General features: G+C 65.8%; 218 protein-coding genes, 4 tRNA genes and 5 pseudogenes (2 of these 227 cut by a window edge). 127 read left to right on the forward strand and 100 right to left on the reverse strand.

What is annotated here, in order from left to right; all coding sequences use genetic code 11:
- The 5 genes from FHX60_RS13045 to folD form a co-directional block, all read right to left on the reverse strand.
- On the reverse strand, positions 1–1,216 hold the 5' portion of the coding sequence (locus tag FHX60_RS13045; RefSeq protein WP_183283588.1) for a SulP family inorganic anion transporter. The gene continues 578 nt to the left of window position 1, outside the view; only the first 1,216 of its 1,794 coding nucleotides appear in the window; its start codon is at positions 1,214–1,216; the stop codon falls past the left edge of the window.
- 20 nt (positions 1,217–1,236) lie between these two features.
- A complete protein-coding gene (hpaR, locus tag FHX60_RS13050; protein WP_183283589.1) occupies positions 1,237–1,752 on the reverse strand; it encodes a homoprotocatechuate degradation operon regulator HpaR in 516 nt (171 codons plus the stop codon).
- 109 nt (positions 1,753–1,861) lie between these two features.
- Positions 1,862–2,692, reverse strand: coding sequence for an exodeoxyribonuclease III (xth, locus tag FHX60_RS13055; protein ID WP_181487010.1), 831 nt, complete (start codon positions 2,690–2,692; stop codon positions 1,862–1,864).
- Positions 2,689–4,773, reverse strand: coding sequence for a M3 family metallopeptidase (locus tag FHX60_RS13060; RefSeq protein ID WP_183283590.1), 2,085 nt, complete (start codon positions 4,771–4,773; stop codon positions 2,689–2,691). Before FHX60_RS13060 ends, xth begins: the two co-directional genes overlap by 4 nt.
- Before the next feature lie 116 nt (positions 4,774–4,889).
- The gene (gene folD / locus FHX60_RS13065) at positions 4,890–5,741 is read right to left on the reverse strand and encodes a bifunctional methylenetetrahydrofolate dehydrogenase/methenyltetrahydrofolate cyclohydrolase FolD (RefSeq protein WP_092313523.1); all 852 of its coding nucleotides are present in this window, start codon (positions 5,739–5,741) and stop codon (positions 4,890–4,892) included.
- Between the two features lie 159 nt (positions 5,742–5,900).
- Between folD and FHX60_RS13070 the strand changes: the two genes are divergently transcribed.
- On the forward strand, positions 5,901–6,581 hold the full coding sequence (locus tag FHX60_RS13070; protein WP_112775440.1) for a hypothetical protein: 681 nt from the start codon (positions 5,901–5,903) through the stop codon (positions 6,579–6,581).
- A gap of 84 nt (positions 6,582–6,665) precedes the next feature.
- Here FHX60_RS13070 and FHX60_RS13075 read toward each other — a convergent pair whose 3' ends face one another.
- A complete protein-coding gene (locus FHX60_RS13075) occupies positions 6,666–7,298 on the reverse strand; it encodes a response regulator transcription factor (RefSeq protein WP_012352577.1) in 633 nt (210 codons plus the stop codon).
- A 159-nt stretch (positions 7,299–7,457) separates the two neighbouring features.
- Positions 7,458–10,070, reverse strand: a complete 2,613-nt coding sequence (locus FHX60_RS13080; RefSeq protein WP_092313513.1) for a PAS domain S-box protein — start codon at positions 10,068–10,070, stop codon at positions 7,458–7,460.
- 425 nt (positions 10,071–10,495) lie between these two features.
- Between FHX60_RS13080 and aceE the strand changes: the two genes are divergently transcribed.
- The 4 genes from aceE (at position 10,496) to lpdA (ending at position 17,595) form a co-directional block, all read left to right on the forward strand.
- Entirely contained in the window at positions 10,496–13,183 is a 2,688-nt protein-coding gene (gene aceE, locus FHX60_RS13085; protein WP_112775442.1) for a pyruvate dehydrogenase (acetyl-transferring), homodimeric type, read from the forward strand.
- A gap of 167 nt (positions 13,184–13,350) precedes the next feature.
- Complete coding sequence (gene aceF / locus FHX60_RS13090) at positions 13,351–15,030, forward strand: dihydrolipoyllysine-residue acetyltransferase (protein ID WP_183283591.1); 1,680 nt, start codon at positions 13,351–13,353, stop codon at positions 15,028–15,030.
- Between the two features lie 72 nt (positions 15,031–15,102).
- Positions 15,103–15,777, forward strand: coding sequence for an Ntn hydrolase family protein (locus FHX60_RS13095; RefSeq protein WP_183283592.1), 675 nt, complete (start codon positions 15,103–15,105; stop codon positions 15,775–15,777).
- Positions 15,778–15,810: 33 nt separating this feature from the next.
- Positions 15,811–17,595, forward strand: a complete 1,785-nt coding sequence (gene lpdA / locus FHX60_RS13100) for a dihydrolipoyl dehydrogenase (RefSeq protein ID WP_112775445.1) — start codon at positions 15,811–15,813, stop codon at positions 17,593–17,595.
- A gap of 360 nt (positions 17,596–17,955) precedes the next feature.
- Here the strand turns inward: lpdA and phaP1 are convergent, their stop codons facing one another.
- Positions 17,956–18,534, reverse strand: a complete 579-nt coding sequence (gene phaP1, locus FHX60_RS13105) for a TIGR01841 family phasin PhaP1 (protein ID WP_092313498.1) — start codon at positions 18,532–18,534, stop codon at positions 17,956–17,958.
- Positions 18,535–18,892: 358 nt separating this feature from the next.
- On the opposite strand from phaP1, the gene FHX60_RS13110 reads away from it, so the two are divergent.
- The 5 genes from FHX60_RS13110 to pbpG all read left to right on the forward strand — a co-directional run bounded on the left by FHX60_RS13110 (position 18,893) and on the right by pbpG (position 23,515).
- Positions 18,893–19,819: a histone deacetylase family protein gene (locus tag FHX60_RS13110; RefSeq protein ID WP_183283593.1), complete on the forward strand. Its 927-nt coding sequence runs from the start codon at positions 18,893–18,895 to the stop codon at positions 19,817–19,819.
- Positions 19,816–20,742 (forward strand): DMT family transporter, encoded by a 927-nt coding sequence (locus FHX60_RS13115; RefSeq protein WP_112775447.1) that lies wholly within the window; start codon positions 19,816–19,818, stop codon positions 20,740–20,742. Before FHX60_RS13110 ends, FHX60_RS13115 begins: the two co-directional genes overlap by 4 nt.
- 84 nt (positions 20,743–20,826) lie before the next feature.
- Positions 20,827–21,285, forward strand: coding sequence for an acyl-CoA thioesterase (locus FHX60_RS13120; protein WP_112775448.1), 459 nt, complete (start codon positions 20,827–20,829; stop codon positions 21,283–21,285).
- 16 nt (positions 21,286–21,301) lie between these two features.
- Positions 21,302–22,024, forward strand: coding sequence for a nitroreductase (locus FHX60_RS13125; protein ID WP_092313486.1), 723 nt, complete (start codon positions 21,302–21,304; stop codon positions 22,022–22,024).
- 273 nt (positions 22,025–22,297) lie between these two features.
- Complete coding sequence (gene pbpG / locus FHX60_RS13130; RefSeq protein ID WP_133250546.1) at positions 22,298–23,515, forward strand: D-alanyl-D-alanine endopeptidase; 1,218 nt, start codon at positions 22,298–22,300, stop codon at positions 23,513–23,515.
- 67 nt (positions 23,516–23,582) lie between these two features.
- Here pbpG and FHX60_RS13135 read toward each other — a convergent pair whose 3' ends face one another.
- From FHX60_RS13135 to FHX60_RS13145, 3 genes are all read right to left on the reverse strand, one after another.
- Positions 23,583–24,995, reverse strand: a complete 1,413-nt coding sequence (locus tag FHX60_RS13135; RefSeq protein WP_112775449.1) for an FAD-binding oxidoreductase — start codon at positions 24,993–24,995, stop codon at positions 23,583–23,585.
- Positions 24,996–25,010: 15 nt separating this feature from the next.
- Positions 25,011–25,760 carry a FadR/GntR family transcriptional regulator gene (locus FHX60_RS13140; protein WP_183283594.1) on the reverse strand — a complete coding sequence of 250 codons (750 nt, stop codon included), beginning with the start codon at positions 25,758–25,760 and terminating at the stop codon, positions 25,011–25,013.
- Between the two features lie 141 nt (positions 25,761–25,901).
- The gene (locus FHX60_RS13145) at positions 25,902–26,687 is read right to left on the reverse strand and encodes an IclR family transcriptional regulator (protein WP_012352591.1); all 786 of its coding nucleotides are present in this window, start codon (positions 26,685–26,687) and stop codon (positions 25,902–25,904) included.
- 237 nt (positions 26,688–26,924) lie between these two features.
- Between FHX60_RS13145 and FHX60_RS13150 the strand changes: the two genes are divergently transcribed.
- From FHX60_RS13150 to FHX60_RS13160, 3 genes are read left to right on the forward strand one after another with little or no spacing between them, the layout of a single operon-like run.
- Positions 26,925–27,650, forward strand: coding sequence for a (Fe-S)-binding protein (locus tag FHX60_RS13150; RefSeq protein ID WP_116294894.1), 726 nt, complete (start codon positions 26,925–26,927; stop codon positions 27,648–27,650).
- Between the two features lie 30 nt (positions 27,651–27,680).
- Positions 27,681–29,093, forward strand: coding sequence for a LutB/LldF family L-lactate oxidation iron-sulfur protein (locus FHX60_RS13155; RefSeq protein WP_183283595.1), 1,413 nt, complete (start codon positions 27,681–27,683; stop codon positions 29,091–29,093).
- Entirely contained in the window at positions 29,090–29,359 is a 270-nt protein-coding gene (locus tag FHX60_RS13160) for a hypothetical protein (RefSeq protein ID WP_116382491.1), read from the forward strand. Before FHX60_RS13155 ends, FHX60_RS13160 begins: the two co-directional genes overlap by 4 nt.
- Before the next feature lie 40 nt (positions 29,360–29,399).
- Here the strand turns inward: FHX60_RS13160 and FHX60_RS13165 are convergent, their stop codons facing one another.
- Positions 29,400–30,287 (reverse strand): LysR family transcriptional regulator, encoded by an 888-nt coding sequence (locus FHX60_RS13165; protein ID WP_112775453.1) that lies wholly within the window; start codon positions 30,285–30,287, stop codon positions 29,400–29,402.
- A 117-nt stretch (positions 30,288–30,404) separates the two neighbouring features.
- Between FHX60_RS13165 and FHX60_RS13170 the strand changes: the two genes are divergently transcribed.
- From FHX60_RS13170 to FHX60_RS13180, 3 genes are read left to right on the forward strand one after another with little or no spacing between them, the layout of a single operon-like run.
- Positions 30,405–31,406 carry an ornithine cyclodeaminase family protein gene (locus FHX60_RS13170; protein ID WP_112775454.1) on the forward strand — a complete coding sequence of 334 codons (1,002 nt, stop codon included), beginning with the start codon at positions 30,405–30,407 and terminating at the stop codon, positions 31,404–31,406.
- A complete protein-coding gene (locus FHX60_RS13175) occupies positions 31,403–32,260 on the forward strand; it encodes a phosphate/phosphite/phosphonate ABC transporter substrate-binding protein (RefSeq protein ID WP_183283596.1) in 858 nt (285 codons plus the stop codon). Before FHX60_RS13170 ends, FHX60_RS13175 begins: the two co-directional genes overlap by 4 nt.
- Positions 32,257–33,303 (forward strand): Bug family tripartite tricarboxylate transporter substrate binding protein, encoded by a 1,047-nt coding sequence (locus FHX60_RS13180; protein ID WP_183283597.1) that lies wholly within the window; start codon positions 32,257–32,259, stop codon positions 33,301–33,303. Before FHX60_RS13175 ends, FHX60_RS13180 begins: the two co-directional genes overlap by 4 nt.
- A gap of 82 nt (positions 33,304–33,385) precedes the next feature.
- On the opposite strand, the gene FHX60_RS13185 is transcribed toward FHX60_RS13180, so the two are convergent.
- The 14 genes from FHX60_RS13185 to FHX60_RS13250 all read right to left on the reverse strand — a co-directional run bounded on the left by FHX60_RS13185 (position 33,386) and on the right by FHX60_RS13250 (position 47,137).
- The gene (locus FHX60_RS13185) at positions 33,386–34,180 is read right to left on the reverse strand and encodes an ABC transporter ATP-binding protein (RefSeq protein WP_062798235.1); all 795 of its coding nucleotides are present in this window, start codon (positions 34,178–34,180) and stop codon (positions 33,386–33,388) included.
- Position 34,181: 1 nt separating this feature from the next.
- Positions 34,182–35,078, reverse strand: a complete 897-nt coding sequence (locus FHX60_RS13190) for an ABC transporter permease (RefSeq protein WP_112775456.1) — start codon at positions 35,076–35,078, stop codon at positions 34,182–34,184.
- Between the two features lie 179 nt (positions 35,079–35,257).
- The gene (locus tag FHX60_RS13195; protein ID WP_183283598.1) at positions 35,258–36,235 is read right to left on the reverse strand and encodes an ABC transporter substrate-binding protein; all 978 of its coding nucleotides are present in this window, start codon (positions 36,233–36,235) and stop codon (positions 35,258–35,260) included.
- A 436-nt stretch (positions 36,236–36,671) separates the two neighbouring features.
- Positions 36,672–37,706 (reverse strand): quinone-dependent dihydroorotate dehydrogenase, encoded by a 1,035-nt coding sequence (locus FHX60_RS13200; RefSeq protein ID WP_112775458.1) that lies wholly within the window; start codon positions 37,704–37,706, stop codon positions 36,672–36,674.
- A gap of 96 nt (positions 37,707–37,802) precedes the next feature.
- Positions 37,803–38,600: an arginyltransferase gene (locus FHX60_RS13205; RefSeq protein ID WP_116330675.1), complete on the reverse strand. Its 798-nt coding sequence runs from the start codon at positions 38,598–38,600 to the stop codon at positions 37,803–37,805.
- Positions 38,601–38,677: 77 nt separating this feature from the next.
- Positions 38,678–39,430, reverse strand: a complete 753-nt coding sequence (gene aat, locus FHX60_RS13210) for a leucyl/phenylalanyl-tRNA--protein transferase (RefSeq protein ID WP_112775460.1) — start codon at positions 39,428–39,430, stop codon at positions 38,678–38,680.
- Positions 39,431–39,470: 40 nt separating this feature from the next.
- On the reverse strand, positions 39,471–40,055 hold the full coding sequence (locus FHX60_RS13215) for an NUDIX hydrolase (protein ID WP_183283599.1): 585 nt from the start codon (positions 40,053–40,055) through the stop codon (positions 39,471–39,473).
- A 196-nt stretch (positions 40,056–40,251) separates the two neighbouring features.
- Positions 40,252–40,327: transfer RNA gene (locus FHX60_RS13220), tRNA-Met, on the reverse strand.
- A gap of 122 nt (positions 40,328–40,449) precedes the next feature.
- Complete coding sequence (locus FHX60_RS13225; protein WP_183283600.1) at positions 40,450–41,202, reverse strand: RES family NAD+ phosphorylase; 753 nt, start codon at positions 41,200–41,202, stop codon at positions 40,450–40,452.
- Entirely contained in the window at positions 41,162–41,551 is a 390-nt protein-coding gene (locus FHX60_RS13230; protein ID WP_018004354.1) for an MbcA/ParS/Xre antitoxin family protein, read from the reverse strand. Before FHX60_RS13230 ends, FHX60_RS13225 begins: the two co-directional genes overlap by 41 nt.
- 113 nt (positions 41,552–41,664) lie before the next feature.
- On the reverse strand, positions 41,665–42,909 hold the full coding sequence (gene boxA / locus FHX60_RS13235; protein ID WP_112775462.1) for a benzoyl-CoA 2,3-epoxidase subunit BoxA: 1,245 nt from the start codon (positions 42,907–42,909) through the stop codon (positions 41,665–41,667).
- A gap of 13 nt (positions 42,910–42,922) precedes the next feature.
- Positions 42,923–44,347: a benzoyl-CoA 2,3-epoxidase subunit BoxB gene (boxB, locus tag FHX60_RS13240; protein WP_183283601.1), complete on the reverse strand. Its 1,425-nt coding sequence runs from the start codon at positions 44,345–44,347 to the stop codon at positions 42,923–42,925.
- Between the two features lie 32 nt (positions 44,348–44,379).
- Positions 44,380–46,077, reverse strand: a complete 1,698-nt coding sequence (gene boxC / locus FHX60_RS13245; RefSeq protein WP_183283602.1) for a 2,3-epoxybenzoyl-CoA dihydrolase — start codon at positions 46,075–46,077, stop codon at positions 44,380–44,382.
- Between the two features lie 115 nt (positions 46,078–46,192).
- Positions 46,193–47,137: a helix-turn-helix transcriptional regulator gene (locus tag FHX60_RS13250; RefSeq protein WP_092313430.1), complete on the reverse strand. Its 945-nt coding sequence runs from the start codon at positions 47,135–47,137 to the stop codon at positions 46,193–46,195.
- 284 nt (positions 47,138–47,421) lie between these two features.
- On the opposite strand from FHX60_RS13250, the gene FHX60_RS13255 reads away from it, so the two are divergent.
- The 12 genes from FHX60_RS13255 (at position 47,422) to FHX60_RS13310 (ending at position 60,085) form a co-directional block, all read left to right on the forward strand.
- Positions 47,422–49,035 carry a benzoate-CoA ligase family protein gene (locus FHX60_RS13255; protein ID WP_112775466.1) on the forward strand — a complete coding sequence of 538 codons (1,614 nt, stop codon included), beginning with the start codon at positions 47,422–47,424 and terminating at the stop codon, positions 49,033–49,035.
- A gap of 34 nt (positions 49,036–49,069) precedes the next feature.
- Positions 49,070–49,885 carry an alpha/beta fold hydrolase gene (locus FHX60_RS13260; protein ID WP_112775485.1) on the forward strand — a complete coding sequence of 272 codons (816 nt, stop codon included), beginning with the start codon at positions 49,070–49,072 and terminating at the stop codon, positions 49,883–49,885.
- 121 nt (positions 49,886–50,006) lie between these two features.
- Positions 50,007–51,212 carry an ABC transporter substrate-binding protein gene (locus FHX60_RS13265; RefSeq protein ID WP_092313421.1) on the forward strand — a complete coding sequence of 402 codons (1,206 nt, stop codon included), beginning with the start codon at positions 50,007–50,009 and terminating at the stop codon, positions 51,210–51,212.
- A 103-nt stretch (positions 51,213–51,315) separates the two neighbouring features.
- Positions 51,316–52,182, forward strand: coding sequence for a branched-chain amino acid ABC transporter permease (locus FHX60_RS13270; protein ID WP_012352611.1), 867 nt, complete (start codon positions 51,316–51,318; stop codon positions 52,180–52,182).
- A 1-nt stretch (position 52,183) separates the two neighbouring features.
- On the forward strand, positions 52,184–53,263 hold the full coding sequence (locus FHX60_RS13275; RefSeq protein ID WP_183283603.1) for a branched-chain amino acid ABC transporter permease: 1,080 nt from the start codon (positions 52,184–52,186) through the stop codon (positions 53,261–53,263).
- The gene (locus FHX60_RS13280) at positions 53,260–54,030 is read left to right on the forward strand and encodes an ABC transporter ATP-binding protein (protein WP_092313414.1); all 771 of its coding nucleotides are present in this window, start codon (positions 53,260–53,262) and stop codon (positions 54,028–54,030) included. The genes FHX60_RS13275 and FHX60_RS13280 overlap by 4 nt, the downstream gene beginning before the upstream one ends.
- Positions 54,027–54,767 carry an ABC transporter ATP-binding protein gene (locus tag FHX60_RS13285; RefSeq protein WP_092313411.1) on the forward strand — a complete coding sequence of 247 codons (741 nt, stop codon included), beginning with the start codon at positions 54,027–54,029 and terminating at the stop codon, positions 54,765–54,767. The genes FHX60_RS13280 and FHX60_RS13285 overlap by 4 nt, the downstream gene beginning before the upstream one ends.
- A 321-nt stretch (positions 54,768–55,088) precedes the next feature.
- Positions 55,089–56,987, forward strand: a complete 1,899-nt coding sequence (locus FHX60_RS13290) for a potassium transporter Kup (RefSeq protein WP_183283605.1) — start codon at positions 55,089–55,091, stop codon at positions 56,985–56,987.
- Between the two features lie 446 nt (positions 56,988–57,433).
- A complete protein-coding gene (locus tag FHX60_RS13295; RefSeq protein ID WP_183283606.1) occupies positions 57,434–57,823 on the forward strand; it encodes a hypothetical protein in 390 nt (129 codons plus the stop codon).
- 123 nt (positions 57,824–57,946) lie between these two features.
- Positions 57,947–59,035, forward strand: coding sequence for an alpha/beta fold hydrolase (locus tag FHX60_RS13300; RefSeq protein WP_112775470.1), 1,089 nt, complete (start codon positions 57,947–57,949; stop codon positions 59,033–59,035).
- Between the two features lie 171 nt (positions 59,036–59,206).
- Positions 59,207–59,647: an Hsp20/alpha crystallin family protein gene (locus tag FHX60_RS13305; protein WP_092313401.1), complete on the forward strand. Its 441-nt coding sequence runs from the start codon at positions 59,207–59,209 to the stop codon at positions 59,645–59,647.
- 15 nt (positions 59,648–59,662) lie between these two features.
- The gene (locus tag FHX60_RS13310; RefSeq protein WP_092313398.1) at positions 59,663–60,085 is read left to right on the forward strand and encodes an Hsp20/alpha crystallin family protein; all 423 of its coding nucleotides are present in this window, start codon (positions 59,663–59,665) and stop codon (positions 60,083–60,085) included.
- A gap of 66 nt (positions 60,086–60,151) precedes the next feature.
- Here FHX60_RS13310 and FHX60_RS13315 read toward each other — a convergent pair whose 3' ends face one another.
- Both FHX60_RS13315 and FHX60_RS13320 read right to left on the reverse strand, forming a co-directional pair.
- A complete protein-coding gene (locus tag FHX60_RS13315) occupies positions 60,152–61,207 on the reverse strand; it encodes a bifunctional UDP-4-keto-pentose/UDP-xylose synthase (protein WP_183283607.1) in 1,056 nt (351 codons plus the stop codon).
- Between the two features lie 3 nt (positions 61,208–61,210).
- Complete coding sequence (locus tag FHX60_RS13320) at positions 61,211–62,989, reverse strand: glycosyltransferase family 39 protein (RefSeq protein WP_183283608.1); 1,779 nt, start codon at positions 62,987–62,989, stop codon at positions 61,211–61,213.
- Between the two features lie 222 nt (positions 62,990–63,211).
- On the opposite strand from FHX60_RS13320, the gene FHX60_RS13325 reads away from it, so the two are divergent.
- The gene (locus FHX60_RS13325) at positions 63,212–63,883 is read left to right on the forward strand and encodes a response regulator (RefSeq protein ID WP_183283609.1); all 672 of its coding nucleotides are present in this window, start codon (positions 63,212–63,214) and stop codon (positions 63,881–63,883) included.
- On the forward strand, positions 63,880–65,250 hold the full coding sequence (locus tag FHX60_RS13330; RefSeq protein WP_183283610.1) for an ATP-binding protein: 1,371 nt from the start codon (positions 63,880–63,882) through the stop codon (positions 65,248–65,250). The genes FHX60_RS13325 and FHX60_RS13330 overlap by 4 nt, the downstream gene beginning before the upstream one ends.
- 57 nt (positions 65,251–65,307) lie before the next feature.
- On the opposite strand, the gene FHX60_RS13335 is transcribed toward FHX60_RS13330, so the two are convergent.
- Positions 65,308–67,656, reverse strand: a complete 2,349-nt coding sequence (locus FHX60_RS13335; protein WP_183283611.1) for a Tex family protein — start codon at positions 67,654–67,656, stop codon at positions 65,308–65,310.
- Positions 67,657–67,822: 166 nt separating this feature from the next.
- Here FHX60_RS13335 and FHX60_RS13340 point away from each other — a divergent pair, with 166 nt between their 5' ends.
- From FHX60_RS13340 to yoaA, 3 genes are all read left to right on the forward strand, one after another.
- Positions 67,823–68,620: a hypothetical protein gene (locus FHX60_RS13340; protein WP_092317177.1), complete on the forward strand. Its 798-nt coding sequence runs from the start codon at positions 67,823–67,825 to the stop codon at positions 68,618–68,620.
- A gap of 26 nt (positions 68,621–68,646) precedes the next feature.
- Positions 68,647–68,850, forward strand: coding sequence for a DUF465 domain-containing protein (locus FHX60_RS13345; RefSeq protein WP_092317180.1), 204 nt, complete (start codon positions 68,647–68,649; stop codon positions 68,848–68,850).
- 184 nt (positions 68,851–69,034) lie between these two features.
- The gene (gene yoaA / locus FHX60_RS13350; protein ID WP_512698854.1) at positions 69,035–71,119 is read left to right on the forward strand and encodes a DNA repair helicase YoaA; all 2,085 of its coding nucleotides are present in this window, start codon (positions 69,035–69,037) and stop codon (positions 71,117–71,119) included.
- 79 nt (positions 71,120–71,198) lie between these two features.
- On the opposite strand, the gene FHX60_RS13355 is transcribed toward yoaA, so the two are convergent.
- Positions 71,199–72,029, reverse strand: a complete 831-nt coding sequence (locus FHX60_RS13355) for an outer membrane protein assembly factor BamD (protein ID WP_082818907.1) — start codon at positions 72,027–72,029, stop codon at positions 71,199–71,201.
- Between the two features lie 17 nt (positions 72,030–72,046).
- On the opposite strand from FHX60_RS13355, the gene FHX60_RS13360 reads away from it, so the two are divergent.
- Together FHX60_RS13360 and pgeF are read left to right on the forward strand one after the other, a co-directional pair.
- On the forward strand, positions 72,047–73,309 hold the full coding sequence (locus FHX60_RS13360; protein ID WP_183283613.1) for an RluA family pseudouridine synthase: 1,263 nt from the start codon (positions 72,047–72,049) through the stop codon (positions 73,307–73,309).
- Complete coding sequence (gene pgeF / locus FHX60_RS13365) at positions 73,293–74,096, forward strand: peptidoglycan editing factor PgeF (protein WP_183283798.1); 804 nt, start codon at positions 73,293–73,295, stop codon at positions 74,094–74,096. Before FHX60_RS13360 ends, pgeF begins: the two co-directional genes overlap by 17 nt.
- A gap of 13 nt (positions 74,097–74,109) precedes the next feature.
- Here pgeF and FHX60_RS13370 read toward each other — a convergent pair whose 3' ends face one another.
- Positions 74,110–74,337 (reverse strand): hypothetical protein, encoded by a 228-nt coding sequence (locus FHX60_RS13370; protein ID WP_112777369.1) that lies wholly within the window; start codon positions 74,335–74,337, stop codon positions 74,110–74,112.
- Positions 74,338–74,784: 447 nt separating this feature from the next.
- Between FHX60_RS13370 and phaC the strand changes: the two genes are divergently transcribed.
- The 4 genes from phaC to phaR all read left to right on the forward strand — a co-directional run bounded on the left by phaC (position 74,785) and on the right by phaR (position 79,613).
- Entirely contained in the window at positions 74,785–76,566 is a 1,782-nt protein-coding gene (gene phaC / locus FHX60_RS13375; RefSeq protein ID WP_183283614.1) for a class I poly(R)-hydroxyalkanoic acid synthase, read from the forward strand.
- A gap of 80 nt (positions 76,567–76,646) precedes the next feature.
- Entirely contained in the window at positions 76,647–77,828 is a 1,182-nt protein-coding gene (locus tag FHX60_RS13380) for an acetyl-CoA C-acetyltransferase (RefSeq protein WP_092317196.1), read from the forward strand.
- A gap of 71 nt (positions 77,829–77,899) precedes the next feature.
- The gene (locus tag FHX60_RS13385) at positions 77,900–78,640 is read left to right on the forward strand and encodes a 3-ketoacyl-ACP reductase (protein WP_112777371.1); all 741 of its coding nucleotides are present in this window, start codon (positions 77,900–77,902) and stop codon (positions 78,638–78,640) included.
- Positions 78,641–79,061: 421 nt separating this feature from the next.
- Positions 79,062–79,613, forward strand: coding sequence for a polyhydroxyalkanoate synthesis repressor PhaR (gene phaR, locus FHX60_RS13390; protein ID WP_018004481.1), 552 nt, complete (start codon positions 79,062–79,064; stop codon positions 79,611–79,613).
- A gap of 52 nt (positions 79,614–79,665) precedes the next feature.
- On the opposite strand, the gene FHX60_RS13395 is transcribed toward phaR, so the two are convergent.
- Positions 79,666–79,956, reverse strand: a complete 291-nt coding sequence (locus FHX60_RS13395) for an addiction module antidote protein (protein WP_012352636.1) — start codon at positions 79,954–79,956, stop codon at positions 79,666–79,668.
- A 314-nt stretch (positions 79,957–80,270) separates the two neighbouring features.
- Between FHX60_RS13395 and FHX60_RS13400 the strand changes: the two genes are divergently transcribed.
- On the forward strand, positions 80,271–81,227 hold the full coding sequence (locus tag FHX60_RS13400) for a tRNA dihydrouridine synthase (protein WP_112777372.1): 957 nt from the start codon (positions 80,271–80,273) through the stop codon (positions 81,225–81,227).
- Between the two features lie 300 nt (positions 81,228–81,527).
- On the forward strand, positions 81,528–82,067 hold the full coding sequence (locus FHX60_RS13405; protein WP_183283615.1) for a hypothetical protein: 540 nt from the start codon (positions 81,528–81,530) through the stop codon (positions 82,065–82,067).
- Between the two features lie 81 nt (positions 82,068–82,148).
- Here the strand turns inward: FHX60_RS13405 and FHX60_RS13410 are convergent, their stop codons facing one another.
- The 3 genes from FHX60_RS13410 to FHX60_RS13420 are packed head-to-tail and all read right to left on the reverse strand — an operon-like array spanning position 82,149 to position 84,245.
- Entirely contained in the window at positions 82,149–82,445 is a 297-nt protein-coding gene (locus FHX60_RS13410; RefSeq protein ID WP_183283616.1) for a hypothetical protein, read from the reverse strand.
- Positions 82,446–82,491: 46 nt separating this feature from the next.
- On the reverse strand, positions 82,492–83,262 hold the full coding sequence (locus FHX60_RS13415; protein ID WP_183283617.1) for a hypothetical protein: 771 nt from the start codon (positions 83,260–83,262) through the stop codon (positions 82,492–82,494).
- Entirely contained in the window at positions 83,259–84,245 is a 987-nt protein-coding gene (locus FHX60_RS13420; protein WP_183283618.1) for a phage Gp37/Gp68 family protein, read from the reverse strand. Before FHX60_RS13420 ends, FHX60_RS13415 begins: the two co-directional genes overlap by 4 nt.
- A 34-nt stretch (positions 84,246–84,279) precedes the next feature.
- On the opposite strand from FHX60_RS13420, the gene FHX60_RS13425 reads away from it, so the two are divergent.
- Positions 84,280–84,798 (forward strand): hypothetical protein, encoded by a 519-nt coding sequence (locus tag FHX60_RS13425; protein WP_183283619.1) that lies wholly within the window; start codon positions 84,280–84,282, stop codon positions 84,796–84,798.
- A gap of 20 nt (positions 84,799–84,818) precedes the next feature.
- On the opposite strand, the gene FHX60_RS13430 is transcribed toward FHX60_RS13425, so the two are convergent.
- The 17 genes and pseudogenes from FHX60_RS13430 to FHX60_RS13500 form a co-directional block, all read right to left on the reverse strand.
- A complete protein-coding gene (locus FHX60_RS13430) occupies positions 84,819–86,600 on the reverse strand; it encodes a DNA cytosine methyltransferase (protein ID WP_183283620.1) in 1,782 nt (593 codons plus the stop codon).
- Positions 86,597–87,055 carry a zinc-finger-containing protein gene (locus FHX60_RS13435; protein WP_183283621.1) on the reverse strand — a complete coding sequence of 153 codons (459 nt, stop codon included), beginning with the start codon at positions 87,053–87,055 and terminating at the stop codon, positions 86,597–86,599. The genes FHX60_RS13430 and FHX60_RS13435 overlap by 4 nt, the downstream gene beginning before the upstream one ends.
- Positions 87,052–87,366, reverse strand: a complete 315-nt coding sequence (locus FHX60_RS13440) for a hypothetical protein (protein ID WP_183283622.1) — start codon at positions 87,364–87,366, stop codon at positions 87,052–87,054. The genes FHX60_RS13435 and FHX60_RS13440 overlap by 4 nt, the downstream gene beginning before the upstream one ends.
- A complete protein-coding gene (locus tag FHX60_RS13445; protein WP_221210000.1) occupies positions 87,363–87,527 on the reverse strand; it encodes a hypothetical protein in 165 nt (54 codons plus the stop codon). Before FHX60_RS13445 ends, FHX60_RS13440 begins: the two co-directional genes overlap by 4 nt.
- A gap of 17 nt (positions 87,528–87,544) precedes the next feature.
- Entirely contained in the window at positions 87,545–89,341 is a 1,797-nt protein-coding gene (locus FHX60_RS13450) for an AAA family ATPase (RefSeq protein WP_311729084.1), read from the reverse strand.
- Complete coding sequence (locus FHX60_RS13455; protein ID WP_183283623.1) at positions 89,284–89,976, reverse strand: Rmf/CrpP family protein; 693 nt, start codon at positions 89,974–89,976, stop codon at positions 89,284–89,286. Before FHX60_RS13455 ends, FHX60_RS13450 begins: the two co-directional genes overlap by 58 nt.
- Before the next feature lie 108 nt (positions 89,977–90,084).
- Positions 90,085–91,089 carry a hypothetical protein gene (locus tag FHX60_RS13460; protein WP_183283624.1) on the reverse strand — a complete coding sequence of 335 codons (1,005 nt, stop codon included), beginning with the start codon at positions 91,087–91,089 and terminating at the stop codon, positions 90,085–90,087.
- A gap of 1 nt (position 91,090) precedes the next feature.
- Complete coding sequence (locus tag FHX60_RS13465) at positions 91,091–91,294, reverse strand: hypothetical protein (protein WP_183283625.1); 204 nt, start codon at positions 91,292–91,294, stop codon at positions 91,091–91,093.
- A gap of 2 nt (positions 91,295–91,296) precedes the next feature.
- On the reverse strand, positions 91,297–91,758 hold the full coding sequence (locus FHX60_RS13470) for a PD-(D/E)XK nuclease family protein (protein WP_311729089.1): 462 nt from the start codon (positions 91,756–91,758) through the stop codon (positions 91,297–91,299).
- A 151-nt stretch (positions 91,759–91,909) separates the two neighbouring features.
- A pseudogene (locus tag FHX60_RS27735) lies at positions 91,910–92,098 on the reverse strand (PD-(D/E)XK nuclease family protein); the annotation flags it as partial.
- A complete protein-coding gene (locus FHX60_RS27740; protein ID WP_260163898.1) occupies positions 92,086–92,220 on the reverse strand; it encodes a hypothetical protein in 135 nt (44 codons plus the stop codon). The pseudogene FHX60_RS27735 and the gene FHX60_RS27740, both read right to left, overlap by 13 nt.
- Positions 92,220–92,588, reverse strand: coding sequence for a hypothetical protein (locus FHX60_RS13475; RefSeq protein ID WP_183283626.1), 369 nt, complete (start codon positions 92,586–92,588; stop codon positions 92,220–92,222). The genes FHX60_RS27740 and FHX60_RS13475 overlap by 1 nt, the downstream gene beginning before the upstream one ends.
- Positions 92,585–92,809, reverse strand: coding sequence for a hypothetical protein (locus FHX60_RS13480; protein ID WP_183283818.1), 225 nt, complete (start codon positions 92,807–92,809; stop codon positions 92,585–92,587). The genes FHX60_RS13475 and FHX60_RS13480 overlap by 4 nt, the downstream gene beginning before the upstream one ends.
- Positions 92,806–93,096 carry a DUF3846 domain-containing protein gene (locus FHX60_RS13485; protein WP_183283627.1) on the reverse strand — a complete coding sequence of 97 codons (291 nt, stop codon included), beginning with the start codon at positions 93,094–93,096 and terminating at the stop codon, positions 92,806–92,808. The genes FHX60_RS13480 and FHX60_RS13485 overlap by 4 nt, the downstream gene beginning before the upstream one ends.
- Entirely contained in the window at positions 93,093–93,407 is a 315-nt protein-coding gene (locus FHX60_RS13490; RefSeq protein ID WP_183283628.1) for a hypothetical protein, read from the reverse strand. Before FHX60_RS13490 ends, FHX60_RS13485 begins: the two co-directional genes overlap by 4 nt.
- Positions 93,408–93,977: 570 nt before the next feature.
- Positions 93,978–94,430 (reverse strand): OB-fold protein, encoded by a 453-nt coding sequence (locus tag FHX60_RS13495; RefSeq protein WP_183283629.1) that lies wholly within the window; start codon positions 94,428–94,430, stop codon positions 93,978–93,980.
- Between the two features lie 112 nt (positions 94,431–94,542).
- Positions 94,543–95,058, reverse strand: coding sequence for a helix-turn-helix domain-containing protein (locus tag FHX60_RS13500; protein ID WP_183283630.1), 516 nt, complete (start codon positions 95,056–95,058; stop codon positions 94,543–94,545).
- Between FHX60_RS13500 and FHX60_RS13505 the strand changes: the two genes are divergently transcribed.
- From FHX60_RS13505 to FHX60_RS13565, 13 genes are all read left to right on the forward strand, one after another.
- Positions 95,057–95,311 (forward strand): transcriptional regulator, encoded by a 255-nt coding sequence (locus tag FHX60_RS13505; RefSeq protein WP_183283631.1) that lies wholly within the window; start codon positions 95,057–95,059, stop codon positions 95,309–95,311. The genes FHX60_RS13500 and FHX60_RS13505 overlap by 2 nt on opposite strands.
- 31 nt (positions 95,312–95,342) lie before the next feature.
- A complete protein-coding gene (locus FHX60_RS13510; protein ID WP_221210001.1) occupies positions 95,343–95,870 on the forward strand; it encodes a YmfL family putative regulatory protein in 528 nt (175 codons plus the stop codon).
- Complete coding sequence (locus FHX60_RS13515; RefSeq protein ID WP_183283632.1) at positions 95,863–96,072, forward strand: hypothetical protein; 210 nt, start codon at positions 95,863–95,865, stop codon at positions 96,070–96,072. Before FHX60_RS13510 ends, FHX60_RS13515 begins: the two co-directional genes overlap by 8 nt.
- Complete coding sequence (locus FHX60_RS13520) at positions 96,065–96,421, forward strand: hypothetical protein (RefSeq protein WP_183283633.1); 357 nt, start codon at positions 96,065–96,067, stop codon at positions 96,419–96,421. Before FHX60_RS13515 ends, FHX60_RS13520 begins: the two co-directional genes overlap by 8 nt.
- A 41-nt stretch (positions 96,422–96,462) precedes the next feature.
- Entirely contained in the window at positions 96,463–97,479 is a 1,017-nt protein-coding gene (locus FHX60_RS13525) for a DNA-methyltransferase (protein ID WP_183283634.1), read from the forward strand.
- Positions 97,476–97,922 carry an XF1762 family protein gene (locus FHX60_RS13530; RefSeq protein WP_183283635.1) on the forward strand — a complete coding sequence of 149 codons (447 nt, stop codon included), beginning with the start codon at positions 97,476–97,478 and terminating at the stop codon, positions 97,920–97,922. The genes FHX60_RS13525 and FHX60_RS13530 overlap by 4 nt, the downstream gene beginning before the upstream one ends.
- The gene (locus FHX60_RS27745; protein ID WP_260163900.1) at positions 97,919–98,980 is read left to right on the forward strand and encodes a DUF1376 domain-containing protein; all 1,062 of its coding nucleotides are present in this window, start codon (positions 97,919–97,921) and stop codon (positions 98,978–98,980) included. The genes FHX60_RS13530 and FHX60_RS27745 overlap by 4 nt, the downstream gene beginning before the upstream one ends.
- A gap of 2 nt (positions 98,981–98,982) precedes the next feature.
- Complete coding sequence (locus FHX60_RS13540) at positions 98,983–99,204, forward strand: hypothetical protein (protein WP_183283636.1); 222 nt, start codon at positions 98,983–98,985, stop codon at positions 99,202–99,204.
- Between the two features lie 41 nt (positions 99,205–99,245).
- On the forward strand, positions 99,246–100,898 hold the full coding sequence (locus FHX60_RS27750; protein ID WP_260163901.1) for a dATP/dGTP pyrophosphohydrolase domain-containing protein: 1,653 nt from the start codon (positions 99,246–99,248) through the stop codon (positions 100,896–100,898).
- Positions 100,891–101,154, forward strand: a complete 264-nt coding sequence (locus FHX60_RS13550) for a hypothetical protein (protein WP_183283637.1) — start codon at positions 100,891–100,893, stop codon at positions 101,152–101,154. Before FHX60_RS27750 ends, FHX60_RS13550 begins: the two co-directional genes overlap by 8 nt.
- Positions 101,154–101,786, forward strand: coding sequence for a RusA family crossover junction endodeoxyribonuclease (locus FHX60_RS13555; protein ID WP_311729101.1), 633 nt, complete (start codon positions 101,154–101,156; stop codon positions 101,784–101,786). The genes FHX60_RS13550 and FHX60_RS13555 overlap by 1 nt, the downstream gene beginning before the upstream one ends.
- Positions 101,787–101,803: 17 nt before the next feature.
- Positions 101,804–102,502 (forward strand): hypothetical protein, encoded by a 699-nt coding sequence (locus FHX60_RS13560; protein WP_183283638.1) that lies wholly within the window; start codon positions 101,804–101,806, stop codon positions 102,500–102,502.
- Positions 102,503–102,652: 150 nt separating this feature from the next.
- Positions 102,653–103,243: a hypothetical protein gene (locus FHX60_RS13565; RefSeq protein WP_183283639.1), complete on the forward strand. Its 591-nt coding sequence runs from the start codon at positions 102,653–102,655 to the stop codon at positions 103,241–103,243.
- 105 nt (positions 103,244–103,348) lie between these two features.
- Here the strand turns inward: FHX60_RS13565 and FHX60_RS13570 are convergent, their stop codons facing one another.
- Positions 103,349–104,212: a hypothetical protein gene (locus FHX60_RS13570; protein ID WP_183283640.1), complete on the reverse strand. Its 864-nt coding sequence runs from the start codon at positions 104,210–104,212 to the stop codon at positions 103,349–103,351.
- Positions 104,213–104,280: 68 nt separating this feature from the next.
- Positions 104,281–104,649 carry a hypothetical protein gene (locus FHX60_RS13575; RefSeq protein WP_183283641.1) on the reverse strand — a complete coding sequence of 123 codons (369 nt, stop codon included), beginning with the start codon at positions 104,647–104,649 and terminating at the stop codon, positions 104,281–104,283.
- A 357-nt stretch (positions 104,650–105,006) separates the two neighbouring features.
- On the opposite strand from FHX60_RS13575, the gene FHX60_RS13580 reads away from it, so the two are divergent.
- The 32 genes from FHX60_RS13580 (at position 105,007) to FHX60_RS13735 (ending at position 128,008) form a co-directional block, all read left to right on the forward strand.
- A tRNA-Gly gene (locus FHX60_RS13580) sits at positions 105,007–105,080 on the forward strand.
- Positions 105,081–105,104: 24 nt separating this feature from the next.
- On the forward strand, positions 105,105–105,548 hold the full coding sequence (locus FHX60_RS13585) for a terminase (RefSeq protein WP_183283642.1): 444 nt from the start codon (positions 105,105–105,107) through the stop codon (positions 105,546–105,548).
- 3 nt (positions 105,549–105,551) lie between these two features.
- Entirely contained in the window at positions 105,552–106,943 is a 1,392-nt protein-coding gene (gene terL, locus FHX60_RS13590) for a phage terminase large subunit (RefSeq protein ID WP_183283643.1), read from the forward strand.
- A gap of 9 nt (positions 106,944–106,952) precedes the next feature.
- Positions 106,953–108,227 (forward strand): phage portal protein, encoded by a 1,275-nt coding sequence (locus FHX60_RS13595; protein WP_183283644.1) that lies wholly within the window; start codon positions 106,953–106,955, stop codon positions 108,225–108,227.
- Entirely contained in the window at positions 108,166–109,002 is an 837-nt protein-coding gene (locus FHX60_RS13600) for a phage minor head protein (RefSeq protein WP_183283645.1), read from the forward strand. Before FHX60_RS13595 ends, FHX60_RS13600 begins: the two co-directional genes overlap by 62 nt.
- 10 nt (positions 109,003–109,012) lie before the next feature.
- Positions 109,013–110,080 carry a DUF2213 domain-containing protein gene (locus FHX60_RS13605; protein ID WP_183283646.1) on the forward strand — a complete coding sequence of 356 codons (1,068 nt, stop codon included), beginning with the start codon at positions 109,013–109,015 and terminating at the stop codon, positions 110,078–110,080.
- 2 nt (positions 110,081–110,082) lie between these two features.
- A complete protein-coding gene (locus FHX60_RS13610) occupies positions 110,083–110,520 on the forward strand; it encodes a structural cement protein Gp24 (RefSeq protein ID WP_260163902.1) in 438 nt (145 codons plus the stop codon).
- A 73-nt stretch (positions 110,521–110,593) separates the two neighbouring features.
- The gene (locus FHX60_RS13615) at positions 110,594–111,553 is read left to right on the forward strand and encodes a DUF2184 domain-containing protein (protein WP_183283647.1); all 960 of its coding nucleotides are present in this window, start codon (positions 110,594–110,596) and stop codon (positions 111,551–111,553) included.
- Between the two features lie 2 nt (positions 111,554–111,555).
- Positions 111,556–111,831: a HeH/LEM domain-containing protein gene (locus FHX60_RS13620; protein ID WP_183283648.1), complete on the forward strand. Its 276-nt coding sequence runs from the start codon at positions 111,556–111,558 to the stop codon at positions 111,829–111,831.
- Positions 111,832–111,833: 2 nt separating this feature from the next.
- Positions 111,834–112,235 carry a DUF4054 domain-containing protein gene (locus FHX60_RS13625; RefSeq protein WP_183283649.1) on the forward strand — a complete coding sequence of 134 codons (402 nt, stop codon included), beginning with the start codon at positions 111,834–111,836 and terminating at the stop codon, positions 112,233–112,235.
- A complete protein-coding gene (locus FHX60_RS13630; protein WP_221210002.1) occupies positions 112,210–112,668 on the forward strand; it encodes a hypothetical protein in 459 nt (152 codons plus the stop codon). Before FHX60_RS13625 ends, FHX60_RS13630 begins: the two co-directional genes overlap by 26 nt.
- Positions 112,665–113,027 (forward strand): hypothetical protein, encoded by a 363-nt coding sequence (locus tag FHX60_RS13635; protein ID WP_183283650.1) that lies wholly within the window; start codon positions 112,665–112,667, stop codon positions 113,025–113,027. The genes FHX60_RS13630 and FHX60_RS13635 overlap by 4 nt, the downstream gene beginning before the upstream one ends.
- Positions 113,024–113,533, forward strand: a complete 510-nt coding sequence (locus tag FHX60_RS13640) for a phage neck terminator protein (RefSeq protein ID WP_183283651.1) — start codon at positions 113,024–113,026, stop codon at positions 113,531–113,533. The genes FHX60_RS13635 and FHX60_RS13640 overlap by 4 nt, the downstream gene beginning before the upstream one ends.
- Positions 113,534–113,596: 63 nt before the next feature.
- Positions 113,597–114,961, forward strand: a complete 1,365-nt coding sequence (locus tag FHX60_RS13645) for a DUF3383 family protein (RefSeq protein WP_183283652.1) — start codon at positions 113,597–113,599, stop codon at positions 114,959–114,961.
- A gap of 12 nt (positions 114,962–114,973) precedes the next feature.
- Positions 114,974–115,402 carry a phage structural protein gene (locus FHX60_RS13650; RefSeq protein ID WP_183283653.1) on the forward strand — a complete coding sequence of 143 codons (429 nt, stop codon included), beginning with the start codon at positions 114,974–114,976 and terminating at the stop codon, positions 115,400–115,402.
- On the forward strand, positions 115,402–115,914 hold the full coding sequence (locus FHX60_RS13655; RefSeq protein WP_183283654.1) for a phage tail assembly chaperone: 513 nt from the start codon (positions 115,402–115,404) through the stop codon (positions 115,912–115,914). The genes FHX60_RS13650 and FHX60_RS13655 overlap by 1 nt, the downstream gene beginning before the upstream one ends.
- A 151-nt stretch (positions 115,915–116,065) precedes the next feature.
- Positions 116,066–117,970 (forward strand): tape measure protein, encoded by a 1,905-nt coding sequence (locus tag FHX60_RS13660; protein WP_183283655.1) that lies wholly within the window; start codon positions 116,066–116,068, stop codon positions 117,968–117,970.
- Positions 117,967–118,554, forward strand: a complete 588-nt coding sequence (locus tag FHX60_RS13665; protein ID WP_183283656.1) for a phage baseplate protein — start codon at positions 117,967–117,969, stop codon at positions 118,552–118,554. The genes FHX60_RS13660 and FHX60_RS13665 overlap by 4 nt, the downstream gene beginning before the upstream one ends.
- The gene (locus FHX60_RS13670) at positions 118,555–118,887 is read left to right on the forward strand and encodes a phage baseplate plug family protein (protein WP_183283657.1); all 333 of its coding nucleotides are present in this window, start codon (positions 118,555–118,557) and stop codon (positions 118,885–118,887) included.
- Positions 118,874–119,791 carry a phage protein gene (locus tag FHX60_RS13675; protein WP_183283658.1) on the forward strand — a complete coding sequence of 306 codons (918 nt, stop codon included), beginning with the start codon at positions 118,874–118,876 and terminating at the stop codon, positions 119,789–119,791. The genes FHX60_RS13670 and FHX60_RS13675 overlap by 14 nt, the downstream gene beginning before the upstream one ends.
- 2 nt (positions 119,792–119,793) lie before the next feature.
- Positions 119,794–120,462, forward strand: coding sequence for a Gp138 family membrane-puncturing spike protein (locus FHX60_RS13680; RefSeq protein WP_183283659.1), 669 nt, complete (start codon positions 119,794–119,796; stop codon positions 120,460–120,462).
- Complete coding sequence (locus tag FHX60_RS13685; RefSeq protein ID WP_183283660.1) at positions 120,459–120,824, forward strand: contractile injection system sheath initiator; 366 nt, start codon at positions 120,459–120,461, stop codon at positions 120,822–120,824. Before FHX60_RS13680 ends, FHX60_RS13685 begins: the two co-directional genes overlap by 4 nt.
- 12 nt (positions 120,825–120,836) lie before the next feature.
- Positions 120,837–122,300 (forward strand): hypothetical protein, encoded by a 1,464-nt coding sequence (locus FHX60_RS13690; RefSeq protein ID WP_183283661.1) that lies wholly within the window; start codon positions 120,837–120,839, stop codon positions 122,298–122,300.
- Positions 122,291–122,950 carry a baseplate wedge 1 family protein gene (locus FHX60_RS13695; protein ID WP_183283662.1) on the forward strand — a complete coding sequence of 220 codons (660 nt, stop codon included), beginning with the start codon at positions 122,291–122,293 and terminating at the stop codon, positions 122,948–122,950. The genes FHX60_RS13690 and FHX60_RS13695 overlap by 10 nt, the downstream gene beginning before the upstream one ends.
- 2 nt (positions 122,951–122,952) lie before the next feature.
- Positions 122,953–123,678, forward strand: a complete 726-nt coding sequence (locus FHX60_RS13700; RefSeq protein ID WP_183283819.1) for a hypothetical protein — start codon at positions 122,953–122,955, stop codon at positions 123,676–123,678.
- Complete coding sequence (locus FHX60_RS13705; protein ID WP_183283663.1) at positions 123,678–124,112, forward strand: tail fiber assembly protein; 435 nt, start codon at positions 123,678–123,680, stop codon at positions 124,110–124,112. The genes FHX60_RS13700 and FHX60_RS13705 overlap by 1 nt, the downstream gene beginning before the upstream one ends.
- Positions 124,109–125,794 carry a glycine-rich domain-containing protein gene (locus FHX60_RS13710; RefSeq protein WP_183283664.1) on the forward strand — a complete coding sequence of 562 codons (1,686 nt, stop codon included), beginning with the start codon at positions 124,109–124,111 and terminating at the stop codon, positions 125,792–125,794. The genes FHX60_RS13705 and FHX60_RS13710 overlap by 4 nt, the downstream gene beginning before the upstream one ends.
- On the forward strand, positions 125,794–126,240 hold the full coding sequence (locus tag FHX60_RS13715) for a hypothetical protein (RefSeq protein ID WP_183283665.1): 447 nt from the start codon (positions 125,794–125,796) through the stop codon (positions 126,238–126,240). The genes FHX60_RS13710 and FHX60_RS13715 overlap by 1 nt, the downstream gene beginning before the upstream one ends.
- 81 nt (positions 126,241–126,321) lie before the next feature.
- Entirely contained in the window at positions 126,322–126,705 is a 384-nt protein-coding gene (locus FHX60_RS13720) for a putative holin (RefSeq protein ID WP_183283666.1), read from the forward strand.
- A complete protein-coding gene (locus FHX60_RS13725) occupies positions 126,698–127,051 on the forward strand; it encodes a phage holin family protein (protein ID WP_183283667.1) in 354 nt (117 codons plus the stop codon). The genes FHX60_RS13720 and FHX60_RS13725 overlap by 8 nt, the downstream gene beginning before the upstream one ends.
- Before the next feature lie 61 nt (positions 127,052–127,112).
- The gene (locus tag FHX60_RS13730) at positions 127,113–127,619 is read left to right on the forward strand and encodes a lysozyme (protein WP_183283668.1); all 507 of its coding nucleotides are present in this window, start codon (positions 127,113–127,115) and stop codon (positions 127,617–127,619) included.
- Positions 127,616–128,008 (forward strand): hypothetical protein, encoded by a 393-nt coding sequence (locus tag FHX60_RS13735; protein WP_260163908.1) that lies wholly within the window; start codon positions 127,616–127,618, stop codon positions 128,006–128,008. Before FHX60_RS13730 ends, FHX60_RS13735 begins: the two co-directional genes overlap by 4 nt.
- 171 nt (positions 128,009–128,179) lie before the next feature.
- Here FHX60_RS13735 and FHX60_RS13740 read toward each other — a convergent pair whose 3' ends face one another.
- Entirely contained in the window at positions 128,180–128,434 is a 255-nt protein-coding gene (locus tag FHX60_RS13740; RefSeq protein ID WP_183283669.1) for a hypothetical protein, read from the reverse strand.
- Positions 128,435–128,677: 243 nt separating this feature from the next.
- On the opposite strand from FHX60_RS13740, the gene FHX60_RS13745 reads away from it, so the two are divergent.
- Positions 128,678–129,304: a response regulator transcription factor gene (locus tag FHX60_RS13745; RefSeq protein ID WP_183283670.1), complete on the forward strand. Its 627-nt coding sequence runs from the start codon at positions 128,678–128,680 to the stop codon at positions 129,302–129,304.
- A gap of 105 nt (positions 129,305–129,409) precedes the next feature.
- On the opposite strand, the gene FHX60_RS13750 is transcribed toward FHX60_RS13745, so the two are convergent.
- The 6 genes from FHX60_RS13750 to FHX60_RS13775 all read right to left on the reverse strand — a co-directional run bounded on the left by FHX60_RS13750 (position 129,410) and on the right by FHX60_RS13775 (position 133,717).
- Positions 129,410–129,913 (reverse strand): hypothetical protein, encoded by a 504-nt coding sequence (locus FHX60_RS13750; RefSeq protein WP_183283671.1) that lies wholly within the window; start codon positions 129,911–129,913, stop codon positions 129,410–129,412.
- Between the two features lie 55 nt (positions 129,914–129,968).
- Positions 129,969–130,553, reverse strand: coding sequence for an ATP-dependent DNA ligase (locus tag FHX60_RS13755; protein ID WP_183283672.1), 585 nt, complete (start codon positions 130,551–130,553; stop codon positions 129,969–129,971).
- 52 nt (positions 130,554–130,605) lie between these two features.
- A complete protein-coding gene (locus FHX60_RS13760) occupies positions 130,606–130,830 on the reverse strand; it encodes a DUF2188 domain-containing protein (RefSeq protein ID WP_183283673.1) in 225 nt (74 codons plus the stop codon).
- Between the two features lie 90 nt (positions 130,831–130,920).
- Positions 130,921–131,595 (reverse strand): SOS response-associated peptidase, encoded by a 675-nt coding sequence (locus tag FHX60_RS13765; RefSeq protein ID WP_183283674.1) that lies wholly within the window; start codon positions 131,593–131,595, stop codon positions 130,921–130,923.
- A 7-nt stretch (positions 131,596–131,602) separates the two neighbouring features.
- Positions 131,603–132,025, reverse strand: coding sequence for a hypothetical protein (locus tag FHX60_RS13770; RefSeq protein ID WP_183283675.1), 423 nt, complete (start codon positions 132,023–132,025; stop codon positions 131,603–131,605).
- A 39-nt stretch (positions 132,026–132,064) separates the two neighbouring features.
- Positions 132,065–133,717 (reverse strand): recombinase family protein, encoded by a 1,653-nt coding sequence (locus FHX60_RS13775; protein WP_183283676.1) that lies wholly within the window; start codon positions 133,715–133,717, stop codon positions 132,065–132,067.
- A gap of 17 nt (positions 133,718–133,734) precedes the next feature.
- On the opposite strand from FHX60_RS13775, the gene rimO reads away from it, so the two are divergent.
- The 4 genes from rimO to FHX60_RS13795 all read left to right on the forward strand — a co-directional run bounded on the left by rimO (position 133,735) and on the right by FHX60_RS13795 (position 138,414).
- Complete coding sequence (rimO, locus tag FHX60_RS13780) at positions 133,735–135,084, forward strand: 30S ribosomal protein S12 methylthiotransferase RimO (protein ID WP_183283677.1); 1,350 nt, start codon at positions 133,735–133,737, stop codon at positions 135,082–135,084.
- 115 nt (positions 135,085–135,199) lie between these two features.
- Positions 135,200–136,384: a beta-ketothiolase BktB gene (bktB, locus tag FHX60_RS13785; protein WP_018004476.1), complete on the forward strand. Its 1,185-nt coding sequence runs from the start codon at positions 135,200–135,202 to the stop codon at positions 136,382–136,384.
- Positions 136,385–136,392: 8 nt separating this feature from the next.
- Positions 136,393–137,037 carry a hypothetical protein gene (locus tag FHX60_RS13790; RefSeq protein ID WP_112777375.1) on the forward strand — a complete coding sequence of 215 codons (645 nt, stop codon included), beginning with the start codon at positions 136,393–136,395 and terminating at the stop codon, positions 137,035–137,037.
- A 153-nt stretch (positions 137,038–137,190) separates the two neighbouring features.
- Positions 137,191–138,414 carry a cystathionine beta-lyase gene (locus tag FHX60_RS13795; protein WP_112777403.1) on the forward strand — a complete coding sequence of 408 codons (1,224 nt, stop codon included), beginning with the start codon at positions 137,191–137,193 and terminating at the stop codon, positions 138,412–138,414.
- Between the two features lie 13 nt (positions 138,415–138,427).
- Here the strand turns inward: FHX60_RS13795 and FHX60_RS13800 are convergent, their stop codons facing one another.
- The 8 genes from FHX60_RS13800 to mfd form a co-directional block, all read right to left on the reverse strand.
- Entirely contained in the window at positions 138,428–138,667 is a 240-nt protein-coding gene (locus FHX60_RS13800) for a DUF2789 domain-containing protein (RefSeq protein ID WP_092317211.1), read from the reverse strand.
- Positions 138,668–138,771: 104 nt separating this feature from the next.
- Entirely contained in the window at positions 138,772–140,421 is a 1,650-nt protein-coding gene (locus tag FHX60_RS13805; protein ID WP_183283678.1) for a PepSY-associated TM helix domain-containing protein, read from the reverse strand.
- A gap of 10 nt (positions 140,422–140,431) precedes the next feature.
- Positions 140,432–140,743: a hypothetical protein gene (locus FHX60_RS13810; RefSeq protein WP_112777377.1), complete on the reverse strand. Its 312-nt coding sequence runs from the start codon at positions 140,741–140,743 to the stop codon at positions 140,432–140,434.
- On the reverse strand, positions 140,740–141,027 hold the full coding sequence (locus FHX60_RS13815) for a hypothetical protein (protein ID WP_183283679.1): 288 nt from the start codon (positions 141,025–141,027) through the stop codon (positions 140,740–140,742). Before FHX60_RS13815 ends, FHX60_RS13810 begins: the two co-directional genes overlap by 4 nt.
- A gap of 181 nt (positions 141,028–141,208) precedes the next feature.
- A complete protein-coding gene (serB, locus tag FHX60_RS13820; protein ID WP_112777379.1) occupies positions 141,209–142,063 on the reverse strand; it encodes a phosphoserine phosphatase SerB in 855 nt (284 codons plus the stop codon).
- Positions 142,064–142,162: 99 nt separating this feature from the next.
- The gene (locus FHX60_RS13825) at positions 142,163–143,530 is read right to left on the reverse strand and encodes an amidohydrolase (protein ID WP_183283680.1); all 1,368 of its coding nucleotides are present in this window, start codon (positions 143,528–143,530) and stop codon (positions 142,163–142,165) included.
- Between the two features lie 141 nt (positions 143,531–143,671).
- Positions 143,672–144,895 (reverse strand): acetylornithine deacetylase, encoded by a 1,224-nt coding sequence (argE, locus tag FHX60_RS13830; protein ID WP_183283681.1) that lies wholly within the window; start codon positions 144,893–144,895, stop codon positions 143,672–143,674.
- Between the two features lie 79 nt (positions 144,896–144,974).
- Positions 144,975–148,424 (reverse strand): transcription-repair coupling factor, encoded by a 3,450-nt coding sequence (gene mfd / locus FHX60_RS13835; RefSeq protein ID WP_112777382.1) that lies wholly within the window; start codon positions 148,422–148,424, stop codon positions 144,975–144,977.
- A 230-nt stretch (positions 148,425–148,654) separates the two neighbouring features.
- On the opposite strand from mfd, the gene ispD reads away from it, so the two are divergent.
- Both ispD and ispF read left to right on the forward strand, forming a co-directional pair.
- The gene (gene ispD, locus FHX60_RS13840) at positions 148,655–149,395 is read left to right on the forward strand and encodes a 2-C-methyl-D-erythritol 4-phosphate cytidylyltransferase (protein ID WP_181487107.1); all 741 of its coding nucleotides are present in this window, start codon (positions 148,655–148,657) and stop codon (positions 149,393–149,395) included.
- Positions 149,396–149,399: 4 nt separating this feature from the next.
- Entirely contained in the window at positions 149,400–149,909 is a 510-nt protein-coding gene (ispF, locus tag FHX60_RS13845) for a 2-C-methyl-D-erythritol 2,4-cyclodiphosphate synthase (protein ID WP_012352652.1), read from the forward strand.
- A gap of 2 nt (positions 149,910–149,911) precedes the next feature.
- Here the strand turns inward: ispF and FHX60_RS13850 are convergent, their stop codons facing one another.
- From FHX60_RS13850 to ompR, 5 genes are all read right to left on the reverse strand, one after another.
- Positions 149,912–150,484, reverse strand: coding sequence for a GNAT family N-acetyltransferase (locus FHX60_RS13850; protein ID WP_112777384.1), 573 nt, complete (start codon positions 150,482–150,484; stop codon positions 149,912–149,914).
- Between the two features lie 180 nt (positions 150,485–150,664).
- Complete coding sequence (locus tag FHX60_RS13855; protein ID WP_018004462.1) at positions 150,665–151,186, reverse strand: carboxymuconolactone decarboxylase family protein; 522 nt, start codon at positions 151,184–151,186, stop codon at positions 150,665–150,667.
- Positions 151,187–151,291: 105 nt separating this feature from the next.
- Complete coding sequence (locus FHX60_RS13860; protein WP_092317241.1) at positions 151,292–151,840, reverse strand: peroxiredoxin; 549 nt, start codon at positions 151,838–151,840, stop codon at positions 151,292–151,294.
- A gap of 318 nt (positions 151,841–152,158) precedes the next feature.
- The gene (locus FHX60_RS13865) at positions 152,159–153,508 is read right to left on the reverse strand and encodes an ATP-binding protein (RefSeq protein WP_018004459.1); all 1,350 of its coding nucleotides are present in this window, start codon (positions 153,506–153,508) and stop codon (positions 152,159–152,161) included.
- Positions 153,509–153,532: 24 nt separating this feature from the next.
- On the reverse strand, positions 153,533–154,255 hold the full coding sequence (ompR, locus tag FHX60_RS13870; protein WP_010810107.1) for an osmolarity response regulator transcription factor OmpR: 723 nt from the start codon (positions 154,253–154,255) through the stop codon (positions 153,533–153,535).
- A gap of 302 nt (positions 154,256–154,557) precedes the next feature.
- Here ompR and FHX60_RS13875 point away from each other — a divergent pair, with 302 nt between their 5' ends.
- Positions 154,558–154,905, forward strand: coding sequence for a hypothetical protein (locus FHX60_RS13875; protein ID WP_092317244.1), 348 nt, complete (start codon positions 154,558–154,560; stop codon positions 154,903–154,905).
- Here FHX60_RS13875 and FHX60_RS13880 read toward each other — a convergent pair.
- Both FHX60_RS13880 and hpnD read right to left on the reverse strand, forming a co-directional pair.
- Positions 154,902–156,164: a Zn-dependent hydrolase gene (locus FHX60_RS13880; protein WP_183283682.1), complete on the reverse strand. Its 1,263-nt coding sequence runs from the start codon at positions 156,162–156,164 to the stop codon at positions 154,902–154,904. The genes FHX60_RS13875 and FHX60_RS13880 overlap by 4 nt on opposite strands.
- A 50-nt stretch (positions 156,165–156,214) precedes the next feature.
- Positions 156,215–157,051: a presqualene diphosphate synthase HpnD gene (gene hpnD, locus FHX60_RS13885; RefSeq protein WP_092317250.1), complete on the reverse strand. Its 837-nt coding sequence runs from the start codon at positions 157,049–157,051 to the stop codon at positions 156,215–156,217.
- 410 nt (positions 157,052–157,461) lie between these two features.
- Here hpnD and FHX60_RS13890 point away from each other — a divergent pair, with 410 nt between their 5' ends.
- Together FHX60_RS13890 and FHX60_RS13895 are read left to right on the forward strand one after the other, a co-directional pair.
- The gene (locus FHX60_RS13890) at positions 157,462–158,670 is read left to right on the forward strand and encodes an efflux RND transporter periplasmic adaptor subunit (protein ID WP_183283683.1); all 1,209 of its coding nucleotides are present in this window, start codon (positions 157,462–157,464) and stop codon (positions 158,668–158,670) included.
- 4 nt (positions 158,671–158,674) lie between these two features.
- The gene (locus FHX60_RS13895; protein ID WP_183283684.1) at positions 158,675–161,788 is read left to right on the forward strand and encodes an efflux RND transporter permease subunit; all 3,114 of its coding nucleotides are present in this window, start codon (positions 158,675–158,677) and stop codon (positions 161,786–161,788) included.
- 42 nt (positions 161,789–161,830) lie between these two features.
- On the opposite strand, the gene FHX60_RS13900 is transcribed toward FHX60_RS13895, so the two are convergent.
- Both FHX60_RS13900 and FHX60_RS13905 read right to left on the reverse strand, forming a co-directional pair.
- On the reverse strand, positions 161,831–162,295 hold the full coding sequence (locus FHX60_RS13900; RefSeq protein ID WP_112777388.1) for a hypothetical protein: 465 nt from the start codon (positions 162,293–162,295) through the stop codon (positions 161,831–161,833).
- A gap of 252 nt (positions 162,296–162,547) precedes the next feature.
- Positions 162,548–162,634: transfer RNA gene (locus tag FHX60_RS13905), tRNA-Leu, on the reverse strand.
- Between the two features lie 239 nt (positions 162,635–162,873).
- Between FHX60_RS13905 and FHX60_RS13910 the strand changes: the two genes are divergently transcribed.
- Entirely contained in the window at positions 162,874–163,248 is a 375-nt protein-coding gene (locus FHX60_RS13910) for a VanZ family protein (protein WP_183283806.1), read from the forward strand.
- On the opposite strand, the gene FHX60_RS13915 is transcribed toward FHX60_RS13910, so the two are convergent.
- Positions 163,223–164,080 (reverse strand): 23S rRNA (adenine(2030)-N(6))-methyltransferase RlmJ, encoded by an 858-nt coding sequence (locus FHX60_RS13915; RefSeq protein WP_183283685.1) that lies wholly within the window; start codon positions 164,078–164,080, stop codon positions 163,223–163,225. The two genes, FHX60_RS13910 and FHX60_RS13915, sit on opposite strands and share 26 nt — an antisense overlap.
- A gap of 161 nt (positions 164,081–164,241) precedes the next feature.
- Between FHX60_RS13915 and mnmC the strand changes: the two genes are divergently transcribed.
- From mnmC to FHX60_RS13945, 6 genes are all read left to right on the forward strand, one after another.
- On the forward strand, positions 164,242–166,215 hold the full coding sequence (gene mnmC / locus FHX60_RS13920; protein WP_183283686.1) for a bifunctional tRNA (5-methylaminomethyl-2-thiouridine)(34)-methyltransferase MnmC2/FAD-dependent 5-carboxymethylaminomethyl-2-thiouridine(34) oxidoreductase MnmC1: 1,974 nt from the start codon (positions 164,242–164,244) through the stop codon (positions 166,213–166,215).
- Positions 166,216–166,445: 230 nt separating this feature from the next.
- Positions 166,446–167,801 (forward strand): trigger factor, encoded by a 1,356-nt coding sequence (tig, locus tag FHX60_RS13925; RefSeq protein ID WP_092317265.1) that lies wholly within the window; start codon positions 166,446–166,448, stop codon positions 167,799–167,801.
- Positions 167,802–167,900: 99 nt separating this feature from the next.
- Positions 167,901–168,551, forward strand: coding sequence for an ATP-dependent Clp endopeptidase proteolytic subunit ClpP (gene clpP, locus FHX60_RS13930; RefSeq protein ID WP_011615108.1), 651 nt, complete (start codon positions 167,901–167,903; stop codon positions 168,549–168,551).
- A gap of 252 nt (positions 168,552–168,803) precedes the next feature.
- Positions 168,804–170,081 carry an ATP-dependent Clp protease ATP-binding subunit ClpX gene (clpX, locus tag FHX60_RS13935; protein WP_012352668.1) on the forward strand — a complete coding sequence of 426 codons (1,278 nt, stop codon included), beginning with the start codon at positions 168,804–168,806 and terminating at the stop codon, positions 170,079–170,081.
- 254 nt (positions 170,082–170,335) lie between these two features.
- Positions 170,336–172,747, forward strand: a complete 2,412-nt coding sequence (gene lon / locus FHX60_RS13940) for an endopeptidase La (protein WP_012352669.1) — start codon at positions 170,336–170,338, stop codon at positions 172,745–172,747.
- Positions 172,748–172,937: 190 nt separating this feature from the next.
- Positions 172,938–173,013: transfer RNA gene (locus FHX60_RS13945), tRNA-Val, on the forward strand.
- Positions 173,014–173,068: 55 nt separating this feature from the next.
- Here FHX60_RS13945 and FHX60_RS13950 read toward each other — a convergent pair.
- Positions 173,069–174,290: pseudogene (locus FHX60_RS13950) on the reverse strand (ISL3 family transposase).
- A gap of 287 nt (positions 174,291–174,577) precedes the next feature.
- Between FHX60_RS13950 and FHX60_RS13955 the strand changes: the two are divergent.
- Positions 174,578–175,003, forward strand: a complete 426-nt coding sequence (locus tag FHX60_RS13955) for a DinB family protein (RefSeq protein WP_375790538.1) — start codon at positions 174,578–174,580, stop codon at positions 175,001–175,003.
- A 159-nt stretch (positions 175,004–175,162) separates the two neighbouring features.
- Here the strand turns inward: FHX60_RS13955 and FHX60_RS13960 are convergent, their stop codons facing one another.
- Together FHX60_RS13960 and FHX60_RS13965 are read right to left on the reverse strand one after the other, a co-directional pair.
- Positions 175,163–176,260, reverse strand: coding sequence for an enolase C-terminal domain-like protein (locus tag FHX60_RS13960; RefSeq protein ID WP_183283687.1), 1,098 nt, complete (start codon positions 176,258–176,260; stop codon positions 175,163–175,165).
- 54 nt (positions 176,261–176,314) lie between these two features.
- Positions 176,315–176,728 (reverse strand): MarR family winged helix-turn-helix transcriptional regulator, encoded by a 414-nt coding sequence (locus FHX60_RS13965; RefSeq protein WP_183283688.1) that lies wholly within the window; start codon positions 176,726–176,728, stop codon positions 176,315–176,317.
- 511 nt (positions 176,729–177,239) lie between these two features.
- On the opposite strand from FHX60_RS13965, the gene FHX60_RS13970 reads away from it, so the two are divergent.
- From FHX60_RS13970 to FHX60_RS13995, 6 genes are all read left to right on the forward strand, one after another.
- The gene (locus tag FHX60_RS13970) at positions 177,240–178,088 is read left to right on the forward strand and encodes an aromatic ring-hydroxylating oxygenase subunit alpha (RefSeq protein WP_183283689.1); all 849 of its coding nucleotides are present in this window, start codon (positions 177,240–177,242) and stop codon (positions 178,086–178,088) included.
- Entirely contained in the window at positions 177,982–179,850 is a 1,869-nt protein-coding gene (locus FHX60_RS13975) for a Rieske 2Fe-2S domain-containing protein (protein ID WP_183283690.1), read from the forward strand. Before FHX60_RS13970 ends, FHX60_RS13975 begins: the two co-directional genes overlap by 107 nt.
- A 10-nt stretch (positions 179,851–179,860) precedes the next feature.
- On the forward strand, positions 179,861–180,505 hold the full coding sequence (locus FHX60_RS13980) for a glutathione S-transferase family protein (RefSeq protein WP_116603061.1): 645 nt from the start codon (positions 179,861–179,863) through the stop codon (positions 180,503–180,505).
- A 32-nt stretch (positions 180,506–180,537) separates the two neighbouring features.
- Positions 180,538–181,905: a nucleobase:cation symporter-2 family protein gene (locus FHX60_RS13985; RefSeq protein ID WP_183283691.1), complete on the forward strand. Its 1,368-nt coding sequence runs from the start codon at positions 180,538–180,540 to the stop codon at positions 181,903–181,905.
- 45 nt (positions 181,906–181,950) lie between these two features.
- Positions 181,951–183,057 (forward strand): S-(hydroxymethyl)glutathione dehydrogenase/class III alcohol dehydrogenase, encoded by a 1,107-nt coding sequence (locus FHX60_RS13990; RefSeq protein ID WP_183283692.1) that lies wholly within the window; start codon positions 181,951–181,953, stop codon positions 183,055–183,057.
- Between the two features lie 62 nt (positions 183,058–183,119).
- Positions 183,120–184,136 carry a LysR family transcriptional regulator gene (locus tag FHX60_RS13995; protein ID WP_183283693.1) on the forward strand — a complete coding sequence of 339 codons (1,017 nt, stop codon included), beginning with the start codon at positions 183,120–183,122 and terminating at the stop codon, positions 184,134–184,136.
- A 305-nt stretch (positions 184,137–184,441) separates the two neighbouring features.
- Here FHX60_RS13995 and FHX60_RS14000 read toward each other — a convergent pair whose 3' ends face one another.
- Positions 184,442–184,798 (reverse strand): VOC family protein, encoded by a 357-nt coding sequence (locus FHX60_RS14000; RefSeq protein WP_183283694.1) that lies wholly within the window; start codon positions 184,796–184,798, stop codon positions 184,442–184,444.
- Between the two features lie 457 nt (positions 184,799–185,255).
- Between FHX60_RS14000 and FHX60_RS14005 the strand changes: the two genes are divergently transcribed.
- The 3 genes and pseudogenes from FHX60_RS14005 to FHX60_RS27755 all read left to right on the forward strand — a co-directional run.
- A complete protein-coding gene (locus FHX60_RS14005) occupies positions 185,256–185,861 on the forward strand; it encodes a hypothetical protein (RefSeq protein ID WP_183283695.1) in 606 nt (201 codons plus the stop codon).
- 376 nt (positions 185,862–186,237) lie between these two features.
- A complete protein-coding gene (locus FHX60_RS14010) occupies positions 186,238–186,846 on the forward strand; it encodes a plasmid pRiA4b ORF-3 family protein (RefSeq protein ID WP_183283696.1) in 609 nt (202 codons plus the stop codon).
- 36 nt (positions 186,847–186,882) lie between these two features.
- A pseudogene (locus tag FHX60_RS27755) lies at positions 186,883–187,649 on the forward strand (ISKra4-like element ISBte1 family transposase); the annotation flags it as partial.
- 206 nt (positions 187,650–187,855) lie between these two features.
- Here the strand turns inward: FHX60_RS27755 and FHX60_RS14020 are convergent.
- The 3 genes from FHX60_RS14020 to FHX60_RS14030 form a co-directional block, all read right to left on the reverse strand.
- Entirely contained in the window at positions 187,856–188,125 is a 270-nt protein-coding gene (locus FHX60_RS14020; protein ID WP_183283698.1) for a Txe/YoeB family addiction module toxin, read from the reverse strand.
- A complete protein-coding gene (locus tag FHX60_RS14025) occupies positions 188,122–188,385 on the reverse strand; it encodes a type II toxin-antitoxin system Phd/YefM family antitoxin (protein ID WP_183283699.1) in 264 nt (87 codons plus the stop codon). The genes FHX60_RS14020 and FHX60_RS14025 overlap by 4 nt, the downstream gene beginning before the upstream one ends.
- A 573-nt stretch (positions 188,386–188,958) precedes the next feature.
- Positions 188,959–189,870 carry a LysR substrate-binding domain-containing protein gene (locus FHX60_RS14030; protein WP_112777391.1) on the reverse strand — a complete coding sequence of 304 codons (912 nt, stop codon included), beginning with the start codon at positions 189,868–189,870 and terminating at the stop codon, positions 188,959–188,961.
- A 317-nt stretch (positions 189,871–190,187) separates the two neighbouring features.
- Here FHX60_RS14030 and FHX60_RS14035 point away from each other — a divergent pair, with 317 nt between their 5' ends.
- Both FHX60_RS14035 and wrbA read left to right on the forward strand, forming a co-directional pair.
- On the forward strand, positions 190,188–191,138 hold the full coding sequence (locus FHX60_RS14035) for a ring-cleaving dioxygenase (RefSeq protein WP_183283700.1): 951 nt from the start codon (positions 190,188–190,190) through the stop codon (positions 191,136–191,138).
- 17 nt (positions 191,139–191,155) lie between these two features.
- On the forward strand, positions 191,156–191,782 hold the full coding sequence (gene wrbA / locus FHX60_RS14040) for an NAD(P)H:quinone oxidoreductase (protein WP_183283701.1): 627 nt from the start codon (positions 191,156–191,158) through the stop codon (positions 191,780–191,782).
- 90 nt (positions 191,783–191,872) lie between these two features.
- Here the strand turns inward: wrbA and FHX60_RS14045 are convergent, their stop codons facing one another.
- Genes FHX60_RS14045 through FHX60_RS14060 form a run of 4 tightly spaced genes read right to left on the reverse strand, consistent with a single transcriptional unit; the run spans position 191,873 to position 196,394 of the window.
- Entirely contained in the window at positions 191,873–192,919 is a 1,047-nt protein-coding gene (locus FHX60_RS14045; RefSeq protein ID WP_183283702.1) for a glutathione S-transferase family protein, read from the reverse strand.
- Positions 192,920–192,940: 21 nt separating this feature from the next.
- Entirely contained in the window at positions 192,941–193,858 is a 918-nt protein-coding gene (locus FHX60_RS14050) for a tryptophan 2,3-dioxygenase (RefSeq protein WP_183283703.1), read from the reverse strand.
- A 23-nt stretch (positions 193,859–193,881) separates the two neighbouring features.
- Positions 193,882–195,276 carry an amidase gene (locus tag FHX60_RS14055; protein ID WP_183283704.1) on the reverse strand — a complete coding sequence of 465 codons (1,395 nt, stop codon included), beginning with the start codon at positions 195,274–195,276 and terminating at the stop codon, positions 193,882–193,884.
- Positions 195,276–196,394 (reverse strand): iron-containing alcohol dehydrogenase, encoded by a 1,119-nt coding sequence (locus FHX60_RS14060; protein ID WP_112777397.1) that lies wholly within the window; start codon positions 196,392–196,394, stop codon positions 195,276–195,278. Before FHX60_RS14060 ends, FHX60_RS14055 begins: the two co-directional genes overlap by 1 nt.
- 257 nt (positions 196,395–196,651) lie before the next feature.
- Here FHX60_RS14060 and FHX60_RS14065 point away from each other — a divergent pair, with 257 nt between their 5' ends.
- Entirely contained in the window at positions 196,652–197,335 is a 684-nt protein-coding gene (locus tag FHX60_RS14065) for a nitroreductase (RefSeq protein ID WP_183283705.1), read from the forward strand.
- A gap of 1,115 nt (positions 197,336–198,450) precedes the next feature.
- On the forward strand, positions 198,451–199,659 hold the full coding sequence (locus FHX60_RS14070) for an NAD(P)/FAD-dependent oxidoreductase (protein WP_183283706.1): 1,209 nt from the start codon (positions 198,451–198,453) through the stop codon (positions 199,657–199,659).
- Between the two features lie 127 nt (positions 199,660–199,786).
- Here the strand turns inward: FHX60_RS14070 and FHX60_RS14075 are convergent, their stop codons facing one another.
- From FHX60_RS14075 to uxuA, 3 genes are all read right to left on the reverse strand, one after another.
- Positions 199,787–201,400 (reverse strand): alkaline phosphatase D family protein, encoded by a 1,614-nt coding sequence (locus FHX60_RS14075; RefSeq protein WP_183283707.1) that lies wholly within the window; start codon positions 201,398–201,400, stop codon positions 199,787–199,789.
- Positions 201,401–201,646: 246 nt separating this feature from the next.
- A complete protein-coding gene (locus FHX60_RS14080) occupies positions 201,647–202,666 on the reverse strand; it encodes a Bug family tripartite tricarboxylate transporter substrate binding protein (protein WP_183283708.1) in 1,020 nt (339 codons plus the stop codon).
- A gap of 46 nt (positions 202,667–202,712) precedes the next feature.
- Positions 202,713–203,753, reverse strand: a complete 1,041-nt coding sequence (uxuA, locus tag FHX60_RS14085) for a mannonate dehydratase (protein ID WP_183283709.1) — start codon at positions 203,751–203,753, stop codon at positions 202,713–202,715.
- 258 nt (positions 203,754–204,011) lie between these two features.
- On the opposite strand from uxuA, the gene FHX60_RS14090 reads away from it, so the two are divergent.
- Complete coding sequence (locus FHX60_RS14090) at positions 204,012–204,752, forward strand: FadR/GntR family transcriptional regulator (protein WP_183283710.1); 741 nt, start codon at positions 204,012–204,014, stop codon at positions 204,750–204,752.
- A gap of 124 nt (positions 204,753–204,876) precedes the next feature.
- Here FHX60_RS14090 and FHX60_RS14095 read toward each other — a convergent pair.
- Positions 204,877–205,096 (reverse strand): annotated as a pseudogene (locus tag FHX60_RS14095) (transposase); the annotation flags it as partial.
- A 236-nt stretch (positions 205,097–205,332) separates the two neighbouring features.
- Between FHX60_RS14095 and FHX60_RS14100 the strand changes: the two are divergent.
- Complete coding sequence (locus tag FHX60_RS14100; protein WP_183283711.1) at positions 205,333–206,574, forward strand: IS110 family RNA-guided transposase; 1,242 nt, start codon at positions 205,333–205,335, stop codon at positions 206,572–206,574.
- 25 nt (positions 206,575–206,599) lie between these two features.
- On the opposite strand, the pseudogene FHX60_RS14105 reads toward FHX60_RS14100, so the two are convergent.
- Positions 206,600–207,664 (reverse strand): annotated as a pseudogene (locus FHX60_RS14105) (IS256 family transposase); the annotation flags it as partial.
- A 182-nt stretch (positions 207,665–207,846) separates the two neighbouring features.
- Positions 207,847–208,581 carry an RNA polymerase sigma factor gene (locus FHX60_RS14110; protein WP_183283712.1) on the reverse strand — a complete coding sequence of 245 codons (735 nt, stop codon included), beginning with the start codon at positions 208,579–208,581 and terminating at the stop codon, positions 207,847–207,849.
- A gap of 251 nt (positions 208,582–208,832) precedes the next feature.
- Here FHX60_RS14110 and FHX60_RS14115 point away from each other — a divergent pair, with 251 nt between their 5' ends.
- A complete protein-coding gene (locus FHX60_RS14115; RefSeq protein ID WP_260163910.1) occupies positions 208,833–210,188 on the forward strand; it encodes a c-type cytochrome in 1,356 nt (451 codons plus the stop codon).
- A 46-nt stretch (positions 210,189–210,234) separates the two neighbouring features.
- Here the strand turns inward: FHX60_RS14115 and FHX60_RS14120 are convergent, their stop codons facing one another.
- Complete coding sequence (locus FHX60_RS14120) at positions 210,235–211,695, reverse strand: efflux transporter outer membrane subunit (RefSeq protein ID WP_183283713.1); 1,461 nt, start codon at positions 211,693–211,695, stop codon at positions 210,235–210,237.
- Positions 211,696–211,785: 90 nt separating this feature from the next.
- Here FHX60_RS14120 and FHX60_RS14125 point away from each other — a divergent pair, with 90 nt between their 5' ends.
- The 3 genes from FHX60_RS14125 to FHX60_RS14135 all read left to right on the forward strand — a co-directional run bounded on the left by FHX60_RS14125 (position 211,786) and on the right by FHX60_RS14135 (position 216,728).
- Positions 211,786–212,400 (forward strand): TetR/AcrR family transcriptional regulator, encoded by a 615-nt coding sequence (locus FHX60_RS14125; protein ID WP_183283714.1) that lies wholly within the window; start codon positions 211,786–211,788, stop codon positions 212,398–212,400.
- An 87-nt stretch (positions 212,401–212,487) separates the two neighbouring features.
- Positions 212,488–213,603 carry an efflux RND transporter periplasmic adaptor subunit gene (locus tag FHX60_RS14130; protein WP_183283715.1) on the forward strand — a complete coding sequence of 372 codons (1,116 nt, stop codon included), beginning with the start codon at positions 212,488–212,490 and terminating at the stop codon, positions 213,601–213,603.
- Complete coding sequence (locus FHX60_RS14135; RefSeq protein ID WP_183283716.1) at positions 213,600–216,728, forward strand: efflux RND transporter permease subunit; 3,129 nt, start codon at positions 213,600–213,602, stop codon at positions 216,726–216,728. Before FHX60_RS14130 ends, FHX60_RS14135 begins: the two co-directional genes overlap by 4 nt.
- On the opposite strand, the gene pdxR is transcribed toward FHX60_RS14135, so the two are convergent.
- Positions 216,723–218,138, reverse strand: coding sequence for a MocR-like pyridoxine biosynthesis transcription factor PdxR (gene pdxR / locus FHX60_RS14140; protein ID WP_183283717.1), 1,416 nt, complete (start codon positions 218,136–218,138; stop codon positions 216,723–216,725). The two genes, FHX60_RS14135 and pdxR, sit on opposite strands and share 6 nt — an antisense overlap.
- A gap of 87 nt (positions 218,139–218,225) precedes the next feature.
- On the opposite strand from pdxR, the gene FHX60_RS14145 reads away from it, so the two are divergent.
- Together FHX60_RS14145 and FHX60_RS14150 are read left to right on the forward strand one after the other, a co-directional pair.
- Entirely contained in the window at positions 218,226–218,642 is a 417-nt protein-coding gene (locus tag FHX60_RS14145) for a cupin domain-containing protein (protein ID WP_092317407.1), read from the forward strand.
- Positions 218,643–218,651: 9 nt separating this feature from the next.
- A complete protein-coding gene (locus FHX60_RS14150) occupies positions 218,652–219,107 on the forward strand; it encodes a carboxymuconolactone decarboxylase family protein (protein WP_183283718.1) in 456 nt (151 codons plus the stop codon).
- Between the two features lie 108 nt (positions 219,108–219,215).
- On the opposite strand, the gene FHX60_RS14155 is transcribed toward FHX60_RS14150, so the two are convergent.
- Positions 219,216–219,701: a DUF6130 family protein gene (locus FHX60_RS14155; RefSeq protein WP_112777467.1), complete on the reverse strand. Its 486-nt coding sequence runs from the start codon at positions 219,699–219,701 to the stop codon at positions 219,216–219,218.
- A gap of 219 nt (positions 219,702–219,920) precedes the next feature.
- Here FHX60_RS14155 and FHX60_RS14160 point away from each other — a divergent pair, with 219 nt between their 5' ends.
- Positions 219,921–220,322, forward strand: a complete 402-nt coding sequence (locus FHX60_RS14160) for a cupin domain-containing protein (RefSeq protein WP_092317416.1) — start codon at positions 219,921–219,923, stop codon at positions 220,320–220,322.
- 74 nt (positions 220,323–220,396) lie between these two features.
- Here FHX60_RS14160 and bcaP read toward each other — a convergent pair whose 3' ends face one another.
- Positions 220,397–221,319, reverse strand: partial view of a branched-chain amino acid transporter BcaP gene (gene bcaP / locus FHX60_RS14165; RefSeq protein ID WP_183283719.1) — the 3' portion only. The gene runs 475 nt beyond the window's last position; 923 of the gene's 1,398 nt are visible here — the last part of the coding sequence; the start codon falls outside the window, past its right edge; its stop codon occupies positions 220,397–220,399.

Raw genomic sequence — 221,319 nt, forward strand, 5'->3', positions numbered from 1 at the left:
CCATTTCCAGCCGGATCACCAGCGTGGCGGCAAAGGTGCCGATGGCGATCGCGAACTCGGTGCGGCTGAGCGTGAAGATGCGGCGCAGCCGTGCGATGTCGAGCAGGCCCCACGCCACCAGCAGCAGCATCGCCGCGATCGCCGCCATCGGGATCTGCGCCAGCAGCGGGGCGCTGACCGCGACCAGCGCCACCAGCCACAGTGCCGAGAACACGCTCGCCAGCGGCGTGCGCGCGCCGGCCTCGAAGTTGGGCACCGAGCGGTTGAGCGAGCCGCAGGAGATATAGCCGGAGAAAAAGCCGCCCGCGATATTGGACAGGCCCTGGCCGATAAACTCGCGGTTGGCATCGATATGCTGGCCCGAGCGCAACGCCACCGCCTTGGCGATCGAGATCGACTGGCCCAGCGCGACGATGGTCAGCGCCGCGGCGATGCCGAGCAGGTCGGGCAGCTTGCGCCAGTCCATGTCCGGCAGCTGGAAGTGCGGCAGCGCCGAAGGAATCGGCCCGACCACGCTGACCTGGTGGCTGCCAGACTGGTTGAGCAGCAGCGCCACGCCGTAGCCGGCCAGCAGGCCCAGCAGCATGAACGGCAGCCGCCGCCACAGCCGCTTGCACAGCAGCGTGACCGCCAGCGTGACCGCGCCTACCATGGCCGCGTTCCAGTTGATGGTGCCGGCATGCTCGAACAGGTGGCGCAGCACGCCGAAGGCGCTGGTGCCGGTCGGCACCGACAGGCCGAACAGGTCCTTCAGCGCGTACAGGCCGATCAGCGTCGCGGCGCCGCAGGTAAAGCCGAGCAGCACCGACGGCGAAATAAAGTTGGCCAGCGAGCCCAGCCGCAGCGTGCCCACCGCGAGCTGCATCACCCCCACCACGATGGTGACCGCCAGCGCCAGTCCGATATAAGCAGGACTGCCCGCGAACGCGAGCGGACTCAGCATCGCGAACAGCGCCAGCGAGTTGGCGTTGGTGGGACCGGACATGACGTGCCAGCTGGAGCCGAACAGCGCCGCCACGATGCACGGCACCACCGCGCTGTAGATGCCATATTGCGGTGGCAGGCCGGCGAGCGTGGCGAAGGCCACCCCCTGCGGCAACACCAGCACGGCGCCGAGCAGTCCCGCCACCAGGTCGGCGCGCAGCGTGGTCGGGTCGACGCGCTGGCTCCATGGGAACAGGCGCGGCAGCAGGGATCCGGTGGTCGGCGCGGGCATCGGCAAGGAACGGGGGCGGGCTAGCCCGCTTCGCCGCCGCGCCCGGATGGCGGCAAGGCGGAGGCGGGCGGTGTGGATGGGGCGGGGGCCGGCTGCGGGCCCAGGCTGGCCAGCATGGCGTCAAGCGCGCGATAGACCTCGGCCAGCCGCTCGGCACCCAACTGCTGTTCGAGCTGCTGGTAGCGCGCCTCGATCAGCGGTTCCATTCCGGCAATGACTTCGTGCGCGGCGGCGGTCAGGCTGACCAGCTGGCGACGCTGGTCGGTGGCGGAGCGGGTGCGCTCCACCAGCCCGGCGTCTTCCATGCCCGCCAGCATGCGGGTCAGGCTGGGGCTCAGGATCAGGCAGGCCTCGGCAAGCTGGTTGGGCTCCATCGGCCCGCGCTCGTTGAGCGTGCGCAGCACGCGCCATTGCTGTTCGGTCACGCCGAACTGCCGCAGGATCGGCCGGAAGCCGGCCAGCAACGCTTCGCGCGCTTGCAGCAGCAGGTGGGGGAGATTGCGATGGCGAAACATGGCCTGGCTGGGAGGGCTCATGCCCGCAGTGTAGCGGGCGCGGCCGGGCGCGGCGAGCGGGGCTTGCCCGGGCTTGCCTGAACCCGCGCCACGCGCCAGTGCGACCGGCGGGCACGCACGCCGCGCCGGGTCAGCCGCAATGCAGCGTCGCCACCACCGGGGTGTGGTCGGACGGCTGCTCCCACGTGCGCGGCACCCGGTCGATCACGCACGCGGTGCACTGCCCGGTCAGCGCCGGAGACAGCAGGATATGGTCGATGCGCAGCCCGGCATTGCGCCGGAACGCTAGCATGCGGTAGTCCCACCACGAGAACGCCTTCTCCGGCTGCTCGAACTTGCGGAACGCATCGGCCAGGCCCAGTTCGAGCAGCGCGGCAAAGGCGGCGCGCTCCGGCGGCGAGACCAGGTTCTGGCCTTCCCACTTGGCCGGGTCGTGCACGTCGCGGTCCTCCGGCGCGATATTGAAGTCGCCCAGCAGCGCCAGCCGCGGGTGGCGCACCATTTCCTCGCGCAGCCACGCGGTCATCGCTTCCAGCCATTGCAGCTTGTAGGCGAATTTCTCCGAGTCGGGCGCCTGCCCGTTGGGAAAGTAGGCGCAGACCAGCCGCAGGTCGCCATAGGTGGCGGCGATCACGCGCTGCTGCGCGTCCTCGAAGCCAGGGATGTTGCGCACCACGTCGACGGGGCCGGGCATGCTCGCGTCGCGTGCCAGGATGGCGACGCCGTTGTAGGTCTTCTGGCCGGTGTAGATGCTGTGGAAACCGGCGTTTTCCAGTTCGGCCAGCGGGTACTTGTCGTCGGGCAGCTTCAGTTCCTGCAGGCACAGCGCGTCGATCGGCGCGCCGGCCTGGTCCTGCTCGGCCAGCCACTGCAGCACCTGCGGCAGCCGCACCTTGAGCGAATTGACGTTCCAGCTGGCGATGCGCAGCGGGCCCTGGCCCGGCAGTCCCAGGGCGCTCATGCCGCCATCCCGCCGTGACGCAGCAGCGCGTCGATCTGCGGCGCGCGGCCGCGGAAGGCCACGAACGAGTCCATTGCGGGGCGGCTGCCGCCCACCGACAGGATCTCGCGCTGGTAGCGCGCGCCGGTTTCGCTGTCGAGCACGGTGCCCGACAGCTGCGCGGCCTCTTCAAACGCCGCGTAGACGTCGGCCGACAGCACTTCGGCCCACTTGTAGCTGTAATAGCCCGCCGCATAGCCGCCGGCGAAGATATGGCTGAAGGTGTTCGGCCAGCGCGACAGCGGATGCTGCGGCACCACGTGGACGCGGTCGTTGATCTGGCGCGACAGCTCCAGCACCGAGGTGGCGCCGGCCGGATCGAAGTCGGTGTGCAGGTGCATGTCGAACGACGAGAACACAATCTGGCGCAGCGTCATCATGCCGTTCTGGAAGTTCTTGGCCGCCAGCATGCGGTCGAACAGCGCGCGCGGCAGCGGCTCGCCGGTGTCGACGTGCTGCGTCATGCCGGTCAGCACTTCGTACTCCCAGCAGAAGTTCTCCATGAACTGCGACGGCAGTTCCACCGCATCCCACTCCACGCCGTTGATGCCCGACACGCCCAGCTCGCCCACCTGCGTCAGCATGTGGTGCAGGCCGTGGCCGAACTCGTGGAACAGCGTGATCACCTCATCGTGCGTAAACAAGGCGGGCTTGCCGCCGACCGGCGCCGAGAAATTGCAGGTCAGGTAGGCCACCGGGGTCTGCACGCCGCCGTGCTCGAGCACCTTGCGGCCGCGCGCATCGTCCATCCACGCGCCGCCGCGCTTGCCTTCGCGCGCATACAGGTCGATATAGAACTGGGCCAGCAGGGTGCCGTCGGCAGTGCTGACGCGGAAGAAGCGCGCGTCCGGGTGCCAGGTCTGCGCCGGCTCGGACTCGATGCGCACCGAGAACAGCTTCTGCACCACGCCGAACAGGCCCTCGAGCACCTTGGCTTCCGGGAAGTACTGCTTGACCTCGTGCTCCGAGAACGAATAGCGCTGCTGGCGCAGCTTCTCCGAGGCATAGGCCACGTCCCACGGCGCCAGTTCCGGCAGGCCCAGTTCCGCCGCGGCGAAGGCCTTCAGCTCGGCCCAGTCCTGCTCGGCGTAGGGGCGCGCCTTGACCGCCAGTTCGTCGAGGAACTTGAGCACCTCGGCGGGCGACTCGGCCATCTTCGGCACCAGCGAGACTTCGCCATAGCACTGGTAGCCCAGCATCTGCGCCTCTTCGCGGCGCAGCGCCAGCTGCTCGCGCATATTGGCGGTGTTGTCCCAGTCGGCCTGGCCCTGGCCGTGCTGCGGCCCGAGCTCGGACGCGCGCGTGACGTTGGCCTCGTACAGGGTCTGGCGCAGGGCGCGGTCGTCCGCGTACTGCAGCACCGGGAAGTAGGAGGGGAAGTGCAGCGTGAACTTCCAGCCGGCCTTGCCATCCTTTTCCGCGGCGTGGCGGGCGGCTTCACGGGCATCGTCGGGCAGGCCGGACAGGCGTGCCTCGTCCTCGATCACCAGCGCGTAGGCGTTGGTCGCGTCCAGCACGTGGTCGGAGAAGGCCTTGGACAGCTGGGCCTGCTGCTCCTGGATCTCGGCAAAGCGGGGTTTCTTGTCCTCGGGCAGTTCGGCACCGCCCAGGCGGAAGCCGCGCAGCTCGTTCTCGATCAACTGGTGGCGCGCCGCGCTCATGCCGGCGAACTCGGGGCTCGCCGCCAGCGCCTTGTATTTTTCATACAGCGCCAGGCTCTGGCCGAGCGACGACCAGAACTCGGTCATGCGCGGCAGGTTCTCGGCATGCGCCTGGCGCAGCTCGGGCGTATCGGCGACGGCGCTGAGGTGGCTGACCACGCCCCAGGCGCGGCCCAGCGGCTCGGTGGCGGCTTCCAGCGCCTGCACGGCGTTGGCCCAGTCGGCGGGCGTGGCGGGATCCTCGGCGCGGGCGACGGCCTGCTGCGCGCGCTCCAGCAGCACGTCGAGCGCGGGGCTGATGTGCTCCGGCCGGATCTCGGCAAAGCGGGGCAGGTCGGAAAAGTCCAGCAGCGGATTGGTAGCGTTGGCGGCGTGGTCCATGGCGTGTTCTCGGTTGGCTGGTCTTGGTCAGGCAATATTCCCGCAGATGGGGCCGGGGCGGTGGATTTTCCAGTGCCCCGGGTGGCGCATCGGGCGCCGGCGGCAAAGGCGCGCGCTCAGCCCGCGGCGCGCTCGGCGGCTTCCAGCGTATTGATCAGCAGCATGGTGATGGTCATCGGCCCGACGCCGCCCGGCACCGGCGTGATATAGCCGGCGACTTCGCGCACGCCGGCGAAGTCGACATCGCCGCACAGCTTGCCGTGGTCATCGCGGTTCATGCCGACATCGATCACCACCGCGCCGGGCTTGACCATGTCGGCCGTGATCAGGTTGCGCTTGCCGACCGCGGCCACCACCACGTCGGCGTCGCGGGTGTGGGCGCCGATATCGCGGGTCTTGCTGTTGCAGATGGTGACGGTGGCGCCGGCCTGCAGCAGCAGCATCGCCATCGGCTTGCCGACGATATTGGAAGCGCCCACCACCACGGCGCGCGCGCCGCGCAGCGGGTACTGGATCGATTCCAGCATCTTCATGCAGCCATAGGGCGTGCACGGGCGGAACAGCGGGGCGCCGGTCATCAGCGCGCCGGCGTTGGCCACGTGGAAGCCGTCGACGTCTTTTTCCGGTGCAATCGCTTCGAGCACCTTGTGGCTGTCGATGTGCCTGGGTAGCGGCAGCTGCACCAGGATGCCGTGGATGCGGGGATCGCGGTTGAGTGCGTCGATGCGGGCCAGCAGGTCAGCCTCGGACAGGTCGGCCGGATAGCGGTCCAGCGACGAATGGAAGCCGTTGTCCTCGCAGGCCTTGACCTTGTTGCGCACGTAGACCTGGCTGGCCGGGTCTTCGCCGACCAGGACCACAGCCAGGCCGGGCTGGTGGCCGCGTTCGGTCAGGCGGGCGGCGCGCTGGGCGGCTTCGGAGCGGATTTGCTTGGCAAGGGCGTTGCCGTCGATCAGTTGGGCAGGCATGGAGGCAGGCGGGGTGATGGCGAGAAGTTGGTAGCGCCGGGCCGCGCGGGCGCGCGGCAGGGGCCAAAGGCGGAATTATAAAGGTTGCGCGAGGCCTGTCGCACTGAGCTTGACCGCCGGCAGCGATCACCCCGCCCCGTCACTGGTAGCATCGGCCGCATGCCTACCGCGCTTGCCTCGACGCTTTCCGATCCGCTGCTGGTGCTGCTGTCCGTGTGCGGACTGCTATGGGCGCTGACGCGCCGCCCCTGGCGGCTGCTGCGCCGCGATGCGCTGCAGAATGCCTGGCTGGGCGCGATGCTGCTGGTGGCGCTGCTGTGGACGGTGCGCGCGACGCTGGCAGGCGGCATGGTGATCCAGCTGCTCGGCGCCACGCTGATGGTGACGCTGTTCGGGCTGCCGCTGGCGCTGCTGTCGCTGTTCGCCGCGGACGTGGTCTCGCTGCTGGGACTCGAGTACTTGGCCGGGCACGGCTGGAGCCAGTTCGACTGGGCCGCGCTGTGGGTGCGCTATGTCTGGCTGGCGCTGCTGCCGGCGCTGCTTTCGGCGGGCCTGCAGGCGGCGATGCGGCGCCTGCTGCCGCGCCACCCGTTCGTCTTCATCCTGGGGCACGGGTATTTCACCGCCGGACTGGCCGCGCTGGGGGCGGGGGCGGCGCAGGCGGCCTGGCGCTACCTGACCATGCCGGGACAGCCGCTGAGCCTTGCCGACACCCTGCTCGGTGCCGTGATCCTGGCCTTTGGCGAGGCCTTCCTCACCGGTTTGCTGGTCGCAGTGTTTGTGGTCTATCGGCCACAGTGGGTGGTGACCTTCCGCGACGAGGATTACCTCGGGCGCTGAACGGTGTGCGCCAGGGCGCGGGGAAGGGCGCAACGGGGCGCGGGTGCGGCCTTGGCCGCACCAGGCAAGGGCGGGCGGCGGCCCTCAGCTGTTGCGCGACAGCGCGAGGCGCAGCAGGTCGGCGACGGTGTTGACGTTGAGCTTTTCCATGATGTTGGCGCGGTGCGCCTCCACGGTCTTGATCGAAATGCCCAGGTCGTCGGCGATCTGCTTGTTCAGGCGGCCGGCCACGATGCGCTCCAGCACCTGCTGCTCGCGCGTGGTCAGCTTGCCCAGCAGGTCCTTGGCGGCGCGCTGCTCGCGTGCGGTGGAGTGGTCGGTGCGGGCCTTCTGCAGCATGCGCTCGACCAGCGCGCGCAGCTCGGACTCGTCGAAGGGCTTTTCGATAAAGTCGATCGCGCCGCGCTTCATCGTCGATACTGCCATCGGCACGTCGCCGTGGCCGGTGATGAAGACGATCGGGATGTCGATCTGCTCGGCCAGCATGCGCTCCTGCAGTTCCGGCCCGCTCATGCCGGGCATGCGCACGTCCAGGATCAGGCAGGACACCTGGCTGGCGTCGTAGGCGGCGAGGAACTGCTCGGCGCTGGTGAAGCTGCGCACCTGATAGCCATTGCCCTCCAGCAGCCAGGTCAGCGAGTCGCGCATGGCTTCATCGTCGTCGACGATGAACACGGTCTCGCCGCGGTGGGGCGTGGGGTTTGGCGTTGCGGTCATGTAGTCTCCTCGGGACAACAATTCATTGCTGCGAAGTGTAACCGGCAGCAGCCCTCTGTGGCGAGACAGGCCCCCCACGTCGGAGGGGAAGCGGCGCGGCCGGCGCCAGGCATCCGATGATGCGCAAGGGTGCGCGTGGCCCGCGCGCGCGGGCTCTGCTTATTCGGCCACGGTTTCGGCCGGCGCCGCCTGCAGCGGCAGCATGATCTTGAATGTACAACCGATGCCGTCGACATTGTTCTCGACCCACAGCCGGCCCTGGTGCGACTCGATGATCGAGCGGCAGATGTTCAGCCCCATGCCCATGCCGTCGGACTTGGTGCTGAAGAAGGGCTCGAACAGCCGCTCCTTGGTGGCCTCGTCGACACCCGGGCCCTGGTCGATCACGTCGATATGGACGTTGTCGCCGATCTCGCCGGCCTCGACCCGCGCGTGCAGCCGCACCACGCCGCCGGCGCGCATCGCCGGCAGCCCGGCCATGGCCTCCACCGCGTTCTTGAGCAGGTTCACCAGGACCTGTTCGATCAGCACCGGATCGACATAGACCGTCATCGGCGGCGCCGGCAGCCGGGTCAGGATGGTGACGCGGCGGCGGGTGGCCTCCAGGTCGGCCAGGCCTACCGCGTCGGCGACGATGTCGTGCAGCGCGGCCTCGCGCCGCTGCGGCTGGCTGCGCTTCACGAAGCCGCGGATGCGGCTGATGATGGTGCCGGCCCGCACCGCCTGCGCCGAGGTCTTCTCCAGCACCGGGATCAGGTCTTCGGGCGTGCTGCGCCCCGAATGCAGCCGCGCCACCGCGCCCATGCAGTAGTTGTTGATCGCGGCCAGCGGCTGGTTCAGCTCGTGCGCCAGCGACGACGCCATCTCGCCCATGGTGGTCAGGCGGCTGGTGAACTGCAGGCGCTCTTCATGCTGGCGCGCCATCTCTTCGGCGGCCTTGCGCACGGTGATGTCGGTGGCGATCTGCATCTGCGCCAGATGGCCGTCGACCCACTGGATATAGCGGCGGCGCACTTCGAACCATTTCTGCATGTCGGGCACGAACACCTCGCGCGCATCTGACGCGTACGGCATCAGCTCCGATGCCGGCAGGCCGGCATAGGCATCGACATAGTCGGTGTTGTCGCTGGAGACCTGGTCCTTGTCGAGCTCGTCGCCGGCCAGCTTGACGTGGCCCTCGGCCTCCCAGCCGAACAGCTGGCGGTAGTAGCGGTTGGCGAACAGCAGCTCGGCCTTGTCGGTGGCCAGCACCGACACCGCGGCGTCCAGGCTTTCCAGCACGGTGGTGAAGCGGTCGTGCGCGGCGGCCAGTTCCTCGCGCGCGCGCTTGGGCTCGGTGATGTCCGTCATCGAGCTCATCCAGCCGGTATGGCGGCCGCGGCTGTCGACCAGCGGCGACACGTACATGCGGGCGTAGAAGCTGCTGCCGTCGCGGCGCATCACGCGCATCTCGTAGCCGCCGGCGGGCGACTTGCCCTGCAACGTCAGGTCGATCTGCTTCTGCATCTCCTGCTGGTCGTTGGGCGGCCAGTAGGGGAAGGGCGGCAGGCGCCCGACCAGGTCGTTTTCCTGCCAGCCGGTCATGCGGCAGAAGGCCGGGTTGACGTAGGTGATGCGGCCGTTCAGGTCGAGCGCGCGCAGGCCGATCAGCATCGAGTTTTCCATTGCGCGCCGGAACGAGGTCTCGGCCAGCAGCGCACGCTGCGCCTCGGAGCGGCGGCTGGTGTGCCGCCACATGCTCCACAGGCTCCACAGCAGGAAGCAGGACAGCCCCACCACCAGCCACAGCAGCATGTTGTTGGGCAGGTTCGATGCCGGCGGGTAGGCATCGGCGCGCAGCGACAGCGAATGGCCCGGCGGGTCGAGCAGCACTTCGTACGACAGCGCGTTGCCCGGCACCGGCCGCAGCGAGGTGCTGGCGCGGGTCTGGTTGTTCTTGTCGATCAGCGAGAAGCGGTAGCGCTCGGTCAGCTCGGGCGGCAGCAGGTGGGTCAGGATGCCGTTGATCGAGTACAGCGCGCCCAGCGTGCCGAGGAACTCGTTGTCGCGCACGATCGGCACTTCCATCAGCATGAAGCTGTCGCCGCGCTCGTTGACCAGCGGGCGCGAGTAGACCACGCGCTGGGTCTCGCGCGCGGCGTCGAAGGTGTCGAGCACTTCGGGCTCGAGCGGCTGGTCCTGGTTCTCGCGCAGGCGGCTGGCGAACTCGGAGGTCGACGGCAGCGACCAGCGGCCGCGCTTGGTGGCGTCGAGCCAGTTGATGAAGACGATCTCGGGATTCTCGCGCAGGATTTCCTGCGCCGCGGTGCGGTAGGCGCCTTGCTCCAGTTGCGCGGCGGCGATGTCGCGCGCGAGCGAGGCCAGCTGGTCCTGGTTGCTCAGCAGCGACAGGCGCACGCGCTGCTGCGCCCAGGCCGCGTCGCGGTACAGCGCGTCGCGCTGCTGCTGGCGTTCGGTCTCGTGCAGCGACCACAGGATCACGCCCATCGCCACGGTGAAGAGCACAATGGCAACCAGCGGGATGAACATGAACCAGCTGGTGGCGACCAGGTTGCGCCAGCGCAGCCACCACAGGCCGCGCGGCGGCGCCACCGGGACGCCGTCGTCCGGTCCCAGCGCTTCGATCGGCCCCAGGCCGGCTGCCGGGGACGGCGCATGCGGGACATGCGCGGACTCGCCGCCGGCGGCCTTGGCTGTACCCGACGCATCGGAGGGAAGCATGGCGGCACGCAGGCTGCGGAAAAGACGGTCGAGGCGGTTGAAAAACGGCATGGGAGGGATTGACGGCTGACCGACCAGTGTACCGAGATTATTGCGGTGCGTCGCTTGGGGAAAGCGCCAATGAAATCCCGGCGCCGCGTGCCGGCGCTGGCAGGGTGAAGGCACGGGGCATGCGGCTTCGGCTGTGATTCTTGGTGCGCTGCCGCATAATTCCACATTATAAAAAACGATATCGCAATTTGAAAATTTCCCTTGTGCTCGACATTGGGCTTCCATAGAATCGGTCCGACCCAAGAATGCGGGCGGTAGCCATGCGCCTGCCGCGCGGAGAAACCGGAACAGGTTTCCCGGCGGCGGCCCCGATGCAAGGCGGCAATGGCGCCGATCCTCCGCAAGTCGGTGCGAGTCATACGTTGAGTCGTGTCCGGCGCTGCCAGCGCGGACGCGGAAGCCAAGAATTCACCCAGGAGACAGTCATGTCCGCCGTACCAGAGCAGATCCTCGGCGCCTCGAGCGCCAACGACGCCGATCCCCAGGAAACCCATGAATGGCTCGACGCCCTGCAGGGCGTGCTGGCCGCGGAAGGCCCGGCACGTGCCGCCTTCCTGATCGACAAGCAGATCGAATACGCCCGCGTGAACGGCGTGACCCAGCCGTTCCACGCCGAGACCCAGTACATCAACACCATCCCGGTCGAGCAGCAGGCCCGCATCCCCGGCGACCAGGACATCGAGCACCGGATCCGCTCGTACACCCGCTGGAACGCCATGGCGATGGTGCTGCGCGCCAACAAGCACACCAATGTCGGCGGCCATATCTCGTCGTTTGCCTCGGCGGCCACGCTCTACGACGTCGGCTACAACCATTTCTGGCGCGCCCCGTCGGAGCAGAGCGGTGGTGACCTGGTCTTCGTGCAGGGCCACTCGGCACCGGGCGTGTACTCGCGCGCCTTCCTGCTGGGCCGCCTGAGCCAGGACCAGCTCGACAACTTCCGCCAGGAAGTCGACGGCAAGGGCATCTCGTCGTACCCGCACCCGTGGCTGATGCCGGACTTCTGGCAGTTCCCGACGGTGTCGATGGGCCTGGGCCCGATCATGGCCATCTACCAGGCCCGCTTCATGAAGTACCTGGACAGCCGCGGCCTGGCCAAGGCCGGCGACCGCAAGGTCTGGGCCTTCCTGGGCGACGGCGAGACCGACGAGCCGGAATCGCTGGGCGCGATCGGCATGGCCGGCCGCGAGAAGCTCGACAACCTGGTCTTCGTCATCAACTGCAACCTGCAGCGCCTGGACGGCCCGGTGCGCGGCAACGGCAAGATCATCCAGGAACTGGAGTCCGAGTTCCGCGGCGCCGGCTGGAACGTGATCAAGGTGGTGTGGGGCAGCAAGTGGGACGCGCTGCTGGCGCGCGACACCAAGGGCCTGCTGATGAAGCGCATGATGGAATGCGTGGATGGCGAGTACCAGACCATGAAGGCCAAGGACGGCGCCTACGTGCGCGAGCACTTCTTCAATACGCCCGAGCTGAAGGCGATGGTCGCCGACTGGTCCGACGAGGACATCTGGCGCCTGAACCGCGGCGGCCACGACCCGCACAAGATCTACGCCGCCTACAAGGCCGCCAGCGAGCACAAGGGCCAGCCCACGCTGATCCTGGCCAAGACCATCAAGGGCTATGGCATGGGCGACGCCGGCCAGGCCATGAACGTCGCGCACCAGCAGAAGAAGATGCCGGTCGACGCGATCCGCAAGTTCCGCGACCAGTTCAACCTCCCGGTCGCCGACGACAAGCTGGAAGAAGTGCCGTACATCACCTTCGAGGAAGGCTCGAAGGAACTGGAATACATGCGCCAGGCGCGCATGAACCTGGGCGGCTACCTGCCCGCGCGCCGGCAGAAGGCCGAAGCCCTGCAGGTGCCCGAGCTGAAGGCGTTCGAAGCCCTGCTCAAGGCCACCGGCGAAGGCCGCGAAGTGTCCACCACCATGGCCTTCGTGCGGATCCTGAACACGCTGCTCAAGGACAAGCAGATCGGCAAGCACGTGGTGCCCATCGTTCCGGACGAGTCGCGCACCTTCGGCATGGAAGGCCTGTTCCGCCAGGTCGGCATCTGGAACCAGGAAGGCCAGAAGTACGTGCCGGAAGACCATGACCAGCTGATGTTCTACAAGGAGTCGCAGACTGGCCAGGTGCTGCAGGAAGGCATCAACGAAGCCGGCGCCATGTGCGACTGGATCGCCGCCGCCACGTCGTACTCGACCCACGGCGTGCAGATGATCCCGTTCTACATCTACTACTCGATGTTCGGCATCCAGCGCATCGGCGACCTGTGCTGGGCCGCCGCCGACATGCGCTCGCGCGGCTTCCTGCTGGGCGGCACCGCCGGCCGCACCACGCTGAACGGCGAAGGCCTGCAGCATGAAGACGGCCATTCGCACGTGTTCCACGCGGTCATCCCCAACTGCATCTCGTACGACCCGACCTTCCAGTACGAGCTGGCGGTGATCATGCAGGACGGCCTGCGCCGCATGTACGCCGAGCAGGAAGACGTCTACTACTACCTGACGGTGATGAACGAGAACTACGAGCATCCGGAAATGCCGGCTGGCGTAGAGCAGGACATCGTCAAGGGCATGTACCAGTTCCGCAAGGGCGTCGAGAACAGCAACGCGCCGCGCGTGCAGCTGCTGGGCTCGGGCACGATCTTCCGCGAGGTGATCGCCGCCGCCGACCTGCTGAAGAAGGACTGGGGCGTCGAGTCCGACCTGTGGGGTTGCCCGAGCTTCACCGAGCTGGCGCGCGACGGCCAGGCCGCCGAGCGCTTCAACCTGCTGCACCCGGCCGAGACCCAGCGCGAAGCCTTTGTCACGCAGAAGCTGAAGTCGGCGCGCGGCCCGGTGATCGCCTCGACCGACTACGTGCGCACCTTCGCCGAGCAGATCCGTCCGTTCGTGCCGCGCCGCTACGTGGTGCTGGGTACCGACGGCTTCGGCCGCTCGGACACGCGCGAGAAGCTGCGCCACTTCTTCGAAGTGGACCGCTACTGGGTCACGCTGGCCGCGCTCAAGGCGCTGGCCGACGAGGGCGCGATCGGCCGCGACAAGGTCGCCGAGGCCATCAAAAAGTACAACCTCGACCCGAACAAGCCCAACCCGATGTCGGTCTGATCCGGCAGCCTGCACCCACCCCCGCAGTACGGCAGCGCCGTGCCGCGGGCGCCCCGGGCATGATCCCGATGGCGCCTTGCGGCACGGCGGCGTGACAGAAGCGGGCGGCGAAGGTAATCTCGCCGCTTGCGGACGTCGCGCGTGCCGGCCTGCCCAGGAGACACTGAATGAGTCAAGCGATTGAAATCAAGGTGCCGGATATCGGCGACTATGACGCCGTTCCCGTCATTGAAGTGCATGTGAAACCCGGCGACAGCATCAACGCGGAAGACGCGCTGGTGACGCTGGAGTCCGACAAGGCCACCATGGACGTGCCCTCGCCGCAGGCCGGCGTGGTCAAGGACGTCAAGATCAAGGTCGGCGACAACGTGGCCGAAGGCTCGCTGCTGGTGATGCTGGAACCGGCCGGCCAGGCTGCGGCCGCCCCCGCACCGGCGGCTGCGCCCACTCCCGCCCCCGCCCCCGCTCCGGCACCTGCCGCAGCGGCTCCGGCCCCCGCTCCCGCGCCGGCTCCTGCCGCGGCGCCGGCTGGCGCCGGCGGCACCATCGAAGTCAAGGTGCCCGATATCGGCGACTACGACGCCGTGCCCGTGATCGAAGTCCACGTCAAGCCGGGCGACACCATCAGCGCGGAAGACGCGGTGGTGACGCTGGAATCGGACAAGGCCACCATGGACGTGCCCTCGCCGCAGGGCGGCGTGGTCAAGGAAGTCAAGGTCAAGGTCGGCGACAACGTGTCGGAAGGCACGCTGCTGCTGATCCTGGAAGGCGCTGCCAGCGCCGCTGCTGCCGCACCGGCCGCTGCCGCCGCGGCACCGGCCCCGGCTGCCAGCGCGCCGGCACCGGCCCCGGCTGCGGCAGCCGCCCCGGCGCCGGCCGCCGCGCCCGCTGCTGCGCCGGCCGCCACCGCCGGCGCAACCGGCAAGGCCGCCCATGCCAGCCCCTCGGTGCGCAAGTTCGCGCGCGAGCTGGGCGTGGATGTCTCGCGCGTGCCTGGCACCGGTCCCAAGGGCCGCATCACCCAGGAAGACGTGCAGAACTACGTCAAGGGCGTGATGACCGGCCAGGCCGCCGCGCCGGCCCAGGCGGCCGCTGCCGGCGCCGGTGGTGGCGAGCTGGGCCTGCTGCCGTGGCCGAAGGTCGATTTCACCCGCTTCGGCGAGGTCGAAAGCAAGGCCCTGTCGCGCATCAAGAAGATCTCGGGTGCCAACCTGCACCGCAACTGGGTCATGATCCCGCACGTCACCAACCATGACGAAGCGGACATCACCGAGCTCGAGGCCTTCCGCGTGCAGCTGAACAAGGAGAACGAGAAGGCCGGCATCAAGGTGACCATGCTGGCGTTCATGATCAAGGCCACGGTCGCGGCCCTGAAGAAGTTCCCGAACTTCAATGCCTCGCTCGACGGCGACAATCTGGTGCTGAAGAAATACTTCAACATCGGCTTCGCCGCCGACACCCCGAACGGCCTGGTCGTGCCGGTGATCAAGGACGCCGACAAGAAGGGCGTGCTCGAGATCAGCCAGGAAATGAGCGAGCTGGCCAAGCTGGCGCGCGACGGCAAGCTCAAGCCCGACCAGATGCAGGGCGGCTGCTTCTCGATCTCGTCGCTGGGCGGCCTCGGCGGCACGTACTTCACGCCGATCATCAATGCGCCCGAAGTGGCCATCATGGGCGTGTGCAAGTCGTACATGAAGCCGGTATGGGACGGCAAGCAGTTCGCGCCGCGCCTGACGCTGCCGCTGTCGCTGTCGTGGGACCACCGCGTCATCGACGGTGCCGAGGCCGCGCGCTTCAACACGTACTTCGCGCAATTGCTGGCGGACTTCCGCCGCATCCTGCTCTAAGCGGGGTGGCGCCGCGCGGGCGGGGCGAAGGCCCGGCCCGTGCGGCGCGCCACGCGCAACCGGGAGCAAGCCATGACTACCTGTGTTGTCGTCAGGAAGGGCGCCGAGGTGGCGATCGCGGCCGACGCGCTCGTGACCTTCGGCGATACGCGCCTGTCGCGCGCGTACGAGCGCAACCAGAAAGTGTTTCCGGTGGGCGACGGCTTTATCGCGCTGGCCGGGACCACGGCGCACTTCCCGGTCATGCGCACGCTGCTGGCTGGGCTGGGCGATGAATGCCGGCTGGGCTCGCGCGACGACGTGTTCCGCACCTTCCTGAAGGTGCACGAGAAGCTGAAGTCGGACTACTTCGTCAATACCAAGGAAGACGATGACGACCCTTACGAGTCGTCGCAGATCGTATGCCTGCTCGCCAATCCGGCGGGCATCTTCGGCGTCTACTCGTATCGCGAGGTGTTTTCGTTCGACCGCTTCTGGGGCATCGGCTCGGGCCGCAACTATGCGCTGGGCGCGATGCACGCGGTCTATGACCGGCCGGACCTCGGCGCGGGCGAGATCGCGCGCATCGGCGTCGATGCCGGCGTGGAGTTCGACAAGAGCTCGTCCGGACCGATCGAGGTGCATACCGTGCGGCTGCACGAGCAGGATGCCGCGGCGACCCCGGACCAGGACGACGGCGCGGACGATGGCGCGGGCGGCGATCCGGCGAGCGGCAACGCAGCAACCAACAACGACGGCGCGCCCTGAAGCCGAGAGGCGGGCGCGCATAGAGGAGCAAACATGAGTGTGATCGAAGTCAAGGTGCCGGATATCGGCGATTTCGACGCGGTGGAAGTGATCGAGGTGCTGGTCAAGGCCGGCGACACGGTCGAGGTGGAGCAGTCCCTGATCGTGCTGGAATCCGACAAGGCCAGCATGGACGTGCCGTCGTCGGCCGCCGGCAAGGTGGTCGACGTCAAGGTCAAGGTCGGCGACAAGGTGGGGCAGGGCGCGGTGATCTGCACCATCGAGGCCCAGGCCGGCGCAGCCGCCGCGCCTGCCCCCGCACCGGCCCCGGCGCCCGCGCAGGCCGCCGCGCCGGCCCCCGCTGCGGCGCCGGCTCCCGCCGCCGCCAGCCACGCGGGCGGTGCCGATATCCAGTGCGAGGTGCTGGTGCTGGGCGCCGGTCCCGGCGGCTACTCGGCCGCCTTCCGCGCCGCCGACCTGGGCATGAATACCGTGCTGGTGGAGCGTTACGGCACGCTCGGCGGGGTCTGCCTGAACGTCGGCTGCATCCCGTCCAAGGCGCTGCTGCACAACGCCGCGGTGATCGACGAAGCCAAGGCGCTGGCCGCCCACGGCATCCTGTTCGGCGAAGCCAAGATCGACCTGGACGGCCTGCGCCACTACAAGGACCAGGTGGTCGGCAAGCTGACCGGCGGCCTGGCCGGCATGGCCAAGGCGCGCAAGGTGCAGGTGGTGCGCGGCGTCGGCAATTTCCTCGACCCGCATCACCTGGAAGTGGAACTGACCGAAGGCGAAGGCAAGCAGACCACCGGCAAGAAGACCGTGATCCGCTTCGACAAGGCCATCATCGCCGCCGGCAGCCAGGCGGTGAAGCTGCCCTTCATCCCGGAAGACCCGCGCATCGTCGACTCGACCGGCGCGCTGGAACTGCCCGAAGTGCCCAACAAGATGCTGGTCATCGGCGGCGGCATCATCGGCCTGGAAATGGCGACGGTGTACAGCACGCTGGGTGCCGACATCGATATCGTCGAAATGCTGCCGGGCCTGATGAATGGCGCCGACCGCGACCTGGTCAAGGTCTGGGAAAAGAAGAACAAGGACCGCTTCGGCAAGGTGATGCTGAACACCAAGACGGTCGCGGTGGAAGCCAAGCCGGACGGCATCTACGTCAAGTTCGAGGGCGAGCAGGCGCCGGCCGAGGCGCAGCGCTATGACCTGGTGCTGGTGTCGGTGGGCCGCTCGCCCAACGGCAAGCGCATCAGCGCCGAGAAGGCCGGCGTTGCCGTGACCGAGCGCGGCTTTATCGACGTCGACAAGCAGATGCGTACCAACGTGCCGCACATCTACGCGATCGGCGATATCGTCGGCCAGCCGATGCTGGCGCACAAGGCAGTGCACGAGGCCCACGTGGCCGCGGAAGCCGCGCATGGCGAAAAGGCCTACTTCGATGCCAAGCAGATCCCGTCGGTGGCCTTTACCGATCCGGAAGTGGCCTGGGCCGGCCTGACCGAGGACGAGTGCAAGGCGCAGGGCATCAAGTACAGCAAGGGCGTGTTCCCGTGGGCCGCTTCGGGCCGCGCCATTGCCAACGGCCGCGACGAGGGTTTCACCAAGCTGATCTTCGACGAGGAAACGCATCGCGTGATCGGCGGCGGCATCGTCGGCACGCATGCCGGCGACCTGATCAGCGAAGTGTGCCTGGCGATCGAGATGGGGGCCGACGCGGTGGATATCGGCAAGACCATCCATCCGCACCCGACGCTGGGCGAGTCGATCGGCATGGCGGCCGAGATCTACGAAGGCACGTGTACCGACGTGCCGCCGCCGCGCAAGCGTTGAGGCGCTGCCCGCTGCGATGACAAAGCCCGCCTTGATGGCGGGCTTTGTTTTGCATGATTTCGCAATTAACCGCCTTAAGTTGCCAGCGTCAATATCCAGTGGCTTGCAGCGAAGCGGGGAGTGCAGCGAGAAGGCTGGCTGGAAGAGAGAGAAGCCAAAAAAAACCCGACCTGTAGGGGTCGGGTTTAACGATACCTTTGGACAAGGAGACCGCGGTACCGAGGAGACATCGGCAGACAAGGCAGCGCCGGGCCGGTCGGTCAGGGCACTTCCTTTATCGTTGGCAAAGCCCACTGCATCGCATGGCGATGGGCTTTGCCAACGGACCGGCCGCAGCCGGTCCATCTTCAACACTGGCTATCAGGCAGCAGTGGCCTTCTTCGCCGTGGCCGTGCGGGCCGTGGCGCTGGCTTGCTGGGCAGCCTTGGTCGCAGCCGAAGCAGCGGCCTGGAAGTTGGTTTCAGCGATTTCGACCGCTTGCTTGGTCGCCTTCTGCACCGACTCGTAGGCGTTGTTGGCAGCGGAGATCGCCGACTTCACGATGGCCACGGTCGATTCCGAACCGGCCGGGGCGTTCTTGGCGAAGTTCTCGACCAGGGCCTGCACGTTCTTCGAGCCTTCGGCCAGCTGGGCCTCGGCCACCTTGGCGAATTCGCTCTGGGTTTCCGAAGCGATCTCGTACAGGTGACGGGTGTAGGCCAGGGTCTTTTCGGCGACCGGCTGCACGGCTGCGGCCTGGAGGGCCAGCAGTTCCTGCGCATCCTTGGCCGACAGCGCCTTCTTGGCGTTTTCCACGTTTTCGGCGAAGGTGGTCTTGACGACCTGCAGGTTCAGTTCGACGAGCTTTTCGACGCCTTCAAACGCCTTGGTGGTCAGGCCGAACAGCGTTTCGAGGTTAGCCTTTTGTGCTGCTGCGACTTGTTCCGGGGTGAGGATCATTGCTGGTCTCCAGTGGTGAACTTCAAGGTCAAGCAAATTAAGCCGCCTAGATGTCAGGGCCGTGACGGTGTTTCGCCCGTTTCGGCCAGCCCAGGCGTGTGGGTGGGTCAGGGCGCGAATCCGTTTGTGCGCCGCAACAAGCCGTATTTTAGGGGCGGCCAAACCAATGTCAAGGAGATTTTGTGCGTTGCACAAAATCCGGTTAGAGCGGGATGCTGCAAGTGATGCCGTAGCCATTCCCAGCCCCGCCGGCAATGCCCGGACAGGGGTGCTACCATGCCAGGCTGCCCGCGCCGGTACGACCGGCCGAGGCCGGAACCCCAACAAGATGTGAACAGAATCGCCCAGGCCTCTTTCCATGCTCGCTTTCTACGCCGACCACTTCGTGCTGCCGTTGCCGCCCGGACATCGCTTCCCGATGCGCAAGTACAGCATGCTGCGCGACGCGGTGTCGGCCCAGGTGCCGGGGCTGCGCCTGGCCGAGGCGCCGCGCGCCGGCGACGATGCGCTGCTGCTGGCACACACGGCGGAATACGTGGCGGCCGCCTCGGCTGGCACCCTCGACGCCGCGCGCCAGCGCGAGATCGGCTTTCCCTGGTCCGAAGCGATGGTGGAGCGCTCGCGCCGCTCGGCGGGCGCCACCATCGAGGCCTGCCGCGGCGCGCTGCGTGAAGGCATAGCCGTGAACCTGGCGGGCGGCACGCACCACGCGTACTCCGACAAGGGCGGCGGCTTCTGCGTCTTCAACGATGCCGCGATCGCCGCGCGCGTGCTGCAGCGCGACGGCGCCGTGCGCCGCGTGGCGGTGATCGACCTGGACGTGCATCAGGGCAACGGCACCGCATCGATCCTGCACGGCGACCCATCGGTATTCACGCTGTCGCTGCATGGCGAGAAGAACTACCCGTTCCGCAAGGAAGCGAGCGACCTCGACGTCGGCCTGCCGGATGGCTGCGACGACGAGGCTTACGCGCAGGCGCTGCAGGCCGCGCTGGACACGCTGTTCCGCCGCTTTGAGCCGGACCTGCTGATTTACCTGGCCGGCGCGGACCCGCACGAGGGGGACCGGCTCGGGCGGTTGAAACTGACCATGGCCGGCCTGGCACGGCGCGACCGCCTCGTGTTCGACGCCGCGCAAGCACGCCGCCTGCCGGTGGCGGTGACCATGGCCGGCGGCTATGGCAACCAGATCGAGGACACCGTTGCGGTCCATGCGCAGACGGTGGGGCTCGCCGCGCAATATCACGCCCGGTACGCGCAGCTTGCCGCGCAACTTGCATCATGAGCGAGCTGATCGAGTCAAGCCGCGGCGGCGCGGCCAGCCCGCGCGCCACACTGTGGGTGGCATCGATGCCGTGGCTGTTCGTGCTGATCTGGAGCACCGGCTTTATCGTCGCCAAATACGGCATGCCGTATGCGGAGCCGATGACCTTCCTGTTCCTGCGCTTTGCCGGCGTGCTGGTACTGATGGTGCCGTTCGTATTGCTGGCGCGCGTGCCGCTGCCGCGCGTGACGGGGTCGACGGCAACCGACTGGCGCGCGGTCGGGCATATCGCCGTGGCCGGCCTGCTGCTGCAGGCGGGGTACCTCGGCGGCGTATGGGCCGCGATCAAGCTCGGCATGCCGGCAGGCGTATCGGCGCTGATCGTTGGCATGCAGCCGATCCTGACCGCGCTGATTGCCACGCGCATGGGCGAGCGCATCGGCGCACGCCAGTGGCTGGGCCTGCTGCTGGGCATTGCCGGCGTGGCGCTGGTGGTGGCGAACAAGCTGGGTGCCAGCGGCTTGACGCCGGCCAGCCTCGCGCTGGCCGCCGGGGCGTTGTTCAGCATCACCGTGGGCACGGTCTACCAGCGGCATTTCTGCCCGGTGTTCGACCTGCGCATGGGTTCGGTGATCCAGTTCGCCGCGGCGGCGCTTGCCTGCGTGCCGTTCATGTTCCTGTTCGAGACGCGGGAGGTGCAGTGGACTGCCGCGATGCTCGGCGCGCTGGCGTGGTCGGTGGTGGCGTTGTCGATCGGCGCGATCTCGCTGCTGTTCCTGCTGATCCGCCAGGGTGCGGCCACCAAGGTGTCCAGCCTGATGTACCTGACCCCGCCCACGACGGCGGTGATGGCCTGGCTGCTGTTCGGCGAGCGCTTCCCGCCGCTGGCGGCCGCCGGCATGGTGCTGGCCGCGCTGGGTGTCGCGCTTGTCATCCGTCGCTAGCGACAGCGCGTTCGTATCGCGTAGGCCGCTGGTTCAGAATATTCGCATTTCGTACCGTCTCGCCTCCTGTCGCCTTCTCGCCCCATGAAACCCCAAGCCGAATCCCGCAGTGCCTATCCGTATTTCCAACCGATCACTACGCGTTGGATGGACAACGATGTCTATGGCCACGTTAACAACGTTGTCTACTACAGTTATTTTGACACCGTGGTGAATACCTACCTGATCCGGCAGGGCGTGCTCGATGTCACGTCGGGCGACACCATCGGGCTGGTGATCGAGACGCAGTGCAACTACTTCTCGTCGCTCAGCTTTCCCGAGACCGTGGTAGCGGGTTTACGCGTAGCCAGGCTGGGCACGTCGAGCGTGCGCTATGAGGTCGGCCTGTTCAGCGGCGACAACGAGGTCGCTGCCGCGCAAGGGCATTTCATCCACGTCTATGTCGATCGCGCTACGCGCCGGCCGGTACCGTTGCCGGGCGCGTTGCGCGAAGCGCTGCTGCCGTTGGCGGCGGCGGGCGCGGTGACGGGCGCACGGGAATAGGACGGGGCAACAGGAGATGAACAAGATGTCCCACGAGAAGCAACTCGGCTCGCAGGATGCCGTGGACTGCGTGGATCGTGCGATCCTAACGCGTCGTTCGGTGCGGGCCTTTCTCGATACGCACGTGCCGCGCAGCACCGTGGAAGAGATCCTGGCGGTAGCCAGCCGCGCGCCGTCCGGTACCAATACGCAGCCGTGGCGCGTCTATGTGCTGTCGGGCGAGGCCAAGGCGAAGCTGTGCGCCGACGTGCTGGCCGCCTATGAAGATCCCGAGCGCGACAGCAAGTACCGCGAGGAGTACCCCTACTATCCGCGCGAATGGGCCGATCCGTATCTGTCGCGGCGGCGCAAGGTGGGCTGGGACCTGTACGGGCTGCTCGAGATCAGCCGCGAAGACAAGGCGCGCATGCACGAACAGCATGCGCGCAATTTCCGTTTCTTCGATGCGCCGGTGGGCCTCATCTTCACCATCGACCGCATCATGGAGCAGGGCAGCTGGCTCGACTACGGCATGTTCCTGCAAAGCATCATGGTCGCCGCCCGGGCGCGCGGGCTCGATACCTGCCCGCAGGCGGCGTTCACGCAGTTCCACAAGATCATCGCCAGCCACCTGCGGCTGCCACCGGAAGAAATGGTGGTGTGCGGCATGTCGCTGGGTTTTGCCGATCCGGAGGCCATCGCAAACCGCCTCACCACGGAACGGGAGCCAGTCAGCGGGTTTGCGCGTTTTCTCTCATAGTGAAATTTGTTTCAACATGTAACGATGGAGGCCGATAACCAGCAATGGCTGTGGGTATTGGCTTCGTCGCTACCAAGGGGTAGCAAGGGTGAACCGGACTGCGCTTGGGTCAAGCCTGCCGGTGTTCGATCACAGACGTGATGCATCACGAACTTTTTTCGTAATGTGGAAATGTATGTGAATCGAACTTTAAGGAGCGTCTGTAAGTCTTTAATCTTGCTAACAATTTCTTTATTTCCTACACTAGCGCCATTCCTATGCGCTGAACGAATCATGTTCCGGTCTGATTCCATTTTCTCCAGATTCTTCGGCTCCACACCCTTGTCCGCCGTCGCCGCCGCGGTACTGGTGTCGGTGTCGATGGTCGCGGTGCCCGTGGCCGAAGCGGCCACCAAGGCCGCATCCACGCAAAAAACAACCAAAAAGCAGGCCCAATCCGCTAAAGCCGAGAAAAAGACTGCGGCCAAGCCAGTTGCCAAAAGCTCGCGAAACGCCAAGGTTGCCAAGAGTGAAGCACGATCCGCTCGCAAGGTGGTGGTGCTGAAGAAGGGCAAGCGCCACGTCGTGGTGGCGCAGCGCGCTGCCCCGGTGCGGGCGGCGTTTACGCCGTCGAAGCCCTCGCTGGGCGAAGCCATGGGGCTGCGCGACACCGACGACGCCCTGGCTCTGCGCTCCAGCGTGGCCCTGGTGATGGACCAGAACTCCAACGAAGTGCTGTTCCAGAAGAATGCCGGCGCGGTGCTGCCGATTGCATCGATCACCAAACTGATGACCGCGCTGGTGGTGATGGACTCGCGCCTGCCGATGGACGAGGTGCTGACCATCACCGAGGAAGACCGCGACACCGAGAAGCACAGCAGCTCGCGCCTGCGCTTCGGCACGCAGCTGACGCGCCAGGAACTGCTGCTGCTGGCGCTGATGTCGTCCGAGAACCGCGCTGCTTCGGCGCTGGGCCGCCACTACCCGGGCGGCCTGCCGGCCTTTGTGCAGGCCATGAACCGTAAGGCGCGCGAGCTCGGCATGAACGACAGCCATTTCGTCGATTCCAGCGGCCTGTCGAGCAGCAACGTGTCGAGCGCGACCGACCTGGTGCGGATGGTCAATGCCGCGTACCGCAACCCGACCATCCGCGAGTACTCGACCCAGACCGAGCATGAAGTCAACGTGCTGGGCCGCACCCAGCATTACGTCAGCACTAACCGCCTGGTGCGCGGCGGCAACTGGGAGATCGGCCTGCAGAAGACCGGCTTTATCTCCGAGGCCGGACAGTGCCTGGTGATGCAGGCCCGTGTGCACGGGCGCAACGTGGTGATGGTGTTCCTGGATTCGGCCGGCAAGCTGTCGCGCTTTGCCGATGCCAACCGGGTCAAGGACTGGCTCGAGCATTCGCCGTCCTCGCCGCAGCGCGGCTTCCCGTCCTCGCCGAACCTGACGCAGGGTCCGGGCAGCGCCCACGCGGTGCTGGCCTCGCAGCAATCGCGCGGCATCTGAGCCCGCACGCCTGACCGGAAAAAAAACGCGCCGCATTGCGGCGCGTTTTGCTTTGGCGCGGCAGCGGTCAGAGCAGCTTGCCGGGGTTCATGATCCCGGCGGGATCGAACACCGCCTTGATCTCGCGCATCAGGCGCAATTCCAGCGGATCCTTCACCGCCAGGAAGGCATGGCGCTTGAGCTGGCCGATGCCATGCTCGGCGCTGATGCTGCCGCCGTAACGCATCACCTCGTCCAGCACGGCGTCGGTCACGGCATCGCCCTGCGTGGCCGCCCAGTCCTTGGGGGCGCCGGCCGGGCGCGACAGGTTGTAGTGCAGGTTGCCGTCGCCGAAGTGCCCGAACACGAAGGGCCGGATCGCGGCATCGAGCGCGCGCAGCCGGGCTTGCATCGATGCCATGAAGGCCGGGATCTGCTCGATCGGCAGCGACACGTCGTGCTTGAGATGCGGACCGTCGGCGCGCTGCGCTTCGGAGATTTCCTCGCGCAGCTTCCACAGCGCCTGCAGTTGCGCCAGCGAAGCGGAGACCGCGGCATCGAGGCACAGCTCGCGCTCCAGCGCCTCGCCGATGACGCGTTCCAGCAGCGCGTTCAGCGCGGCCTCATCGGTGGTGTCGGCCAGTTCCACCAGCACATAGGCCGGGTAGCGCTGCGCGAACGGTTCCTGCACGCCTTCCGCATGCGCGAGCACCAGGTCCAGGCAATCGCCGGTAAAGAACTCGAAGGCCTGCAGGCGTGCGCCGCATTGCTCGAACAGCAGTTCATAGAGCGCCAGCGATTGCGCGGGCGATGCCACCGCCGCGAGCACCACGCTGCGCGTATCGGTGCGCGGGAACAGGCGCAGCGCCGCTGCGGTGATCACCCCCAGCGTGCCTTCGGAGCCGATCAGCAGCTGTTTCAGGTCGTAGCCGGTATTGTCCTTGCGCAGCGTGCGCAGGCCATGGAAGACCTCGCCGTTGGGCAGCACGGCCTCGACCCCCAGCACCAGTTCGCGCGTCATGCCATAGCGCACTACGTTGACGCCGCCGGCATTGGTAGCCAGGTTGCCGCCGATCTGGCACGAGTCCTCGGCGGCCAGCGACAGCGGCAGCAAGCGGTTGGCGTCCTGCGCCGCGCGACGCAGGTTGCCCAGGATGCAGCCGGCCTCGGCCACCATGGTATTGGCGATGGTGTCGAGCGAGCGCACCGCGTTCATGCGGTCCAGGCTCAGCACCACGTTCTGCGCGCGCGCGTCGGGCGTGGCGCCGCCGCACAGGCCGGTATTGCCGCCGCGCGGCACCACCGGCACCGCGGCCTGCTGGCACAGCGCCAGCGCGCGCGACACTTCGTCGACGCTGCGGGGCCGCAGCACCGCCTGGGCCTGGCCACGGTAGATGCCGCGCCAGTCCGACAGCCAGGGCGCGATGTCGTCGGGGCGGGTCAGCGCAGTGTCGGGGCCGAGGGCTTCGGTGAGCCGCTGGGCAAAGGATCCGTTTTGCATGATGGTGGTGTCGTCTCAGGAAAGGGATGCGGGGCTGGCGGCGCTTGCCGACGTTGCTGCGTCGGCGCGCGTGCGTAGCGACAACCCCAGGCGGTGCGCGGCGCTTTGCAGGTGCGCCACCGCCGCCGCGCGCGCCGCGCCGGCATCGCCGTGGCGGATGGCCGCAACGATGGCCTCGTGTTCGGCCTGCACGGTCTCGGCCAGCCCTGGCTGGCGCAGCGTATTGGCACGCGCGGTGGCGACGGCCTGGTGCAGCTGCAGGTTCAGGTACTGCAGCAGCTGGCGGTAGTAAGGGTTGTGCGTGGCGGCGGCGATGCCGATATGGAACGCCGCGTCGAGATCGGCAGCCGGCTGCGGGTCATAGAGCCGGGCCTGCAGGCGCTGCAGCAGCGCCGTCAGCGCGGCTATGTCGTCATCGGTGCGGCGCACCGCGGCCAAGGCTGCGGCGGCGCCTTCCAGGTCGATGCGCAGGTCGTACAGGTCGGCCAGCTCGCCGGCGTCGAGCTCGGGGTCGCGCGGCAGCTGGAAGCCGGCTGCGCCGGTGCGCGAGCGCACCGTGCAGCCAACGCCCTGGCGCGACTCGACAAAGCCCTGCGAGCGCAGGTGCTCGGTGACTTCACGGATCACGGCGGCGCTGACGCCGTATTGCTCGGCCAGCTGCCGGCCGGTCGGCAGGCGGCTGCCGACGGGGTAGGTGCCGCTTTCGATTTCGGCGCGCAGCTGGCGCGTGACCTGTTCGGTAAGGGTGACGGTGCGGGTTCGCATGACCGTCGATTATAAGGTTTGCTGGTTATCTGAAAACAAAGGGTAAACCCTTGTATCGGGATTTCGCCATTCCGCCAAAGCAAAACGCGCGGACTGCCTTGTCGGCAGCCCGCGCGCAGGCGGTGCGTGGCCGGGTGGGCCTCAGGCGGCGGCTTCGGTCACGTAGCCCATGCCGCGCGAGATCTGCAGGGCGGTGTCCTTCAGGTTCTGCAGCCAGCTGTCCTGCAGCCGATCCGCCGGTGCCGACAGCGACAGGCCTGCCACCAGCCGGCGCGAATCGTCATAGATGCCGGCGGCGATGCAGCGCACCCCCAGTTCCAGCTCTTCGTTGTCGCGGGCATAGCCGTTGGTGCGGACCCAGTTGAGTTCGCGTTCGAGCTTGGCCAGGTCGGTGATCGAAGTGCGGGTGTGGCCGGCCAGCCCGGTGCGGGTGGCGTAGTTGCGCACGCGCGCCGACTCGTCGGCGGCCAGGAACAGCTTGCCCACCGAGGTCAGGTGCAGCGGGGCGCGGCCGCCGATGGCGCGCACCACCTGCATGCCCGAGCGCTCGCTGTACGCGCGCTCGATATAGACGATCTCGTCGCCCTGGCGCACCGACAGGTTGACGGTCTGGCCGGTGACACGGTGCAGCGCGCGCATCGGCGCCAGCGCCGCGTCGCGCACCGACAGGCGCGCCTTGACCAGGTTGCCCAGTTCCAGCAGCCGCATGCCGAGCCGGTAGCTGCCGGGATCGGAGCGGTCGACAAAGCGACAGGCGACCATGTCGTTGAGGATGCGGTGCGCGGTGGAAGGATGCAGGCCGGTGGCCAGCGACAGCTCTTTCAGGCTGACCGGGTCGGCATGCTGCGCGAGAGCGTCGAGCAGGGTCATCATGCGCTCGATGACCTGGATGGACGTCTTGCCGGGTGACTTGTCTGCGTCGGACATGGTTGGGAAAAGTAGAAATGTTGCCTTGCGGCATTTTTAAGCGTCTGCCTGATTCTATCTCGCATCGTGAAAATTTCAATAGGTGAAATGACATTCCGGTAAGAAACCGCCCGTGATGTCGCACCCCCGCGTGCCGTGCATGACACCGCATTCATGGCGCCGATGAACGCTTTGTGCGCCACCCGCGGCGCCGAACGCGCATAATTGCGGGGTTTCAGGGTCTGGGAGAAGTCAACAATGCGAGTCGGTCTGTTCCACACCTGCCTGGTGGACCTGATGCGCCCGGAGATCGGTTTTTCGGTGCTGAAGCTACTGGAAGCCGCCGGCTACGAGGTCATGGTGCCCGAGGCGCAGACCTGCTGCGGCCAGCCGGCCTACAACTCGGGGGAGCGCGCGGTATCGCGCGACCTGGCCGAGAAATTCCTGCGCGAGTTCGAAATGTTCGACTACATCGTGGTGCCGTCGGGCAGTTGCGGCGGCATGATCCGGCACCACTACGCCGATCTGCTGCGCGACGATCCGGAGCTGAACGGCCGCTACGAGCGCCTGCGCGAACGCGTGTTCGAACTGACCGACTTCCTCGCCAACGTGGCCCGGATCGAGACCCTGCCGTCAACGTTCTCGGGCGCGATCACGTACCACGATTCGTGTTCCGGCCTGCGCGAACTTGGGGTCAAGCAGCAGCCGCGCGCCTTGCTGTCGCGCCTGCCCGGCGTGCAGCTGACCGAGATGAAGGACTGCGAGGCCTGCTGCGGTTTCGGCGGCACCTTCTCGGTCAAGTACGGCAATATCTCCACGGCCATCGTCGACGAGAAATGCGCCAACATCCAGGCCACCGGCGCCGATGCCGTGGTACTGGGCGACCTGGGCTGCATGCTCAATATCGAAGGCCGCCTGCGCCGCACCGGCGACAGCCGCACTCGCGTGCTGCATATCGCGCAGGTGCTGGCAGGCGACGCCTGACCGCGCCGACACCATCAGGAATCCGCCACGATGCAAGTCCACAGCATGGAATTCAAGGCGCGCGCCGGGCAGAAGCTGGCCGACCAGCGCCTGCAGCAGAACCTGAAGAAGCTTTCGACCAAGTTCGTCACGGCGCGCGCCGATGCGATCCGCGATATCGATTTCGACGCCACGCGCGAGGCCCTGAAAGAGCGCCGCAACCGCGCGCTGGAAAACCTCGACGTCTGGCTCGCCACGTTCGAAGAGAACGCCACCCGCCGCGGCGCCACCGTGCTGTTTGCCGAAACCACTGCCGACGCCGCGCGGCTGGTCGCCGAGATCGCGCAGAAGCACGGCGTGAAGAAGGTCATCAAGAGCAAGTCGATGGTGACCGAGGAAATGCGCCTGAACCAGGTGCTCGGCGAGATGGGCGTGCAGAGCATCGAGACCGACCTGGGCGAGTACATCCTGCAGATCAACGACTCGGAGCCGCCGTCGCACATCATTGCGCCGGTGGTGCACAAGGACAAGGACGAGATCGCCGACCTGTTCGCGAGGGTCCACCACAAGCCGCGGCTGACCGAGATCCCGGAGATGACGCGCGAAGCGCGCGAAGTGCTGCGTCCGGAATTCCTCAGCGCCGACATGGGCGTCACCGGCGGCAACTTCATCATCGCCGAGACCGGCTCGGTGGCGGTGGTCACCAACGAGGGCAATGAAGGCATGTGCACGGTAATGCCGCGGGTGCATGTGGCTGTGACCGGCATCGAGAAGGTGCTGCCGACGCTGGAAGACCTGGCCACGGTGATGCGCTTGCTGCCGCGCTCGGCCACCGGCCAGGCGATTTCCAACTACTTTTCGCTGCTGACCGGGCCGCGCGCCGAAGGCGAGCGCGACGGTCCCGAGCATATGTACTTCGTGCTGGTCGATGGCGGCCGCAGCGGGCTGATCGGCGGCGAGTTCCAGGAGATGCTGCGCTGCATCCGCTGTGGCGCCTGCATGAACCACTGTCCGGTCTACCAGAAGATCGGTGGCCACGCCTATGGCTGGGTCTATCCCGGGCCGATGGGCAGCGTGCTGACGCCGAGCTACGTCGGGCTGGCCAACACGCTCGACCTGCCGCAGGCGGCCACCATGTGCGGCGAATGCAATCGCGTCTGCCCGGCGTCGATCCCGTTGTCCGACCTGCTGCGCAAGCTGCGCGAGAAGCAGATGGAGCGCGGCCTGCGACCGTGGCAGGAGCGCTTTGCGCTGAAGGCCTGGGGCTACGTGGCCAAGCGGCCCGAACTCTATGCGCTGACTGCCCGCATCGGCGCCTGGCTGCTGGGCCGCATGGGCGGCAGCAACGGACTGATCGCCAGCCTGCCGATGGCGGGCAAGGGCTGGACCGAAACGCGCGACATGCCGGCGCCGTCGGGCCGCACGTTCCGCGAACTCTACAAGGAAAGGAGGGCGCGTTCATGAGCGCTAAAAATACGGAAGCCCTGGCGCGCATGCGCGCCGCGCTGGAGCAGCACGTGGCCGGCGCAAAGCCGGCGCAGGAGCTGGTAAGCGAATGGCGCGCTGCCGGCAGCGCGCTGGCCTTGCCGCCGGTCTACGGCCAGGCCATGGAAGAACTGCTGCGCCGGCTGGAGATGGCGGCGGTATTCGCGCAGGACAGCTGCTCGTTCTCGAGCAGCGCGGTGACGGACCAGCTGGCGCGGTGGCTGGACAAGGCGGCGACGGCCTGAGGCCGCAACGCTTCGCCGCTTCCGCAGTCGCTTCCGCGGCTCAACGCTTCATCATCCCCGTCAGCGTTTCCACGAATTCCAGCGACAGCCGCGACAGCGGCTCGGTCTGCACATGGAAGATCTGCACCGAGGCATTGACCTTGGTGCGGATCGGCACGGCGACGATATTGGGCCAGTTCGCGCCGAATACCGTCATGGCGTCGACCAGCGCGATGCCGGCGCCGGCCTGCGCCAGCGCGCGCGCCACGTGCGCCTGCTCGACCTGCACCCGCATGTCGGGCTGGTCGCCATCGTTGCCGAACATCTCGTGCACCAGCAGCGCGAACGGCACTTCCGGGCCATAGCCGATCAGGTCTTCGCCGATCAGGTCGGCGGGACGCACCCATTTGCGCGTCGCCAGCCGGTGCCCCACCGGCACCAGCGCCACGATCTCGTTCTTCACCAGTAGCCGCGCCTCCAGGTTGGGATGCACCAGCGGCATGTTCGATACCGCCAGGTCGACCTGTCCCGATAGCAGCGCGCGCAGCATGTTGCCGGGAATCTGCGTGCGCACCACCACGCGCACCGCCGGGTGCGCGGCGCGGAAGCTGGCGATCGCGCGCGGCAGCACGGTCTGGCCCAGGTTGGGGCTGCAGGTGATGCGCAGGCTGCCGGTGCGGTTGGCGGCGAGATCCTCGGCGATCTCGTTGACGCGCTCGATCCCTTCATAGACCGCATTGACTTCGCCCAGCAGCCGCCGCGCTTCCGGCGTGGGGTAGAGCCGCCCCTTGGTGCGCCGGAACAGCTCGAGGCCGAGCCGCTGTTCGGTGTGCGACATCAGCCGGCTGATCGCCGGTTGCGACACATAAAGCAGCTTGGACGCGCCGCTGATCGAGCCGGTCAGCATCACCGCGCGGAACACCTCGATCTGGCGCAGGTTCATTTTCATGGCATTAACCTGATGTTAAGGCAGGCGGACATATAAGCATATGACAGTCAATGGCGCCATACCTAAACTGGATTCCATCGCAACACCACACACTTTGATCTGGAGAGCGGGGACCGCATGGCTGATATTCATCTCACCTACCTCAACGGCCGGGACATCGCGCGGCTGGAAATGACCGATGCCGAAATCATCCACGCGGTGGAGCAGGCACTGGTGGCGCAGGGCAACGGCCAGACCGTGATCGAGCCGCGCGTGCACCTGATGCCGGACCCCGCCTTCAACGGCCACTTCAACGTGCTGCGCGGCTACGTGGCGCCGCTGGGCCTGGCCGGGGTCAAGGTGGTCGGCGATTTCGTCGACAACTACAAGCTCGGCCTGCCGTCGGAGATGGCCATGCTGAACCTGTTCGATCCACGCACCGGCATGCCGGTGGCGGTGATCGACGCGACCTTTATCACCGATGCCCGCACCGGCGCGCTGACCGCGCTCGGCGCCAGGCACCTGGCGCGCCGCGACAGCAAGGTGCTGGGCCATATCGGCGCGCGCGGCACGTCGTACTGGAACGTGCGGCTGCTCGACAGCCTCTATGACTTCGACGAGATCCGCGTGCACTCGCGCCGCCCGGAAAGCCGCAATGCCTTTGCCGCGCGGCTGGAGCGCGATCTCGGCAAGAAGATCGTGGTGACGGAGGACTGGGAGTCGTGCGTGCGAGGCGCCGATATCGTGGTCGAGGCATCGCGGCTGGAGCGTCCGACGCCGATGCTCAAGACCGAATGGATCAAGCCCGGTGCCTTCGTCGTGCCCTACGGCACCATGAGCGCGGTCGAGCTGTCGCTGACCGACATCATGACGCGGATGGTGGTGGACGACTGGGGGCAGTGCAAGGGCGGCGTGTTCGGCTCGCTGCGCGCGCATGTCGAAGCGGGCAAGCTGTCGGAACGGACGCTTTACGGCGAACTTGGCGAGATCGTCGCCGGCCGCAAGCCGGGCCGCCAGAGCGACGACGAAACCAACCTGTTCTGGCACCGCGGCCTGTCGCTGAGCGATATCGCGCTCGGACATGCCATCCTGAAGAAGGCCGAGGAGCGCGGGCTGGGCCAGAAGCTGGTGTACGCATGATCGCCAATGCCCGCATGTACGCGGTGACGCCGCAGGCCGAAGCGGCCTGGCGCGCGCTGCTGGCACGCGTGTCCGAGCGCGCCGGCGTGGCGTTGCCGTATGCCGAACATGCCGCGCCCGCGCCGGTCAGCGCGTTGTGGGCGCGGCCCGACTGCGGCTGCGTGTTTATGTGCGGCTATCCGTATGCGAGTGCGCCGGTCACGCCGCAGCTGCTGGCCGCGCCGGTCCCGGCGCAGGCGCGTTACGACGGCAGGCCGGTCTATTTCACCGAGTTCATCGTGCGCGCCGATGCGCCGGTGCAGTCGCTGGCGCAGACCTTTGGCGGGCGACTGGCATGCATGTTGCCTGAGTCGAACTCGGGCTATAACGCGCCGCGCCACTACCTGATGCGGCTGGCACCGGCGGGTACGCAGGCGCTGTACCGGCCCGCGGCCATGGCGACGCCAACGCCGCGCGAGGTCATCGATGCGGTGCTCGCCGGCGACGCCGAGGTGGGGGTCGTCGACAGCTATGTGATGGACCTGCTGCGCCGCTATGACCCGGTGCTTGCCGCGCAGCTGAAGACGCTGGCGCTGACGCCGCCGGCGCCGATCCCGGTGCTGGTCGCGTCGGCGGATGCCGATCCGCGGCAGTGCATGCGTGTACGCGCGACATTGCTGGGGATGCATGAGGATGCCACCGGCACTGCGCTGCTGGCGTCGCTGGGGCTGGCGCGCTTCGTCGCGGTGCAGCCCGCCGACTATGCCTGCCTGCCCGCGATGGCGGACGAAGCCGACCGGGCGGGCTTTGCACTGACCGATGCCGCGGCCGGGGAACCATCGCCTGATCACTGCCAATTGAGGGAACCGTCATGAAATCCGCTGTGAATGTTGCGGTATTCGCCGCTGTAAAGCCTTTCGTGCATCCTGACATCCGGCGCCTTGCCCTGCATGGCCTGGTCGCCTGCGCGGCAGCCTGCGCGACATGGCTCGGTGCGGGGGTGGCCCACGCCCAGCCGCCGGCTTATCCGGCAAAGCCGGTACGCCTGATCGTGCCGTTTGCCGCGGGAGGGCCGGCCGACGTGCTGGCGCGTGCGGTCGGAGAGGGCCTGTCCAAGGCCACCGGCCAGAGCGTGCTGGTCGAGAACAAGGCCGGCGCGGCCGGCACCATCGGCGTCGACATGGTGGCCAAGGCCGTGCCGGACGGCTACACCGTCGCCCTGGTGCCGGTCGGCAATATCGCGGTGAATCCCGCGCTGATGCCCAACCTGCCCTACAAGCCGTCCGACCTGGCGCCGGTGGCGATGCTCGCCACCGCTGAAAACGTACTGGTGGTCAACGCAGCCACGCCGGTGAGGTCGCTGGCGGAACTGCTCAAGCTCGCCGCGCAGAAACCGGGCGAACTGAGCTTCGCCTCTCCCGGGGCCGGCAGCCAGGCGCACCTTGCCGGCGAACTGCTGCAGCTCGATGCCAACGTCAAGCTCAACCACGTGCCGTACAAGGGCGTAAGCCCGGCCATGACCGATCTGGTCGGCGGGCAGGTGACGATGATGTTTGCGCAGCTGTCGGCGGCGCTGCCCTATATCAAGGCGGGCAAGCTGCGCGCGCTGGGCATGGCCAGCGCCAGGCGCTCGCCGGTGCTGCCCGAGGTGCCGACGATCGCCGAGCAGGGCTTCCCGAAGTTCGAGGCGGTGTCGTGGTATGCGTTGATGGTGCCGGCCGGTACGCCGCCGGAGGTCGTGCGCAAGCTCAGCCAGCACGCCGACGCGGTGCTGGCCGATGCCGCGCTGAAGGAGAAGCTGGCGACGCTGGGGATGGAAGCGGCGGGCGGCACGCCGCAGCAACTGGCGGCGGCGATCCAGAAGGAGAGCACGCGATGGGCAGGCGTGATCAAGCAGCGGCGCATCACGATCGACTGATGGTCGGCAACATCGGGATGCTCAAGCGCCAGCGAGCAAAAAAACGGGGAGCCGAAGCTCCCCGTTTTTCTTGCCAGCGCTATCACCCCAGCAACAGCGCGTCGTCATCCAGCTGCTCATGCCGCGTCTGCTCGAACATCTTGAGCAGGTCCGGCACATCGAGCCCCTTGCGCTTGTCGCCCGAGACATCCAGCACTACCTGGCCCTGGTGCAGCATCACCGTGCGCTGGCCGTAGTCGAGCGCCTGGCGCATGCTGTGCGTCACCATCATCGTCGTCAGCTTGCTTTCCTCGACGATGCGCGCGGTCAACTCCAGCACGAACGCGGCGGTCTTCGGGTCCAGCGCGGCGGTGTGCTCGTCCAGCAGCAGGATGCGCGACGGCTGCAGCGAGGCCATCAGCAGGCTCACCGCCTGGCGCTGGCCGCCGGAGAGCAGGCCGATGCGGTCGGTCAGGCGGTTTTCCAGGCCCAGGTTGAGCAGCCGCAGCTTCTCGCGGAACAGCTCGCGCGAGGCGCGGTTGAGCGCCGGGCGGAAGCCGCGGCGGCTGCCGCGCGCCATCGCCAGCGCCATGTTCTCCTCGATCGTCAGCGCTTCGCAGGTGCCAGCCATGGGGTCCTGGAACACGCGTGCCACCAGGTGGGCGCGGTCCCAGGCGGGCTTGCGCGTGACATCGGTGTCATCGATGGTGATGCGCCCGGCGTCGACCATCTGGTCGCCGCTGATTGCATTCAGGAAGGTCGACTTGCCCGCGCCGTTGGAACCGATCACGGCCACGAACTGGCCGCTCGGGATTTCCAGGCTGAGGCCGCGCAGCGCGCGGGTCTCGATCGGGGTGCCCGGGTTGAAGGTGAGCTTCAGGTCTTGTGCGCGCAGCATCTCAGGCACCTCCGTTCTTGCGGGCAAACAGCTTCTTGCGCGTCGCCGGCAGCACCAGCGCGATCGTCACCAGCGCGGCGGTGACCAGGTTCAGGTCCTGCGCCTTGAGGCCGATGAAGTCGCTGTTCAGCGCCAGCGCGATGAAGAAGCGGTACAGGATGGCGCCCAGCACCACGGCCAGCGTGGTCCAGATCAGCCGGCGTGCCGGCAGGATGGTCTCGCCGATGATCACCGCGGCCAGTCCGATCACGATGGTGCCGATGCCCATCGAGATATCCGAGCCGCCCTGGGTCTGCGCGAACAGCGCGCCGGCCAGCGCCACCAGCGCATTGGACAGTGCCATGCCGGCCAGCGTGGCGCGGCCGGTCGGGATGCCCTGCGCGCGCGCCATGCGCGGGTTGGCGCCGGTGGCGCGCATCGCCAGGCCCAGCTGCGAGCTGAAGAACCAGTCCAGGCCGACCTTGGCGACCACCACCACCACGAACAGCACCAGCGGGCGCAGCACGTAGTCGGGCAGCCACTCCGGCTGCAGCACGGTGAACAGCGTGGGTTCGGTGATCAGCGGCACATTGGGGCGACCCATGATGCGCAGGTTGACCGAGTACAGCGCGATCATCATCAGGATACTGGCGAGCAGGTCCATGATCTTGAGGCGCACGTTGAGCCAGCCGGTGATCCAGCCGGCCAGCGCGCCGGCGGCGATCGCGACCACGGTCGCCAGGAACGCGTCCTGGCCGGCGGCGATCAGCGTCGCGGCCACGGCGCCGCCCAGCGGGAAGCTGCCGTCAACGGTCAGGTCGGGGAAATTGAGGATGCGGAAGGAAATCAGCACCCCGAGCGCCACCAGGCTGAAGATCAGGCCGATCTCCAGGGCGCCCAGAAGGGAAAAGAGGGACATGGGGGGAATCCTGTTGCGGGGTCCGGCGTCTGCCCTGGCGCCGGTTTCGGGGCGGAGCGGCCGGCACGCCCGGATGGGGCCGCCGGCCGCCTCGCCCTGGTCTGTCCGGCCCGGCCGGGTAGGCCTGGCCGGCGCATCCGCCGCCTTGCGGCGACGGCATGGCAGGGCGTGGCTGTGCTTTACTTGATGACCGTCTTCGCTTCCTTGACCAGCTCCGGCGAGAGCGTGACGCCTTGCTTGGCGGCCGCGCCGGTGTTGACGAACAGTTCCAGGTTGTCGCTGGTCTGCGAGGCGATCGCGCCCGGCTTCTCGCCCTTCAGGATGCGCACTACCACCTTGCCGGTCTGGCGGCCCAGGTCGCCGTAGTTGACGCCCAGTGCCGCCACGGCGCCGCGCTTGACGCTGTCGGTATCGGCCGCGACCAGGGGGATCTTCGACTCGTTGGCAACCTTGACCAGGGCCTCGTAGGCCGACACCACGTTGTTGTCGGTATTGGTGTAGATCACGTCGACCTTGCCGATCAGGCTCTTGGCGGCCGGGCCGATGTCGACGGTGCGCGGCGCGGCGGCTTCCTTGAGCGTCAGGCCTTCCTTGGCCAGCAGCGCGCTCAGTTCCTTGACCACCACCACCGAGTTGGCTTCACCCGGGTTGTAGACCATGCCCACGGTCTTGGCCTTGGGCACCACGCGCTTGATCAGGGCGACCTGCTTGTCCAGCGGCAGCTTGTCCGAGACCCCGGTGACGTTGGTGCCCGACGCCGACCAGCTCTTGACCAGCTGCGCCGCCACCGGATCGGTCACACCCGAGTACACCACCGGCACGGACTTGGTGGCGGCGACCACGGCCTGCGCCGACGGCGTGGCGATGGCGACGATCGCGTTCGGGTTGTCGCCGACGAACTTGCGGGCGATCTGCGCCGCGGTGCCGGTGTTGCCCTGGGCGCTCTGGTATTCCCACTTCAGGCTCTTGTCGGCGTCATAGCCGGCCGCCTTCAGTTCTGCGCGCACGCCGTCGCGGATGGCGTCCAGCGCGGGATGGTCGACGATCGACAGCACCTTGACGGTCTGGGCTTGCACGGCGCCGCCGTACAGCAGTGCCAGCGCCACGGCGCCGCCCAGGATGGACTTGGATGCTGCGAGACCCTTGGTGGATTTCATTATGTGTGCTCCCCCGAAACTCGGTTCTGGATTGGATACGGCCGCGGATGGTTCGGTCCGCCGTCCTGGACCATGCGCCGGCTGGCGCACGATGCCGGTCCGGGCGGGCGCGGCGGCTTCCTGCGGCGGGAGGGAGCGTGCGCGGACGCGTCGGATGCGACAGCGATAAGCCTGCGAGGATACCACTTCCCGCGCACGAAATGGATAGTCATCATGCGGAAGTGGGGCATCCGATGCTGTCAGATGCCCGCTATCCGCCATCGAGGCGCATTTAATTGCGCGGGAACCGGGATTTGCTTGTGGATTACCCTGATTGCGGTGGCCGCGTCTTCATGCAATTGCGCGCCACCAGGAGGTCGAGGTTTTCCTCCACCCGGGCGATGCGGGTGGCGCATCGGCCGGGCCGGAACCAGGGGCAGTGGGCGCCCCGAGGGGCTTAGCGGCGCAGCGCCGCGGCGCACTCGCGCACCAGCGCCGGGCCGCGATAGATCAGGCCGCTGTAGACCTGCACCAGGCTGGCGCCGGCGTCGGTCTTGGCGCGCGCGTCGGCGCCGCCGAAGATGCCGCCCACGCCGATGATTGGCACCGCGTCGCCGACCACGCCGTGCAGCGCGCGCACCACGCGGGTCGAGGCTTCGAACACCGGGCGCCCGGACAGGCCGCCGGCTTCGTCGGCATGCGGCAGGCCCTTGACCGCGTCGCGCGAGATGGTGGTATTGGTGGCGATCACACCGTCGATCCTGTGGCGCACCAGCGCGTCGCCGATATTGCCGATCTGGTCGGCGTCGAGGTCCGGCGCGATCTTCAGCGCCAGCGGCACATAACGCTTGTGCTGGTCCGCCAGGCGCTGCTGCGCGTCCTTCAGCGACGACAGCAGGCTGTCGAGCTCGCTCGCGCCCTGCAGCTGGCGCAGGTTCTTGGTATTGGGCGAGGAGATATTGACCGTCACGTAGCTGGCGTGCGGGTAGACGCGCTCCAGGCAGTACAGGTAGTCGTCGTTGGCGCGCTCGATCGGGGTATCGGCGTTCTTGCCGATATTCAGCCCCAGCACGCCGCCCTCGGCCTTCCAGCGCGACGCCTGCACATTGGCGACGAAGGCATCGACGCCGCCGTTGTTGAAGCCCATGCGGTTGATCAGCGCATCCGCCTGCGGCAGCCGGAACATGCGCGGGCGCGGGTTGCCCGGCTGCGCGCGCGGCGTGACCGTGCCGACCTCGATAAAGCCGAAGCCGAGCGCGGCCAGGCCGTCGATATAGGCGCCGTCCTTGTCCAGCCCCGCGGCCAGGCCGACCGGGTTGGGAAAGCGCACCCCCATGACCGTGCGCGGATCGTCGGCGATGCGGTTGCCGATGCAGCCGCCCAGGCCCATGCGGTGGGCGCGCAGCAGGTTGTTCAGCGTGAAATGGTGGGCGTCCTCGGCATCCATCGAGAACAGGGCGGGACGAAACAGGGGGTAGAGCGCGTTGAGCACGTGGGCAGGCGGCCGGCAGGGCGGCGCGGAAGTCGGGACCAGGGCGGCATTGTAGCGGCTGGCCCGTCCGCGAGGGCGGCCGGTGGCCCGGCCAGGCTAGGGCTGCGTCGCGGGCGGCACCGGCGCGGCGGCTTCCGGGGCCTCGCCGGCGACGTCCTCGAACGCGTGCCAGTGGTTGCCCGTCAGCACCTGCAGCGGCCGGAAGCGCGCCTTGTACGCCATCTTGCGGCTGTCGGCGATCCAGTAGCCCAGATACAGGTGCGGCAGGCCCAGCGCATGGGTCTGGCGGATCTGCCACAGGATGTTGTAGGTGCCGTAGCTGGCGTTGTGCTCGAGCGGATCGTAGAAGGTGTAGACCGACGACAGCCCGTCGTCGAGCACGTCGATCATGCTGACCATGCGCAGCCGCCCGGCCTCGGGCGAGCCCGGCGGATCGCGGAATTCGACCAGGCGCGAGTTGACGCGGCTCTGCAGCAGGAACTGCTCGTACTGGTCGCGGCTGTCCTGGTCCATGCCGCCGCCGGCGTGGCGCATCGACTGGTACAGCAGGTACAGGGAATAGTGCTCTTCGACGTAGGTCAGCGGCGCCACCAGCGCCTGCAGGTGCTGGTGGCGGTTCCACGCGCGGCGCTGCGAGCGGTCCGGCGTGAACTGGTCGACCAGCACGCGGCACGGCGTGCAGGCGTGGCAATCGTCGCAATACGGCCGGTAGGTAAAGATGCCGCTGCGGCGAAAGCCCGCGCGCACCAGGCGCGAATAGACGTCGGCATTGATCAGGTGCGCCGGCGTGGCCACCTGGGAGCGCGCCATGCGGCCGTCGAGATAGCTGCAAGCGTAGGGCGCCGTGGCATAGAACTGCAGCGCGGACAGCGGTAGTTCCTTCAGCTTGCTCATGACTCAGGGGGCTCCGGGCGGGACGGCGCGGTTTGCACGGTGGTCCGCAGCGTCAGCGTCGGCACCCGTGCCGGGATTCAGCCTGCCGGCGCGGCGGGTGTCCCGGCCCAGCGCTCCAGCACCGATTTGTCGAACCGCCACGGACTGATCGCCGGCTGTGCCGTTGCCGCGCGCACATGGGCCACGAATTCGGCGCGGGGGATGGGGCGCGCACCCAGCGAGGCCAGGTGGTCGGTTTCCTGCTGGCAGTCTATCATCGCCACGCCGTGGTTGCCGAGGAACGCGCACAGCGCCGCCAGCGCGATCTTGGACGCGTCGGTACGGTGCGCAAACATCGATTCGCCAAAGAACATCCGCCCCAGCGCCACGCCATACAGGCCGCCGACGCGCTCGCCCCGGTACCAGCTTTCGACCGAGTGAGCCAGGCCGTTGCGGTGCAGGGTGCCGTAAGCGGCAATGATGGCGTCGGTGATCCAGGTGCCGTCCTGGCCCTCGCGCGGCGTGGTCGCGCAGGCGCGCATCACCGCCAGGAAATCGTGGTCGACGCGGATTTCCCAGTCGGCATCGCGCAGCACGCGCCGCAGCGTCTTGCGCAGGTTGGCCGAGATGCGCAGCGCCGGCGGCGGCAGCACCATGCGCGGATCGGTGCTCCACCACAGCACCGGCTGGCCGCTCGAATACCACGGGAAGATGCCCTGGCGATACGCCAGCAGCAGCCGCTGCGGCGACAGCTCGCGGCTGGCGGCAAGCAGGCCGGGCGCCTCGGAATCGGGTCCGAGCGCGTGCTCGACCGGGGGAAACGGATCTTGCGGGTCCAGCCAGGCAATCATGCGGGCTGCGCCGGGGGGCGGTGCGCGGCGGGCCCGCCGCTCAGGGGGTGACCGTGGCCCGGCTGGTCAGCGGGCGCATGGGCTTGTCGATGTCCAGGCTGTGCAGCCGGAAGCTGCCGTCCTGAAGGCGGCCGGCGGCGCGGTCGGCGAAGAAGCAGCGCAGGGTATGGATCACGGTGGGGAAGGCCAGTTCATCCCAGGGCACATTGGCCTCCGCCACCAGCTTCACTTCCAGGCTTTCCTCGCCGGGCGCGATGTCGAGGTCGTCGAGCGTGGCAAGGTAGAACAGGTGCACCTGGTGCACATGCGGCACGTTCAGGATCGAGAACAGCTCGCCCACCTGCACGCGCGCGCCGGCTTCTTCCAGCGTTTCGCGCGAGGCCGCCTGGGCGGTGGTCTCGCCGATCTCCATGAAGCCCGCCGGCAGGGTCCAGAAGCCGTAGCGGGGCTCGATCGCGCGCTTGCAGAGCAGGATCTTGTCTTCCCAGACCGGGATCGTGCCGACAACGTTGCGGGGATTGACGTAGTGAATCGTGCCGCAGTTGTCGCAAACACTGCGCGGGCGGTTGTCGCCGTCAGGCACGCGCAACACGACCGCATGACCACAGTTCGAGCAGAATTTCATGAGGGGCGTCCGGGAGAATGGCGAAAGTGTATCACCCTCGCGGAGCGCACCGGCGGGCCGTAGGAGCGCTGGTGCACCATGGGCCGGCGGTGCCGCGCAGGCGCCTGCCGCGATGCCGGCTGGCGACACAAAACAAAAAACCCGCCGAGGCGGGTTTGTTTGCGGTGACGGCGTCACAGATATGCATCTGTGCGGTTGGTTGCGGGGGCAGGACTTGAACCTGCGACCTTCGGGTTATGAGCCCGACGAGCTGCCAACTGCTCCACCCCGCGTCCGTCGAAGAAAAGATTATATGGCATCCGGTTGCGCAATGCAACACCTGTTTAACAAAACCTGCAGGCGATGCGTATTGCCGCGTGCCATAACGATTAGATCGCCGCGGTGGGGCGGAGGTTCAGCTGGCTTCGGGGGTATCGCTTGTGCGCTGCCACAGCGCGGCCTCGAACTCGAAGCTGTCGCGCTGCTGCAGGTCGTCGCGTTGCCACATCACGCGGTCGCGGCGCACGGTCAGCATCCACGTGGTGGTGGCGAGCGGCGTCGGGTGCGAAAACGCACGTGGCGTCAGCACCGCCCCGCACGGGCCGTGCTGCGGATCGCGCACGGAGGTGTAGCGAATCATGCCGAGGCCGGCTTCGCGCGCGATGCGGCCGAACGCCTGGCAGGATTCGTGGTGATCCGGATCGGTCCAGGCGGCGCGGTCCCGGTCGAACGGCGGCTGGTCCAGCGCCACGCCGGAGGTCTCGACGCGCACTTCGAACAGCGTCTGGGCGCGCGCGTCGATGCGGGGCAGCGCCGGGCTGTCGTTGAGGAAGCGCCAGCGCCAGTAGCCGAGCTCGGCACAGGCCGTGCGGATCTCGTTGGCGCCATAGAACACGCCCGGGTCCTGGCTGGCGCGGAAGCGCGAGCCCCAGGGCGAGGGCGGGTAGCGGAACGGGGTGAACAGCAGATAGTGCAGATGGCGTGCCTCGACCGGCACGACGGGCTTGCCGGCATCCAGCACGGCCTCGAGTACCGCCTGCTCCTCCAGGCTGTCGACCAGCGGCATGGTGGAGACCACATGCTGGGCTTCCACCGCCCGCCACAGCGTGAGCGCGAACTGCCGGCGCTCAGATGCGACCGCGGGTGGCGTCCAGGTAGTGAACGACACGGACCAGACCTTCAGTTGTGCGGATCAGCTCGAGCGGCTTGCCGCCCAGCGCGAGGTTGTCGTGGGTGAGCCAGAGCCGGGCCTGGTCGCCATGGCCCAGGATGGCGTCGAGCGAGCGGAACAGGCGCACGAACAGGACGCCGAACTCCCACTCCTTGCGATGCGCGTCTAGTACATAGCCGCCGGACGCCATGCGCGAGACCGAGGCCGTGCTGATGCCCAGCACGCTTGCCACCATGGCCTGGCTGATGCCCAGGAAGCCGGCGGCGCGCATGACCGCCTTGGTCAGCGTGGTGCCGGGGTCGGGGCCGCCGGCGGGATCGGTTTCCGGAATCCGCCTGGATTGCATCGCCTATGCTCCTGTTTCTTCAGAAAGATTATAGGCGATGAATTTCAGAAGGGAAGGGGCTGCTCAAAGATTCGCGCCTATGACGCGGCGCGCCAGTTTCGCAGGGACGCGGCTTAGTAGGTTTCGATATGCAGCCGTCCTTCGGCCTTCATGGTGGTTTCCAGCGCCTTCCAGTTAAGACCGGCGCCGGCGCAGACCGTTTCAAATGCGGCCAGCACGCCTTCCTCCATGCCTTTCAGGCCGCAGATATAGACATGGCCGTTGGCGTCGCCCAGCAGCGCCGCGACGCTGTCCGCGGCTTCGCGGATCGCGTCCTGGACATAGCGGCGCGGCGTGTCAGGGTCGCGCGAGAAGGCGAAGTGGATGTCGAGGAAATCCCGGGGCAGCTTCAGCAGCGGGCCGAAGTAGGGCAGTTCGGCGGCATTGCGCGCGCCGAAGAACAGCAGCCGGCGCCCGCTGAATTGCGCCAGGTTGCGGCGCATGCGCTCGGTCATGGCGCGCATCGGTGCCGAGCCGGTGCCGGTACAGATCATCATCACGCTGGCTTCGGCGTGGTTGGGCATCAGGAAGGTCGAGCCGAACGGGCCCACCACCTGCACCGTATCGCCCTTGGCCAGGTCGCACAGGTAGTTGGAGGCCACGCCCCGCACCGGCTTGCCGTCGTGGTCCTGCTCGACCCGCTTGACCGTCAGCGCGAGGTTGTTATAGCCGGGGCGCTCGCCGTCGCGCGGGCTGGCGACCGAATACATGCGGATGTAGTGCGGCTTGCCCGCGGCATCGGTGCCGGGTGGCAGGATGCCGATCGACTGCCCTTCCAGGATCGGGAAAAAGTGGGTGCCGAGATCCAGCACGATATGGTGGATGTCGCTCGAGGCATCCGCTGCGGTGAGCCGGTAGTTGCCGGCCACGGTGGCGGACACCGGGGCGCGCACGCCGTGCAGGTTCACATAGGGATGGGCGGCCGACCACGGTGCGCGCGGCGAGGTATGGCGGCTGGTCTCGACCGACTGGATCGCGGCGTCGTCGGCCGCGGGGGTGCCGCTGCCGGCGGTGGCCGGCGCGCCCTGGTCCATGCTGTCCGGCTCCGGCAACGGCACCTCGGCCGGCAGCTCGTCCCACAGCAGCTGCGCCTCGATCGAATAGGCCTGGCCGCGCAGCATGGTGCGCCAGTTGTCGATGGCGCCGGTCGGGCACGGCGACAGGCAGGCGTTGCAGCCGTTGCATACGTCCGCCCGGACCACGTAGTTGCGGTCGTCATGGGTGATGGCATCGATCGGGCAGGTGTCTTCGCAGGTGTTGCAGCGAATGCAGATTTCCGGATCGATCAGGTGCTGCTTGATGAGGTCGGGGGCGCCCATGGCGGTTCGGGTTTCAGTTGAAGCGCACGTATTCGAAATCCATCGGCTGGCGGTTGATGCCCACCGCCGGCGGGGCAATCCAGTTGGCGTACTTGCCGGGCTCGGTGACGCGGCCCATCAGCGAGGCGACGAAGGCGCGGTCTTCGTCGGTCGCCAGCCAGTCGCGCTCGTTGGCCTTCCATTCGGCCTCCGGTATCAGCCTGCCGTCGGGCGCGACATGGATGTTGGCCAGCGTGCCGATCCTGCGGTTGAAGGCCTTGTGCGGCACGGTCAGGCGGAACGGGATGCCGGCCTTCTCGATGACCTTGTTCCAGCGCGCCACGCCGCCCATGCTGTCCTTGATGTAGTCGTCGCGCAGCACTTCGTTGAGCGCGTTGAGCATCGGCACCTCGCGCTCGCCGAGGCGGCCGTCGCGCACTTCGAGCACGCGGTAGACCTCGCCCTTGAGCACATGGTCGTCGGCGCGCTTGCCTTCCTCGAAGCGTCCCTTCAGGCCCGCGCTGTAGAAGGTGGCGGCGTTAGACGACTGGTCGGCGCCGAACAGGTCGATGGTGACGCTGTAGTGGAAGTTCAGGTAGCGCTGGATGGTCGGCAGGTCGATCACGCCGGCGGCACGCACTTCGGCCGGGTCTTCGATGCCGCGCTCGCGCATGACCTCGCAGGTGCGCTGGATCACGCGCGATACGCCCGATTCGCCGACGAACATGTGGTGCGCTTCCTCGGTCAGCATGAAGCGCGTGGTGCGGGCGAGCGGATCGAAGCCGGACTCGGCCAGCGCGCACAGCTGGAACTTGCCGTCGCGGTCGGTGAAGTAGGTGAACATGAAGAACGACAGCCAGTCCGGCGTGCGTTCATTGAAGGCGCCGAGGATGCGCGGGTTGTCCTGGTCGCCGGAACGGCGCGCCAGCAGCGCCTCGGCTTCCTCGCGGCCGTCGCGGCCGAAATAGCGGTGCAGCAGGTACACCATCGCCCACAGGTGGCGGCCCTCTTCCACGTTGACCTGGAACAGGTTGCGCAGATCGTACAGGCTGGGCGCGGTCAGCCCGAGGTGGCGCTGCTGCTCGACCGAGGCGGGCTCGGTGTCGCCCTGGGTCACGATGATGCGGCGCAGGTTGGCGCGGTGCTCGCCGGGCACCTCCTGCCATGCGGCCTCGCCCTTGTGCTCGCCGAAATGGATGCGGCGGTCGGGATCGGCCGGCTGCAGGAAGATGCCCCAGCGGTAGTCCGGCATCCTGACGTGGTCGAAATGCGCCCAGCCGGATGGGTCGACCGACACCGCGGTGCGCAGGTACACCTCGAAGTCGTGCGAGCCGTCGGGCCCCATGTCGCGCCACCAGTCGAGGAACGCCGGTTGCCAGTGTTCCAGCGCGCGCTGCAGCGCGCGGTCGTCGGACAGGTTGACGTTGTTGGGGATCTTCTGGCTGTAGTCGATGCTCACGGGGGTGTCTCCTGTGGGGTCTGGCGGGCGCGCTAGACGCGGTCCCAGTCGAAGCGGGCCTTGTTGCCGCTGCCGAAGACCTTCAGCGCGCCGTTCTCGCCGACGGCGTTGGGGCGCTGGAAGATCCAGTTCTGCCAGGCGGTGAGCCGGCCGAAGATGCGGGTCTCCATGGTCTCGGCGCCGCCGAAGCGCAGGTTCGCCTCCATTCCCGTCAGCGCATCCGGCGACAGGCTGGCGCGTTCCTCCAGCGCGATGCGGATCTCGTCTTCCCAGTCGATATCGTCCGGCGCCGCGGTGATCAGGCCGAGCGAATCGGCGCTGAGCGCATCCAGCGGCGCGCCGATGTGGTCGCGCACCGGGCCCAGCGCGGCCTCGTCGCCGTAGAAGCGCGCGGCCAACCGGGTCTGGCCGTTGGGCATGGGGTAGTGGCCGAAGTTGAGCGGCGAGACGAACACGCGCGGCGCGTCGTCGGGCGCGTCGGGCAGGTGCAGCATGTAGCTGCGGTCGGCGGCCAGCGCCAGTTCCAGCAGCGTGCCGGCAAAGCAGGAATCGGGCTCGATCAGCGCGATCAGGCTGCGCGACGACACATCCAGCCGTGCCAGCGTGCGGCGCAGCATGCCCAGGGTCTCGCGCACGAACCAGTGGCCGGCGTGCCCCTGCAGCAGGGCATCGGCGGCCAGCACCGCGGCCGGGTCGCCATCGGTCTTCAGCACCCAGATGCCGATGTCGAGATGGTTGGTGCGCAGTGTCAGGATGGCGTCGTCGAGTTCGCGCGCCATCTTCAGCGGCCACCATTGCGCGCCCGCCGCGACCACACCGGCAAGGTCGCCGGGCTGGTGCTTGTCCGGGCCGAATACGGTCAGCGTGGCCTTGCGCGCGTTGGCATCGACATGCACGCGCACGGTCTCGTAGCGATAGCCGTCCGGCTCGACGGTGCGCGACAGCGGCGTCAGGGTGATGCCGTGGTGGCCTTGCGGGCGGTCGCTGGTGGCCGCCAGCGCCGCGGCGCGCTCGGCCACGTATTCGGCGAAGCGCGCCGGCTTGACCACCTCGTCGACCAGCTTCCAGTCCCTGGCGCGCTGGCCGCGCACGCCTTCGGTGGTGGTGCAGAAAATGTCGGCGTGGTCGCGGCGCACATGGCGCTTGTCGGTCACGCGCGTAAGGCCGCCGGTGCCGGGCAGCACCCCCAGCAGCGGCACCTCGGGCAGGCTTACCGCCGACGAGCGGTCGTCGACCAGCACGATCTCGTCGCACGCCAGCGCCAGCTCATAGCCGCCGCCGGCGGTGGTGCCGTTGCAGGCGGCGATGAACTTCAGCCCCGAGTGCCGGCTGGCGTCCTCGATGGCATTGCGGGTCTCGTTGGTGAACTTGCAGAAGTTGACCTTCCACGCGTGCGACGACTGCCCCAGCATGAAGATATTGGCGCCCGAGCAAAAGATGCGCTCGCGCGCGCTGGTCAGCACCACGGTGCGGACCTCGGGATGCTCGAAGCGGATGCGCTGCAGCGCGTCGTGCAGCTCGATGTCGACGCCGAGGTCGTAGGAATTGAGCTTGAGCGCATAGCCCGGACGCAGGCCGCCTTCTTCGTCGACATCCATCGCCAGCGTGGCGATCGGACCGTTGAAGCTCAGCTTCCAGTGGCGGTACTGGTCGGGATGGCGCTCGAACGTGACCGGCGCGGGCGCGTCTGCCTGGCCGGGGTGATGCGGGGCGATTGCCGGCGTGGACATGGCTGTCTCCAGAGTGCACTATCGTGCCTTGCGGCTTTTGATGAAATATAGTGCATGGAGACGGGCGGTGCAACGTCTTTGTCGGCGCGCGCCGGGGGAGTTCCCGGGGGGGGGCTCAGGCGCCCGCGGCCTGCAGCTGGGCCCGCAGTTGCTGCAGCGAGGCCGCGGCGTCCTGGCCGCTGGTGTCGATCGATAGGTCGGCGCGGTCATACAGCGGCGCGCGCGCCTCGAGGATGCGGCGCAGGTCGGCCATGGCCTCGCGGTTGCCTTCCATCGGCCGCATGTCGCCCTGGGCCACCACGCGCGCCATGTGTTCTTCGGGCGAGGTGCGCACCCAGATGGTGTAGCACTGCGCCAGCAGCAGGTTGAAGGTGGCCGGCTCCGACACCAGGCTGCCGGGGGTGGCCAGCACCATGCGGTCGTGTTCGCGCAGGGTCCGCTCCAGCGCGCGCATTTCATACCGGCGATAGGCGGCCTGCCCGTACAGCGAGTGGATCTCGGACAGGCTGGCGCCCGCTTCCTGCTCGATCACGGCATTCAGTTCGACGAAGGGCACGTCGCGTACGGCCGCGAGCGCGCGCCCCAGCGTCGACTTGCCGGCGCCGCGCAGGCCGATCAGCGCGATGCGGCGGTGGCGCGCATCGCCGGACTGTTCCGGCGCCAGCGCATGGCGGCAGGCTTCGCGCACGCGCGCCAGGTCGCCGGCGGGCAGTTGCGCCAGCCACTGCACCATCTGCGCGAACTCCGACGCCTGCTGGCCGTTGAGGGTGTCCACCTCGGCCAGCACCACCGGCAAGGGCACATCCAGCGCGCGCGCCACCTGCCGCAGCAGCAGCACCGAGGCATTGCCGGTGCCGGTTTCCAGGTTGGCCAGATAGCGTTCGGACACGGCCGCGCCGCGCGCCAGGTCTTTGCGCGACATGCCGCGCGAGGCGCGCAGCGAACGGATGCGCTCGCCCAGCCGGGTCAGGTAGGGGTCGCGTTCGGCGTTGGCGGCGGGCGCGGCAGGGGTGTCGGCCTCGGTGCTGGCGGCGGGCAGCGGTGCGGAATCGCGGCGCATGGTGTCGGTCGGGTTGGTGCGGCCAAAGCAGGCACGGGCAAAAGCAGGGGCGCATTATACGTTCAGCACGGTCGCGCCAAGTGGTGCCGCGGGCAGCTGCCAGCGCGAACCCTGTCCTATAGTGCATTCCCTTGGTTGCATAATAATCGATGTGAAATAAAATGCATCAACAAGCGGATCCCGGCTGCGACCCGGCCGGTTCCCAAAACAGCGACTGGCCTGGCGCCGGCGCGCGCCCGCCGGGCAGCAGCGGGCCGCGGCGCGCGACACCGAGGAGTGCAGACATGACGCCCCCCACCCTTGCCGCGGCCGCGGCCGGCACCGCTGGTGCCATTGCGGCGCTGCCGTCACGCTATAACGCCGCCGACGACCTGCTGTCGCGCAACCTCGCGGCAGGCCGTGGAGCCAAGACCGCTTATCGCGACGACACCACCGCGCTGACCTACGCCGAACTCGACGACCGGGCCCGCCGCTTCGCCGGCGCGCTGCGCGCGGCCGGCTTGCGCCAGGAAGAGCGCTTGTTGCTGTGCGCGCTGGATACGGTCGACTTTCCGGTGGTGTTCCTCGGCTGCCTGCTGGCGGGCGTGGTGCCGGTGGCGGTCAATACCCTGCTGACCGCGGACGACTACGCCTACATGCTCGAACACAGCGGCGCGCGCGCGGTGGTGGTGTCCGAGCCACTGCTGCCGGTGATGCAGGCCGCGATCGACAAGAGCGGGCTGTCGCCGACCGTGATCCAGGCCGCACCGCACGCCGGCGCCGCGCCGTCGTGCAGCGTCGGCGCGATGCTGGCGCGCACGCGCACACCGGCGCCGGCTGCCAGCACCGGGCCCGACGACATGGCGTTCTGGCTGTACTCGTCCGGCTCCACCGGCCGGCCCAAGGGAACCGTGCATACCCACGCCAACCTGTTCCATACCGCCGACCTCTATGCGCGGCAAGTGCTGGGCATCCGCGAGGACGACGTGGTGTTCTCCGCCGCAAAGCTGTTCTTTGCCTACGGGCTGGGCAATGCGCTGACCTTCCCGATGTCGGTCGGCGCCACCACCGTGCTGATGGCCGAACGCCCCACGCCCGCGGCCGTGTTCAAACGGCTGTGCGAGCACAAGCCGACGGTGTTCTGCGGCGTGCCGACGCTGTACGCCGGCATGCTGGCCGCGCCCGGGCTGCCGCCGCGCGCGCAGGTGGCCCTGCGCGTATGCACCTCGGCCGGCGAGGCGCTGCCGCGCGATATCGGCGAACGCTTCCTGGCGCATTTCGGCTGCGACATCCTCGACGGCATCGGCTCCACCGAGATGCTGCATATCTTCCTGTCGAACCGGCCGGGCGCGGTGCGCTACGGCACCACCGGCGTGCCGGTCCCCGGCTACGAAATCAGGCTGCTCGACGAGCAGGGCCAGCCCTGCGCCGCGGGCGAGATCGGCGACCTCTACATCAAGGGCCCGAGCGCCGCGCTGATGTACTGGTGCAACCGCGACAAGACCCGCGAGACCTTTGTCGGCGCCTGGACGCGCAGCGGCGACAAGTACCTGCGCGATGCGGACGGCTACTACACCTACGCCGGGCGCAGCGACGACATGCTGAAGGTGGGCGGAATCTACGTCTCGCCGTTCGAGGTCGAGGCCGCGCTGGCACAGCACCCGGCCGTGCTGGAAGCGGCGGTGATCGGCGTGACCGATGCCGACGAACTGGTCAAGCCCAAGGCCTTCGTGGTGCTGCGTCCCGGCCAGCAATGGCACGACGGCATGGCGGCGGAACTGCAGGCCTTTATCAAGTCGCGCCTGGCGCCGTACAAGTACCCGCGCCAGATCGAATGCGTGCCGGAACTGCCCAAGACCGCGACCGGCAAGATCCAGCGCTTCCGCCTGCGCCAGCGCGAGCAGGCCGCGCGCGGCTGAACTTCCTTAACCGATGCAACCAGAAAAGATGTCCATGCCCGGCAGCCTGGTCGAGATCCCGTTCGACAACCGCCGTATCCAGATCGAGTACCAGTGGCTGCGCCCGGAGCGCGCGCAGCGCCCGCTGGTGGTGTTCCTGCACGAGGGCCTCGGCTCGATCAGCATGTGGCGCGACTTTCCGCTGGAGTTCTGCGAGGCCGGCGATTACCGCGGGCTGGTGTTTTCCCGCTATGGCTACGGCCGCTCGACGCCGCGGCCGCACGAGGAGAAGTGGCGCCCCGATTTCATGCACCGGCAGGCGCGCGAGGCGCTGCCCGCGCTGTTCGACGCGCTCGAAATCGGACCCGGCCGCGCGCGCGGCATACCCTGGCTGCTCGGCCACAGCGACGGCGCTTCGATCGCGCTGATCCATGCGGCCAGCTTTCCGCGCGCGGTGGCGGGCATCACCGTGCTGGCGCCGCATATCGTGGTCGAAGACCTGTCGGTGCGCAGCATCGCGGCGACGCGCCAGGCCTATCTCGAAACCGACCTGCGCGAGCGGCTGGCGCGCCACCACGCCGATGTCGATTCCGCCTTCTGGGGCTGGAACGATATCTGGCTCGACCCGGATTTTCGTCACTGGGACCTGCGGCCGCTGCTGTCCGGCATCCAATGCCCGGTGCTGGCGGTGCAGGGCGAGGAAGACGAGTACGGCACCATGGCGCAGATCGAGGGTATCCATCGATATGCCCCCCAGACCACCTTGCTTAAACTCGCGCGATGCGGACATTCGCCCCATCGCGACCAAAAAGATCCGTTGACGCTGGCCGCGGTTCGGCATATAAACGCATATACTTCAAACCTAAAATAATTCGGCTTCCCGCCGATTGCGCAGGGGTTCCCGGTGCCAGATGCGCCGGCGGCCCGTGGCAAGGGCAGGGGTGACCGGCAACGGTCCAGCGAGCCAACCGGCTTGACCACCAGGAGACACCATGCGTCGCTTCCCATCGCGCAGGCTCGCGCCTGCCTGCCTTGCCGCCGCCACCGTCTTTGCCATGGCCAGCGCTTCCGCGCAGACCGCGGCCCCCGCGGCCGGTGCCCCCGCCGGCGGCAAGATCAAGGTCGGCTTCATGCTGCCGTACACCGGCACCTATGCCGCGCTGGGCAACGCCATCGAGAACGGCTTCCGCATGTACGTGCAGCAGCAGGGCGGCAAGCTGGGGGGGCGCGAGATCGAATACTTCAAGGTCGACGACGAGTCCGATCCGGCCAAGGCGCCGGAGAATGCCACCAAGCTGGTCAAGCGCGACCAGGTCGACGTGGTGGTCGGCACGGTGCATTCCGGCGTGCAGATGGGCATCGTCAAGGTGGCCAAGGAAAACAACACGCTGCTGATCATTCCGAACGCGGGCGTCGACGAGGCCACCGGGCCGCTGTGCGGGCCCAACATCTTCCGCACCTCGTTCTCGAACTGGCAGCCGGGCTATGCCATGGGCCAGGTGCTGGGCGAGCGCGGCCTGAAGAAGGTGGTGACGCTGACCTGGAAATACGCCGCCGGCGAGCAGTCGGTCAAGGGCTTCAAGGAGGCGTTCGAGGCCAAGGGCGGCAAGGTGGTGAAGGAGCTGAGCCTGCCGTTCCCCAATGTCGAGTTCCAGGCGCTGATCACGGAAGTGGCGTCGCTCAAGCCCGATGCCGTGTTCGTGTTCTTTGCCGGCGGCGGCGCGGTCAAGTTCGTCAAGGACTGGGCCGCGGCCGGGCTGAAGGACAAGATCCCGCTGTATGGCTCGGGCTTCCTGACCGACGGCACGCTCGAGGCGCAGGGCAACGCGGCGCAAGGCCTGGAAACCACGCTGCATTACGCTGACGGTCTGACCAACGCGCGCGACAAGAACTTCCGCCTGGACTACGCCAAGACCTACAAGCTGCAGCCCGACGTGTACGCGGTGCAGGGCTACGATGCCGCGCAGCTGCTGGCGGCCGGCGCGACCGCGGTAAAGGGCGACATGACGCGCAAGGCCGACCTGTACAAGGCCATGGGCGGCGCCAGGATCGACAGCCCGCGCGGCACCTTCACGCTGTCCAAGGCCCACAACCCGGTGCAGGATTTCTACCTGCGCAAGGTGGACGGACGCGAGAACAAGGTCAGCTCGGTGGCGGTGAAGGCGCTGGCCGATCCGGCGCGCGGGTGTCGGCTGTAGGCGCTTTAACACCCGCGTGTTTGCGCCCCTCTCCCGCTTGCGGGAGAGGGGAGCCTGCCACCAGCATGCGTGGCGCTCTTCGGTTTCTTGATGTATTGCCCGCATGGACATCGTCTCCTTCCTCATCCAGTGCCTGAACAGCGTCCAGTACGGCCTGCTGCTGTTCCTGGTGGCCAGCGGCCTGACGCTGATCTTCGGCATCATGGGCGTGATCAACCTGGCCCACGGCAGCTTCTACATGCTGGGCGCCTACCTGGCCTTTACGCTGGCCGGGCTGACCGGCAACCTGTTCATCGCCATTCCGCTGGGCATCGTGCTGGCGGTGGCGTTCGGCTATGTGCTCGAGTGGGCCTTCTTCAGCTACCTGTACGAGCGCGACCACCTGCAGCAGGTGCTGATGACCTATGGCCTGATCCTGGTGTTCGAGGAGCTGCGCAGCATCCTGGTCGGCGACGACGTGCACGGCGTGCAGGTGCCGGCGTTGCTCGACGGCGCGCTGCCGATCGGCAATGACATGACGTACCCGGTGTACCGCCTGTTCATCTCCGCCGTCTGCCTGGTGGTGGCGCTGGCGATGTACTACGTGATCCGCCGCACCCGCCTGGGCATGATGATCCGCGCCGGCGCGACCAATCGCGAGATGGTGCAGTCGCTCGGCATCAATATCACGGTGCTGTACCGCTTCGTGTTTGCGCTTGGCGTGGCGCTGGCGGTGCTGGCCGGCATGATCGCCGCGCCGGTGTCGTCGGTCTATCCGGGCATGGGTGCGCAGGTGCTGATCGTCTGTTTCGTGGTGGTGGTGATCGGCGGCATCGGCTCGGTCAAGGGCGCGCTGGTGGCGTCGCTGTTGCTGGGCTTTGTCGATACCTTCGGCAAGGTGTTCTGGCAGGAGGCAGCCGGCGTGCTGATCTACCTGCTGATGGCGGTGATCCTGCTGTGGAAGCCGCAGGGGCTGTTCAAGGCGGGATGACATGAATCCGACGACATTGCCGGCGCGCCGGCACGCTGCGCGCAACGCCACGCTGGCCACCGCGCTGGGCTGGGTGGTGGCCTTCGCGGTGCTGGCCGGGCTGCCGCTGCTGCTGACCGCGGACAGCCACAAGTTCTATATCGAGCTGCTCAGCAAGGTGATGATCATGGCGATCTTCGCGCTGTCGCTGCAGCTGCTGATCGGCTACACCGGGCTGGTCAGCCTGGGCCATGCCGCCTACTTCGCCATGGCCGCCTATGCCACCGCCATGCTGGCGCCGCAGAGCGGGCCCGGCAACGGCTGGGTGCTGCTGGCCGGCGCGCTGGCGGCCTCGGCCGCGCTGGCGCTGGTGGTGGGCGCGCTGGTGCTGCGCACGCGCGGCGTGTACTTCATCATGGTGACGCTGGCGTTCGCGCAGATGGTGTACTTCGTGTTCCACGACACCAAGGTCGCGGGCGGCAGCGACGGCACCTATATCTATTTCCGCCCGGAATTTCCCGTGCCCGGCGAGCACCTGCTGACGGTGAACGACCCGATGCATTTCTACTGGCTGGTGTGGCTGGGACTGATGGCGACCGTGGCGGTGCTGATGCTGGTGCTGCGCTCGCGCTTCGGCCACGCGCTGGTCGGCATCCGCCACAACGAGCAGCGCATGCGCGCGGCCGGCTATGCCACCTACCGCTACCAGCTTGGCGCCTTTGTCGCGGGCGGGCTGCTGGCGGGGCTGGCCGGGTTTCTCTATGCGATCCAGTTCGGCTTCGTCAATCCGGAGATCGCGTCGTGGCACCAGTCGGGCAACGCCATGCTGATGGTGATCCTGGGCGGCGTCGGCAGCCTGGCCGGCGCGGTGCTGGGCGCGTTCTCGTTCGTGCTGCTGGCCGAGTGGTTCAGCACGCTGACCAAGCACTGGCAGCTGCTGATGGGCGGCTTCATCATTGTCGCGGTAGCGTTGTTGCCGCGCGGCCTGGTCAGCCTGCCGTCCGTGCTGCGGCACGGGCGCCGGCGCTGCCGCAATGGCGATGCGGGCTCCGGCACCGGCGAAGCCCCCGCGGAGCCGCGCAGCCATACGGAGGCCGCATGAACGCACCCGCCACCACCATCCTCGAGGCGCAGCAACTGACCCGGCGCTTCGGCGGCCTGACCGCCGTGGCCGGGGTCGACCTGACGCTGGCGCTGCATGAGATCCACGCCGTGATCGGCACCAATGGCGCCGGCAAGTCGACCCTGATCAATATGCTGTCCGGCGAATTGCCGGCGTCGTCCGGCCGCCTGCGCCTGAAGGGCGAGGACGTGACCGGCTGGTCGCAGCCGCGGCTGGCGCGCCATGGGGTGGGGCGCAGCTACCAGCGCAACAACATCTTCCTGCCGCTGACGGTGCGCGAGAACTGCCGGCTGGCGGCGCAGTCGCGCGCGCAGCGCGCCTGGCGGCTGTGGGAAAGCGCCCAGGGCTGCCGCACTGCCGCGACGCTGGCCGACGAGGCCATGGAGCGCGCCGGGCTGGAGCACCTGGCGGACCGGCGCGCCAGCGATCTCGCGCACGGGCAGAAGCGCCAGCTCGAGGTGGCGATGTGCCTGGCCACGCAGCCGGTCGCGCTGCTGCTGGACGAGCCGCTGGCGGGCATGGGCGCGGAGGAGTCGGCACGGATGCTGGCACTGCTGCGCGGCCTGCGCGAAGGCCACGCCATCCTGCTGGTGGAGCACGACATGGACGCGGTGTTCTCGGTCGCCGACCGCATCACCGTGATGGTCAACGGCGCCGTGATCGCCACCGGCAGCCCCGAGGCGATCCGCACCAACCACGAAGTCCAGGTTGCCTACCTGGGCGAGGAAGAGGACGAGGCCGCATGAACCAGCAGAACCCCGCGGCGGCTGCGGCCGCGCCGATGATCGAGGCCACCGGCATCAACGCCTGGTATGGCTCGAGCCACGTGCTGCGCGACATCGACTTCACCGTCGGCGCGGGCGAGACGGTCGGGCTGCTGGGGCGCAATGGCATGGGCAAGAGCACGCTGTTGCGCACGCTGCTGGGCCACGTGCGCCAGCGCCAGGGCCGCATCGTGGTGGCCGGCCGCGAGGTCTCGCGCGCGCAGCCGTTCGAGGTGGCGCGCCTGGGCGTGGCCTACGTGCCCGAGGGGCGCGGCATCTTCCCCAGCCTATCGGTGCGCGAGAACCTGCTGATGGCCGCGCGCAAGGGCTGCCATGGCCGCAACGACTGGGACGAGGCGCGCGTGCTCGACCTGTTCCCGCGCCTGAAGGAACGCCTGTCCCATGGTGGCCAGCAGCTGTCCGGTGGCGAACAGCAGATGCTGTCGATCGGCCGCGCGCTGATGACCAACCCCGACTGCCTGGTGCTGGACGAGGCCACCGAGGGGCTGGCGCCGCGCATCGTGCGCGAGATCTGGGCCGTGATTGCCACGGTGCGGGCCACCGGTATCGCGTCGGTGGTGGTCGACCGCAATTTCCGCTCGGTGCTGGCACACGCCGACCGGGCCGTGGTGCTGGAAAAGGGCCGGGTGGTGTTGTCCGGTCCCGCCTCGGACCTGGCCGGCAAGCCGGAAGCGCTGGACCGCTACCTCGGCGTCTGACCTCATTGAAGTGGCCTATAAGGCGCTATTGTTGCCCTGCCGCAACGGCACTTGCGGGCGCAAGGTATCGCTGTTTTGCCCCCGCAGGGCTTGACCATCCGCCACATCCCTCCCATTCTTGCGAAGTCACGAAAGCGGCATCCATTTTTGCCGCAGTGGTCGATAGTCGACAGTTCCACTAGAATTGCGCGCGTTTGTGCAATGCAATAAGAACCGCAACCAGCACCGGCCCCGGGCGCAGCAAGCTGTTGCGCCGGATCGGACGGGCCCGCGGCAGAGCCAACAAACCTGCCGGCGCTCCGGTCGGGCAGACCCAACTTCATGACCCAATCCACAACCAGCCACTATTTTGTCGAGAGCCCCAGCACGCGCGCGCTGGTGCTCGGCGCGGTAGGCGTCGTCTTCGGCGACATCGGCACCAGCCCGCTCTACGCCCTCAAGGAATGCTTCAGCAAGGAGCACGGCATCGCCTTCAGCACGGACGCCGTGCTGGGCGTGATCTCCATGCTGTTCTGGGCCATGATCATCGTGGTCTCGATCAAGTACGTGGTGTTCGTGATGCGGGCCGACAACGACGGTGAAGGCGGGGTGCTGGCGCTGATGGCGCTGGTGCTGCGCACCGTGGCGGCGCGTTCCGGCAAGGCGAAGCTGCTGATGATGCTGGGCATCTTCGGTGCCTGCATGTTCTATGGCGACGCGGTGATCACGCCGGCGATCTCGGTGCTGTCGGCGGTGGAGGGGCTGGAGATCGCCGCGCCGCAGCTGTCGCAATTCGTCATACCGATCACGCTGGTGATCCTGGCGGCGCTGTTTCTGATCCAGCGCCACGGCACCGCGGCGGTGGGCAAGCTGTTCGGGCCGGTGATGACGGTGTGGTTCCTGGCGCTGGGCGCACTGGGCATCTACAACCTGGTGCAGGCGCCGGAAATCCTGAAGGCGGTGAATCCCTACTACGGCATTATCTTCCTGGTGGAGCACGCGCTGCAGGCGTTTATCGTGCTCGGCTCGGTGTTCCTGGTGCTGACCGGGGCCGAGGCCCTGTATGTCGACATGGGCCACTTCGGCGCGCGCCCGATCCGCATCGGCTGGTTCATCCTGGTGATGCCGTGCCTGATGCTGAACTACTTTGGCCAGGGCGCAATGCTGCTGAACAATCCGGCCGGCACCGAAAACCCGTTCTACCTGATGGTGCCGGAACTGCTGCTGATTCCGATGGTGCTGCTGGCCACCTGCGCCACCGTGATCGCCTCGCAGGCGGTCATCTCGGGCGCGTACTCGCTGACCAGCCAGGCGATCCAGCTCGGTTTCCTGCCGCGCATGCGGGTGCGCTATACCTCGGCGGCCGAGATTGGCCAGATCTACCTGCCGGTGGTGAACTGGATGCTGCTGGCGCTGGTGTTCGCCGTCGTGATCTCGTTCAAGAAGTCCGAAAACCTGGCGGCGGCATATGGCATCGCGGTGACCACGACCATGGTCATCACCACCATCCTGGCGACGGTGTGCATGCGCAATGTCTGGAAATGGAACCCCGCGCTGGTCGCGGTGCTGGGCGCGGCCTTCCTGGTGGTGGACTTGTCGTTCTTCGCGGCGAACCTGCTCAAGGTCGCCGAAGGCGGCTGGTTCCCGCTGCTGCTGGGCAGCAGCGCGTTCTTCCTGCTGATGACGTGGTACAGCGGCCGCAAGCTGCTGCGCGCGCGCAGCCTGGAAGACGGCATCCCGCTGGAGCCGTTCATCGCCGGCCTGCTGGCGCACCCGCCGCACCGCGTCGAAGGCACCGCGGTGTTCCTGACCGGCAACACGGATTCGGTGCCGGTATCGCTGCTGCACAACCTGAAGCACAACCGCGTGCTGCATGAGCGCGTGGTGTTCCTGAACTTCATCACGCGCGACGTCCCGTACGTGGACGACGACCATCGCCTGAGCTGCAAGGACCTGGGCGGCGGCGTGTTTATCCTGAAGTCCGAGTACGGCTTCAAGGAGACGCCCGACGTGCAGAAGGTGCTGGACCTGGCCGATCGCAAGCTGGACATGCATTTCGAGCTGATGGAGACCTCCTTCTTCATCGCCCGCGAATCGGTGATTCCGTCGAAGCTGCCGGGCATGCCGATGTGGCGCGAAAGCCTGTTCGCGTGGATGCACCAGAACGGCGCCAAGCCGTCGGACTTCTTCCAGATTCCGGCCAACCGGGTCGTCGAACTGGGCACCAAGGTCGAAATCTGAACGCGCGCGGGCGGCGCCCGCCGCTCGCTCCGCCAGCCCCCGGGCCGCGCCGCCAAGGCGCCCCGGGGGCTTTTCTTTGGGCCGGAGGGCCCGGCAGCGGGGCACAGGTCCCGGAAAGCGGCCAGCCGGCAGCCCGAACCGGGACCGTGGCCTCATGCGGCGAGCCTGCCCGCGTCCGACAATGCGTCCCTCAGCTTGTCTCAGCCCCGCGCCTTGCGGCAGTTCCCTCATCGGCGCGGCGGTATCCAGACTGCATCAGCACAACCCCGGACCCCGGAGTCCGGCGCCACGCCGCTGCCCTGATGGGATGGCAGCCGGCCGGCGCCAGGCAAGGGCTTGCACGGCACAGGCGATCCCGTGCGGCCGCGCCGTTTCGTTGTCGATCGCCTGAATGACGGACCTGCCGGGGCAGACCCTGCCGCCGGCCACCGCAGTTGGAGATTGCAATGCACAGGAATCTTGCCCACACCCTCGTTGCCGCTGCCGCACTCGCCGCCGGCTTGAGCCAGCCGGCCCAGGCCGGTGCCTACGGCGAAGCGCTGGCCGCGGCCATGCCGCGCCACGCCGCCCAGCGCGATGCGTTTGCCGAGGGCGCGCGCAGTCCGGACGCAGAGATCGCGCTGCTGCCCGTGGTGGCGCGCGGCAACCTTTCCGTGTGCCGGGTGCGCGGCTTCGACCCAAGCCAGGACGGAATGCGCAAGCCGGACCCCTATACGGATGGCGCGCGCATGGGCCGCTTCGACGTCTTCACCGAGGGCGCGCGCGCCGGCTCGCGCGACCCTTATGCGGACGGCGCGCGCAGCGATGCGCGCGGCAGCGGGGAATGCCTGTCCTGAACCCGCGGCGGCGCTTTTGCGCCGCCCCTCCTTTGCCTAAGCTAGGGAAGTCACGCGGCGCGCCCGCATGGCGGCCGCGGCCCGCGGTCGCCAGCCGGCAGCTCCTGCCCGCGCGGCCCCGACATGCCGATGTTCAAGCAGCAGATCCGCCTGTGTACCAGCCGCGATGGCGTGCGGCTGGCCTATGCCATCACCGGCAGCGGCGCGCCGCTGGTCAAGGCGGCCAACTGGATGAGCCATCTGGAGTTCGACGTCGGCAGCCCGGTGTGGAGCCACATGATCACGGCGCTGTCCGACACCCATACGCTGATCCGCTATGACGAGCGCGGCTGCGGACTGTCCGACCGCGACATCGAGGACCTGTCCTTCGATGCCTGGCTGCGCGATCTCGAAACCATCGTCGACGCCACCGGCGTGGATCATTTCCCGCTGCTGGGTATCTCGCAGGGCGCATCGATCGCCGTGGCCTACGCGGTGGCGCATCCGCGGCGCGTCAGCCACCTCGTGCTGCACGGCGGATACGCGCGCGGGCGCCTGAAGCGCGACCATCTGAGCCAGCGCCTGCTGGAGGAAGCCGAACTGATGAACAAGCTGGCCGAACTCGGGTGGGGCCAGGAGAACCCTGCCTTCCGCCAGTTTTTCACCACCCAGTTCATCCCCGGCGGTACCGCCGAACAGCATGCCTGGTTCAACGAACTGGAGCGGGTGTCGACCTCGCCGCTGAATGCCGCGCGCTTCATGCGCGTGTTCAACGACATCGACGTGGTAGCGCTGCTGCCGCGCGTGTCTTGCCCGACGCTGGTGCTGCACGCGGTGCGCGATGCGCGCGTGCCGTTCGATGAGGGCCGCCTGATTGCCAGCGAGATTCCCGGCGCGCGCTTCGTGCCGCTGGAAAGCGGCAACCACCTGCTGCTGGAGGGCGAGCCGGCGTGGCGCCGCTGGCTCGACGAAGTGCGCGCGTTCCTGCCGTCGGCGCAGCCGGCGAGCTGCCCCGCGTTCACCGCGTTCACGACGCTCACGCGCCGCGAGCGCGATATCGTCGAGCTGATCGCGCAGGGGCGCGACAACGCGCAGATTGCTGCGCACCTGGACCTGTGCGAGAAGACCGTGCGCAACCATATCACCAGCATTTTCGCCAAGCTGGAAGTGGAAAACCGCGGGCAGGCCATCGTGCTGGCGCGCAAGGCCGGCTTCGATCGCGCCGGTGCCTGAGGGCCGGGCAGCATGCACCAACCCCTCTTGAAATCCTCCTGCCCGGACACTAATTAGGGATTGCCCAGCCGCTGCAGCAACGCGCTGTGGCTTCCCCGCCAGCCGGCGCGCCGGCGGCGGGGAGACAAGGCGTCCGTGCGCCTCCCCGCTGCACAGAAGGAGGATCCAACCATGAGTGACTTCATTTTCGGGACTGATCTGTTCAGTGAATTCGACCGGATGCAACGGCAGATGGCCAGCGTGTTCGGCGGCTTTCCGTCGAGCCTGCGCTCCGGGCGTTTCGGTGCGTTTCCGCCGCTCAATATCGGCACCACCGACGACTCCATCGAGATCGTGGTGTTTGCCCCGGGCCTGAAGGCGGAGCAGTTCGAGGTGTCGGTGGACAAGGGCCTGCTGACCATCAGCGGCGAGCGCGCCGCGACCCAGCCGGAGGGCGACGCCGAGGCGCGGCCCTACGCCCAGGAGCGCTTCGCGGGCAGCTTCCGCCGTGTGATCGAGTTGCCGCAGGCGGCGGACCCCGACAAGGTGCAGGCACGCTACGCCAACGGCTGCCTGTCGATCAGCGTCGGCAAGCGCGAGGCCTCGCGCCCGCGTGCCATCACCGTCAGCTAATGTGAGGAGGTAGCCATGACCGATTCGAATCAAGTCGTCCAGCGCGACCAGGCCAATGCGGCCGGGCAGGGCGGTGCCGTGGCGCAGCGCCGCGACGAGGCGCCGGCCATGACGCTGGTCCCTGCCGTCGACATCTTCGAGACCGCCGCCGGCGTTACGCTGTGGGCGGACCTGCCGGGGGTGCCGCGCGAGAAGCTCGAGGTCAACGTCCACGACAGCAGCCTGCGCATCGAAGGCGAGGCGGTGCTGCCGATGCCGGCCGGCCTGCGCGTGCAGCATGCCGAGGTACGGCAGCCGCGCTATGCGCGCACGTTCACGCTCAGCCCCGACCTGGACGCGTCCGGGATCGAGGCCAACCTGCAGGATGGCGTGCTGAAGCTGACCATCCCGCGCCGCGATGAAGCGCGGCCGCGCCGGATCGAGGTCTCGGTGGGCTAAGCCTGCCCGAATGCAGGACGGCGGTGCCTGGGCGCCGCCGTCTTGCTTTGCGCTGGGCGCGAGCGCTCAGCCCTGGTTGACCAGCACGCGGGCATCGCTCACATGCCCTCGGTACGCTTCGAAGATGCGGCGCAGCGCCGCTTCCATGCCGATTTGCGGACGCCAGCCCAGTTCCTCGATGGTGTTGTCGATCTTCGGCACGCGGTGCTGCACGTCCTGGTAGCCCTTGCCGTAGAAGTCGCCCGACGAGGTTTCGACGATCTGCGTGTGGCGCGCTTCCTGCGCGTATTCCGGGTAGTCGGCGGCCATCTCCAGCATCATCTCGGCGAGCTCGCGCACCGAGTGGATATTGCCCGGGTTGCCGATGTTGTAGATCTTGCCGCTGGCCACGCCGCCGGGATTCTCGATGATGCGCATCAGCGCGCTGATGCCGTCGGCGATGTCGGCAAAGGCCCGCTGCTGCGCGCCACCGTCGACCAGCCTGATCGGTTCGCCGCGCACGATGTGGCCCAGGAACTGCGTCACCACGCGCGACGAGCCTTCCTTCGATTCGAAGATCGAGTCCAGCCCCGCGCCGATCCAGTTGAAGGGGCGGAACAGCGTGTAGTTCAGGCCTTGCTCCATGCCGTAGGCGTGGATCACGCGGTCCATCAGCTGCTTGGAGCAGGCGTAGATCCAGCGCGGCTTGTTGATCGGGCCGTAGACCAGCGGCGAGGCGTCGGGGTCGAATTCCTCATCGCTGCACATGCCGTAGACCTCGGAGGTCGACGGGAACACCAGGTGCTTGCGGTACTTGACCGCGGCGCGCACGATCGGCAGGTTGGCCTCGAAGTCCAGCTCGAACACGCGCAGCGGCTGGCGCACGTAGGTGGCGGGGGTGGCGATGGCGACCAGCGGCAGCACCACGTCGCACTTGCGGATGTTGTACTCGATCCACTCGCGGTTGATGGTGATGTCGCCCTCGAAGAAGTGCATGCGCGGGTGGTCGACGAGGTCGCCCAGGCGGTCCGTGTTCATGTCCATGCCGTAGACCTCCCACGGGGTGGTTTCCAGGATGCGGCGCGTCAGGTGGTGGCCGATGAAGCCGTTGACGCCGAGGATGAGTACTTTCTTGACTGGCATGCGTTAAGGAATGGCAGGGGAGTCGGAAACAAGCCGGCGCGCCTCGCGCCCGACCAGGGGAAAGTTGGACACCGCGACGCGGCGCCAGTCGCGTGCGACGACATGCATCGGCACGCGCGCGCTCAGCTCGGCAAACGCTTGCGGCGACAGCAGCGCGACGGCGCGCGGCCCATGCTGCCAGGCGTCGGCGAAGGCAGCGACGGTCGGCACCCACTTCTGCGGCTCCTGCGCGGCGCCGAAGGCGAGTTCGTCGGCCTGCGCCACCATGGTGAGCGGATGGCGCAGGTAGAACGGCAGCGTATGGTCGAGCATGCCGACGCCGTACAGCGGCATGCCGGGCCGCAGCACGCGCGCGATCGGCGCGACCAGGTCGATGCCCGAAGCCGCACGGCCGATGGCTTCGTGGCCGAGCAGCGCGATGGAAAATGCCAGCAGCATGCCGAAGGCATAGCCCGTGACACTGGCCATGCGGCCCCGGCGCCGCAGCAGCCACAGTGCCGCCGCGGCGCTTGCCAGCACCAGCGCGCAAGCCAGCGCTGCCCACATTGCATAGTTGCGGTACAGCGCGTTGGGGGTGTTGTTGGCATCCAGCCTGGCCACCAGCGGGCTTGCCAGCAACCCAATGGCGCCGAGCAGCAGCATGGCGCGCAATTGCCGGCTCCAGGTCCGCTCGCACGTCTGCGTCAGCGCCACGCCGCCAAGGATGCCGAGCGCAGGGAACATCGGCACGATATAGCCCGGCAGCTTCGACCCCGACAGGCTGAAGAACACGAAGATCGACACCGCCCATATCGCCGCCATCAGCGCGGGCTGGAACGGCACGGCAATGCCGGCTGCATGTGCCACCCCGGCGCGCTGCGTCACCGCGCGCACCATGCCCGGCAGCAAGCCCAGCCACGGCAGGAATCCGCCCGCCAGCAGCGGCACGAAGTACCACGGCGCGCCGGTGCGCGCGTGCACGGTCGAGGTATAGCGCTGCCAGTGCTCATGGATGAAGAAGAAACGCAGGAATTCCGGGTTGCGTCGTGCCACCAGCCAGTACCACGGCACCACCACCAGCAGCATCAGCGCGATCCCGGCCGGCGCATGCAGGCGCCGCCACAGGGACAGGTCGCGCGTCACGCCGGTGTAGAGCACCAGCACCAGCCCGGGCAGCGCCACGCCGACCAGCCCCTTGGTCAGCACCGCCACGCCCATTGCCGCCCAGCACGCCAGCATCCAGCGGCGGCGCGCGGCGGGCGTCGCCGCCGGATACTGCGCCAGCAGCAGGCTGGCCAGCACGCACGCCATGGCGCCGGACAGCGTCATGTCGAGCGTGTTGAAATGCGCCGCGACGTTCCACATCGGCGCGCTGGCCAGCACCAGCCCGGCCATCAGCCCGGCCCGGGCGCCGAACCAGCGTGCGGCTGCCAGCATCGATACCCCCAGCCCCGCTGCGCCCGCCAGCGCCACGCACAGCCGCGCCTGCCAGTCGCCGATGCCGAACAGGGCGTACGACAGCGCCGTCATCCACATGTGGAACGGCGGTTTCTCAAAGTACTTCAAGCCGTCGTAGCGGATCGTGACCCAGTCGCCGCTGCTCAGCATCTCGCGCGCGATCTCGGCATAGCGGCCTTCATCGGGACCGAGCAGGTGGCGCATGCCGAGCGTGCCGAACCACAGCAGCGCAAAGGCCAGCACTACCAGCGACGGTGCCAGCGCCGGCATGCCGTCCACGCGCATGGCAGCCCTGGTGGCGATAGGCCCGGGCTCGGCGGCAAGGCGATCGGAACGCTGGGGCATGCGGGGCGGCTCGGAATGGGCGGAAAATCGGGCGCGGGCAAGCGCGGCAAACGCGGGCAGGCCGGCGCGAGCGAAGCATGTCCACGCCGGCGCGGTGCGCCGCGTTGTACGGACAGTGCCTGAAACGTGTGCGGAGCATAATTTGCGAACCTTAACGGCACATTAAGCGGCCGCGCCTTTTGTCACAGCAGCTGCCGTGATACCTCCAGGCCACTCCAGAGCATGAGACTCCTTATCGTTGAAGACGACCCGATGCTGGGCGACGGCCTGCGCCGCGGCCTGCAGCTGCTCGACTACGCGGTCGACTGGTTCCGCAACGGCACCGATGCCGACCATGCGCTCGCGCTGGCCCACTACGATGCCGTGGTGTTGGACCTGGGCTTGCCTGGCGATGACGGCATGACCCTGCTGGCACGCTGGCGCGCGCGTGGCAGCTGCATCCCGGTGATCGTCCTGACCGCGCGCGATGCCGTCGACAGCCGCATCGGCGGGCTCGATGCCGGTGCCGACGACTACCTGGTCAAGCCGGTCGCGCTCGACGAGCTGGCGGCGCGGCTGCGCGCGGTCACGCGCCGCGCGGCGGGCATGTCCGCGCCGGTGTGGCAGCACGGCGCGCTGAGCTTCCACCCGGCCGCGCGCCAGGCGTACTGGCAGGGCAAGCCGGTCGAGCTGACCAGCCGCGAAGCCATGCTGCTGGAGCTGCTGCTGGCCCATCCCAACCGTCTGCTGACGCGCGAGGTGCTGCGCGACAAGCTCTATGACTGGCAGGGCGGCATCGAGAGCAATGCGCTCGAGGTCCATATCCACCACCTGCGCCGCAAGATCCATCCGAAGATCGTGCGCACCTTCCGCGGCGCCGGCTACACGCTGGGCGCGGCCGAGGACTGCGCATGACGCTGCAGCGCAGGCTGGTGCTGGCGGTGCTGGTGGTCGCGCCGGTGGTATGGCTGTTGACGCTGGGCATGACCTACGTACGCGCCCGGCACGAGATCAACGAGCTCTATGACACCGACATGGTGCGCATGGCGCTGCAGATGCAGTCGGTGGTGCCGCTGGTCGATATCGGCGCCGGCATGTCGCGCGCGCGCGTGCCGCGGCTCGACCAGGGCGACCTGGGCGACGCCGGCCTGGGCGACCTGGCCATCGCCGCGTGGCTGCCCGACGGCAAGCCGCTGCATATCGATCCCGACGGCGACAAGCTGCCGCGCGCCGAGGGCGTCAAGGGCTTTACCGACGTCACGCTCGAGCGGCAGCGCTGGCGGCTCTATTACCTCGACGATCCCGATACCGGCTGGCGCGTGTGCGTGGGCCAGCAGCTGGGCGAGCGCAATGAGCTGATCCTGTCCTACATCGCCGCGCAGGTGCTGCCGTGGGCGGTGGGCCTGCCACTGCTGATCGGCCTGCTGATCGGCTTCATGCGACGCGCGATGGCGCCGGTGCGCACGCTGTCCGCGGATATCGAGGCGCGCGCCGCGGACGATCGCCGTCCGCTCAGCCTCGATGCCGTGCCCGGCGAACTGGTGCCGCTGGTGCACGCGATGAACCGGCTGCTGGCGCGCGTTTCCGATTCGATCGAGCACGAGCGGCGCCTGACCGCCGATGCCGCGCACGAGATGCGCACGCCGCTGGCCGCGCTCAAGGCACAGTGGGAAATCGCCGAACGCTCGCCCGACCGCGACGAACGCGCACTGGCGCAGGCCAATGTCGCGGCCGGCATCGACCGCATCGGCCGGCTGGTGTCGCAGCTGCTGACGCTGAGCCGGCTCGAAGACGCCGCCGGGCTGCCGTCGCGCCAGCCGGTCAACTGGGTGCCGGTGGCACAGCAGGCGCTGTCCGATTGCCTGGCGCTGGCGCAGCAGAAGCAGGTCGACGTGGAACTGGCCTGGCCGCCGCAAGGCCAGTCGCCGTTGCCCGTCGCGGGCGACCCCGCGCTGCTGTCGCTGCTGCTGCGCAACCTGCTCGACAACGCCATCCGCTACAGCCCGCCGGGCGCGCTGGTGCGGGTCGAGTTCCGGCCCGACAGCGTCACCGTGCGCGACCAGGGCCCCGGGGTCGCGCCGGAGTTGCTGGCGCGCCTCGGCGACCGCTTCTTCCGCGGCGCCGGGCAGCGCGAGCAGGGCCACGGTCTGGGCATTTCCATCGCGCGGCGGGTGGCGCGGCTGCATGGACTGGAGATGGCGTTTGCCAACCGCGCGGACCAGGCTCAGGGTGCGGCCGGCACCCGCACCGGCCTGGCCGTGCGCATCGTCCACGGCGGCTGAAAAGACAACGCCCCGCACGGCTTCCCGTGCGGGGCGTCGTGGCCGAAGCAGGCGCGCTCAGCGCTTGAGCTTGGCGAAGGCCGCGGCCATGGCGCCGGCCGGCTCCGGCTCGCGGCGGCCGCCGCCGAAGCCCTTGCCGCCGCCATTGCGCTGGCCGCCACGGTCGCCGCCACCGGCGCGCGCCGCGGCCTGGCCGGGCTCGTCGTCCAGCCGCATCGACAGGCCGATGCGGTTGCGCTTGACGTCGACCTCCATCACCTTGACCTTGACGATCTGGCCGGCCTTGACCACTTCATGCGCGTCCTTGACGAACTTGTTCGACAGCGCGGAGATATGGACCAGGCCGTCCTGGTGCACGCCGATATCGATAAACGCGCCGAACGCGGCCACGTTGGTGACCACGCCTTCGAGCACCATGCCGGGCTGCAGGTCCTTGACGTCCTCGACGCCTTCCTGGAAGGTCGCGGTCTTGAATTCCGGGCGCGGGTCGCGGCCCGGCTTTTCCAGTTCGGACAGGATGTCGCGCACGGTGGGCAGGCCGAACGCATCGTCGGTGAACTTTTCCGGTGGCAGGCCGCGCAGCGCCTCGCGGTTGCCCATCACATCGCGCAGGCCCTTCTTGACGTGGTCCAGGATGCGTTGCACCACCGGATACGCTTCCGGGTGCACCGACGAGCGGTCGAGCGGATTGTCGCCGTCGTTGATGCGCAGGAAGCCCGCGGCCTGCTCGAAGGTCTTGTCGCCCAGGCGCGGCACCTGCTTCAGCGCATTGCGGTTGGCGAAGGCGCCGTTGGCGTCGCGGAACTCGACGATATTGCGCGCCAGCACCGAATTCAGGCCCGACACGCGCGCCAGCAGCGGCGCCGAGGCGGTATTGACGTCGACGCCGACGGCGTTGACGCAGTCCTCGACCACCGCGTCCAGCGCGCGCGCCAGCTCACGCTGGTTGACGTCGTGCTGGTACTGGCCCACGCCGATCGACTTGGGATCGATCTTGACCAGTTCGGCCAGCGGGTCCTGCAGCCGGCGCGCGATCGACACCGCCCCGCGCAGCGACACATCCAGGTCCGGGAATTCCTTGGCGGCCAGCTCCGACGCAGAATAGACCGAGGCGCCGGCCTCGCTGACCACGATCTTGGTCAGCCTGAGCTCGGGCATCTGCTTCATCAGGTCCTGCACCAGCTTGTCGGTCTCGCGGCTGGCGGTACCGTTGCCGATCGAGACCAGCGCCACGCCGTGCTGCCTTGCCAGGCGCGCCAGCACGGCCAGCGAGCCGTTCCAGTCGCGGCGCGGCTCGTGCGGATAAATGGTGGCGGTCTCCAGCAGCTTGCCGGTGCTGTCGACCACCGCCACCTTGCAGCCGGTGCGGATGCCCGGGTCGATGCCCATCACCGACTTGGGGCCGGCCGGCGCCGCCAGCAGCAGTTCGTGCAGGTTGCGGCCGAACACCTTGATGGCCTCGCTCTCGGCGGTCTCGCGCAGCTGCGTCAGCAGCTCGGTCTCCAGGTGCGGCTGCACCTTGACGCGCCAGCACCAGCGGCACACGTCGCCCAGCCACTTGTCGGCGGGGCGGCCCAGCTGCTGGATGCCGACATGGCGCGCGATCATGCCTTCGCACGGATGCGGCACCAGCGCGTCCTGCTCTTCGCCCAGCCCCAGCTTGACCATCAGCACGCCGGCATTGCGGCCGCGGAACAGCGCCAGCGCGCGATGCGACGGCACCGTGCGAATGGTTTCGCTGTAAGCGTAGTAGTCGCGGAACTTCTCTTCCTCGGCGGTTTCCTTGCCTTCCATCACGGTCGACGCGACCACGCCGTTGTTCCACAGGTGCTCGCGCAGTTTGCCCAGCAGTTCGGCGGTTTCGCCGAACTGCTCGGACAGGATGTCGCGCGCGCCGTCGAGCGCGGCTTTGACGTCGGGCACGCCGCCGTCGGCGGTGGGGTTGCCGTTGACGTACTTCGCCGCCTCGGTCTGCGGGTCGAGCGTGGGATCGGCCAGCAAGGCCAGCGCCAGCGGTTCCAGCCCGCATTCGCGCGCGATCTGGGCGCGCGTGCGGCGCTTGGGCTTGTAGGGCAGGTAGAGGTCTTCCAGCGCCTGCTTGGTTTGCGCGGCTTCGATTGCGGCCTGCAGCTCGGGCGTGAGCTTGCCTTGTTCCTCGATCGACGCCAGGATCGCGGCACGGCGGTCTTCCATGTCGCGCAGGTACAGCAGGCGCTCTTCCAGGTTGCGCAGCTGCGTATCGTCGAGGTTGCCAGTGACTTCCTTGCGGTAGCGGGCGATGAAGGGGACGGTGGCGCCTTCATCGAGCAGCGCCACGGCCGCGGCCACCTGGCGGGGCTGCACGGACAGTTCGGCCGCGATGAGCGAAACGATCTTTTGCGAGACGGATGCGGGCAGGTTGGACATCGTGGAACGCAGCGTGAGACGCAGTCAGTCGAAAGCGGGGCATTTTGCCACAAGCGCGCGGGCCTCCGGCGGGGCCGGCGCCGTGGCTCCGGCGGGAGGCGTCGCCCGCACCTGCGCAGGGGCCGGCGGGCAGGCCGCGCTCCGGCCCGGATGCTAGAATCCGGACATGATCGTCAAGCCCCGCCCGGCCGCCGCCAAGGCCACCCTCCCGGCCATGCCATCCTTCGCCAACGTGCCCGATTTCATCCTGATCCGCCGCGGTGCCCTGGCCGCCGTGGCCGTGGCGGCCTGTGCCGCGCTGATGCCGCTGCGCGCGGCGCAGGCGCAGGCATCGGCGCCCGCCGCCAGCGCCGCACCCGCCGCCGCGCGTGACTTTGCCGCCGAGCGCAAGGCCATCGGCGACTCGCGCGCCTGGACCAACTACCGTTTTGCCGCCGCCGAGCGCGAGTGCTACAGCAAGTTCTTCGTCACCCGCTGCATCGACAACGCCAAGGAAATCCAGCGCGAGGAGCTGCAGGTGCTGCGCAAGCGCGAGCTGGAAGTGGGCGAGGCCGAGCGCGCCCACCGTGCCGCCGAGCGCGACCGCGAACAGGCCCTGCGCCGTGCCGAGTTCGAGGCCAGCCAGCCGCAGCGCGCCGCCAGCGAGCAGTCCAGCCGCGAGGCCTACGAGAAAAAACAGCAGGAACAGCAGCTGCGCGACGCGCAGCGACAGGCCGACGCCCCGCAGCGTGCCGCCAACGCCCAGGCCTATGAGAAGAAGCAGTCCGACTTCGATGCCCGCATGCGCGAGGCGCAGCAGAAGGGCGCGGAACAGGCCCGCCAGCGCCAGGAGAACGTGAAGGCATACGAAGACAAGCAGCGCGACCTCGAGCAGCGCCAGAAGGCGCTGGAAGAGCGGCGCGCCAAGGCCAGGGAGCAGCAACAGGGCGGCCCGGCGTCGGCGCCGCGTCCGTTCGGCTTCTGAGCCGGGTGATGGCAGCGGAGGCATGGATGGACAGCAACCTGAATACCCTGGAACGGCGCATCATGGAGTTGCAGATCGAGCACCGCGATCTCGACTTCCTGATCGACCGGCTGGCCGACGATGCGGTCCATGACGAATTGCAGCTGCGCCGGCTGAAGAAGCGCCGGCTCAAGCTGAAGGACGCCATCACGCTGCTGCAGCTTCAGCTCGAACCCGACGTCCCGGCCTGAGCGCCGTCGCCCCGGGCGCGGCGATGCCGGCAAGCGCCGCCGGTTTGCCGCAGCCCATACAACATTCCCCACCTTGTCCGATCTTCCCGATTCCCGCCAGTTGTCCCTGGACAGCGACCCGAGCGACCCGAGCGACCCGAGCGCCCCGAGCGACCCCAGCGAGGCCGCGGCGCCTGCCCACGCCATGCAGGCAGATGCCGCTGCCAGCCGCGGCGCCGAGCTTGCCACCATCTTTGCCGATACCGGCACGCTGGCCCAGGCCATTCCCGGCTACCGCCCGCGTGCCTCGCAGCACAAGATGGCCGAGGCCGTCGCCGGCGCGATCGCGCAGAACGACGCCGTCATCGTCGAGGCCGGCACCGGCACCGGCAAGACCTACGCCTACCTGGTGCCCGCGATGCTGTGGGGCGGCAAGGTGATCCTGTCCACCGGCACCAAGAACCTGCAGGACCAGCTGTTCCTGCGCGACATCCCGACCGTGCGCCACGCGCTCAACGTGCCGGTCTCGGTGGCGCTGCTCAAGGGGCGCGCCAACTACGTCTGCCACTACCACCTGGAGCGCGCGCAGGCCGGCGGGCGCCTGGCCTCGCGCCAGGATGCGGCGTGGCTGCGCGAGATCGGGCGCTTTATCAAGGAAACCGCCACCGGCGACAAGGCGGAACTGGCGTCGGTGCCGGAGAACGCCCCGGTATGGCAGATGGTGACCTCCACGCGCGACAACTGCCTCGGCTCGGAATGCCCGTATTACAAGGACTGCTTCGTGATGCGCGCGCGCAAGGAAGCGCAGCAGGCCGACGTGGTGGTGGTCAACCACCACCTGTTCTTCGCCGATGTGGTGCTGCGCGACACCGGCATGGCCGAGCTGCTGCCCGCCGCCAACACCGTGATCTTCGACGAAGCGCATCAGTTGCCCGAGACCGCGACGCTGTTCTTCGGCGAGACCCTGTCGACCAGCCAGCTGCTGGAGATCGCGCGCGACACCGTGGCCGAGGGCCTGTCACATGCGCGCGATGCGGTCGACTGGGTGGCGCTGGGCGCGCCGCTGGAACGCGCCGCGCGCGACCTGCGCCTGGCCTTCGGCAAGGACAACGCGCGCCTGGCACTGGGCCAGATCGAAGCCGACCGCCGCATCGCCGAACCTTTCAACGAGACCCTCGATGCGCTCGACGCGGCGCTGTCGGACTTCGTCGGGATGCTTGAAAGCCAGGCCGAGCGCGCCGAATCGCTGCAGCAATGCCATCGCCGCGCGCTCGAGCTGGCAAACAAGCTGGCCGCCTGGCGCACCGATGCCGCGGCCGCGCCGGCACCGCAGCCAACCGACGGCGACGAGCAGGGCGAGGCCGCGCCGTCCGCTGGCCCGGAAACGGTGCGCTGGGTCGAGGTGTTTTCGCATACCGTGCAGCTGCACCGCACGCCGCTGTCGATCGCGCCGATCTTCACGCGGCAGCGCGGCGGCCAGCCGCGCGCGTGGGTCTTCACCTCGGCGACGCTGTCGGTGAAGGGCAATTTCACCCATTACGCCGCGCAGCTGGGGCTCGACAAGGACCGCTCGCTGACGCTGCCGAGCCCGTTCGATTACGCCAGGCAGGGCCTGCTGTACGTGCCGCGCGACATGCCCGCGCCGCAGTCGCCGCAGTTCACCGATGCGGTGGTGCAGGCCGCGCTGCCGCTGATCGAGGCGGCCGGCGGGCGCACCTTCCTGCTGTGCACCACGCTGCGCGCGGTGCAGCGTGCCTCGGACCTGCTCTACGATGCCTTTGCCGAACGCGGCCTGAACCTGCCGCTGCTGGTGCAGGGCCAGGCCAGCCGCACCGAACTGCTGGACCGCTTCCGCGAGCTGGGCAATGCGGTGCTGGTGGGCAGCCAGAGCTTCTGGGAAGGCGTGGACGTGCGCGGCGAGGCGCTGTCGCTGGTGATCATCGACAAGCTGCCGTTCGCGCCGCCCGACGATCCGGTGCTGGCCGCGCGCATGGAAGTGCTGCAGAAGAAGGGCCTGAGCCCGTTTGCCGTGCACCAGCTGCCGCATGCGGTGATCACGCTCAAGCAGGGGGCGGGGCGGCTGATCCGTTCCGAGTCGGATCGCGGCGTGCTGGCGATCTTCGATACGCGCCTGGTCGAGAAGCCCTACGGCCGCCAGATCTGGCAGAGCCTGCCGCCGTTCACGCGCACGCGCGAGGCGGCAACGGTGGTGCGCTTCCTCGAGTCGCTGCGCGGTGCGCCCGCCGGGCAGCAGGCCGAGACCGGCGCCGGGGATGCGGCCGCCGACTGATCACGACGGATCGCGGCAAAAGAAAAACGGGACGGTCATCCGACACGTCCCGTTTTTTATTGCTGCCGGCGCGGCGGCGTCAGAACACTTCCCACCAGGACTTGTCCTTGCGGCGCGCGCCGTACTTGATGAAGTCGCTCTCCGGGAAGTTCTTCTCCATCACGCGCGCGGTGTCGTCGCGCAGGTCTTTCATGCCCATCGCGTCGTACGAGCGGATCATGATGTACAGCGCCTCTTCGTTGGCCGGCGCGCCGTCGTAGTCCTTCAGCGACTGCTGGGCGCGGTTGACCGCGGCGAGGTAGGCGCCGCGCCGGAAGTAGTAGCGCGCGGCATGCACTTCATGCTGGGCCAGCGAGTTGACGATGTACTGCATGCGCAGCGTGGCGTCAGGCGTGTACTTGCTTTCCGGGTAGCGCGTGATCAGCGTATGGAAGGCATCGTAGGCGGCGCGCGCGGCCTTGGGGTCGCGTTCGCTCAGGTCCTGTCCCGAGAAGCGGCCCAGCCAGCCGAGGTTGTCGTTGAAGTTGATCAGCCCCTTCAGGTAGTAGGCGTAATCGATGGTGGGGTGGTTCGGGTGCAGCTGGATGAAGCGGTCCACCGCCGCCAGCGCGGCCGCGGTCTCGCCGTCCTTGTAGTTGGCGTAGGCGGTGTCGATCTGCGCCTGCTGCGCATAGCGCCCGAACGGATAGCGGCCCTCGAGCTTTTCATACAGCTTGACGGCGCGCGTGTAGTCGCCGCCATCGAGGGCATCCTTGGCTTCCGAATATAATTTGTTGGCCGACCAGCCGGCGGTCTCGTCGGGCTGGTCCGCGAGCAGGCCGCATGCCGACAGCATGACGCAGCCGCCTGCGAGCAGAACCGCTCCAATTGTCGTGCGCCAGCGCGCGCGTTTCATGCTCTGCAATTGCATGGGCAATCGTATCCCGGATGAAGAAAAATAGCGTCAAGCATTATAGCCCAAGCCCCCAGCCCAACCCGGAAGCCGGAGATGGCGTGGGAGGACTGCCACCCGAACGGGTGCGCGCCGCCGCGGTGGTGGCCGATTTCGAGGCCAGCGCGGAAGAATTCGACGATGCCGCCGGCGCGCCCAGCGGCGCGGCTGAAGGGTCCGACGCGGCCATGACCCTGTCGCTGGAGGTGGACAGTGCCTCGCACGGCGAGCGTCTCGACAAATTGCTGGCGCGTCACTTCAGCGAGTTTTCGCGCAGCCGCCTGCAGCAATGGATCGAAAGCGGCGCGGTGCGCGTCGACGGGCAGGTGCGCCGTCCGCGCGACGCGGTGCAGATGGGCAACCGGATTGAGGTGCAGCCGCAGGCCGCGCCGGAATCGTCGGCCTTTGCGCCCGAAGAGGTGCCGCTCGACGTGGTCTACGAGGACGACACCCTGCTGGTGATCAACAAGCCCGCCGGGCTGGTGGTGCATCCCGCCGCCGGCAACTGGAGCGGCACCGTGCTCAATGGCCTGCTGCATCGCTACCCCGGCGCCGCGTCGCTGCCGCGCGCGGGCATCGTGCACCGGCTCGACAAGGAGACCTCGGGGCTGATGGTGGTGGCGCGCACGCTGACGGCGCAGACCGACCTGGTGCGGCAGCTGCAGGCGCGCACGGTCAAGCGCACCTATATCGCGCTGGTCTGGGGCCGCACCTATGACGAAGGCACCATCGACGCGCCCATCGGCCGCGACCCGCGCGAGCGCACCCGCATGGCGATCGTGCAGACCGCCAGCGGCAAGCCGTCGCGCACGCATTTCCGCACGCTGGCGACGGTGCCGCTGGGGCGGGGCTTCGTGTCGATGGTGATGTGCAAGCTCGAGACCGGCCGTACCCACCAGATCCGCGTGCATTTCGAATCGATCGGGCATCCGCTGGTGGGCGACCCGGTCTATTTCCGCGCCACCCAGCGCGGCCAGCGTCCCGCGATCCGCGTGCCGCTGCCGGTGCCCTACGAGCGCCAGGCGCTGCATGCGTACAAGCTCGGCCTGGTGCATCCGGCCACCGGCAAGCACATGTCGTGGACCGCGCAGCCGCCCGAGGACCTGCAGGCGCTGATCGATGCGCTCGACTTCGAGAGCGCGCAGGCCGACGACGAGGACGAGGCCTGGGACGAAGTGTGGGAAGGCGGCGAGGCCCACTGGGAATACGCCGGCGACGATGACGATGACGAAAGTGACGGCGATGAGCGCGACGCCTGATCCCGCCTGGCTGGTGCCGGACTGGCCGGCGCCGGCGCGCGTGCGCGCATTGTCGACCACGCGCCAGGGCGGGGTCAGCCAGGGGCCGTACGGGCTGGCCGGCGGCATGCCCGGCGGCCTGAACCTGGGCACTCACGTTGGCGACGATCCGGCCCGCGTCGCGCGCAACCGCGCCCGGCTGGCCGCGTGCCTGCCGTCGATGCCGCAATGGCTGGAACAGGTGCACGGCTGCGCCGTCGCGACGGTCGACCATGTGGCCGCAGCGGGCGATCCCGTGCCGCAGGCCGATGCGAGCCTGGCGGTCTCGCCGGGCCATGTCTGCGCCGTGATGACGGCCGACTGCCTGCCGGTGCTGCTGTGCGATGCGCAGGGGACGGTGGTGGGAGCCGCGCATGCGGGCTGGCGCGGCCTGTGCCATGGCGTGATCGAGGCCACGCTGGCGCGGATGCAGGCGGCCGCCGGCGGCGCGGCCACGCGCTGGCTGGCATGGCTGGGGCCGGCGATCGGTCCCGACGCCTTCGAGGTCGGCGCCGAGGTGCGCGAGGCCTTTCTCGCGCAGGCACGCCCGGGCGAACAGGCTGCGGTGGCCGCGGCGTTCCGCGCCGGGGCCCCTGGCAAGTACTTTGCCGATATCTATGCGCTGGCGCGAACGCGCCTGGCCCGCGCAGGCTGCGTCGACATCCACGGCGGCGATGCCTGCACCGTTGCCGATGCCGGGCGCTTCTACTCCTACCGGCGCGACGGCGTGACCGGCCGCATGGCCAGCCTGGTCTGGCTGGCCGACTGAGCGCGGCTCTGCCTTACTCGTCCGCGCGCTTCGCCGCCTCGCTCGCCGGGGCGCCTTTCTCCAGCGCGCGTTCGGCCTCGGCCTTGCGCCGGCGCCGGCCGGGCGTGCCCATGATGTAGAGCACCAGCGCGACCGGCGCGACCCCATACATCAGGAAGGTGGCGACCCCCGCCACCACGTTGTGCTCGGTGATCGCCATCATCAGCGCCACGTAGAGCCAGCCAATGGCCACGATGTACATCAGAATTTCATCCTTCTCGACTATGCTCGATGGCCTCGGCAGGTGCGTGTGCTGCATTACCGTCCGGTAGGTCGGGCAGCGCGCGGCGCCGGGGCGGATTTCCGCATTGACAGCGCGCGCGTTGCAAGGCAACAATGGCCTCGAATGTCTCGGAATCGCTGACGATTCCCAGGTTTTTCCGGCAAGCATAACGCATGGCGCTGGCAACCGAGGAGCCGCGCCCGCCGGATAAAAGGGAGCCGCTATCGGAATGGATGCAAGCCCTGGCCGCAGGTTGTGCGACCCGGGGTTCCAGGCCAGTTCCAGGGCAGATGTGCCGGCTTACCCTCCCGCTGCGGGGAGGGCCGGAGCCGGGTCCATTCGGATAGCATCTCCCCATGCAGAGTGCCGGCCAGGGCAATGCCCGGAGCCGGTTCGAATAGTGACGGCAGAGAGACAAAACTGATCATGGCGACCGGCAAAGGTGCGGCAGCTTCCACGCAGGAAGGCAAGTCCCAACCACCCAAGTTCACGCCGGGGCCATTCGATCCAGCCACCTGGCTGGAATGGTCCCGCCAGTGGCAGGGCACTGAAGGCAACGGCCACGCGGCCGCATCCGGCATGATGGCCGGCATCCCGGGTCTCGATTCGCTGGCAGGCGTGAAGATCGCGCCGGCACAGCTGGCCGACATCCAGCAGCGCTACATGAAGGACTTCGCCGCGCTGTGGCAGGCGCTGGCCGAGGGCAAGCCCGACGGCATCGGCCCGCTGCACGACCGGCGCTTTGCCGGCGACGCGTGGCGCAACAACGTGCCGTACCGTTACGCCGCCGCTTTCTATTTGCTCAACGCCCGCGCCCTGACCGAACTCGCCGACGCCGTCGAGGCCGATGCCAAGACGCGCCAGCGCATCCGCTTTGCGATCTCGCAGTGGGTCGACGCGATGTCGCCCGCCAACTTCCTTGCCACCAACCCGGAAGCGCAGCGCCTGCTGATCGAATCGGGCGGCGAATCGCTGCGCGCCGGCGTGCGCAACATGATGGAAGACCTGACGCGGGGCAAGATCTCGCAGACCGACGAGACGGCGTTCGAAGTGGGCCGCAATGTCGCGGTGACCGAAGGCGCGGTGGTCTACGAGAACGAATACTTCCAGCTGCTGCAGTACAAGCCGCTCACCGCCAAGGTGCATGCGCGCCCGCTGCTGATGGTGCCGCCTTGCATCAACAAGTACTACATCCTTGACCTGCAGCCCGAAAGCTCGCTGGTGCGGCATACGGTGGAGCAGGGCCATACGGTGTTTCTGGTGTCGTGGCGCAATCCCGATGCCAGCATGGCGTCGCGCACCTGGGACGACTACATCGAGCACGCCGCCATCCGCGCCATCGAAGTCGCGCGCGACATCAGCGGCGAGGACCAGATCAACGTGCTGGGCTTCTGCGTCGGCGGCACCATCATTTCCACCGCGCTCGCGGTGCTGGCCGCGCGTGGCGAGCATCCGGCGGCAAGCCTGACGCTGCTGACCACGCTGCTGGACTTTGCCGACACCGGCATCCTCGACGTCTTCGTCGACGAGGGCCACGTGCAGTTGCGCGAAGCCACGCTGGGCGGCGGTGCCGGCGCGCCATGCGCGCTGCTGCGCGGGCTGGAGCTGGCCAACACGTTCTCGTTCCTGCGCCCGAACGACCTGGTGTGGAACTACGTGGTCGACAACTACCTGAAGGGCAATACCCCGGTGCCGTTCGACCTGCTGTTCTGGAATGGCGACGCGACCAACCTGCCGGGGCCGTGGTACTGCTGGTACCTGCGCCACACCTACCTGCAGAACGAACTGAAGGTGCCCGGCAAGCTGACCGTATGCGACGCGCCGGTGGACCTGGGCAGCATCGACGTGCCGACCTACCTCTACGGCTCGCGCGAGGACCATATCGTGCCGTGGACCGCGGCCTATGCCTCGACCGCGCTGCTGAAGAACAAGCTGCGCTTCGTGCTGGGCGCGTCCGGCCATATCGCCGGCGTGATCAATCCGCCGGCAAAGAAGAAACGCAGCCACTGGACCAACGACGCCTTGCCGGCGTCGCCGCAGCAATGGCTGGCCGGCGCCACCGAGCATCCCGGCAGCTGGTGGCCGGACTGGTCGGCATGGCTGGCCAGCCATGCCGGCGCCAAGCGCGCCGCGCCTGCGGAGTACGGCAACGCGCGCTACCCTGCGATCGAACCCGCGCCTGGGCGATACGTCAAAGCCAAGGCTTGATGCCCGCAACCCCGCCGGCGTGCGCCCAGCGCGGGCGCCGGCGGGCTGCGGGTCCCTGTTTCCATTGAGAGGACTACACCATGACTGACGTTGTCATCGTATCCGCGGCCCGTACCGCGGTTGGCAAATTTGGCGGCTCGCTGGCGAAGATCCCGGCGCCGGAACTGGGTGCCGTGGTGATCAAGGCCGCGCTCGAGCGTGCCGGCATCCAGCCGGAGCAGGTCAGCGAAGTGATCATGGGCCAGGTGCTGACCGCCGGCTCGGGCCAGAACCCGGCGCGGCAGGCTTCGATCAAGGCAGGCCTGCCGGCGATGGTGCCGGCCATGACCATCAACAAGGTGTGCGGCTCGGGCCTGAAGGCAGTGATGATGGCCGCCAATGCCATCATGGCGGGCGACGCCGAGATCGTGGTCGCCGGCGGCCAGGAGAACATGAGCGCCGCGCCGCACGTGCTGCCGGGCTCGCGCGACGGCTTCCGCATGGGCGATGCCAAGCTGGTCGACACCATGATCGTCGATGGCCTGTGGGACGTGTACAACCAGTACCACATGGGCATCACCGCCGAGAACGTGGCCAAGGAATACGGCATCACGCGCGAAGCGCAGGATGAATTCGCGGTGGGCTCGCAGAACAAGGCCGAAGCCGCGCAGAAGGCCGGCAAGTTCGACGAAGAGATCGTGCCGGTGCTGATTCCGCAGCGCAAGGGCGACCCGGTGGCGTTCAAGACCGACGAGTTCGTGCGCCACGGCGCCACGCTCGACAGCATGTCCGGCCTCAAGCCCGCCTTCGACAAGGCCGGCTCGGTGACCGCGGCCAACGCTTCGGGCCTGAACGACGGCGCCGCCGCGGTGGTGGTGATGTCGGCCGCCAAGGCCAAGGAACTGGGCCTGACCCCGCTCGCCACCATCAAGAGCTACGCCAACGCCGGCGTGGACCCGAAGGTGATGGGCATGGGCCCGGTGCCGGCGTCCAAGCGCGCGCTGTCGCGCGCCGGCTGGACCCCGCAGGACCTGGACCTGATGGAAATCAACGAGGCCTTCGCCGCGCAGGCGCTGGCGGTGCACCAGCAGATGGGCTGGGATACCTCCAAGGTCAACGTCAACGGTGGCGCCATCGCCATCGGCCACCCGATCGGCGCGTCGGGCTGCCGTATCCTGGTGACGCTGCTGCACGAAATGAAGCGCCGCGATGCCAGGAAGGGCCTGGCGTCGCTGTGCATCGGCGGCGGCATGGGCGTGGCGCTGGCGGTCGAGCGCAATTAAGAAGGGGTGCGCCGGGCGCGCGCATGGCGCGGCCCGGCGGCAAATAACGAAAAGCCAATCAAGGAGTGGACATGACTCAGCGCATTGCGTATGTGACCGGCGGCATGGGTGGTATCGGGACCGCCATCTGCCAGCGGCTGGCCAAGGATGGCTTTCGCGTGGTGGCCGGCTGCGGCCCCAACTCGCCGCGCCGTGAAAAGTGGCTGGAGCAGCAGAAGGCCCTGGGCTTCGACTTCGTCGCCTCCGAAGGCAACGTGGCGGACTGGGATTCGACCAAGGCGGCCTTCGACAAGGTCAAGGCCGAGGTCGGCGAAGTCGATGTGCTGATCAACAATGCCGGCATCACGCGCGACGTGGTGTTCCGCAAGATGACCCGCGCCGACTGGGATGCGGTGATCGACACCAACCTGACCTCGCTGTTCAATGTCACCAAGCAGGTGATCGACGGCATGGCCGACCGCGGCTGGGGCCGCATCGTCAATATCTCGTCGGTGAACGGGCAGAAGGGCCAGTTCGGCCAGACCAACTACTCCACCGCCAAGGCCGGCCTGCACGGCTTCACCATGGCGCTGGCGCAGGAAGTGGCGACCAAGGGCGTGACGGTGAACACGGTGTCGCCGGGCTATATCGCCACCGACATGGTCAAGGCCATCCGCCAGGACGTGCTCGACAAGATCGTCGGCACGATCCCGGTGAAGCGCCTGGGCGAGCCGGAAGAGATCGCATCGATCTGCGCCTGGCTGGCGTCCGAGGAGTCCGGCTTCTCGACCGGCGCCGACTTCTCGCTCAACGGCGGCCTGCACATGGGCTGACCTGGCGCTCGGCCAGCCGCGCCGGCGGGCCGCGTTTTGCGGTGCAGCCAGCGCGGCGCACAAGGCGGCGTGCGCAGGAATTCGCCGTCGGTTTCGCGGGCCGTGATGGCCCGCGAATCATTTCCAGACATGCGGCATTGGCCCCGCGGCGCGCCCATTTACCGGGTTTTCCTTAAGGCCAGTCGCTTTTCTTAGTGCTTTGTTGGGCATAGAATCAGGGCAGCGGCGCGGCCAGCACCATAGTCGTGCAGCATGGCCCTCGCGGGGGCGAGACGGCGGGCCGCGGCGCGCAGCCATGCGCGAACAGCCGCAAGACGGCCGGCACGATAACAGCAGATGGCGCGGGCGGTACCGATTTGCGCACTGCACCCCATGCGGTGCAGCAGCGCGCAATCAGCGACGACACAAGGACAGAGCACCGATGGCCACGACCAAAAAAGGCGCAGAGCGACTGATCAAAAAGTATCCCAATCGCAGGCTCTACGATACCCAGACCAGCACCTACATCACCCTGGCCGACGTCAAGCAGCTGGTGATGGATTCCGAGGAATTCAAGGTCGTCGACGCCAAGTCCGGTGACGAACTGACGCGCAGCATTCTGCTGCAGATCATCCTGGAAGAAGAGACCGGCGGCGTGCCGATGTTCTCCAGCGCGATGCTGTCACAGATCATCCGCTTCTACGGCCATGCCATGCAGGGCATGATGGGCACCTACCTGGAAAAGAACATCCAGGCCTTCATCGACATCCAGAACAAGCTGGCCGAGAACTCCAAGGGCCTTTACTCCGGTGAAGCGTTCAGTCCCGACATGTGGTCGCAGTTCATGAACATGCAGGGCCCGATGATGCAGGGCATGATGAGCAACTACATCGAGCAGAGCAAGAACCTGTTCGTGCAGATGCAGGAGCAGATGCAGAACCAGGCCAAGAACATGTTCGGCACGTTCCCGTTCAACCAGCCGGACAAGAAGTAGCAACAAGCCGCGGCGGGCGGTCGCCCGCCGCCCCCGCACCGCGTGCCGGCGTTCAGCCGGCGCTCGCATGCAGGCGAATGCCCAGCGCCCGCATCACCTTCCAGATCGTCCCGAACTCCGGATTGCCTTCGCCAGACAGCGAACGGTAAAGGCTTTCGCGCGACAGGCCGGTTTCGCGGGCCAGCCGCGTCATGCCGCGGGCGCGTGCGACCACGCCGAGCGCGTAAGCAATGAAACGATCGTCGTCCCCGGCTTCGGCCAGGCAGGCGTCCAGGTAGGCGGCGATTTCCGTTTCGTTGCGCAGTTGTGCGGCCGAGTCCCAAGGGCGGGTAGGTTCTTTCATGACTCTCCAGGCCTGGATGCGAATCCTGGCGGCGTTGTCGCGCAAGGCGGAGTACCAGCGATCAAAAGTATGGGTTGTGCGTATGCTGAGCATACCACACCGTAGCCCGTAGGCTACAACCCTGAAATCACCGATTCCTGAAAACCACCCAATCCCAAAGCAGGTAGAATGCGCGCTTTGCCCCATTCGGGGCCCCTGTATCGCATCGTCCAGCGGCGGCTCAGTTTGGGACTCGCCATGTTTGCGCGGCGTCCCATGTCCAACGTTCTCAAATCCTCCTGTCCGGCGCCGGTGCCCGCGGCGCGGTGCTTGCCATGAGCCGGCTGTTCCTGGCCCCGATGGAAGGGCTTGCCGATTATGTGCTGCGCGATGTGCTGACCGATGCCGGCGGCTACGACGGCTGCGTGTCGGAATTCGTGCGGGTGACGGGGTCGCTGCTGCCGGCGCGGGTCTACGAGCGCGATACGCCCGAGATCCTGTCCGGCGGCTACACCCGCAGCGGCACGCCGATGGTGATCCAGTTGCTCGGCAGCGATCCCGGTTGGCTGGCGCGCAATGCCGCCTATGCCGCAACCCTGTCGCCGCATGGCATCGACCTGAACTTCGGCTGCCCCGCCAAGGTCGTCAACCGGCATGGCGGCGGCGCGATGCTGCTGACCAACCCGGCGCTGCTGAACCGGATCGTGGCGTCGGTGCGCGCCGCGGTACCGGCCAATATTCCGGTGACTGCCAAGATGCGGCTGGGCGTCTCGGATACCGCGCTGGCCATCGATTGCGCCACCGCGCTGGCGGAAGGCGGCGCGGCCTCGCTGGTGGTGCATGCCCGCACGCGCGACCACGGCTACCGGCCGCCGGCCCACTGGGACTGGATCGCGCGCATTGCGGCCGCCGTGGACATTCCCGTGATTGCCAACGGCGAGGTCTGGACCGTGGCGGACTGGGCGCACTGCCGCGAAGTCAGCGGTTGCGCCGACGTCATGATCGGGCGCGGCGCGGTCTCGGACCCGTTCCTGGCCTTGCGCATTCGCGGGCAGATGCCCGGCACGCCGTCGGACGAAGAATGGCCGCTGGTGCTGGGCCAGATCGCGGCTTACCTGGACAAGCTGCATGCCCGCATCGCCTCTTGCCACGAGCACGGACGCGTCAAGCTTTGGCTCAGCTATCTCAAGCGGACCTGGCCGCAGGCGGGCGAACTGCATGCGGCGATCCGGCGCATGCAGGACTCGCTGCAGATCGCGCAGGTCCTGCAAGGCCTGCAAAGCGCGAAGTGACGTCGGCCTGACTGCGGGCCGATGCAGGATGTCGTGCGTCAGGCGCCGGCAAATTCCGGCAAACGGTTAAAATGCGCGATTGCCTGTTCGCGCCTGGCGGCCTTGTCTCAGTGACCGACGGTCCGGCCGCCGCGCCTTGCCCCACATTCGGATTCCAAAGTGAAAAACCCCTCAGAAGCAACGATCCAGAAAGACCATAGTCCGCGTGTGGGATTCGTTTCCCTTGGCTGCCCGAAAGCAAGCAAAAATATACCGCATTGAGCGTTATACTTTCGTCACTTTTCCGGACGGGAGAACGGGATGTCAACTTACGTGGAGAGGGCGCTCTTTATCGTGGCCCCTCGAAACTTTGGCAAGAGCACAGTGCTGCGCTCGATGTTTCAAGACCCCAGGTTCGGTACGAATGGTGACATTCCTACCGCGTCGAACCTCAGTGACGTTTTCCGGCTCGGCAAGGATCGGCGCCTGTACCTTCGACTTATGTCACCCCATGAGTCCGGGGAGAGCCTGACCGATTTCATCGGCAAAACAAAGGGGAAGATGACGGGTGGACGATGGTGCTTTGCTGGGCCGCTTCACCCGGGAGCCTACAAGGAAATGCCAGACGCTGTGACGACCATCGGCCGATTTATCAAGACCTTTGATCCTGAGCGTGTTCGTGTCGTTCTTCTCTGGCCTAGTCACCACGAAGACGAGAATGAGGAGTTTGGTGCAGATACGGTCGAGAACTTGCTGGAGGAACTCCAGGAGGTGGACGGTCGAGTCGAGGTACTTTGTGTCGACGGGCGCAAGCGCGGCCGGAGCGGTCTGCTTCTGGCCGACTACTTCGACTTCGCGTAGGGCTCGCCTAGGCTTGTTTTCATGCAACGCCAATCGCTCTTCCAGAGCGATTAAAACCCCCGGTCCAGCCCGGGGGCTTTATCAGATCTGTGGCATGCCCGACCCTGGTGGCTTGGCAAGCACCCGCAGGTGCCCAGACCCCATCAGAAAATTGCGGTAGGCCTCGACCGCGACTTTGAAGGCGGCGTTCTCTACGTCGCGCCCCGCGTCCAGTACATTGCCATCGGCATCGATGACCGCCAGCTTGGCGGGACGGCCGTCTGCGGTGGTCACCGTCAGGCCTTGGAAGCTGACGGCGCTGATTGCGCAATGCGCCGGCGCCACACCGGCCAGTTCTAGGGCGGCCGGCACCGCGGCTTCGTATTTGGTAGTGCCCATGGTTATCTCCCTTCCAAGAAATTGTGATCCGTGGTGGGACAGTGCATCACGATGTCGCCTCGTTTTCGGTTTCGGCCGGAACAGCGCAAGCAGCCAGCGCCTGGTCCAGCGTTTCGAGCGCGCGATTCACGTTGGCGCGCAACGACCGTAACCCGCTGTAGGCGCTCAGCACGCCGCTGTCCATCACCATCTTGACCGCGCGGCCAATCTCTTCGGATCTCGACCAACGGCCGATCTTCACGCCGCTGATGCGCTCGATGTCGGCGATGGCCTCGCGTAATCCGTCGGCCTCGCGCAGCCCGTCCTTGATCCGCCGCTCAATGTGCTCCTGGTCGCGGGCGCGTATCTCCAGCACCTGCTTGTCGACCAGGGCCTTGACGACATCCGCATCGGCCCCACTGGCTCGGCGCAATATGGCCGCGACAAAGGTGCGGCTTGGCGGCTCGGCCTCCAGCTTTGGTGCAGGAACGATGACCTTCAGCTTGCCGGACGTCTGCACCTCGTAGAGGCCCCATGTCGGCGGCAGTTCGACCTGCTTGACCAGCCCGGGCGGTGTGACGATCCACCAGCGATCGCAGAAGCGCTGCACTGGCCCGGACTTGTCTGGCTGCTTCAGCTCGCGCTGCCAGTCGCCGCGGCTGACTTTGGCCTCGAATCCGTGAATCTCCATGCCGCGGGACGGCCAGAGGTTCATTGCCACGGCATCCGCCCAGCGGCGCTGACTCACGCCGGTGCCGTCGCCTACGTTGAACAGGAGCGCCCACTCTGGCGCGCCGAAGGTGGCCCGCAGCGCCGCATTGACCTGGCCTGTGTTCACGATCGTACCTCCGGATACCCATCGTGCCGAACGCCGTCGAGCAGGCGGCCGGCGGCGATCTTGCCCACCCGCGTGACAAGTCGCCATCTTGTGCCGGTCCTGCCGGCAACAGCGTCCTGCATAAGTGCGGCCGCCTCATCGCTGTCGATGTCGCAATAGCCTCGGCCGTCGGCCGCGACCCACGCAGCCTTGCCGGAACTACCGCTTTCGCACCATTCGCCCCACTGCTTGAACAGGAACGGCACGCCGGCCGCGGCGCACTGGTCGCGCAGGCTGCGAGCCCAGTCAGGATGCATCGGCCGCGCACCGGGGCCGCTCTCGCCGCCGACGATTACCCAGCCGATGCCGCAGTGCTGTTCGCAGGCAACATGCTCGCCACCGGCGCGCCGATCGATTCCCTGCTTGTTGAGCTTCTCGCAGTAGCCCAGCCAAGACGAAACATCCACGGGGCCCAAGAGCGGCTCCATCGAGAGGAACCGCGCGCGCGCCGGAAGTTCCAGCAGTTTGGGGATGTCGCGGTCGGCCTCGGCCTGGCTGGTGATCGTGGCGCCTAGCCAGACGTTGTCGGGCAGCCAGCCAGGGATGATCGATACCATCGCTGGCACGTTGCCGATGCGCTTGGTCAGGAGCAGCCAGTCGAGATTCGGCGTGCTGCGGATCAGCGCGAACAGATCCTCACGCCATCGCGGATCGACGGCGTTGTCGAAAACGTCGGCCAAGCTGGCGCAGAAGACGCGCTGGCGCCGGCGGTGCTGGGCATAGAAAACACCGGCGTCGCGGTTCCACGCCAGCGGCTTGCGCCAATTCGCAGGCGACGTGCGCCGCCGAGGCGCACCCGGCCCCCAGTTCACCGCTGTGCCGCCGGCGAAGCGTGCGTTGCGCGTCTCGGCGTAGCAGTGGTCGCAGCCAGGCCCGACCTTCTGGCAGCCCTCCCATGGGTTGAAGGTGTGGTCGGTCCACTCAATTTTGCTGTTCTCGCTCATGCTAGGATGCCTCTCAAAATTTCGGAGGGGACTTATGGAAAACAATGCCGCAGCACTTCAACAAGTCATTGCAGCATGGGTTCAAGCCGTTGGTTCGATCCTGGCAATTTGCGCGGCTATTGGCATTGCTTGGTGGCAGCGAAAAGAAGATCGCAGGCATGAAAGCCAACAAGCTGCGAACGATGAAAAGCGCCTTTTGCTGAATGTTCTTAAGATCGGTAATGAGGTCAAACTCGCTGTGCAAGCCGCTTATGAGTACAGAACCGATCCAGCAAACGGCGACACGCCGGATCAGCGCCACCGAGAGATTCGCCGATTGGAGTATGGGATCCAGGCGATCAGTGGCATCCCTCTTCACCAGCTTCCGTCGATTAACGCCATCGGAGCCCTCATGGAACTTCGAGCGATAGCTGCTGAAACCTCCGTTCTTATTGGCCAGATTCAGGGCACGCGTGGCGGCGCAGAATGGGTTGCTCGCCGCTTTGAGCCGCTGTCGCGGCGTGCAAGTGTGCAGGAGCAGGACCTGATCGATGCCTTGCCCCCCAACATTTGACGGGTTGCCCTTATCGTCTTTCATGCCGAACCCCAGTTCTCAACGGCGATTGCTACGGCCACTGAACGCACCCACACCGGCGTGGCCGATAGCATGAACGTCTCGCCGGTCTCGGCCAGCAGCAGGGTAGTCCCCATCATCTCGGCAATAGCCTCGGCGGCCTCCGGCGGCACCGCGTTGCCGATGCGCTCGCGCCAGGCCTGATCGCTGAGCCCGTCCAGCTCGAGGTATTCCTCCGGCTCGATCAGCGATTGCAGGGCAGCCAACTCCAGCGTGGTGAACGGGCGGTGCCAGGTGCCATCCAGCGCCCGGATGATCGCGACGAGCTTGTCATTTCCCGCAGGTAGGCGCGGATCTGCGACCGACCAGCGTCCGTTGTCGTAGCCCGCCGCCGCGGACACGGCGCCGCTGTGCTGGCCCCAGCTCACAACGCCGTAATGACCGGCCGTGAGGTAGGCATCGCCCTTCTCGCGGTGGAAGCCTGGGCGCGGGTCGGCCACGGCGAACGCGCCTTGCCCGGTGGTGCTGCTGGCGATGACGGTGCCGCTGGCCTGGTCCCACGGCGTGACCGCGTATTTGCCGAAGGTCGGCCCGTCGCGGCGCGGATCGGCGACGCACTGGCCGGTGCCGTGGGCGCTGGTGACGGCGCCCGCCGGGCGATGCCACGGGACGATACGGAATTCGTTGTTGTGCTTGGCCGGGCCGGCATGGCGCGGGTCAGCAACGCTGAACGTGCCCTGGCCGGGCGATTTGACTCCTATGATGGCGCCGGAGGGATCGCCCCAGCGCAGCACGCCATACTGTTGATACTGTGCCGCGTTGGCCGGGCCGCGCGGATCCGCCACAGAAAAGGCACCATTGCTCGGTAGCGATTCACCTGCGACTGCGCCGGCATGTTCGTCCCAGCCAAGGACGCCCAGCGCGCCATTGCGACGCTCGGGCATGATCAGGTAATCCCGCAAGTGGCCGTCTGCCACGGCCAGCCGATCTAGGCTGCGCCAGTCGCTGCCGGCTTCGACGAAGGCCAGCCGCACCCACGTCTTCCACTGCAGGGACGGCACACGGTGCATCGGGCCGGCTTCGGCGGCACCTGGCAGCGGCATGCGGCCGAGAACGGTGCCGACACCTTGCAGGCGCTTCACAGGCGGCTCGTAAAGGAACGCCGGCACCTTGGCGGTGTGGCGAGCCACCAGCAGAAACCGCTTGCGGCTTTGGGCCAGCCCGCCGATCACGCCACAGTTGTGTGTCGTCTCGTTCACGGCATAGCCGTAGTGGCGCAGCAGTTGCCCGATCTGGTCCAGCAGGTGCCGGCCGCGCGTGGCCAGCCGCGGAACGTTCTCGAACACGATCAGCTCGACCGGATCATCCTTCCACGCCTCGCACATCAGCCAGACGCAGCGAAGCGTCAGCTCGTTGAGCGCCTGGTACTTCGGCGTGCGGCTCAGGGCTTCCGATAGCAGTCCGCTGGCGCCCTTGCAGGGCGACGAGATGAACACGCAATGAGGGTGCTCGTTGTTGGCGGCGCGCCGCACGTCAGCCGGGAAGGCCTCGCGCCAGCCCACCGGCGGTTCCTTCCCGTGAAAGGCGACGTATTGCGCGCGCGTGAACAGGTCCATCACGGTGCACGGCGTGCCCACCAGGCGGTGGAAGTCGCGTGCCGCGGCAGGATCGTTATCGATGCCACCGATGCAGCGCCAGCGCCCAACCATGTTCCTCACACGGGCCACGGCTTTCTTGAAGCCCTTGGCGCCGCCGCCTAGGCCGGAGCACATCGTGAAGCAGTTGTAGATGCGCTCGATCATGGCTGCAGCTCCTTTGCCAATTTCAGGCAGGCGGCCACTACGCGTTGGCACGTCTGCACGTCGAACCACCCAATGTGACATTCCTCGACGTTATCGATGCCCAACGCGCCGGCCAGCCAGGCATACGCTTCCGCGCGCGTCATGCGACCGCTTTCCCAGATAGGGTTGAATGCCGTCTTCGCACGTTTGCGAGCCTCGCGTGTCGGGGCGTCCGCCAGCGTGCCGAGTGGGATGTTGGTGAACGGGTGCAGACCTACGTACGCATGGCATTTGCGACCGGTGCAGCGATAGGCCCAAGGCCAGTCGCCGTAAGCGCGACCGTAGATATGCTCGTTGCTCACGATTTCGACTGTCGCGCTGCAGAATGGGCAATGTGTCGGCGCAGGCAGCGGGTTCTTCACGCGCGCGGTGGCGGTGCGCGATGGGTTCCAGGGGGTTGGGGCTGCACGTTTCATGGTTGCAACTCCTCCGCGCTGACACGCAGCGTGATGCCAAGTCGGTCCTGCACCGCCTGGGCAATTCCTTCCTGAACCTCCGGAGTGATGTCGAACTGCGTCTGACCATCAGGAATGACGATCTTCGCCTGCAGCGTCGGCCGCTTGAACAGGCTCTCGGGCAGCTGCAGGCTGATCCTGACTGGTACCTCAGTCGCGGCGCAGTCTGGCTTCGATTTCGTGACGCGCACGGTCGGCTTGCCCGTCTGGTATCCGCCAGACGAGAAGCGCTGGCTGACGATCGCGTAGAAAACGACGTTGACCGTGCTCATCCGAAGTGCCTCCCATGCAGTTCGTCCAGCTTGTCGACCTGGGCGCCGGAGAGCTTGGTCACTTCGCCGGCATCCGAGACCTCGGCCAGTTTGCGGACGAAGTCTTGTTCCCACTGTGTGAGGTCCGTTGTGCCCAGCAGTCCGCGTAGGCGATTGATCATGGTTGTGGTGCTGACAATCACGCTGCCTCCCCCAGGTTGCCGGCCTGTTGGTTCGCCACCCAGAACGCCTGTACGCTTTCCGGCAGGCCGCTGGGCGGCGCCTTCAGGCTCATGAAGATCAGCGCCGTGTCGATCGAGCCGTCAGCGGCCAGGTCATCCAGCCACCAGAAGAGCCTGTCGCGCTCGGCCCCGATCAGCACGTCGGCGCGGTCCAGCACCAGCAGTCGCAGTCCGGTCAGGCACGCGATCGCCTCGGCGATCATCGCGTCCGCGCGCCATTTCTCCGACTCGGAGAGCAGGGCATACGGCCGGCCGCCGTCGGCGGTGATCGTCATATCGGCCTCGATGCCGATGCGCATCCATTCGGATTCGTTGGCGGCAGCAGAAAGGCGCTCGTTAATGGGGTCCAGCGCTTCGGCGAGCAGCTCGCCCGGGATGCCGCCGGGGCCAAGGGCTTCGGCCAGCGCTTCCCAGGCGACCACGTCGGCGTGGTGCTGGGCAGCCTTCGCCGTCTGCTCGGCGGCTTGGGCGATCGCGCCGCGCGCGGTGCGCGCGGCTTCCAGTTCCTCGCTGACCTTGCCGATCGCGGACTTCAGGATCGCCAGCTCGGCCTCGATCTTGGTGCGCAACTCGTCGTCGGTGTCACCGCTGTCAGCCGCGGCGTCCTTGCGCAGCAGCTCGAGCTGCTTGGCGGCGGCGTCGGCCGCGTCACGCTCGGCGGTGCGGCTCTTGAGGGCGTTTTCCAGCACCTTCAGGCTGCGCTCGTACTCGGGCAGGCGGGCCGCGGCTTCGGGATCAGCCTGCGTCGGCTCGTACTTCGCCAGTTGTCCGGCCAGGAAGAGCAGCATGGCGCCGCACTCGGGGCAGGCGCACGGCATGCCGGCTACCTTGCCGCCGGCGGCGGCGCGCAGTGCTTCGACCTTGGGCCGGAAGGCGTCCAGCTCGGCCTGCGCGCGCGCGACGGATTCCTGCGCCTTGGGCAACTGATCCGCTTTGCCGGCTAGGTCGGCAATCTGACGATCGCGGTGGGCGCGCTGACGCGCCGCGGCGTCGATCTCGCCCAGCTGTCGCTGCAGGTCGCCAACCGACCCGCTGGCTTCCGCGATATCGGCCTCGCATTCCGCGATGGTCGCGGCAAGGTCTTCGGGTGCCGGGCCACCGGCCGGCGCCGGCGCGACCCAGTCGGCGGCCTTGACGCTGCCGTAGGTCTCATTGGTGATGGCCCGCCACGCGCCCTTGGCGGCGGTGGCCTTCATCTGCGCTTCCTTGGCGGCTGCTTCGAAGCCGGCGCGCACCATGGGCAACACTGCTTCGACCTTCTTCGTGTCGCAGCCGCGCGCCGCCAGGCGCTCGCGTACCTGGTCGGTGCCGATCTTGATGCCCATCAGGTCGAACAGGAAGGCGCGGCGCTCCTTGACGTCCATGTGGGCGAAGCGCTGGGCATCCAGAAGGAATGGTAGGCGCGGGTCAGCCGGGATGCCCTGCGTGGCCTTGCCCGAGGGCAGGGCTACGCTGTTGGACTGCGGGCCGACGGAAATCACAATCGACCCCGATTCGGTTCCGTCGTGCAGCAGCTGGCCGAATTCCTTCTTCAGCCCGACGCGCACCGATTCGCCGGCCAGCGCCAGACGGACGGCCTCCTGCACGCTTGACTTACCTGCGCCGTTCGGGCCGCAGATCAGCGTGACTGGCGTGGTCAACTCGAGATCGGCCGCGCGGATGCCGAGGAAATTACGGATGTGTATGTTGGTTAGCTTCATGCTGCCTCCGGCGCAGGATTCGCTTCGTGCCAGGCCTTCCAGCCCTTCACCCACTGAATACACAGCGCGCCCGCCATCACCGGGCAAGCGCTCTCCGGCTTTCCTTCGGCAGCGGCGTCGTAGCCCGCCTGCAACGCAGCATCGAGTTCTTCCTGCAACGGCTGGTGTTCGATGCCGATCACCTTGGCCTCGCCGTCGATCACGCCATCGTCCTTGCCTGAGGCGTCGGGCATGCCGTCGCCATCGCCGTCCGTATATTCCTTGCCGAGGTTCAGGCCGCGTTGGTCGGACTCGCCGCGAACTTCGCCCATGCCAGCGGTGAATGCCTCGGGGTTGCCGCTGACCACGAGCAGTACCGCTTGGCCTTGCGCGGCGGCCAGCTCGAGCAACCCGGGCGCGGCCTTGCCAAACTTCACCGTGGCCTGCGTCCCGTTGTGGATGGTGACTTTGTCGAGATCGCCTTGCAGGACCGTGCGACCGTTGGCGGCGATGAGGTGGACGGCCATCTTGACCGAGGCGTCGACGCGATCGCGCAGGCGGCTGATGATGTCGTCCTGCTTCTTCTGCGACAGCTTCACCCAGGTGTCGGGCAGCATCTTCATCTCGAGCACCAGCGCCGACAGAAGATCCTTGCCAACCGTGGTGGCGGTCATGTTCAGGGTTTCGCGCATTTCCGGGGAGTGGCTCATTTCTGTATTCGGTGTCAGTTTGTCTTGGGCCGCGGCTCAGCATTCGGCGGCGCGGCGCTGTTCTTCCTCCCGCGCTACAGCCGTCCGCGCAGGCAGTCTCACAGGTGTTCAGTCAGCGTTGATCGGTGCGCGAGCGCGGCGGGTCGGCTGCGCGGCCGGCTCGTCCGGCGGCGCCAGCTCTCGCATGCGGCGCGCGGCAACCTGGTTTAACGTCGCCTTCTGTGTTTCGTCCGGCAACTGCTTGATCAGGCTGCGCGCATAGTCCAGGTCCTCGAGCGAAGAGGCCTGCAGCAGCTCGCGGTTCACGTCCTGGAAGGTCGGTCCGCCCGAGCCGACAGCACCGCCATCGTCCTGCTCGGGCTCGCCAACTGGTGCGTCGGTGCCTTGGACTTCCGCTTTTTCCCCTTCAGGTGAGGCGGGTTGTGCTGACTCACGCTCGATGATGTCGGCCGGCTGGGCCGGCGAAGCGGCGGCGCGCAGGCCTTCGACCGATACTGTGTAGCTGCCGTCCGGGCGCATGTCGATCGTGTCGGCCAGTTCTTCGGCAGTGGGCAGGCCCATCGAGATCTCGGGTGCCGCCGTGTTGATCATCCACGCCGCACTGCGGTACATGAGCATCAGCTGGGGGATCGTTTGCCACTTCGATCCCTTCTTTTCGTACCAGCCCTCGCTCTTTGCCATCTTGATGGTGATGTCCGGGCCAACAATCTTCTCGCCGGTGGCATTCTCAATCGCCCAGGCGCGGCAGCCCCAGTCGTCGCTGCCCTGCTTGCCGATCCACTCGTATTTCAGGGCGGAGAAGCGGCCGCAGTGGTTGAAGGTGGCGATCAGAAACTTCGCAGACCAGCCCGGCCGGCCGTGCACGACGTACAGGTTCTGCATGACCATCAGCTCGTCAGCTTTCAAGCGGCTGGCAAGGTTGAGGGCGATCATGCAGTTGGCGACGTTGCCCTGATACTGCTGTGGCACCAGATTGGAAGTGGCAAATGCCTTCGCAACGCGTTGCAGCAACTCGAAGCCCTGCAGGTCAAAGAAGCCGGCGCGGACAACCGGCATGCTGGCTTCGCGCACGGCGGGCGCGCGCATTTGTTCAATGGTGGCGGTAGCGGTCATGTCAGTTCCCTTTTCGGTAGGCGGTGTAGTCGTCGCGGCTCACGACGGCGATCAGGCGCTCGTCGCCGGGCTTCGCCGCCTCGCCGTACTGGCGCAGTTGATTGGCTACAAAGAGGTCGCGGTCCCAAACGCGGTGCTGGTTCACCACCGGCTTGTGTTTTCCAGTCGGATCGGTCAGACGGATGTAGATGTCTTGGGCTTTCATGGTCAGGACTTGTAAGGGCAGGTGGCGTGCCGCGGGCAGTACTTCGCCGAGCACAGGACGGATTTGCCGTTGCCATAGAAGGCGCCGGACTGGATGAGGCGGGATGCGTGCTGCAGCAGCCCCGGCTGTTCTTCGGTGCCCAGCAGCGCCGCGCGCGGGGATTCGATTTCGCCGGTACCGACGCGCTGCGCAGCCGGCGTCTTGCCGGTGTTCATGCCGACGATCTGCGCTGGCGCGCTGATGGGCACGCCTAGGGCGTGTTCAGCCAGCAGCTCGTAGACGCCCAGCTGCGGGCCGTGGCCGGCGGTCACCGCGGTGCCGTCGGTGCCCACCGCGCGCCCGCCAGTCTTCAGGTCGGAAATCCCGAAGCCAGCCTCGGTGGTGCGCACGCGGTCGGTGGTGCCGGTCAAGGCCAAGCCCAGCTCGGGGATCTCCAGGCGCTCGCAGGCGACCTCGACTCCCACGTAGCGCTGGCGCGGCGCGATCTCGGCGCAGTAGCGCGTGCAACGCCAGGCCGATGCGCTCGGCGGCGGACGGGTCGGTGTCGTCCCAGTCCACTTCGGCGTTCTTGTCGCGGATCGTGTCGACCAGCGCGCCGGCGGCGTCGTCGGCGGTGATGGGCGCGCCGTCGAGCGTGGCCTGGTCGAACAGGCCGGTGCTGGCGTGCACGGCGGTGCCAAGATGCGCGGCCGCGCCGGAGGGCATGCGCATGCCCAGGATGTGCTTCGCTTCCCAGCGCGCCGGGCAGTCGAAGAGTTCGGCCAGCGAGCTGGCGCGGATGGTGATGATGTTCATGCCGAACATTCCTCGATCAGGTCAATGGCGATGCACAGCGCATCGACGGGGTTGGCTGCGATCACGGTCAGGACGAGGCCCGCGCCGTGGACGTGGTAGCTGTGACCGGGGATAAGAGGGCGGGCAAGCATCAGACGGCCCTCGCCAGCAGCGCCTCGGCATGCCGAACGGCTGCGTCCTTGTCGATATCGCCCCACAGCACGCGCTTCTCCGAGCTGCGCACGTAGTTGCGCAGCAGGATCGCGCCGTCCTTCTTGCTCGCCAGGCCGTCGAGAAACTGGATCTCGGCATGCGTGGTGTGGCTCAGTACCGGCTCGCTCGCCGGTGCCTCTTGCTGGGTCATGGCAGTTTTCCGATTGGAGGTGGGATGGATGGACTTGGGCTCGTCGACTGCGATCGAGTAGGCGACGTAGAAAAAGGCGTAGACGGCGGCGGCCCAAACACATCGGTTGAACCAGCGGACGTAGCGGTCGATGCGCTCGTTGTCGCGCGGCGTCATGACGCTGCTCCTGCGGTGCGCGCTGGCTTCGTCCCTTGGCCGGCCTCAAGGCGGGCAAGCTTGCGCCTGAGCACCTTTCCAGTCAGGGCAACAAATGCGGCGGCGTCTTCTTGCTCTATAACCAGATCGCCGTAGTTCGTATGGATCGTGAAGCCCCGCTCCATGTCTGGGAGTTGCTTGGCGATGGCGTATCGAATGTTGTCGAGGATGTGGACGCTCACTGGTCGCTCCCGAAATCGCTATCCGGCGCGATGACCACGTCTCCGCGGATGACATGCCGATTGGGCGTGCCGCACTTCTCCCAATAGAGAACCGTGGCAGCGCGATTGATGGGCAAGTGCTTGTAGTGGCCCAGGTCGTCGACCACCATCACATGCATGCGGTCGGCCAGCACCACTGTGTCAAGCGCCTCGGCACCGATCAGCGCGCAGATCTCGGTCACGGAATGCGGACGGTCGAGCTGCTCGCTGACGCCATTGGTGCGGATGAGTTGGCGAAGGAGCGTCATGCCGCATCCCGCTCTGAAATCGCCTCGAGCGCATCCGACCGCGCGTGCCGCTCGGCGGCGCTTTCCTCCTCGGCGACACGCTGTGCGTTGCGGCTGATCAGTTCATCGAAGATGTGGTGCGCGCGCTGGCCCATCAGCTCGTGAGAGCGGCGAAGGTGCGCAGAGGGGGTTTCGGCTGGCAGGTAGCGGACGTTGCCTGCCTTCAGGATGTCGCCCAGATACTCCAGCGCCTGGTCGGGCGGGCAGTAGGGTTCGACCGCGCCGACGCGGAGGTCGGCGGCGATCTGGTCTGCTGCTTGGTGGTGGTCCATGTCGCATCCATCGGTGGTGTGCTGATGGAAGCGAGTTTAGGCACAGCCTATGTTGAAGTCAAGGCAATGCCTAATTTTTTTTTAGGCACTACCTTCGTCGCCGGATTGCTTCGCGTTGCGTCTGTACTCTCTGATGATCTTCAAGCCGCAAAGCATCAGCGTTTCAGCGGCCGCTAGAGGGTCCGCTGCCCACTGTTCTGTCAATTCCACCTCGTGAACGCCGGGGGCAACGGCGGTCACTATGGCTCGTGGAAGCGGTGTGGGATCGGAAGAGGCGGTTGATAGGGGCTTGCGACGGGCAGACAGGCCCCGCTCGATGTTATGCGTGGCCCTGAAGGCGTCCAGATGAATGATGTTGACCACGGGGCGGGCCTCCATTGGGCCTGCGCATTTGCTATCGCGCTTTAGGTATTGCCCGCATTGCGATTTACCCGTAGCCTTCCATTGAAGCTGGCTCGACCGGTAGGTCTAATCGATGCGTAAAATCCCCAATGTTCCGCAGACCTTTCGCGATGGAATATAAAAAGCCTGTCAAATAGACAGGCTCGAATAAGAGAAAATATCGCTATATTATTGAAGGACGCAATCCTTCAGCATGGGGATGCCGGCCAATTCACTATCGCCGACGCAAAGCAGCTTTACTGCCTGGCCCTTTCTTAACTTCGCGACGGCGGCATCCTCGGACCACGCCATCCTCGCTTGAGGTGAGGCGATCTCGAACTGTCCGTGACCGCCCGCAAGACTTAGGTATGGACGGTCGCCCATGCCTGCCTCGATGCTCTTAATGTGCGCCGAGACAATCAGTCTCTTGTTCTTGTATTTGGCGTTAGCGGCCACCTCGTTTTCCTCGTAGGCGGCAAGCAGGGCCGGAGCGCTCACTGGCAATGGCGGATCCTGGGCCGACAAGTCAGGGGTAGCTACGTCGTTTGTGTTGACGGGGGTATCGGCATTCTTTCCCGCAAGAACACCGACAACGATCACCGCCATTGCGGCGATCGATCCCCACTTTAGAAATCGCTTCAAGCTCTTCTCCTCATGGTTTTCCGGACGAAGTGTCCGTCCAATCCATGATGATCCGCGCTTTAAAAGTTGAAAATCGAAAAAATTCTAAAGCACGTGGCGGAGAAATTTTGTGCTATTTGGCGCGCTTTTTTTGTTCTTGATGCGAACCGAAGAACTCGGAATCGGCGACAGTGTACTTTCGCGTCACATCTTGTGATTTATTCGGGCTCTCAACAAGGAGTAATTCAAGCGCTCGAGCAATTCGCTCGATCTCTTCATCTGACTTTCCCTCAAGCACAGTGGATAGGCGCGCCAGACCTCGCGGCAGCCCGGGCGACTGCATGCCTTCATCGTCCCGACCGGTCAGCCACCAATTTACGGAGTGGCCGAAAACCTCCACCAACTTAGGGAGGTGTTTCTTTGCCATACGCCCGTAGTTGATCCAGTCGTACACGGACGGAGGCTTGACGCCAAACATTGCCGCGACGTCCGCGTGCGACAAGTTTCGCTCTTGCATCTCTGCCAACAGGCGGGCACCGATATGTTCAGGAGGGGTGGGGGTCTTAGGCATAGCCAAATTAGGCAACGAGTGCGCGACATTCGGCAATGCCTTGACTTGATCGTAGGCTATGCCTAAGATTGAGCCCATGGAACATTTTGCACCTATCAAAACGGCGTGCGACCTGGCTGGCGGCTTGTCCGCCTTCGCACGGAGGATTGGTGTGGAGCCGCCAACGGCACACGAGTGGCTCACGCGCCGGCGCCCAGTTCCTCCACGCAGGTGTGTCGCAATCGAGTCCGCCTACAACGTAAGCCGCCGCGACCTCCGTCCTGACGACTGGCACGAGATATGGCCAGAGCTTGCTGACGGTCTGCCAACCGACGGAAAGCAGGCAGCGTGAAAGTCCTCACCTCTATGCAGGATCGCCATGCGTGCAACTGTATCGGCGTAGCGCCTGGATCAACACCACCAAGACCTTTGCTTTCCCTATGGGTATCAGAAACGCATATCTATCGATGATCCGCGCCATGCCTGGCGGTTGGGATTCAATGGCCGCAGCGCTTGGCATGTCCAAGGCCGCTCTGGAAAACCGCGTGTACGAGCGCAAGGAACAACGCATGCACGTCGACACGGCGATGCAGATTCAGGCGTTCTCCGGGACACAGGACTTCGCGGAGGTCATAGCGCGCGAGTCCGGCGGCGTGTTCGTGCCGCTGCCCGGCGTCGAGCTTTGTGGGAGGGAAGAGCTGTTCGACAAGCAGCAGGAGCTGATGTCCGACCTGGGCGATCTGTTCTCGCGATTCCGCAGCTTCATCAATGATGGCGAGATCGACCGCAAGGAGGGTGCGGCCCTCGAACAGATCGAGGACGAGGTCCACCGGACCCTCAGCGAGTTCATGGCGGTGGCGATGCGGCTGTACCGGCGGAACGATGCGGCGAAGGGGGCCAAGGATGCTTGACCTCTTCGAGATTGCGGCCTTTCGCTGTGGCTGGCTCGCCGCGCGCGCCGGCGCGCCGCATTCGGAAAACCCTTTCACGCGCGGCCCGCTGGCCCGCTTCGAACGCCAGTGGGACCGCGGTTGGTCGGCGCATGTTGAGCGCGCCTGCGAGCTTGCCTTCATCCCGAAGAATTCCGATTGTCTGGAGGCTTTCCATGCCTGAACGCAGAAGTGGGTACACCACGCCGACGGCACCCGATACAGACCTTGCGCGCCGCGTCATGCAGCATCTGCGCGGCAATCCACTGCAGCGCTTCAGCGAGCCGATGCTAGCGCGTCGGTTTGCCGTTTCTGCCGCGGCGTTGCGCCGGGCGATGAAGCCGGTACTGGACCGAAGGGAAGCGGAATCAGCGTTTGTGGAGGGCTCGATCCGGGTCTACTTCGCGCCGCGCGCGCCGATGGCGCATGTGGAACGGATAGTCGGCAAGGGAGTTCTTTCCGGGTGGGAAGCTGGCATTCGGCGAATGGCCGAACTGCGCATGGCGCCGCGCGGGGCAGGGTGGAGGCTGTAGTGAGGCTCAACACCTGCTACCAGGGTGACTGCCGCGCTGTCATGCGCGACTTGATCGCCGCTGGAGTGCGCGTGCAGTGCATCGTGACCAGTCCGCCGTACTGGGGCCTGCGCGACTATGGCGTCGACGGCCAGCTCGGCCTGGAGCCGACTCTGCGCGAGTTCTTGGCCAACATGGTCGATGTGTTTGACCTCTGCCGCCAGCTGCTCGCCGATGACGGCACGCTGTGGCTGAACATGGGCGACAGCTACACCAGCGGCGAGCTGGTTGTCGATGGGCTTAAGCCGAAGGATCTGGTTGGCCAGCCCTGGCGCTTGGCATTTGCTATGCAGGGCGCTGGGTGGCGACTTCGCCAGGACATCATTTGGCACAAGCCGAATCCTATGCCGGAATCCATCACGGACCGCTGCACCAAGGCACATGAATATCTGTTCCTGCTGACAAAGGGCCAACGGTACTACTTCGACCAAGCCGCCATCCGCGAGCCAGCAAACGTTACAGGGAAAGGATTCGCAAACAGCTTTCGTGGAGGCGCGTACGTGGAAGGTGCCACCTTTGTGAACGCCGAAGGCGGCAAGCGGACCGTTTCCGGCAACATCATGCCGGTGCCAAAAGGTTGGGATACCAGTGTCGGCGAAGGTGCGCACGGCACCTACCACCGTGACGGGTCAGCTCGCGGCAGCAAGCGCAACAGCTTCGCGCGCGAGACGAAGTACTCCGCAGCTGAGCATGGGCAGAAAGCCCAGCACCGCGCCGACCGTAAAGATGTCGACTACAGCGAGACGCGCAACAAGCGCAGCGTCTGGACGGTGGCCACTCAGCCCTACGCCGGCGCGCACTTCGCTACGTTTCCAGAGGCGCTGGTCGAGCCGTGCATCCTGGCTGGCAGTCGCCCGGGCGACATCGTCTTCGACCCGTTCATGGGCTCCGGCACGGTGGCGAGCGTTGCACAGCGCCTGGGCCGCCGGTGGCTCGGCGCCGAGCTGAACGCGGACTACATCACACTGCAGGCGGCGCGCACGCGGCAGGCGGGACTGGTTTTGGAGGCGGCCACGTGACACTCCAGATCGTCCCCATCACGTTTGCCGAGGCCTGCGCCTTCGTTGCACGCCACCACCGGCACCACCGCCCCCCGGCGGGCTGCAAGTTCTGCGTCGCCGTAGCCGCGGGGGAGCGCATCCCCGGCGTGGCGCTGGTGGGACGCCCCGTCTCCAGAACGCTAGACGATGGCTGGACGCTCGAGGTCAACCGGCTGTGCACTGATGGCCAGCGCAATGCCTGCTCGATGCTTTACGCCGCTGCTTGGCGGGCGGCGAAAGCGCTCGGCTACCGGAAGCTCATCACTTACACGCTGCCCTACGAGGGCGGTGCATCCCTGCGCGCGGCAGGCTGGCGCCTTGTCGGTTCCGCCGGCGGCGGATCTTGGCATTGCCCGAGCCGGCCGCGCGTTGATACGCATCCGACTCAGGAAAAGCTGCGCTGGGATACGGAATCTGCATGATGGACTTGCCTGAACCCCTCACACCGCCGGACTGCGACCTACGCGACTTCCAATTCATGCCGCTGGACGTTGTGCGGCTGCGCGACAGCGATCTCGCGGCGCAAGAGTCCCCGGAGGCCTGCTGGACCGCTGTGCTGCTCTGGTGCGCTTCCTGGCATCAGCAGCCCGCTGCCTCATTGCCTGATGACGATAACGTGCTGTCCCGCCTGGCCGGCTTCGGGCGTGTTGTGAGGGAGTGGCAGCGTGTACGCACCGGCGCGCTACGCGGCTGGATCAAGTGCAGCGACGGCAGGCTCTACCACCCCGTTGTCGCCGAGAAGGCCCTTGAGGCTTGGGCTGGCAAACATCGTCAGCGGCACAAGACCGAGTGCGCTCGGATCAAGAAGCACAACCAGCGTAACGGGACACACATCCCATTTCCCTCGCTGGAGCGGTTCTTGTCCCCCGACTATGCCGACCCGACACAAGGGGACAAAGCCGAAGTGTCCCCGGGGACAAAGCCCCAATGTCCCCAAGCTGTCCCCCGGGAAACACCATCCAAGGGACAGGGAGAGGGACAGGGATATGTAAACCAAAGCAGCAGCATAACCACCGACAGTGGTTGCGCGGGCGCGGGGGCGCCGCCGCCTGCCGCCGCGTTGGCGGACGTTCTGTGCAAAGGCGGCATCGAAGCCGATGCGAGCGACGAACGCCTGCTGCGGTGGGTCGCGGAGGGCGCCACGCCGGCGGACGTGGCCCGCGCCATTGCCAGCGCCCAGCAGCGACGCCGCAAGGAGGGTTCCGCGCAGCCGGTGAACGTGGGCTTGGTCGACGTGATCCTGGCCGACATCCTGGCCAAGCGGCGCGCGCCGTCTGCGGTCACACCGGGCACCGACGAGTGGCATGAGAGCGCGTCTGGCATCACAGCCTTCGGGGCGACCGTCGGCGTCTTCCAAGGCCCAGACGAGCCATTCCCGTATTTCAAGGCCCGAGTCTTCGAAGCCGCCGGCGATGGTCCGTGGCTGTGGAAGGCGCGCGGTGCCATGACCGTTTCCGGCGCCATGGGCGGGAGGCATTGACCGTGCAATACCTCGACGAAGCCGGGTACCCCTTCGAACGCCGCTGGGCGGTCAGGATCCTGAACCGCTGCATCGCCGGCGAGGCTGTGCCGAGTTGCGCCGCGAAGATGGCCTGCATTGGCATCCGGGACGACAGGGTCACCGCGGCCGTGCGGCAGCTGCTCCAGGCGCGCGGCGAGGCACGGTGGCGTGAGCAGGAGGCCAGGCGGCAGCGGCGGCAATAACGGCATCGAACCACGACAAACCTGACATCTTAAAAAAGGCCATGAGCAAAATGTGCATTTCCAACGGCGCCGATGAGGCCAACTTCAATTTCCGCACCCACCTGCAGCGGCAGCGCGAATGGTCGGCGCGCACTTTCGGCCCCGGCCCGCGCGCTGCCGGCGTGGTCGACCACATCCGCAAGGAGCTGCGTGAGATCGAAGCAGATCCCGCTGACCTGAGGGAATGGATCGACGTTGCCATACTTGCGCTGGACGGTGCATGGCGAACGGGCGCGAGCCCGGAAGAGATCATCGCGGCGTTGGTGGCGAAGCAGGCGAGGAATGAGGCGCGCGCCTGGCCGGACTGGCGCACCGTGGATCCGAACAAGGCCATCGAGCATGACCGGTCCCGCGAGCCTTGCAATATCGCCCATTCCTGCGGGAAAGCGATAGCGGAGCCGGTGGCGTGGGTGCATGAAGAGGATCCGGCGCGCGTCATCTCGGCAGCGCAGAAGGACCAGGCGCTGCGCGACGGTGGTGCGAGTGCGTCGTCGGTGCGGCCGTACTCCATTGCCGCGTACACCGACCCTGCACCGAGCGCATCGCCTGCCGCCGAGCAACGCGACGAGTGCGGGATGACGGAGGGCGATTGGAAGCGCGCGGAGGCTCTGACCGATATGCCGGGCTTGCAGGACGCGCAGATCGATGCCGTCGCCAATGCCATGCCGGGCGGCCTTGATGGATTCCTGAAGGGATGGGGATGGCGCCAGTTCGCCCGCCAGATCGAAGACGCTGTTCTGGAGAGCGCATCGCCTGCCGCACTGACGGCAACTGACGAAATGATCGACGCTGCATGCAATGCTGTTCCTGATCTATATCGGGTTGACGCGATGCGTGCCATTGAAGCCGCCTTCGCCCTACTCGCCGCACAGCCCGCAGCCTACGACGCGAGCAAGCACAGCGCGGAATGCATTGCAGATGATTGCGACGGGTGCTTGGCCGCAGAGCCTGCGCGCGCTGACCGGCAGGGTGTGGCGCTGTCAGATGAGGCGTACAACCTTTTGCTCTCAGCACGGAACGCCATCGATCAGTTGCCTGGCTACCCAAAGGGCGCTGCGCTTTGCGATGAGATTGACTCCTTTATCGCTCGCGCATCCTCGCGCACGCCGCTCCAGCAAGCGACCGCCGAACACGATGCCGATACGCCGGCGGCGTGCTATGCGGGAGCGATGGTCGAGTCCCGGCAGGGTGTGGCGCTGTCGGATGAAGCGTTTTTGAACATCGCCAAGGAATTGCCTATGCAACCCTGGGGTATCGGTTCGTGCGACACAGATCTAATCCCCTTTGCTCGCGCCATTCTCTCTCTCGCATCGTCCTCGCGGGCGGTGGTGGAGAGTGCAGCAGCGCGCGACGTACTGGCCGAGCGACGCCGCCAAGTCGAAGCCGAAGGCTGGACGCCGGAGCATGACGATCAGCACGATCCAGGCACGCTTTCACAAGCTGCTGGTTGCTACATCGAATGGAACGGCTACGAAAATGCAGTAGTGCCAGAAGGTGCTATTCCCATCAACTGGCCGTGGGCCCCTGAGTGGTGGAAGCCATCAGACGACCGCCGCAATCTTGTCAAGGCCGGCGCCCTGATCCTGGCCGAAATCGAGCGCATCGACCGGCTCGCCACCGCTGAGGCGCCCAACGCAGGAGAGCAACATGCGTGAGGGGTTCGAAGCAGATTTCGCCGAATGGTGGAGGACGCACGGGCAGTACCTGCGTGCAGGCGGCGGCCAATACGAGATCGCCTTTGCCTATGAAGCCGCAAAGTATTTCTGTGCCGCAGGCATGGAGCGGGCGGCACAGATTTGTGAGCAGGCATATGACCCGGAGGCAAAGCCCGTCGAGGCATTGGGCTGTGCCGCCGCCATCCGCGCCGAAATCTCCTCGGGTATGGCGCTCAATGAAGGGGAGAGGGATTGATGCACATCGGCCAAGCCCGCATCACCGGCGAGATCGCCTCGGCAGCCCGCGCGCTCGCCTCAAACGAGCCGGCAGAAATGGACAAGCCAGTCCGCGCCCTGGTGGGCGCCGGCTCCAACCAACGAATCGACGCAATGGAGCAAGACGAGAACCTCCTTCCGCCCGCGCGCGTGTGCTTCCGTGTCCCGGGCCAGCCTGTGGCCAAGGGGCGTGCGCGCAGCGCGCCGCTGATGCGCGGTGGCAAGCCTGTCATGAACGGAGCAGGCCGGCCCGTGGTGATCCACCACACGCCGGAGAAAACCGTCCACTACGAGAACCGCGTCGCATTGGCTGCTGAGCAGGCGATGGGTGGTCGCCCGCCGTTTGCAGGGCCCGTCCACCTGGTGGTCGAGATCGCTCTGGCCATCCCAGCCAGCTGGTCGAAGAAGCGTCAGGGTATGGCTGCCGTTGGCCTCATCTGCGCAACCAAGAAGCCCGATGCCGACAACGTGCTCAAGGCGATCAAGGACGGCTTGAACGGGGTTGTATGGGTCGATGACTGCCAGGCAGTCGAGTACCGAATCAGCAAGAAATACGGCGCCTCACCAGGCGTCTATGTCGAGGTGATGGAACTGCCGCTGGAGCGGGCGTGACGAGCGTGGAGAAGGGCATGGACGCAATTTTTCAGTACACCGAACAGGCGCTGCACGTCTCGTTCCTGATCCTGTCGCAGCCGGCGATGGCGGATGGGCAAATGAGGCGCGCGCTGATACGTGCAATGGAGGGCGTTTCGTCGCTTACCGGTCGGCAGCAATCCTGGCTGCAGCAGCTGCGAGGAGAGCCTGGCGCTGGTCGAATTGACTTCGGCGGCCTGGATATGCTTGAGACGCGGGGCCAGTGCGCCATGGTCGTGACGGCGGTTCGCAGCAAGCTGCCGCGGCCTGAGATGGGCGCTGTCTTGGCGCGATATGCTATCGGGAAAGAGAAGGCGGAAGGCGTACGCATCCTTGCCGGCTACGCAAAGGATGTTTGCGGCATCCATACCTATGAGCCGGTCTTCCACCTGATCGCCCGGCACTACGCGCCACGGAACGTGAAATGCGATGGCATGTCCGTGCGGGATATCGGGGACAAGTGGGGTGTGAACCGAGGGAAGGTGCAGCGGGCGGCGAAATGGATGGCTACCCATTTCGCTGCGCTGGAGGCACGTGCCGTTGAGCGGCTTGGCGCTGCCTTCCGGGAGCACGCAGTGGTGTCATCGGATGACGAGTCCGCATGGTCGGCAGCGCGAGCTAGGCGGACCGCCCGTGTCGCTCTCACTTTTCCGCGCTATGCTGAGGCGCCTTCGTCAGTTAAGAAAACTGGGTGAGCTCTATACTGTCGTCTGAGGAAGAGCAACATTCAAATGATGCCGGGGATTTGATGGTTGTATAGCGCAGATCAAGCTCCTAGTATCTGTATGGAAAATGGAGGAAAAACAAGAATTAAAGATCATGAACCTTCACTTCTGAGTCGAAAAATGAGCCACTGCACTTTGCACCTTGCACTTTCTGTCCTCGTTGCAGTTGCCGCCAGCAACGTCGCGGCGCAGGTAGGCAAGAATGCCCCTCATAATAGCTCGGCATTGCAGCATCCCAAGTGGGAGGAGCCAACGTCCTTCCTTGGACTGAAATTCGGAGAAAAGGTGGAGCTTCCACCGTGCGCTCAAGCACGGAATGAATTATGTAAAGTTGTGGTGGATAATTTCTATTCCTACCGCAATCTTCCGGACTTGGGGTTCAAATATTCACTCTCTTCTCTTAACCTTGATGGGGTGCCATATTATTTTGCCCTGACTACGGAGAAAGCAAACCACTTCAGGCTTGTTGCAATGTTCCGCGAGCGTTATGGTGAGCCAATTAAGACCGAGGAAGTGACGGTTCAAACTCGCGGGGGCGCGAGATACACGTCCAACGTTCGGACGTGGGAAGGTCCGAAAATCAAAATTTCATTACACGAGCTTGGAGCCAAGGTCACCGAAAGTGCGATCTATGTAACGGACAAGGACCTTGCGGAAAAGGTGAAAGACCGTGAAACCGGCGAGGCCAAATCAAAAGCCGGTGCATTATGAAAGCACCCATCCGGCCGCTTGATCACAGCGGCCGGCGCTGACCCACGTATTATCGAACGGCAGCTTTTATGTGCGCCCCCGCGCATTTGCGATTCGCTTGCGGGGTTAACTCATGTACTCATTTTTCGCGCGTAGCGCCAAATCCTTAATCATGTCCAAGTTGTTGTTTAAATCGCTTTCTTTTATTCTCAGTCGATATTGATTCCATTGTTTATCATACGACAATGCATCGGCATCTGATTCTGCAACTATCTCGTTAATTTCATCCGTTTGTTCTAACTTTATATTAAGAAGAACGGCAGATTTTCTCGGGACGAATGCGATGAAGTTATTGGCGATATTGTTTTTTGCCAAACCAATATAGTGCTTATTGTATTTCAGACTATATTCCGACGTTATCTCACCTAGCGACGACATAATTTTCTCCGTCAGTCTTAAGCTTTCTTTTGTGGCTTTCTTTTCCCAGTATTCCTTGTCGGTTGGTTCCGAAGCGCTTTCCTCTTCTAAAAGATCGAATTTGTTTTCATCGAGAACCTTTGTGAAGAATAAGGAAATTGTGTCGCCTATCTTTACGGCCTTTACCTGAATGGCAATTAGTGGAATAAATCCATTAAAAAGGGAGATAACGTTCAAAAATCTACTGGTTATATCTTCTGCTACAATTACGGCGCAGTGCTCGTATTGAGGATTTTTCTTGCGCTCGATATCCCAATATTCGATGGTCCGCATTATATGGGATTCATCTGTTCGCCCGAGTTGTATTTCGATTTCATATCGCTTCTTATACTCGGGGTCATAGAGTATGGTGTCAAGCCGTCCGCCGCCAACCAATATCTTCTCTGTGTCTCTGAAATCCAGGTCGCCGAGGCCAAGGATAGTCGGGTCTTCTTCAATTCTCGCTTGAAGCCATTTTTCATTGTACTCGGAACTGTTTTTCAGGCTTATGATTTCAGATTTTACGTATTTCATGGTTAATTTTTATCTGAGAGCGAATGGCTGCGCAACATTATCTAGGGTAGTGGGTGAAGGTACATGCATTAGTCGAAGAAAAGCCCGTAGTGGATCTGCAGAAGACGCTCTTCGATCAAGATTGTGTCGGCGGGTACATTCTTGACTAGTCGAATGCAGACTCTTTGCCCGGCGTGATAGGCGTCGAACAGTCGGTGGTGGATCGGCCTAAACTCCTTGCCATTCCTGGGCGGGTCGCCCGCAATCATCCGCCGGATGTTGTTATCGTAGGCGGTGAAGGGCCTGCTCGATCCCCGGTTGCTTTTGCCGACGTAGACGACATCGATTTCACCGGTGCTGCCGTCAATGACCTCAATGAGATAGAGTAACGGCTCATTCGGAACGACGTCTCCCGGATGCAGTTCGAAACCTAGCTTGCTTTTTCTAATGGAATTCATTTGTTTCCCCGTTGCCGGCTAGTGTAGCAGCGAGTACACCTGCGAAGGCTTGACAGCGTGTGACAAACGAACTACATTTTCGCCAGAATCGCAGAAATTGCATCCAAAGCCCGCTGAGCGCAAGCCAGCGGGCTTTTTTGTTGCCCGAAAAGCGTATGCGGGGCCGCCAACGGATCCCGGAGCCTTACCGGGGCGCCCGGGCGGAAAAGTGGGCGCAACTACATGCGTGACGCTGCCTCACGATAAGGCGTGGTAGCCAACCGCGGCGCGCAGCGCCGGTCCTGCCGGCCGGCGTAGGTCGGATGCGCGACGAGCGCATGGACCAGCGCGGAGCTGGTGGAAGCCCAGCACTCTCATGCGGACTTGGCCGAGTGGTCAGGCAGCGGTCTTCCAAGCCGCGGACGCCGGTTCGATTCCGGCAGCCCGCTCCAATCCTGCCCCATGGGGGAATGCCCATGGCAAATCGAGAGAAATTCACGCCGGAGAGGCGAGCCAAGTTCCTTCAAAATCTGGCGGAAACCGCGAACGTTAGCGCAGCTGCGCGCGCAGTGCGCATGGCCAGGCAGTACCTGTACGAGCTGCGCGACGCAGACGCCGACTTCGCCAAGGCTTGGGATGCGGCTGTGGTGCTGGGTACGGAGGCGCTCGAGGATGAGGCGGTGCGCCGGGCGTATGACGGGACGCTGAAGCCGGTCTTCTACAAGGGCGAGAAATGCGGCTCGATCCGCGAGTATAGCGACACGCTTCTGATCTTTCTCCTAAAGGCACGAAACTGGGAGAAATTCGGTGACAGGGTGCGTAACGAGTTGACGGGTCGAGGCGGTGGCCCGATTCAGAACGTCAACATGTCCCCGAACGAGTTTCGCGAGATTGCCCGCCAGCTGCTCGATGAGGTTTGATCCATGCGCGAATTCTCCCCGGCTGAGCGGCTTGCCGCTGCCGAGCTGGCGCGCGAGGATCTGTACTTCTACACCCGGTGGATGTTCTTCCAGCGCCGCCGTTTTCATTGGAAGCGCGGGCCCCACCATAAGACGATCTGCGATGCGCTGACACGGGTGTTTCGGGGCCAGTGCCGCCGGCTGATCATCAACGTGGCACCGCGGTACTCAAAAACCGAGCTGGCGGTACCGAACTTCGTGTCGTGGGCCATGGGGCAGTACCCAGATGCCGAGTTCATCCACACGTCCTACGGTGCCAAGCTGGCCGCGAAGAACTCGCTCGCCACGCGCGAAATGCTGGAGCATCCGGCCTACCGGGAGATCTTTCCCGCGGCCATGCTCGATCCGTCGTCATCGGCGCGGGACGATTGGAAGACCACCGCCGGCGGCGTGATGTACGCAACGGGCTCGAGCGGCCCGATTACCGGCTTCGGCGCGGGCAAGCAGCGGGATGGGTTCGGCGGCGCGATCATTATCGATGACCCGCACAAGCCAGACGAGGCGGAAAGCGAGACGGTGCGCGAGGGCGTCATCGAGTGGTTCCAGAACACGCTGGAATCCCGCACGAACACCCCAGACACGCCGATCATCCTGATCATGCAGCGCCTGCACGAGCGGGATCTCGCGGGCTGGCTTTTGAACGGCGGGAATGGCGAGCGCTGGGAGCATGTATGCATCCCGGCTCGCAACGAGGACGGGACGCCGCTCTGGCCGGAGAAGCACAGCGCGGCGGATCTGGCGCGCATGGAGGAGGCGAACCCGTATGTGTTCGCCGGCCAGTACATGCAGGCGCCGGCACCGCGCGATGGTGGGGTGTTCAAGCCCAGTCGGGTCGAAATTGTTGACGCGCTGCCGGCCAAGCTCGAGCTGGTCCGCGGCTGGGATTTGGCCGCGACAAAGAACGCCGGCGACTGGACGGCCGGACCGCTGCTTGGCCGGAGTCCTGACGGAACGCTGTGGATTGCGGACGTGCAGCGTGAGAGGGGCACGCCAGACGATGTCGAGAAGCTGCTCGTCGGCACGGCGAAGCGGGACGGCCCGCGGGTCATGCAGTCGATCCCGCAGGATCCCGGCCAGGCCGGTAAGGCACAGGCGGCCTATCTGTCGAAGAAGCTCTTTGGCGTCCCGTTTTCCTTCACGACGGAGAGCGGCGACAAGGCCACGCGCGCAGCGCCCTTCGCGGCGCAAGTCAACGTGGGCAACGTGAAGATGCTCAAGGCGCCGTGGAACGATGCGCTAATTGGCGAGATGCGCATGTTCCCGAATGGCGCTTTCGACGACCAGATCGATGGGCTGTCGCGAGCCTTCAACGCAATGGGCGACAACATCGCCCGCGCACGTGCGCTGGCCAGCTGATGGAATCTCATGAGACTAGACGGTTACGAATCGGCGCTGCTGGGCCGCCGCGCTGGCGTGTCGCCGGTGCTGGCTCGCACTGCCGTCGAGTTGTACGCGCTGGGCGGGCTGTATGGCCGAGTGGTCGACCTGCCGGCCGACAAAGCGGTGTCCCGCGGCGTCGAGATCAAAGGCGATGAAGATAGCGTCGTGACCAACGAGCTGGACCGCCTGAAGGTGCTTCCTGCGTTGGCCGACTCGCTGCGGTGGTCACGCCTGACGGGCGGTGCCGCAATCGTAGTGGTGGCTGACGATGGCGGTATGCTGCGCGCGCCGCTGGATATCGCCCGGCTGGACACGATCGAGGAGCTGAAGGTTTTCGATCTGGACGATGTCAGCCCGACGGATCAGCGTTACAGCGACCCCACAAAGCCAAACTTCGGAATGCCAGAGGTCTACCAAGTCCGAACGCAGGCTTCCGGCTCCGTCAATGCCGAGTTCTACGTGCATGAGACGCGCCTTATCCCGGTGCCCGGTGATCCGTTGCCTCGCCGGATTGCCGCGATCAAGGGCGTGCCATGGGCCGGCCGCAGCGCTATCACTCGGGCATACCAGACGATCAGCGACTACAGCCAGTCGCTGCGCTGGGCACTCGGCATCCTTGAGCGCAAGCAGCAAGCCATCTACGGCATGAAGGGGCTGGCCGAGCTGATCCAGGCGCAGCTCGAGGACATCGTCCAGAAGCGCATCGCGTTGGTAGACTCGGCACGGAACATCCTGAACACCGTCGCCATCGACAGCGAGGACGAGTACCGAATCGAGGACACGAACGTTGCCGGTGTGAGGGACATCGTCAACGAGTTCCAGATTGCCCTCTCGGCAGACACCGGAATCCCGGTCACACTGCTGTTCGGGCGGTCCCCGGCGGGCCAGAACGCCACCGGCGACGCAGACTTCAGCACCTTCCACGACGTGGTGGAGGGGTTGCAGCGAAACAAGGCCGGTCCGGCGCTGGAGCGCCTGGTCGCGCTGATTCTCGCGCAGCGGTCGGTCACCACCAAGATCGAGCAGTGGTCGATCTTCTGGCCACCGCTGGAGAGCCCGACGGAGAAGGAGCAAGCGGACGTGCGCAAGACCAACGCTGACGCAGCGGCAGCGGAAGCCAACGCCCTCAACACACTGGCTGGCGCAGGCATGGTCAGTGAGGAAGAGGGTAGGGAGTACCTCATTGCCGAGGGGAAGTATGGGCTCGACAACGACGCCGGCGACGCCAGGGCCGCAGCGCAATACGCCACGCAAACCTAAGAAATCGTTGTACCCGGCGGCCATCGAACGGGAGTATGTCCGGTTCGTACAAGCCAGCGCCACGCGGGTCATCGACGCCGTAGAACGCTTTGTCGTGCCGGCGCTGGCGACCGGCCGCAGTGACGATCTCGCGCACCCACCCGAGGACGATCGCTGGTACACCGCACTCGAACTGGCGTTCAAGGAAGCGTTGGCTGCAGCGCTGGTGTCGCCGGAGTCCCTGCGTGCGGTGATAGCGCTTTTCGGCAGCCGGGTCAACGCTTTCAACGCCCGTCAGTTCCATGAACTCCTGCGTGCCGCCTACGGCGTCGATATCTTCCGCGCCGAGCCGGTCCTGGAGCAGCTCATGCGGGTCTGGGAAGCGGAGAACCTGCGCCTAATCCAATCCGTCCCCACTCAGTACCTAGACCAGCTGCAGGGAAGGGTAGTTGCCGCGGTGCAGCGCGGCGAAACGCTGCGCAGCCTCACGGCGTATGTGCGCAGCACCTATGACCTGCCAACGAATCGGGCGGAACTGATCGCTCGCGACCAGATCGGGAAGCTGAACGGTCGCCTCACCGGATATCGACAGCGCAACATCGGGATCAGCGAATACAACTGGCGCGGTGTACTCGACACGCGCGAACGGGACGAGCACGTTGCGCGCGAAGGGCAGACGTTCGCCTGGGATAAGCCTCCGCCCGACGGGCATCCGGGCGAGCCGATCCGGTGCCGATGCTGGGCGGAGCCGAAGCTCCCCGACCTGGATGATCTGGACGGCCTGATCGTCCATTGAGGATGCCACCATGGAAATGCGATTTGACACCACGCCGCTGAGGGCCACCAGCACCGCGGAAGGATACTTGCGCGATAGCCCGATCCTGACTCGCGTCGGCATCTTCCCGTACAAGCGGCAGGACGGCACCACTCGCTACGAGCTGCGGCCGCCGGAAGAGGTGTTCCATGCGGACACGCTGGCGAGCCTGAAAGGCATTCCGATCACGGATGGGCACCCAGGTCTGGTGAATTCCCGTAACGCCAAGCAGCACTCGGTTGGCACAGTGTTGTCGGAAGGCCGACAAGACGGTGAGAACACCGTGGGCGACATCGTGATCCATGACACGTCGCCAATCGTCGCCGGCAAGAAGGAGCTGTCTTGCGGCTACACGCTCACCCTCGACGAGACGCCGGGCGAGTGGAACGGTCAGCGCTACGACGCTGTGCAGCGGAACATCAGATACAACCACACTGCCTTGGTGCGAGCAGGGCGGGCCGGTAATGCCCGCCTGAACCTGGATGCGGCTGACGCCGATTTGAGCAACGATGAGGAAAGCAATATGACCACTGTCAAAGTCCGGCTTGACTCGGGACTGTCCTATGACGCCGCGCCCGAGGTAGCCCAAGAACTGGAGGCCCTGCGCGGAAAGATCGGCGATGCCACGAAGCGTGCGGATGAGCAGCAGGCCCGCGCGGACTCGGAAAAAGCCCGCGCAGATGAAGCGGTCGCCAAGATCGACCAAGCGCGCAAGGACGGCCAGGCAGTCGCGCACGCACGCCTCAAGCTGGAAGGGGAGGCGAAGGCGCTGGGCGTGGAAGTCAAGCAGGACATGGCTGACAAGGACATCCGCGTCGCAGTGATCAAGGCCGTGCGCGGCGACGGCTTCGATGTGGCCGGTAAGTCTGATGCTTACCTCGAGGTGGCGTACGACCTCGCTGTCGGCGAGAAGGCAAGTCGCACTGACGCACTCAGCAGCCAGCGCCGCGAGATGTTCCAGAAGGTGAAGCAGGACGGCAATGAGGGCGATGGCGGTGGCAGCGTGTCAGCAGCAGCGGCCCGCGCCAAGATGATCAGTGGCATGAACGGAGGCCAGTAACCATGATGTACTCGGACCAGATGGACCCGGCCTTTCCGGGCATGAAGGTCGACTCGCGCGATGACCTCGTCGAGTCGTTCCCGGTTGGCGCGGACCTGGGCTTCGGCCTGGTATGCGGTAAGGGCGCGGACGGCCTCCTGGTGCCCGGCGCGGGGACGAAGGTCGCCGGGATCTCGCTGCAGACCCATACGATCCCGTTCAACGTCAACAAGTATGTCAAGACGGACTGCGCTTCGATCCTGCGGCGCGGAGGTGTCTGGGCGGTGGTCACGCCGGGCGCTTCCGCAACAAACGAGGGGCCGGTGAAGTTCGCCAACGATGGCACGGTGTCGGACAACGGCGGTAACGCGCTGCCCAACGCAGTGTTCCGAAGCGACAAGGTGACGCTCGTGAACGGTGCCGAGATCGCCTGGGTGGAACTGCACAATCCGTTCGCCTGACCAACGCGCACCAGCGCTACCCACATCGCCGGCCCGCCACAGTGCGGGCCGCTTTCATTTCCGTGAGGGAAACATGAATCGACACACTCACTACGACGAAGCCGATCTGGTCGCCGTGCAGGTCTTTGCCCCGCAGATGGGCGGCCTGCGCGAGGACGAATCGATCTTCGCCGCGCGCGAACTGGACTACGTCAAAGCGCGCACCTATGACCGCAAGCTGCCGCCGATGAAAGGCCTGCAGCTGGTGCCCCAGACCTCGGAAGTGCCGGAATGGGCCGAGACCTTCACGTATCGCTACTACGACCAGGTGGGCATGGCCAAGATCGTGGCCAACTATGCCGACGATCTGCCGCGCGCGGATGTGAAGGGCCAGGAGAAGACCGTTCGCATCAAGGACATCGGCGACAGCTACGGCTACAACATCTCCGAGCTGCGCGCCAGCATGGCGCTGCAAGCCAACCTGCCAACTCGCAAGGCGAGTGCCGCGCGCCGCGCTGTCGACGTGAAGCTGAACCAGGTGGCGATGGTTGGCGACCCCAAATATGGGCTGTTCGGCCTCACCACCCATCCGAACATCGGCGTGACGGTGCTGCCGCACGGGGACTGGGCCAATCCTGCGCGCACGGCGGACGAGATGCTGGAGGACGCTGACGCCCTCTGGAATTCGGTCCGACTGCAGTCGAAGGGCGTTCACACCCCTACCATGTGGGCGCTGCCCAGTATCGAGTACTCCCTGCTCTTTTCGCGGCGCCTGCCGGATTCCGTCGGCAAGACCGTCGGCGAGTTCTTCAAGGGCAAGCACCCGGGCCTGACGATCGAGGAAGTCCCCGAGTTTCAGGACGCGGGCGAGGGTGGAACGCCGCTCACGCTGATGTACGAGTTCAGCTCGGACAACATCAGCATGGAGAACCCCATGCCGTTTAACCAGCTGCCGGCGCAAGCCCGGAACCTCGAGCTGGTGGTGCCGTGTCTGGCCCGCACCGCGGGCGTGACCGTGTACTACCCGCTGGCACTCACCAAAGCGGAGATCTGACCATGAAAGTCAAGAACACGGCAGCGTTCGTTGTGACCATCGGTGGTACGCAGGTGATTGCCCCGCTGGCGGTGGACGAGGTGGACGAAGAAAACCGCGGCATCCAGACTCTGATCAAGCGCGGCGTCCTGGTCGAAGTTGACGGCGAAGGCGGCGGCGCGCAGGAGCCGCAAACCGTGGCCGAGCTGAAGCAAGCGCTCGACGCGCTGGGGATCGAGTATCCCGACGGCGCCAAGAAGGCTGACCTGCAAGAGCTGTATCAAGCTCACCGGCAGTAGCCATGGCGGCCACCGTCGAACTGCTGGACTTCCTGGCGCCGGCGGTCGCCGACGTGCCGGAGGCCGACAAGGGATTCGCGCTTGCGCAGGCTGAGTCCTACCGACCTTCCTGCCTGTCGGCGCCGCGCCAGGATGAGGCGCAGGCTTGGTATGCCGCATGGCTGCTGTACAACCGGCTGCAGCAGCAGGCTGCTGGAGCGTCTGTGGGCGTTATTCCAGTCGGCATTTCCAGTGAGAAGGAAGGCGACCTTGCTCGAACCTACCGTGCTGGCGCGGAAGGCGGTAGCGATGTGGGTGATCCCATGGGCTTTCTTGCGCAGTACCAGCGCCTGGCGGATCTGTGCGGGTATGGCGCCATCACGGTAGCGAGGCGGCCCAATGGGTGTGAGTGTCAAAGTCATTGACCGGGGGCTGGTCAAGTTCGTCAAGGACCAGTCCAAGCTGGCCGGGAATGGCGTCAAAGTTGGCATCCAGGCTGATGCCGGCAAGGAACCGGGCACAGGCGTGGATATCCTCGATGTCGCGATCTTCAACGAGTTCGGGACCGAGGACATCCCGGCCCGGCCCTTCGTGCGGGACTTCTTCGACAAGAACCGCACGGTGCTCGCCATGGCGATGGACCGTCAGGCCAATGCTGTCGCAAACGGGGCCGATGCGAGCGTTGCCATGGATGCACTTGGGCTGTGGGTCGAGAAACACCAGAAGGCCCACGTACAGCAGTCGCCGGGCTGGGCTACGCCGAATGCACCTTCAACGGTAAGGAAGAAGGGCAGCAGCACGCCGCTGATCGACCACGGCGTCATGCTGGGCGCCATTCGTTACGAGAAGCTGAGATGAGCGGTTTCCGGAAGCCAACCCAGATCCGCCGCCGCGCGGCGGGGCAATGGGTGGAAGGCCGGTGGGTGGATGGCGCAGAGGAGGGCATCGTGACCATCCAGGCGTCAGTGCAGCCATTGCCCCTCTCTGCCTATGACGAGTTGCAGGCACTGATGGAGGGCCGGCGCATCGAGGCCGCTGTCCGCGTCTACACCAACTCGGTGCTGAATGTAGCCGGCGCCAATGACAGGAATGGCGACAGGCTCATATGGCCGTTTACCCCCCGCCCGGGCGATTACCTGGTGGTGGCGGTCAGCCCGTGGCAGTCAGGGGTGATCCCCCACTACCGCTATCACGCTGTGCTGGAGACCGAGCCATGACGCCTGAGCAGGCCATCTTCCAGCTCATCACGGCGGTGTCTGGTGGTGTGCCGGTCATCTTCGCCGACGAGAACGGCCGCCGCCCGCCGAAGCCATACATCCAACTCCGGGTGCAGACGGCGCGCCGGTTCCCGCTTCACCGCGGTGCCGTGGATGGCGCGGGCCAACAGTTGGTGATCGCGCATCGAGATGCAGCGGTCGAGCTGCAGTGCTTCGGCCGCGGCAGCTACGACGCACTCGATCGTCTTGGTCAGCGTCTCGGCACGGATGCCGCGCTGGCCGAAGCCGAGCGGCTGGACCTCGCCGTCTTCGATGTCGGCAAGATCAGTCAGGTGCCGGTGCTGCGGGATCAGGCCACATACGAGCCGCGTGCGCTTCTGGAGCTGGGCGTTCGTTACGCCGTGACACTGTCCGACGCCGTTGGCGTGGTGGAGCAGGTCGTGTTCCATGGTGCGGTGACCGGTGGAGCTACCGGAACCGTGCCGGTCGACGTGACTACACCGTAGCGTTACCTGATTTTCCTGCGATGAGCCGCCAGTAGGCGGCTCTTGTCATTTCTGGAGCCTCATATGGCAAACATCGACCGCATCGTCAACGTTCAGATCGTCCTGAACACGACGGCGATCCGCGAGCAATCCTTCTCCGATCTGCTGGTTGTCGGCCCGCATGTCGCCTCGCTCAGCAGGCTGCTTGTCGTGACAGGCTCTGACCAGTTGCTCGACCTGGGCGTGGCTGAAACAGACCCGCTGTACAAGGCGGTACGGGATGTGTTCAAGCAGATTCCGACGCTCAGCCAGTGCTATATCGGGCGCCAGCAGGTCGACGTGGCGGACATCACGGTCACGAAGGCTTCTGCATCCGACTACATTGCCACGCTGCAGTGGCGCGACGCCGCAGGCGTCGCTCAGGTGGCCACGGCGATCTATGCAGGCAAGGGCACCGATACGGTCGCGCAGATCGCGCAGGGGCTGGCTGCCGCGATTGCCGCGACACCGGCCCCTGTCACCGCCGTGTCCGCTGCCGGCCAGGTGACGGTGACAAACGACGTGGACGGCGCCGCCATGGCCGTGAAGGTTAAGGGCAATCTGGTGCTGGCAACGCCGCAGAGCACCGAATCCGTGACGGCTGCGCTCGCGGCATGCCGGCGCGAGGATGATGGTTGGTATGGCGTGATCCTGACCAGTCGGGAGGAGGCAGACGTCCTTGACGCTGCCGAATGGGTCGAGGCCAACGCCAAGCTGCTCGGGATCGGTGTCGCAGATCCGGGGGTGCTGGATAGCGGCATTGACACCGACATCGCATCCAAGCTGCAGGAAAAGCAGTATTTCCGCACGCACGTCTGGTATCACGCGGCCGCCGCGACTGAATGGCTGGAGGCGGCGGTGTCGGCCAATCGCTTCACCTTCTACCCGGGCGGCGAGACCTGGGCGAACGTGCGCCTCGCGGGTATCAGCTACGACAACCTTGGCGAGGGTGAATCCATCGCGGCGCGGAACAAGAACGCCAACACATTTGAACCGTTCCGAAACTTCGCCATCACCCAGAACGGCAAGGTCGCGGCCGGCGAGTGGATCGACGTGATCCGCTTCCGCGACTGGCTGGCCGAGCAGATCAAGGTGAACGTCATGTCGGCCCTCGTGAACCTGAAGAACAACAAGGGCAAGGTGCCGTACACCGATGGGGGCATCGAGATCGTGACGACGGCCATGCGCCAGGCGCTGGACCTTGGCGTTTCCCGCGGCGGTATCGCGCCGGAGGAAGTCGACGATGAAATGCGCACGATCCCGTCCTACGTGATCACCGCCCCGCGCGCGGCAAACGTGCCGTTCAACGACAAGGCGAACCGCGTGCTGAATGACGTGGGCTTCACGGCCCGCCTGGCCGGCGCCATCCACGCGGCGAACATCAAGGGCAATCTTACCTACGCCCTGTAATCGGAGTCTCGAATGACGACCCACACTTACGACCCTGCGCGGGTCAATGTCACCGTCGCCGCCGCGACCCTCTCGGGCTTTGCCGAAGACAGCTTCATCAGCATCGAGGAAATCGGCGATGGGGTGACCTCCACCAGCGGTGCCGACGGCGAGGTGGCGCGCGCGATGTCCAGCGACCGCCGTTGCAAGGTCACGATCAAGCTGCAGCAGACGAGCGCAGGCAACGATGTCCTGTCCTCGCTTCTGCAGGCGGACCGCCTGAGCGGCGGCGGTGGCATCTTCCCCATCGCAGTTACCGACTTGCGCGGCCGGACGCTCTTCACGTCCTCCGAGGCGTGGGTGGTCAAGCTGCCGCCGTCCGAATTCGGCAAGGAAGTGGGCGAGCGCGAGTGGGAGATCCAGACCGGCAAGAGCATTTACTTCGTGGGAGGTAACAGCTGATGGAGCGACTGAAAGTCACGATTGGCGAGACGGCCTTCTATATCGCCCGGTTTGATCCGTTCACAGCCCTGCGCATGTTCGGTGATCTGCAGAAGGAGATCCTGCCAGCGGTGGGTCACCTTCTCCAGGCGGCCTTCGGTGACGAGGGCGGCGGGAAGCAGGGCCAACCCGTGGACAAGGAGGCGCTGGACGCCGCGGCTGACGCTGGGCTGGTCGAGGCGCTACGCGAGCTGTCCGAGAAGCTAAACGGCGCAGCGCTGGAGGCGTGGGCGAACAGGCTGCTTGATCCGGAGTGCGTGGCCGTGTCCATCAACGGTCGAGACGCGAAACTCGACAAGGCGACACGGAGCATGGCCTTCCGGGATGCCGGCGACATTCTTGAGCTGATGTTCCACATCATTCGGTTCAACTTCGCCGATTTTTTGCTGCGGTGGGTCGGCCGTTCTGGACCGGCCCAAAAGCTGCTGGCAAGGCTGTCGGACGGTTCCGAGACGACTTCGAGCAAGAGCTGATCGTCTGGCGCGTGATTCGTGCCGGCTGGGCCAGCATTGACGCGGTCAACGAAGGCCGCGTCGACCTGGTCCATATCCTCAAGGCAAACGCGGTCCTTGACGCCATGGAGGCTGCTGAGGCGGCTGCCATCAAAGAAGCGCAGAGCAAGAGATGAACGTAATCCGTGAACTGGTCACCGTCCTCAGGTATGAGGAGGACAACTCCGGCCTGAGCCGGTACCAGGCCACCTTCCGCAACGGCATGGCGAAGCTGCGCGCCGGCGCGCGCAACGTACGAGAGTTCGGGGCCGGGTTCATGGAAGGCGCGCGGGATGGGTTGCGCGAAATCACCGCCAGCCAGCAAGCGCTCAATGCGGCGCAGGTGAAGGGCGAAGGGTCGGCCGACAAGATGGCGCAGGGCTATCGCAGCATCGCGCGGCTTGTGCGCTCGATCGTGGCTGGCTTCTCGGTCCTGTCAGCCGCCAAGGTTGCCGATGATTGGGCCAGCGTCGATCAACGCGTGCGCTTTGCCACGAGCAGTGCTCAAGAGCACCAGCGGGCGATGAGCGGCATCTACGCCGCGGCGCAGGCGGTCAATCAGGACTTCGTCGTCATGGCCGACGGGTTCCAGACCGTCAACGGGCAGGCCGACAGGCTTGGCCTGTCGATGGCCAAGTCGCTGGCGCTGACCAAGGCGGTTGCTCAGGCCGCTGCGATCAGCGGCGGAACGTTGGAGGACCAGGCGGCTTCGGTAGCCGACTTCACCCAGGGCCTTGCCACTGGCACGATTCGCTGGAACTCCGTGCTACGCAAGAACGACCGGCTCGCGGGAGCGCTGGCGGACTCGTTCGGCGTGTCGGTCGACCAACTGAAGAAGATGGCCGGTACCGCGAAGTGGACCGGCAAGCAGGTGGCCGGCGCGCTGCTCAAACAAGCCGACAAGCTGGAGGCCGAGTACGCGCAGGTGCCAAAGACGTTCAGCGGCTCCATGATGCTGCTGAAGAATGCCCTTGGCAGGCAGATTGATGCATTCAACCGTGGGGTGGGTGCCGCCCGAGCATTCGCGGTTGGTGTGGGTTGGATAGCCAACAACCTGCAGGACGTCATGAAGGTGCTGACCCTGATCGGCGCGTCGGCCGCGTTGGCCACCATGCGAACGCAGCTGCTCTCCGCCACCAAGGCCAGCACGCTGCTGCAGGCCGCCATGGTCAAGCTGCGCGCGGTATCGATCCGAGCGCTTTGGCCGTTCCTGCGAATGGCCGCAATTCTGGCCTCGGTCTACCTGATCGGTCAGGACATCTGGGTATGGCTACAGGGTGGCGATTCGGTCATGGGCGAGTTGATCGGACCCGCAGAGAAGTGGCGAGATACGCTGGACAGCATCAAGGCCAAGCTTGAATGGATCAAGGTAGCGCTCGGCGGCATGGGACAGGAATTGGGGCCTTGGCTCGCCAAGTGGGGCGTGATCGCTACCCTTATCGTCGGCCTGGGCGGTCCGTTGCTATCCATCGTGAAGCTGGCCTTCAGCTTTGGTCAGGGCATCTTCTGGGTCGTGCGCGGTGTGGCGATGTTGGTATCCGGGCTCGCAGCAATCGTGGGCTGGCCAGCATTGCTGGCGGCCGCTGCCATTGCTGCTGTGATCGCGCTCGGTGTCTACATCTACACGCACTGGGGGGAGATCAAGAAATGGGGGCAGGATGCATGGGCTTCCATCACCAAGTCCATGGGCGAGTTCTATGACCAGGCTATTACATGGATCAAGGGCGTTGGCAGCGCCATTACGACATGGATATCCGACAAGCTGGCCAACCTTCCGATTACTGAGTGGATCAAGGGCGCTGGCGCATGGGTCGGCAACAAGGTATTCGGCGTTGGCGCCGCCGATGTGCAGCGCGTGCACCCAGCAGGGGGCGGCGTGACCATCCAGAACAACATCGCTGGCGTTCAAGTGACCGCGCCGAACTCCAGTCCGGCGGCTATAGCCGCGGCGACGGAGCGTGGCATCAGCTCGGCCGTGAGCCCCAGTCGTATGTCGCGAGCTGCAGCCGCGTTGCCAATGGTTGAGGCTGGCGCATGAGCTTCGTATCCCTTGTTTTCGATAGCGGGACGGCAAGGTCCAGCGTCGGGGCAATTCTGCTCGACGCGCTCCTGAATGAGGAGACGTCGCTCTCCAGCCAGGCAACTTCGTATGCCGTCGAAGACGGTGCGCCGATCTCGGATCACGTCGTGCTTGAATCGGAGCGCCTTTCGCTTTCTGGCTGGATCACGGCGGCGGATACGGTGCTATTCGGCGCTGGCGGTCGGAGCAAGCTGATTGCCGCCAAGGAGGCGTTGCGCAATATTCATAAGGAACGCTTGCCAGTGGTGGTCGTGACCGGTATGGATTCCTACGCCGACATGGTGATGGAGACGTGCAAGATCAGCCGTGACAGTAAAGGCGAGTTCTTTGAGGTGTCCTGCGATTTCCGCCGGATTCGAAAGGTCACGTTGCGGACCGCGGATATTCCGCCGGAGAAGGTTTCCGCCAGGGATGGTGGTAAGGCCAAGGGGAAGGCGGGCTCGACAAAGACCAATGCCGGGAAGGTCGACGGGAAGGAAGGCACCGAGAAGCAAAAGAGCGACCTGCGCCGGATTCTCGGCAGTGTGTTCGGGAAGAAGTAGATGCAGACAATCCGAGTGCTGGACACGAATGACAGTCTGACCGAGGTTGTGCTGGACGAGCGGACATTCTTCCTGCACTTGTCATGGAACAGTGAGGCTGAACTGTGGTCGCTCGCAATCGAGAATGCGTACAACGAGTTGATCATTGCTGGCATCGCCTTGGTCCCTGACACACCTCTCCTGGACCGCTTCCGATACCTGCCTGTGCCGGCCGGGGAGTTGCTGGTCCTGACGCCGGATGGTCGCGACAGCATCAGCCGCGAAGCCCTGCCGGCCGGCGACGTTGCCCTGGTTTATATCGAAGCCGACGAGGTAAAGAGTGGCTCGCTTTGATCGGACATACAGGCTGTTGGTGGGCAGGACGGGCGGGAAAGGCCTCGAGATTGTGCCGCCGATCCGCATCACGTTCGAGATCGACAAGGACGCCAGTGAGCAGCCGAACCCGCACAAGATTCGGATCTACAACCTGAAGCCAGAGACGCGACGTTCCATCGAGGTGCCGGACACACGTTGTGTCCTGTATGCCGGCTATGCCGAGGAAGACGGGCCGATACTGATGGCGGCCGGCGCGGTCACGTTCGGATACACGTACTTCGACGGCCCCGATGTCGTGACGGAACTAGAGGTGCGCGACGGCTATGTCGAAGTCAGAGATACCGCGGTGTCCCTCGGCTACGGCGCGGGCGCGTCTGCGAAGCGCATCGTGAGCGATGTCGCCAGGCAAATGGGGCTGCCCCTGATCATGGCCGACGACGTGCCCGAGCGCACGTGGCAGCACGGCTTCTCGTTCTATGGGCCGGCACGCCAGGCGCTACACAAGGTGGTTCAGGGCACCGGGCTGGAGTGGTCCATCCAGAACCAGACGCTGCAAGTCGTGCCGAAGCGGGGCACCACCAGGCGCCAAGCCGTGGTGCTGGCTGCCGACTCGGGTCTGATCGGATATCCGGAGCGAACCCGAGAGGGCGCACGGGAGAAGGCGCGCGTCAAGGACGAGCGGACGGGCAAGCGCGCCAATCTCGTCAGCGCGGCGCAGCAGCGCGATGGCTGGAGGGTGAAGTCGCTCCTGCTGCCGATGATCAATCCCGGTGATCCGGTCAAGTTGGAGAGCCGCTCTACTGAAGGCATCTACCGAGCCGAGTCGGTCAAGCACACCGGTGATTCGGAGGGCGGTGACTGGCAGACCGAGCTTGAGCTGGTCGACCGCGACGCACCACCGAAACAGAAGAAGGGCAAGTAACCATGGACGTGACAGAACTGCGCCAGCTCATTGCGACTGAGCTGGCGGAGGTACACACGTGCTTGCCCGGTGTCATCGTCTCCTATGACGGGCGCACGGCGGTGGTCAAGCCGGCGTTGCCGAAGCAGCTCGCCAACGGGGATGTACTTCCGGCCCCGCAGATTGTGCAGGTGCCGGTGTGCTGGCCATGCGGAGATGTGAGTGGAGCGAAAGCACTCATAACGGTACCGCTCAAGCCCGGCGACCCGGTGAAACTTTCGTTCTGTGAGCGCGCGCTCGAAGGGTGGCTGTCCGGCTCGGACGCTGCTCCGGATGACCCAAGACAGTTCGACCTTTCCGATGCCTTCGCCATGCCACTGATGCGCCCAGGCGCTGATGCCGCGGACACGGAAAACGTAGCCGTGCAGTACGGTGGCTGCGCGCTGAAACTCACGCCAGCAGGGGATGCCATCCTGAGCGGGCCCGGTACATTCCGTGTCCAGATGCCAGCCGTCTTCGAGAAGCTCCTGACATACCAGGCGGGGCTCACCGGGAAGGGCGGCGGGGGCGGTACGCAGATCAGTGGCGACATCACGCACACCGGCGGAACAATCAGTTCCAGCAGCCCGGTGGAGGATGGTCATCGCCACACCGACAGCGTTGGCGGCAAGACCTCTGGACCTGAGCAATGAGCCTCGACCTCGCACTATCACCAACGCATGACCTCGAACTGTCGGATGCGGGTGATGCATCCCTGGTCGACGGTGCCGAACGCATCGCGCAGCAGACCAAGGTGACGCTGCTCGCGTTTCTCGGCGAGTGGTTTCTCGATGTGTCGTTCGGCATCCCATATGTGGAGTCAGTCCTCGTCAAGGGGCCTGACCGAGCCCAGCTCGAGGCGATCTTCCGGGCGAAGATCGCGAGCGTTCCAGGCGTGCGGACGGTGCGCCGCATCGAGCTGCTCATTGACCACGCTGGGCGCACGATGGTCATCGACTTCGAAGCGGATACCGACGAAGGCCTGGTTGCGCGTCGCTACTTCCTTCAATCATAAGGACTGCACTTCATGGCATACGGTCTGACACCCGACGGGTTCGTGCGCAAGCGCCTGCCCGAGATTCGCCAGGAGATTGTGGCCGACTGGGAGGCACGGTTGCGAGCGAAGGGCTACGCAGGCCCTGTCGAGACGCGCCCGGATTCCGTCATTGGGCTTCTGATTGACACATTCTCTGATCGAGAGGAAACGCTGTGGGAGCTGGCAGAGGGTGTCTACTACGCGATGTATCCGCCGACGGCGTCAGGGGTGTCCCTCGACAACTCCGTCGCGTACGCCGGGGCGAAGCGCCTTGCGGCTGAGCCGTCCCGTTGCTACGTCGTGCTCTACGGCGCGGAAGGCACGGCTGTCCAGCCCGGGGCGCAGATCCGACACCGAACAACGCAGACGCTCTGGGGGATCGTCGACGGTACCACGATCTCCCGGGAGAATGCGGCGGACTTGCGCATCGAGGTGACGGCTGTGGCGGCGAATTCCGACTACACAGTGGTGATCAACAACGTTCCCTACACGTATCGGAGCGGGGTAGCACCCAACGTGGCGAGCATCATTTATGGCATTGCCGGGTCGCTGCTACCCACCGGCCTCAACGTTGAATCCAACGCGGCTGCGGTGCGCGTCTTCACGGATGGAAGAGCAGCGTTCGCGGCGGTCGTGTCACCGAATCTGCGTATGGCGAGCATCGGCACGCCGGCTCTTGCGGAGACGTTCGATGACATTGCCGAAGTGGCCCTTCCGGGCGACCTGTCGCAGATCGTTACCCAGACGCCAGGTTGGGCATCGGTAATCAACCTGCAGCCCGGGGCCGTCGGCCGCGCGTCGGAGAATGACGCGCAGCTGCGCGCCAGGTACAAGTATGGCATTTACCGTCTTGGGGCAGCGACGCTGCCGAGCATCTCGGCGAACCTGAAGGAACTGGTGCCGGGCGTGCTGGCGCTCAAGGTCTTTGAGAACGATACGGATGAGCCGGACGAGTATGGGCGACCGCCTCACAGCTTGCACGTTGTCATCGATGGAGGGTTGGACCAGGAAGTTGCTGACGCGATCTTCAGGCTCAAAGCCGCGGGCATCGACACACATGGCGATATGGCGATGTCGGTGCTGGATGATGGCGGTACCACACATGAGATTCGCTACGATCGCCCACACAAGGTGTATGTGTGGGCGAAGGCACGGGTGATGCAGCTCCCCCCTGAAGAGAGCGAGTTTCCGATAGATGGTCACGATCGGATTCAGCGAGGTATTGCCGCGGCCGGAGATACGTTGGGTATCGGGGAGGACATCGTGCTGCAGAAGCTGTACAGCGGGGTGTACACGACCCCGGGTGTCGCGATGGTGGACCTGCGGCTGGCTTGCTCGACCGATCCTACGTATGTGCCGGCAGACGCGGATTACGTGGAAGCCAACTATCCGGTAATGCCATTTGAGCGGGCAGACTTCGACGTGTCTCGCGTGGAGGTCGTTGCATGGACCTAAGGCAAGCGCACGGCGATATCGCGTGGTCGAACTGGCTTGCGCAGTTCAAGGACGGCAGCAACCTCGAGGCGCTGGTCAAGGCACTGCTAAAGCCGGCGGACGGAATACAGGACGCGTTGCGGGAGTTGCGTGACAGGCGATCGCTGGAAACAGCATTCGGCGCCCAGTTGGATGGCATCGGCACCATCGTCGTGTTGGATCGTCCGAAAGCCTATGTACCGTCCTATCCATACTTCGGCTTCGAGGGCGATCCCGATGCGCAGGGCTTCAACCAGGCTCCGTTCTGGAATGAGGGAGCCCCGGGCGCGACGCGGGAGTTGCGAGGCATCTCCGATGTCCTCTATCGGCGCCTCCTCAAATGGAAGATCGCGATCAACAACGGACATGGCACGGCGCCGGAGATTTCTGCGTCGCTGAAAGCCATCTTCGGCGCATCGCGGGTGATCGTATCCGACGCCGGAAACGCGAAGATTCGAATCTGGATGGATGTATCGCCGGTCGGGCTGACGGGGATCGACGTTCGACCCTACGTGCCAAAGGCGGCTGGCGTCGGGCTGCTGTCCATGTCGGGCAGCAAGCCAAAGCCGTTCGGATTCCGAAGTCAGGGGTTCTGGGGCTTCGGGGAAGGCGTCTTCGCAAGGGAGTTCTGAGTATGTCGAGCATCGACTTCTTCAAGGATTTTGAGACGGTCTGGGCAACCAATGGCGCAGTCGTGCCTTTGGACTCGCGGGACTATCAAGAGGGGTGGGCATTCATCGGCGAGGTGCCACCGGAGCTGGAGCAGTTCAACCGCCTCCAGCAGGTTGTGGACCAGCGCACTGCGTGGCTTTACAAGCAGATGAAGGAGCTTGCCCGGGCATTCGGATACTCGATCGATGCAGAGAGCATTGACGCGCTTACAAGCGCCTTTGCCAAGATTCCCGCCCAGGTAAATGCCGATTGGAACGCCACCAGCGGTGCAGCCAAGATCCTCAACAAGCCGAATCTGGCGAAGGTCGCGACGAGCGGCAACTACGGCGACCTCAACGGGAAGCCCAATCTTGCTGCGGTGGCCACGTCCGGCAGCTATAACGACCTCTCTGAAAAACCTGCAATTCCGGCTGCTCAGGTCAACGCTGACTGGAATGCAACCAGCGGCGTGGAGGCGATTCTGAACAAGCCGGACTTGTCTGGTGGATGGACTTCCGCAACGCTGAATCCCATGGTGTTGGGCGGCCTGGGCAATTTCGTCTTTGTTGCGAACATGGTGGCGCCTGGCGCCTACGTCGCTAACCCACAGGTTCGTTGGAACGGCCCATTCCTGCCTGGAACGTGGATGGGGTGCGGAAACTACTCCAGCGGCGGCGACAAGTTGTCATTGTTGGTCAGGGTGGTCTGATGAAATACGACGACGTGAAGGAACCGATTTACGGATCGGAAGACGGGACTGTCATCTTTTGTCGCGTTAAGTTTGATGGAATGTCGGACTACGTTCCGTTCGGCGCTGCCGCCCACGATTGCACAGAGCATGGCCGTCGTATCCATGCTGAATTGATGGACGGAAAGTACGGGCCGATCGCCTCTTACGCGGAGCATCTGGCGTCTCGGCAGGATGAGTACGACGGGCTGGCAAGGGCGCAGCGAGATACCTTTCTGCGCGAATCCGACTGGGTGATGCTGAGATCGATTGAGACGGGGCGCCCAGTTCCGGCCGAATGGCTTGCCTACCGGCAAGCCCTTCGTGATGCACCGACGCAGCCTGGTTGGCCGATGAGTGTTGTCTGGCCGGTGTCCCCCGGGGTGCAAACTACGATGCCAGGAGCTGACCTATGAAATCGAGTCAGTCGCCCAAGCTCATGCCGCTGCCATTCGCGTCGGCAGGTTCAAAGAACGATATTCCGAAGTCGGCGCAGCCTGACAAGCCGGGCGCAGCGTCCCTACAGTCGGGGTTCCCGGATATCACGATGACCAGCGCATTGCTGGGTGGTGTACCGCCGGATGGGAAGGACATGAACGGTGTCCTATACCTGCTGTCGCTGACCGCTCGCTGGAGTCAACTCGGTGGCGGCTTTACCTACAACAGGTCATTTGCCACTGACTCCGGGGTGAACGGGTATCCCAAAGGCGCGATGCTGCTCGCGGCGGATGGCACGCGATACTGGTTCAACCAGGCTGATGACAATGTGACCGACCCGGAGGCTCCGGACGGATCGGCACGGAATTGGGTGCTGCTCAATGCAGACTGGAATGCCGACACTGGGCCCGGGCAAATCCTCAACAAACCGGCGCTTGCCGCTGTCGCTACATCGGGTAGCTACGATGATCTGACCGACAAGCCGGCCATCCCCGCAGCCCAGGTAAATGCCGACTGGAATGCCACGAGCGGGGCGGCCAAGATCCTGAACAAGCCGAATCTGGCGAAGGTCGCGACCAGCGGGAGCTACAGCGACTTGAAGGACAAGCCAACACAAGCCAACGCTGACTGGAATGCGACTAGCGGGGCGGCCGAGATCCTGAACAAGCCTACCTTGGCGCCAGTAGCGACCGCAGGCAAGCATTCGGCGTTGTCGGATATCAAGGGCGATGGCGACCTGCATATTTCCGTAGAGCAACAGCGTAAGCTCACCGTGGCTGTGCTGCTTTCCGAGACGGTTTACTCGGTGGTTAAGCAGGCGGTGACTTTCGTGGTGAATGACGCAAGCATCAACTGCGCGCTTGTTCCACCGTTGGTCGGATCCCCGGTGGTGTTCGAAAGCAGCGGCGCATTGCCAAATGAGCTACAGGCCGGAGTGACGTATTTCGTGGTTAGCGTCAAGCCCTTGGACGCTTTGGATAGCGGCGTTGGCGCCTGGTTCAGGGTGGCCACGCATCCAGGTGGTGAAGCGATCGTTATGCACACCACAGGAAGTGGCACCCACATGATCGCAAATCCCAGGTGGCTCAAGGCAACACATAACCCCGTGTGTGTCGAGGCCGAGATACAAGGCGGAGGCGGTGGAGGCGGGGGGGCGGCGGGAGCGTCCGGGACCGCAACAGGAGGCGGTGGGGGTGGCTATGCGAAGCTTCGCCTCGCCGCTTCGTCATTGCCTGAGAGCATCGACATTGTTGTTGGAACTGGCGGAATGCCTGGCGCTACGGAAGGAAATTTTGGAACTAACGGTGGAACGACATCGTTCGGTAGCGTCGCCTCGGCGACTGGCGGTTTTGCAGGGGTCGCTAGCACGATCAACATCATGCTGCTTGGGTCGCCAGGGGGTAATGGTGTTGGAGGCGATCTCAATATCCGTGGCGAAGGGTCCGAACCAGTTCAAACGACGACGTACTCCAACTACAGCCGTGGGGGAAATTCAATGTTCGGCTTTGGTGGGATGGGCGCCATTCGCATTGGCGGCTCAACTCCTACTCCACATGGGAGTGGCAGGGGGGCTGGCGGCGCCGGAGGGAATGGCGCAGACACTGGATTTCGGTCTGGGCGCGGATCGGATGGCCTTGTGATTCTCAGGGAGTATGCGTAATGGTGACCAAGGCAAGGGTTGAGCAGGGTCAGGTTGTGGAACTGCTGACGGCTGAGCCGTTTCCCGAATTTCATCCGTCGCTGGTGTGGGTCAATTGTTCAGGCGACGTGGCTGTCGGCTGGACGTATGAGCACGGAGAATTCGCACCGCCGAAGCCGCCGACCGCAGAGAGCATCGCCGATGCCTACATTGGGGCGCTGCAACGGGAGATGGACTCCACCGCGCGCAGCCGCGGCTACGACGACATCAAGTCCGCGATCACCTATTTGCAGAGCAGCATCCCGAAGTTCGCCGCGGAGGCGGCGGCGTTGTGCGTATGGCGGGATGCGGTCTGGCGATACGGACTCGAGCAGATCGCTTCGGTGCAGGTAGCTTCCAAGCCGCTACCTTCGATCGAGGACTTTGTGTCTGCGATGCCGCCCATCGAGTGGCCGGAGGGGGTATGAGAGTGGCCCTTGTAGGCCGGGGAGCGGTGCATCACCGTGGGTGTTCCCCGTGCCGGTGTTCAATTGCGTTTCGGAGGGTACATGGCTGAGCCAGTCTCGTCGGCAGGCGCCGCGGTGGTTACCGGGATGGTAAGCGGTCTCGCGCTGGGCACTGTTGTGTCCAAGCCAAATGTCGCGATGCTAAGCGGCGTGTTCTGTGGGGCGGTGGTATTCCTGTTGCGCAGCAAGGAGCCCCACTGGATCAAGAAGGCACTCTATTTTTGCATCTCGCTCGTCGGTGGATACGCAATTGCGCCCGACGTGCAGTTGGCATTCGGATGGTTGCCCGCTTGGCTGGCGGCATTCTTTTCGGCCGCCGCGGTGGTGGCGGTAGCCGTGATTGTGCTGGACTGGTCCGAGAGGGCCATTCCGCAAGTTCTCAACCGCCTGGTAGATCGATTGATGGGAGGGGACCCCGGTGAATGAGCTGATGTTGTACCTGAATGCAAAAGGGGCAGCAGACTTTGGGCTGCTGGTGGCCAACGGCGTCATCTCGACGGCGATCTTCTCGATTCTGCTGTTTGTACGGCGCAAGGCCGAAGCCCCGATGGCGGCGCACGCACGCTTGGCTAGGTATGCCTTTGTTGCAGTCTATGGCGTACTGGCCGCGCGCACCTGGTGCGGCGTCTATTACACGCCGGTTGAGCCTACGGAGGTGGCGGTAAATCTGATTGTGCTTTGGCTGGTCTGGGTAACTCGCGGCGACCTGTCCGTGATTCTTGACGCCGTTCGAATCGTGCTGGATCGCAGAGACCACGGCTCCAGATCCTGAACTTCACTTGACGTTGAAATGGCCACCTTCAGGTGGCCTTTCTTTTTTTTGGGGGCTGGGCATGAAGATTTCCGCCAACGGACTCGCTGTCATCAAGTACTTCGAGAGCTGCCGGTTGTCTGCGTATTTCGACAGCGGAGGCGTTCCAACCATCGGCTGGGGCCACACGGGGCCGGACGTTCGACTCGGTATGACGATCACGCAGGCGCGTGCTGACGAACTGCTTTGTGCGGATATCGCCGACCATGAGCGGATAGTCTCCGACGCTGTGACTGTGCCATTGACGCAAGGACAGTTCGACGCGCTGGTTTCATTTTGCTTCAACGTGGGTCCGGGCAAGAAGGACAAGAAAGATGGCCTGGTGACGCTGGCGAGCGGCAAGCCTTCGACCCTGCTGCGACGCGTCAACGCCGGCGACTTTAATGCTGCAAGAGGCCAGTTTTCCCTTTGGAACAAGGCAGGCGGAGTGCCCCAACGAGGCCTGATCCGCCGCCGCGCGGCGGAGTGTGCGCTGTTCATTGGGATGAAGGGAGCCGACGCCATTGCGGTGGGGAGATCCGCAGCATGACCTGGAACCCGAAACTCTTGCCGTGGCGCACCATCGGCATGGGGAGCCTCGCGGGTGTACTCGCGGCCGGCCTGTTTGCTGCCGGATGGATGACCAACGGCTGGCGCAAGGACGCCGAGATCGCGAGGCAAAGCGCCGCGCGCGCGCAGGCGGACCTGGTGAGTGCCAACAAGGCTCTGGGCGATCTTCGGGAGGCCGGTGCCCGGATCCGCCATAGTGCGGACGACTACCTGACCGTCAAAACGGATTTAGGCGCCAAACTCGACGCCATCCGGAAGGATCTGAAGAATGCGAAGCCTTTGCCTGTTGATTGTCGCCCTGACGATTTCCGGATGCGCCAGCTCGCCAGTGCCGTCGACGCTGCCAAGCAAGCCGCCGCCTCTCGATAGCGCTCTGGCGGCACCGTGCAAGGTGCCGGACGCGCCGGAGGTGGCTGACTATGACGTCTGGCAGGAGTGGATGATGAACGATCTGCTGAGGTCGTTGGGAGACTGCGCGGCCAAGCACGCCAGAACGGTGAAGGCTTGGCCGACGTGATATCCCGCTCGCTCGGCTGCGGCTTATTGGAAGAGGGTCAATTCGACGTTATCGGGCTTCAGCTTAAGCATGAGCATGTCGTAATACCATGCCAATGCACCAAAGCCCACAGCCAGCGCCAGCAGCGAGATCTTGCTGCCGAGGCCAAGGCGATCGCCGCTGAAGAGGGCTATTCCGAAGCCAAGCAGGAAAACGCCGGACAGCAGTTTGCAGGCGAGCAGGAAGAGCCCGCGGAAAGTGCGAAGCAGGTGGAACAGAATTGTCTTGATAGCACGCATTGTACGAAATGGACGTTTGTGGTTTGAATCCTGGCAACGACCTAACGTCCACGAGCCCATGTACCTGAATAGCCCCTTTGTGGGGTAGCAATCTGGCAGTTTCTTGATCTGACCCTTGGGGCCGGGATTGTGCACGATGGATGCCCGCCGCAGCCTAATCTCTGTTGAAGTTTGAGGCAGGTCAGTGCAATTGGAGATCCAGGCTGCAGAATCGATCCTCGGTCAACCAATGCACACCGTGCCATGCCCACCGTCCTTATTGTCGACGACCATCCTGTCGTTCGCTACGCGCTGCGCGACTACTTTTCACGGCTTGCGTGGGTGAGCGAGACATTTGAGGCTCGGGACGGGGTAGAAGCGCTACGCATTGCACGCTCAGCGAAACCCGATCTGATTCTATTGGACGTGGTGCTGCCTGGGATTGACGGGATCTCTCTCTTGACTCGCTTGCGTCAAGCAGCGCCAAATTCGCGTGCGGTTATGATGACTGGACACTCTGAGGCGCTTTATGTAGGGCGCGCACGAGATGCCGGCGCATATGGCTTCATCAACAAGGCGTTGGATCTGCCCGCAATTGCGAATTGCGTGGAACGTGTCGCAGCTGGCTTCGCTGTGTTTCCAATTACCTCTGGCGGCAGGCATTGGAAGGCGATGGATGAAACGGCGCTTCAACAGCTCACAAATAAGGAACTCGTAGTGTTGCGGATGCTCGTGAGTGGAAGCCGCCCAAAGGACATAGCACAAGCGCTCAGTATCCACACCAAGACCGTCAGTTCCTACAAAACCAGAATGCTATCAAAGCTGCACGCAACCTCGCTGGTCGACCTGATCGAGTTTGCCCGCCGCTGCGGGATTACGCAGCCTTCATAGGCTTTCTAGCTACTTCGCCGGCCGTATGCCGGCCGACATGATTGGTCGGCCCGAGGCGAAGCGGGAGAGTTCGCTGAATATGCATGAAAAGCATTGCCAGCAGCCTTATGGTTCCTTGCTTAGATCAGATGGTAAACCCTTCATGCTACCTTTAGACAATCGATTTTCCCACATCTCAATCAGGCTCTGGCCGAATTGGATTAGTTCGATTCGGGTATTGTCTGGGACGCCGTGCTTATCCGTTAGCACTATATCGATTTGAGGCATGATGTACCCGTCTTCAATGTAGTCATCCTCAAAATATTCTTCCTTTTCTAGGGATCGAACAGAGTCATTTTTTCGATTGTTGAGCGCGAAGTGCTTCGATGCATTTGCTATATGTTCGCATATGCCGTGCAAGTATTTCTCGTCTTGCGTAAGTTGTGGCTTCCCTGCCCAATCGAAAATGTGGCTGGAAGTCACCACGAAGTTGAAGAAAAGATATGCGTCGTCGGGGTTGGTCTTTAGTAGTTCAAAATCATTTTTCGCCTTTTTTAATAAATCAGAGGCGGTTCGCATGTCAAACACACCCCTTGACGTGAAGCCGTGAAGTTTTTTCTTTTCTTTCATTCTGTACGTGTGGCGGTGTGATAGAGCGCCGTTGGGAATATGTGAGGCATCCAGTCTACCGCCTGAATCGTTTAGGTGGTACAGCCCCAGGCCGCTTGACCTTCATCCAGTCGCGCGATCTCTCACCCGATCGGTAGATCGATCCCGCGCGCTTCCCCACCACACCCTCCAGACCCAGCGTGAGCGCATGGCCGTACAGCCACGCGCCATCGTCGACGTTTGCCACGTAAAGCATGCCCGGCGGCGGGCTAGCCAGGAGCTTCAGCAGGGCGGCCTTGCGCCTCTCGATCGGCAGTGCGCGCAGATCCTTTCCCTTTCCAACCAGCAGGTCAAAGACGCAGTAAGCGACGGCGTCCGCGCCGCGATACCAGCCCTTGCGCCTCGCGCGCGCATGCAGCCGCTCGAAATCGCTCTTGCCGATGTCGTCCAACACGCAGACCTCGCCGTCCAGAATGTTGCCAGGGGGAAGGGTGCCCAGCGCCTCGACAAGCTCGGGGAACCACGAGGTGGCGTTCGCTCCATTGCGAGACTTCAACTGCGGCGCGTCGCCTGTGGTGGCCAGCAGCCGGTAGCCGTCGTACTTGATCTCGAAATGCCAGCCAGGCCCGCGCGGGATGGTCTTGCGCTCGCACAAGAGCATGGGCCGCAGTTCAGTCAGCGTCGGCGCTGGCGGCGGCCGGCTGGCCACGGCATCAACCCTTGATGCTGCGTGGGTCGTTGCCGAATGAGTTTCGCTCGCGGATCTGCCCGTCGCGGCCGTGGACCAGCAGTTCGACCTTTTCCTGCTTCGCCTTCTCGGTTCCGGCTGCTATTGCCTCCTCCTGTGATGTGAAGATCTGGAAGCTGCCCGGACTTCCCTCAAGTTCGAGAGCCCAACCGCTTTCCCGGGGCACGACGTGGATATTCTTGCCTGGCATGGCTGTCTCCTGACTGTTGATGCCGCCAGTCTCGGCTCGGCCCTCAGCCGGCGCTATCAGGCGCAGTCCGACAGAAGATTGTTGAAGTGGCTAAAGCGGCAGTTCGGGCTCAGTTGGTGGAGAGCTTTCCTTTGCCCGCCGCACGTGTGGCGCCGCCTCGGTGGCCATGGATTCGGCCGGGAAGAGGGTCATGAAGGTTCGCGCAACCTCGGGATTGCGGCACGCCAGCCATTCGTCCCACTGTTCCCGCGGCACGATCACTACGGAGCGCTTCTCCTTGCCCGGCGCGTGCATCCGATTCATGACTGGATGCGCGTCGGCGTTAACCGTCAGCATGGTGAAAGAATAGACGCCGTCTGGCCAGTCGCGCCATAGGCCGGCAATGCCGAAGGCCGGCTCGCCTGGCAGCCAGATGCGGTACCGTGTCGATTTGGGTCCAGCCTCGTAGTTCGGCTCAAACACGGCCGTGGCCGGTATCAGGCAAAGCTGCCCCTTCTTCCATGGGCCGCTGAATGTCCGCTTCTCGCCCACCGTTTCTGACCTTGCGTTCATGGTGTCATAGGGACGGACGCCTTGCGGGATGCGCGAGCGGGGTACCAGGCCAAACGTGGCCAGTACGCTGTCGCGGTGACCATCGCCATCGACTCGCACGATCGGCGCTGAGTAATCCGGCCAGGTCTCAGGCTTCCACTCGGCCGGCGGTGGCTCGACGCCGAAGATGTCTCGCAGGATCTGGCGTTGCACAGGGGCGTAATTGGTGCACATAGCGACCTTAAAACGTCGATTTGGCGTTGACTGACGCCGCCAAGTCCTGCCGCGGCACGGTGCGCAACACCTTATCGATCACGCGCCGGTGTTTGTCTTCGGCTTCTTCCCAGGTGGCCGACTCAAAAGTCCTATTGATCGAGCCTGCGCGGAGCTTTGTACAGAACATGGGCGGCTTGTCGTCGCGCATGCTGGCCCATCCGGAAAAGTAGGTCCAGACCTCCGCATTGTATTCAGGGAGCAAATCCTTGATCTGGTATGCCTTGCCCTGCCAGCTCATCCAGCGCGCGTGAGTGCCGTAATCGTAGATTCGAAGCGGCAGCCCGCAATCATCCAGAATGTAGTATCGATCGTAGCCAGGATCGATTGGGCACGGTTCGTAGCCCCCGGGCGGCGGTTCGGGATGGGGTGGAACAGTTAGGCGCGGCATGATCGATATACTGTATATACATACAGTATATCGGCCTGGTCAGCCTGGCGGCCAAGGCAGACCGCCTTCCGCAGGCAGCGAAAGGTCTTCAGCTGCCCGCCACCCGCCACTACGCCGATCAATGTGCAGCATACGTGTGCTACCGCGCTTCGCGATGAGCATTACGTCGATGGAGCGGCCGTCGCTTTCATCGGGCCGAAAGCCGCGGTGGTAGACGACAATCCGGGCAAATGTGTCCGCGACCAGTTGCCGGGCCTTCATTCTGGCGTCATAGTCCAACTCCTCCACGCCGGCCACGAGTTCTGCCCAGGCCGCGGCGGCGGCAGGCGGTGTAGCGCTGGCGGTGGCAGCAAGCTCATGCTCGAGCGCTGCCACACCCTTATTTTTCTCTTCCAGTTTCGCTTCCAGCTCACGCGCCTTGCGTGCAAACGCTGCCGGCGCGTTGCCGTCGTCGGCCAGCAGTGCCTGAGTGATCCGGTCGATCTGCGCCTCAATGTCTGCGGCGCGCTGCCGCGCGAGCGCCAACCGGGCCGAAGTCGATGTCGCGCTATTGTCGCCTTCCATGAGCCGAGTGAGGTTCATTTGGTCGGCGCAGAAGCTCATGACGGCCTGCTCGACCGGGACAACACTGCAGCTGCCGCCGACCGGGCAGCCTGTGTTGTGGGAATAGCCGACACAGATCAGCCGGCGGTGCCCTGGTGCTAGGCGGCCATCGTCCATGCGCTTCCGGTACATGAGGTTTTGGCCCACCAGCGCGGTGCCGCAGTACCCGCAATAGGTAATGCCGAGCCCGGTTACGACACCCGGAATCTCACCCTTACCCTTACGGCGGCCGCGCTGGTCGGCGAGGTGCTGCAGCTCGGAGAACTCTTCGGGGCTAATCAGGGGAGGGTAGTAGCCTTCCAGCTTGTATTCTTCCCCGTCGACCTCGAGCACGCGTGTCCCGACGAGCGCCGGATTTCGGATGGTCCGGTAGATTTGCTGCGCTGGGTTGCCGCCCGCCGTCATGGCGAGGCCCATCCCGGACAACGCGCGGACCGTCCGGATGGCGCCGTGGCCGGCTTTGAACATGCGAACTGCCGCGAGGATCGCCTCGGCCCGCTCGGGTACCAGCACGAAGGCGTTGCTCTCTTCGCGAACCCACTGTGGATCCTTGCCGTTCCGGATGATGCCGCGCCACGTGCCGGCAACCCAGCCTTGGCACTGCCGCCGGATGGCAGCTTTGACGCGCTTGCTCTTCGTTTCGGACTCTTCGTGAGCCCGGATCATCACCAGCAGGCTGTAGACCAGATCCATCGGCTGTGCTTTGAGCCGGGCCCGGTTATACTCGCGCCCGTCGCTGGCGGTGACGACGGTGATTCCGGCGTTAATGATCTGCGCGAGTTGTGCCTGGGCCTGAATCGGCTCTGCGCGGCTTAGCCGGTCCAGCCCTTCGACAACCAGGACAGAGCCAGGCGGGATCTGTCCACCTTCCACCGCGCGCAGGAATACGCCAAGTGCTCCCTGTTTAACATGTCGCTGGTGGTACGCAGACAGTCCTTCGTCGCGGAGGGACAGGGCGGAGTCCAGCTGCATTTCATGCTCGGCCGCCCAGCGGGTCGCATACTCGAGCTGCCGGTCAGCACTGCTGCCCGCGGCCTGCTTGGGATCGCTGAACCGCAGGTAGCTGTAAACTCTCGCCTTTGAAATCATGCCCCACAGTCAGAATTATGTCTAAGACCTATAGTATAGGTATGGTATCTCTCGGGTGCCCGAAAGCGCTGGTCGACTCGGAGCAGATCATCACCCAGCTGCGCGCCGAGGGCTATGCCATCAGCGGCACCTATGACGGCGCCGACCTGGTCGTGGTCAACACCTGCGGCTTTATCGACGAGGCGGTGCAGGAAAGCCTGGACGCGATCGGCGAAGCGCTGACCGAGAACGGCAAGGTCATTGTCACCGGCTGCCTGGGCGCGAAAAAGGATGCCGCTGGCCACGACATCGTGTCGTCGGTGCATCCCAAGGTGCTGGCCGTGACCGGGCCGCACGCGCTGGGCGAGGTGATGCAGGCGGTGCACACGCACCTGCCCAAGCCGCACGACCCGTTTACCGACCTGGTGCCGGCCGCCGGCATCAAGCTCACGCCCAAGCACTACGCCTACCTGAAGATCTCCGAGGGCTGCAACCACCGCTGCTCGTTCTGCATCATCCCGTCGATGCGCGGCGACCTGGTCTCGCGCCCGGTCGCCGAGGTCATGCTCGAGGCCGAGAACCTGTTCAAGGCCGGGGTCAAGGAACTGCTGGTGATCTCGCAGGACACCAGCGCCTACGGCGTCGACGTCAAATACCGCACCGGCTTCTGGAACGGCCGCCCGCTCAAGACCCGCATGACCGAGCTGGTCGCGGCGCTGGGCGAGCTGGCCGCGCAGTACGGCGCCTGGGTGCGCCTGCATTACGTGTACCCGTACCCGCACGTCGACGAGATCATCCCGCTGATGAACAACGGCCATGTGCTGCCGTACCTGGACGTGCCGCTGCAGCACGCCCACCCGGACGTGCTCAAGCGCATGAAGCGCCCGGCCAATGCAGAGAAGACCATGGACCGCATTCGCGCGTGGCGCGAGATCTGTCCGGAACTGACCATCCGCAGCACCTTTATCGCCGGCTTCCCGGGCGAGACCGAGGCCGAGTTCCAGACGCTGCTGGATTTCATTGCCGAGGCCGAGCTGGACCGCGTTGGCTGCTTCGCGTACTCGCCGGTGGAGGGCGCCACCGCCAACGACCTGCCCGGCGCGCTGCCCGACGAAGTGCGCGAGGAACGCCGCGCCCGTTTCATGGAGGTGGCCGAGGCGGTGTCCGCCCGCCGCCTGCAGCGCAAGGTGGGCCAGACCCTGCGCGTGCTGGTCGACGAGGTCAACCAGGATGGCGGCATCGGCCGTTCGTCGGCGGATGCGCCGGAAATCGACGGCCTGGTCTATATCGCGCCGCCGCAACGGACTTCGCAACGTTTGCGCGCGGGCGAGTTTGTCGACGTGAAGATCACCGGCGCCGATGGCCACGACCTGTGGGGCGAGGCCTGAGCTAGTCCCGCCGGACGATGCAGGGCAGGGCGCCATTAGGTAAAAGTACGATCGTTCGCTTCGGCTGCGGCACCGCTATACTGTGCGGTGCAACATAACCCACATGGAGACAGTCATGACGCGTGAAGTCGTAGTAGTGAGCGGTGTCCGTACCGCGATCGGAACCTTTGGCGGCAGCCTGAAGGACGTAGCGCCGGCAGAGCTGGGCGCGCTGGTGGTGCGCGAGGCGCTGGCCCGCGCGCAGGTGTCGGGCGACGATGTCGGCCATGTGGTGTTCGGCAACGTGATCCAGACCGAGCCGCGCGACATGTACCTGGGCCGCGTCGCGGCCGTCAACGGCGGCGTGTCGGTCAACGCCCCGGCGCTGACCGTCAACCGGCTGTGCGGCTCGGGCCTGCAGGCCATCGTCAGCGCTGCACAGACCATCCTGCTGGGCGATGCCGACGTCGCCATCGGCGGCGGTGCCGAAAGCATGAGCCGCGCCCCATACCTGGCCCCGGCGGCACGCTGGGGCGCGCGCATGGGCGATGCCGGCCTGGTCGACATGATGCTGGGTGCGCTGCACGACCCGTTCCACCGCATCCACATGGGTGTGACCGCCGAGAACGTCGCCAAGGAATACGAGATCTCGCGCGCGCAGCAAGACGAAGCCGCGCTGGAATCGCACCGCCGCGCGTCCGCCGCGATCAAGGCCGGCTACTTCAAGGACCAGATCGTCCCGGTGGTGACCAAGGGCCGCAAGGGCGAGGTCACCTTCGACACCGACGAGCATGTGCGCCATGACGCCACCATGGACGACATGACCAAGCTCAAGCCGGTCTTCGTCAAGGAAAACGGCACCGTCACCGCCGGCAATGCCTCGGGCCTGAACGACGCCGCCGCCGCGGTGGTGATGATGGAGCGCGCCGAGGCCGAGCGCCGCGGCCTGAAGCCGCTGGCGCGCCTGGTGTCGTACGGCCATGCCGGCGTCGACCCCAAGACCATGGGCATCGGCCCGGTGCCGGCGACCAAGATCGCGCTCGAGCGTGCCGGCCTGCAGGTGTCGGACCTGGACGTGATCGAAGCCAACGAGGCCTTTGCCGCGCAGGCCTGCGCGGTCAGCAAGGCGCTCGGCCTGGACCCGGCCAAGGTCAATCCGAACGGATCGGGCATCTCGCTGGGCCACCCGATCGGCGCCACCGGCGCGCTGATCACGGTGAAGGCGCTGCATGAGTTGAACCGCGTGCAGGGCCGCTACGCACTGGTGACGATGTGCATCGGCGGCGGACAGGGCATTGCCGCCATCTTCGAACGGATCTGAGGTTTGCCTTGCGCGTGGCCCGGCTGACCCGACTTTGCACGACCCTTGGTGCCGCCGCCGTGCTCGCCCTGGCGGGCGCGGCGCAGGCTGGGCCGGCCGCCGAGCTGTCGACTGGTGCGGTGAACGGCGCGGTGAACGCCGCCGCCGCTGGCGCTGAAGCGCTGGGCCTGAACCAGGCCATCCGCGACGGCGAGGCCCGCCGCGGCGCCAGCGGCGCGGCGCTGTCGACCGGCACCGCCAGGCCGCTGGCACCGCGGCCGGAGTACGCGTCGCTGCCGGTCTATGTCGGCAAGGTCGGCGACCAGCCGGTGCGCCTGCGCCTGGGCCCCAAGCCCGACGAGCGCGACAGCGTGCGCGGCGAGTACAGCGGCCGTGGCGCCGGCGTGCGGCTACTGGCCGGCGAGTGGGAGGACGGCGCCTTCCTGATGGAGGAATCCGACGACGGCACCCGGGTGTCCGGCAACTGGGAAGGCACCATCGACGCCAGCGGCGCCGTGCGCGGCACCTGGACCGATGCCTTCAACCCGGCCATCGTGCTCCCATTCTTCATCCGCCCGCTCGGCATGCTGGTGATTCCACCGTTCGACATGACGCCCAACAGCGGCGTCACCTACGCGCCGCCGCCGCCGAAATCGTCGATTTCGGGCTGGTAAGACCCTGGTAGGCCTTTTCCGGCGCCACGCGCTGAAGCATCCCGGTGGCGCGGGCGGCATTTGCTGGTAAGCTCGGAGGCTCATCGCGTCTCATGCCTGGCCGTGCCGCACGCCACGTTCGGCGGCCGGCCGGCAGCCAGCAAGGAAACCGCCGTGTCCGATTCAACGTCCGACCAGCCCGCATCCCCCGCCCATTACCTGCAGACCGTCGCGGTCCAGCCCGAGCTGGACATCGCCCCCGGCTTTGCCTCGTTCTCCCCGGCCACGCACCGCGGCTCGACCGTGGTGTTCCGCAACCTCGCCGAACTGCGCGCGCATGGCGACGGCGCCACCACCTACTGGCGCTACGGCCTGCATGCCACGCCGACCAGCGAGGCGCTGTGCCAGCACCTGGCGCTGCTCGAGGGCGCGCGCCACACGCTGCTGCAGCCGTCGGGCCTGGCGGCGATCTCGCTGGTGTATTTCGCGCTGCTCAAGAGCGGCGATGACGTGCTGGTGCCGCATAACGTCTACGGCCCCAACCGCGACCACGGCGAGTGGCTGGCGCGCGACTTCGGCGTGACCGTGCGCTACTACGACCCCATGGACGCCGCCGCGGTGCCTGCGCTGATCCAGCCCAACACGCGGCTGATCTGGATGGAGTCGCCGGGCTCGGTGACGATGGAGGTGCCCGACTGCGGCGCCATCGTCGCCGCGGCGCGCGCGCGCGGCGTGCTGACCGCGATCGACAATACCTGGTCGGCCGGCGTCTACTTGCGCCCGTTCGAATTAGGCATCGACATCTCGGTGCAGGCGCTGACCAAGTACCAGTCCGGCGGCAGCGACGTGCTGATGGGCGCGGTACTGACCTGCGACGACGCCCTGCACGGCCGGCTCAGGCGCGCCCGCATGCTGATGGGCTGGGGCGTGTCCGCCGACGACTGCCACCTGGTGCTGCGCGCGCTGCCGAGCCTGCCGGTGCGGCTGGCCGCCCATGACCGCGCCGCGCGCGAGGTGGCCGAATGGCTGCGCCAGCGGCCGGAGGTGGCGCGCGTGCTGCATCCCGCGCTGCCGGATTGTCCCGGCCACGCCAACTGGCGCCGTGAATTCACCGGCGCCAGCGGGCTGTTCGCCATCGTGCTGCGCGAGCGCTATACGCGCCAGCAGGTCGATGCCTTCGTCGAGGCCCTGCAGCTGTTCGCCATCGGCTGGTCGTGGGGCGGCGCGCACAGCCTGGCGGTGCCGTACCACGTGCAGGGCATGCGCCCGGCGGGCACCTGGCCGCCGGCCGGCTGGCACGATACCGGCGAGCTGGTGCGGCTGTATATCGGCCTGGAAGACACGCGCGACCTGATCGCCGACCTGCGCCAGGCGATCGAGGCCACGTTGGCCGCCTGATCGGCCGGCAAGCTCAGGCTGGCTGTCTCAGTGCCAGGTTGAGCTGGTCGACGACTTCGGCCCAGTCGGCGTCGTCGAGCAGCTCGTCGCGCAGCAGGGCGGCCTGGGCGGGCGTCCAGAACGGGGCTTCGGCCAGTTCGAGGGTATCGGGCAGCGGCGCGTGCTTGCCGATGAAGGCGCGGATGCTGGCTTCGTCCGACGCCAGGCCGAGCTGGTCGAACAGTTCTGAAAACTGGTGGAAAGTCGGTTCCATGATGGTCGGGCTCCCGGTGGTTGGCCTCTGCTAGTGTAGGGCAGCCCCGACAACAAAAAACGGACGCCGCGGCGTCCGTTTTTTTATGGTGCCGGCGATGCGCCTCAGCGCGTCTCGGTGCCGGACATCGCCTTGGCCCCGGCGGCAGCGCTGGCAGCCGGTTGCGCCAGCCCCGCCCGCGGCATGGCCCAGACCGATTCCGCCGGTCCGCTGCGGGCACGGCGCGCGGTGGCGCGGGCGAGCGCGACAAAGCCCGCGGCCAGTGCGATCGCGCCGAGGTCGAAACCGGCGATGATCCAGTGCCCGCTGGGAATGCTGTGCAGCAGGTGGTCGCCGGTCAGGATCGCGTTCGACAGCGGCACCGTCAGCGCGGCCAGCGCGGCGGCATAGAGCAGCTCCACCGCCGCGCGCACCGGCGGGCGCAGCAGCGCCCAGGCGCAGGCCAGGCCGAACACGGTGAAATAGGTCTGGCTGACGGCGCGTTCGGGCCACAGCAGCGCCGCCGGGAAGCACAGCGCCACGCCGATGCAGCAGCCGATGCACACGCCCACGGTGGCCTGCGCCAGCAGGCGATGCACGCGCGGCTGCTCGGCCTGGCGCAGCTTGCGCCGCGACTCGATCCACAGCAGGTTGCCCGAATAGAACAGGAAAGCCCCGGCCAGCCCGGCCAGCAGGTAGACCAGCCGCACCGGCAGTTCGCCGAAGGTGCCGAAATGCAGCGCGTACAGCGCGCTGTAGAGCCCGTGGTTGCTGTCGCGCGCGCCGGCGGTCTGGTTGGCCGTCAGCTGGCCGGCGTTGGGTTCGCCGCTGGCGGCGTGGATGCCGACCGAGCCCAGGTTGCCGAGCGCCCGCGTGCTGGTGCCGCGCACTTCGACCACGGCGTTGGCGTCGCCGTAGCGCTGGAAGCGGAACGATTCCGGCGTGAAACGCTCGCCGCCGTGTTCGCGCGCGATCTGCATCAGCGTCGCGGTGGGCAGCGTCGGCACCGCGCGCCCTGCAGCGGCAACTTCCGGCACCGCGGTGGTGGCGGTCGGCACCGCTTCGAACAGGCGGCCGTTGAAGGTCAGCGTGTTGAACACCATCATCAGCACCAGCGACAGGCAGAACAGCGCGCCGGTAATGGCGAAGACCAGGTGGAAGGGCAGGCTGAACAGTCCCAGCACGTTGTGGGTGTCCATCCAGAAACGCTTGAGGTTGCGCCCGGGACGCACCGCGAACAGGTCTTTCTTCAGCCGCGGCAGGTGCAGCAGCACGCCGGACACCAGCGCCAGCCCGTACAGCACCGAGATCGCGCCCATGAAATAGATGCCGCCGACCGGGATGCCGAGCGAATAGTGCAGGCTGTTCAGGAACGCCGACAGCTCTCCCATGACGTGGTCGCGCGAGGTGTCGCGCTGCATCGCGGCGTTGCCGGCCAGGCGCGCGTCGGTGGTCATCTGCCACTCGCCGGCCTTGTCCTGCCAGTAGGCCGAGATATTCGGCTCGCCCTCCGAGGGCATGATCACGTAGGCACTGGCCGCGGCTTCGGGGTGGATCGCGACCAGCTTCTGCATGAAGCGGTCGACCGCGGCCGGGTCGGCCTTCGCCTCGACCGGCGCGCTGCCCTTGAGCCGCGCGGGCGACTGCCAGACATGCAGTTCGTGGTGGAAGACGGTGATGGCCCCGGCAAAGAAGGCGATAAACAGTGCCCAGCCGGCCATCAGGCCGACCCAGGTATGCAGCGTCTGGTACAGGCGCAGGGTTGCGGTTTTCATGATGGCAGTCTCAGGGAGTGGGCAGCGCGGCCAGTGCGGCCGGCGCCAGGCCGGCCAGGCGCAACGCCCAGAGCGCGCCGAAGCCGAGCAGGTTGGCGCCGCCCAGCCACAGCCACGCGCTGCGGCTGGAACGGAACAGCAGGCTGGCGCTGATGATCGCAACCCACACCGGCAGGCAGGCCGTCACCGCCGCGACGATGCCGGTTTGCCAGCCGCCCGGCAGGGCCAGGATCGCCAGCGTGCACAGCACCAGCGCCAGCGGCAGGCCGAGCAGTGCGCCGGCCAGCCACTTGGTGCCCATTCCGGATGCGTCCGCGCTCATGCCCGCTGCTCCCGTTCGCCGTGGCGCCTGCGCGCGGCATAGGTGCCGATGAACGGCCACACCGACAACGCGCACGGCACCGTGACCAGGCTGGCGGCAATCGCGACCGGCCAGCCATCGGTCAGGCTCCACAGCCAGGTGCTGGCGCAGGTCAGCGCCAGCCCCAGCCAGCCGGTCAGCCGCGGCCGGGAGAGGGTACCTGGCGGCAGCAACACCTGGTTGGGCGCGGCCAGGTACAGGCACGCGGCCGCAGCCAGGCCAAGAAGGACGGCCAGAACTTGCATGGGGCAATGTCAGATCAACGAAACATTAATAATAATGATTCGCATTTGTCCGCGCAAGCGCAGGTCGATGGTGCGCGACCCGCGAGGACTTCACTGCACCCGAAAAGGTACGCGCGGCGACGGCGCGCGAGCAGCGTCCGCGCGCGGCGGACGCTTCAGAAGGCGAGGCGCCTGGCGGGAATCAGTGCGGGAACAGCGCCAGCAGGCCGTCAAGCCCGACGTGGTTGAATGCGACGCTGGCCTGCGCGCGTACCACCGGCTTGGCGCGGAACGCCACCGACAGTCCGGCCACGGCCATCATCTTCAGGTCGTTCGAGCCATCGCCCATGACGATGGCCTGGTCTGGCGTGGCGCCGATCTGGGCGCAGATTTCCTGCACGGTGCGGGCCTTGACGTCGGCGTTGACGATCTCGCCGACGACATTGCCGGTCAGTTTGCCGTCGACGATCTCGAGCGTGTTGGCGCGGGTGAAGTCAAGCTGCAGGCGCGGCTTGAGCTGGTCGGTAAAGTGCACGAAGCCCCCGGAAACCAGCAGCGTCTTCAGGCCCAGCGCGCGCACCGTCTCCAGCATGCGCTCGGCGCCCGGCGACAGCCGCAGGCGCTCGGCATAGACACGCTCCAGCACGGCGGCGTCCAGCCCCTTGAGCAGCGCTACGCGGCGGCGCAGGCTTTCGTTGAAATCGGTGATCTCGCCGCGCATGGCGGCTTCAGTGATGGCGGAGACCTCGGCCTTGAGGCCGCAGAAGTCGGCGATCTCGTCGATGCACTCGATCGTGATCAGGGTCGAGTCCATGTCCATCGCCACCAGGCGGAAGTCGGACAGTTTGCGCCCGGCCGGTACCACCGCCCAGTCGATCGCGCGCGGGCCGCAGAAGTCGTCGAGCGCGTCGCGCAGCGCCGGCGTCAGCGGCGCGCAGTCCTCGGCCACGGCCACGGTGTCGCTGCGCGGCACCAGTGCGCTGGCGCGCGCCAGGGTGCGGGCGGTGTCGAGGTCGGCGGGGACAAGCGGGGCGAGGCTCTGCAGGATCAGGGGCATGACGGGCGAAAATCGGGCGCTTGCGCGGTCGTCGGCAAGGCGGGGGGCTGCTACGCGGCAAAAGCGCTATTGTAGCCCCCCGCGGCGCCCCCGGGCGAATCAGCGCTGCGCCATCACCATGTAGTCGACGGTCAGGCTGGACAGCGCGCGCACGCCGTTGATCAGCGCCGGCTCATCCACATAGAACTCCGGCGAGTGATTCGATGGCGCCTTGGTCACGTCCTGCCCCCTGGGCGTCACCCCGAGATTGAAGAACAAGCCCGGCACCTTCTCCTGGTAGAACGAAAAATCCTCGGAGGCAGTGGCCTTGGGCGTGATCATCCAGTTGCCGTCGCCGGCCACGCGCTGCAGCGTGGGCGCCATCTTCTCGGTCAGCGCCGGCTGATTGATGGTGGCGTTGTACAGCTCGACCACGCGGAAATTCGCCTCGGCCCCGGCGCTGGACGCAATCGCCTCGGTGGTGCGTTTCATGCGGGCATGGATATCCTTCTTCATGCCTTCGTCATAGGTGCGGATGGTGCCCATCATCTCGACCTTTTCCGGCACGATGTTCATGCGGTTGCCGCCGTGGAAGGTGCCCACGGTGATCACCGACGGTTCCAGCATGGCGTTGACCTGGCGGCTCTGGATGGTCTGCAGGCCCATCACGATCTGAGACGCCACCACGATCGGGTCGATCCCGCCCCACGGCCGCGCGCCGTGCGTCTGGCGGCCCTTGACGTCGATCCAGAACTGGTCGGCCGCCGCCATCGAGGCACCGCTGCGCCAGCCCAGCTTGCCCGATTCGATGCCGCTGGTCACATGCAGGCCGAAGATGGCGTCGACCTTGGGGTTGTCTAGCACGCCCTCCGCCACCATCTGCTTGGCGCCCCACATGTTCGAGCCATTGGGCTCGAAATCGGCCGGGCTTTCCTCGGCCGGCTGGAAGATGAACTTGACCGAGCCCGGCAGCTGGTCCTTCATGCCGGCCAGCACCTCGGCCGTGGCCATCAGGATCGCCACATGCGTGTCATGGCCGCAGGCGTGCATCACATCGACTTCCTTGCCCAGGTACTGGCCCTTGGCCTTCGACGCGAACGGCACGTCGACGCGCTCCTTCACCGGCAGCGCGTCCATGTCGGCGCGCAGCGCCACCACCGGGCCGGGCTTGCCGCCCTTGAGCACGCCGACCACGCCGGTCTTGGCCACGCCGGTCTTCACCTCCATGCCCAGCTTGCGCAGGTGCTCCGCCACCAGCTTCGCCGTGCGGGTCTCGTAGTTGCCCAGCTCCGGATGCTGGTGGATATCGCGGCGCCAGGCGATGAGTTGTTTCTCGACGGCCTTGGCGCGGGTTTCGATCTGGGCGTGCAGGGCTTCGGCGCCTTGCGTCTGGGCCTGCGCGGTGTTGCAGAGCAGGCCGGTGGCGAGCGCCAGGGTAGCGAGGGCAAAGCGGGTGGTGGAACAGGATGCGGTGCGACGTGCGGCCATGCAGGATCTCCTTCGTTGTTGTTGGTTTGGTGCGGGCGGAGTGAGGGCGCGCGGCAAGTGCAACGCGCCGGGAAAAGCGGAGTATTTTCTCCCCTCTCCCGCAAGCGGGAGAGGGGAGCAGAGCTCTGGCATGCTCGGCAGTCAGCTCACGCGCAGACTATCCACCACCTTATGCAAGAACGCCTCGCAAGCCGCCAGCTGCTCCAGCGCGACAAACTCGTCCGGCTTGTGCGCCTGCTGGATATCGCCGGGCCCGCATACCACCGCCGGAATGCCGGCGCGCTGGAACAGCCCGGCCTCGGTGCCGTAGGCCACCTTGCTGGTGTCGCGGTCCGCGGTCAGCGCGCGCACCAGTTGCGTGATGGCTTCCTGCTCGGCCACGTCGAGCGACGGCGCGGCGGCGATCTTGCTCAGCGTCAGGTCGGCATCGGCATGTTCGGCGCGCATCTTCGGCAGCAGCACGTCATTGGCATAGGCCTGGATGCGCGCGTAGATCGCTTCCGGATCGACGCCCGGCAGGTTGCGGAACTCGAACACGAACTCGCACAGCGCCGGGATCGTGTTGAGCGCAATGCCGCCCTGGATGGTGCCGGTCTGCGCGGTGGTGTAGGGCACGTCGAAGGCCTGGTCGTAGGGGCCGTTGGCCTTGAACTCGTCGGCGATGTCGCGGATGAAGCAGATCAGCCGCGCCGCGTATTCGATGGCATTGACGCCGCGCGGCGTCAGCGACGAATGCGCGGCCTGCCCGCGCACGCAGCAGCGGTAGGCGTTGATGCCCTTGTGCGCGACGATCACGCGCATGCTGGTGGGTTCGCCGACGATGCAGCCGCCGGGAGTCACGCCGCGCTCGCGCAATTCGGCCAGCAGGTAGGGCGCGCCCATGCAGCCGATTTCTTCGTCGAACGACAGCGCGTAGTGCACCGGCTCGCGCAGCCGGGCGTCGAGGATGGCCGGCAGCAGCGACAGGCTGGTGCCGATAAAGCCTTTCATGTCGCAGGTGCCGCGGCCGTACAGCTTGCCGTCGCGCACCACCGGCTTGAACGGGTCGGTGGTCCAGGCCTGGCCGTCTACCGGCACCACGTCGGTGTGGCCCGACAGCACGATGCCGCCGTTGGTGGCGCCGTTGGCCGCGGGCACGGTGACGAACAGGTTGGCCTTGTCCCGTTGCGGGTTGTAGCTCAGATGCGGCTTCAACCCCTTGGCCAGGAAATGGTCGCGCACCGACTCGATCAGGCCCAGGTTGGAATTGCGGCTGGTGGTGTCGTAGGCGACCAGCCGCTGGGTCCATTCCAGCGCGCTGCCGCGCGCGGCGGTTTCAGGGACGGGCTGGCGGGAAGATCCGGCTGGGGCGGCTTGGGTCGGCATGGGGCGATATCGCTAACTTGTTAAGGAATCGATGCTACACCCGGCCGCGCGCCGCGTCCATGCGGGATCGGCGCCGGCGCTACGCCAGTTGCCGCAGCGTATGCTTGATGGTCTGCGCGCGCACCGCCACGTCAGGCATCTTGGCCTCGATGCGCAGCTTGTCCTGACCCGCCAGCTTGATATGGCGGTTCTTCTGCACCAGGTCGATGATGCGCATGGCATCGATCGGCGGGTTGGGCACGAACTGCACGCTGATGGTGGCTTCGCCGGCGTCGATCTTGCGCACGCCCAGCGGCGCCGCGGCGATGCGCAGCCGGTGGGTTTCGACCAGCGCCTGCGCCTGCGCCGGCAGCCGGCCGAAGCGGTCGACCAGTTCTTCCTGGATGTCGTCGACGCGCTCCGGGGTCTCGCAGTTGGCCAGCCGCTTGTACAGCGACAGGCGCTCGTGCACGTCGGCGCAATAGTCGTTGGGCAGCAGCGCCGGCGTGCCCAGGTTGATCTCGGTGGTGGCGGCCAGCGGCGCCATCAGGTCGGGCTCCTTGCCGGCCTTCAGTGCCTTGACCGCGTGGTTGAGCATGTCGGTGTAGAGCTGGAAGCCGATCTCGTGGATCTCGCCCGACTGCTTGTCGCCCAGCACCTCGCCGGCGCCGCGGATTTCCAGGTCGTGCATGGCCAGGTAGAAGCCCGAGCCCAGTTCCTCCATCTGCTGGATCGCCTCGAGCCGGCGCTGCGCCTGCTTGGTCAGGCCGTCGACATCATGCACCAGCAGGTAGGCATAGGCCTGGTGGTGCGAACGCCCGACGCGGCCGCGCAGCTGGTGCAGCTGCGCCAGCCCGAACTTGTCGGCGCGGTGGATCAGGATGGTGTTGGCGGTCGGCACGTCGATGCCGGTCTCGATGATGGTGGTGCACAGCAGGATATTGTCGCGGCGCGAGACGAAGTCGCGCATCACGCGTTCCAGCTCGCGCTCGTGCATCTGGCCGTGCGCGACCGCGATGCGCGCCTCGGGCACCAGCTCGGCAAGCCGGGCGCGCTTGTTCTCGATGGTCTCGACCTCGTTGTGCAGGAAGTAGACCTGGCCGCCGCGCTTGAGCTCGCGCAGGATGGCCTCGCGGATCACGCCGTCTTCCTCGCGTCGCACGAAGGTCTTGATCGCCAGCCGCTTCTGCGGCGCGGTGGCGATCACCGAGAAATCGCGCAGCCCTTCCAGCGCCATGCCCAGCGTGCGCGGAATCGGCGTGGCGGTCAGCGTGAGCACGTCGACCTCGGCGCGCAGCGACTTCAGCGCCTCCTTCTGGCGCACCCCGAAGCGGTGTTCCTCGTCGATGATGACCAGGCCCAGGCGCTGGAATTTCACCTGGTCGGACAGGATCTTGTGGGTGCCGATGACGATGTCGACGCTGCCCTCGTTGATCTGCCTGATGGCCGCGTCGATCTCCTTCTTGGTCTTGAAGCGCGACAGCTCGACGATGCGCACCGGCCATTCGGCGAAGCGGTCTGACAGCGTCTGGAAATGCTGCTCGGCCAGCAGCGTGGTCGGCGCCAGCATCGCCACCTGCTTGCCGCCGAGCACGGCGACAAAGGCCGCGCGCAGCGCGACCTCGGTCTTGCCGAAGCCGACGTCGCCGCACACCAGCCGGTCCATCGGCTTGCCCGAGGTCATGTCGGCGATCACCGCGGCGATCGCGGCGGCCTGGTCCGGGGTTTCCTCGAAGCCGAAGCTCTCGGCGAAGGTCTCGTAGTCCTTGGGCGAGAGCGGGAAGGCGAAGCCTTCGCGCGCGGCGCGGCGCGCGTACAGGTTGAGCAGTTCGGCGGCGGTGTCGCGGATCTGCTGCGCGGCCTTGCGCTTGGCCTTGTCCCACTGGCCGGAGCCCAGGTGGTGCAGCGGCGCGGTATCGGGATCGGCGCCGGAATAGCGCGAGATCACGTGCAACTGGTGCACCGGCACGTAGAGCTTGCTGCCCTTGTCGTAGTCCAGGTGCAGGAATTCCTCGTCGCCCTGGCCCATGTCGAGCGTCACCAGGCCCTGGTAGCGGCCGATGCCGTGCTCGCTGTGCACCACCGGATCGCCGATCTTCAGCTCGGCCAGGTCGCGCACCATCGAGTCGACGGCCGAGGCCTGCTCCTGCTTGCGGCGGCCGGTGCGGCGCGCGGTGCCGGCGTACAGCTCGGCTTCGGTGACAAAGGCCAGGTGCGCCTGCGGCAGCGCGAAGCCGCTCTGCAGCGGCGCCACCGCGATCGAGAAATGCGCGTCGCCGGCGAGGAACGCGGCAAAGTCTTCGACCGGATGCGGGCGCAGGCCGCTTTCGGCAAAGAGCTGCAGCAGCGTCTCGCGCCGGCCGGCGGAGTCGGCGCACATCAGCACGCGGGTCTGCTTGTCGAGCAGCAGCGACTCCAGGTTGACCAGCGGGTCCTCGGCGCGGCGGTTGACCGCGACGTCGGGCAGGATCGCCGAGAACGCCGGCTGGTCCGCGCCGGCTTCAACCTGCAGCACCAGCCGCGCCATCGGCTTGGCCGCGACGAAGAACTGCTCCTCGGACAGGAACAGGTCCGCCGGCGGCAGCAGCGGGCGCTCGCGGTCGTGGCGCATGAAGTTGTAGCGCTGCGTGGTGTCGGCCCAGAAGCGGCGGATGGCCTCGTCGATATTGCCGGCGAATACCAGCTGGGTGTCGGCGGGCAGGTAGTCGAACACGGTCGCGCTGTGCTCGAAGAACAGCGGCAGGTAATACTCGATGCCGGCCGACGGCACGCCGTTGCCGATGTCCTTGTAGATCGGCGACTTGGTCGGGTCGCCTTCGAACAGCTCGCGCCAGCGGCCGCGGAAGGCGGTGCGTGCGGCTTCGTCGAGCGGGAACTCGCGCCCGGGCAGCAGCCGCACTTCCTTGACCGGATACAGGCTGCGCTGCGTGTCCGGATCGAAGGCGCGGATGGTCTCGATCTCGTCGCCGAACAGGTCGATCCGGTACGGCAGCGCCGAGCCCATCGGGTACAGGTCGATCAGCCCGCCCCGCACGCTGTATTCGCCGGGCCGCATCACCGCGCTGACATGCTCGTAGCCCGCCAGCGTGAACTGCGCCTTGAGCGCGGCCTCGTCGAGCCGCTCGCCCTGCTTGAAGAAGAAGGTGTAGGCGGCCAGGAAGGCCGGCGGTGCCAGCCGGTACAGCGCGGTGGTGGCGGGCACCAGCATCACGTCGCACTGGCCGCTCTGGATGTCGTGCAGCGTCGCCAGCCGTTCGGAGACCAGGTCCTGGTGCGGCGAGAAGCTGTCATAGGGCAGGGTTTCCCAGTCGGGCAGCAGGCGCACGCGCAGCTCCGGCGCAAACCATGGGATTTCCTCGGCCAGGCGCTGCGCGTCGACGGCATGCGAGCACACCACCGCCAGCATCGGCGCGCGCTCGCGGTGCTGGCGCGCGTACGCGGCCACCGCCAGCGCATCGGCCGAGCCGCGCAAGCCAGCCACGCTGTGGCGCAGCCCCGGCTTGACCAGCGGCAGGTTGACAAAGGGAAAGGCGGGCGTGGCGTCAGGCATGTCGGCAGGGGGCGTTCAAAACGACGACGCCCCGCCGGCATTGCGGGCGGGGGTCGGAACAGGGGACTTCAGGTGCCGGTGGCGCCAGCCGGATACGCAGACGCGGCATGGCGACGGGCAAGGGCCGTATTATAGAATGCGCACCGGTTGTCCCGCTGCCGCCCGCTTGCCAGAGCATTTGCTTCGCGATTGGCCGGCAGCCCGCGCTTCTTTCACTCCTCGCCGATCCTGTGTCCGCTCGCCGCTTTGCCCTGATTCCCTGTGCCGGTACCGGCAGCCGCGCCGGCGGCACCGTGCCCAAGCAATACCAGACCGTGGCCGGCCGGCCGATGATCTGGTACGCGCTGGCGGCGTTCTCGGCGTGCGACGCCATCAACGCCACCGCGCTGGTGCTGGCGCCCGACGACATGCCGCTGGAATCGCGCTTCGGCGCGGCCGCGTTTGCCGGGCTGCGCTTCGATACCGCATTTGTCGGTGGCGACAGCCGCCATGCGTCGGTGCTGGCCGGCCTGCACCACCTGGCGCAGCTGGGCGCGACCGACGCCGACTGGGTGCTGGTGCACGATGCCGCGCGCCCGGGGCTGACCCCGGCGATGATCCACGCGCTGGTGCGCGCGGTGGAAAGCGACGGCGACGACGATCCGGACGCCGCCATCGGCGGCATCCTCGCGGTGCCGGTGCCCGATACGCTGAAGCGGGCCCAGGACGATGCCCGCATCGGCGCCACGGTGCCGCGCGAAGGGCTGTGGCAGGCGCAGACGCCGCAGATGTTCCGCCTGGGCGTGCTGCGCCAGGCGCTGCAGGACGCCCTGGCGGCCGGCGCGGTAGTGACCGACGAGGCCAGCGCGATCGAGCGCCTGGGCCTGCATCCGCGGCTGGTCAACGGCTCGCTGCGCAATTTCAAGGTGACTTACCCGGAGGACTTCGCGCTGGCCGAAGTGCTGCTGGGCAACCACGCCAAAGGAGCATGACCGCATGATGCCTTTCGATATCCGGGTGGGACAGGGCTATGACGTCCACGCGCTGGTGCCCGGCCGCAAGCTGATCCTGGGCGGGGTCGAGATCCCGCACGACCGTGGCCTGCTGGGCCATTCCGATGCCGATGCGCTGCTGCACGCGGTCACCGACGCGCTCTTCGGCGCGGCCGCGCTGGGCGATATCGGCCGCCATTTCCCCGACACCGACGCGCAGTTCGCCGGCGCCGACAGCCGCGCGCTGCTGCGCGAGGCGGCGCGCCGCGTGCGCGAGGCCGGCTATGAGATCGGCAATGTCGATGCCACGGTGATCGCGCAGGCGCCCAAGCTGGCGCCCCATATCGGCGCCATGGTGGCCAACCTGGCCGAAGACCTGGCGATCGCGCGCGGGCGCTGCAACGTCAAGGCCAAGACCAACGAAAAGCTGGGCTTCGAAGGGCGCCAGGAAGGAATCGTGGCGCAGGCCGCGGTGTTGCTCTGGCGTGCCTCGGTGGCGGACGCGCAGGACTGAACTCAGGGGCGCGGCGCGTCGGGCGCCGTGTCTTCGGGCGGGATGGCGTAGGTGTAGTCGATCAGTCGCGCCATCGCGCCGCTGCGTGCGCCGGCCTCGGTGCGCTTGGCGAATCCCATCTGCTGGCACAGCCGGTTGGCCGACGCCATTTCGGGCATGGTGCGCACCACCAGCGTCGACGCGCCGATGTCGCGCGCGCGCTGAATGCAGATCTGCATCAGCGTGCGCCCCAGCCCCAGGCCGCGCGCCTGCGGGCTGACCGACAGCAGCCGTGCTTCGGGCTGGGTCAGGGTGATGGTGCTGCCGTCCAGAGCCGGCAGTGTCGCGCCCGGGTGGCAGAACAGCACCGCGCCCATGATGCCGTGATCGGTCTCCGCCACCCACCATTCCATGTCCGGGTGGCTGGTCGCCAGCACGGCCTGCATGCCGCGCTGGAACGAGGCGCGGCAATCTTCCATGATGGCCAGCTCGTATTGCCCGTAGGCCTGTTGCGTGACGGCGGCGATATCGCCCCAGTCATGCACCGCCGCCAGGCGGTAATGGAAGCGGGGGGAAGTCGGCGAAGGCAGGGTCATGGCAGGCTGAAAGTGCGGTTCCTGCCTGGATTGTAGGCGGATCGCAGCGCCCGCGCAGGATGCGGCCATGACGGTTGCAGGATGGGAACAGCCGGCAAGTTCCGATGGGAAGCTGCCGGCTGTTGTGCTACGGCGCCCGTTGCCGGGCCGCCAGGGAGGGCGCGGGGGCGCGCAGATGCCTTACTGGGCCGCGATCACGTTGGCGGCGGCCACGATCACCGCGGCAATGCGGCCGACGTCGCGCAGCTGCTGCGCGGTCATGCCCTGTTCGTTCTTCAGCAGCTGGTAATGCGACTTCACGCAGAAGTGGCACTTGCCCACGATCGATGCGGCCAGCGCGTACATCTCGAAGCGGCGCTTGTCCACGCCGCCATGGGTAGCGTAGGCGTTCATGCGCAGCCCGGCCGGCTGGGTGGCCAGGTCCGGATCGTCGGCCATCTCGACATACGGGTACCAGGTGTTGTTCATGCCCATCAGCGCGGCCGCGGTCAGCGCGCCGTTGGTTTCCTCGGGCGACAGCACGCCGGCATTGCGGATGGCGTCCACCAGCACCTTGCTCTGCGCCGCGAATGCCGCCGCCAGCGCCACGCCGACCGCATCGTTACCTTCCAGCGAGGAGCGGGCGATGGTGCCGTCCACGTTCAGGCGGATGTCCTTGGCGTAGTCGGGGATGAGGTTCTTAATCGTGCTGAGGAATTCCATTTATTTCTCCTATCGATCGAGGCTCAAAAAACCCGCGCAAGCGGGTTTCGATGCGGAGGGCGGGGCCCTCCGCGGATCGCCACGGCGTCTGGCGACGGTCAGAAATTACAGCGTGGCGCCACCAACGGCACGGTTGCACGGGCACAGCTCGTCGGTCTGCAGGCCGTCCAGGATACGCAGGACTTCGTCCGGGTTGCGGCCGACGTTCAGGTTGTTCACCGAAACGTGCTGGATCGTGTTTTCCGGGTCGACGATAAAGGTCGCGCGCAGGGCCACGCCGGCGGCGTGGTCACGCACGCCCAGCTGGTCGATCAGCGAACCGGTCACGTCGGCGAATTGCCACTGGTTCAGCTTGTTCAGGTCCTTGTGTTCGCGGCGCCATGCCAGCTTGACGAACTCGTTGTCGGTCGAGCCGCCCAGCACGATCGCGTCGCGGTCGGCGAAGTCGCCGTTCAGCTTGGCGAAGGCCACGATTTCGGTCGGGCACACGAAGGTGAAGTCCTTCGGGTAGAAGTAGATGATCTTCCACTTGCCTTCGAACGACTTCTCAGTGATGTCTTCGAAAGCCGACTGGCCGTTCTCTTCGTGATTGTTGAAACCCGGCTTGACACCGACGACGTGGAACGCTTCGAGCTTGTCACCAACGGTCTTCATAGACTTCTCCTGATACGGTTGCAATGAGAGCGGTGCCGCTGCCGCGTGTCCCGGCGTGGGACCGGTGATACGGCTGCTGCGGCGGCGTACCGCGACAAAACGTGATTATGCGTCATCATCCGGGCCGGGGCTAATTGATATTCTCAAACGGCCCGATAGGCAAAGGCGTGGCAAAGGCATGGCCACGCAGGGAAAAGCTTGTGGCGCTTGGCTGCGCCAGGCGCCGCCGATGCGATGGGCCAGTATGCCATGTGCGATGACACCACATATGGCAAGTTGGTGACGACCGCGGGGAAATCAAGCCGCTTGCAGCGCCGCTCACGCGCGCCGGAAGCACGCGCTGACCACCAGCCCCGTGGCCGGCGCGGCGCGGTTGGCCAGCAGCAGCCGGCCGCCGTTGCGCTGCATGATGCGATTGACGATGGACATGCCCAGCCCGGCGCCCTTGGCCTCGCTGCGCGCGGCGTCGAGCCGGTAGAACGGCCGTGTCAGCAGCGACAGCTGGCCGTCGGGCACGCCGTTGCCGTGGTCGGCCACGGTCAGCACCGCTTCCTTGTCGTCCACGCGCGTGGAGATTTCCACCACGGCCATGCCGGTCTGCTCGTCCTTGGCATAGCGGCGCGCGTTCTCGACCAGGTTGTCGAGAATGCGCTGCACTTCCATGCGGTTGGCCACCGCCATCACCGGCTCGTTGGCGCGCACATGCACGCGCACGTCGTCGTGCGCGGCATAGACCCCGACCGCGTCGTGCACCAGTGCCGACAGGTCGACCGGCTCGACGGTTTCAAGCGGCGGGCGCGCGTAGTTGAGGAACTGGCCGATGATGGCGTCCATCTGCTCGATGTCAGCGATCATGGCGTCGCGCGTGGTGCCGTCCATCGGCGACATCTCGGTTTCCAGCCGCAGCCGCGTCAGCGGCGTGCGCAGGTCATGCGAGATGCCGGCCAGCATCACCACGCGGTCGTCGTCGAGCTGGCGCAGGTCGCGCACCATCTGGTTGAAGCTGTGGTTGGCCAGCGCCACTTCGCTGGCGCCATGCTCGGGCAGCGGCGGCGGGTCGCCGCCGGCGCCGATGGCGCGCGCGGCATTGGCCAGCCGCTTGAGCGGGTAGTTGACGCGCGCGGTGATAAAGGCCGCGCCGATGATCGACAGCAGCAGCGCGGCGATACTCCACCACAGCCACTGGATGCCGGGCACGCGCTCGAAGCGTTCCGGGCTGATCGCGACCCAGTAGTCGTCGCCCTCGATCTCGAAGCTGACCCACACGCCGGGAATGTCGTTGACGGTGGTGGCGAGCACGGTGTCCTCGCCCAGGCGGCTGCGGATCTCCTGCTGCACTAGCGAGGTCAGGAACGGATTGGCGGTGGGCGCGGCGAAATCGTCGTCCTTCTCGCGCGGATAGACCTTGATGCCTTCGTTCTGCACCAGGTCCAGCAGCAGGAAGCGGCGCCGCGCGGGGTCGGAATACAGCAGCGCGGCGCGCGTCAGCTTGACCACGCTGACTACCTGCATGGCGATCTGCTGCGCGCGCGGGGCGCGTTCGAACAGCCGGTAGCTCTGGAACCAGATTCCCAGCGAGATGGCCAGCAGCAGGGCGATCAGCATGAAGGTCCGCCAGAACAGCGAACCAAAGAACCGCGTTGCGGTACGGCCGATTACGGTCGCCACGATAGGAACAGCGGCCGCAATCGGTTATTTCACGCCATCGGGAATGAAGACGTAGCCCAGGCCCCACACCGTCTGGATGAAACGGGGGTTGCTGGGATCCGGCTCGATCAGCTTGCGCAGGCGCGAGATCTGCACGTCCAGGCTGCGGTCGAACACTTCGTATTCGCGGCCGCGCGCCATTTCCATCAGCTTCTCGCGCGACAGCGGCTGGCGCGGATGGCGCGCGAACACCTTCAGCACCGAGAACTCGCCGGTGGTCAGCGTGATTTCCTCGTCGTTCTTGGTCAGCGTGCGCGTGGCCAGGTTCAGCACGAAGTCGCCGAAGGCGAAGGTCTCGGGCGTTTCGGACGGGGCGCCGGGTACTTCGGCCGGGCCCTTGCGGCGCAGCACCGCGTGGATGCGCGCGATCAGCTCGCGCGGGTTGAACGGCTTGGGCAGGTAATCGTCGGCGCCCATCTCCAGGCCGACGATGCGGTCCACGTCCTCGCCCTTGGCGGTGAGCATGATGATCGGGGTCTGGTCGTTGGCGCCGCGCAGCCGGCGGCAGATCGACAGGCCGTCTTCGCCAGGCATCATCAGGTCCAGCACCAGCAGGTCGAAACGCTCGCGCAGCCAGAGCTTGTTCATCGCGGTGGCGTTCTCCGCCACCAGCACGGTAAAACCCTGTTCGCCCAGATAGCGGCGCAGCAGATCGCGCAGACGCGGGTCATCGTCGACGACAAGAATCTTGTGGCTGGTATTTTCCATGGCGGTATCTTAGCGACTATCGCTTTCGCTCAAAATGGCTTAACAAAACGTTACATACTTTACCCCGTGGTATGGCAGTGTGCATCAATCGTGCGATTACACTGCGCAATCCGTCCATTTCGGCGCCGTGCGCGGCAGTTTTCCACGCATTTGCGCCGGACGATCCACGGCTTCCGCCAGCCCGTCCAGCGCCCGCTGGCGCAATGCTTGCAGAGGGCGCGGTGCCGGGCGGGGTACCGGAATTCCCGGCTTCAGGGCAGTCCAACCACTGCCTTTTCAAGAAGCCAAGACCGCCATTATCAATGAAAGTGAACCGAACCCGGCACGGGCATCCGCAGCATGGTATCGCCGGCGCATGCCTTGCGCTGGCGCTGGCCGTGCTGGCGCTGTGCATGCCGGGCGGGACGGCGCTGGCGCAATCGGCGGGTATGGCCAACTTGCTCAAGCGCTATCCGTCGGCACAGGCGAGCGATCCGGGCAACAGCCAGCGCGAAGCGCGCGCCCGTGCCGAGCGCCATCGCGCCGAGCAGCGCGAAGCCGAGCGCCGGCGCGGCGAAGAACGCGGCGGCTCGCGGCTGTCGCCGGACGAACGCCGCCGGCTGCGCAAGAACCTCTACGACTTCGGGCGCGACATCTACCAGGGCGGCTAGCCGCGCGGCTGGAAGTGGCGCAGGAAATCCACGAAGACTTCCGCGGCCAGCTGCGCATCCGCGGTGGTGATGGTTTCCAGCGGGTTGTGGCTGATGCCGCCGTTGCCGCAGCGCACGAACAGCATCGCCACGTCGGTGACCTGCTGCATCATCATGGCGTCATGGCCGGCCCCGGACGGCAGCTCGAACGCCTGCAGCCCGCGCTTCTTCAGCACCGCCCCGAACTGATCCATCAGCCAGCGCGCGCACGGCGCGTTGTTGACCGGCGGCACGCGCTCTACCTGCGCGCTCAGGCCGCGGCGTTCGGCAATCTGCGCGATGCCGGCGACGATGTCGGCGATGGCGGCCTCGCGGATGGCATCCTCGCCGGCGCGAATGTCCATCGAGAAGGTGCAGGCCGCGGGGATGACATTGCTCGAGCCGTCTGGCACCTGCAGCTGGCCCACGGTGCCGACCAGCGTCGGCGCCGCCGCGCAGCGCTGCTCCACCAGCAGGACCATCTCGGCCGCGCCCGCGGCGGCGTCGCGGCGCATGCCCATCGGCGTGGTGCCGGCGTGGCTGGCGAGGCCTTCCACGCGCACCGAGAAACGGCTGCTGCCGGCAATCTGCGTGACCACGCCCAGCGGCAGCTCGTGGTGCAGCAGCACCGGACCCTGCTCGATATGCACTTCGACAAAGCCCAGCAGCGACGCCGGATCGAGCGCCGCGTCGCGCAGCGCCTGCAGCTCGCCGGCGCCGGGCAGGCCGGATGCGGCCAGCGCCTCGCGCAAGGTGATGCCGTCGGCGTCCTGGCGTTCGAGCAGCGCCGCGTCGAAGCGGCCGGCCAGCACGCTGCTGGCCAGGAAACTGGTCTTGAAGCGCAGTCCTTCCTCTTCGGCGAAGGCCACCACGTCGACGTGATAGGGCAGGCGGATGCCGGCCTGGTTGAGCGCGCCGATCACGGCGATCGGCAGCAGGATGCCAAGCCGGCCGTCATAGCGGCCGCCATTGCGCACGGTGTCGAAGTGCGAGCCGGTCAGCAGCACGCGCGCGTCGCCGGCCGCGGGATCGGCGGCGTAGCGGCCGATGACATTGCCGATGGCATCGGTGCGCACCTGCATGCCGGCGGCTTCCATCCACTGCGCCAGCAGCGCCTGCGCGGCGCGGTGGGCGGGCGTCAGGTAGGCGCAGGTCAGGCCGCCCTCCATGTCGGAGAAACGGGCGAGTTCGTCGGCATGGGCGAGGATGGTGTCGCCGAGGGAGGCGGAGGTCTGCGTCATGGCGGTACGGCTTGGGGCAGGTGGTCGGAAAAGGCGGAGCGGTCGGCGCGCTAGCTGTTGCGCACCCAGGTTTTCCAGGCGATCCACAGCTTGCGCAGCGGCGTCAGCGCGATGCGCTGGTTCAGCACCTGGAACTGGCTGGCTTCGAGTTCGTCGAGCAGGGCGTGGTAGATCGCGCCCATCAGCAGGCCGGCGCGCTGGGCGCGGCGGTCCTGCCGCGGCAGCAGCGCCAGCGCCTCATGGTACAGCGCGCGGGCCCGGCCGGCGTGGTATTGCATCAGCGCGACAAAGCGAGCGGAATGCTCGCCCTTGAGGATCTCGGAAGCCGGCACCTGGAATTGCTGCAGCGTATTGACCGGCAGGTAGATGCGCCCGCGCCGCGCGTCCTCGCCGACATCGCGCAGGATATTGACCAGCTGCAGCGACTGGCCCAGCTTTTCGGCAAACACCAGCGTCTGCGGATCGGTGTAGCCGAACAGGCGCGCGCTGAGCGTGCCGACCACGCCGGCCACGCAGTGGCAGTAGCGCGCCAGGCCAGCCTCGTCCAGGTAGCGGGTCTGGGTCAGGTCCATTTCCATGCCCTCCAGCACCTCGGCCATCTCGGCCTGGCTCAGGCCGGCGCTGGCGACATGCGGCTGCAGAGCCTGGGTGGTGGGGTGGGTCGGCGCGCCGTCGAACAGGCGGCGCAGCTCGGCGCGCCACCAGTCGAGCTGCTGGTGCGCCAGGCCGGCGTCATGGGTGTCGTCGACCACGTCGTCGACTTCGCGGCACCAGGCGTACAGCGCGGTGATGGCGCGGCGCCGCTCGGCCGGCAGGAACAGGAAGCTGTAATAGAAGCTCGAGCCGCTCTGGGCGACTTTCTCTTGGCAATACTGATCGGGCGTCACGCCGGTCTCGGGTCGAAGAAAGGTGGAAACCGCGGGGAAACCGCGGTAAATCGCAGATAAGCGGGGTACCGGGCCGGTGGGGGCGGCCGCTTTGCAGTGCGGCAGCGGTGCGCCAGCGGCGCGCCGGATTGTAGCATCGCGGCCGGGCCGGCCCGGGCGCGTCCGGCGCGGTTCGCCGCCCCCGAGCGCCGCTGAAGCTTCCTTCCAGACGTTTCGTCGCCTGCCGTTTGACGCACCCCAAGGCGGTCGTTATATTACTGACCGGCAAGTTATTTAGCGCCCGTGCCGGCTTCCGGCCATCCGCCGGCCACCGTCAGGCTGCCACCTCTGCCTGCCTGATCGGGCGGCGTGATCCCCGGTGGAGCGCGGCCCGCCCAGCAGTTGTACCCATTCCGAATCGTTGCCTACCGATGCCAGTGCTTTGCCAAGTGCCGGAAGTTGCGGCTGCAGATATTCCAGTCACCCCCGTCGTCACCTCGCCGCACCGGCAGGCCAGGCGCCCCGGCCGCGGCACGGCCGTGGCGGCGCTGTCGCTGGCCGCTGCGCTGGTCCTGGCCGGCTGCGGCAAGGCACCCGAGCCCGCGCCGGAGATCCGCCCGGTGCGCATGATGCAGCTCAGCCCGCACAGCGGCAAGACCATCTTCGAGTTTTCCGGCGACGTGCGCCCGCGCGTGGAGTCGCGGCTTGGCTTCCGCGTCGGCGGCAAGATCGCCGCGCGGCTGGTGGATGTCGGTGCCGTGGTCAGCAAGGGCCAGCCGCTGGCTAGGCTGGACCCGGCCGACCTGTCGCTGGCCGAAGCCGGCTCGCGCGCCCAGTTCGAGGCCGCCCGCACCGACCGCGACCTCGCCGCGGCCGACCTGAAGCGCTACAACGACCTGTTCGCCAAGGGCTTTATCAGCGCCGCCGAGCAGCACCGGCGCCAGGCCAGTTTCGATGCCGCCGAGTCGCGGCTGCGCCAGGCCGAGGCCGGGCTGCGCAGCCAGTCCAACCAGACCGCATATGCCGTGCTGCATGCCGACGCCGACGGCGTGGTCACCGCCATCGACGCCGAAGTGGGCCAGGTGGTCACCCCCGGCCAGCCGGTGGTGCGGGTGGCGCAGACGGCCGAGAAGGAAGTGGCCATCGGCCTGCCCGAGGATCAGGTCGGCCTGCTGCGCGGCCTGACCGACGTAAGCGTCCATACCTGGGCCGAGCCGCAGCGCGCGCTGCCCGGCCGCGTGCGCGAAATCGCCGCCGCGGCCGACCCCGTCACGCGCACCTACGCCACCCGCGTGAGCGTGCCCAACCCCCCGGCCGACCTCAAGCTGGGCATGACCGCGGTGGTGACTTTTGTGCGCAACGGCGCCGCGCCGGCGCTGCGCGTGCCGCTGACCGCGCTGCTGCAGGAGCAGGGCCGCGACATGGTCTGGATCTACGATGCCCCCTCCGGCACGGTCAAACCGGTGGCGGTGACGCTGGGCGAGGCCTTCGGCAATGAGATCGAAGTGCGCCAGGGCCTGGCGCCGGGGCAGACCATCGTCACCGCGGGCGTGCACCTGCTGCGCCCGGGCCAGAAGGTACGCCCGCTGCAGACCGTCGCGCCGGCGTCGGCGGCGGCCGCCACCCCGAAGCAGGGGTGAGCGGATGGACCATTCCCGCTTCAACCTGTCGCGCTGGGCGCTCGAACACCAGCCCCTGACCCGCTACCTGCTGGTGGTGCTGCTGCTTGGAGGCCTGCTGGCGTTCTTCCAGCTGGGCCAGGACGAGGATCCGCCATTTACCTTCCGCGTGATGGTGGTGCAGGCCTTCTGGCCCGGCGCCACCGCCGAGCAGATCGCGGTCCAGGTCACCGACAAGATCGAGCGCCAGCTGCAGGAAGTGCCCTATGCGGACAAGATCCGCAGCTTCTCCAAGCCCGGCGAAACCACGGTGATCTTCCAGCTCAAGGACACCTCGCCGGCGCGGGAGACCGCGCAGGTCTGGTACACCGTGCGCAAGAAGATCGGCGACATCCAGCAGACCCTGCCGGCCGGCGTGCGCGGGCCTTTCTTCAACGACGAGTTCGGCGACGTCTACGGCACCATCTACGCGCTCTCGGCCGATGGCTTCAATTACAAGGAGCTGCGCGAATATGCCGACCTGGTGCGCCAGGAACTGCTGCGCGTTCCGTCGGTGGCCAAGGTGTCGCTGATCGGGTTGCAGGACGAGAAGGTCTACATCGAATTCAACCAGGCGCGCTTTGCCCAGCTGGGGCTGGACATCAACGCCATCGCCGACCAGATCTCGCAGCAGAACAACCTGACCGGCAGCGGCGTGCTGGTGACCCCGAGCGACAACCTGCAAGTGCGCCTGTCGGGCCAGTTCGCCAGCGTGGAAGACCTGGAGAACCTGGTGCTGCGCGGGCCCAACGGCATCGCCAATATCCGCCTGGGCGACATCGCCCACGTCTACCGCGGCTATGTCGACCCCACCCAGCAGCGCATGCGCTTCAACGGCAAGGACGTGATCGGGCTGGGCATTTCGATGCAGAAGGGCGGCGACATCATCGAGCTGGGCGAGAACCTGCGCGGCGCCTTCGAGCGGCTGCGCGGCCAGCTGCCGGTGGGCATCGAGATGGACCAGGTGCAGGACCAGCCCGAGGCGGTGCAGCGCTCGGTGGGCGAGTTCGTGCGGGTGCTGATCGAGGCGGTGGTGATCGTGCTGGCGGTCAGCTTTGTCTCGCTCGGCCTGCACACGCGGCCGCTGCGGCTCGACGTGCGCCCCGGGCTGGTGGTGGCGCTGACCATCCCGCTGGTGCTGGCGGTGACGTTCCTGTTCATGAACATCTTCGGCATCGGCCTGCACAAGATTTCGCTGGGCGCGCTGATCGTGGCGCTGGGGCTGCTGGTCGACGACGCCATCATCGCGGTGGAGATGATGGTGCGCAAGCTGGAAGAGGGCTTTTCCAAGATGGAGGCCGCCACCTTCGCCTATACCTCGACCGCGATGCCGATGCTGACCGGCACGCTGATCACCGCGGCCGGCTTCCTGCCGGTGGGGCTGGCACGTTCGACGGTGGGCGAGTACACCTTCGCCATCTTCGCGGTGACGGCGCTGGCGCTGGTGCTGTCGTGGCTGGCCGCGGTCTACTTCACGCCCTACCTGGGCTACCTGCTGCTGAAGACGCGCGGCCCGGGCGCGGGCGAGGCCCACGAGGTCTTCGACACGCCGTTCTACGCGCGCTTCCGCCGGCTGGTGGACTGGTGCGTCACCTGGCGCAAGCTGGTAATCGCGATCACGCTGTTGGCGTTCGCGCTGGGCATCTACGCCTTCAAGTTTGTTGAAAAGCAGTTCTTCCCGGATTCCAGCCGCCCGGAGCTGATGGTGGAGCTGTGGATGCCGGAGGGCACCAGCTTTGCGCAGATGGAAACCGAAGCGAAACGCTTCGAGCAACGGATCGGCAAGGACAAGGAGGTCGCCAGCCTGACCACCTTCGTCGGCACCGGCGCGCCGCGCTTCTACCTGCCGCTGGACCAGATCTTCCCGCAGACCAACGTGGCGCAGGTGATCGTGATGCCGGTCAGCACCGAAGTGCGCGACGCGCTGCGCCGGCGCATTATCCAGCTGCTCGATGCCGAGTTTCCGTACCTGCGCGGGCGCGTCAAGCTGCTGCCCAACGGACCGCCGGTGGCCTATCCGGTGCAGTTCCGCGTGATCGGCCCGGACGCCGCCGCCGTGCGCCGGCTGGCCGACCAGGTCAAGACCGAGATGCGCGCCAACCCCAACACCGTCGGCGTCAACGACAACTGGAACGAGAATGTGAAGATGCTGCGCCTGGAGATCGACCAGGACAAGGCGCGCGCGCTGGGCGTGACCACCCAGGCCATCGCCCGCGTCACGCAGACGGTGCTGAGCGGGGTGCCGGTGGGGCAGTACCGCGACGGCGACAAGCTGATCGACATCCTGATGCGCACGCCGCGCAATGAGCGCGACGCGATCTCGGACCTGAACAACATGCTGGTGCCGACCAGTAGCGGGCGCGTGGTGCCGCTGACGCAGGTGGCGCGCGTGACGCTGCGCTCCGAGCCCGGCGTGGTCTGGCGCGAGAACCGCGACTTCGGCGTGACCGTGCAGGCCGACGTGGTCGACGGTATCCAGGGCCCGACCGTCACCGCGCAGATCAATCCAAAACTGGACAAGCTGCGCGCGCAATTGCCGCCGGGCTACCGTATCACCGTGGCCGGCGCGGAAGAAGAAAGCGGCAAGGCCGGGGCTTCCATCGCGGCGCAGCTGCCGCTGTGCATCTTCATCATCTTCACGCTGCTGATGCTGCAGCTGCACAGCTTCTCGCGCGCGGCCATGGTGTTCCTGACCGGCCCGCTCGGGCTGATCGGCGCCGCCGCCACGCTGTTGCTGCTACGCGCGCCGATGGGCTTCGTGGCGCAGCTGGGCATCACCGCGCTGCTGGGCATGATCATCCGCAACTCGGTGATCCTGGTCGACCAGATCGAGCAGGATATCCGCGCCGGCGTGCCGCAGTGGACCGCCATCGTCGAAGCCGCGGTGCGCCGCTTTCGCCCGATCATCCTGACGGCCGCCGCGGCCGTGCTGGCGATGATCCCGCTGTCGCGCTCGATGTTCTGGGGGCCGATGGCGGTGGCCATCATGGGCGGGCTGATCATCGCCACGGTGCTGACGCTGCTGTTCCTGCCGGCGCTGTACGCGGCATGGTTCCGCGTGCGGCGGCCCGAGGACGGACCGGGCGCCGTGGCCATGTGACGGCCGGCGCCAGGGTCCTGCGCCACTGCAACAGGCCTGCGCCTAGTTGCAGATCGTGCCGGGAACCGGCTTGCCGGAGGCAGTCAGCCCCTGGCAGGCATCGCCGCTGGCCAGGCTGGTGTCCGACGCCGAGGCCGGCGACAGCTTCAGCTTGCCGGCCACGGTGCAGCAACCGCGCGGCGGTGGCGGGTTGGGGCTGCGTTTGACCGTGGTGCCGGCGGTGGTGCCGGCGGTGGTGCCGGTTATCGTGGCAGGGGCGATCGGGGCTACCGAAGTGGTCGGCACCGGGGTCACCTCCGCCGCCGGCGCGGCAGCCGCTGCGGCAGCACCGGCCTTTGGTGGACCGCCCGCTTCAGCCGACTCTTCCACTTCGGGATAGACGCATTGCCCGTGGTGGCAGATCCGCTCACCTTTGCACTGCATGTCGTACTGGCATCCGGCGGCCTGTGCGAACGATGTCCAGCCAGCGGCCATCGACGCTGCCAACAGCAAGGCATGGAATTTCATATGCCCTCCGATCAGGGCTCAGCGATGATATTGGGCACCGCCTGCGCAGTGCGCGCGGCGGCGCCAACATCTTCAGCATAGATCGCCGCACGGGTCCGCGAAAGGCGGTGCCACTCAGGTGTTCTACCACCTGCGGCAAGCGCCGCGAACGCGTGCGTCATCGCTTCGACTCGCAGCGGTTGCCGCATGGCCGATCGAAACCGATCGAAGTCTTCAGGGGGGAGGTTGTCAGCCCGCCACTTGGAAGGCGGGTGGTGCGAGGGAGGGGACTCGAACCCCTACACCATTGCTGGCGTCAGGACCTAAACCTGGTGCGTCTACCAATTTCGCCACCCTCGCGGTCCTTGCGGCGCTGCCCGGGCGGGCGGCCGCGATGCTCGTTGCCGGAGACGAAAGCAAAAAAAGGCGGCTGGAAGTGCCCGCCTTTGCCGTCTTCTTGCCGGTTCTGCCGCCGGCAGCCCGCAGTGCAACGAGGTTGCGGATTGTAGCGCAAGGCGCGGGGGGAATCCAGCCCCGCGGCGACTGCGCGCCCCGGCGGGCCCGTGCGGCTATATTGTCGGCTTTCCAAACGTCCGTCGCTGCCCATGATTGCCGTTCCGACCCTGACCCCGCTGCGCTGGCGCCTGCTGTTCTGGGCTGCCGCCGCCGCCGTGCTGGCGCTGTCGCTGATGCCGCCGACGCAGCCGCTGCCGACCACCGGCTGGGACAAGGCCAACCATGCGCTCGGGTTTGCGCTGCTGGGCCTGGTGGGCGCACGCGCCTACGCCGCGCGCGGCTGGCCGCTATGGCTGGGCCTGGTTGCGTATGGCGGCGTGATCGAGCTGCTGCAAGGGCAGACCGGCTACCGCGAGGCCGACTGGCTCGACCTGCTCGCCGACGCGGTCGGCGTGGGCGCGGCCATGGCGCTGGACTGGCTGGTGCGCCGGCTCAGCGCTCCTCGGCTTCGAGCGTGAACCCTGCGCCGTCGTCCTGCCCGAGGAGGTCGACCAGTACGGGCATGGCCTGCTGCAGCGATTCCCGCAGGCGCCACGGCGGGTTGACGATGAACATGCCGCTGCCGTGCAGGCCCAGGCCGCCCTCGACCGGGCGCTTGACCGTCAGGGTCACGTGCAGCCAGCTCTTGAGCGGCAGGCCCTTCAACTGCACCGGCAACTGCAGCGCTTCGCGCCGCTGCACCTGCGGGTACCAGACCGCGTAGACGCCGGTGGCAAAGCGCTCCAGCCCGTCGCGCGCGGTCTGCACGGTGCGGGCGTAGTCCTGCTTGTCTTCGTACGACGGATCGACCAGCACCAGCGCGCGCCGCGGCGGCGGCGGCAGGATTGCCTTGATGCCGCCGAAGCCGTCGCCGTCGTACAGCATCACGCGGCGCCCGGCGCCGCGGAAGTTGTCGCGCAGGACCTGGATCTCGGTGCTGTGCAGTTCGAACAGGCGCAAGCGGTCGTGTTCGCGCAGCATCTGCCAGGCCAGCCAGGGCGAGCCGGGGTAGTGGCGCAGGTTGCCGTCGGGGTTGAGCGCGCGCACCTGGTCAAGGTAGTCGTCCAGCATCGGCGGCAGCTGGGTGCCGCTTGCCGCGGCGCGCCACAGCGGCGCGATGCCGGTTTCGAATTCGGCCTTCTTCTGCGCGTAGGCGTGGTCCAGCGCATAGAGGCCGGCGCCGGCATGGGTGTCGATGTACCAGAACGCCTTGTCCTTCTGCGTCAGGTGCTCGAGCAGTTGCACCACGACGGCGTGCTTGAGGACATCGGCGTGATTGCCGGCATGGAAGGCGTGACGATAGCTGAGCATGTGGAGCAGGGCGCCCTGGCGGCGCAAGATCGGAGGCGGACGGCGAGGCGGTCCGCGGCAAGGCCGCTATGCTACCATCCGGCGCCAGTTGCTTTTCCTGGTCCCTCCCACGCACGTGGTGCTCCGGCCGGGGCAATTCGCTTCCACAGAGTTTTCCATCCATGCCGCGCGCACTCGAACCCGCCGAGCCGATCCTGTCGGCCGAGGGCACTCCGTATTCGCCCCGCTACGACGACGTCTACCACAGCACCGAAGGCGGCCTGGCGCAGGCCGCCCACGTCTTCCTCGGCGGCAACGGCTTGCCCGGGGCGTGGGCTGGCCAGCGGCACTTTGTCATCGTCGAGACCGGCTTCGGCCAGGGGCTGAATTTCCTGGCGACCTGGCAGGCGTGGCGCGACGATCCGCAGCGCTGCGGCACGCTGCATTTCGTCTCGATCGAAAAGCATCCGTTCACGCGCGAGGGGCTGGCGCAACTGCATGCCAGCCTGGAAGGGCTGCAGCCGCTGGCTCAGGCGCTGCAGGCGCAATGGCCGCTGGCGCTGCCGGGCTTGCACCGGCTCGCGTTCGACCAGGGCCGCGTGGTGCTGACGCTGGCGCTGGGCGATGCCGAAGCGATGCTGCCGCGGCTGGCCGCCGGTGCCGACGCCTTCTACCTTGACGGCTTCTCGCCGGCGCGCAATGCCGAGATGTGGTCGGCGCCGGTGTTCCGCGGCCTGGCGCGGCTGGCGCGTCCCGGCGCCACGCTGGCGACGTATACCGCCGCGGGATTTGTGCGGCGCGGGCTGAAGGAGGTCGGCTTCGAGGTCGGCAAGGTGCCCGGCTTCGGCGGCAAGCGCGACATGACGGTCGCGCGCTTTCGCCCGCAATGGAAATCGCGCCGCCACGCGCCGCCGCTGCCGGCGCAATGGCCGCAACGCCATGCCATCGTGGTCGGCGCCGGACTGGCCGGCTGCGCCGTGACCGAGCGGCTGGCCGCCCGCGGCTGGCGCGTGACCCTGTTCGACGCGCACGAAGGTCCGGCGCGGCAGACCTCGGCGCATCGCGCCGCGGCCATGCATGCGCATGTGTCGGCCGACGACAGCCTGCTGTCGCGGCTGTCGCGGGCCGGCAACCAGTATGCTCTGCGCGCCTGGGCGGCGCTGGCCGAGGCCGGGCATGCGGTCGGCTGGCACGGCTGCGGCGTGCTGCAGATCGGCGAGGACGAGGCCGAAGGCGAGGCCCAGCGCGCCGCGCTGGACGCCATGGGCTTGCCGCAGGATTTCGTGCGCTGGATGAGCGCCGCCGAGGCGGCCTCGGCGCACCACGCCGGCGTGCCGCGCGGCGGCCTGTGGTTCCCGCAGGGCGGATGGGTCGCGCCGCCGGATATCTGCGCGGCGCAGCTGGCGCGTGCCGGCGATGCTGTCACGGCGCGCTTCGGCTGCCGGGTCGGCGCGATCGCGCGCGTCGACGGCCAATGGCGGGCACTCGCGCAGGACGGCGCTGTGCTGGCGTCGGCACCGGTGCTGGTGTTGGCCAACGCACATGAGGCGCAGCAACTGCTGCCGCAGCAGCACTGGACCCTGCGCCGCGTGCGCGGGCAGCTGACCACGCTGGCGGCTGCTCAGGTCGATGCGCTCGGCGGCTGGCCCGATTGCGTGGTGACCGGTGCCGGCTACCTGCTGCCGCGTGCGGCCGACGGCAGCGGCCGCGTCGGCTCCAGCTATGACGAAGACACCGGCCCGCTGGTGGCGCAGCCTGCGGTCCACGCGGCCAACCTGGCCCGGCTGGCCGGGCTGCTGCCCGACCAGGCTGGCGCGGTGGCCGCAATCGATCCCGCCGATGTGTCGGGCTATGTCGGCGTGCGCACGGTCACGCACAACCGGCTGCCGCTGATCGGGCAAGTGCCTGACGAGGCCGCCGCGGCGGCGCAGGCGGCGTCGCTGCGCGGCGCGCACCTGCGCGACCTGCCGCGCCTGCCAGGGCTCTATGCGGCGCTTGCCTATGCCTCGCGCGGCCTCACCTGGGCCGCGCTGGGCGCGGAACTGCTTGCCAGCCAGATCGAAGGCGAGCCGCTGCCGCTGGAGTCGGACCTGGCGGATGCGGTGGATCCGGCACGCCTGCTGCTGCGCGCGCTGCGCCATGGGCAGGCAGCGTAGCGCGGCGCGGCCGCACTGCAGGGTTGCGGCGCGATCCGGGCAAAATCTGCCGGAAGCGAATCAAAACCGTGCGATAATCCCCGTTTTCCGTTTGCGCGGAGCTTTCCGTTCGCCGGTGCGCTGCCCTGGCCGTCCTGTAGCGACGGCACCGTGGCGGTAAAGCGGGCGGTACGCGTACAAGACGGCAGCACCTACGAACACAACTACATTTCTGGATTGGATCTACGACCATGTCGAACGTGATTGAGAACCTCGGCAAGCTGGACCGCAAGGTGACCCTGGCCATCCCCAAGGCCGAAGTGGAAAAGGAAAAGCAGGAGCGCCTGGTTCGCCTGTCGAAGACCGTGAAGATGTCGGGCTTCCGTCCGGGCAAGGTGCCGATGAAGATGGTCGAGAAGCAGTACGGCCAGCAGGTCGAGTTCGAAGTCCGCTTCGACAAGGCCGCGCGCAAGTTCTTCGACATCACCAAGGAACAGGACGTCAAGGTTGCCGGCCAGCCCAAGTTCGAGATCAAGAGCGAAGGCGTGGGCGAGGATGAAGTGGCGTTCGACGCCACCTTCGAGGTGTACCCCGAAGTGACCATCGGCGACCTGTCGGCTGCCGAAGTCACCCGCACCGGCACAGAGATCACCGACGCCGAAGTCGACAAGACCATCGACATCCTGCGCAAGCAGCGCGTGCACTACCACGCCCGCGGCGAAGCCGGCGAGCATGGCGACGGCGGTGCCGACGTCACCGCCCAGAACGGCGACCGCGTGACGCTGGACTTCGTCGGCAAGATCGACGGCGAAGAGTTCGCCGGCGGCAAGGCCGAGGACTTCCCGTTCGTGCTGGGCGAGGGTCGCATGCTGCCCGAGTTCGAGCAGGCCGCGCTGGGCCTGAAGGTCGGCGAAAGCAAGACCTTCCCGCTGGCCTTCCCGGCCGACTACCACGGCAAGGAAGTGGCCGGCAAGACCGCCGAGTTCACCGTGACCCTGAAGAAGATCGAGTGGGCCCACCTGCCGGAAGTGAATGAAGCCTTCGCCAAGTCGCTGGGCATCGCCGACGGCAGCGTCGACAAGATGCGCGCCGACATCCGCGAGAACCTCGAGCGCGAAGTGAAGCGCCGCACGCACGCCATGCTGAAGGACCAGGTCATGGAAGCGCTGCTGAAGGCAAGCGAGCTGGACGTGCCCAAGGCCCTGATCGAGCAGGACCAGGAGCGCCTGGTGGAAATGGCCCGCCGCGACCTGGAACAGCGTGGCATGCCCAACGCCAAGGACATGCCGATCCCGGCCGAGATGTTCGCGCAGCAGGCCGAGCGCCGCGTCAAGCTGGGCCTGATCCTGGCCGAGATCGTCAAGGCCAACGGCCTGGAAGCCAAGGCCGACCAGATCAAGGCCGAGATCGAGGACTTCGCCAAGAGCTACGAGGACCCGAAGGAAGTCATGCGCTGGTACTACGGCGACCAGCAGCGCCTGGCCGAAATGGAAGCCTACGTGCTCGAAAACAACGTGGTAAATTTCGTGTGCGGCAAGGCCAAGGTCACCGACAAGAAGGTGTCCTTCGAGGAACTCACCGCCGAAGGCAACCAGCAGCAGGCCTGAGGCCGGAAGTGACCGGCAGCCCCGCGCCACGGTGCGGGGCCGGGACTTCCCGAGTTACCCGGATTGCCTTGCGATCCGACGAATCCATGGAGAACATGCATGACCCGCAATGATTTGCTTGACCGTCTCGCCACCACGCAGGCTTCGGCACTGGAAACCCAGGGCCTGGGGCTGGTGCCGATGGTCGTCGAGCAGTCCGGCCGGGGCGAGCGCGCCTATGACATCTACTCGCGCCTGCTGAAGGAGCGCGTGGTGTTCATGGTGGGCGAGGTCAACGACCAGACCGCCAACCTGGTGGTGGCACAGCTGCTGTTCCTGGAAAGCGAGAACCCCGACAAGGACGTGTCCCTGTACATCAATTCGCCGGGCGGTTCGGTGTCGGCGGGGCTGGCCATCTACGACACCATGCAGTTCATCAAGCCGGACGTGTCGACGCTGTGCATGGGCATGGCGGCCAGCATGGGCGCCTTCCTGCTGGCGGCGGGTGCCAAGGGCAAGCGTTCGGCGCTGCCCAACTCGCGCATCATGATCCACCAGCCGCTGGGCGGCGCGCGCGGCCAGGCCTCGGACATCGAGATCCAGGCGCGCGAGATCCTGTACCTGCGCGAGCGGCTCAACACCATCCTGTCGGAAGTGACCGGCCAGCCGGTCGAGAAGATTGCGCGCGACACCGATCGCGACAATTTCATGAGCGGCGACCAGGCGGTCGACTACGGCCTGATCGACAAGGTGCTCGCCCGCCGCGGCTGATGCGGCGCGCCGCCGTGGCCTCTGGTGCGACGGCGGACCGCCACTGCGGCTCGGCTCAAATGGCGAAGGCTACACCGGAACGAGGCCCCGTGCCTCGTTTTTTGCATCAGAACCTGTGAAACGGGGCCTTGGCCCCACAGCCGGGGGGAACCGCCGGTGGTGCCAATTGTTTTGGCGTATGATGCGTTTGAAGCGTATTGCCGAGGAGCCTGTCGCCCCGCGGTGTGCGCACTGCAAAAGTGACTGATTCCTATGGCGGACAAAAAAGGTTCATCCAGCGAAAAGCTTCTGTACTGCTCCTTCTGCGGCAAGAGCCAGCATGAGGTCAAGAAGCTGATTGCCGGCCCGTCGGTGTTCATTTGCGACGAATGCATCGACCTGTGCAACGAGATCATTCGCGACGAGGCCACGGCATCCGAGAAAGACGCCGCCGCGGCCGCGCGCTCCGACCTGCCCACGCCCCACGAGATCCGCGAAAGCCTGGACCAGTATGTGATCGGCCAGGAACAGGCCAAGAAGATCCTGGCCGTGGCGGTCTACAACCACTACAAGCGCCTCAAGCACCTCGGCAAGAAGGATGACGTCGAGCTGTCCAAGAGCAACATCCTGCTGATCGGGCCCACCGGCTCGGGCAAGACGCTGCTCGCGCAGACGCTGGCGCGCCTGCTCAACGTTCCGTTCGTGATCGCCGACGCGACCACGCTGACGGAAGCCGGCTACGTCGGCGAGGACGTCGAGAACATCATCCAGAAGCTGCTGCAGAACTGCAATTACGAAGTCGAGAAGGCGCAGCGCGGCATTGTCTACATCGACGAGATCGACAAGATCTCGCGCAAGTCGGACAACCCGTCGATTACCCGCGATGTGTCCGGCGAAGGCGTGCAGCAGGCCCTGCTCAAGCTGATCGAAGGCACCATGGCATCGGTGCCGCCGCAGGGTGGCCGCAAGCATCCGAACCAGGACTTCCTGCAGGTGGATACCACCAACATCCTGTTCATCTGCGGCGGCGCCTTCGATGGCCTGGAGAAGGTCATCATGCAGCGCTCGGACAAGACCGGCATCGGCTTTGCCGCGCAGGTCAAGAGCAAGGAAGAGCGCGACGTCAGCGAAGTGCTGCCGCAGACCGAGCCGGAAGACCTGATCAAGTTCGGCCTGATTCCCGAACTGATCGGACGCCTGCCGGTGGTGGCAACGCTGGCCAAGCTGGACGAGGCCGCGCTGATGCAGATCCTGGTCGAGCCCAAGAATGCGCTGGTCAAGCAATACCAGAAGCTGCTGGCGATGGAAGGCGTCGAACTCGAGATCCGTCCCGGTGCGCTGAGCGCCATCGCCCGCAAGGCGATCCGCCGCAAGACCGGTGCCCGGGGGCTGCGCTCGATCCTGGAGCAGTCGCTGATGGACGTCATGTATGACTTGCCTAACTACAAGGGCGTGCAAAAGGTGGTGATCGATGAAAATACGATCAACGGCGATGCACCGCCGCTGCTGATGTATGAGGAGCAGCAGCCCAAGGTGGCAGGGTCTAACTGACGCGAGGCCTGCCAGAGTGGTCAGAGGTCGGCACCACACGGGCAGCAGGGCGGAAAAGGCCGTTCGCGTAGAAGCGAGCGGCTTTTTTGTTTATTTCTACCGACGAGAGGGAGGAAACGCGGGTATGCTGTTTCAGAGGGGCCACCAAGTGCAGGTAGCGGCATCTGCCTGTCTTGATGAATCGATTGGCACGTATCTTGTAATCGATTCGGGCGGCCCAATTTACGCCTTAAATGACTGACTTGGGGAAAATGATGTCCGGAACACAACTCCTCCCGGCCGAGCCGATTCGCCTGCCACTGTTGCCGCTGCGCGACGTGGTGGTGTTTCCGCACATGGTGATCCCGCTGTTCGTGGGACGCCCAAAGTCCATCAAGGCGCTTGAGACTGCGATGGAGGCGGGCAAGAGCATCATGCTCGTGGCCCAGAAGACGGCGGCCAAGGACGAGCCGACCGCCGACGACCTGTACGAGGTCGGCTGCATCGCCAATATCCTGCAAATGCTGAAGCTGCCCGACGGTACCGTGAAGGTGCTGGTCGAGGGCACCCAGCGCGCAAATATCCGCGAGGTGAGCGAGGACGATTCGCACTTCATGTGCGAAGCCGTGCCCGTGCCGCCCGCACCTGGCGAAAGCGCCGAGACCGAGGCCCTGCGCCGCGCGATCGTGTCGCAGTTCGACCAGTACGTGAAGCTCAACAAGAAGATCCCGCCGGAGATCCTGACCTCGCTGTCGGGCATCGACGAGGCCGGGCGCCTGGCGGACACCATCGCCGCGCACCTGCCGATCAAGCTCGAGCAGAAGCAGAAGATCCTGGAGATGGTCAATGTGACCGAGCGCCTGGAAAGCCTGCTGTCGCAGCTCGAGGGCGAGATCGACATCCTGCAGGTCGAAAAGCGCATCCGTGGCCGCGTCAAGCGCCAGATGGAGAAGAGCCAGCGCGAGTACTACCTGAACGAGCAGGTCAAGGCCATCCAGAAGGAACTGGGCGAGGGCGAAGAAGGCGCCGACCTGGAAGAACTCGACAAGCGCATCAAGGCTGCGCGCATGCCGAAGGAAGCCAAGAAGAAGGCCGACGCCGAATTCAAGAAGCTCAAGCTGATGTCGCCGATGTCGGCCGAGGCCACCGTCGTGCGCAACTACATCGACACGCTGGTGAACCTGCCGTGGCGCAAGAAGAGCAAGGTCAACAACGACCTCGCCAACGCCGAGCGCGTGCTGGATGAAGACCACTACGGCCTCGAGAAGGTCAAGGAACGCATTCTCGAGTACCTCGCGGTGCAACAGCGCGTGGACAAGGTGAAGGCACCGATCCTCTGCCTGGTCGGGCCTCCCGGCGTGGGCAAGACCTCGCTCGGCCAGTCGGTGGCGCGCGCCACGAACCGCAAGTTCGTGCGCATGGCACTGGGTGGCGTGCGCGACGAAGCCGAGATCCGCGGCCACCGCCGTACCTACATCGGTTCGATGCCGGGCAAGATTCTGCAGAGCCTGTCCAAGGTCGGCGTGCGCAATCCGCTCTTCCTGCTCGATGAAATCGACAAGATGGGCATGGACTTCCGCGGCGATCCGTCGTCGGCGCTGCTCGAGGTGCTGGACCCGGAACAGAACCACACGTTCCAGGACCACTACATCGAGGTCGACTTCGACCTGTCCGACGTGATGTTCGTGGCGACCTCGAACTCGCTCAACATCCCGCCGCCGCTGCTCGACCGCATGGAAGTGATCCGCCTGTCGGGCTACACCGAGGACGAGAAGGTCAACATCGCCCAGCGCTACCTGCTGCCCAAGCAGATCAAGAACAATGGTCTGAAGGCAGGCGAGATCGAGGTCACCGAAAGCGCGATCCGCGACATCATCCGCTACTACACGCGGGAAGCGGGCGTGCGTTCGCTGGAACGCGAGGTGTCCAAGATCGCCCGCAAGGTGGTCAAGCTGCTGCTGCTGAAGAAGGAGTCGGGCACGATCAAGGTCGATTCCGAGAACCTGGACAAATTCCTGGGCGTGCGCAAGTACGACTTCGGCCTGGCCGGCAAGGAAAACCAGGTAGGCCAGGTGACCGGACTGGCGTGGACCGAGGTGGGCGGCGACCTGCTGACCATCGAAGCCGCGATCATGCCGGGCAAGGGCAACATCACCCGTACCGGTTCGCTGGGCGACGTGATGAAGGAGTCGGTCGAGGCTGCGCGCTCGGTGGTGCGTTCGCGGGCACGCCGCCTGGGCATCACGGATGAGATGTTCGAGAAGCGCGACATCCACATCCATGTGCCCGAAGGCGCCACGCCCAAGGACGGCCCGTCGGCCGGCGGTGCCATGACCACGGCGCTGGTGTCGGTGCTGACCGGCATCCCGGTGCGCGCGGATGTCGCCATGACCGGCGAGATCACGCTGCGTGGCGAGGTGCTGCCCATCGGCGGCCTCAAGGAAAAACTGCTGGCAGCCCACCGCGGCGGCATCAAGCTGGTGCTGATCCCCGAGGAAAACGTCAAGGACCTGGCCGAGATCCCGGACAACGTCAAGAACGCCATCGAGATCGTGCCGGTGCGCTGGATCGACAAGGTGCTGGAACTGGCGCTCGAGCGCAAGCCCGAGGCCCTGCCGGAAGAGGACGCCAAGCCCGCCGAGGTGGCCGACAAGGCCACGGCCAAGGTCGAGCGCCTGCATCACTGACGTCGGCTCAGCCGCATGACCAAAACGCCGCAGGGCAGCGATGCCCGGCGGCGTTTTTTTGTCCGCGCGGGCCTTGGCAAACCGAAATCACATGTATTAAACTTGCGCCCTCGCAACGCAAACCACGGCATCTGCCGCGAGGTGCGGAGCGTTCAGCAAGTGGCAGGCAGACAGCCTGCGACGGTCGAGCGGGTGCTTAGCTCAGTTGGTAGAGCGGCGCCCTTACAAGGCGTAGGTCGGGGGTTCGAGCCCCTCAGCACCCACCAGCGTTCGATCGATGAAATCAAGGACTTGGAGCGATCCAGGTCCTTTTTTTTTGGTTCATCGAGGAATGCCGGGGAAGGCTGCGCGGATCTTCAGGAAGAAGTATTCCTCGTCACGGTAACCGTAGGCCCTGCGCTTGATGACTTTGATGGTGTTGTTGATGCCCTCTACTACGCTGGTGTTCAGAGGATGCCGGCATCGGGCGAGGATGCCGTGCCAATAGCCTTGAAGGCGCTGGGCGAACAGCTCAAGAGCGGGAATTCGGCTTTGCCTTGCCTGTTCGCACCAATGCTCCCACGCTTTTTGCGCCCATCTTGGGCGGCGATAAAACCACAAGCGCTTGAGCTCATCTTTCAAGATGTAGACCCTCAGCAGCGGTCGATTGGCCTGCAGAACGTCGTTCAGATTCACGGTCTGAGCGTCGCTCAGGTTCTCCTTGTTGCGCAGTAGCAGCCACCGCATGGACTTCAGGACGTGTCGGGCAGGTCGGTCATGCCGTAGCTGATCGGCCTGATCGACCCGAACCCGATCGATGACCTCGCGTCCATATTTAGCAACAACATGGAACAGGTCGTAGACCACTTCCGCTTGCGGGCAGTGCTCCTTGATCTCCAGTTCGTAGGCCGTGGTCATGTCAATGGCCACCGCTTCGATCCGCTTTGCCGCGCCCGGTGGCAGTTGCTCGAAGAAGGCGCGCGCCGTCTCGCGCGATCGGCCCTGACCGATCCACAGCACTAGCCGCCCAATCGGATCGACTACCACGGTGGCATAGCGATGGCCTTTGTGCAGCGCGAATTCGTCCATAGCCAGGTAATGGATGCTGGACCAGTCCGGCTCGACGACTGCCTCGCGCAGTCGCGCTTTATCGATCGTTTTGACGGTATGCCAGCCCAGATCATAGAAAGCCGCCACCGCCTGCACCGTGCAACTACGCAGTAGCTGCCCGCAAGCCTGGCGCCAGCCGAGCTGTGACGCGTTGATAGCGCCCAAGCCACTCCAGCCGCTCCAGGCGCGGGCCACCGCATTGGTCGCACCACACCCGGCGCCTGGGGACATGCAGCACCACGCGGTACTCGAACAACGGAAGATCATGCACGCGCCGCACCACCGTCTCATGGACCTGCCGGCACTTCGAGCCGCATTCCTCGCGGTACATGACCTTGCTGACCGGTTTCAGGTACAGCGCCAGCGTACGGCTTTCCCCTTCAGGCCAAACTACCCGATCCAGCTTGTAGCCATCCCAGCAGCCCAACGCCTGTAGCGTCTTGCGAACTAGCATTCCGTTCCCCAACGGCCGTTTCAACGACCATTAGGATACGAAATGCGCCAAATCAGTCCACGGAATTCTTCGAAGAACCAATAAAAAACGGGTATCGGCTTATCGACCCGGCCAACGTTTGAAACAAGGAGTTATCCGCATGCCCGCGGTCTCACAGATCCAGCCATCCCCCGCAGCTGCCGTTGGCTCCGCGCCACTGGCTTCAGCCGCAGACACCTCGAAAATGCTGGTGCGTTACAAAGAATGGGCGAACGAGCTGACCTTCAGGAGCGTGATGGATCTGCCGGATGGCGAGGCTCTCCGGACGCGGCCCACGCGGTTTGGAAAACATGGTCCATACATTGAACCACCTGTACGTCGTGGACGACATCTTCAGGCATCCTCTGCAAGGCAGCAAACATGGCTATACCTCCCGCAACACCGATCACACACCGCCGGTGGGTGACCTGTGGCAAGCGGTTCAGGAGATGGACCGCTGGTATATCGACCTTGTCGACACCTGGTCAAATGAGGATATGGCCAAGTCCGTTCATTTCGAGTTTGTCGGCGGAGGAGTGGGTGTCATGACACAAGAGGAAATCGTGCTGCATCTCGTCAACCATGCCACCTATCACCGCGGCTTCGTCAGCGACATGATGTATCAAGTTCCCTGTACGCCCCCGTCAAATGATCTGCCTGTATTTCTCAGGGATTACTATCGCAAGGCTCGGTAAGCCTTCCTCGAGCGAAAGTTTCCACTGCAGATCATCCCATCTCTTCGGGCGATTTCTGACATCCAGGTTGACATCGACGAATACGACGCGCAGTTCGCCACCAACACGCGAGGGGTGTTATTGCGTCCAACTTCGCCGTCACGCGCCTCGCGGCCAGCGTTAGTCGTACTGAAACCGTTTCACCGCACCCTCGTCCCACTCGATGCCTGATCCGGGCCTGTCCGGCACCACCAGTTGTCCATCTGCAAGCGCAAAGGGCTCCTTCAGCACGGGATAGGCCCAGTCCTGCCATTCCAGCCAGTGCGCGGTTTCGGTGATGCGCATCAGGTGTGCGCAGACTTCCGGATACAAATGCGTGGAGAGAGGGATTCCCGCCGCCGAAGCGATCGGAGCAGACCGCAGCCACCCCGACACGCCGCCGATCCGCATCATGTCCAGCATCACGCAGTCACACGCCTCGGCCTGCACTGCCTTCAATAACTCGCGCGGACCATAGAAGTTCTCGCCTAGCTGGATCGGCGTCTTGATCTCGCGGGCCAGCTGCGCGTAGCCGCTGGTGTTGTTGTAGGCGAGGGGCTCCTCGAACCAGTACAGCCGCTCGTTGTCGAGGGCATGGCAGCGGCGCAGACCGTCATCAAACGACAAGCCCTGGTTGAAATCCACCATTAGCTTGATCTCGTCTCCAGCCGCCTCGCGCACCGCGTGAAGGGCATCGAGATCGTCTTGCAGCTTCTCGCGGCCCAGCCGGAGCTTCAGAGCGCTGAATGCTCCCTCTGCGACGAGCGAACTAGCTTCTTCGGCAAGGCCGTCCACGTGGCTCAACCACAGGCCGTTGCTGTTGTACGCCTGTACGTTGCCTACTGTTCCGCCAAGGAATGCAGCGAGAGGCAGGCCTGCAGCCTTGGCGAGCGCATCCCACGCGGCCATGTCGAGCCCTGCGATGGCGATCATCGTGATGCCTTCGTAGCCCAGCAGATGCGTTGAACCTCTGGCGCCCTGGAAGTCATCCAGCGGTGCGATCCGGTTACCGGCCCGTGATGCCGCAAGATCCCGGATCGCAGGCACGATGTACCTCGGCGCCTGCTTCAGATATGGCTCAAGATAACTGCGACCAACAATACCTTCCCGAGTGTGAAGGTCAACGAGGATCAGCGGCCACTGGTCGAATGCGCCGACCTTCGAAATGATGGGTCGCTTTAACGGAACGAGAACCGCACGGGCCTCAACGCTTTGGTAAGTGAGCGGTTCGAAATTCATGGCGGTCCCTCCCTGACGACCAGTACAACCCGCACGGCACCGGACAAGAACCTCTTATCGGAGCTCCTCGAGTCTGGCTAGCGCGTCGAACAGCACCGCAACGCCTTGTGCGCCGAGCGCATGCTCCACGCGTCGCTGCACCTGTTGCCAGAGCGGAGCCGCCTGCTCCAACAGCCGGCACGCCTGCGGCGACAGCGATACGGTGTGCTCCCGCAGGTCCTCACCCTCTGACAAGCGGACCAAGCCCTTGCGCTGAAGCACGCCGACGTTGCGCCCGAGCGTGGAGCGGTCTAGTGCCGTTTCCCCCGCCAGCTGGGTCAGGCTGGGCGTTCCTAGTCGCGCGATGGTCCGCAGTAGCGAAAACTGCGTGACCTTCAGGCCAAGGGGCAGCAGCGCGTCATCGTACACCTCGGTAAGGGCGCGGGCTGCCCGGCGGATCCTGGTGCAGGCGCAAGGCGTGTGGATCATGTCGATTGCGGGTATATACCCCCAATATAGTTCGTGCCGCGGCGGTTGCAATTGGGAGGCAGCGACTCCGTCGGCACGAACAGCAACTGCATCCGCCGCCCGGTCGCGTCATCGACAAACACCAGCAGCGTCCACGCCGGCGCCCGGTCCTGGAACGCGATTCGCTGAGTCGCCCGACGTGCTCCAAGCCGCGCGCCAATAGCGACCGGTCCACGACCAGACCACAAGCGATGCGAGCGCCGGCGCATTCGGCATAAGCCAGGATGGCGGCGGCATAAGCGGGATTGCTGTGGACAAGGCCGGCCAGCAGTGTGTGCTCGCGCTACAGGCTAGGCGTCTTCGCCACTCACGCGACGCCTGCGCTGCCTAGGCGTTTCCCGGCCGGATTTCCAATGACGATCTTTCATACCTGCTATGAACCTCGTCATTTGATCGATATCAACGCCAAACGTATCGTTCCTTCCCAGACCTCAAACATGAAATCCGCGTCGGAACAGGAGGAGCAATGCGCATGGAGATCGAAGCGACAATCCGGGATGCGTGGTACCCGGTAGCGGTCGTGGAAGACCTGAAGGAGGGGGTTCGTTACCATACCCGGCTGCTGGGACAGGACATCGAATATGGCCGCGACAAGGAAGGCAGGTTTTCCGCGCGCCGTGAAGGGGGCGACGCATGCCGCGTGCAAACCTGCTATCACACGCATTGGGTGTCGCTCGGCGAGCCGGCCGAAGCGTTCTTTGCCGTGCCTGAGTTCAGCGAGCCTGACCGCCGCATCCTCGGGGCCGGCTCCATGCGCGTCCATGTCTCGGGTCTGCGCGCGATTGAGAATTTCCTGGACATGGCGCACTTTCCCTACGTCCATACCGGCTACCTGGGCGAAGAGCCACACACCGATGTGGCGCCGTACTCCGTCGAGTTCGACCGCGACACCGACGAGATCTATGCACGTGAATGCCGGTTCTATCAGCCAAGGGCGGCATCGGCTTCGACCGCCGGCATCGATACGGACTACATCTATCGCGTTGCCAGCCCGTTTGTTGCCATCCTCTACAAGACCTCGCCGCCGCAGCCGACCCGGCGCGACGTGATCTGCCTGTTCGTGCAGCCCGTCGAAGAAGATTGGTGCATCGCGCACACCGTGCTGGCTTACCTGGATGACACCTCGAGCGACCAGGACCTCCGACAGTTCCAGCAGACGATCTTCGGTCAGGACCTGATGATCTTGTCCAACCATATGCCGCGCACCCTGCCGCTTGGCATCCGGCTCGAAGTCCCGACGCGCGCCGACGCGATGTCAGCCGCCTATCGGCGCTGGCTGCTGCAGAAGGGCATCTCGTACGGCACCTATCAAGCTCACTGACCACGCCACGCATATGGAAAACGCAATGAACACGCGCGAGCACCGCTGGTACCCGGTGGCGCGCGCCGACGACCTGCCCATGCGCCATGTCTTCCAGGGTCAGTTGCATGGCATCGAACTGGCGTTGTGGCGCGCCGACGACGGCACGGTGAACGCCTGGGAGAACCGGTGTCCGCACCGCAGCGTGCGCTTCTCACTGGGCGCCAATACCGGAGAAAAGCTGCGCTGCCAGTATCACGGCTGGCAATACCGCAGCGGGGACGGCCGCTGCACGCATATTCCCGCGGCTAGCAGCGCCACGCCGCCGGCAAGCCTGTGCGCCAGGACCTTCGCCGCGGCCGAAGCCGGCGGCTACGTCTGGGTCAACCTGGCAGCCGATGCAGCGGCCCCGTTCGCCACGGCCGGCAGAGCGCTGCCGCTGGCGCTGCGCAGCCAGGTCTTCCATGCGGGCATCGATGCGGTTGCCGACGCGCTGGCACGCTACGCCGGCTACGATGACAGTGCCGTGCCTGGCTCTGCCACGCTGGTCCGCCGTGACAACGAAGTTGCCCAGATCGACCTGTCATGGCGCGCCGGGGCGCACGAACGGCAAGTCCGGTTCTGGCTGCAGCCCGCCGACACCGGCAAGACCATCGTGCACAGCACGGCCAGCGGGTGCGGCATGGCACCGGAAGCCGCCTTGCGCTGGCACAACCGGATGCTGACGGCGCTGCGCCGCGATGTCGAACACAACGCGGCGCGAGCCGGCGGCACGGGCGCCGCCGCATCCATTGCACAGCCACGCATCATTGCCGTCGTGCCAAGGCCGGCCGCAGTGCCCTCCAACACGCACGCGGTCACCGTTGCGGCGCGCTGGATGACCGCGCAAGACATCGTGGCTTTCAGGCTGGCACCGTCGGCCGGGTTCCCGCTCGCCTTCGAGCCCGGCGCGCATATCGACGTGCATACGCCCGCCGGACCGGTACGGCAATACTCCCTGGTCAACGCGCCTGGCGAGCGCGACAGCCTAGTGATCGGGGTCAAGCTCGAGCCCCAGTCACGGGGCGGGTCGCGTTCGATGCATGAGGCGCTGCAGGTCGGCGACCGGCTGGCCGTGTCCGCACCGAAGAACAACTTCCGGCTGGCCCCGGCCGCGGGCGGCCTGCTCATCGCCGGAGGGATAGGCATCACGCCGATCCTGGCAATGGCCGCGTCCCTGCAGGCCGCGCGACTGCCCTATGCGCTGCACTATTTCACGCGGGGCGAGGCGCATGTCGCCTTCGGCGAGCGCCTGGCCGGGCTCGACCACCTGCAGCGCCATATGGACCTGACCGCGCAAGCCACGCGCGAAGCGGTTGAGCGGGCGCTGCAGACCACCCCGGACGATTGCCACATCTACGTCTGTGGCCCGCGCCCGCTGATCGATCTGGTGCGGGAAAGGGCGGCTATGCGGGGTATCGCCGAGGCACGCGTCCATGCCGAACTGTTCGCCAACGACGTCTCGCACCACGCCGACCAGCCATTCCGCGTCCGCCTCGGCAAGCGTGGCACGGAGTTCCTCGTGCCGGCCGGCGTCACCCTGGCCGAGGCACTGAAGGCGCAAGGCATTGCGCTGGATACCTCATGCGAGCAGGGCGTCTGCGGCACCTGCCTGACCGATGTGGTCGACGGCGAACCGGAGCACCGCGACGTTTACCTCAGCGCCGCCGAAAGGCAGAGCAACCGCTGCCTGCTGCCGTGCGTTTCGCGCAGCCGCTCCGGACTTCTGGTCCTCGATCTGTAGGGAGTTGCCGATGATTACCCTTTACGACTATGAGCTGTCCGGCAACTGCTACAAGTTGCGCCTCTTCATGAATATCCTGGGCCTGGAATACCGGAAGCAGAACGTCGAGTTTTTTCCCGGCCAGGAGCACAAGGGCGATGCCTTCCTGGCATTGAACCCCCTCGGCCAGTTGCCGGTGCTGGACGACGACGGTTTCGTCCTGCGCGACGCGCAGGCGATCCTAGGCTATCTCGCGTCGCGCTACGACGCGACGCGCAGCTGGTATCCCACCGACGATCCGAAGCGGCTGGCCGAGGTCAATATGTGGCTTGCGTTTGCGGATGCGATCACCGGCACAGCATCGGCGGCGCGGCTGCACGACTTGTTGCGCTATGCGCTCGATGCAGACAAGGCGCGCGCTGGCGCGCATGCGTTGTTCCGCGTGCTGGACGAGCAGCTCTGGTTTTCCGAGCGCGAGCACGCCGGCTGGATCTGCAGCGGCGAGCGCCCGACCGTGGCCGACATCGCCTGCTTTCCGTATGTTGCGCTGTCCGACGAGGGCGGGATCCCGCTGATCGACTATCCCGCGCTGCGCCGGTGGACCGACCGGGTCAGGCGCATGCCCGGCTTCATCGTGATGTCGGGCATCTTCGCCGCGTCCGCGCCGGCGCCATAGAGACAAAAAAACCATATTCCGGAGGAGACACCATGAAAGCCAAGCGCTATATCCCCGCCGACTCGCGTGCCGCGGTCGATGAAGTCCTCCCGGCCGGCCGCCTGACCGTGCTCGGCATGCAGCATGTGATGGTCATGTATGCCGGCGCGGTCGCGGTGCCGCTGATCATCGGTATGGCCTTGAAACTGCCAAAGGAGCAGGTCGCCTACCTGATCAGCGTGGACCTGTTCGTTTCCGGGCTGATCACGCTGGTCCAGGCCGTCGGCACCCGCTGGTTCGGCGTCCGGCTGCCGATCATGATGGGGGTGTCGTTTACCGGCGTGGGACCGATGATCGCCATCGGCGCCAACCCCGAACTGGGCCTGCTCGGCATATACGGCTCGATGATCTGCTCGGGCCTGCTCGGCATTGCCATCGCGCCGCTGATGGCGAAAGGGCTGCGCTTCTTCCCGCCGGTGGTGATCGGCACGGAGATCCTCGTGGTCGGCCTATGCCTGATGGTGGTCAGTGCGGAATGGGCCGCCGGCGGAACGGGCCATCCGGAGTTCGGCAGCCCGAAACTGATTGGCATGTCCTTCCTGGTGCTCGCCTTCATCCTGGCCCTGACCAAGTACTTCAACGGCTTCATCCGCAACATCGCGGTCCTGCTGGGCATCGTGTTCGGCATGGGCGTGGCCACCGTCAACGGCTCGATCGATTTTTCGCCGGTCGGCGAAGCTGCGTGGTTCGGGCTGGTGCTGCCATTCCATTTCGGCATGCCGAAGTTCGACTTCTGGGCCATCGTTGCCATGTCCATCGTCATGCTGGTGACGTTCATCGAGGCGACCGGCATGTTTGTCGCGGTCGGCGAGATCGTCAGCAAGCCTGTCGACGAAGCCGCGATGGTCAAAGGTTTCCGGGCAGACGGACTGGGCACGCTGCTCGGCGCGGTCTTCAATATCTTTCCCTACACCTCATACGCCGAGAACGTCGGGCTGGTCAGCATCACCGGCGTGCGCAGCCGCTGGGTCTGCGCCATGGGCGGGGTGATCCTGATGGCGCTGGGCCTGTTCCCGAAGATGTCGGCGCTGGTCGCGCTGGTGCCCGCATACGTGCTGGGTGGCGCGGGGCTGATCATGTTCGGCATGATCACCGCCTGCGGCGTCCGGATGCTGGCTGCCGTCGACTATGACAACAACCCGTTCAATGCCTACATCATCGCCATCAGCGTGAGCATCGGCATGCTGCCGGTGGTGAAGCCTGAATTCTTCGCCAAATTCCCCGCGCAACTGGCACCGCTTCTGCATAGCAGCATCCTGCTGGCCGCGCTCGCCGCGGTCTTGCTGAACCTCTTCTTCAACGTACTGGGCGGATCCCGGCAGGAGCAGCTGGCTGCTTCCTTGCCGGAAGGCTCGCGCTGATAGCGGATCCGCCGTCCCATTACCCACTTGCGTGCAAGGACTGCAATGAAAACCAAAGCTGCTGTTGCGTGGCAGGCAGGCGCTCCCCTGACCATCGAAACCGTCGACCTCGCCGGGCCATGCGAGGGCGAAGTGCTGGTCGAACTGAAAGCCACCGGCATCTGCCACACCGACTACTACACGCTCTCCGGTGCCGATCCGGAGGGCATCTTCCCCGCCATCCTCGGACATGAGGGCGCCGGCGTTGTCGTCGACGCCGGGCCAGGCGTCAAGAGCCTGAAACGCGGCGACCATGTGATTCCGCTATACACGCCGGAATGCCGCGGATGCAAGTTCTGCCTGTCGAAGAAGACCAACCTGTGCCAGGCGATCCGCGCGACCCAGGGGCGCGGGCTGATGCCGGACGAAACCAGCCGCTTCAGTGCCGGCGGCCGTCCCATCTATCACTACATGGGCACGTCGACGTTCTCGAACTACACCGTGGTTCCCGAGATCGCGCTGGCGAAAATCCGCGAAGACGCCCCATTCGACACAGTCTGCTATATCGGCTGCGGGGTCACCACCGGGCTGGGTGCCGTGATATTCACCGCCAGGGTCGAGGCCGGGGCAAATGTCGTGGTGTTCGGCCTGGGCGGCATCGGGCTCAACGTCATCCAGGGCGCGCGGCTGGTCGGCGCCGGCAAGATCATCGGCGTCGACATCAATCCGGCGCGGGAAGCCATTGCGCGGCAGTATGGGATGACCGATTTCATCAATCCGAAAGCGGTCGACAATGTCGTCGACCACATCATCCAGCTCACCGACGGCGGCGCCGATTACGCGTTCGAATGCATCGGCAATACGCAGGTCATGCGCCAGGCGCTCGAATGCTGCCACAAGGGGTGGGGGCAGTGCATCCTGATCGGCGTCGCGGCGGCGGGCGAGGAGATCCGCACCCGGCCGTTCCAGCTGGTCACTGGCCGGGTATGGAAAGGGTCGGCGTTCGGCGGCGCGCGGGGCCGCACCGATGTCCCGAAGATTGTCGACTGGTACATGGAAAACAAGATCCGCATTGACGACATGATCACGCATCGGCTTACCCTGGACGAGATCAACCGGGGCTTCGACCTGATGAAGCGGGGCGAATCCATCCGCTCCGTCGTCCTCTATTAGCCCCGCGCTGGACATGCCGCGGGCAGCGCCAGCCGGGGCGCTGCCCGACCAGCGGCTACAATTTGGTCTCCACCCACATTGAAGCGCATCTGCGCCGCCATGCAGCCATGGCCGGCGGCGGAGATGCCGGAGAACGTTTGCATAACGTCGATCTGAAGTCCCTGCAAGTCTTCGCGTCGCTGGTCAAGGAGTGCAACGTCACCAAGGCGGCGGTGGAGCTGAACATGACCCAGTCGGCCGTCAGTCATACGCTGGCGAGGCTGCGGGACCTGTTTCATGACCCGTTGTTCGTGTCGATGGGCCGCGGCCTGGTGCCGACCGCGCGTGCGCTCGAACTGGCCGAGCCCTTGCAGCGCGCGCTCGACGCGCTCGAGACGCTGGTGCGGCCGGCGGAGGGCTTCGATGCCGCAAGCTTCACCGGCACATTCCGCATCGCAACCAGCGACTACATCGGCTTTATCCTGCTGCCGCTGCTGATCCAGCGCCTGACCGCGGCCGCGCCGGGGATCGACCTGGACATCCGGCCGCTCAAGCCGCAGGACGATCTCGCCGCACTGAAGGACGGCACGATCGACCTGGTGCTGTGGAACGAGGAAAGCGCGCCACCGAACTTCTACGTGCGCGAGCTGTTCTCGGACCGGCTGAAGGCCATGGCGCGCATCGGACATCCGGAGATTAAAGGCAGCCTGTCGCTCGAACAGTTCTGCCAGGGCAAGCACCTGCGCGCCAGCAGCACCTACGGCGCGGTGAAGGAGGCCGTCAACGGACTCTATGGAACGCTTGGGATCCGCGCACCGGCCTCCCTGACCATGCCGCATTTCCTGCTGGCGCCGCTGCTGGTGTCGCAGTCTGACCTGATCGGCCTGATCGCGGAACTGACTGCCCGGCGTCTCGGCAGCGCCGTTCCCTTGCAAGTGCTCGAACCGCCCGTCGAAGTCGGCGGCTTCACCGTTTCGCTGGTATGGCATGGCCGCCGGCATGCCGATCCGGCACACCGCTGGCTGCGCGGCGAGATTGCAGCGGTTGCCGAAGACATCCGGCGGGACCAGGCCCTCGCGGCAGCGTCGAGGACGGACTGACCGGCTTCACGCTTGCCGGGTTGCTCCGCGGATTTCATCGAGCCCACTGGTTATTTGAAGCAATTGGCGAACAGCATCGGATCGTCTCCCGCCCACGCTCGCAAACAATGAGAGCAAGCCGTCAAGGCGAAGCGCTAAAGGAACTCGCGCTCAAGGTTCGCGGGACTGGGACCCCTACACGAGACGATATCGCCACGGCGCAAGTGTCGGCGTCTCTCGTCGTCTCCGGCCGAAGGTGATGAGCGTGGGAAGAGAGGGTGAGTCACCACGCCGGTGCCGGCGCGTGAGTCAGCGAAGCCGTTTGCTTACTCCACCAGCAGCCTAGCAAAACTCAGCTCATGGCCGTCAGGATCGCTGATATGGAAGTACCGCTCGCCCCACTCGGCATCGCGCGGGGCGGCCTCGGGACGCAGGCCGTGTCCGAGCGCCCGTTGGTGGATGGCGTCGACATCGTCGACATGGAAGATGATGCGTCCCCACCACGACCATTGCCGGCTGGCAGGCTGCGCAATCAGGTTGAGATACCCCGTGCCCGCATGGAAGCTGGTGAATTCCGCATCAGCGCCTCCATAGCGGAGCTGGAATCCGAGCGCCTGGTAGAAGGCAACGGCTCGTGACATGTCGTGGGTGGCGAGTGTCACGGCATTGATCGAGGAAATCATTGCAGGCGTCCATAGTGATACTGCAGAACCTCAATCGCTTGGTCACGGCCCGATTGCCCTGTCCGAGGATGTTAGACCACTACATCGTAGACCCTATTAAGTCTGTCACCGTTGCGGCCGTAAATGTGTCAACACGCCAGGAGCGTCCGGCCCAGGTTCCTTCCGGGCCCCGACTGAAGGCAGAGATCGGCCAGTTCCGGTCCCTGGGCGGGCTTGCGAAGCCGAGGTCGGCGGTCGTGAGGGGCGCTGTGTGGTATCCCTTTGATTTCGATGCAATATACCGGGATAGTCCCCCCAAGCAATCATGCGGGTTTCCGGCCGGAGCTCACAAGAAATTCTCGTCAAATCAAAACTTGCTGACTGGGTCATTCCCTGAATCCGCAGATGTACCGATCGCGACTCGGGATTCCGGCGGGGTCTTATTCAGGCTTTAAATCGTTCAGGCGTCAGATAGAGTATGGAAACCATTGTGAAACTGGCATCCGTTGCCGCTGGGATCTTCACGCTGGCAAAGGTATTCTTCGAAATCACCAGTATTAGAAGGGTGGGTGCACGCGAGGAATACAAGTTTGCCAAGGAATTTCTTTCCGATGTGGCGACGGGCGCGATTCATCCGTTCGCAAAGGAGAAGGGATACCTGGCGATATCGGGGGATCGAGGGCTCAAAAGCAGTGAAGTGGAGTATCTGCTTTCGCTGCATGAGCCAGAGAAGGCGCTTCAATTTTACGTGTTGGGTCGCGCCTATTTGAAACACCTGCCCCATCAGGGTAATCTGCAGATCGATTTCGCACCGAAGTATCAGCGCAAACGGTCCAGGACGATAAGGATATATTTCTACACGTTCGTCTACGGCACCCTTGTATTTACCGCCACGACGCCTTTGATCTTCTCGCGATACATTTCGTCAAACATCGGCAACATCTTAGCCCTGTTTGCTATTCTGGCCTCGACGCTGTTCCCGATTGGAATTCTCGCGTTAAGAGAGGCGATCAAAATCCACCGTGCTGGGCTGCTTGTTAGGAACCAAAGTCGGCATACGAAGGCCATCATTGTGGGGCCGTAGTCACGGCGAAATGGTCGGCCAATGGAGCGACCGGTCGCACGGGTTCTCCAGTCCTCGGCGATACCTACTCGCCGTGCGAGCATCGCTAGACGGAAGGTGGCACGACGTGTTGAGTTAGGGTAGCTCTGTCCTAACACGCCTCAAGTGGCATCCGTTTGCTGCATGATCAGCAACCCATGGTGATGGGGGAAATCGTCTATCGCCGCGTTGATCAGGGAGATGCGGCTTATCTCTGGGCCGTCCCCGCCCTGACGGATCGCACGGAGCGCCGCAAACCACAGGGAACGGCCGTTCCGCCGGTAAGGAGACCGCGGCAAAACGGGGGCTGACGATTGGACCTCTGCTGAGAGGCTAATGAGGCACCTACAATGCCTGCATGGCTTCCGAATCTGGGCCGGCTATCTCCGTCCTTCAACTTCGAATTGCTCTGCGCGGCCTGAGCCCGCCGGTTTGGCGACGTGTCCTCGTGCCCGAGCACTTGAGGCTCGGGCTATTGCACAAAGTTATCCAGGTCGCCATGGGCTGGGCCGATGAACATTTGCACACGTTCAGTATTCGTGGCAGGCGTTACGGCGAAGCTCATGAAGGGGTCTTGCAGTTCTACACAGTCGCCAGCGAACTGCCGCTGACCGCGTTTCATCTCCGAGAACACGAAGGCTTCGTCTATGTGTATGACTTCAACGCGTGGTGGCGCCAGGAGATACGCATGGAGCGGCGTATGCTGCGGCAACAACCTGGCCAGTTGCCCCGTTGCGTGGCGGGTTACGGGCCATGCCCGCCCGAGGACATTGGCGGAATCGAGAGGTATCTGGAGGCTAGGAACGAACACAGCGAATATGAGTTCGTCGATTGGATCGAGTCGCTGCGCGAAGGGCCAATCGTGCTGGAAGACCCGCGCGACGAGGTCGATAGGTGGCTGATTCGGCTGGATCGTCGCTTTGATCGTCGGATCGTTAATGATCGGTTGCGAGAGCTCGATGCGTAGACTGGTCGCTGCAGCTTCCAAGGGAGGAAAGCGGCCATGCGTATTAGCTTGCAACTCGTAGTGCAGGACGATGGAGGCGCGCCAGCCACCGTCACCGAAATTGCTCAGTTCGAGAGAGACGGCCTTGATGTGGGCTCGCTGGGCCTGCATCTGGATGAGGCAAAATCATTGCTGGGTCGGCTGCAGCGCACGATGGTCACGGCACAGGTTGCCGAGGCAGTTGCCCGGACCAGCGTCTGTCCCACGTGCGGGGCGCAGCTGGCTTGCAAGGGCCACCATCACTTGGTTTTCCGTAGCGCGTTCGGACGGCTGTCGATTGACAGTCTGAGGCTGTACCGCTGCCGGCAGTGCCAGGGCGACGCCCCCACCTTCAGCCCAGTCGCCCGATGTCTGCCTGAGCGGGGTCAGTTTAGAACTGCAGTATCTCGAGGTGAAGTTTGCAGCGTTGATGTCGTATGGTCTGACCGTCAACGTACTGCGGAAAGTATTGCCACTCGATCACGTCGATCCGGCGCCAGGTCACCATGCTCGGTCGACGGCTGGAAGCGGAGCAGGCCACCGATGCCCCGCAGCAGGCGGCGGTGGCGGCCAGCGTTCGCTCGCCCGAGATCCCGGAGCCCAGTCCGATTCGTGCGGTCGGCATTGACGGCGGCTTTCTTCGGCGGGCTGGATATCGGCGCCGCCAGGACGGCTGGTTTGAGGTGATCGTCGGGAAGTCCTTGCGGGATCAGGACGGCGGCCATGGTTTTGCCTACGTGCACAAACTGGAGCGCCGACCGGCCGATCGTATGTGGAATTTCCTGTACTTTGCGTGCGAAAACTGGCGGTAGCCGCTCTTGGTCCGGCTCCCGGTAAGGCTTTTCGGCCATGAAGGATTCATTCTGGCAGCAGCTTTCCAACTACTTGATTCAAAAAGCCCGCTGCGAGCGCGGGCTGGAATCCCTTCGGTGAAAGGGAGGAGACGGGAGTGAGTATGAACCCTAGCAGCACCGTCAGGCGGTTATAGCGCTTACTTGTCGCCATAGTGAAGCCGACAAGCGATGATGGTCAGTTCATCGTCGTTGGCGAAATACACCAGGCGGTTGATGTCGTCGATGCGCCGCGACCAGTAGCCCGACAGGTTGCCTTTCAGCGGCTCGGGCTTGCCAAGCCCATCGAACGGTTCGCGTTGGGCGTCCTGGATTAGGGCGTTGATGCGCTTGAGCGTTTTCTTGTCTTGGCCCTGCCAATAGACATAGTCTTCCCAAGCATCGGCCATAAAGGTCAGCTGGCGCTTCATTCAGCGTCCGGGTCGATCAGTTCGTGCTTCTCCGCCATGCCAGCGCGGTGCTGCTGGATCGAACGCAGCAGGCGCGCGGCGTTAGCCGGCGAGCTGAGCAGGTGCATCGTTTCCATCCAGCTGTCGTACTGCTCTTGCGACATGATGACCACATTCGGTGCGTCGCGGCGCGTGATGAGCACCGCGTCGTGGTCGTCAATGGCTTGGTCCATGACTGCCTTTAGATTGCTGCGCGCGTCGGAGAAATGGATGGTACGCATACTGCACTCCTCAGGTAACTGGTACTATTAATTGTACAAGTATAGCAGATCTGCGTGCAGGAAGAGTTGGGGGACACATGGCTGTGTAGCCCAGTCCGTATGGGCAGGGAAAGGCCGCGTTGAGGAATAGACATGCACCAGCATGTGGAACCACAACGCGGCTTGCCTCTTCAATACGACTAGCACAGTGAAGTTGGTTGGTGTTGTAACTCTTTGATTTTAAAAGAGATTATATCCCCTTACAAGGCGTAGGTCGGGGGTTCGAGCCCCTCAGCACCCACCAGCGTTCGATCGATGAAATCAAGGACTTGGAGCGATCCAGGTCCTTTTTTTTTGGTTCATCGAGGAATGCCGGGGAAGGCTGCGCGGATCTTGAGGAAGAAGTATTCCTCGTCGCGATAGCGTAGCCCCGGCGCGGCGCCTGAAGGCAACCGTGCCGCCCGTGCCGGCCGCCGAGGCGGCGCATGGCATGCTGCCGGCTGCTCTGACCTGAGGACATCGCAACGAGGTAGAACCTTGTTTGTGCCATTTTCCGGTGATGGGATCGCTCAAATGAGCCGGCGCGCCGAAGGCTCAGTTGTGGTCAAACGCCGTCACCTTCGGTAGCACCACGGCGAGATAGTCCACGAGCGTGCGGACCGCTGGAAGCAGGCCCGTGCGATAGGGGATGAGGGCGGTGATACGAGCGTCCGCCGCAATCCAATCCGGCAATATCTGCCTGAGCGAGCCGGCCGTTAGCTCCGCCTGACAAGCGTACACCGGCAGCGCGGCGACCCCCACGTTCGCACACGCCGCCTCTTTCAGCGAGATCAGGCTGTTGCTGAGGAATCTCGGTTCAAACTGCACCGTGGCCACGCGCTTGTCCGGGCCCAGCAATTGCCATGGCGACGCGCCCTTGCCGGCCATGGCAAGGATGGCGTGAGATCCCAGCGCCGCGGGTTCTGCCGGCACTGACGTTCGCTCGAGATAGTCCGGGCCTGCGAAGAGATACCACGGCGTCCTGGCCAAGGGATGCTGAACCAGGTTGGAGTCCTGCAGCTGGCCGACATGGCCTCTGATGGCCAGATCGAAGCCCTCGCCGACGATGTCCACGACCCTGTCCGTGGCAGTTTCTTCGATCCTTACTTTGGGGTGGTCGGAGAGAAAGGTCGGCAAGACATGGCGCAGCGCGAACTGGGCAATGTCCGTTGCCGTCGTCACGCGGATCACGCCGCTCGGCTCTGCCAGCCGCTGACGCATCGCTTCCTCGGCAAGCTCGGCGCTGCGCATCAGCGCCATGGCGTACTGGTAGAACTCCTGCCCCACCTCCGTTACCGCGAACTGGCGCGACGTCCGGTTGATCAGTCGCACGCCCAGCGAGGCTTCCAGTTCCTTTACGCGGTGACTCAGCGTGGACTTCGGAAGCCGGAGGGCTTCCCCGGCCGCGGTGAATCCGCCACGGTCGACCACCTGCACAAAGTAATAAACGTCCTTTAGGTCGAGCATTTCATGGAGGCTTGCCGGCCATTCCCATGGGGGCGGCGATGGTCAAGAAGCGAGTGGGTGACGGATCATACTCCACGCCCGCAGCTCGCTGCCACCCGGGCAAGCCCTTGGCGCATCGCCGCGTTTGTGGCGGCCGCCGGGTCCAATTTTTCCTGCCCGGCGGAACGCTCCGCGTCTCGACAGGGCGCCATTGTCCAAGTTTGCCGAACCCTGCGTACAACCCCTGACGGCTGCCCAAGCGGAATCTGCCGTCATAAGCTGTTGCGCAGGAGCGGCTGTGCGCTGTTTCCACATCCCTATTTAATCTGGAGAGGACAATGACAATGCTCAAGGGATTTCATCACCTGACTGCCGGCGTGCGGCACGCGCAGGAGGATGTCGATTTCTACGTCAAGCTGCTCGGGCAGAGCCTCGTGAAAAAGACCGTGCTGCTCGACGGCGAGGATCCCATCTACCACCTGTACTACGGCAACGCGAGTGGCGATCCGGGGACGCTGGTGACGTCGTTTCCGTTCCGCCAGCGGGGGGTCATGGCACGCCAGGGATCGGGCCAGGTGCGCGTCATCAACTACTCGGTGCCCAAGGGCTCGCTCGAGTTCTGGCGTAGCCGCTTCGACGCCATGAACGTGCCGTATGACAGCGAGATCGTCGAGCGCTTCGGCGAGCGTCGCCAGCGGTTCGAACATCCGTGTGGCATCGAGTTCGATCTCGTCGAAACGGATCTCGACCCGCGTCCGGCTTGCGTCGCAAGCGATATCCCCGCCATCCATGCCATCCGCGGCGTGCACAGCATCACCCTGTCGCTGCGCGATGTCGCTGAATCCATCCGCTTTATGAGCGAAGCGATTGGCTTCCGAAACGTCGGCCAGGCGGGGCCGTACTACCGCTTTGAGACGTACACCGGCGGCCCCGGCAAGGTCGTCGAGTTCCTGCATGAGCCAGACCGGCACCAGGGCTCGTCGATCTACGGCGAAGGGACGATCCACCATGTAGCCTTCGCCGTCGACAACGTCGAACAGCAGGCGATCCTGAAGGAAAAGCTGTTTGCGCTGGGCTACATCGACACTTCCGAGTCGGTGCACCGCAACTACTTCCGCTCGATGTACTTCAAGATGCCCGGCGGCGTGATGTTCGAGGCCGCCACCACCGACATCGGCTTCGCTGTCGATGAAGCGCCCGGCCATTTCGGCGAAGAGTTCCAGCTCCCGCCGTGGCTGGTGGATCGCAAGGACGAACTGCTGGGCCGGCTCGAGCCCATTTCTGCATGAGGTTGCCGGAGATCGATATGCGCAAGCCAAAAGTACTGATCGTCTTCTATTCACGGAACAGCTCTACCGAGCTGCTCGCCAAGGCTGTCGCCGAGGGCGCCCTCGAGGCTGGCGCCGAACTGCGCATTCGGCGTGTGCGGGAATTCGTTGGCCCCGATGTCATGCGGCAGGCACCGGGCTGGCTCGAGAACGCCACGGAGATGAACGCGAAATATGAGGCGCCGACCGAAGCCGATGCCGAGTGGGCCGACGCGATCGTGTTCGGCACGCCGACGCGGTTCGGGACGATCTCGGCCGAACTCAAATCGTATATCGACGGGCTCGGCGGCCTCTGGTTCGCGGGCAAGCTCAACGGCAAGGTGGGCTCGGTGTTCGGCACGACGTCCTCGCGCCACGGCGGTAATGAAGCCACGCTGCTGGCGGCCTATACGCCCATGGCGCACCTTGGCCTGATCATCGTTCCGCTGGGCTATGCCGACGCGGCGATGTTCAAGGCTGGCACCCCGTACGGCGCAACTCACGTCTCGCACCGTGACACCGTGAAGCCCGACGGCGATCACCTCGACGTTGCACGATACCAGGGCCGCAGGGTGACGACTGTTGCCCGCGCCCTGCACGTCCAGCCGGAGCCGGTAGCAGCCTGAACGTAGAGCTTGGGCGCAAGAAAGGGCGGAGACTCGCAGTCTCCGCCCTTTTTCTTCATCGGCACGGGCCGATAACAGGATGGCCGCCGCTCAGGCCGGGGACGTCTCCACGCAGGTTCCCAGCGCGTCCATCTGTTGCGATGGCGGCAGCGAGTCGATAGTGGCGCGGATCGCCTCCCTGCAGAGCGAAGGGCGCTTGGCCAGCATCTCGACATAGCGGGCAACGTTGGGCAGGTCGTCCCACATTGGCGCGAGCCCGAGGTATGCCAGCCGCACCAGGTTGACACCCCACAGCACATCCCCCAGAGAGAACGCGTGTCCCGCAACATACTGCGCTGGTGCAGTCTCCAGGGTACGGTCCAGCTCCTTCAACACGCGTTCGACGTGATGGCGCGCGACGCGCTGGAATGCGGCATCGCAACGCACCGCCCGGCCGCCTCGCTCCTTGGCGAGCTTGGCGCGATAGGCGGCAACGAGTTCGTTGTCTTCGGCATTGTCGGTGAGCATGGCCTCGATCGCGGCGATCTTGTGATCGTAGACTGTTTCCATGATCGCCTTGAGCGCGTCGGGCCGCCGGTCGGCTTCGGGATGCGAGCCATAGAGCAGGGCGCCGTTTGGCATCTGGTCGACAATCTCCACTTGACGCATTACCGCGGCACGCTCCTGGTCATCGTCGGGCAGGAGCTGGATTGGCGCGCGCGACACCGCGTCGAGATAGCAGCAGATCCGCCGCGAATCCGCGATCACGCGGGAGGCTTCGTGGTCGACGAGCAACGGCACCGCGCAGGGATCGAACCCATCGGTGTCCACGGAAGGACGTCCGCTATAGCCGGTGACGAACTCCCGTCCGATTTCCTGTCCGGCTATCAGCCGCAGGCGGACGTAGGGCGGGTGATAGTGCTCTGCCGGAATGACGCCGTCCGGACCCATCGCGCTCAGGATCAGCATGTCGTTCGATCGGTACGGCAACCGTTTTTCCAACAGCACCGCGCGTACTTTCTGGGAGCACAGGGAACTCGCCGCATGGAACAGCTCGAAGCGCGGGTTTGCATCGTTCCCCACGATGGTGATCCGTGCAGGATCGGCGATGGCAGCGCGGGCACAGGCTGCCAGCCTGCTTGTGGGCTCATTGTGCATGGGTTTCTTCCAGGTCGATGGTCAGTCACGCAGTCCCATTCCCCGGCCGCCTTGCTGCCCGCGGGCGTGCGGGCACACCGCGGGTGGATCGCCGATGATGCCGCGCGCGGACCAGAGTTCCGGGAACGGGATCTCGTTCATGGTTGGCAGCAGCCAGGCAATGCCCTCGGTGCCGAAGTAGGCCGGCCTTGCGCCGAAGGTGCGGCGCGTGGCCATCAGGTGCAGGTGTTTCCATGCGGCGAATCCCTCCGCGATATCGGCCAGCGTCTCGCCGAGTTGCTGCAGTTCGCGGTGCTGGTCCGGATCGGCGTAGACGTCGCGCCAGACCTTCTCGACCGTTTGGTCCGGCGTATAGGGCATGCTGAAATCGCGGTCGAGTGCCGGCGTCGGCACGGCGAAGCCCTGGCGGCTCAGATGGGCAAGCACGTCGTCGTACAGGCTCGGCTCTGCCAGTGCTTTGCTGAGTTGCTGCCAGCGGTGGGGCTGCGGCAGGAAGTGCTGCAGGTGCTCGCCCTGCTTGATGCCGAGCAGGTAGACCATCTGGCGGAAGGTCCAGCCCTGGAGCGCGGTGTCCTTGCCATACTTCGGACCAACGCAGGACAGGATCGCCAGCAGGTCGACCGGTGTCATCCACGCAATGGAGCGCCAGGTCGCATTGAGCGGCTCGTGGTGGGCGACGACGCGCCGCAACGTGCGGCAGGCGCCAGCCAGGTCGTCGGCACGCAGTTGCGCCTGCGCGGCCTGGATTTCCCGGATGATCAGCATCCAGTAGAGCTCGGACACCTGCGCCGACACGATCCAGGCGTGCTCGCCGGGATGATCGCTGACGGGGTGCTGCAGCGAGTGAAGCAGCTCGGTCTGCAACCAGTCGCTGTAGGGCGTATGGCCGGCGGGCGCTTCTGCCGGCGCCAGGGATGCGGGCTTGACGGTATGGTTCATTCTGGTCTCCTCGTGGTGGTGGGTCAGGGCAAGTCTGGTGCACCGCAGGCGGTCCCCAGCAACGACTCCATCTGCTGCGCGACCCGCAGCAGCGCAGCGTCGCCGCCGGGCCGGGCGACGATCTGCAACGCCGCCGGAAGGCCGCCGTTGCGGGACGGCAGGGGAATCGAGATGGCGGGAAAGCCGGCCAGGTTGAACGGGGCGGTGTAGGTCATCAGGGCTTCGCGAACCGTGCCGGTCCAGTCGCCGATGCCGACCGTGCCGGCGTCGCGTCGCGGCGCGGTGCAAGGGCAGGTCGGCAACACGAGAAAGTCGAACGCCGACATCGCCGCATGCAGCCGGGCCGTGAACTCTCGCCTCGCCTGCTGGGCTGCCGCATAGGCGCGCAGATCCATGGCCTGTGCGCGCCGGAGTCGGTCGACCGTTTCCGGGTTGTAATGCCTGGCGATGCGATCCCACTCGTGGCGGCGCAGATGCTCGATGCCGCCCTCGATGAGGACGATGGCCGCGAAGGCATCGAACACGGTGTCGAACATGGCATCAAACCGACGGGTTCCGCCGAGGTCCTCGCAGGCAAAGTCCTGGGCCAGTTTTTCAACTGCTCCAGCGAAAGCGCTGGCGATCTCCGCACTCAGCGGCACCGGCGCGATGTGCCGGACGATGCCGAGGCGAGGGGACAGCCTGGCATCGGCGTGGGAATTCCCGATGCCGAGGGCTTCGGCGAGCACCCGCACGTCATCGACCTGTGAGCCCAGCAGGCCGACATGGTCGCAGGTGGGCGCCAGCGGAAACACACCGCGCGTAGAAAGCGTGCCGAGCGTCGGCTTGAAGCCGACCACACCGCAGAGCGCGGCCGGAATCCGCACTGAGCCGCCGGTGTCGGTGCCCACGCCCGCCATGACCGCGCCATGCGCGATCGCCGCCGCGGCGCCGCCGCTCGAGCCGCCTGGAATGCGGGTGTGGTCGCGGGGATTCAGGGTGTCGCCGAAGCTGGGGCTGGCGGTGGTCACGCCCCACGCAAATTCGTGGGTGGTGGTCTTGCCGATGACGATGGCGCCGCAATCCGTCAAGATCTTCACGATGTCGGCGTCGGCTGCGGGAACATTGCCGCGGCAGGCCGTCGATCCGTACAGGGTTTCGATGTCTTTGGTGTCGATCAGGTCCTTGATGGCGATCGGCAGGCCTTCCAGCGGGCGCTGGCTGCCTTCGCGGTAGCGACGGTCGCTTTCCGCAGCGGCCTGCAAGGCGCGCGCCCCGTCAATGGCGGCGAACGCGTTGAGTGACTGTTTGCATGCCTGCGCGCGTTGGAGTGCCGCTTCAGCCAGGCCTGTCGCGGTGACCTCCCGGCTGGCCAGGGCCTCGAGCGCGTTGCGCAGGCCGGTGGGATGCGGGAAGCTGTCGGAGGGCTGGCGGTTCATTACCACATTCCCTCCAGCAGCGCATCCAGCCTGGTGCCGGCGTTGTCGCCCAGGTCGCCGACCTCGGCGGGATAGTTCTGCTTGAGCAGCGCCGCCATCTCGGGAAGCCTGGCCCGGTCGAAATCGAGGTCGCCGAGCCGGCTCGGCAGTTGCAGCGCGTCCACGACTGCCTCGATGCGGTCGGCGAGGAAGGCGGCAGGCGTGCGGCTGCCACGGTCCATGGCGAAGATCTCGAGCTTGCGGCCATAGGCGCCGGCACAGGCCCGGATGACGGGCGCCAGCGCGATGCAGGAGGTCAGGCTGTGAGCGACGCCGAAGGTCCCGCCGAGGATGTGCCCGATGCGATGGCTCAGGCCATAGATGACCGAAGCGGGATAGAAGTAGCACTGCCACGCGGCAAGCTGAAGCTGCATCAGGTCGTCGGTCGAAACCAGGCCGCCCGCGATGGCATCCCGCGTTTCGAGCTTGCGCGGCCACTTCTCCAGCACGGCCAGGAAGCGCTCCACGCCCCTGGCGGCGAGGATGGCGTGAGGATGATCCACGTCGACCCGGCGCATGCCTTCCACGGCATGGTCGATGCCCTTGATGGCCGAGCTCAGCAGCAGCATGCGCGGGGTATCGACGATCATCCTCGGGTCGAGCACCACCAGCCTGGGTGTGGTTTCGCGGACGGCATGGCTGCGCTTGAATTTGCGCGGGCCATCCGTCTCGGTCACGCCGAAATAGTGGGAGAACTCCGAACCCGACAGCGTGGTGGGAATCGCCGCAATCGGCAGGTAGCGGCCGGTCTGCTGGAAATGCAGGTGCGAGACCGCCTTGGCGGCGTCGAGCACGGAGCCGCCGCCGAGCGCGATGATCGATTCCGCACGGGCACCGATGCAGGCGCGCAGCCCGTCCTGGACGGCGAAATCGGGAACATGCGGCGGCAGGCCGGTGAAGGTGCCAACGCTGTCGCCGACGGCAGGCTGCAGGTGCTCGCGGTTCAATGCGTCAAGGAACTCGACGGTGAATATGATCGGACGGCGGATGCCGTAGCTCCCCATGGACGCTGCGACGGTCTTCAGCACGTCGAGTCCCCAGACAATCTCTTCCTGCGGCAGGCATTTCAACTGATTCATTCCACATCTCCACCGTGTTTTCGTATGGGATCGGGCGTCGATCCGAGTAGGAAGATAGGCGAATCGGCTGCGCGCGTGCCCGTGGGATTGCGGAACGCAGCGTCCAGGAATCTGGACGCCGTACCTGTGCCGACAGGTGCTGGTCGTTCGTCGATTCCGGACGGAGCTTTCCAGGCTTGCCGTCTTCACAAGGCCGGGGAGATATCTATGATCTTTTCCAGCGTAGCGACCCCCACCACTAGAACGGAGACATGAAGATGGAGGCAATCCAATTGACGGAAGCGCTGATCCGCGGACGCCGCAGCAAGCGCGGCTTCCTGGACCACGCGGTGCCGATCGAGACGGTCAGGGACATCCTGTCCGTCGCGAAATACGCGCCCAGTTCGAGCAACACGCAGCCCTGGCGCTGCTATGTGCTGACCGGAGCGGCGCGCGACAAGATCACGGAAGCCGCGGTCGAAGCGTATCGCGCCGCGCCCACGGGGCTCGCGCCCGAATACCCGTTCTTTCCCAACGAATTGCCCGCGCCGTTCTCTTCGCGCTTCAACACGTTTCGCGGCATGCTGGGCGATGCGCAGGGCGTGCAGCGCAGCGATATCGTCGGGCGCCGACGCGACGTCGAACGGCAGTTCCGGTTCTTTGATGCGCCAGTGGGGCTGATCTTCACCATGGATCGGCGCCTGGAATGGGCCAGCTTCATCTGCTACGGCTGCTTTCTGCAGAACATCATGCTGGCCGCGCGCGCGCGCGGGCTGGATACCTGTCCGCAGCAGATCTGGTCGCTGCAATCGGCGGTGCTTCGGGAAAGTCTTGGCATCTCCAGCGAGGAGATGATCGTGGCCGGCATGTCGCTGGGCTATGCGGACAACAGTATGCCGGAGAACAACATGGACCTCAGCAGGCTGGAACTGGACGAGTTCGTCTCGTTCTTGACTGGCTGATACGCGTGCTGTGCAAGCTGGCCGGCGCCAATGGCATTCGCGTTGCCGGACGCGGCCGGCCGCTGAGGATCGTGCAGAGGGACGGTCAGCCGACCGCTCAGATCACGCCGCTGCGGCAAAGCGCGAGCGCCAGCCCGATATGGAGAGTTGCCAGGGAAATCCACCCGACAAACGAAATGCAAAGCCGGTAGCGGTACATGATGCTCTCCACTGGATCGGGCCAGACGCCGATGCATAGCAGCTTAGGCGCAGTGGCCATGCGGCAGTAGATTCGTACCTGGGCCTTCAGCGTTTCCTTGCCCGCACCAATGCCCCTGGTCGCAGGCGCGGTGCATCCTGCAGCCTGCGCCACCCCAGGCATGTCTCGTCATGACTGCACTCGCTACCGGAACAGCCGCCTGTCCGGGCGCTCAGACAGCCCCGGAAAAGGGCGCGGCGCCCGCGGCAGGGCCTGCCGCGCCCTGATGCGGCTTCTGCCTAGTTCACGGTGCCAGCCCGCCCCGGCACCTCGCCGTGCTCGCCACGGGGAGCGGAGAAGATTCTGCGCGCACGCTTCCCGGGTGCTCTCGCGCGGGACGGGGTCAGTTCCGGGGCAAGCCATCTGGAACGGGAGCGGGCGCACCGATTGGTGCCGGTGTGGTAACAGAGTGGGTACTTTGGTGATGCTTCCGCTGCAACCGGCCGACAGCTAGGATGCTCTTCAAGCGGCCGCTGTTTGCCTTCCGGCGCAGACCCGCCGAGCATCCCCGTCATCTCAGCAGGAGGGAACATGACGCAACGCCTCAACGACTTCCAGCAATCGCCCGCGCTGTCCAAGATGCTCATGGAGCTCCGGAAACCGGCTGAACGTCGCCTTCCGCATGGTGCCGGATTCCTCCGACAAGGCCTGCGGGCTGGACAAGGCCAACCTGAGTCATGCCATGAAACGGTCGGGGCGCCGGTCTTCACCCCGGTGAACTAGCGCAGCCGTTCTCCCGGGCCGGTCACGGCCCGGTTCCCCCGATTTCGGACCCCGGATCCGCCGGTTTTGCACCGCGCGGCCAGGCGTCTTACACCGTTCGGTCGCCACGTCGTGCCGCCGAAGGCCAACAACAGAAGGAAGCGAGGTAACCATCATGAAACGTAGGATCCTGATTGTCGGCGGCGGCTTTGCCGGACTGTGGACGGCGCTCGGCGCGGCGCGCGTCGTCGATATGCAAGGCGGCGCTGCGGCGGATGTCGAGATCACGCTGGTTTCACCGCGGCCAGAGCTCCACGTCCGTCCGCGCCTGCACGAGGCCCACCCCGAGCAGATGGCGGTGCCGTTCCTTCCGGTGCTGGACGCCGTTGGCGTCAAGTTCATCGAAGGCTCGGTCGAGCGCATCCATGTGGCGGACCATTGCGTCGAGATCACCAGGGCCGATGGCCAGACCAGCACCGAAGGCTACGAGCGCCTGGTCCTTGCCAGCGGTAGCCGCCTGTTCCGTCCGCCGCTGCCGGGCCTGGCAGAACACGCCTTCGCGGTGGACCAGCTGCACGAGGCGGTGGCGCTGCGCGAGCATCTGGAACGCCTGCCGTCGCAGCCCGAGGGCCCGCGGCGCAATACCTTTGTCGTGGTCGGCGGCGGCTTTACGGGGCTGGAGGTGGCGACTGAACTGCCGCAGCGGCTGTGCGCGATCCTGGGCGAGACCGTGCGCCCCCGCATCGTCATCGTCGAGCGCGCAGATGCGATCGGTCCGGATCTCGGGCCCGGCCCGCGCCCGCAGATCCTGCAGGCACTGGAGCAGCTGGGTATCGAGACCCGCGTCGGCGCGGGCGTGGTCTCTGTGGATGCCGGCGGCGTGGTGACCGCGACCGGTGAACGGATCGACGCGGGCACGGTCATCTGGACGGGTGGCATGATTGCCAGTGGCCTGACCGCGCAAGTCTCGCCGCACCTTGACCGACAGGGGCGCATGGAAGTCACCGCGGACCTGCGGGTGACCGGTACAAGCGGTGTGTTCGGCGCCGGCGACGTGGTGCGCGCACTGACCGACGACGACGGCCACTACTCGCTGATGTCGTGCCAGCACGCCTTGTACATGGGGCGATTTGCCGGACATAACGTGGCGGCGGACCTGCTGGGTCTGCCGACGATCGCGTACCGGCAGGACTTCTATGCAACCTGCCTTGACCTGGGCGCATGGGGCGCGGTCTATACCGAAGGCTGGGACCGGCAGGTCAAGCTGACGCACGCCGAAGGCAAGGCACGCAAGTTGCTGATCAATACCCAGTGGATCTACCCGCCGGCCGCGGACCGGGAGCAGGCGCTGGCCGCGGGCAATCCGGAGGTCACGTACACCTGAGGCGTTCTCGCCCCGGCCGTGCCGACGCCCCGCTCTCGCGGGGCGTCGGCTTTGCGGGGATGGGTCCCGCGTCTTTCCAAGTCCCGATTGGCGCGCAGGGCTGGTGGCAGCACAATCCGCGGTCAGGCTAGCTGGCTGACACAAGCTGCACGCCGGGCCGCCGGTCCTCCACCACGAACGCCGCCTGCGTGCCGACCGCGCTGTCCGCGCGCGTGACGTCTTCCACGGCGCGCAGCGTGGCGGCCCATCGTGCCGGCGTGGACTCGACCACGGTGTAGCCGCGCTGGTCGGGCCGCGCATGCACGATATGCGGATTGTGGGCCATGATTTTTGCGGCGCTCTCCATGCTGCTGCCCGAGGCCGAGGCGATGGAGGTGGTGCAGAACTCGCTGGCGATCACTTGGGATGACGGGTCGCTGAAGTCCGCCAGCACATTGCAGGCGTAGTGCTGGTGGATATCGCCGCCGATGAACACGGTATTGCGCGGCGCCGCCGCCGCGATGCTGTCGAGCAGGCGCTGGCGCGCGGCCGGATAGCCGTCCCAGGTGTCGCTGTGGAAGGCTTCCTGCGGCGGCGCCTTGTAGTTGCGCCGCGAGAAGATGGTCTGCTGCGCGATCGCGCTCCAGCGCGTCTGGTCGCGCTGGTCCTGCACCAGTCCCTGTGCCAGCCATTGTTCCTGCGCGCTGCCCAGCATGGTGCGGCGCGGGTCGCCGAGCGCGCTGCAATCGCCTGGGGACACGGAGCCCTTGCGTAATTGCCCCGGTTCGCGGCAGGGCTGGAGATCGCGATACTGGCGGTCGTCCAGCAGATGGAAATCGACCAGCCGGCCCCAGCGGTGGCGCGCGTGGATGCTCAGCGCATCCGGCGTGCCAAGTCCCGCCATGCCATGCACCAGCGCGCTCGCGCGGATTGGCATGTTTTCGTAGAACGCCTGGTAGCCGGCCGTGCGCCGCGCGAGGAACGCGGCCGCTGGCTCGCTGCCCGCGCGTCCCGCATAGTCGTTCTGCACTTCATGGTCGTCCCAGGTTACCAGCCAGGGGCACGCGGCATGCATGGCCTGCAGCAGCGGGTCGCTCTTGTACAGCGCGTAGCGGTCGCGGAAGTCCTGCAGGCTGGTCGCGGTGGGCAGGCTGTGCGTGCGCGGCAGGTGCGCGCGCGCGTTGGCCGGCACCGCGGCTTCGTAGATGTAGTCACCCAGGAATACCACCAGGTCCAGGTCTTCCTGCCGCATTTGCCGGTAGGCGGCGTAGTGGCCTTGCTCCCAGCGCTGGCAGGAGGCAAAGGCAAAGCGCACCCGCGGCGCCAGCGTGTCGGACGCCGGCGCGGTGCGGGTGCGCGCCGGCGCGGTGACTGCGTCGCCGTGCATGAAACGGTAGAAGTACCAGCGGTCGGGGCGCAGCCCATCGACTTCCACATGAACGGAATGGCCGAGTTCTGGCAGCGCCTGCGCCTGGCCGCGGCGCACGATGCGACGGAATGCTTCGTCCTCGGCGACTTCCCACCGGACGGTCAGCGGTCCCTGCAGCGGGCTGGTGCCCTGGGCGTCGGCCTGCGGCGTGCCAGGGATCGCGCCGTCGAGCAGGCGCGTCCACAGCACGAATCCGTCCGGCGCCGGCGCGCCGCTGGCCACGCCCAGCGAAAACAGATCGCGCTCGCGCAGGGTGGCGGAAAGGGCCCAGCGGGGCAACTGGGTGGCAAGGGCGGAGGCCGCTGCCAGCTTCAGGAAGGTTCTTCTTTGCATGCCGGTTCCGGGATATCGGAGTTCGTGACGCGCTGTCGATGTGCAGAACTATAGCGAAGCGGGTCAGCCGGTTCGGCTATTCAAAAAGTCGTCTTGGGTGCGCTTGGTCGGCCTTGGCGACAGATGACGGCCGTGCGGTCCATGGCCCTCCCGGGGCAAGGCAGCCGTCGTTCTGCTGACCAGCCACGAACGTCGCTTGGCTCGTAATTCCGGCAAGCAGGCCGGCATTCACCGGCCTGCGCAGCCTTAATCAGCCGTGATGTGGTTGGCCTTCACCACCTCGCCCCACATCTTGTAGTGGGTGCGGGTCAGCGTTGCGAGCTGCTCGGGCGTGCCGCCGCCGGGCTCGTCGCCGCGGTCGACAATGCTCTTGACCACGGCCGGGTCCTTCAGCGCCGTATTCAATGCGGCGTTGGCTTTCTTGACGATGTCAGGGCTTAGGCCCGGCGGTCCGTACAGGCCGATGAACGAGATGATGGTGAAGTCCTTGATGCCGCTCTCGGTGGCCGTTGGCACGTCCGGGATCATGGCCACGCGCTTGGGTCCCGTGACCATCAGCGGCCGCAACTGGCCCGACTTGATGAAAGGCGCCACGACCGACGTGGCATCGAACATCGCATCCAGGCGTCCGGCCATCAGGTCGACCATGGCCGGGCTGCTGCCCTTGTAGGGCACATGGTTCATCCTGGGGCCGCCCATGCGCTCGCGCAGCAGTTCCATCGTGACGTGCGGCAATGCGCCGGTACCGCCCGAGCCATAGTCGACGGTCTTGCCCGACTTGTCGCGCGCCTTGACCTCCTCGACGAACTGCGCGTAAGTCTTGATGGGCGAACTGGCGGGCACGACCAGGACCAGCGGCGACTGCAGCATCGTGCCTATCGGCGTCAGCTTCTGCGGATCGACGATGCCAAGCTTGGTGTAGACATGCGGCATGATCGTCATCGAGCCGTTGCCTACCAGGAGCTTGTTCCCGTCGGGCGCCGCGCGCATGACCTCAATGGAGGCGATATTGCCGTTCACGCCGGCCTTGTTGTCGATGACAAACGACTGCCCGAGCGAACTCTGCAGGCCGTTAAGCAGCGCACGTCCCGCAAAGTCGGTCTGGCCACCGGGCGGAAAGCCAACCAGCAGTGTCACCGGCTTGGTTGGCCAGGTGGTCTGCGCCCACGCGGCGGTCGTCGCAAGCGCGCCAAGGCCGAGCACAGCGACGCTCAGGATCAATGCGGAACGGCGCGAATTCACGCGCGATTTCATAGTGATTGTCATGACAGGTCTCCGATTATGTTTTAAATGGACCGCAGTCCATGGCGTTTCAGGTCGCCTTTTCCATCGCTTCCCACATCCCGCTGATATAGACCGCGCCGAGTGCCCGGTCATAGAGACCGTATCCCGGCTTGCCCGTCTCGCCCCAGATCATGCGGCCGTGATCGGGGCGGTAATAGCCCTGGAAGCCGACGTCGTGGTACGCCTTGACGATCGCGGCAATATCCAGTGATCCGCAACTCGACAGGTGGGCGGTTTCCTCGAAATCGCCTTCCGGCGTGATCTTGACGTTGCGGATATGGGCGAAGTGGATGCGTCCCATGCCGCCGAACTCGCGCACCAGCGCCTCGACGTTGTTCTGCGGGCCGGCGCCAAGCGAGCCGGAGCACAGCGTCAGACCGTTTGCCGGCGTGTCGACGATCCCCAGGATGCGTGCCAGGTCGTCGCGGTTCTTGACGATGCGCGGCAGTCCGAAAATGGGGCGCGGCGGATCGTCCGGATGAATGGCCATCTTGATGCCGCACTCCTGGGCCACCGGAATGATCGCGCGCAGGAAATGCTCCAAGTGCTCCCAGAGCCTGCCTTCGTCGATACCACGATATTCGGCCAGCAGCGACTGCAGTTCTCCTGGCGCGTAGCTGGAATCCCAGCCGGGCAGGGCGATACCCTGGCTGACGTCGATCTGTTCGACCTCGCGGTTGCTGAAGGCAAGGCAGGTGGAACCGTCATCGAGCTTTTTTGCCAGTTCCGTACGGGTCCAGTCGAACACCGGCATGAAGTTGTAGCAGATGACCTCGATGCCCGCGGCGGCCAGGTTCCTGATGTTCTGCTGGTAGTTCGCGATCAGCCGCTCGCGCGTCGGCTTGCCGAGCTTGATGTCCTCATGGACCGGAACCGACTCCACCACCTTGAACTGCAGCCCCGCCGCCTCGATGGTGGACTTGAGCGCCAGGATCTTGTCCAGCGGCCATACCTCGCCGACCGGTTCGTCGTAGATGGCGGAGACGATGTGGGTCATGCCCGGGATCTGCCGGATGTATTCGAGAGGGATCGGGTCGGTGGGGCCAAACCAGCGGAACGACATCTTCATGGGTGGGGCTTCCTTGAGACGACTCTGTTGCGGCAGAAGGGGCGGAATGGCGATCTGGTCTGAACCCGCGCCCCGTCATGGCCTGATCGTCACGCGGCTTTGGTGTGCCGGGTTGAATTAAGTGGTTCACCAATTGTGCGTGTGGTTGCCCAATTTCGCCGTCATGGTTTACCATGGTGTGCAACAGGCACTGCCCGATATGCCTTCTCGGGCCAGGTCAACCGGTGCTCATACTTGGCAAATGCCGCCTAACCTGCGATGACACATTCCCCCAGCGATCTTGTAACCCGTGCGACCGTCGAGAACCCGCCAGCGGCCAGCGACCGTTCGTACCTGAGCCTGGCCAGCCAGGTGCAGGCATTGATCGTATCCGGAGAGTTCTCCGCCGGCATGCGGCTGCCATCCGAACGCACGCTGGCCGAGCGGTTCAGCGTCAGCCGTACCCTGGTGCGCGAGGCCATCATCGCGCTGGAGGTGCAGGGACTAGTCGAAGTGCGCGGCGGCTCCGGGATCTACGTCTGCGCAGAAACGCCCGCGCCTGGTGGCGAGCCGTTCGAGATGCCCTGGCGGCCGGGGCCGATAGAATCGCTGCGCGCCCGAGTCTTAATCGAATCGGAAATCGCCGGCCTGGCGGCCAGCGAGCGTAAGGATGGCGACCTTGACCGCATGTTCGCGGCCCTGAGCCTGATGCGCGAGCACATGGACGACAAGCAGGCCAACGAGGCGGCGGACCGGCAGTTCCACCTGTGCCTGGCCGAATCGACCGGCAACAGGGTCCTGCTGCATATGGTCACCGCACTGTGGGACAGCGGACGCAGCGATCCGCTATGGGGCAAGATTGAGGAACACTTCCATACCACGCGGCTGCGGGAGGCATCGCAGGAAGACCATCAGCAGATCTTCGCGGCGGTGATGGCGCGCGACGCGGCAGCGGCGCGGGCGGCAATGCGTAACCACCTGGAGAGGGTGATCAGCGAGTTCACTCAGGCGTGGCGTTGAGGGATAGCCCGTTGGGAATTGGGAGTTTGTTGCGCGGCGATCTATGCCCAGGAGGCCTGTCAGCTTTTTTGGGTGCAGGGCAGGTAAAGGCTCACCGCAACTTGAACGGTGAGCCAGGATTATCTCAACGATGCGGGTGGGTGAAGCGCTCTTCGAAGGATGGCGAACTGGTTCATGGCAGCCTTCCAGTCGTGTGTTGAGCTGCCCCACTTGCCGGTGATGTTGCGCAGGGCCAGCCATAGCAGCTTGGTCGCCGGCTCGTCGCTGGGGAAGTGACCGCGCGTCTTGATGATCTTGCGCAGCTGCGCATTGATACTCTCGATGGCATTCGTAACCGGCATGATAGGAACCGGTGCCCTCCCTCTCCTCACCGCGTAACTTGGTGTATGGTTCGACCATCCGGGACAGGGGCACCGGGGAGCACTTCGGGTGGGCAGGCCGTTCATATACGTTGAGCTGCGAGCTCGTGTTAGTAGTTGGCCGCCCCTGCGACCCGCCCGGTTGCGCTGCGAGCGCGAATCCGTAGTTGTCGTGCTGTCCCACCGGCTCCCATTTGCAATGTTTCCCATGGGAGACGCCAATGCGAGTGATAGGACTGGATGTATCGCGATCAGTGGCCGAGATCGCCTATTTGGAGAACGGCCTGCTACGTGCCGGCGGGCGCGTCGGACTGCGACGCGACGAGCTGGAACGCTTTGCTGCCAAGCTGAAGCCCGACGACCACGTGGTACTCGAGGCGACCGGCAACACGATCGCCATCGCGAACGTGCTGACAGGTCATGTCGGCAAAGTGATTGTCGCCAACCCCTTGCAAGTCCGCCTGATCGCTGAGGCCCGCGTGAAGACGGATAAGATCGATGCGGCGATCCTTGCGCAACTCTATGCGAGTGGCTTCCTGCCCGAGGTGTGGATTCCAGACGAGGCCACGCAAGCGATGCGGCGGCAGGTGTCGCGCCGCGCCCAGATCGTGCGGCAGCGGACGCGGCTCAAGAATGAGATTCACGCTGTCCTTGCAGCCCATCTCATCGAACGATGTCCCGCCACAGACCTGTTTGGCAAGAAAGGGCGGGCCTGGCTGAGCCTGCAGCCGCTACCCATGGACGAACGCATCGGGATCGACCAGCGGTTGCATGAGCTCGACAGGCTGGCAGAGAATCTGCAGCAGGTTGAGCGCGTCCTGGCCCAATCCGCTATTCAGGACGACAGGCTGCGCAAGCTGCTGACCATCACCGGCATCAACACCACTGTTGCGATCGGGTTGATCTCGGCCATCGGCGATATCGCTCGCTTTCGCTCGCCGGAGAAACTGGTCAGCTACTTTGGCCTCAATCCTTCGGTCTACCAATCCGGCTTGCAACCAGCAAAGCACGGACACATCAGCAAGCGCGGACGTTCCTACGCGCGTGCCATGCTGGTCGAGGCTGCCTGGGCCGCAGCCCAAACAGCCGGCCCCGTCCGTGCGTTCTTCCTACGTGTCCGCGATCGTCGCGGTCAGCAGATCGCGGCCGTTGCCACGGCACGCAAGCTGGCAATCATCGTCTGGCACGTCCTCACGCGTAACGAATCCTTCGCCTGGGATCGCCCGGCGCTCACTGCGCGCAAGACCCGTGAACTGGAACTGCAGGCAGGCATGCCTCCTGCGCGTCGCGGTAGCCGCAAGGGGTCTGCCGCCGCCTACAATCTGAAGTCCGTCCGGGATTTGGAGCGTGCAGCCGGCGAGCAAGCCGAGCAGGCTTACCAACGCCTGTTCTCGCGCTGGAAGCAAGCGCGACCGCAGGCAAGTGCGGTACGCGCTCCGTGGCCACCAATACGGACGCCATAAACGACCGAAAGCACACCGCGCGCTTGTCAACTTCATCCGTTGTGTAGATGATCTTGCGGATCGCCGGCGGGAACGTAAAGAACGGGATCACCTGATCCCAGGCGCGACGCCAGGATGCGCCGATCGGTGCATACCGCTGACCCCATTGCCCTTTCTCGAAGGCTTCCAGTTCGGCCAGCGCAGCCTCGACAGTGGGTGCCGTGTACACGGGCTTGAGCGCCGCCGCTACGGCCCGGCGTTCCTTCCAGCTGGCGTACTCCAGGCTGTTGCGGATCAGATGCACGATGCAGGTCTGCAGCGTCGTGTGAGGGAACACCGCGTTCAAGGCCTGCTCCATGCCCCTGAGCCCATCAGTGACGGCAATCAGGATGTCCTGCGTGCCCCGGGTCTTCAGGTCGTTGAACACCTTCATCCAGAACTTGGCGCCTTCAGTGGTCTCGATCCACAGGCCCAGGATGTCGCGCGTGCCGTCGGGCAGCACGCCCAAGGCCAGGTAGACGGCCTTGTTGCGCACCACGCCGTCCTCGCGCATCTTGACCCGCAGCGCGTCGAAGAACACCACCGGGTACATCGCCTCCAGCGGGCGGGCCTGCCAGGTGGTGACCTCGTCCATGACCGCATCGGTCACCGAGCTGATGAACTCGGGCGAGACCTCGGTGCCGTACTGCTCGGCCAGGAACGCCTGGATCTCGCGCACGGTCATGCCCCGGGCGTACATGGCGATGATCTTGTCGTCGAACCCGGTGAAGCGCCGCTCGTGCTTGGGGATCAGAATCGGATCGAAACTGCCGTCGCGGTCGCGCGGGATGTCCACCCGCAGCGGACCGTCCTCGGTCAGAAGGGTCTTGGCGCTCTTGCCATTGCGCTGGTTGACCGTGCCGGCCGGGCGCTCGGCGCCAGCCGCGTAGCCCAGGTGATGGCCAAGCTCAGCGCCCAGGGCGCGTTCGATCAGGGCCTTCTTGAACGCCATCGACGCGTCCTGGACCGCCTCGGCAGTCATCGGGCCCTTGACGAAATGGGCAATCAAGTCCTCCGGGATGGTCGGCAGCTCACGGTCGGCGGCCTGGCTCGTCTTGGTTCTGCGTGGCATACATGCTCCTTGGCGACATGTTATGCCCTAAACACAAAATTTCTGACAGGTCCATGCCCAGGATGCCCACCACCGCTCCACCAGCAAGAATCAAGGACTCGGAGCGATCCAGCTCCCTTTTCTTTATCGATGCGCCGCAACTTGCCACCTGATCGCTGGTTACGGGGTCTGTCTCCTCGTCGTCATTGCGAGCGGACCAGCCCGCGCTCGCGCAGGGCGGCGAACACGTGACAGACCACCGCATCGCAGCGTGCGCCGGCAAAACCGAACGTGCTCTGCAGATAGGGCTTTACCTCTTGGGCCAGGGATTCGCGCAGCATCAGGCGGGCCCGCAGGAAGCGCGTCTTGACCACGTCACCGCTTACGCCAAGGCAATAAGCCGTTTCCTCTACGCTCATGTCTTCGACGGCCCGCAGGATGAACACGCAGCGGTAGATCGGCGGCAGGTTTTCGACCGCGGCCTGCAGCAGCTTGCGCACCTGACCGCGTTCGGCCATGGCTTCGGGTGATTCGTCGTCGGCGGCGCGGAAGGACATCATGTTCTCCTGTAAAGGTTCGCCAGGAAAATCTTCTTCTTCACCCCGTGCTTCCATCTGGACGAGCCGGGTTCTCTTGCGCTGCGCTGTCAGGGCGACATTGATGGCGATGCGCGCCAGCCAGGTGCTCAGCGCGGCCTCTCCGCGAAACGATTCCAGGCTGGTAAAGGCGCGCAGGTAGGTTTCCTGCACGACATCCTGGGCTTCGGCATCATCCGCAACCACGCCGCGGGCCGTGCGGAACAACAGACGGTTGTTACGCCGCATGATGACCTCGAAGGCGGACGCGGTGCCGGCGCGGGCGCTGGCAACCAGGTCGGCATCGGTGGTGGCATCGGCGCCAGACGGCATGGGGAGCCTGGGATCCCGGTTCTTGTCCATATTGGAGATCTCGCTCCTTTCCCGTTCCCGCTAATTAGACGGCACTGCTGCCAGAAAGGTGACAGTCGAGCCGGGGACATGCCCTCGCTGCCATCCCTCGCCTGAAGCCGAACCACGCGCCAGTAATCATAGGCAAGCACATCCGGCCACAACCCCTCGCCATGTGGTCCAGGCCTCGTGTCACCTTCCTGCGCCTGCCAGCGTCTAACGACATATGCAACGGGCAAGTTCGGGCGACTGCCGTTGGAGACATGCCGGTTGTTTTATTTCAGTTGCTGCATCTCATCCTGACAAGGACGTCGATCATGAAAAGGCAACCCTCCGCACTGACACCTGGAATGGAAGTGCAGCCGGTACCGCTGCGGCAGCCGGCGATGCAGCGAATGGTTCGACGGAGGCTGGCAAATGCACTCGTCACGGCGGCCGCGGTGGGGGCCGCCGCGGCATGCGGCGGCAGTTCTGGCGGGGGAGGAACGGATGCGGCCGGCACGGAAGCGGCGCAGAAGGCCCTGGTCGAGCAGGGCAAGCAGATATTTCGCTTCGACACCTTCGGCGACGAAGCGAAGTGGACCGATCACCTGAGGATGCACGAGGTCATCGCCAGCTCGGTGGATCCCCTGACCGCATTTTCCGTCGGCCTCAAGGTGGACGCGGAGGCCTTGCCCGAGGCTGTCGCAAATGGAATCCGCAATGGCACGATCGACCTCAAGAGCCCGGCTACGACGGTGGCGCTGCTGAAACTGAACGCTGTCGTCGGCATCAAGGGAACCGTCGAGACCGTCAATGGGGTAGACCGGCTCACCCGCGTCGGCACTACCTGCGCGCTCTGTCATTCGACGGTGGACAACTCGTTCGCGCCGGGCATCGGCAAGCGGCTGGACGGATGGCCCAATCGGGATCTCAATCCCGGCGCGATCATCGCGCTGTCACCGGCCATTGACGAGGCCATGAAAAAGGTCCTGAACGCCTGGGGTGCAGGCAAGTACGACCCCCGCAGCAATATCGACGGCCTCAGCAAGCCGGTCGTGATACCGCCCGCCTTCGGGCTGGCCGGTATTCATCGCATTACCTTTACCGGCGATGGCGAAGACATCATGTACTGGAACCGGTATGTCGCGGTCTCCCAGATGGGAGGCCTTGGCTCCGTATCCGAGCCGCGCCTGAATATCTCCATCACGAATGGAACGGTGGACCTTGTCACCAGCAAGCTTCCGGCCCTGCAAGCGTATCAGCTATCCCTGGGCGCTCCGCCGCCGCCGGCCGGCAGTTTCGACCCCGCGGCGGCACTGCGGGGCAAGGCTCTCTTCGAAGGCGCGGGCCGGTGCGTCACGTGCCATAGTGGCCCCGCATTTACCGATGCCAACTCGCTGCTGCACCCGCCCGGCGACTCGATGGCGGAACCGGAGAGCCCAAGCTACGCCTCGCGCTCCGCGACCAGGCAATACCGGACCACGCCGCTGAAGGGGGCATGGCAACACCCTCCCTATTTCCATGACGGCTCCGCGGCGACTTTGTCCGATGTCGTGACGACCTACAACACCAAGCGGGGACTGGGGCTGAGCAGCCAGGATATTGCTGACCTGGCGGAGTATCTGAAGTCGCTGTGACCTGGAGCCCGATGCGCTGCGCCGGGATCCGCAGCCATAGGCGGACCTAGTTGCTGGCAACGGCTGCCGATTCGCCCGGCTGCCAGCCACCGCCCAGCGCCTTGAATGCCGCGACGGCGGCGCGCGCCGCCTCCGTTTGCGCCTGCGCGCGCGCATCTGAGGCGCGCAACAGGCTGTCATCGGCCTGCAGGACCTCGATCAGGCTGACGACGCCTTTCTGGTAGGCGGCAAACGAAGCGTTCCGGGCGCGGCCGAGCGAGTCCACGCCTTGTGCGAGCACGTCTGCCTGCTCCTCGCGCTTGACCAGTCCAGAGAATGCGTTTTCCACGTCTTCCGCCGCGCGCAGCACGGCGAGCCGGTACGCGGCCAGCATCTCCGCCTCTTGCCCCCTGGCCTGGGCGATTTGCGCATCGATGCGGCCGAAATCGAACAGCCGCCAGCGCAGGCCGAGCACGCCGGCAAACTGGCTGGCACCACCGCCGAACAGGCTTCCGGCACCCAACGAGGTGGCGCTGCCCAGCAGGCCGCCGAGCGAGAACTTCGGGTAGTACTCCGCCATGGCGACGCCGATGCGCGCGTTGGCGGCCGCCAATCGGCGCTCGGCAACGATCAGGTCGGGGCGACGTCGCAGCAATTCGCCGGGCGATCCTGTCATGGCAAGCTGTGGCGCGGCCGGGATGTCCGCGCCTTGCGCAAGCTCCGCCCGGTGCGTGCCCGGCAGCGTGCCGAGCATCACGTCCAGCGCGTGCATGGCCGCATCGAGGGCGGCTTCAAGCTGCGGGATGGAAGCGCGAACCTGCGCGAGTGCGCCTTCGGCTTGCCTGACCTGAAGCTCGGCAGCCAAGCCCTTGCCGTAGAGCAGGTTGACGGTGGAGAGCAAATCCTGCTGCGTCTGCGCCTGTTGGCGGGCGACCTTCAGGCGCGTCTGCAAGCCGCGGATGGCGATGTAGATGTCGGCGGTCTGCGCGGCCACGGCCAGCCGTGTGGCGACCGCGGCTGCCTGGGAGGCCTGGTAGTCCGCCAGTGCCGCCTCGCGGCCACGGCGCAGGCCGCCGAATACGTCCAGCTCCCAGCTTGCGCTGGCATTGGCCTCGAAAGCGTTGCCGTAACGGTCGAAGCCCGGCGTCGCACTCAACACGCGGCCCAGAGGGGTTTCGACGGATTGGTAGGCACGTGCGGCCTGGCCGGTGACATTGCCGGAGGGCAGCAGCGCGGCGTTGGCTGCGCCAAGGCCGGCGCGGGCTTGCGTGACGCGGGCGAACGCCTGCGCGAGGTCCAGGTTCTGTTCCAGCGCGAGTTGTACGAACCGCGTGAGCTGCGGATCGCCAAAGCCGGTCCACCACGTCGACAGGTCGGCTGTGGAGCTGGCCGTGCGCTGGTCGACTGCGGCCTGGCCCTGGAATCGCTGAGGCACCGGTACGTCGGGCTTCACATAGTCCGGGCCGACGGCACAAGCGCTAACCAGGCTGGCAACGAAGAGGGCGGCAAAGGAACGCTTTGGCAACATGTGACTTCCATCGGAATCGGAATTTTAGTGACTATAGTACAAAATGGTCACAAGTTGTTCAACTATCGCGACTCGCGTAAGCTGATGCCCATGACAGCCACTCCTTACCCCGTCCCCGCCCGCGGCCCGGCGGACCACGACGTGCGCGACCAGATCGTCGCTGCGGCCACCGAGCACTTCAGCCGCTACGGCTACGAGAAAACCGCCGTTTCCGACCTGGCCAAGGCCATCGGCTTTTCCAAGGCCTACATCTACAAGTTCTTCGAGTCCAAGCAGGCCATTGGCGAGATGATCTGCGCCAACTGCCTGCGCGAGATCGAGGCCGAGGTGAATGCCGCCGTGGCCGATGCCGATTCCCCGCCGGAGAAGCTCCGGCGCCTGTTCAGGGCCCTGACCGAGGCCAGCCTTCGCCTGTTTTCGCACGAGCGCAAGCTGTACGAGATCGCGGCGTCGGCAGCGACCGAGCGCTGGCAAGCGGTGATCGCCTACGAGGAAAGCATCCGTAAGCTGCTGCGCGAGGTCCTGCAGCAAGGCAGGGAGAGCGGAGACTTCGAGCGCAAGACGCCGCTGGACGAGACCACGATGTCCATCTACCTGGTGCTGCGCCCTTATATGAACCCGTTGCTCCTGCAGCACAGCTTTGATCACACGGAAAGTGCGCCCGGGCTGCTTTCCAGCCTGGTGCTGCGCAGCCTTTCCCCCTGAGGCGCAGATTTTTCGTGTGTGACCATTGACTAAAATGGTCACAAGAATCAGAATGAAAGCCCAGATCCTTTCGTCGATGGGGCTTTCATGCTTTCGCGCCGCTTTGTTACCACTGCCGTTATTTGTGCATTGCCGCTGGCATTGATCGCTTGCTGCGAAACGCCCACTGCCGACCCGCGCAGCGAGGCGCCGCTGGTGCGGGCCACGCTGGTGCAGCCAGTGGCCGCCGCATCGCGTTCCTTCACAGGGGTCGTCGCAGCCCGGGTGCAGAGCGATCTCGGCTTCCGCGTGCCTGGCAAGGTGCTGGAACGGCTGGTGGATGCCGGGCAAACCGTCAGGCGCGGGCAGCCGCTGATGCGTATCGATCCGGTCGATCTGAAGCTCGCCGCGCAGGCGCAGCAAGAGACCGTGAGCGCCGCACGGGCACGTGCGCAACAGACGGCCGAAGACGAAGCCCGCTATCGCGATCTGCGCGGCACGGGCGCAATTTCAGCCTCGGCCTATGACCAGGCCAAGGCGGCGGCGGACGCGGCCAGGGCCCAGTTGAGCGCGGCCCAGGCGCAGGCCGATGTGGCACGCAACGCCAGTCGCTACGCCGAGCTGGTCGCCGATGGCGACGGCGTGGTCGTGGAAACGCTGGCCGAGCCCGGCCAGGTCGTCAACGCGGGCCAGGCTGTCGTGCGCCTGGCGCACGCTGGCCGCCGCGAAGCGGTGGTCCAGTTGCCGGAGACCTTGCGGCCGGCGCTGGGCTCGGCCGCACAGGCCACGCTTTTCGGCAAGGACGGCGCCGGCGTGCCCGCCAGGCTGAGGCAGCTGTCAGACGCTGCCGACCGGCTTACCCGCACCTTCGAAGCGCGCTATGTGCTGGAGGGCGAACTGGCCAGCGCGCCGCTGGGCGCCACCGTGACGATCCAGGTCGCCGATCGGGCTGCCGCCGCGCAAGGCGAACTGCAGGTGCCGCTGGGCGCCGTGTTCGATGCGGGCAAGGGCCCGGGCGTGTGGGTCGTCCAGGGCGATCCGGCCCGGGTGTCGTGGCGATCCGTCACCCTCGTGCGCCTCGGCGACGAAGATGCCCAGGTTGCAGGCCAGCTCAGGCAAGGGGACCGGATCGTCACGCTTGGCGCTCAGCTGCTGCGCGAAGGACAGCAGGTCCGCGTGGCCGGCCAGGGTGCGCATACTGCCATCGCGGGGGTACGCCTGTGAGCCAGGGTCGTTTCAACCTGTCGGCACTCGCGGTGCGCGAGCGCGCGGTCACGCTGTTCCTGATCTGCCTGATTTCCGTGGCGGGCCTCATTGCCTTCTTCAAGCTGGGCCGGGCGGAAGACCCCGCCTTTACAGTCAAGGTGATGACCATCGTCACCGCGTGGCCCGGCGCCACCGCGCAGGAAATGCAGGACCAGGTGGCCGAGAAGATCGAAAAGCGCATGCAGGAGCTGCGCTGGTACGACCGCACCGAAACCTACACCCGGCCAGGGCTGGCGTTCACCACCTTGACCCTGCTCGACAGCACGCCGCCAGCCGACGTCCAGCAGGAGTTCTACCAGGCGCGCAAGAAAGCCGGCGACGAGGTGGCCAACCTGCCGCCCGGCGTGATCGGGCCGTTGCTCAATGACGAATATGCGGACGTCACCTTCGCGCTGTTCGCGCTCAAGGCACAGGGCGAGCCGCAACGCGCGCTCGTGCGCGACGCCGAGACGCTGCGCCAGCGCTTGCTGCGCGTGCCCGGCGTGAAGAAGGTCAACCTCATCGGCGAGCAGCCCGAGCGCATCTATGTCGAGTTTTCCCATGAGCGCCTCGCCACGCTGGGGGTGAGCCCGCAGGACGTATTCACGGCACTCAACAGCCAGAATGCCCTGACGCCGGCAGGCTCCGTGGAGACGAAAGGGCCGCAGGTCTTGATCCGCCTTGACGGCGCCTTCGACAAGCTGCAAAAGATCCGCGATACGCCGGTGGTGTCGCAGGGCCGCACCGTGAAGCTGTCCGACCTTGCCACGGTCCGGCGCGGCTATGAAGAACCGGCCACCTTCATGGTGCGCAACGGCGGGCAGCCAGCCTTGCTGCTCGGCATCGTCATGCGCGAAGGCTGGAACGGGCTGGACCTGGGCCAGGCGCTGGACCACGAGGTCAGCGCCATCAACGCGGACATGCCGCTCGGCATGAGCCTGACCAAGGTCACCGACCAGGCGGTCAACATCAGCGCCGCCGTCGATGAGTTCATGCTCAAGTTCTTCGCCGCGCTGCTGGTGGTGATGCTGGTGAGTTTCGTCAGCATGGGCTGGCGCGCGGGGCTGGTGGTGGCGGCGGCGGTGCCGCTGACACTGGCGGTGGTGTTCGTGGTGATGGCCGCCACAGGCAAGAATTTTGACCGCATCACCCTCGGCTCGCTGATCCTGGCGCTGGGCCTGCTGGTCGACGACGCCATCATCGCCATCGAAATGATGGTGGTGAAGATGGAAGAGGGCTACAGCCGCGTGGCCGCTTCGGCCTATGCCTGGAGCCATACCGCGGCCCCCATGCTGTCGGGGACGCTGGTGACGGCGGTGGGCTTCATGCCCAATGGCTTTGCGCGATCCACCGCGGGCGAATACACCAGCAACATGTTCTGGATCGTCGGCATTGCGCTGATCGCGTCGTGGGTCGTCGCCGTCGTGTTCACGCCTTACCTGGGCGTAAAGATGCTGCCCGACTTCAGGCAGGTCGAAGGCGGCCACGAAGCGATCTACGACACGCCGCGCTACAACCGCTTCCGGCAATTGCTCGGGCGCGTGATTGCACGCAAATGGCTGGTTGCGGGTTCGGTGGTGGGACTGTTTGCGTTGGCCATCCTCGGCATGGCGGTGGTCAAGAAGCAGTTCTTCCCGATCTCGGATCGTCCCGAAGTGCTGGTCGAAGTGCAGATGCCCTATGGCACGTCGATCAACCAGACCAGCGCCGCGACGGCCAAGGTCGAAGCCTGGCTCGCGAAGCAGAAGGAAGCCGGCATCGTCACGTCCTACATTGGCCAGGGGGCGCCGCGCTTCTATCTGGCAATGGGGCCGGAACTGCCGGATCCGTCGTTCGCCAAGATCGTGATCCGCACCGATGGCCAGCAAGAGCGCGATGCGCTGAAGCTGCGCCTGCGCCAGGCGATCGCCGATGGCCTCGCCCCGGAGGCGCGTGTGCGGGTGACGCAGCTCGTGTTCGGCCCGTACTCGCCGTTCCCGGTTGCCTACCGCGTGACGGGGCCGGACCCGCAGACGCTGCGGCAGATTGCGGCCGAGGTGCGCCACGTCATGGACGCGAGCCCGATGATGCGCACGGTTAATACCGATTGGGGGGCGCGGGTGCCGACGCTGCATTTCACCTTGCAGCAGGATCGCCTGCAGGCGGTGGGGCTGACCTCCAGCGCCGTCGCGCAGCAACTGCAATTCCTGCTCGACGGCATTCCGGTGACGGCCGTGCGCGAGGACATCCGCACCGTGCAGGTGACCGCGCGCTCGGCGGGCGAGGTCCGGCTCGATCCCGCCAGGATTGGCGACTTCACGCTGGCCGGCGCCAACGGGCAGCGCATCCCGCTTTCCCAGGTGGGCCAGATCGAGGTGCGCATGGAAGAGCCCATCATCCGCCGGCGCGACCGCATGCCGACCATCACGGTGCGGGGCGATATTGCCGATGGCCTGCAACCCCCGGACGTGTCGACGGCCATCGGCAAGCAGTTGCAGCCCGTCATCGAGAAGCTGCCGGGCGGATACCGCATCGAACAGGCAGGCTCTATTGAAGAATCGGGCAAGGCCACGCAAGCCATGCTGCCGCTGTTCCCGATCATGCTCGCGGTTACGCTGCTGATCCTGATCTTCCAGGTACGGTCCATCCCGGCGATGGTGATGGTGTTCCTGACCAGCCCGCTCGGCCTGATCGGCGTGGTGCCGACCCTGCTCCTGTTCGGCCAGCCGTTCGGCATCAACGCGCTGGTCGGACTGATCGCGCTGTCGGGCATCCTGATGCGCAACACGCTGATCCTGATCGGGCAGATCCAGCACAACAAAAACGAAGGGCTGGACCCGTTCAGTGCCGTGGTGGAAGCCACCGTCCAGCGTGCGCGGCCGGTGATCCTGACCGCGCTGGCCGCGATCCTGGCCTTCATTCCGCTGACCCATTCGGTGTTCTGGGGCGCGCTGGCCTACACGCTGATCGGCGGAACCTTCGCCGGGACGATCCTGACGCTGGTGTTCCTGCCGGCCATGTACGCGATCTGGTTCAGGATCCGGCCCGGTAATGTGGCGGATACCCAGCTGGACCGGCTTGAAGGCACCGATTATCCCGATTGCCCGCCTGCCGGTGCACTATGAGAACTTGCGGATCAGTTGCTGCAGGCGGTCGCAGGCAGCCGGAACCTGGTGTTCAATCGCCGTCGCGACACCAAGAAGCAGGCCGGACCGTTGCGTGGAGGCGGAGCAGAACCATCCCGATAACGGTGCGGGTGCCAGCCCGTAGGCATAGGCTTCCCGAGCAATCCTCTGGTCGTCGGCGCCGTCCGGCAGTCTCACCACTACGGCCAGGCCTGCCGCATAGGCCTGGCATTCCCTGGCGTCGAGCGCAGCCAGAAGCGCATCGCTGCGGGCTGCGTAAATGCGCTTCATGCGGCGCAAGTGGCGCAGGTAGTGTCCATCCCGCATAAACTCGGCGGTCGCCATTTGCACCGCCGGCCCTGGCGCGGAAGCGAGGCAGGCAACGACTTCCTCGAAGCGCGATACCAGGCCAGGCGGCACGACCACGAAGCCGAGCCGCAGCGTCGGACTGAGCGTCTTGCTGAAAGACCCGATATGGATGACGCGTCCGGCCCGATCCTGCGATGCCAGTGCGGGAGCGGCCCGGCGCCTGAGCTGGAGTTCGCCGAGGTAGTCGTCCTCGATGATCCACGCACCGGTGCGGCTGGCCCACTCGATGAGTTGCACGCGGCGACCGAGTGAGAGTGTCGGGCCCAGAGGTGCCTGCTGACCCGCGGTGACCAGCGCCACCGCGGCGTCCGGTGCATGCGCCTGGCCGTAGCCGACGTCGATGCCGTCTTCATCGACCGGGATGGGAACCGTCGTGAGCCGGGACAGTGCCATGGCTCTGCGACTGGGAAGAAATCCCGGGTTCTCGACCCAGGCTTGTCGGCCTTCGGCCTGGATCACCCGCAGCGTGACACCGAGCGCACCGGTAAAGCCCGCGGTGATGAAGACCTGCGACGGCTGGCATTCAATCGCCCGGGACAATGCCAGGTGCGCCGCGATCTCTCTGCGCAGCGCATGCTCGCCGCGCGGATCCGGATAGGCCGCCGGCGCCTCCACCTCGTCACGTGCCGCACGCGATCGCAGCCGTGCGAACAAGGGGGCGGGGAAGCAGTCTGATGCCGGCACGCCCATCTGGAACACGGCGGGGCCCGGCAGGAAATGCTGGTACAGCGCCGAGCGCAGGTCGGTCTCGACCGAACGCGCCTGTTCCGCCTGTGGCCTTGCGGCCGCGGCATGGTCGGAAACCCTGGTGCCGCCGGCACGCGATGAAACCACCAGTTGCGCATCGGACAGCCGCTCGTAGGCAGTCTTGACAGTGCCTCGCGCCACGCCGAGCTGGGCAGCGAGGTCGATCCACGACGGCAACCTGGCGCCTGGAACCAGTACGCCACTCTCGATCGCACCGGTGATACCCAGCCGTATCTGTTCCGACAGTGAGGTTCTGGACGCACGGTCCAGCTTCAGATCCAGGATGCTGGCCATCGCCTCTGGTGCATTGAAAGATTGGGTTTTTGGTTCTTTTTTGTGAACCAGGTGGGGCGCATGATTCTAGCCTCCCAGGAGCAAAACATGAAACTGCAACGCATTCTTCTCTCCCTGCTGGCGGCAACGGGCATGGCCTTTACCGGAGTCGCAGCGGCGCACGGCGCTGGCGACACGGTCAAGCCCAATTTCGCGAGGGAGATTCCCAATATCCCGGGCAAGTCGCTCATTGCTGTCGAGGTGTTCTACCCCCCCGGTGGTGCTTCGCTGCCGCACGCCCATGCCAAGTCGTCGTTCATCTATGCATACGTCGTTTCGGGCAGCATCGCCAGCAAGGTGAACGACGAGCCGGAACGTGTCTACCGGGCGGGCGAGAGCTTCTTCGAAAACCCGGGTTCCCGCCATCCGGTGAGCCGCAATGCGAGCAAGACCCGGCCGGCAAAGCTGCTGGCTGTGTTCGTGGTCGATACGGCCGAAACGGAACTGACCATCAACGATAACTAGGAGTCTGAAATGAGACTGGACTACACCAAGGTATCGGCGGGTGGCGTCAAGGCATTTGGCGGCGTATACGGCTATGTCATGCAGTCAGGCCTGGAAGACGTCCTCGTCGAACTGGTCTATCTGCGCGTGAGCCAGATCAATGGGTGCGCGTATTGCCTCGATATGCATACCCGCGACCTGATCAAGAAGGGTGTTACGCCGGCAAAGCTCGCGCTTGTGCAGGCCTGGGAGGAAGCGGGGCCGTTATTCAGCGAGCGCGAGCAGGCGGCGCTGGCGTGGACGGAGTCTGTCACCCTTGTGGCGGACACTCATGTGCCCGACGAAGACTTTCGACGGGCTGCGGCGGTGTTCAGCGAAAAGGAACTCGCGGACCTCACCATGGCCGTCGGGCTGATGAATGCCTATAATCGGCTCGCCATCAGCTTTCGCCGTGCCCCCGAATCTGCCCTCGCTGCGGCAGGCTGAAGCGGTTGGGTCTCGAACACCGTGCGGATTTCCATGCCGTCGCGGGAGACACCGAAACGCTCAGCGAAAGCGGCCGATCGTGCGCGCTACAGACCGGCAAGAATCTGGTCAATGCCGGTGGGATCCGGAGGGCGATGCCGGCGACGAGCCCGGGGCCTTCACGTCGGGCACCGTGACGGCGACCACCTCGGTGGCGAGGATCTTGTGGCCGGGATCGGCCAGTTCCAGGCGCAGCCTGTGCGGCCCCGGCGTGAGCCCCACCACGATGATCGGATCCTCGCTCGTATGGGCCCATGTACCGGGGGCATCGTCAACCGTCACGTGCAGGTGCCCGATGCGAGGCGAGATCTCGGCGGCGGCCTTGCCGAATACCGGCATGACTCGGAAATTCTCGGTGCGAAACTGGACGATGACGACGCCGCGCGCGAGCGGCTCCGGCAGTGCCGCGTAGGGGACCAGCCTTGGTGCGGGCTCGCTGCCGAGGGGAAGGATGGCAGGCGGGCGGATGGCGTCTTGTGCAGGTTGCGCGGAGGCGCTCGCACAGAACGCGGCGGCAATGCCGGCGGCTGAAAGGGACTTGAGGACGGGGTGCATGGCGTGATCTCAGGGTAGGGCTTGCATCTGAGCACGCCGCCGCGGCGGGCTGGCGGGAGTTTTGTATGACAACGTAGCGGCGCAACCCGCTGATACGAACGAATACATTAGGGGGCGCGGTTCGCTACAGCCGGGATACATCCGCAGCGTTCAATACTGCATATGCAATGTCTATCCGTTGCTTGCATAGTTCCCAACCCGAAAGAAGGACACGCCAAAATGAAGCTCGCCAAGTTTGCAACCGCCGCCATGACCGTCGCCTGCCTTGCCGCAACGATCCACAACGCCCACGCCCAAGCACCGGGGATCCATCGGGCCGACCTCGTCAGCCATGAACTCAGCGTTGCGGGCAAGGAAGGGATCCAGGTGCGCGTGGACTTTGAACCGGGCGCGTTCGCGCCCAGGCACGCGCATCCCGGTGAAGAAATCGCACATGTGTTGCGGGGCAGCCTTGAGTACCAGCTTGGCGATCAGCCGCCGGTGACGCTGAAGGCAGGCGAATCGCTGTTCATCCCGGCAGGCACGCCGCATTCAGCACGGAATGTCGGCAGCGGCCTGGCATCGGAATTGGCAACCTATATCGTCACGAAAGGTTCGCCGCTGGTTGTGCCCGCGAAGTAGGGGTTCCCGGCCGCTGACCGGGAGGGGTGGAAGACTTGTGATTCCACCGGTCGTTTCACCCCTCGTATTGGAGTCTACCTGGCGGCGCTGTGCAGCACGGCATTGCGCCGCGCATAGGCGAAGTAGATCACCAGCCCCAGCGCCAGCCACACCAGGAAGGCGGCCCAGGTCAGCGCCTGCAGGTGTGCCATCAGAAACAGGCAGAAGCCGATCGACAGCAGCGGCACCACCGGCACGCCCGGGCAGCGGAACGCGCGCGGCAGTTCCGGCCGGGTCTTGCGCAGCACCAGCACCGCGACCGAGATCAGCGTAAAGGCGGCCAGCGTGCCGATATTGATCAGCTCCGCCAGCACGTTCAGCGGCACGAAGGCGGCAATCGCGGCAAACACGACGCCGACGGTCCAGGTGGCGAAATACGGCGTGGCATGCACCGGATGCACCGACGACAGCCGCTCGGGCAGCAGGCCGTCGCGCGACATCGCGAAGATCACGCGGGTCTGGCCGTAGGTCATCACCAGGATCACGGTGGTCATGCCCAGAATCGCGCCCAGGTCGACAAAGCCCGCCACCCAGTTCTGCCCGGCGAACTGCAGCGCCAGCGAGACCGGGTGGTCCACGCCGGCAAACTTCGCGAACGGCACGATGCCGGTCATGATCGCCGCCACCACCACGTACAGCACGGTGCAGACCGCGAGCGAGCCGATGATGCCGATGGGCAGGTCGCGGCGCGGGTTGCGCACTTCTTCCGCGGCCGAGGTCACGGCATCGAAGCCGATAAAGGCGAAGAACACCAGCGCCGCCGCATTGAAGATGCCGGAAAAGCCGAACGGCGCGAACGGCTGCCAGTTGGCCGGCTGCACGTGCCACACGCCCACTGCGATAAACAGCAGCACTACGCCGATCTTCACCGCCACCATCAGGTTGTTGACGCGCGCGGACTCGCGCACGCCGTACGACACCACCCAGGTGATGGCCAGCATGATCAGGCACGCCGGCA

The organism is Cupriavidus alkaliphilus, assembly GCF_014191175.1.
In the GTDB taxonomy this organism is placed as follows: Bacteria; Pseudomonadota; Gammaproteobacteria; order Burkholderiales; family Burkholderiaceae; genus Cupriavidus; species Cupriavidus alkaliphilus.

What these genes read in the sequence shown, in the direction of transcription:
- phaP1 (WP_092313498.1), bottom strand. Translation starts at nt 18,534, where the DNA reads ATGATCCTCACCCCGGAACAAGTCGCAGCAGCACAAAAGGCTAACCTC.
- FHX60_RS13750 (WP_183283671.1), bottom strand. Translation starts at nt 129,913, where the DNA reads ATGAAAGAAAAGAAAAAACTTCACGGCTTCACGTCAAGGGGTGTGTTT.
- FHX60_RS14020 (WP_183283698.1), bottom strand. Translation starts at nt 188,125, where the DNA reads ATGAAGCGCCAGCTGACCTTTATGGCCGATGCTTGGGAAGACTATGTC.
- tig (WP_092317265.1), top strand. Translation starts at nt 166,446, where the DNA reads ATGTCGAACGTGATTGAGAACCTCGGCAAGCTGGACCGCAAGGTGACC.
- FHX60_RS14110 (WP_183283712.1), bottom strand. Translation starts at nt 208,581, where the DNA reads ATGGACAAGAACCGGGATCCCAGGCTCCCCATGCCGTCTGGCGCCGAT.
- FHX60_RS13305 (WP_092313401.1), top strand. Translation starts at nt 59,207, where the DNA reads ATGAGTGACTTCATTTTCGGGACTGATCTGTTCAGTGAATTCGACCGG.
- FHX60_RS13640 (WP_183283651.1), top strand. Translation starts at nt 113,024, where the DNA reads ATGACGCCTGAGCAGGCCATCTTCCAGCTCATCACGGCGGTGTCTGGT.
- yoaA (WP_512698854.1), top strand. Translation starts at nt 69,035, where the DNA reads ATGCAGGCAGATGCCGCTGCCAGCCGCGGCGCCGAGCTTGCCACCATC.
- FHX60_RS27740 (WP_260163898.1), bottom strand. Translation starts at nt 92,220, where the DNA reads ATGCTTGCCCGCCCTCTTATCCCCGGTCACAGCTACCACGTCCACGGC.
- FHX60_RS13260 (WP_112775485.1), top strand. Translation starts at nt 49,070, where the DNA reads ATGCCCGGCAGCCTGGTCGAGATCCCGTTCGACAACCGCCGTATCCAG.
- FHX60_RS13955 (WP_375790538.1), top strand. Translation starts at nt 174,578, where the DNA reads ATGGCGAGGCTCTCCGGACGCGGCCCACGCGGTTTGGAAAACATGGTC.
- FHX60_RS13155 (WP_183283595.1), top strand. Translation starts at nt 27,681, where the DNA reads ATGCAAGTCCACAGCATGGAATTCAAGGCGCGCGCCGGGCAGAAGCTG.
- FHX60_RS13230 (WP_018004354.1), bottom strand. Translation starts at nt 41,551, where the DNA reads ATGCAATCCAGGCGGATTCCGGAAACCGATCCCGCCGGCGGCCCCGAC.
- FHX60_RS13075 (WP_012352577.1), bottom strand. Translation starts at nt 7,298, where the DNA reads ATGACCGCAACGCCAAACCCCACGCCCCACCGCGGCGAGACCGTGTTC.
- FHX60_RS13205 (WP_116330675.1), bottom strand. Translation starts at nt 38,600, where the DNA reads ATGAGCAAGCTGAAGGAACTACCGCTGTCCGCGCTGCAGTTCTATGCC.
- FHX60_RS13410 (WP_183283616.1), bottom strand. Translation starts at nt 82,445, where the DNA reads ATGGGCACTACCAAATACGAAGCCGCGGTGCCGGCCGCCCTAGAACTG.
- FHX60_RS13570 (WP_183283640.1), bottom strand. Translation starts at nt 104,212, where the DNA reads ATGAAATACGTAAAATCTGAAATCATAAGCCTGAAAAACAGTTCCGAG.
- phaR (WP_018004481.1), top strand. Translation starts at nt 79,062, where the DNA reads ATGGCCACGACCAAAAAAGGCGCAGAGCGACTGATCAAAAAGTATCCC.
- FHX60_RS13600 (WP_183283645.1), top strand. Translation starts at nt 108,166, where the DNA reads ATGGGCTCGACAACGACGCCGGCGACGCCAGGGCCGCAGCGCAATACG.
- FHX60_RS14115 (WP_260163910.1), top strand. Translation starts at nt 208,833, where the DNA reads ATGCCGGTTGTTTTATTTCAGTTGCTGCATCTCATCCTGACAAGGACG.
- mnmC (WP_183283686.1), top strand. Translation starts at nt 164,242, where the DNA reads ATGCCGCGCGCACTCGAACCCGCCGAGCCGATCCTGTCGGCCGAGGGC.
- pgeF (WP_183283798.1), top strand. Translation starts at nt 73,293, where the DNA reads ATGAGCGCGACGCCTGATCCCGCCTGGCTGGTGCCGGACTGGCCGGCG.
- FHX60_RS13990 (WP_183283692.1), top strand. Translation starts at nt 181,951, where the DNA reads ATGAAAACCAAAGCTGCTGTTGCGTGGCAGGCAGGCGCTCCCCTGACC.
- FHX60_RS13770 (WP_183283675.1), bottom strand. Translation starts at nt 132,025, where the DNA reads ATGCCGCGCCTAACTGTTCCACCCCATCCCGAACCGCCGCCCGGGGGC.
- FHX60_RS13360 (WP_183283613.1), top strand. Translation starts at nt 72,047, where the DNA reads ATGAAGAAAAATAGCGTCAAGCATTATAGCCCAAGCCCCCAGCCCAAC.
- FHX60_RS13615 (WP_183283647.1), top strand. Translation starts at nt 110,594, where the DNA reads ATGAATCGACACACTCACTACGACGAAGCCGATCTGGTCGCCGTGCAG.
- ompR (WP_010810107.1), bottom strand. Translation starts at nt 154,255, where the DNA reads ATGGAAAATACCAGCCACAAGATTCTTGTCGTCGACGATGACCCGCGT.
- FHX60_RS14160 (WP_092317416.1), top strand. Translation starts at nt 219,921, where the DNA reads ATGAAGCTCGCCAAGTTTGCAACCGCCGCCATGACCGTCGCCTGCCTT.
- FHX60_RS13195 (WP_183283598.1), bottom strand. Translation starts at nt 36,235, where the DNA reads ATGAAATCCACCAAGGGTCTCGCAGCATCCAAGTCCATCCTGGGCGGC.
- FHX60_RS13120 (WP_112775448.1), top strand. Translation starts at nt 20,827, where the DNA reads ATGAAACCCCAAGCCGAATCCCGCAGTGCCTATCCGTATTTCCAACCG.
- FHX60_RS13150 (WP_116294894.1), top strand. Translation starts at nt 26,925, where the DNA reads ATGCGAGTCGGTCTGTTCCACACCTGCCTGGTGGACCTGATGCGCCCG.
- boxC (WP_183283602.1), bottom strand. Translation starts at nt 46,077, where the DNA reads ATGTCCACGCCGGCAATCGCCCCGCATCACCCCGGCCAGGCAGACGCG.
- FHX60_RS14120 (WP_183283713.1), bottom strand. Translation starts at nt 211,695, where the DNA reads ATGTTGCCAAAGCGTTCCTTTGCCGCCCTCTTCGTTGCCAGCCTGGTT.
- FHX60_RS13680 (WP_183283659.1), top strand. Translation starts at nt 119,794, where the DNA reads ATGGACGTGACAGAACTGCGCCAGCTCATTGCGACTGAGCTGGCGGAG.
- FHX60_RS14145 (WP_092317407.1), top strand. Translation starts at nt 218,226, where the DNA reads ATGAAACTGCAACGCATTCTTCTCTCCCTGCTGGCGGCAACGGGCATG.
- lon (WP_012352669.1), top strand. Translation starts at nt 170,336, where the DNA reads ATGTCCGGAACACAACTCCTCCCGGCCGAGCCGATTCGCCTGCCACTG.
- FHX60_RS13435 (WP_183283621.1), bottom strand. Translation starts at nt 87,055, where the DNA reads ATGAAACGTGCAGCCCCAACCCCCTGGAACCCATCGCGCACCGCCACC.
- FHX60_RS13340 (WP_092317177.1), top strand. Translation starts at nt 67,823, where the DNA reads ATGATCGTCAAGCCCCGCCCGGCCGCCGCCAAGGCCACCCTCCCGGCC.
- phaC (WP_183283614.1), top strand. Translation starts at nt 74,785, where the DNA reads ATGGCGACCGGCAAAGGTGCGGCAGCTTCCACGCAGGAAGGCAAGTCC.
- FHX60_RS13965 (WP_183283688.1), bottom strand. Translation starts at nt 176,728, where the DNA reads ATGATCCACACGCCTTGCGCCTGCACCAGGATCCGCCGGGCAGCCCGC.
- FHX60_RS13325 (WP_183283609.1), top strand. Translation starts at nt 63,212, where the DNA reads ATGAGACTCCTTATCGTTGAAGACGACCCGATGCTGGGCGACGGCCTG.
- FHX60_RS13625 (WP_183283649.1), top strand. Translation starts at nt 111,834, where the DNA reads ATGGCGGCCACCGTCGAACTGCTGGACTTCCTGGCGCCGGCGGTCGCC.
- FHX60_RS13310 (WP_092313398.1), top strand. Translation starts at nt 59,663, where the DNA reads ATGACCGATTCGAATCAAGTCGTCCAGCGCGACCAGGCCAATGCGGCC.
- FHX60_RS13140 (WP_183283594.1), bottom strand. Translation starts at nt 25,760, where the DNA reads ATGCGAACCCGCACCGTCACCCTTACCGAACAGGTCACGCGCCAGCTG.
- FHX60_RS13475 (WP_183283626.1), bottom strand. Translation starts at nt 92,588, where the DNA reads ATGACGCCGCGCGACAACGAGCGCATCGACCGCTACGTCCGCTGGTTC.
- xth (WP_181487010.1), bottom strand. Translation starts at nt 2,692, where the DNA reads ATGAGCGCCCTGGGACTGCCGGGCCAGGGCCCGCTGCGCATCGCCAGC.
- FHX60_RS14025 (WP_183283699.1), bottom strand. Translation starts at nt 188,385, where the DNA reads ATGCGTACCATCCATTTCTCCGACGCGCGCAGCAATCTAAAGGCAGTC.
- FHX60_RS14155 (WP_112777467.1), bottom strand. Translation starts at nt 219,701, where the DNA reads ATGCACCCCGTCCTCAAGTCCCTTTCAGCCGCCGGCATTGCCGCCGCG.
- FHX60_RS13760 (WP_183283673.1), bottom strand. Translation starts at nt 130,830, where the DNA reads ATGCCAGGCAAGAATATCCACGTCGTGCCCCGGGAAAGCGGTTGGGCT.
- FHX60_RS13080 (WP_092313513.1), bottom strand. Translation starts at nt 10,070, where the DNA reads ATGCCGTTTTTCAACCGCCTCGACCGTCTTTTCCGCAGCCTGCGTGCC.
- FHX60_RS13270 (WP_012352611.1), top strand. Translation starts at nt 51,316, where the DNA reads ATGGACATCGTCTCCTTCCTCATCCAGTGCCTGAACAGCGTCCAGTAC.
- pdxR (WP_183283717.1), bottom strand. Translation starts at nt 218,138, where the DNA reads ATGGCCAGCATCCTGGATCTGAAGCTGGACCGTGCGTCCAGAACCTCA.
- FHX60_RS13565 (WP_183283639.1), top strand. Translation starts at nt 102,653, where the DNA reads ATGAGCCACTGCACTTTGCACCTTGCACTTTCTGTCCTCGTTGCAGTT.
- FHX60_RS13710 (WP_183283664.1), top strand. Translation starts at nt 124,109, where the DNA reads ATGAAATCGAGTCAGTCGCCCAAGCTCATGCCGCTGCCATTCGCGTCG.
- FHX60_RS14035 (WP_183283700.1), top strand. Translation starts at nt 190,188, where the DNA reads ATGACAATGCTCAAGGGATTTCATCACCTGACTGCCGGCGTGCGGCAC.
- FHX60_RS13515 (WP_183283632.1), top strand. Translation starts at nt 95,863, where the DNA reads ATGCTTGACCTCTTCGAGATTGCGGCCTTTCGCTGTGGCTGGCTCGCC.
- uxuA (WP_183283709.1), bottom strand. Translation starts at nt 203,753, where the DNA reads ATGAAGATGTCGTTCCGCTGGTTTGGCCCCACCGACCCGATCCCTCTC.
- FHX60_RS13300 (WP_112775470.1), top strand. Translation starts at nt 57,947, where the DNA reads ATGCCGATGTTCAAGCAGCAGATCCGCCTGTGTACCAGCCGCGATGGC.
- FHX60_RS14075 (WP_183283707.1), bottom strand. Translation starts at nt 201,400, where the DNA reads ATGCAAAGAAGAACCTTCCTGAAGCTGGCAGCGGCCTCCGCCCTTGCC.
- FHX60_RS13720 (WP_183283666.1), top strand. Translation starts at nt 126,322, where the DNA reads ATGGCTGAGCCAGTCTCGTCGGCAGGCGCCGCGGTGGTTACCGGGATG.
- argE (WP_183283681.1), bottom strand. Translation starts at nt 144,895, where the DNA reads ATGCCGACCCAAGCCGCCCCAGCCGGATCTTCCCGCCAGCCCGTCCCT.
- FHX60_RS27745 (WP_260163900.1), top strand. Translation starts at nt 97,919, where the DNA reads ATGATGGACTTGCCTGAACCCCTCACACCGCCGGACTGCGACCTACGC.
- FHX60_RS14005 (WP_183283695.1), top strand. Translation starts at nt 185,256, where the DNA reads ATGGAAACCATTGTGAAACTGGCATCCGTTGCCGCTGGGATCTTCACG.
- folD (WP_092313523.1), bottom strand. Translation starts at nt 5,741, where the DNA reads ATGCCTGCCCAACTGATCGACGGCAACGCCCTTGCCAAGCAAATCCGC.
- FHX60_RS13670 (WP_183283657.1), top strand. Translation starts at nt 118,555, where the DNA reads ATGCAGACAATCCGAGTGCTGGACACGAATGACAGTCTGACCGAGGTT.
- FHX60_RS13060 (WP_183283590.1), bottom strand. Translation starts at nt 4,773, where the DNA reads ATGGACCACGCCGCCAACGCTACCAATCCGCTGCTGGACTTTTCCGAC.
- FHX60_RS13860 (WP_092317241.1), bottom strand. Translation starts at nt 151,840, where the DNA reads ATGAAGACCGTTGGTGACAAGCTCGAAGCGTTCCACGTCGTCGGTGTC.
- FHX60_RS13595 (WP_183283644.1), top strand. Translation starts at nt 106,953, where the DNA reads ATGAGACTAGACGGTTACGAATCGGCGCTGCTGGGCCGCCGCGCTGGC.
- FHX60_RS13805 (WP_183283678.1), bottom strand. Translation starts at nt 140,421, where the DNA reads ATGAAAACCGCAACCCTGCGCCTGTACCAGACGCTGCATACCTGGGTC.
- FHX60_RS27750 (WP_260163901.1), top strand. Translation starts at nt 99,246, where the DNA reads ATGAGCAAAATGTGCATTTCCAACGGCGCCGATGAGGCCAACTTCAAT.
- FHX60_RS13550 (WP_183283637.1), top strand. Translation starts at nt 100,891, where the DNA reads ATGCGTGAGGGGTTCGAAGCAGATTTCGCCGAATGGTGGAGGACGCAC.
- FHX60_RS13430 (WP_183283620.1), bottom strand. Translation starts at nt 86,600, where the DNA reads ATGATCGAGCGCATCTACAACTGCTTCACGATGTGCTCCGGCCTAGGC.
- wrbA (WP_183283701.1), top strand. Translation starts at nt 191,156, where the DNA reads ATGCGCAAGCCAAAAGTACTGATCGTCTTCTATTCACGGAACAGCTCT.
- boxA (WP_112775462.1), bottom strand. Translation starts at nt 42,909, where the DNA reads ATGGGCGCCCCCGACCTCATCAAGCAGCACCTGATCGATCCGGAAATC.
- FHX60_RS13215 (WP_183283599.1), bottom strand. Translation starts at nt 40,055, where the DNA reads ATGAAATTCTGCTCGAACTGTGGTCATGCGGTCGTGTTGCGCGTGCCT.
- FHX60_RS13070 (WP_112775440.1), top strand. Translation starts at nt 5,901, where the DNA reads ATGCCTACCGCGCTTGCCTCGACGCTTTCCGATCCGCTGCTGGTGCTG.
- FHX60_RS13810 (WP_112777377.1), bottom strand. Translation starts at nt 140,743, where the DNA reads ATGAGCGCGGACGCATCCGGAATGGGCACCAAGTGGCTGGCCGGCGCA.
- FHX60_RS13660 (WP_183283655.1), top strand. Translation starts at nt 116,066, where the DNA reads ATGAACGTAATCCGTGAACTGGTCACCGTCCTCAGGTATGAGGAGGAC.
- FHX60_RS13400 (WP_112777372.1), top strand. Translation starts at nt 80,271, where the DNA reads ATGAGCCGGCTGTTCCTGGCCCCGATGGAAGGGCTTGCCGATTATGTG.
- ispF (WP_012352652.1), top strand. Translation starts at nt 149,400, where the DNA reads ATGATGCCTTTCGATATCCGGGTGGGACAGGGCTATGACGTCCACGCG.
- FHX60_RS13900 (WP_112777388.1), bottom strand. Translation starts at nt 162,295, where the DNA reads ATGAAATTCCATGCCTTGCTGTTGGCAGCGTCGATGGCCGCTGGCTGG.
- FHX60_RS13645 (WP_183283652.1), top strand. Translation starts at nt 113,597, where the DNA reads ATGGCAAACATCGACCGCATCGTCAACGTTCAGATCGTCCTGAACACG.
- FHX60_RS13715 (WP_183283665.1), top strand. Translation starts at nt 125,794, where the DNA reads ATGGTGACCAAGGCAAGGGTTGAGCAGGGTCAGGTTGTGGAACTGCTG.
- bktB (WP_018004476.1), top strand. Translation starts at nt 135,200, where the DNA reads ATGACGCGTGAAGTCGTAGTAGTGAGCGGTGTCCGTACCGCGATCGGA.
- FHX60_RS13685 (WP_183283660.1), top strand. Translation starts at nt 120,459, where the DNA reads ATGAGCCTCGACCTCGCACTATCACCAACGCATGACCTCGAACTGTCG.
- FHX60_RS13960 (WP_183283687.1), bottom strand. Translation starts at nt 176,260, where the DNA reads ATGAATTTCGAACCGCTCACTTACCAAAGCGTTGAGGCCCGTGCGGTT.
- FHX60_RS13455 (WP_183283623.1), bottom strand. Translation starts at nt 89,976, where the DNA reads ATGAGCCACTCCCCGGAAATGCGCGAAACCCTGAACATGACCGCCACC.
- FHX60_RS13575 (WP_183283641.1), bottom strand. Translation starts at nt 104,649, where the DNA reads ATGAATTCCATTAGAAAAAGCAAGCTAGGTTTCGAACTGCATCCGGGA.
- FHX60_RS13630 (WP_221210002.1), top strand. Translation starts at nt 112,210, where the DNA reads ATGGGTGTGAGTGTCAAAGTCATTGACCGGGGGCTGGTCAAGTTCGTC.
- FHX60_RS13605 (WP_183283646.1), top strand. Translation starts at nt 109,013, where the DNA reads ATGGAAATGCGATTTGACACCACGCCGCTGAGGGCCACCAGCACCGCG.
- FHX60_RS13115 (WP_112775447.1), top strand. Translation starts at nt 19,816, where the DNA reads ATGAGCGAGCTGATCGAGTCAAGCCGCGGCGGCGCGGCCAGCCCGCGC.
- FHX60_RS13880 (WP_183283682.1), bottom strand. Translation starts at nt 156,164, where the DNA reads ATGACGCAGACCTCCGCCTCCCTCGGCGACACCATCCTCGCCCATGCC.
- FHX60_RS13855 (WP_018004462.1), bottom strand. Translation starts at nt 151,186, where the DNA reads ATGGAATTCCTCAGCACGATTAAGAACCTCATCCCCGACTACGCCAAG.
- FHX60_RS13915 (WP_183283685.1), bottom strand. Translation starts at nt 164,080, where the DNA reads ATGCTCAGCTATCGTCACGCCTTCCATGCCGGCAATCACGCCGATGTC.
- FHX60_RS13385 (WP_112777371.1), top strand. Translation starts at nt 77,900, where the DNA reads ATGACTCAGCGCATTGCGTATGTGACCGGCGGCATGGGTGGTATCGGG.
- FHX60_RS13825 (WP_183283680.1), bottom strand. Translation starts at nt 143,530, where the DNA reads ATGGCCGCACGTCGCACCGCATCCTGTTCCACCACCCGCTTTGCCCTC.
- serB (WP_112777379.1), bottom strand. Translation starts at nt 142,063, where the DNA reads ATGCCCCTGATCCTGCAGAGCCTCGCCCCGCTTGTCCCCGCCGACCTC.
- FHX60_RS13800 (WP_092317211.1), bottom strand. Translation starts at nt 138,667, where the DNA reads ATGGAACCGACTTTCCACCAGTTTTCAGAACTGTTCGACCAGCTCGGC.
- FHX60_RS13730 (WP_183283668.1), top strand. Translation starts at nt 127,113, where the DNA reads ATGAAGATTTCCGCCAACGGACTCGCTGTCATCAAGTACTTCGAGAGC.
- terL (WP_183283643.1), top strand. Translation starts at nt 105,552, where the DNA reads ATGCGCGAATTCTCCCCGGCTGAGCGGCTTGCCGCTGCCGAGCTGGCG.
- FHX60_RS13610 (WP_260163902.1), top strand. Translation starts at nt 110,083, where the DNA reads ATGATGTACTCGGACCAGATGGACCCGGCCTTTCCGGGCATGAAGGTC.
- lpdA (WP_112775445.1), top strand. Translation starts at nt 15,811, where the DNA reads ATGAGTGTGATCGAAGTCAAGGTGCCGGATATCGGCGATTTCGACGCG.
- hpaR (WP_183283589.1), bottom strand. Translation starts at nt 1,752, where the DNA reads ATGAGCCCTCCCAGCCAGGCCATGTTTCGCCATCGCAATCTCCCCCAC.
- FHX60_RS13650 (WP_183283653.1), top strand. Translation starts at nt 114,974, where the DNA reads ATGACGACCCACACTTACGACCCTGCGCGGGTCAATGTCACCGTCGCC.
- clpX (WP_012352668.1), top strand. Translation starts at nt 168,804, where the DNA reads ATGGCGGACAAAAAAGGTTCATCCAGCGAAAAGCTTCTGTACTGCTCC.
- FHX60_RS14080 (WP_183283708.1), bottom strand. Translation starts at nt 202,666, where the DNA reads ATGACAATCACTATGAAATCGCGCGTGAATTCGCGCCGTTCCGCATTG.
- FHX60_RS13745 (WP_183283670.1), top strand. Translation starts at nt 128,678, where the DNA reads ATGCCCACCGTCCTTATTGTCGACGACCATCCTGTCGTTCGCTACGCG.
- FHX60_RS13250 (WP_092313430.1), bottom strand. Translation starts at nt 47,137, where the DNA reads ATGCGCCGCGATTCCGCACCGCTGCCCGCCGCCAGCACCGAGGCCGAC.
- FHX60_RS13585 (WP_183283642.1), top strand. Translation starts at nt 105,105, where the DNA reads ATGGCAAATCGAGAGAAATTCACGCCGGAGAGGCGAGCCAAGTTCCTT.
- FHX60_RS14060 (WP_112777397.1), bottom strand. Translation starts at nt 196,394, where the DNA reads ATGAATCAGTTGAAATGCCTGCCGCAGGAAGAGATTGTCTGGGGACTC.
- rimO (WP_183283677.1), top strand. Translation starts at nt 133,735, where the DNA reads ATGTCTAAGACCTATAGTATAGGTATGGTATCTCTCGGGTGCCCGAAA.
- FHX60_RS13815 (WP_183283679.1), bottom strand. Translation starts at nt 141,027, where the DNA reads ATGCAAGTTCTGGCCGTCCTTCTTGGCCTGGCTGCGGCCGCGTGCCTG.
- FHX60_RS14045 (WP_183283702.1), bottom strand. Translation starts at nt 192,919, where the DNA reads ATGCACAATGAGCCCACAAGCAGGCTGGCAGCCTGTGCCCGCGCTGCC.
- FHX60_RS13290 (WP_183283605.1), top strand. Translation starts at nt 55,089, where the DNA reads ATGACCCAATCCACAACCAGCCACTATTTTGTCGAGAGCCCCAGCACG.
- FHX60_RS13735 (WP_260163908.1), top strand. Translation starts at nt 127,616, where the DNA reads ATGACCTGGAACCCGAAACTCTTGCCGTGGCGCACCATCGGCATGGGG.
- FHX60_RS13295 (WP_183283606.1), top strand. Translation starts at nt 57,434, where the DNA reads ATGCACAGGAATCTTGCCCACACCCTCGTTGCCGCTGCCGCACTCGCC.
- FHX60_RS13345 (WP_092317180.1), top strand. Translation starts at nt 68,647, where the DNA reads ATGGACAGCAACCTGAATACCCTGGAACGGCGCATCATGGAGTTGCAG.
- FHX60_RS13280 (WP_092313414.1), top strand. Translation starts at nt 53,260, where the DNA reads ATGAACGCACCCGCCACCACCATCCTCGAGGCGCAGCAACTGACCCGG.
- FHX60_RS13445 (WP_221210000.1), bottom strand. Translation starts at nt 87,527, where the DNA reads ATGATCAATCGCCTACGCGGACTGCTGGGCACAACGGACCTCACACAG.
- FHX60_RS14090 (WP_183283710.1), top strand. Translation starts at nt 204,012, where the DNA reads ATGACACATTCCCCCAGCGATCTTGTAACCCGTGCGACCGTCGAGAAC.
- FHX60_RS13620 (WP_183283648.1), top strand. Translation starts at nt 111,556, where the DNA reads ATGAAAGTCAAGAACACGGCAGCGTTCGTTGTGACCATCGGTGGTACG.
- FHX60_RS13275 (WP_183283603.1), top strand. Translation starts at nt 52,184, where the DNA reads ATGAATCCGACGACATTGCCGGCGCGCCGGCACGCTGCGCGCAACGCC.
- FHX60_RS13490 (WP_183283628.1), bottom strand. Translation starts at nt 93,407, where the DNA reads ATGGACCACCACCAAGCAGCAGACCAGATCGCCGCCGACCTCCGCGTC.
- FHX60_RS14070 (WP_183283706.1), top strand. Translation starts at nt 198,451, where the DNA reads ATGAAACGTAGGATCCTGATTGTCGGCGGCGGCTTTGCCGGACTGTGG.
- FHX60_RS13145 (WP_012352591.1), bottom strand. Translation starts at nt 26,687, where the DNA reads ATGTCCGACGCAGACAAGTCACCCGGCAAGACGTCCATCCAGGTCATC.
- FHX60_RS13690 (WP_183283661.1), top strand. Translation starts at nt 120,837, where the DNA reads ATGGCATACGGTCTGACACCCGACGGGTTCGTGCGCAAGCGCCTGCCC.
- clpP (WP_011615108.1), top strand. Translation starts at nt 167,901, where the DNA reads ATGACCCGCAATGATTTGCTTGACCGTCTCGCCACCACGCAGGCTTCG.
- FHX60_RS13330 (WP_183283610.1), top strand. Translation starts at nt 63,880, where the DNA reads ATGACGCTGCAGCGCAGGCTGGTGCTGGCGGTGCTGGTGGTCGCGCCG.
- FHX60_RS13380 (WP_092317196.1), top strand. Translation starts at nt 76,647, where the DNA reads ATGACTGACGTTGTCATCGTATCCGCGGCCCGTACCGCGGTTGGCAAA.
- FHX60_RS13265 (WP_092313421.1), top strand. Translation starts at nt 50,007, where the DNA reads ATGCGTCGCTTCCCATCGCGCAGGCTCGCGCCTGCCTGCCTTGCCGCC.
- FHX60_RS13095 (WP_183283592.1), top strand. Translation starts at nt 15,103, where the DNA reads ATGACTACCTGTGTTGTCGTCAGGAAGGGCGCCGAGGTGGCGATCGCG.
- FHX60_RS13655 (WP_183283654.1), top strand. Translation starts at nt 115,402, where the DNA reads ATGGAGCGACTGAAAGTCACGATTGGCGAGACGGCCTTCTATATCGCC.
- FHX60_RS13755 (WP_183283672.1), bottom strand. Translation starts at nt 130,553, where the DNA reads ATGCTCTTGTGCGAGCGCAAGACCATCCCGCGCGGGCCTGGCTGGCAT.
- FHX60_RS13560 (WP_183283638.1), top strand. Translation starts at nt 101,804, where the DNA reads ATGGACGCAATTTTTCAGTACACCGAACAGGCGCTGCACGTCTCGTTC.
- FHX60_RS13135 (WP_112775449.1), bottom strand. Translation starts at nt 24,995, where the DNA reads ATGCAAAACGGATCCTTTGCCCAGCGGCTCACCGAAGCCCTCGGCCCC.
- FHX60_RS13485 (WP_183283627.1), bottom strand. Translation starts at nt 93,096, where the DNA reads ATGACGCTCCTTCGCCAACTCATCCGCACCAATGGCGTCAGCGAGCAG.
- FHX60_RS13255 (WP_112775466.1), top strand. Translation starts at nt 47,422, where the DNA reads ATGACGCCCCCCACCCTTGCCGCGGCCGCGGCCGGCACCGCTGGTGCC.
- FHX60_RS14030 (WP_112777391.1), bottom strand. Translation starts at nt 189,870, where the DNA reads ATGCTCGACCTAAAGGACGTTTATTACTTTGTGCAGGTGGTCGACCGT.
- FHX60_RS13395 (WP_012352636.1), bottom strand. Translation starts at nt 79,956, where the DNA reads ATGAAAGAACCTACCCGCCCTTGGGACTCGGCCGCACAACTGCGCAAC.
- FHX60_RS13970 (WP_183283689.1), top strand. Translation starts at nt 177,240, where the DNA reads ATGGAGATCGAAGCGACAATCCGGGATGCGTGGTACCCGGTAGCGGTC.
- FHX60_RS13705 (WP_183283663.1), top strand. Translation starts at nt 123,678, where the DNA reads ATGAAATACGACGACGTGAAGGAACCGATTTACGGATCGGAAGACGGG.
- FHX60_RS13775 (WP_183283676.1), bottom strand. Translation starts at nt 133,717, where the DNA reads ATGATTTCAAAGGCGAGAGTTTACAGCTACCTGCGGTTCAGCGATCCC.
- FHX60_RS13405 (WP_183283615.1), top strand. Translation starts at nt 81,528, where the DNA reads ATGTCAACTTACGTGGAGAGGGCGCTCTTTATCGTGGCCCCTCGAAAC.
- FHX60_RS13370 (WP_112777369.1), bottom strand. Translation starts at nt 74,337, where the DNA reads ATGTACATCGTGGCCATTGGCTGGCTCTACGTGGCGCTGATGATGGCG.
- FHX60_RS13500 (WP_183283630.1), bottom strand. Translation starts at nt 95,058, where the DNA reads ATGGGCTCAATCTTAGGCATAGCCTACGATCAAGTCAAGGCATTGCCG.
- FHX60_RS13190 (WP_112775456.1), bottom strand. Translation starts at nt 35,078, where the DNA reads ATGTCCCTCTTTTCCCTTCTGGGCGCCCTGGAGATCGGCCTGATCTTC.
- FHX60_RS13985 (WP_183283691.1), top strand. Translation starts at nt 180,538, where the DNA reads ATGAAAGCCAAGCGCTATATCCCCGCCGACTCGCGTGCCGCGGTCGAT.
- aceF (WP_183283591.1), top strand. Translation starts at nt 13,351, where the DNA reads ATGAGTCAAGCGATTGAAATCAAGGTGCCGGATATCGGCGACTATGAC.
- FHX60_RS14100 (WP_183283711.1), top strand. Translation starts at nt 205,333, where the DNA reads ATGCGAGTGATAGGACTGGATGTATCGCGATCAGTGGCCGAGATCGCC.
- FHX60_RS13765 (WP_183283674.1), bottom strand. Translation starts at nt 131,595, where the DNA reads ATGTGCACCAATTACGCCCCTGTGCAACGCCAGATCCTGCGAGACATC.
- FHX60_RS13850 (WP_112777384.1), bottom strand. Translation starts at nt 150,484, where the DNA reads ATGACCCTGCCTTCGCCGACTTCCCCCCGCTTCCATTACCGCCTGGCG.
- FHX60_RS14010 (WP_183283696.1), top strand. Translation starts at nt 186,238, where the DNA reads ATGGCTTCCGAATCTGGGCCGGCTATCTCCGTCCTTCAACTTCGAATT.
- FHX60_RS13465 (WP_183283625.1), bottom strand. Translation starts at nt 91,294, where the DNA reads ATGAAAGCCCAAGACATCTACATCCGTCTGACCGATCCGACTGGAAAA.
- pbpG (WP_133250546.1), top strand. Translation starts at nt 22,298, where the DNA reads ATGTTCCGGTCTGATTCCATTTTCTCCAGATTCTTCGGCTCCACACCC.
- FHX60_RS14055 (WP_183283704.1), bottom strand. Translation starts at nt 195,276, where the DNA reads ATGAACCGCCAGCCCTCCGACAGCTTCCCGCATCCCACCGGCCTGCGC.
- FHX60_RS14050 (WP_183283703.1), bottom strand. Translation starts at nt 193,858, where the DNA reads ATGAACCATACCGTCAAGCCCGCATCCCTGGCGCCGGCAGAAGCGCCC.
- FHX60_RS13165 (WP_112775453.1), bottom strand. Translation starts at nt 30,287, where the DNA reads ATGAAAATGAACCTGCGCCAGATCGAGGTGTTCCGCGCGGTGATGCTG.
- FHX60_RS13110 (WP_183283593.1), top strand. Translation starts at nt 18,893, where the DNA reads ATGCTCGCTTTCTACGCCGACCACTTCGTGCTGCCGTTGCCGCCCGGA.
- FHX60_RS13980 (WP_116603061.1), top strand. Translation starts at nt 179,861, where the DNA reads ATGATTACCCTTTACGACTATGAGCTGTCCGGCAACTGCTACAAGTTG.
- FHX60_RS13505 (WP_183283631.1), top strand. Translation starts at nt 95,057, where the DNA reads ATGGAACATTTTGCACCTATCAAAACGGCGTGCGACCTGGCTGGCGGC.
- FHX60_RS14065 (WP_183283705.1), top strand. Translation starts at nt 196,652, where the DNA reads ATGGAGGCAATCCAATTGACGGAAGCGCTGATCCGCGGACGCCGCAGC.
- aat (WP_112775460.1), bottom strand. Translation starts at nt 39,430, where the DNA reads ATGATTGCCTGGCTGGACCCGCAAGATCCGTTTCCCCCGGTCGAGCAC.
- FHX60_RS13740 (WP_183283669.1), bottom strand. Translation starts at nt 128,434, where the DNA reads ATGCGTGCTATCAAGACAATTCTGTTCCACCTGCTTCGCACTTTCCGC.
- FHX60_RS14000 (WP_183283694.1), bottom strand. Translation starts at nt 184,798, where the DNA reads ATGATTTCCTCGATCAATGCCGTGACACTCGCCACCCACGACATGTCA.
- FHX60_RS13170 (WP_112775454.1), top strand. Translation starts at nt 30,405, where the DNA reads ATGGCTGATATTCATCTCACCTACCTCAACGGCCGGGACATCGCGCGG.
- FHX60_RS13420 (WP_183283618.1), bottom strand. Translation starts at nt 84,245, where the DNA reads ATGAGCGAGAACAGCAAAATTGAGTGGACCGACCACACCTTCAACCCA.
- FHX60_RS13315 (WP_183283607.1), bottom strand. Translation starts at nt 61,207, where the DNA reads ATGCCAGTCAAGAAAGTACTCATCCTCGGCGTCAACGGCTTCATCGGC.
- FHX60_RS13355 (WP_082818907.1), bottom strand. Translation starts at nt 72,029, where the DNA reads ATGCAATTGCAGAGCATGAAACGCGCGCGCTGGCGCACGACAATTGGA.
- FHX60_RS14130 (WP_183283715.1), top strand. Translation starts at nt 212,488, where the DNA reads ATGCTTTCGCGCCGCTTTGTTACCACTGCCGTTATTTGTGCATTGCCG.
- FHX60_RS13320 (WP_183283608.1), bottom strand. Translation starts at nt 62,989, where the DNA reads ATGCCCCAGCGTTCCGATCGCCTTGCCGCCGAGCCCGGGCCTATCGCC.
- FHX60_RS13695 (WP_183283662.1), top strand. Translation starts at nt 122,291, where the DNA reads ATGGACCTAAGGCAAGCGCACGGCGATATCGCGTGGTCGAACTGGCTT.
- FHX60_RS13180 (WP_183283597.1), top strand. Translation starts at nt 32,257, where the DNA reads ATGAAATCCGCTGTGAATGTTGCGGTATTCGCCGCTGTAAAGCCTTTC.
- FHX60_RS13425 (WP_183283619.1), top strand. Translation starts at nt 84,280, where the DNA reads ATGGAAAACAATGCCGCAGCACTTCAACAAGTCATTGCAGCATGGGTT.
- FHX60_RS13335 (WP_183283611.1), bottom strand. Translation starts at nt 67,656, where the DNA reads ATGTCCAACCTGCCCGCATCCGTCTCGCAAAAGATCGTTTCGCTCATC.
- FHX60_RS13125 (WP_092313486.1), top strand. Translation starts at nt 21,302, where the DNA reads ATGAACAAGATGTCCCACGAGAAGCAACTCGGCTCGCAGGATGCCGTG.
- FHX60_RS14150 (WP_183283718.1), top strand. Translation starts at nt 218,652, where the DNA reads ATGAGACTGGACTACACCAAGGTATCGGCGGGTGGCGTCAAGGCATTT.
- FHX60_RS13175 (WP_183283596.1), top strand. Translation starts at nt 31,403, where the DNA reads ATGATCGCCAATGCCCGCATGTACGCGGTGACGCCGCAGGCCGAAGCG.
- FHX60_RS13525 (WP_183283634.1), top strand. Translation starts at nt 96,463, where the DNA reads ATGCGCGACTTGATCGCCGCTGGAGTGCGCGTGCAGTGCATCGTGACC.
- FHX60_RS13635 (WP_183283650.1), top strand. Translation starts at nt 112,665, where the DNA reads ATGAGCGGTTTCCGGAAGCCAACCCAGATCCGCCGCCGCGCGGCGGGG.
- mfd (WP_112777382.1), bottom strand. Translation starts at nt 148,424, where the DNA reads ATGCCTGACGCCACGCCCGCCTTTCCCTTTGTCAACCTGCCGCTGGTC.
- FHX60_RS13555 (WP_311729101.1), top strand. Translation starts at nt 101,154, where the DNA reads ATGCACATCGGCCAAGCCCGCATCACCGGCGAGATCGCCTCGGCAGCC.
- FHX60_RS13440 (WP_183283622.1), bottom strand. Translation starts at nt 87,366, where the DNA reads ATGAGCACGGTCAACGTCGTTTTCTACGCGATCGTCAGCCAGCGCTTC.
- FHX60_RS13875 (WP_092317244.1), top strand. Translation starts at nt 154,558, where the DNA reads ATGAAAGTGAACCGAACCCGGCACGGGCATCCGCAGCATGGTATCGCC.
- FHX60_RS13890 (WP_183283683.1), top strand. Translation starts at nt 157,462, where the DNA reads ATGCCAGTGCTTTGCCAAGTGCCGGAAGTTGCGGCTGCAGATATTCCA.
- FHX60_RS13285 (WP_092313411.1), top strand. Translation starts at nt 54,027, where the DNA reads ATGAACCAGCAGAACCCCGCGGCGGCTGCGGCCGCGCCGATGATCGAG.
- FHX60_RS14125 (WP_183283714.1), top strand. Translation starts at nt 211,786, where the DNA reads ATGACAGCCACTCCTTACCCCGTCCCCGCCCGCGGCCCGGCGGACCAC.
- FHX60_RS13520 (WP_183283633.1), top strand. Translation starts at nt 96,065, where the DNA reads ATGCCTGAACGCAGAAGTGGGTACACCACGCCGACGGCACCCGATACA.
- FHX60_RS13895 (WP_183283684.1), top strand. Translation starts at nt 158,675, where the DNA reads ATGGACCATTCCCGCTTCAACCTGTCGCGCTGGGCGCTCGAACACCAG.
- FHX60_RS13665 (WP_183283656.1), top strand. Translation starts at nt 117,967, where the DNA reads ATGAGCTTCGTATCCCTTGTTTTCGATAGCGGGACGGCAAGGTCCAGC.
- FHX60_RS13160 (WP_116382491.1), top strand. Translation starts at nt 29,090, where the DNA reads ATGAGCGCTAAAAATACGGAAGCCCTGGCGCGCATGCGCGCCGCGCTG.
- FHX60_RS13700 (WP_183283819.1), top strand. Translation starts at nt 122,953, where the DNA reads ATGTCGAGCATCGACTTCTTCAAGGATTTTGAGACGGTCTGGGCAACC.
- FHX60_RS13460 (WP_183283624.1), bottom strand. Translation starts at nt 91,089, where the DNA reads ATGACCGCTACCGCCACCATTGAACAAATGCGCGCGCCCGCCGTGCGC.
- FHX60_RS13185 (WP_062798235.1), bottom strand. Translation starts at nt 34,180, where the DNA reads ATGCTGCGCGCACAAGACCTGAAGCTCACCTTCAACCCGGGCACCCCG.
- aceE (WP_112775442.1), top strand. Translation starts at nt 10,496, where the DNA reads ATGTCCGCCGTACCAGAGCAGATCCTCGGCGCCTCGAGCGCCAACGAC.